Here is a 230,686-nt window from a genome sequence, read left to right on the forward strand (position 1 = left end):
AACAAACTGTTTAGGCGCTTTGGACGTTGGCTTATTGTGTGGAATATGGAACAAGGCCATGGCTTTGCCTTGTACTATCTCTTGCGTTGTTGGCAGCTTAGTCTCTGCCACTTCTAGGCCTAAATGCGCTAAGGCATCTGCCGCCGCTTGTACACCTTGCGATAACGCCGCTTGAGTGGTAAAAGCGCCATTAATTGCACCCGCTGTTAACTGTTTCTGTACCGTTGCGCCAGGCAAAAAGCCAATTACTTCTTCATCCCACACTGGGCGCGCACCCGTATGGCAGGACAGGTGAATGACCGGACTCCAGCCACCAGAACTGGCAACGGTATCGGCTTTGAGTTTGGCAACGGCACCGTTAACCTCATCACCCGACTCACTCAGCGGCGCAACGGACACGCCTGTCACGCGCTTGGAACCTTGTACTTCAATCACGCCTGAGCCAACCATGATGCTGATGCCGCGTTCACGGGCGGCATCGATCAAGCTGCCTTGTGGATTTTTACGGGCATCCACAATAGCAACCACATGACGACCAGCATCGTGCCAATCTATGGCAGTTTGGTATGCGCCATCGTTTGCTGTCATGAGTACCAATTCCTTGCCCGGCACCACACCAAATCGATTGATGTAGGTCGATACCGCACTGGCTTGCATACAACCTGGTACATCGTTATTGCCAAATACCAAAGGACGCTCGTGAGCGCCAGTGGCTAACACCACCCATTTAGCGCGCACTCTGTGCAAACGCTGCGCCACTGCACCATTTGGCGCGCGATCAGCAAATTGATCGGTACAATGTTGTTGAATGGTTAGGAAGTTGTGATCGTGATATCCGTTTACTTGCGAGTTGGGCAACATGAGCACATCGTCAAACTGACTCAACTCCGCAACCACTTCAGCGACCCATTCCATTGCTGGTTTGCCATCAATGGTTTCTTTGCTGCTCAACAAGCTACCGCCAAATTCACTTTGCTCATCAGCAATAATGACGCGAGCGCCGCCACGAGCCGCACTTAATGCCGTCATCAAACCCGCAGGGCCAGCGCCCACCACCAACACATCTGTGTGCTGGTTCATTTTGTCGTAAATATCGACGTCTTTTTCTTTCGAGGCACGCCCTAAGCCCGCCGCTTTACGAATATAGGATTCGTAGGTTGGCCACATGGATTGCGGGAACATGAAGGTTTTGTAGTAAAACCCTGGCGGCATCATTTTTCCACCAATTTTGCCCACTAACCCCATGAAGTCAGTCTCAACACTAGGCCAACCATTGGTTGAAGCTGCCACCAAACCTTGGTAAAGGGATTGTTGGGTGGCGCGCACGTTAGGAATTTGCGTGGCTTCGGTCGCCCCTAGCTGTACCACAGCGTTAGGCTCTTCGGCACCAGCGGCAACAAAACCACGCGGACGACTGTATTTAAAACTGCGACCAATGACGTCAACGCCATTGGCTATCAAGGCAGACGCCAAGCTATCGCCAGCGTAACCTTGGTAAGATTCACCATTAAACGTGAAGGTTAATGGTTTGCTGCGATCAATGCGGCCGCCATCTTGAAGACGATTTTTCTGAGACATCACCAGGCTCCTTTACTCAGCCACAACCGATGGCGTTTCGCCAAGCTTGTACACTTCTAAAATTTCATAGGTTTGCGTGTTGCGCGTGATATTGAAAAATTTGCGGCAACCTGCAGCATGCACCCAAAGCTCATGATGAATGCCACGCGGGTTTTTACGAAAATACAAAAACTCCCCCCACTCTTCATCGCTGCAAGCATCTGGGTCTAATGGACGAGCAATGTGTGCTTCGCCTTTGGCGTGAAACTCTTCTTCTTCACGATATTCACCACAATGTGGGCAAAAAATATGGAACATACTCTATTCTCCAAACTCTGTTTTAGCCCAATTAATGCGCCACACCGGCGGCACCGTGTTCATCCACCAGCGCGCCATTATGAAAACGAAACATAGAAAATGGCTTGGCTAACTCATGCATTTCCCCTTTTGCAAGGGAAGCTGCAAACACATGACCTGAACCTGGTGTCGCTTTAAAGCCACCGGTTCCCCAACCACAGTTAAAGAACAGGTTTTTCACCGGGGTCTCACTGATAATCGGACAAGCATCAGGACAAGTATCCACAATACCACCCCATTGACGGTTCATGCGCACGCGACTGAACACAGGGAACATTTCCACTATGGCTTGAATGGTGTGCTCAATGGTTGGGAAGGAACCGCGCTGACCATAACCGTTGTAACCATCGATACCCGCACCAATGACCAAGTCTCCTTTGTCTGATTGGCTGGCGTAACCATGCACATGGTTGGACATGACCACGGTATCCAAAATCGGCTTAATCGGCTCAGACACTAACGCCTGCAATGGATGCGATTCTAAAGGCAGTTTAAAGCCCGCCATGTTGGCCAACACACTGGAATTACCGGCGACCACACAGCCCACGCGATCGGCCCGAATGTCACCATAGCGCGCTGTTTTCACACCAACAACTGTGCCGTCTTCAACGATTAAATCTTCCACTTCGGTTTGTTGGATCAAGTCCACTCCATGGGCGTCAGCACCACGGGCATAACCCCATGCCACCGCATCGTGACGGGCCACACCCGCACGCGGCTGCCATGACGCGCCCATGACGGGATAACGCGCATGTTCAGAGCAATCTAACACCGGAACGATTTCTTGCACTTGTTTGGCGTCCAATACTTCACCATCAATACCATTGAGACGATTGGCATTAACACGTCGTTCAATGTCGCGCATGTCCTGTAAAGTATGACCTAAGTTCAAGCAGCCACGTTGTGAAAACATAACGTTGTAGTTGAGTTCTTGCGACAAGCCTTCCCACAATTGCATGGCGTGTTCGTAAAGGTGCGCCGCTTCGTCCCAAAGATAATTGGAGCGCACTATGGTGGTGTTTCGTGCTGTGTTACCCCCCCCTAAAAAGCCTTTTTCAATCACCGCGACATTGGTCACACCAAACTCTTTAGCAAGATAATAGGCTGTTGCCAAACCGTGACCGCCACCACCCACTATGATGACATCGTATTTCTTTTTCGGGGTTGGATTACGCCACACCCGTTGCCAGTTTTCATGGTGTGTAAAACTGTGCTTTAACAACCCAAAGCCTGAATAATGCTGCATCAAATCAGCTCCTTACAAAGACAGTCTGAAAACTGCCATGGGTGGTACAAAATAATGGGCCTATCACTGTATCGATGAGGCCTTGGCCTACCGCAGACTAAATAGCACCGAGGATTCGACCTGATAATAAGATCAAAGATAGTGATTCTTATGCTCGGGAGCGTCCGAGGCATGACAAATTACGACACGCCCAAAAGCGAGTCGTTATTTGAACCATCTGGATAGGAATGTTTCAGCAGAAAAGTGACGATGGGTGTTAATGATCAAACAGGATTCATGGAATCCATTAACCAATCTGTAAAGCGTTTTATCCTTTGATCTTGAGCCAATGAATTTAAGGTTAATACACCGTACTCATAGCCTGTTGATTGCAATCCTAGCGGGCTAATCAAACGCTGAGCTTGCAAGTCATCAGAGACCAAAGGCGTTGAGCCAATTGCCATACCAAGATGATCTTGTGCTGCCTGCAACGCATAAAAGAAGTGATCAAAATATTGCTCATTACGCGCCTGCCAAGTGTGGCCCTTTTGACTCGACAGCCAATCGTGCCATGCTTGAGGGCGTGTTCTGCTGTGCAGCCAATCCGCCTGATTGAGGTCTTGCTGAATCTGCTCAAACCAATAGCTTTCACTGCACACAGGCCCAGCAAACTCGGCACACAACTTAGTGATCTGATAATCGCCTTTGACGCTAAAATCCAAGCGTCGAATAGCAAGATCACAGCCCGACTCTAATAAATCAATCGGCCCACCTGACATACGCAGATCAATGTGTATTTCTGGGCAAAGGGTTTTAAATTGCCCCAATCGCGGCATTAGCCAACGCATCGCCAAACTGGGCTCACAAGACACTACTAAAAAGGGAGAATCGATATCATGACGATGAATCTCTTCCACTGTTTCCGTTAGTGCATCCAAGGTTTGACGACTGGTTTTCAACAAACGCTGACCTGCTAGGGTTAAATAAACTCTGCGATTCTGGCGCTTAAATAATGCCACGCCGATGCGCTCTTCAATTTGCGCCACAGCACGGCTGATTGCACCGTGTGTCAGGTGCAATTCTTCTGCGGCTTTGGTGAAGCTCTGTAATCGTGCCGCCGCTTCAAAAGCCAGCAGAGCATTCAAAGGCGGAAGCTGTCTATATCTGTGATTTTTACTCACAATATTCACCATTATTTTTCGTTTTTATTGAACCAATCAATATTTCATAATCATATTATTCACACAAAAGAGAAAAATAGCATGCTTTCTATGAATCATTTTGAACTTTATTCCGTCATGGTGATTACCCTATTAGCCGTCATTAGCCCTGGACCCGACTTTGCCATGGTGTCAAAACTGTCTCTGTTGCAAGGAAGACGGGCAGGCGTGCTGTGCGCTCTGGGCATTGGTATGGCGATCAGCGTCCACATCACTTATACCCTGCTCGGGCTTGGCATTGTGTTAGCGAATCATGCTTGGCTATTAGAGTTACTACGTTGGCTTGGCGCCACCTATCTTATTTGGTTAGGCGCTTCTGCACTCTGGCCAGATATTAAAAGGTTGGTTTTCAGGCTTAAACCATACTCGATCAAACAAGAAAGTATTCAACCGTACGCTGCGAACACGCCTCCGACTAAAGAGCCAACAAAGCGTATCATGAGTAACAAAAGCTCGGCCTTTTGGTGCGGTTTTACTTGTAACGCATTGAACCCAAAAACCATGTTGTTCATCGTTTCTTTATACAGTCAGGTGGTCGTTTTAGATGCCCCTTTGATGCTAAACATCGCCTATGGATCTTATATCGCGCTGGTTCATTTTATCTGGTTCGCCTTGGTGGCCTTGTTACTAACCACCTCACACGTAAAGAGCAATGCTGCGCTTTTTAAGCAATGGATTGAGCGAGTTTGTGGGGTCGTTTTGGTCGCGTTTGGTGGCAGGCTGCTCAGTCAATAAACAACAATAGAAAGGCGTGGTATGAGCCACGCCTTTTCTAAATTCAGTCCTTTCTAAATTCAGACCTTTTTGTATTCAAGCCTTTCCGATCAGCCTTAGTAATAATTGAAAATAATTCTCATTAATGTTTTAATTAAAAAATTGATATGTTATAACAAAACAATAAATCGAGTTTAGGAGATTTTTTATGCGAGCTAACATACACCCAGATTATCGAACCGTGATTTTCCATGACACCAGTGCTGATACGTATTTTCTGATTGGATCGACCATCAAAACCAGCCAAACTCTGGAATGGAAAGACGGTAAAACTTATCCGTATCACTCTATTGATGTGTCTTCGGCATCACACCCTTTCTACACAGGTCAGCAACGCTCTGCGCAATTGGAAGGACGTGTTCATAACTTCAAACGCCGTTTTGGTGATCGTAAATTGAAAGGAAACAAATAGATGCAGGTTTTATCTTCTCTAAAAAGTGCCAAGAAACGCCACCCAAATTGCCAAGTGGTGAAACGTCGCGGTCGTGTGTTTGTCATCTGCAAAGACAACCCTCGTTTTAAAGCCGTACAAGGCAAAGGCGGCAAACGCAAATAAAGCAATCAAGCCAGTGAGACGTCTCACTGGCTATTTTATTGATTTGGAATTAACGCCAAGAGATCGGTAACACCGGTATCGATGCCTGCTTGGCTCAACAAAGTGGTGAGCTGGCCACGATGATGCGTTTGATGATTAAAGAAATGCAGCAGCAATAAACCAAACTCTTTACTAGCTTGCTGGCCTTTTGTGTTGTGATAAGTGAGTGATTGCTTGAGTGACGCATCCGATAAGTCTGCAATCATATTGATGATAAGCTGATCGAGTGTTTGACGTGCTTGTTGGCAATCCTCCAAAAGCCTATAGAGGCTTTCATCCAAGCGGCTTGGTTGAGGGTAAGTTTGCATGTCTTGTAACGCCAGCTGAGCGTCAGGGTGATTTGCAAATCGCTTCAGCCAAATAATGTCTCCCACCAAGTTATGATTCAAAGTGCCTAATATGGAAGAGAAAAATGCACCTCTGTCTTGGGTTAATTGCTCTTCTTCAAGCTGTGCTGCAGCACGATAAATTTGCTTATTCATCCACAGGTTGTAATCTGCCAATAAGGCCAAATGTGTTTTCACTGGGTGTTCCCTCTGCTATAGATTCTTTTCAGGCTAAAGCATGACTTGCCAGTAGCCCACGTCGTGCCAAGCATCAAATTTTCGCCCCACTTTTTCAAAATGCCCAACCTTTCGCATACCAAACTTTTCATGTAAAGCCACACTGGGAGCATTCGGCAAAGTGATACAACCAATCACAGCTTGTAAATCTTGGGCTTTGAGCCGTTCAAATAATGCCTGATAGAGCTTTGTCCCTAAGCCTTTTCCGCCCTGCTCAGCATGCAAATACACACTGACCTCAACCACAAATCGATACGCTGAACGGGCTTTCCATTGAGTCGCATAAGCATAGCCCACTATGTCGCCATCCATTTCATAAACCAACCAAGGTAAGCCAGCCGCTTGCACCGTCTCTATCCTTTGTAAAAGATCACTGGCATCAAGGGTCTCTTCTTCAAAGCTCACCACGGTATTGGCGACATAATGGTTATAGATGACCACAATAGCTTCGGCATCCATTGGTATTACATCTCTTATCATGAGCTATTCCTCTTAAAAGGCACTTCAAACGAATTACAAAACTTTCAAAAGCTTTCTTTAGTTTCATTAAAGTCTCCAGAACTTCCGCTCGGGAAGAAGCTTGGTAGACTGCGGCGCTATTCAAAAAACAAACAAAAAAATAGTGAGTCAAACATGATCATTAACGAAACCATGACGGTACGTGACCAACGTATCAGCAAAGCTATTCTAGCCATTGCCGGCATTATTATTTTTATGGCAACTTTTGCAGGAAAAATGCCAGGAGGCATGATTGGAGCTTTAGGCATTATGGTGGTTGTCGGCGCCATACTCAACTTTATCGGTGACCGAACACCTATCATCAACCAATTTTTTGGTGGTGGTGCAATTGTGGTCATTTTTGGCTCAGCCTATCTTTTTCACAGTGGTTTCTTTCCGACCAAAGCGGATGAAAATGTCACCACCTTTATGAAAATTTTTCACAGTGGTTTCTTTCCGACCAAAGCGGATGAAAATGTCACCACCTTTATGAAAAGCGGTGGTTTCCTTGCCTTCTATGTCGCCAGTTTGGTCACTGGCTCAATTCTGGGAATGGACACGCAAACCCTGAAAAAAGCCGCACTAAAATACATTCCTGTAATTCTTGGTTCCGCTTTTGTTGCCTGTGTTCTTACCGGTGTCGTCGGTATGCTGCTAAGCAAAGATTTCTATGACTCTGTGATGCTGATCGCGCTACCAATTATGGGTGGCGGTATGGGTGCAGGTGCTGTGCCTTTGGTGGAAATCATGTCTGGCAAAACTGGCATGAACGCAGAAACCTTGATGTCACAAATGGTTCCAGCCTTGGCTATTGGTAATGCCATCGCTATTGTTATGGCGGGCCTGTTGAACAAACTCGGTCAAATGGCACCCAGCCTAACTGGTAACGGTCAACTGATTCGTGGTCAAAAAGCCATGGTTGATGACAGCGAAGAAAGCAGCTCGTTAAATGTCACGATTTTGGGTGTGGGCGCTTTGTTAGCAATGAGCATGTACTTTGTTGGTACGGTTCTTTCTAGCTTTATCAGTATGCACACTTATGCCTTGATGATCTTGTCGATCGCCTTGATCAAGGTCTCTGGCATCATGCCAAAAGCGTTAGAGAACGCTGCACATTCTTGGTACAAATTTGTTGTAAGTAACTTAACACCTGCCCTTTTAGTAGGTATCGGTGTGGCTTACACAAATCTAAACCAGATTATGGATGCTTTGTCGCCTTTATACTTCTTCTTAGTCTTCACTACCGTCATGGGCGCTATTCTTGGTGCTGGTTTAGTCGGTTGGTTAATGGGCTTTTACCCTATCGAAGCGGCGATTACTGGTGGTTTGTGTATGGCCAATATGGGCGGCACGGGCGATGTTGCGGTACTAGCAGCCAGCAAACGTATGGAATTGATGCCATTTGCCCAAATTTCTTCACGAATTGGCGGTGCCTTCATGTTGATCCTTGCCACCATTGTGGTTCAATCAATCGCCTAACCTGTTCACCCTTGATCGGGAGGGGGATTCCAGCCCCTCTTCTGATCACCCTTTCAACCTCCGCTTTTCTTTGTCAGCTTTAGTCGCCTGTTTTAATGAGCTATAATTGGGCTTTTATTTTTGTCAAAACCTATCTCAAATATGACGCTCAAGTCCTATCTCGCTCTGATCACCATATCCACTATCACACTGCTCATTATCGCTGCAGCCGCCACGTTTGGTTATGTGTTACGCACAACCTATTTAGACAACATCAGTCAACGCGGATTGGAATTGGCAAGAATCATCGCCCATGACGACAAAGTCATTAAAGCCGTAAAAAACAGCAACCGAGGACAGGCACTCAATATACAAAACTATGTGGAAGACATTCGCGAACAAACCGACGCCTCTTTCATTGTTGTGGTGAATGATCAGGCTATTCGTCTTAGTCACCCCTTAGCTAAGCGCGTAGGTCAAGCTTTTATAGGTGAAGATATCTATCCCGCACTAAAGTTGGGTCAAAGCTACACCAATGTGGCAAAAGGGTCTTTAGGAGAAGCCATACGAAACTTCACACCGATATTTGATCAAGACAAGATTATTGGTGTCGTCAGCGTTGGTTATTTATCCAAGACCACCAGTGAGCTTATCTATCAACACCTAAAAGAAGCCGCTTGGTTGGTGATTCTACTGTATTTTATTGGCGTATTAATCGCCATGATATTTATCGCCAAGTTAAAACGCACTTTTTTAACCCTTGAGCCTGAGGAAATTGTTCAAAAGTTTAAAGAACAAGAACTCATTCTCGACAGCATTCGTGATGGCATCATTGCGGTCAATCACGAACAACAAATTACTGCCGTCAATAGCATGGCAATGGAATGGCTGACCATGAAAGCGCTCACGCCAAATGAAGTGATCAATAAATCATTGAAACATTATTCACAGAGCCTTTCTCACTTTGTACTGGAAGCGCAAGGTCAAATTATTCAACAGCATTTCAGTATCGGTAAACTGGATTTTCTCGCTACGCTTTATCCCTTAGCCTATTCAAAAGATACCTTTGGTTACGTCATTGTGTTTTACCCTGATCATGGTGAGAAATCCCTCGAACAAGAACTCACCAGCACAAAAAACTACGCCGACTTACTGCGCGCCAAAACCCATGAATATACCAATCGTCTGAATGTGCTGTCGGGCATGCTTCAAGCCGAACACTATCCAGAGGCGGTAGAATTTTTGCAGCAAGAAAGTGATGGTGACCAAGCCATGCTGCGCCAGATCATTCAAACCATTGAAAACAGTGCCGTCGCAGGACTCATTTTTGCAAAGCATAATAAAGCAAAAGGCCTACAGCTAGAGTTAGTGATCGACAGCGATTGTCAGCTCGGCCTTTATTCCCCGCAAATCAATGAAGCCTTGGTCACCCTGCTAGGCAATTTACTTGACAATGCCATGCTGGCGGCATGGCATAATCGGCATGTGAGAGCGGCTTTCGTTAAGCTCTTTATCAGTGACCGTAATGCACATATTATGCTACAGGTAGAAGACAGTGGTGCCGGTGTGGACGCCAAGTTAGAAAGTCGAATATTAGACTTTGGCATAAGCAGCAAGCACAATACCGAGCAAAATGGTATTGGACTTTATCTGGTGAAGAAAATCGTCGACCAATTTCACGGCAGTTTGGATTGGGAACGTAGCGAAGAAAATACCACTGTATTTAGTATATATTTGGACAAACAGGCGTTAAAAAAATGACCAGCATTGCAGTAATGATTGTGGAAGATGACCTTAGAGCCAGCTACGTGCTTGAATCCACCATTAATCAACAAGCGGGATACAATGTGGTGGCCGTTTGTGAGTCCTTGGCCGAAGCGCAGCTCAAAGCTACTGCCTTTCAGCCGGAGTTGGTCATGGTAGATATTAGTCTTCCCGATGGTAACGGCTTACAGCTCATCCAAAGGCTTAAACATGACTTACCCAATGTAAGCTTCATCATGACCACGGCTGAACGAGAAACCAAAACCATTGAAAAAGCCATTCAATTGGGCGTAATGGATTATTTGGTCAAACCCATTCGTATGTCTAGGGTTGAACAAGCTTTGGCCGATTATACTGAGTTCAAGCAACGTATCAATAAAATGGACAGAGTCGATCAACAAGATATCGACGCTTTATTTCGCAAAAAATCCAGCCAAGATAAAAGCCGTAAAACCCCGAAAGGAATAGACGAAAATACCTTAGAGGTGTTGCTTAAACATCTGAAAAAAATGGACAACGGGCCTTTCACTGCGGACGATATCGGTGAAGCGGTAAGCTTGAGCCGAATTACTGCACGCCGATATTTGGAATATTTAGAGTCTCAAGGTCAAGTCAATATGACACTAGATTATAAGACTGGTGGCCGCCCTAAACAGCGTTACAATAAGACCCTATAATGTCTGTCTTAAATAATGTCATGACCAAGTGCCCTCATCTCATTCAAACCATTTCAAACAAACTGCGTACGCTGTTTAAAGGCAAACAACGTCCCCTGAACACGCTTTTTATTGGCATAGATTATCGCTGTTTTTGCTTGGCAGAAGCCCTACTGCAAGGCAAAGTTGGCAGACCCGTCAGCATCGTCGCCTTTATTGACGATGAACCATGGAATAATCGTACCAAGGTGTTGGGTTCCACCGTTTATTCACCCAGTGAAATATCCGCATTAGTGCCCAAACACCAAGTGGATTTGATCATTCAAATCCAAGGGGAGTCCATCCAGATTGCTGATAACATCTGGCAAGGCATATTGGCAACCAAGGTTAAGGTCTTAACCCTAAGTTTGGATCAAGCGCTTAATGAACAATTAGAAAGAGTACGTGAACAGAGCTTACTTTTTGAATAGCGGCACTCATTGTCTGTGATCTTGATTTTGCCTCCTATTCTTCTTTCTAGATAACCTTCAAATATGAGACGGTTATCACCAAAAGTGCTTTTAGAAAGCAGAATCAACATTCTGCTCATGATACTTTCCCATAGTATGCATACTGCATGTCTCTATATGTCCATAAAGACAAATCACACAACCACACTCATCCCCATGATATGTCTCTTAATTGTCCGAGATATCCTTAAGAGACACTTTCTTTTCTTCCATCCAGCAAAATGGCACACCAAATCGATTTTCACTCAATACACTTGTTAGCATTTTGGAGATGAAGAGATGCGCCATTCAATAAAACTCATTGCATTGATAGGTCTATGCGGATGCATCACAGCTTGCATATACTTACCCTTTATCACGAAAGAGGATACATTACCTCCGCAATTTCATGGGATCTGGCAATCCAATGGTTACGGCTATTTGATTGATGCCAACTCAACAGAAATCAAGGCTTATAATATAACCCCCGAAATATGCATTGCTGATGAGAATCTTGCGAACGCATTTTCATCTTATGCACTGGATGAGGTACCCAACGCAAAGTTGATTACCAGCACAGATGGACAAAACCTCTACTTTTCGGAGCCATTTGAAACCTATGCAATTCAATTTCAAAGAGTCAGTCAAGTTCCCGAGCGTTGCAATATCACTGTCCCAGACGACCCAATCTCGACTTTTAATGCTTTCGCCAGCCTGATGCGTACTCACTATGCCTTTTTTGATTTATATCGTGTGGATTGGGAAGCCACAGTGAAACAAGCGCGCCAAGAGATCTCTAACGATCTTGATGATGACAGATTATTTAAGTTACTTTCCGCCATGATCTACCCCCTCAACGATGCCCATTTAAGCTTGTCGCGAACAGTAGATGGAACCGTCGTCGGATACTCCCCCAAGCGGGGCAAATTAACACCAGAAATTACGCGATTGGCTGCACAGCAAAAAATACAGCCATATCAAATGACGGAAAAACTCATTCAAAAATATTGGCAGCAAGACATTCGCCAAAACGTGCTCAAAGGCCAAGGTAAAATGGCGGGCCACAACATGGTCCAATATGGCATTACTGCGGACGATATCGGCTATATTGCATTCCTTGCCACCTACAATTATGCGGGCAAAGGGACTGAACATCCTGCGGAAGATAGAGCCGAGTTACAAAGTATTCTTGATGACGCCATTTCACTTTTCAATGAGCGACAGGTTACCGCAGTGATCCTTGACTTAAGTGTCAACTACGGTGGACATAATTTCCCAGCCAGAGATGTCGCCGCACGCTTTACTGACCAAGCTAAATTGGCTTTTTCAAAACGTGCACATGACGCACTTCATCAAGCGCCCTATCCTATATTTGTAACCCCTTACCCTGAACCTGAAAAACGCTTCTCAGGGCCGGTTTATGTACTAACCTCAGAAACCACAGTCAGTGGTGGTGAAGTAATGGTCTTAGCGTTACGAGCTTTACCAAATGTAACGCAGATTGGCGAATCAACCAGTGGCGCTTTATCGGACATTTTAACCAAACACCTGCCCAATGGGTGGCAACTTAATATATCGAATGAAATCTATATTGACAGTAACAGTGTCCTCTGGGAAGGTCGTGGTATTACACCAGATATTCCGCTGGAGGTGTTTGATGCAAAACACCCATTTGGTGGAAATCTCAACCCCGTGCAACAGGTAATTCAAAGAGTTCATCAAGATACTTCAGGGAGTCCCTAATTGCTGAGTTGAATTGAGCATTGCTCGTAATGCCCTAACGAGACCCAATCTCTCCTCAACACACCGCTAAAAGGACTGATTATCAGTCCTTTTTCTTGTGACAATGATTATCTATACTCACACAACTTGGTATAGCAGATAGCGCAGTAAAAATGTGAAAAAAGTCTACCCATCAATATTAACAAAACAAGATGCCAGTTAAGCTCAGTGACACCAAGACTCATCTTGCCTTTAAAACTGTTCTTCCCATCACGATGAGACATCTTAGATCTTTAGATTCTCTAAAATAAACATCAAATACAGACACCAGATGAGATTGAATTCATGAATCAATGGACACGCATTATTTGCTTACTCGGGGCCAGCCTCGGCACGGTTAATACAGCACAAGCCGCTTTTCAGGGCATTGGTGAATCTGAGGGATTTACCTTAGGCATCATCGTCGGAAGTGACTTTTCAGGTTATGCGAAAACCGATCATGGTGACATAGCACTCCTACCCTATGCCTCCTATTCGTTTGAAAATGCCAAAATCGCCGTGGACGGGTTGTCCTATACTTTTTTTGAAACCGATAAGACGGAAGTGAGTGCCGCTATTGAATATCGTGACTCTCATGCGGATCAAGAAGACTCCATCATCTTTAACGGCATCCACCGAAAAAGCGGTGTCGATGCTACGTTAGGAATCAATTATCGTCTCGATGACAACTTCTACCTTTCATCCGAGCTGCTTGGGGATGTTTCAGGCACTTCCCATAAAGGCTATTCGCTTTCTAGCAAAGTTGGCTATGTCACGCAGTTTGACTTACTCAATGTTGATTTAGGCACCGGAGTGACTTATCGAAACTCGGCATTAAGTCGCTATTTATATGAGGTAAAAAGTCATGAGGTAAACAATGACCGCAGCCAATATACATCAAATGATACCCTAACAACTTTTGTGGATCTGACAGCCCTGTATCAGTTCAGTGAAACCTGGTTTGGTTTAATAATGGCGCGCTACGATTTCTATTCCAGCGATATCAAACGAAGTCCGCTGATTGGGCATACTGGAGAGGGATCCATTATTATCGGTGTGGCTAAACGCTGGTAAGCCCCGGTTTCCGGTCATCAAGAAAGCTTGATGACCTCAAGGTGAAAAAGGGAAGGTTAAAGGCATCCAAATTGGCAAAGGCGTTAAATCCACATTGTGTCTTTGCAGCAAACCACTAAATTTGCTGTATGCCCAATTGGTTTGCTTGCTGCGTCTTCGCCAAACCTCAGCAAACCTATGCTGGCATGCCTTTACATTGCTGACACTTATCCTTAACAAAGAGTCGAACCAGCTCTCTTTCACTAGCCATCATCCACTAAATAGTCGTCATTTGGTCATCGACTTTATTAGCAATGTAAGCGCCAATGGGGAAGGCACTGGTTGCGGCAGGAGAAGGCGCATTGCAGACATGTAAAGTGCGCTTACTATTAGCAAACAGGAAGTCATGTACCAATGAACCATCTTTCATCACAGCTTGTGCACGAACTCCAGAGGGATAAGGTTGTAAATCTTTCAATTTAATCGCATCACAATACTTGCGTACTTGCTGTAAATAACCGTATTTAAACCAAGAATTTTTCGTCTCAATGAGACCGGTTTTCCAATAGGTTTTGAGTAACCACCAGAAACCAGGAAAAGACAACATCTCAGCCACATCTTTTACACTAAAATTAATGCGACCATACCCTTCTCGCTTCCAGCTTTGTACTGCATTCGGACCAACCATTATCGAGCCATCCATCCTACGAGTCAGGTGAATCCCAAGAAAAGGTAAATCAGGATCGGGAATAGGGTAAATGAGGTGCTTCACAATATTATTGTGATGTGCGGGTAATTGATAATACTCACCACGAAAAGGAATAATTTGAAAGTCCGTGGGTATGTTCAGCATTTTACTCAATCGATCAGCCATTAAGCCACCACAACTGACCAGAAAATCGACCGGTAAACGACCTTTTTTTAATTTGATGTCAACATAATGATTGTGTTCTTCCAAATCCACCACTTCACTTTCTAACATCAAGGCACCACCCGCATGCTTAAATAACTCAGCCAATTTTAGGCAAATTTGCTGATAATTCACTATACCTGTAGTGGGCACATGCATTGCGGCAACGCCTTTAATATTTGGCTCCCGGCGCTTTAATTCCGCTGCATCAAGTAATTCTACCTTTAAACCATTTTCACGACATTGCTTATACAAAACCAACATTCGCTCAACTTCCACCTCATTGGTGGCAACCAACAATTTTCCGCACTCTTCATAATCAATACCGTGTTCACGGCAGAAAGCTTTGGTGTCTTTTGCACCGCGAAAGCAGAAATCGGCTTTAAGCGAACCCGGTGCATAATAGACACCAGAGTGAATCACACCAGAGTTATGACTCGTTTGATGCAAACCGACTTGCGCCTCTTTCTCTATCAATAAAATTCGATATTTTGGATAACGCGTTTGTAACTGCCACGCCGTGGATAAGCCCACAATACCGCCACCTATGACTGCAATATCGTACAGAGACTTTTGAAACATTCCGTAAACCTCCCAGTCTGAATACTTTATTATTGTTCATAAAATTCAATTTGGTGATAAGTTATTTTATTTTTTTACCCTGTAGGCAAATCGAAAAAGGTCTGGGTTGTCTAAATATAAACGTATGCAATTGTGACAAACACAAGCTACGCCCTGTGCTTCTGTTGGTAATAAATCCAACATTTGCTGAGGAATAGATTCTACAAAACACCAACATTGTTGTTCTTTTTCTAGGCCACAAGCAGCATCTTGCTGACAAAATGGGCATTCCGACATAATATTCTCGCAAAAAAAATCCCCGCCAATGGCGAGGATTTTATCATCAATGATGATCAAAAAAGCACTTTCGCTTACCAGCCAGTGATCTCTTTCAATGCTGAACCTATGTCAGCAAGAGAACGAACCGTTTTAACACCAGCGTCTTGTAGCGCTGCGAATTTCTCGTCAGCTGTACCTTTACCGCCAGAGATAATCGCACCAGCGTGACCCATACGCTTACCAGCAGGTGCAGTAACACCAGCAATGTAAGACACAACAGGCTTAGTTACGTTTGCTTTGATGTAAGCAGCCGCTTCTTCTTCCGCTGTACCACCGATTTCACCGATCATAACGATGGCTTCGGTTTGTGGATCGTTCTGGAACATTTCTAGAACGTCGATGAAGTTAGTACCTGGGATTGGATCACCACCGATACCAACACAAGTAGATTGACCGTAACCAGCATCCGTTGTTTGCTTAACCGCTTCGTAAGTCAAAGTACCAGAACGAGATACGATACCGACTTTACCTGGCAAGTGGATGTGACCTGGCATGATACCGATCTTACATTCACCTGGTGTGATCACACCTGGGCAGTTAGGACCGATTAGGCGAACACCTAGCTCGTCACATTTAACTTTACAATCAAGCATATCAAGCGTTGGTACACCTTCAGTGATACAAACGATCAGCTTGATACCAGCGTTAGCGGCTTCTAGGATAGAGTCTTTAACGAAAGGAGCTGGAACGTAGATAACAGAAGCTTCCGCGCCTGTTTCTTCTACTGCTTCTTTCACTGTGTTGAACACAGGAAGACCTAGGTGAGTTTGACCGCCTTTACCAGGCGTTACACCACCAACCATTTTCGTTCCGTAAGCAATCGCTTGCTCAGAGTGGAACGTACCTTGTCCGCCAGTAAAACCCTGACAGATGACTTTCGTATCTTTGTTAATTAAGACAGACATTATTATTTGCCCTCCGCAGCTTTAACAACTTGTTCAGCTGCGTCTTTTAGACTTGTTGCAGCAATGATGTCTAGACCAGAGTTAGCTAGAACTTCACGGCCTTTCTCTGCGTTAGTACCTTCCAAACGTACAACAACAGGTACGTTTACACCAACTTGCTCAACCGCACCAATGATACCTTCTGCGATCATGTCACAACGTACGATACCACCGAAGATGTTAACCAAAACGGCTTTAACATTGCTGTCAGAAAGGATGATTTTGAATGCTTCCGCTACACGCTCTTTCGTCGCGCCGCCACCAACGTCTAGGAAGTTAGCTGGCTTACCACCGTGTAGGTTTACGATGTCCATGGTACCCATTGCTAGGCCGGCACCGTTGACCATGCAACCTACGTTACCGTCTAGTGCAACATAGTTAAGTTCCCACTGAGCCGCATGTGCTTCACGTTCATCTTCTTGAGATGGGTCGTGGAACTCTTGCATTTTCTTCTGACGGTATACCGCGTTGCTGTCGATGTTGATCTTACCGTCTAAGCAGTGCAAGTTACCTTCGTCAGTGATGACTAGAGGGTTGATTTCTAGTAGGGCAAAGTCGTAGTCGTGGAACATTTGTGACAAACCAAGGAAGATCTTAGTGAACTGCTTGATTTGAGTTGGGTTTAGACCCATTTTGAATGCCATTTCACGCGCTTGGTAAGGTTGTGCACCGACTAACGGATCAATGATGGCTTTATGGATAAGTTCTGGCGTTTCTTCCGCAACTTTCTCGATTTCCACACCACCTTCAGTAGAGGCCATGAAAACCACTTTACGAGTCGAACGGTCAACAACAGCACCTAGGTACAATTCGTTTGCGATGTCAGTGCAAGACTCAACTAGAATCTTAGCAACTGGCTGACCATTAGCGTCTGTTTGGTAAGTAACTAGGTTTTTACCTAACCAGTTAGCCGCAAAAGCTTTTACTTCGTCATAAGAATCAACAAGTTTTACACCGCCCGCTTTACCTCGGCCACCTGCGTGAACTTGAGCTTTAACAACCCACTTGTCGCCACCAATTTTTTTCGCAGCTTCGACCGCCTCTTCTGGCGCATCTACTGCGTACCCTGTCGATACTGGCAGGCCGTATTCAGCGAAAAGCTGTTTAGCCTGATATTCATGTAGGTTCATTTGATTCTTCCGCTCATCTGAATGATTGACATAAGTTCTGTCGATTAAGACAGAAAATGCCGACTTAAGAGCCGGCAAATCTAATTTTTATTAACGCTTTTTACGGTTCGCAACGTGAATTGCGTGACCATCCACAGCCAAGGCTGCTTCATGAACTGCTTCACTTACTGTTGGGTGAGCGAATACAGTCAACGCAATGTCTTCTGCTGTTGAGCCGAATTCCATTGCAATTACTGCTTGCGCAATCAAGTCAGCCGCATGACCACCAATGATATGGCAACCTAGGATACGGTCTGTTTCTTCACAAGCAATGATCTTAACAAAACCATCTGTGTCGTTTGCTGCCATAGCACGACCAGAGGCTGCAAATGGGAATTTACCCACTTTGTATTTAACGCCTTCCGCTTTAAGTTCTTGCTCGTTTTTACCAACCCAAGCAAGCTCTGGATGAGTGTAGATAACAGAAGGAATGCAATCGTAGTTCATTTGCGCTTTGTGACCGGCGATGATATCTGCCACCATCACACCTTCTTCAGACGCTTTATGAGCCAGCATTGGCCCACGAACGATGTCACCAATCGCGAACACGCCAGGTACAGAAGTACGGCATTGCTCGTCAACAAATACGAAACCACGTTCGTCCAAGTTAACGCCAGAATCTCCTGCCAAGCAGCCGTCAGTGAAAGGCTTACGACCTACCGCAACGATCAACTTATCAAAGGTTTGCTTCTGCTCTTCACCTTTTGCATCAAGGTAAGTCACTTCCACTTCTTCGCCGTTAATTTGGCTACCCGTTACTCGAGCACCAGTACGGATGTCTAGTTTCTGCTTCTTGAAGATCTTAGCCGCTTCTTTCGACAAGTCTTGGTCACATAGGCTTAAGAAAGCATCTTGTGCTTCAAGCACAGTTACTTCAGAACCCAAACGCGCCCATACAGAACCCAACTCAAGACCGATAACACCAGCACCAATAACACCTAAACGCTTAGGTACTTCACGAAACTCAAGTGCACCTTCGTTATCAACGATGATGTCACCAGTACGTGGCGCTGGCGGAATGTTCACAGGCACAGAACCCGTTGCAAGAATAACGTTCTCTGCTTCGAAGACAGTAACAGTACCGTCGTGCGCAGTGAATTCTACTTTTTTGTTCGCAAGCAGCTTACCGAAACCTTCGAAGCTGGTTACACCGTTTGCTTTGAACAAACCTGTGATACCGCTCGTTAGTTGGTCAACGATCTTGTCTTTACGATCAACCATGGCATTCACATCCATAGCAACATCGCCAACACTAATACCGTGTACGCCGTAGCTGTCTTTCGCATCATGGTATTTTTGCGAAGAATCCAATAAAGCTTTAGAAGGAATACAGCCAACGTTCAAACAAGTACCGCCAAGGCGCGGCTTGCTGTCTTTGTCTAACCATTTTTCGATACAAGCTGTCTTCAGACCAAGCTGAGCAGCACGGATTGCAGCCACATAACCACCAGGGCCGCCACCAATTACAACAACATCAAATTTATCAGACATAAGAGGTCCCATTTTTCAGTCAGACTGAGCGACTTAATATGAAAGAAGCCGCTCAGTATTCAGTTCATACCACTAGATGAGTATGAATCCTTAGATTTCAAGTACCTTAGATTTCAAGCAATAGACGCGCTGGATCTTCTAGTAACTCTTTGATAGTTACTAAGAACTGAACCGCTTCTTTGCCGTCGATCATACGGTGGTCATAAGACAGAGCCAGGTACATCATTGGCTGGATCACAACTTGACCATTTACCGCCATTGGGCGCTCTTGGATTTTGTGCATACCCAAGATAGCGGTTTGTGGTGGGTTAATGATTGGCGTAGACATCAAGGAACCGAAAGTACCACCGTTAGTGATGGTGAAGGTACCACCTTGCATGTCGTCCATACCCAATTTGCCTTCGCGACCACGAATAGCAAAATCCATGATAGAAGACTCGATATCAGCAAGACCCATGGCTTCTGTGTTACGTAATACAGGCACCATCAAACCACGATCCGTAGAAACCGCTACACCGATATCTTGGTAACCATGGTAAACCATGTCGTTACCATCGATAGAAGCATTTACCGCTGGGAAGCGTTTTAGGGCTTCTGTTGCCGCTTTCACGAAGAAAGACATGAAACCTAGTTTCGTGCCGTTATGAACCTTCATGAATTCGTCTTTGTACTTCTTACGAATTTCCATCACAGGACCCATGTTAACTTCGTTATATGTCGTTAACATTGCCGCTGTTTGTTGTGCTTCAACCAAACGTTTCGCGATAGTGGCACGCAGACGCGTCATAGGAACGCGTTTTTCAACACGACCATCTGCACCCAAAGCTGGCATAGCTGCAGGAGCTGCTTTCGCTGCTGGCGCTGCTGCTGGCTTAGCTTTCGCCGCCGCTTCAACGTCTTCTTTAGTGATACGACCACCTTTACCAGTGCCTTTCACTTGAGCTGGCGTTAAGCCCGCTTCAGCAAGCGCTTTACGTGCTGCAGGACCAGCAACGCCATCTTCATCACCAGCTTCAGCAGGAGCAGAAGCTTGTGCTGCAGGAGCAGCTGCTTCACCAGAAGCGCCGACTAGGAATGACGCTAATACTTCATCACTCAGTACAGTGTCGCCTTCGTTTTTGGCAATATCACCAATCACACCATCCGCAGGCGCAACCACTTCAAGAACCACTTTATCGGTTTCAATATCAACGATATGCTCGTCACGAGAACAAGCTTCACCTGGCTGTTTGTGCCAAGCTGCAACCGTACCATCTGCAACAGACTCTGGGAAAGTGGGTGCTTTGATTTGTACCGTTTCTTTGGCAGCAGAAGACGCTGCAGGAGCCGCTGTTTGTTCTGCTGCTGGAGCAGATGCAGCCGCACCACCCTCTTCAAATTTTGCCAAAACTTCATCGCTTAGTACGATGTCGCCTTCGTTTTTAATAATTTCAGAGATCACACCATCAGCTGGTGCAACCACTTCAAGAACCACTTTGTCGGTTTCGATATCAACGATGTGCTCATCACGAGAACAAGCTTCGCCTGGCTGTTTGTGCCAAGTAGCAACGGTTCCATCGGCTACGGATTCTGGAAAAGTAGGTGCTTTAATTTCAATACTCATTTTATACCCTTATCTCTGACAGGCTATGGTACTAACCAACTAGTGCGTCGTTGACCAGTGCTTCTTGCTCTTCAACATGGACTGACATGTAACCCGCTGCAGGAGCAGCTGACGAAATACGACCCGCAAAGCGAATCTTCAATTCTGGGTACAGTTTTTCCAATACTCGATTCATACGGTGGCGGTTGGCATGCCAAGCACCTTGGTTTTTCGGCTCTTCTTGACACCAAACCAAGCTCTCAACATTTTTGTAAGGTTCCAATACCGCTTCTAGATCAGCGTATGGGAACGGATACAATTGCTCCAAGCGAACCACAGCAACGTCTTCTTTTTGTAGCGCTTCACGACGATTAATCAAATCGTAGTAAACCTTACCGCTACACAACACAATGCGTTTCACTTTATCAGCCGCGATGGTTTCAGACGCTTCTGGCAATACTGTTTTGAAGCTGCCTTCGGCCAAATCTTCCAGTGTCGAGATTGCTTGCTTATGACGCAACAAACTCTTCGGCGACATAATAATCAACGGACGACGCATTGGGCGGATAGCCTGACGACGCAAGATATGGAAAATTTGCGCCGGTGTGGTTGGTACACATACTTGGATGTTGTACTCAGCACACAATTGCATGAAACGTTCTAGACGAGCAGAAGAGTGCTCAGGACCCTGACCTTCGTAGCCATGTGGCAACAACATGGTCAGACCACACAAACGTCCCCACTTGTGCTCACCACTGGTAATGAACTGGTCAATTACCACTTGCGCACCGTTGGCGAAATCACCAAATTGCGCTTCCCAGATCACCAAACCTTGTGGTGACGTGCTGGCATAGCCGTATTCAAACGCCAATACCGCTTCTTCTGAGAGGTAAGAATCGTACAAGTCTAAGGTTGGTTGAGCTTCTGAAAGATGTTTCAGAGGAATGTAAGTACTACCATCTTTTTGACTGTGAACAACAGCATGACGGTGAGAGAAAGTACCACGACCGGAATCCTGCCCCGTGAAACGAATCGGATAACCTTGCTCAAGCAAAGTCGCAAAAGCCAAGGTTTCAGCGTAACCCCAGTTAAGCGGCAATGCGCCGGCTGTCATCTTGTCACGATCTTGATAGATTTTTTGAACCTGACGCTGAACCACAATGCCATCTGGAATGTGAGTCAGTTTCTTAGCGACTTCTTGAAGATTCGCTAATGGGTAACCTGTGTTGCCTTCCGCTGTCCATTCAACACCCAAGTAAGGTGTCCAATCGACAAACAGTTTGGTCTGTGATTCCAATACCAAACTTTTCGCAACATGACGGCCATTGTCCAAATCTTCGCGATTTTCATTCGCCATCTGATCCGCTTCAGCCTTGGTGATCACATTGTCATTGATCAAACGGTCTGCGTACAAATTACGAGTGGTTTTCAACTTACTAATGACATTGTACATCAGTGGTTGAGTACCAGAAGGCTCATCTGTTTCGTTGTGACCACGACGACGGTAACAAACCATGTCAATGACCACATCACGACCAAACTCATAACGGTAATCCAACGCCAATTGCGTTACGAACAACACGGCTTCTGGATCATCACCATTAACATGGAAGATCGGCGCTTGAATCATTTTCGCAACGTCTGTTGCGTATTCAGTAGAACGCGAGTCTTCTTGGCGGTTAGTCGTGAAACCAACTTGGTTGTTAACAACGATATGAACCGTACCACCTGTGCGGTAGGCACGAGTTTGCGACATCTGGAAGGTTTCCATTACCACGCCTTGACCAGCAAAAGCAGCGTCACCGTGAATGGAAATTGGTACTACGGTTTTACCCGTGTTGTCTTTACGTCTGTCTTGACGCGCGCGTACCGAACCTTCAACCACTGGCGAAACGATTTCCAAGTGAGATGGGTTAAAAGACAGAGCGATGTGTACTTCGCCACCTGCCGTCATCACATTGGAAGAGAAACCTTGGTGGTATTTCACGTCACCAGAAGTGTTAACCAGCTTCTTACCTTCAAACTCGTCAAACAAGTCTTTCGGGTTTTTACCTAAGGTGTTCACCAAAACGTTTAAACGACCACGGTGCGCCATGCCAATCACAACTTCTTTCGCACCCAGTGCACCAGAACGTTGAATTAGCTCATTCACCATAGGAATCAAACTTTCGCCACCTTCCAAACCAAAACGCTTAGCGCCTGGATAACGGCTGGCAAGATATTTTTCCAAACCTTCAGCTGCTGTTAGGCGTTCTAGTAGACTTTCGCGGGTTTCTTTAGAGTATTCAGGGTGGGATCGAACGGATTCTACTCGCTGTTGCAGCCAAGCTTTTTCTTGCGTATCAACAATGTGCATAAACTCATAGCCGATACTTCCACAATAAGTTTTTTCCAGTTCTGATACGATTTCACTTAACTTCATGTTGTCTTTGTTAAAGAACAAAGAATTGACGTTAAATGATGTGTCCAAGTCGGCGCCGGTTAATTGGTGGTAACCAATATCCAAATCTGCCACTCTTTCACGCTTTTGCAATCCAAGAGGATCCAATGTGGCATGTTGATGACCACGAACGCGGTACGCATTAATCAACTGCAAAACACCGATTTGTTTCTGCTCATGATCAGAGCTGACGGCAACACCAGTACTGGCAGGCATAGCTCTGAATTTATTTTTACCTATTTGCAGAAATTGTTCTTGAATCACTGAATGAGGAAGATCAGTTGACTGGGCTTCGCTTATGCGAGGCAATTGGTCAAAACATTTCCGCCATTCTTCCGAAACTGAATTCGGATCGACGAGGTAGCTTTCAAACAACCCTTCTACATATTCCAAGTTTCCACCTGAAAAATGAGAGGTGCTCCACAGCAACTCCATTAAACTTTCGTGCATTCTCGATCACCCTTATGTTCGAGCCAGCTACCGGGGTCCCGGTTCAATCTCGCGATTGATCTTTTTATCAGGCCCGTAAGACTTATTACAGTCTCGATTTTTTTGTTTACTTCCAGCTACTTTCGCCCTATTACGTTCAATACTAAGTCACTAAAAGCATGTCACTCAATTGATGAAATACTTTGCATCCATAATCACTGAGTTAGCGACTTTTCTTAGCACATCCTTGCTCGTAAAGGTCGAATTTTAAATTCTTTTCATCTTATTCTCCAGCGGAGAATATGCAAAAATGGCGGCATTGAATCACGATTCAAGCCGCCGATATCGGCAGTTAATTGTAGATCAACTTGATACTAACTGCATCTTCCATCGATTAGGTTGCTCTTTGCAACAACATGGAACGGATATTACCGATTGCCTTAGTCGGATTTAACCCTTTAGGACATACGTTCACACAGTTCATAATACCATGGCAACGGAATACACTAAACGGATCATCCAACTCACTTAACCGCTCTTGTGTTGCGTTGTCACGACTGTCCGCCAAGAAGCGGTAGGCCTGTAGCAAACCAGAAGGACCAACAAACTTATCTGGGTTCCACCAGAAAGATGGACAGGCTGTTGAACAACATGCACATAAGATACATTCGTAAAGACCATCAAGCTTTTCACGCTCTTCAGGACTTTGCAGACGCTCGATTGCTGGAGCTGGCGTATCGTTCATCAAGTATGGACGGATCTTTTCGTATTGCTTGTAGAACTGCCCCATATCAACCACAAGGTCGCGTACCACAGGTAAACCTGGTAGTGGACGCAATACTAGTTTATTGCCTTTAGCAGCAGTAGAAACTGTTGTAATACAGGCCAAACCGTTCTTACCAGACATATTCATACCATCCGAACCACACACACCTTCACGGCATGAACGGCGGTAAGAAATTGTCGGGTCTTGCGCTTTCAACAAGTTCAGAACGTCCAGTACCATCAGGTCTTTACCTGCTGGTAACTCAACTTCGTAATCCTGCATGTAAGGAGCATCGTCCTTCTCAGGATTATAGCGATAAATACTAACTAACATTCACATAACTCCTTAGTAAGAACGTGCTTTAGGTGGGAAAGCTTCCATTGTTTTAGGCGCAAAGTTAACATCACGCTTGGTCACTTTCTTATCTGCCGGGTGATACAAAGAGTGCTTCAACCAGTTCTCATCATCACGCTCAGTGAAGTCGTTACGAGCATGCGCACCACGACTTTCTTTACGGAACTCAGCAGGAACCGCTGTTGCCTCTGCCACTTCAAGCAAGTTTTCAAGCTCAAGAGCTTCAATACGAGCAGTATTAAAAGCTTCACTCTTGTCGGCAAGGTGAAGATTTTCAATACGCTTACGAATTTCCGCTAGCTGCTCTAGGCCTTTCTGCATAGAGTCACCTTCACGGAATACACCGAAATACAATTGCATTACACGTTGCAGGTCAGCACGAACTTCAGCAACACTTTCACCGCCAGTTGAAGCATTTAGACGATTCAAACGCGCCATGGCTTTTTCAATGTCAGTGTCCGTTGCGTCCAGGGAATCAAAACCTTCATCTAGAGATTTTTTCACCTGCAAACCCACCGCACGACCAAATACAACCAAATCCAGCAAAGAGTTACCACCTAGACGGTTAGCACCATGTACGGATACACAAGCGGCTTCACCACAAGCGTATAGACCGTCGATAACAACATCTTCGCCTGCTTCATTTTGAATCAAAGCCTGACCACCAACGTTGGTTGGGATACCGCCCATCATGTAGTGACAAGTTGGGATGACTGGAATCGGCTCTTTTACTGGGTCAACGTGAGCGAAAGTACGAGACAATTCTAGGATACCAGGCAGACGCTTGTTCAAAGTTTCTTCACCTAGGTGATCCAATTTCAGCAATACGTGATCGCCATCTGGACCACAACCACGACCCTCAAGAATCTCTAAAATCATAGAACGCGCAACAACATCACGACCAGCAAGGTCTTTCGCGTTTGGTGCATAACGCTCCATGAAACGCTCGCCGTCTTTATTGATCAGGTAACCACCTTCACCACGACAACCTTCTGTTACCAGCGTACCCGCACCGTAAATACCGGTTGGGTGGAACTGCCACATTTCCATATCCTGCATAGGGAAACCAGCACGCAACGCCATACCAATACCGTCACCCGTGTTGATGTGAGCATTGGTGGTAGACTGATAAATACGACCAGCACCGCCAGTAGCGATAACAGTTGCTTTGGCTTTCAAGTAAACCGTCTCACCTGTTTCGATACAGATGGCGATCACACCAACGACAGCACCGTCGTTATTTTTCACCAGGTCGGTTGCATACCACTCATTAAAGAAAGTCGTGCCACCTTTTAGGTTAGCTTGATAAAGGGTGTGCAATAAGGCGTGTCCAGTACGGTCAGCTGCGGCACAAGTACGCGCTGCCTGACCACCTTTACCAAAGTCTTTCGACTGACCACCAAACGGACGCTGATAAATACGACCTTGCTCAGTACGAGAGAAAGGCAAACCCATGTGCTCAAGTTCAAAAACCGCTTGCGGTCCAACAGAACACATGTATTCGATAGCGTCTTGGTCACCAATGTAGTCTGACCCTTTTACCGTGTCATACATGTGCCAACGCCAATCATCGTTTGGATCGTCACTTGCGATAGCACAAGTAATACCACCCTGAGCTGAAACTGTGTGAGAACGCGTTGGGAAGACTTTTGTAATACACGCCGTATCCAAACCTGTCTCAGTCAACTGAAGAGCAGCACGCATACCAGCACCGCCGCCGCCAATTACAATGGCATCAAATGAAATTGTACGAATATTCGCCATTACTTATAGCCCCCAAAGAACCTGAATGCCCCACACGATGTAAACAAACATAGCCAAACCGCATAGAGATTGAAAAAAGAAACGAGAACCTGTTGCTTTAATATAGTCAGTTGAAACAGACCACAAACCGATCCATGAGTGGATACCGATAGACAACAAGACCAACAAACTAAAGATGCGCATCCAAGTGGTTGCGAAGAGCGCACTCCACTGCTCATAAGTTAGATCTGGGTTGGTCACCAGATAACCAATAATAAACAGCGTATAAATAGAAAGGACAAGTGCAGAGACGCGCTGCATCATCCAATCGTATAGACCGGAACGGCCAAAGCTTGTGATTTGAGTTACCATATCCACACTCCTGCTAATACGATAAAGACAGCAGCGATAAACAAATTAGCCATTGCTGCACTACGACCGCTGTCCAATTCTTCGAAATACCCCATATCCATAAACAAGTGTTTCACCCCTGCCACTAGGTGATACAACAATGCCGACACCACACCCCACACAATAAACTTGGCAAGGAAACTGGTTTGCAAGATGTTAACAACTTGATCAAAACCCTGTTGAGAATCCAAGGACAAATCAAAAGCGTAAAAAAGGAATGCCAAGCCCACAAAGAGAATGATTCCCGTTACACGATGAAGAATGGATACAATGGCGGTTACTGGCTGGGATATTGTTAAAATATCTAGATTGACTGGTCTTTTTTTGTTCACGATTTATACACCATCTTTTTGATTGAATGGTCAATCACGACCCTATGTCTATATTTACGCTTGTGCGAAACAAAGCGATCACTAACCACATAGGACTGAATTTGAAAACCCCATCGATTTACAAATGCATTACTAAAAGCGACTCTCTTTTAATAACCATAAACAAATCAATGAAATTATCTGGGGCGCAATTATAGACCAGCAAAAAATGCTAAGACAAATAGACAAGACAAGGTGTTTTCAATGATCGCCATTCATCAAATGAATGTAGCCATAAACCGAAACAATAATGGTATAAAATTACATAAATGTAGCCGCAAAAAACACCTGTTTTATCTTTTATAAACATAACGTTACAAAATACCTGTATGGCATTTAATCAAGTCCCTCCCTAGGGTTTCGTCAGTTTATTACAAAAAACGGACTGACTAAGTCAACAAAGTGTCAGTAGTCAAGATTGACTTTTATGGTCTATAAACAGTATTTTTTCTCGCACCTTCTGGGCCTGGATAATCAAATATAATTAATTCTTAGCCCCGGACCAGAATATGAAGGAGACCACAAATGGCTGATAAAAAAGCGCTACTCAAAGTGGACGGGGTCGATGAATCCATCGAACTGCCAGTCCTTTCAGGCACTCTCGGCACCGACGTTATAGACGTTCGTAGCCTTGGTGCTAACGGTGTTTTCACCTACGACCCAGGCTTTATGTCTACCGGCTCTTGCGAATCTGCGATCACCTACATTGACGGTGAAGCTGGCATTCTTCTGCATCGCGGCTACCCTATTGCGCAACTTGCAGAACATTCAGATTACTTAGAAACCTGTTACTTGCTACTTTATGGGGAATTACCAACTAAAGAGCAAAAAGTAGAATTTGAAAAAACGGTTGTTAAGCACACCATGGTCAACCAATCCATGCATAAATTCATTGAGGGCTTCCGTAATGATGCTCACCCAATGGCAATCATGTGTGGTTTGGTTGGTGCCTTGTCTGCTTTCTATCAAGATCACATGGACATCAACAATCCAGAACATCGTGAAATTGCGGCGTTCCGTTTGATATCCAAAATGCCGACATTGGCTGCAATCTGCTACAAATATTCAAAAGATCAGCCCGTTATGTACCCACGTAACGACTTATCTTACGCGGAAAACTTCTTGTACATGATGTTTGCTACACCATGTGAAGAGTACAAGGTTAATCCTGTATTCGCGAAAGCCATGGACCGCATCTTCGTTTTGCATGCGGATCATGAACAAAATGCATCGACTTCAACAGTGCGTTTAGCCGGTTCTTCTGGTGCTAACCCATTTGCTTGTATCGCAGCAGGTATTGCTACCCTATGGGGGCCTGCTCACGGTGGTGCTAACGAAGCGGTACTAACCATGTTGGAAGAAATTGGCGATGTTGAAAACATCGACGAGTTCATTGCCAAAGCCAAAGACAAGAATGATCCATTCCGTCTAATGGGCTTCGGTCACCGTGTTTACAAAAACTTTGACCCACGTGCCAAAGTGATGCGTGAAACTTGTGACCAAGTATTAGCTGAACTTGGTCAATCGGATGATCCACTATTGAAGATCGCTAAGCGCCTTGAACAAATCGCGCTGGAAGATCCTTACTTCGTTGAGCGTAAGCTTTACCCGAACGTAGACTTCTACTCTGGCATCATTATGAAGGCCATCGGCATTCCAACCAGTATGTTTACCGTGATTTTCGCCATGTCTCGCACCATTGGCTGGATCTCGCACTGGAACGAAATGATCTCTGGACCATACAAAATTGGCCGTCCTCGCCAGTTGTATGTGGGTCACACAGAACGAGACTACCCAGCAGACAAAAAATAAATTCTGCTGATCAACTCATAAAAAACGCGCCCATGGCGCGTTTTTTTGTGCTAAAAATTTACTTGCGATTTATTCTTCATCGTCTTCGACAATCTCAGTTACGGTTTTATCACCGCATTTTGCGCACTTCCCTTCAATCCAAATTCGACCTTGTGCCTCAAACTCCTCCGGCTCAATCATACCAAGATCCATTACTTGGCACTGATTACACCAAGTCTGGCTCAAAAAGTCTTGCTGCTCCTCTGCAGAACGCGCATAAAAATCACGAGCAACCACTTGCTCTGCAGGAATATCCGCCATTAATTCACTCCACTGTATAAATAGGAAACCACTCGGTTAGCATCAGGATCAAGCGCATTGAGCGGCGTTTCCACTAATAAACTGCTCAAGGAAATAGAGTTAAACAATTTTTGTTTATCACCATCTATCGCAATTCGGTATTCCACTTGCTTCTCTTTCACTTGCACCAAGGTGACTTCTCGAACCACGCCAATACTTTCTAAATACGCCTGAACCTTGGCCATAGAGGCGTAATTGCTGACCCCACCAATCTGCATAGTCAGCTCGCTAGCTGAACCAGCATTACGCACAGATGCGTATCGAGAGGCAAAAACATAAGCCAATTTGGCACTGGCTTGATCCAATAAGGCTTCCAAGCTATCCCCAGTAAGCGAAAATCGCTCCGTTTCACCAGCCTTTTGCATAACCAGCAAGCTGCCACCTATGTGTCCAGCATAGCTACTGACACGCAACGCCGCCACCGCATCCGTCTGATATCGCTTACTTGCCTCGGCAATACTGTCCTCAAAAAAGCCCCAAACATCTGCCGCGGTAATACTTTGTTGATCTGTTGCATCAATCAAAGGAGCATAAATGGGGACACCAACTCGACTACTGGCTAAAGCAAAATCATTTAATATTTGAGAAGGGGCATTAGAGCCAGATAGACGACGAATACCATTATTTTCACTGGCCAACCACACCAACACAGAGGGACGATTACTCCCCCAAACAGGCAAAGCATTTTGTGATAAAAAGCCATCAATGGACTCTTGATAAAAGGTCACTCGAATCTGTTTACCCGGCACCAAACCATCGTCACTAGGCAGCAACTCATTCAAGGAAGTAACCGAATGCTGTGCCACCCAACTGGAAGCTTGTTGTTGTGCCTGCAGCAACAAATCGCCTGAAATAGCCTCTTTATTACCCGACACTTTTATCAACACTTGCTCTGCTGCTAGAGCAAAGGCTTTATTCAACATTTGCGCTTCCGCTTGTGTCACAGGCAGATTAATTTCTGCACTGTACAAACCTTTCACATTGACCGCTTGCGCAGACGACACAAACAAAAAACCGATAAGTAGAAAAAATATACGAAAATTCATAGCCCTTCCTTCGTTTATTTTGTCTATTCTACTGTCTTAATCGCAAAGAACCATAGCCCTAATGCGTCACTATGCTAAAATGCCCTTTTTTTCCTCGTACCATGATAAGGCATAGGCAATGACCAAGTCGGATAAACCATCGATTAGTTATAAAGACGCAGGCGTCGACATCAACGCAGGCAACCAACTTGTTGAACGCATTAAAGGCGTTAGTAAAAAAACTCACCGTCCAGAAGTTATGGGCGGCCTTGGCGGTTTCGGCGCCTTGACTCGCTTGCCAACCAAATACAAAAAACCAGTATTGGTTTCGGGCACTGACGGGGTAGGTACCAAGCTGCGTTTAGCAATGGACCTAAACCAACACGACACCATTGGCATCGACTTGGTCGCCATGTGTGTAAACGATCTTGTAGTAGCAGGCGCAGAACCACTCTTGTTCCTTGATTACTATGCCACTGGCAAATTAGATATCGACGTAGCTGCCAATGTAGTAACTGGCATTGGTGAAGGCTGTTTACAAGCGGGCTGTGCTCTTGTGGGCGGTGAAACGGCTGAAATGCCTGGCATGTATCATGATGGTGACTACGATTTAGCGGGCTTTTGTGTTGGTGTTGCTGAAGAAGACAACATCATAGATGGCAGCAAGGTCAAAGCAGGCGACAAATTGATTGCGCTTGGTTCTTCTGGCCCACATTCCAATGGCTACTCTTTGATTCGTAAGATTCTGGAAGTAAGCAAAGCCGATTTGAATACCGATATTGATGGCACTGCACTAAAAGATGCTTTGATGGCCCCTACACGTATTTACGTAAAATCCATTCTTAAACTGATGGAAAGTGTTCAAGTTAATGCATTAGCACACATTACAGGTGGCGGCTTACTTGAAAACATTCCTCGTGTATTACCAGAAGACGCCGCTGCTAAAATCGATGCCACGAGTTGGACTCGTCCTGCTGTGTTTGATTGGCTTCAAGAACAGGGAAATGTTGAGCAAGAAGAAATGTACCGGGTTCTAAACTGTGGTGTCGGCATGGTACTGTCTATCGATGCAGACAAAGCAGAACAAGCTTTGGCGATTCTTAAAAAAGAAGGCGAACAAGCTTGGCTTATCGGTGAAATCTGCCCTCGTAATGGCGGCAAAGACGTGCTCATTTCTGATCTTGAGTCAAACGCATGAGTTGTCCCATTGTTGTTTTGATTTCAGGCAGCGGTAGTAATTTGCAGGCTTTGATTGATCAAAGCTTGCAAGGCAAAATAGCTGTTGAGATAAAAGCCGTCATTAGTAATAAAGCCGATGCTTTTGGTTTGGAACGCGCGAAAAAGGCAGGCATTCCTGCTCATGCTTTAAGCCATAAAACATTTGAATCGCGCGATGCATTCGACTTAGCACTACAGCAATTGATCGACCAGTATCAACCTAAATTAGTGGTATTGGCTGGCTTTATGCGCATTTTAACTGAAACCTTTACGCAACATTATGAAGGTAGAATGCTTAACATTCATCCTTCATTGCTGCCTAAATTCAAAGGCTTAAACACACATCAAAGAGCCATTGATGCAGAGGAAACAGAGCACGGTGTGTCGGTTCATTTTGTCAGCTCTGAATTGGATGCTGGTGCTGTTATTCTTCAAGCCAGCACCCAAATAGCAGCGACAGACAATGCTGATAGCTTAGCTCAGAAAGTACATGCACTTGAGCATGTTATTTACCCTCTGGCAGTGAAATGGTTTAGCGAAGAACGACTGATATTACAGCAAGGCAAAGCCCTATTGGATGGTGAAACACTAGAGGAAACCGGCGTTCGTTATCATCAAGGGTTAAGTTAGATAGGAGAAAGCATGGGAATTCATAAAATTTCAGTTTGGTTCATTGCCTTTTTTATGTCGATTCCTATGCTTGCTTTTGCTAGTGAAACCATCACCAATAACACTGTTGTAAATGACAATAACGACCCATTTTTGCAAGCTTACTCTGCGGTGTACAGTACCGTATGGAAAAAAGGCATCAGTCTAAAAGTTGAAGGCAAACAAACCCTTTCCAAGCAAAGGGGTGACATGTGGAAGTTTATCTTTACCGCTGACAGCCTAATCGCTTCGTTAATGGAATCGTCAGAATTCTACGTCCGCGATCATCAAATTATTCCCACCCTATACCATTACAAAACCAAAGTGCTAGGCAAAACGCGCAAAGCTACTTTAACCTTTGATTGGAAAAAACGGCTGGTGCGTAATGATGTTAAAGAAAAACCTTGGAACCTAACCATCAGCCCAAACACATTGGACAAACTCTCCATTCAGTTACAAATTCGTCAAGACTTAAAACAAGGTAAAAACGAATTTGATTATCTAATTGCTGACGGCGGCTATATCAAAAATTGGTTATTTCAACGCGAAAAAATGGAAACCATCAAGACTAAGCTAGGTCATCTATCCGCCATCAAAATGGTACGTACAGACAATCTCAGCAAAGGTAAGCAGACTTCTTTCTGGTTTGTCCCCGAGTTAGACTTCTTGCTCGTCAAATTGGTTCACAAGGAAGACGGCGAGTCCTATTCACTAGACATTGAGTCATTCAAACGACTTTAAATCTTCCCAGCTGTTGAGATTGGATAGCTCATTATCAAATTGCCAGCAGACTGACTGACAGCCGAAGTCTTCATAAAATGACAAGACTGAAGGACCATCCTTGTTGGTGAGAAATACGTCTAAAGCAAACAAAGTCGACGCTACGGGCATAATGGCATGTAAAGGATGATTACCGTGATCATTATGTAAATAATGAATTTGAGTGGGGTTTTGTTTTGCTGCTGCCAACAAGGCTTCAAATGCCGCAACGGAGATTAAAGGGGTATCACAAGGAGAAATGATGAGATGTGAGGTTTTCATACCAGACAAGCAAGTGTACAACCCAGCCAAAGGCCCTATGTCTAACATTTGCATGTCATCAGCACATACTTCAAAACCCAATGCCTCATACTCTGCCAAATGACGATTGGCATTTATGACAACACGATCCACTACTTTATCTAATGTATTGGCGACATGTTGCGCCATTGGTTTACCACGAAAAGACAATAACCCCTTGTCTTCACCTGATACTCTTTCACCCTTACCACCCGCTAAAACGACACCTGTTACAGAAGTTAAATCCATATTTTAATTCGCTTTTGCTAGCCATTGGAAATGACGATTAGACCAAATTTCGTCTGCCATTGCCAAACATGCTGAATGCGACTCAATGCGATATACTAACCCAACGACGGCAGCCAATGTCTGACGAACCGCTTGCTGCCCAAATGGATCTGAGCTTTTACCTTGCCAGTGGTCCAACATTCGCGACACTGCCAAATTGTCTTTGCAACGTTTATAACCCGTTTCGGCTTTGTCCCAATGCGTCCAACTGGCCTGTTGGCCTTGCCATTTACCCAAGGCGACATCGCGCTCAGGATTGACTTCCGCTTCCCCATTACCACCACGAAACACCAAAACAGAATTGTCCTGCAATACTTCACAAGCTTGCATATGTAATTCATCATAGCCCCGATGAAACACGCCGTGAACACTGTGTGGCGCAGCATAAGGATTCATCATGCGCACCACAGTATTAACAGGTGAGCGTAAACCTAAGATATGTTTTAAATCCATCATGCGTGCTAAGGCTGGATGAATGGCTGTCAAATTCATAAAAGCAAAATTATTTTTTTGCAAAGCAATATCCGCGGCAATAACCGAATCAGACACCTCAAGCTCGAAAGCCTGTAACACCTGATGCACGTAAATACGCTCTTCGCCAACAAAGGCGTGTCCATGCATCAACACTCGCACCCCGGCATTGGCAAGTGCCAAAGCCGCTAATAAAAACCAAGGCAATTCATTACGTTTACCAGCATAAGCCGGCCAGTCTAGGTCAACCTTTTCTTGCAAGCGATCTTGCCGAGCCAAAAAACGACGAGTTGCTCTGGTAAAGCCAACCGTTTCCGCCACTGTCTCTTCGCGAATTCGAATCAACATCCAAAAAGCACCGACTTGTTCTGGCGCAACCTCTTCATTGAGCAACAAGCTCATTGCCCGTTCAGCTTCTTGTTCCGTTAATGACCGAGCAGCTTTTTTTCCACGCCCTAAAATTTGTACAAAGGTTTTGAATTCATCACTCATGCACTTTGCTCCACTTGCATTGGGATAAAAGGTTTCAATTCAGGAATACAAGAACCACAGTTGGTGCCGCATTTTAAGCGACCCCCTAACTCAGCCACTGAACTACATCCTTCTGCCACCGCCTTTTGAATTTGTTTACTGCCTACTTGAAAACATGAACAAATAATCTCGCCCCTGTCTTCTGCCGTGGCCAAGCTTCCTGCCAATATGGCCATACGCTCTAAGTCAGACACTTTGACTGCGGGTGCCAGTTTTTCCACCAGCCAATCCGCGTTGAGCGGCTCTGGTGACGTCTGCAAATACAGTGCAAACATCAATTCCCCCTCAGACAATCCAGCTAAGCGTTGTTGATCAGTCAACGCATTGTCATAGTGCAACCATTCTAATTGTTGCGTGACCGTCAAGGCATTCGCTAATTGTGTTTGCCAAACTTCCCTATCAACTTTCTCATCCAACGCCACTTGATAGTGATAGCCATATTCTGAAGGCACTCGACACCAGTAAAGAAAATCCATTTTGGGAAGCGGAAAGCGACTGGCAATCACACCATAAGAGGCTACTTTCACAGCCTTCAGCGCCACTCTTGCCTGTTTAGACTCGGGCTGACCAGACAAGGGATCAACCACTTACAATAGTCTTCCGTCAGAATTTGACCGGACAAATAGAAAGCAAAGGCATCTGGACCATGTTCGGCGACCACTTGTTGAATTTTATGGGTGATGGTTTCTATAGCATCTTGCCATGGAACCTCTTTACCAAACACTTTGGGCTTGAGCAATCTGTCTTGCCCTGCCAAAGTTTACGCTAGGCTGCTTCCTTTAACACACAAACGACCAAAATTCGCAGGATGCATTTCGTCTCCCGATACAGGAAGAAACGCCTCAGACGTATTCTCCGGCAAGGTCACTTTCACACCGCAGCCAACGCCGCAATATGGACAAGTCGTTTTTTGAGTGAGCTCTGCCATAACCTTTCCCATCGCCTTCTTGAGCAAATTTTTGAACAAAAAAAGCCCAACCACTTTAATAAGCGATTGGGCTTCGTTGCCTTTTGTAATATCTGATTGCTTTGTAAATAAACTAGCGTTGGTTCAAGGTGCATCAGTTAATCATATTGTCAGCAAATAACAGGCCAAGTTTGGGAGCTGTTTTTGTGCCTTCTCATTCCGATTTCTATCGATTCCTATCCATAAAAGCACCACAAAAGTACGATACTATTTTTTTTTGCTAACCAAATTGGATCATGAAACGGCGACAAACACCTTACCTTGCTCCAATTTGGCTTGCCAAGTCGGGATAGATAAACCTTCTTCTTCAAGACACTTACCAGACTGTAACTTAGATATTGATAAACACTTAAATAAGGTTGAAATCGAGATCACAGTTCGTAAAAAAAAGCAGAAAAGCGCCACTCAAGTGCAGGAATAATGAAATGCAAAAGTTAATGCACCATTAGGTGACTTTTGGCCTTCAATGCTAAGGTCAAACGATCACGTGTATCTGTTTTCTTATAAATTGAAGTAAGATGCGCTTTAACCGTTCTTTCGGTAATGGCCATTTCTTGAGCAACCTGCTTATTAGACAATCCCGAGGCCACCAAACGCACCACATCGATTTCACGTTCAGAAAGCTCACTCACGTCCAAACTGGGCTCATTCAATTGTTCTGTCGATTGACTGATTAATTGTTGAATAAACGCCTTACCGCCCCAGATTTCTCCAGCGTCAATCACAGAAATCACTAATGAAAGTTGCTCTTGACCGATATAAGGCGCACATTGACCATTTACACCTACAGAGAACATACGCAAAGCTGCTGTTTGGCTGGCTTGATTGGGGAAAACAACCAGTTTCAGCGAAACAAATTGTGATCTCAAAAACACCACATCTTCAACCTGCTGAGAAAAAGAGCCGTCCGCTAAAAATACAAAACAATATTGAAATGTCCTGTTAGAAGCGGATAAAGCTTGTTGTGCCTCCTCCAGACTCATGACTTTTCGCAATTCAAAGCCTTTTGGCGCTACTTTTAACCAGTGTTGCCAAACCGCTTCATCTGTATTCCAACACAATATTTTCAAAACCAGACTCGTATCAATGGGTATTTATATTATTCTAACCAGCCAGCACTATTTGGTTGTTAACATTTGTTATCACTATAATATGAAAACTAAAATTTTTGTAATTAGCGTTCACGTAAAGCATTTTGTTTGGCTTTCAATATGGGTTTTAAAAGATAATCCAGCAAGGTTTTTTTGCCCGTAATAATGTCTACACTGGCTTGCATACCTGGAATAATTGGCAAAGGCGCGTCATCCGTACCCAGATAATTTTTATTGGTTCTCACCCTAACCAAATAGAAGCTATTCCCTTCTTCATCTAAGATGGTGTCGGCACTGATGTTCTCAACCGTACCCTCTAAGCCACCAAAAATAGCAAAATCATAAGCAGACAACTTCACAACAGCGGGCAAATCCGGTTTGATAAAGCCTATGTTCTCAGGTCGTATTTTGGCTTCGATCAATAAAGAGTCTTCAATAGGCACTATCTCCATCAGATTCATACCCGGCCTGATAACACCACCAACTGTATTGATCTGAATTTGCTTAACAATGCCTTTTACCGGTGAACGCACCTGAGTCCGAGACACCTTATCCTCCAACGACACGCTGGCTTCACGAATTTGATCCAGCTTACCTCGTACATTGGTCAACTCTTCTTGAGCATCGGCACGAAATTTGGCAACATTTTCATCTAGCTTACTTTGCGCTTCTTTAAGTGCTGAACGTGCACGTGGAATCGCTAACTGAGTAGCCTCAAATTCTCCTTGCAGTTGATTGACTTCACGCTCTAATTGCAAGAGTTCCACGCGCGACAACGCCCCTTGTTCAAAAGCTGGTCGCGTTAAAGCAAGCTCTTCTTTAGAGAATTCATAACTCTGTTTGAGGTTATCAATTTTGGCTTGTAGCTCAACGATTTCTTGCTTCTTCTGCTCTATTTGCTGTTCGAAGCCTGCTTGATTGGTTCGCAAAGACTCTAGACGGTTATCGTACAAATCCATCTCACGATTCACCACCAAAGGATAGTTGGTTCGTAACGCTTCATCAAATACCGGAGGCGTACCATAAGATTCACCTTGCAAACGGGAGGCTCTGGCCTGCAAATTAATGTATTCGGCTTGCTGCTCACGCAGGGAAGACAGAGCCTCGGTATTCTCTATGGTCATGAGGATCTGGCCAGTATTGACGACTTGACCTACTTTGACGTTGATTTCTTTTAAAATACCGCCTTCCAAATTTTGAATTTGTTGCACCTGACTCGAAGGAATAACGGTCCCCTCACCTACCGTCACTTCATCTAAAGCAGTGAAGTAGGCCCATACAAGGGAGGTCATAATAAATAAAAAAATCACCCAAAGAATTATGCGTCCACCCCGAGGGGTTTTCAGCATTAAAGCGGCATTTCGATCAGATAGGTAACCAAGGTCACCCTGTGTTACTGAGCGCTTACTCATAATCAACTAACCTTAAGCTTACCTTGTCGCAGTGCTTCATGTACTTGCTCTTTCGGACCATCAGCAATTAAACGGCCATTATCCATGACGATAATGCGATCCACCATGTCCAACATGGACGCTTTGTGCGTAATCAAGATCAAGGTTTTATCGCGCAAATTTGCCATCAAGCGACGCTTCATACGTGCTTCAGTCGTGTTATCCATGGACGCTGTTGGCTCATCAAGAATCAATACTGGCGGATCGAAAAGCATAGCGCGAGCAATCGCGATACTCTGTCGCTGCCCTCCCGACAATGACGCGCCTCGCTCACCCACCAGGCTATCCAAACCATTAGAACGTCGATTAGCAAATTCAGACACGCCAGACAATTCCGCCGCACGGATAATGGCATCATCTTCCATGTAAGGTGCTCCCATCACGATATTATCTTTGATGGAGCCATAGAAGAGATTGACATCTTGCGACACCGATCCTAGGTTACGACGTAAATCAGTTGGGTTAATCTGGCGAAGATCAACACCATCCACACGAATGGCACCACTACTTGGCGTATATAAACCTGTCATCAATTTACCCAAGGTTGATTTGCCCGAACCAATACGTCCGATAATGGCAACCTTTTCTCCTTGGCGGATATTAATATTGATGTCTGTAATAGCCGCCTGATCTTGCTCCGGATACGAGAAGCTTACAGCATCAAACTGGAACTCACCTCTAAAAGTTGGACGGTGCACAAATTTAGTGTCTTCCGGATTTTCCACTGGTGACGACATAATTTCATTAAGAGACATAAAGGCCGACTTGGCTTGATTGTAACGGGTTGCCAAACTGGCCACTTGCGCCATTGGTGCCAATGCACGCCCCGTTAACATGACAGATGCCACTAAAGCTCCCATACTCATTAGGCCTTCGGAAATTTGATACACGCCAACGATGACGATGACAACTGTGGTTAATTGTTGCGCCACCATAGCAAAAGAAGAGGTAGATTGTGACAACTGACGTGTTTTCACCCCCCAATCGGCTATGTTGCCTACGGCGTTTTCCCATTGCTTTTGCAATACCCCTTCAGCGTTATTTAACTTAACACTTTCGGCGTTGTACAAACTTTCAATCAATACCGCATTTTTCTGCGATGCCGTTTTCTGACTCTCCTCGATGGATCTCTTTAATGGCACTTGCACTATCACACTATAAAGCAAGATCAATACAATAGTGATAATTGGAATGTAACCCACAGGACCACCAATTAGCCAGATCACACCGACGATCAAAAACATGAATGGAATGTCCACTAAGGTGGTAATAGAAGCAGAAGTGATAAAATCTCGTATGCTTTCGAATTCTTGCAAATTCTTCGCAAAAGCACCGATTGACTTTGGCCTTGAAGCCATGGTGATGTTATTGACCCGCGAAAAAATCGCTGCAGAAATCAAAATGTCAGATTTTTTTCCTGCAATATCAATAAAATAGGCACGTAACATGCGTAGTAAGAAATCAAATAAATATACAGCCGCAGCGCCTATCGCCAATACCCATAAGGTATCAAAGGCATTGTTTGGTACCACACGGTCATAAACATTCATGACAAACAAAGGACTGGCAACCGCAAACATATTGATCAATAACGAAGCAATAAATACATCTCGATAAATACGCCAAGAACTCAGTACCGTCCCCCAAAACCAATGGCTCTTTTTCTGCTTGGCTTCGTCAGATTTTTCCGAACGTTTGTCAAACTGATAAACAGGACGAACAAAAAAACAATAACCTGTATAACTGGCTTGTAACTCAGTAATCGGAAGGTTGATCTCACCTTCCCCCGATTCTGAACGCAGAATTTTTGCTACTCCCTTGTCATCATCAATATCCAACAAGACGCAAGCTTCTTGGTTTTCCAGTAGCAAAACCGCTGGTAAAACCATGTGGGGGATTTTTGCCAATGTGCGCTTAACAAAACGTGAACTGATGCCAATGCGCTTTGACGCTCGATGGAAAAGTTCGGGCGTCATAAAATTATCTGTAATGGGTAGACCAGCAGCAATCGCATCGGCAGTATAAGGATTATTAAAATACCGACTGAGTAATACTAAACAGTCTAGTAAAGGATCTGGATATTCCAACAAACTGGTATTTGCTTGCCATGTTTTCGTCGTTGTTGACATGCTTTCTTCGGCAGTCACACTTTCCGCTTTCACGCCAGTTTGAGCAGATTCAGCCGAATCGCTGACATTCACATCTTGATGCTCATCCTTTAATGACTCAGGATTGTCCTGTGCTGAGCGATCAGAGTCTGACATACTCTTTTTTCTCCAAAGTAGACGAAAAAACAATTTAAAACCAAAGGCATGTGATTTCTGGTCTAGAATAGTAGTTCTCGGCTAAGATGGGAAGTTAACTAAGCGAGCCACTACAAATTGATACAAAGAGGGTAACAGACCATGCTTTACGCAAAACTCGATAATGCAGGTAACATTGTTGATATCGCAACCTCACAATCAGAAGAATATGGACTATTAGTAGCCCCCAATGAACCCAGTGTTGCAAAAATTTTAGAACAAAAATTCGCCGATAACGACTCTCGCGATACACAACAAATGTTAACCGACTCAGACGGCGACATGATGCGTATACTCGAAGATTTAATCGACCTGTTGACGGAAAAACGTTTAATTCAATTCACCGAATTGCCGCAAGCGGCCCAAAAGAAACTGCTGAGCCGTAAATGGGTACGTGGCGTTCACGCTCATCATGATGAAAGCTTGATAGCTGACAATGACACAATAGCCTCTTCTGACGGAGACTCTTTTATTTAACCAGCTTTGCGCTCCTAATAGGAAGATCAACCTATTAAGATCATATGTCTTGCACACGCCCAATGACAAAACCTTGACCACCAGACACGTCAAATCTTTGTAGCGCTTTGCATTGCTCATCACTTTCAATGCCTGTGGCAATCACATCAATATGTAAACTACCAAACATTTTACATAAGGTATGCATGAAAAAAGATTCCGACTCTTTCCCTGCTGCCATTCGCGTGTAAGACGAATCGACTTTCACATAATCTGGCATGAGACTTTTCAAATATTGGAATGCAGAGAATTGCTTACCAACATTATCCACTCCAAATTTCACATCAAATTGCTTTAGTATTTGCGAAAGTTTTAACGCATTCTCTTCATCTGCTAAAACATGTTGCTCTGAAATTTCAAACACTAATAATTGCTTTACTCTATTGTCTAGTGCTTGCAATGTTTTCACTAGCCATGCAATAAACTCGGGCTTATTAAAAGAAGACGCTGACAAGTTAATGGCCAATGGATGCGAGACTCGCTGTGTCTGAATATGCTCAATCACACTTTGAATGATGACTTGGTCAATCTGACTCCCCAGATCAAATTGTTCTGCTAAGCCAATAAAGAACCCCGCATGATAATCTTTACCTTCATAACTCAAATTCATGAAGATTTCTTCATGGAGAAGCGACCGCTTTTCATTTAAGACAACCACTTTTTGTTTCTTTAGGTTAAACGACTGGTTATCAATGGTGGCCTCCAAAATACGTTTCCAATCCGTTCGGCTTAACGAGGTATCCTGATTGGCATTCAGCTCCATGACTTTTACCGAATTTTCACCAGCTCGCTTCGCTTCACGTAAAGCGGTATCAGCTTGTGACATAGCACCGCTACGAGTCACTGAAGCATCAAGTGTAACCGCACCGATATTGCCGACATAAGATGAATAACTGATATCAGCCATACTCAGATCCTTTAAGGAGGCCATTATGTCATGAGCAATCTTCTCTAAGCGACTATGATCAAAATTAGGCAAAAGAACCACAAAATCTGCCCCTGACAAACGTGCTAAGGTTGCCGTTGAAGACACCTCTGCCACTTTTTGCTGGATAATTTCTGCCGTTGCCTGAATAAACACATCTGCCGACTCATAACCACGCTCGTTATTGAGTTTTCCAAGATCGGCTAAACTGATCAGCAACAAGCCATCCTCTCCACGCTGCGGTTCAGCAAAGTGCGCTTTCATCTGACTTTCAAAGAAATTTCGATTACCCAAACCACTAACCGAGTCTTTAAAGGCTTTGTTTTGTAACCACTGCGCGGTTTCCATTTCCGTTGCGAAGAGTTTTTCTAACTTGTCCGCCATACGATTCATAGACAGCACCACAGACTTTAATTCGCGAGTTTTAGGAATATTGGTCATTTTGGTAAAACGACGTTGTTGAATGGCATTGGCTTGTTTTTCTAATTCTGCTAAAGGACGGAACAAATAACGCAGAGCAAAACTCCCTAATGCCAACGTAATGGTGCCAATGACAAAAAAGGAAATCAGTAAATCGCGAGACGCCTGCCATAATTGATGATAACCATAGCCTGCACTGCCAGTCACATAGACTTGTCCTAATTCATTCCAACCATTAGAAATAACCGCCTTAGCCACTGGAACTTGGAAATCAATAAGGCTGATAAACCAACTTGGCACGCCGACAATTTTGGTTTCGTTGGAACGCACTATGTTGTCATCGGTGGCGTACACATGGATTTTCACTTCGGAGAAGTATCCGCTATCAAATACCGCATTAATACTGCTGTCGACAGCCGCATAATCGTCAAGCGCCATGTAATCCGACACAGACATACTCAATGAAGTAGCAGTATCTTGCGTCGTAGATTCCAATTGCCCAATCAAATAGCCCTTGGTGGTATCAAAGTTTATTCCCATAACAACAGCCAGCATCATTGAGAAAATGGCCACTATGGTTATCAATAATTGGCGAAACAACGTCATCCAAATTCTCCTAATTTGCCACCGTGTTCAAACGGTTATTTAAATCTGTCCACAAACTCAAGCGGGAAGAACCGCCCACCAGCACACCTCGTCCCTTCTCTTTGGATAGCCACAAGTTTTCGGCGTTAAACGAATATATTGGCGATAAATCATTGCGTTTTGAGGCGGGTTTCAATTCTTTGTCTAGGTTGTCCAAAATCACGGGGACCGAAGTAGGCTTATGATAATAGGCCAAGACCATATGATGCTGATTCAGGCGTAAGGCTTTAACATAAACCAAACGAAGCTTTCCATCTGGCACACCCAATTCACGTAGAGTAAAGTACTTGGCAATGGTGAAGTCTTCACAATCTCCGGCTCGCATCCCTAGAAATTCAATGGGGGTTGCCCAATAGTCCTGCTGCCCCCACAAATCAATATCGTTGACAAAATCCATCTGATTAAAAAAATTATTCACCTTGGCCAGCTTATCAGCCATGGACAGATCTTTGGAATCATTAACGATTTGTCGCCAAGCCAATATACGTTTCTCTGCATTGGCACCATAAACTTTAGCGGCTTGCTTAGCTATTTTCCGATATTTATCTGATACCTCAGCATGAAGATACAAAGAAGAGATCAAACAGGCGAGCAGCAGTACGCCAATCAATACTGGCTTCTGGCTGGTCATTATCCATGACAAAAAGGGCCTGCTTGTTAGGCCACTATTAGTCGTTGCTTGGCGATTTAGCATTAAAAGCCGCTAATTGCTCAGGCGTTGCTTCTGGTTGATATTTTGCCTTCCAGCTATCATAAGGCTCACCATACACGTATTCACGAGCTTGGTCGTAACTCACATTGACTCCTCGATCTTCTGCCGCGGAAACATACCATTTACTCAAACAGTTTCGACAAAAACCTGCAAGATTCATTAAGTCGATATTTTGTACACTTTTGTTGTCGTCTAGGTGTTTTAGTAAACGGCGCAAAACAGCCGCTTCGATTTCAGTTTGTTTTTCCATGATGTCACTCTCTTTCAAGGGTTATTAATTACCTTTATGCTCAGCAGGTTGTTGTCGCCACTGCCACGCTTGCGCCTGTTGCATAAAGTTTCTAAGTAGCTGCATGTCATCGCCTCGCAATTGTTCAATACAATAGGAACAAGCTTCCAATGTGGACAAGGCTTGTTCACTCGGTGCTTTACGAATCGCATAATGGCTCTGTGGTGGTTGGGCAAAACTAATACAGGTAAAATTTTGCAGCACCTTCTCTGTAAACATCCATTTCTTAGCTTTGCGCCATGTTGCATCTAACAAGATTACGCCATCTATGTTCGATTTTTCCTCAGCGCCCAAGGCTTCGACCCAATGAGCCGATTCGCTTGGGAAAAGTAACCGCCAACGACTCGCCATTAAATCTGATAAGCTCTCTATTTGAGTCACACTGATGCACTTTATCTTTGGCAATGCCAAACGCAGTAACGCCACAGTATTTTTGGCATGTTTGGCTTCTTTAGGGTCTTGTACCACGATGATCTTGAGTGACGTATCAAGCTTTGGTATCCAAGCACAAACACATTGGAGTTGTAAAAAACCACATTCACTACAAGTCTTACGCCGCTCAGACAAGCTATTCACCGTCAATCCACTACCGATAAATCAATGAAAGCATTTAAACCAATTTTTCAAGGTAAGCTTTCACCACTTGATCCCAACCAAGATCTAAGGCTTCCACCGTCAAAGCATGGCCTATAGAAACTTCTGTTATGCGACCAGGATCACACAAGGCCGCTACATTTTGTAAATCCAGATCGTGGCCTGCGTTCACTTCTAAGCCAGCATCTAGTGCCGCTTGTGCCGCTTCTTGATAAGACATTAATACTGCTTCCGCTTGCTCGGTGCCATAAGCATTAGCATAAGCCTCTGTGTACAACTCGACACGATCTGCACCCACTTCTTTCGCTAACGCCATATTTTCCGCCACAGGATCCATAAACAAGACCACACGAATGCCCTTTTGTTTCAATGTCGCAATAACAGGACGTAATGCATCTTGATCGCGAGACAAGTTCCAGCCATGATCCGAAGTCAGCTGATTTGGATCGTCTGGCACTAAGGTACACTGATGAGGCTCTACTTCTAAAACCACATTTAAAAATTGCGCATCAGGAAAGCCTTCAATGTTTAATTCAGCTTGCGGATACGCCTTAAGCAGGGTCTTTAAATCATGGGCATCTTGATAGGTGGCGTGACGCTGGTCGGGCCTTGGATGGATGGTGACACCAAAGGCGCCAAGCTTGAGAGTACGTTCTGCCATTTGCACCATATTAGGATAATCTCGACCGCGAGAATTTCTTAATAATCCAATTTTGTTCAAATTAACGCTTAAATGTGTCATGCCTTATTCTCTCGATTCGATCATTTTGCTGCATTATAAAACAAACTCTGCTTGGCCAGTACCAAATCTGCTCATGACAGGGTAAAACTCGCAGCAAAACTTAGCTTTGCCCATTTCTTCTGATGCTTTGTGGTAAACTCCCTCACCTATCTTGACTGGATCTAGGAGCCTTGAATGCTTTACGAACGCTTCGACGATATTTACCAACGAGCAGCGCAGCGCCACGGTGGTGAACAAGCTTTAGAACAGAAACTGAGTAACCCCTTATCGAGCGCGCAACTGAGTAAACTAAGTGATGACAGATGGTTAGCGGCTTTCAGCCAAAAGGTGTTTCAATCTGGCATCAGTTGGCAAGTGGTACGTAATAAATGGCCTAACTTTGAAGACGTTTTTTTCAAATTTGATATTGAAAAAATGCTACTTATTCACAATGAAATGTGGGAAGAAAAAGCCAAAGACCCTCGCATCATTCGTCATTTTGGTAAAGTCATGACCATTCGTGATAACGCTATGATGATTCATGATTGCCAGCGCCAACATGGCTCCTTTAGTCAATTTGTGGCGAATTGGCCGAGTAACGAGATTGTTGAATTGTGGAAGTATCTAAAAAAGCATGGCGCACGCCTAGGCGGAAATACAGGCCCTTATACTCTTCGTAGCATGGGCAAAGACACCTTTCTGTTAACCAAAGATGTTGAAGGCTATTTACGCCATCATCAAATCCTTACCACAGGCAAAGACACACAAGCGGCTTTGCAAGCAGCGCAACAAGCGTTTAACCATTGGCATCAAGAATCAGGGCGCAGTTACACAGAAATCAGTCAATGCATTGCCCTCAGTATTAATTAATTCAAACACATTTAGGAGATTTCATGGCCGATCTACGCATCGACATTATTTCGGATTTAGTCTGTCCATGGTGTTACCTTGGTTACTCAAGACTCAAACAAGCCATAGATCAATTAGGCGAAGATTATAAAATTGATATTCGTTGGCAACCTTTTGAGTTGCATCCAGACATTTCATTAAGTGGCGCAGATCGTGATGTGTATCTAAGTGAAAAATTTGGCAGTCAGGAAAAACTGAACGAAGTAAACCATGCTTTACAGCATGTTGGACAGGAAGCCGGAATTGAATTTAACTTCTCTGAAAAAGATCGCGTACCGAACACTAAGTTAACGCATCAATTTATGTTAGCGGCCAGTAAAGCCTCATTAGCAACCCCTTTTGCCCTAGCACTCTTTTATGCCTACTTTACTAATGGAGAGGACATAGGTTCAGCAGAGGTCTTAGAGAAGGTGGCAGTGGCAACAGGTTTAAAAACCGATGACATTGCCTACGCCAACAGCGACAAGGCTCGTCAATTAACAGAGAAAAAATTGCAGCATCTTCGTCAAATGGACATTCAATCTGTTCCTACTTACGTGATCAATGACAAATACATGCTGCATGGCGCACATGACCCTGAGTCATTTTTGAAAGTGTTACACGACATTGCTGCAAAAGAAATCAGCTAAATAGCCCAAGCTTTTGCACTCAGTTTAGGACAAAAAAATGGGAGGCAATCGGCCTCCCATTTTTTTACTTCAGAAAAACTATCAATACTCTCAGATTAATAAAAAATTTAATGTTGATAATCATTCACATTAAAAATAGAATCGAAACATATAAACACTAATGAGAGTAATTTTCATTCCATGTACGTATGTATCTGCAATAAAGTATCTGATAAAGACATCAAAGCGTCTGTTCAGCAAGGCGCGACTACCATGCGTGCTCTGTACAAAGAACACAGCATTGGTAGTCAATGTGGCAAATGCTGCCAATGCGCTAAACAGGTGCTGAATCAAGAACTCATCAAAATAGCAGAGTGCCAATCACAAGTTGCTTGATCCAATATATCTGTCTTACATCTGAGACTGTAGATAGTTTTCAATTCCTGAAGTTTTAATCAATTGTTGCTGAGTTTCCAGCCAATCAATCTGCTCTTCTTGCTCTTCCAGAATTTTTTCCAGCGTATCACGGCTCATAAAATCCAACTTTTGCTCACAAAGATCAATAGCGGATTTAACGGCTTCAATGGTCGCCAACTCAAATTCTAGATTTGCGGAAATCATTTCTTCGCTGTTTTCACCAATACGAAGACGACCTAGGTCTTGAAGGTTTGGTAAGCCCTCCAAAAACAAGATTCGTTCAATCAAACGGTCTGCATTTTTCATTTTCTGGATAGAGGTTTTATAATCCGCTTTATCCAAAGCTGAAAAACCAAAATCTTTAAACATACGAGCGTGCAGGAAGTATTGGTTAATTCCCACCAACTCATTTGCTAACACTTTATTCAGGCCAGCAACAACATCGCGATCACCTTTCATAATCGACTCCTAGCTACCCATCTGAGATTGGTGGTAATTCTGCATACCCACCTTATCCATGAGACCAAGCTGCTGTTCTAACCAGTAAACGTGATCTTCTTCTGTATCAAACAAAAGTTTTTCCAAGGTTTCACGAGTTTGATAATCCCCCTCATCTTCACAGATTTTGATGGCATCGCGAACGCAAGCAACCACTTCTAATTCCAGAGTCAGGTCATTTTGCATCATGGATTTAACATCAGAACCTATTAGCAAATCACGACGCTTTGTCATGCAAGGTACACCTTCCAAGAACAAAATACGTTTGATTAACCAATCAGAATGCTGAGTTTCTTCTTCCATTTCATGGTTCAGACGCTCATAAAGCTTATTCAAGCCCCAATCGTCATACATACGAGAGTGAATGAAGTACTGATCAATTGCTGCTAACTCGTTAGCCAACAATGCATTCAGACTATCAATTACTTTCTGACTGCCTTTCATATTTCTCTCCTCGTCGTTTGCTCTAACTTCAACAGCATAATAGAGCTAAGTTAACACCTATTATTAAGGGTTATGACCTAGGTGTTATTCAGTCATAACCCCTTTTGTCCACTGACTAGCGATCAAACAGATCGGTGTCAGTAGTGGAAGTGCTAGCATTAAAAGCTTTGCCTTCACCTAGTTTCACTTCTAACCCGTCGACTCGCTGGAAACCTCTTGGCAATTTCAAACCACGTCGGCCACGCTCCCCCATGTATTCTTGCAAATCTTTTTCGACAAAATTAACAAATCGCTTGCCAGAAAACGCCACTAAAAGATCATCAGGTTGAACACAAGCCATTGCCACTACCAGCTCTTCTCCCTGTGCTGCACGAGCACTCGGAATGCTGATCATCTTATTGCCTTTACCTTTGGCCATTTGCGGTAACGAAGCGACATCGAATACTAACATACGACCCTCGTTAGATATTGCAACAACGCGTCCCGTTTCCGTGTTTGTCACGGCAACGGGGGACAATACTTTGGCTCCAGCAGGCAAAGTTAAAGTAACTTTACCCGCTTTATTTTTAGCATATAAATCCTTTAATTGCGCAATAAAACCATAACCCGCATCACTGGCAACCAAATAATGCGCCTCTTCCTTATCCAGAACCGCCGCTACAATTGTGGTGCCTTTTTCTAAACTAATACGACCAGTAATAGGCTCACCCTGACCACGCGCCGATGGCAATGAGTGGGCTTTTATTGAATAAGTTCGTCCGTTAGAAGCTAACAATACCAAGGTCTGATTTGAGCGTCCTTTAGTACTGATAAGATATTCATCGCCAGATTTGTAACTCAGCCCCTGAACGTCAATATCATGGCCTTTTGCTGCACGGATCCAACCTTGTTTCGAAATCACAACCGTGATTGGATCGTTTGACATTAAGTCTTCTTCACTGAATGCCTGCGCTTCTTTACGGGCAACGATAGGAGTACGACGTTCATCACCATAAAGATCAATGGCTTCTTGAATTTCATCACTGATCAATTTTTTCAGTTTGCGGTCGGAAGACAATAACCCTTCTAGGGTTTTGCGCTCTTTCTCAAGCTCGTCTTGTTCTCCCTTAATGCGCATTTCTTCCAATTTCGCTAAATGACGTAATTTCAATTCCAAAATGGCTTCAGCTTGTACATCACTTAAACCAAAACGTGCCATCAACTCTACTTTTGGTTTATCTTCATTCCGAATGATTTCGATCACTTCATCTATGTTTAGATAAGCAATTAACAAACCTTCCAAGATATGCAGGCGATTCAGCACCTTGTCCAAGCGGAATTGCAAACGCTTACGCACGACATCAATTCGGAAGCGTAACCATTCAGATAAGAAGTTTTTTAGTGGCTTAACCTGCGGCAGACCATCTAAGCCAATGACGTTCATGTTTACACGATAGGATTTTTCCAAATCCGTGGTGGCAAACAAATGTGTCATGACGGCGTCCACATCGACTCGATTGGACTTTGGTACAATGACCAAACGAGTTGGATTTTCATGATCAGATTCATCGCGTAAATCCACCACCATAGGCAGTTTCTTGGCCTGCATTTGCGCCGCGATTTGTTCTAATACCTTGCTACCTGATACTTGATGTGGAAGTTCGGTGACAACAATTTCACCCTCTTCCATATCAAAACGAGCACGGGCTTTGATTTGCCCTTTTCCGGTTTCATACAGTTTAACTATGTCACTACGAGGCGTAATGATCTCTCCACCGGTTGGAAAATCTGGACCTTGTACGAAGTTCAAAAGGTCGTCCAACTCGGCATTCGGATTGTTTAATAAATGAATACAAGCTTGGCCCACTTCCGTTAAGTTATGCGGAGGGATGTCCGTTGCCATACCCACTGCAATACCTGTGGTACCATTTAATAACAAATTGGGTAAACGGGCGGGCAACACCGCAGGCTCTTGCATGGTGCCGTCAAAGTTAGGTACCCAATCCACCGTACCTTGCGACACTTCTTTAAGAAGTACATCGGCATATTTCGACAGGCGAGATTCTGTGTAACGCATGGCAGCGAAGGACTTTGGATCGTCTGGGGCTCCCCAGTTACCTTGACCATCAACCAACGGGTAACGATAAGAAAAAGGCTGGGCCATTAACACCATGGCTTCATAGCAAGCACTGTCACCATGCGGGTGAAATTTACCCAGCACATCACCAACGGTACGAGCCGATTTTTTGTACTTTGCAGTCGCTTTGAGTCCGAGTTCACTCATGGCATAAATGATGCGGCGTTGAACGGGTTTTAAACCATCCCCTATATGAGGTAGAGCACGGTCTAAAATGACGTACATGGAATAGTTCAGATAGGCTTTTTCTGTATAGTCTTTTAATGAAAGGGTTTCATTCGACTCGAAATTTGACAACTCACTCAAGCAAGCATTCCTTCTTCTATCATTTATTTCTTTTCGCTAAGCTAGCAAAGGCTTTAAATCTCTTGGCACCACTATAAAGAAACACCCTGAGGTACTGCAACACTCAAAACAAGAATATAATGCAAGGGGTAGTGTCTCATGCTTTAATGAGAATAACTTAATTAAGAACTTATCCTTCCTTAATAACATAAATACAAGGCACAAGATGGTGAGTCAGGCAAACCAAAATACACTCCCTGTTATTCAGTATCCTCTATATGGTGACAGCGAACGTATTATCATACACCAGCAAGATGATGTCATGATCCTTCATGAAAGACTGAGTCAAGAAGCCACACCGACTCGCTTATATCAACCTGCGCAAGCAAGCTTTTTTTTCTTGCTAACCGGTGAAGTCCACATACAAAGTCAACAGAATGCAGTGAACATCAAGGCTCAACAAGGTGTTTGGTTTCCTATAAATCAAACCAGCATCTTAACCTTATTAACACCTAACGCCAGCCTTTGCGTGATCCGTTTTAACAAAGTTAAAGCAAATTCTATAGTGCCTGACACGCTACAAAAAGTATCCAGCGGTACAGTAGACAGTCAGATTGAAAAGAAGCAAGTACAAGTCTGGCCCTTATGGGAAACGAAAGAAACACGAATTAGCATTGAAAAATACCCAGCAAGATACAGCGAAGCCCTTTATTATCAGAAAGACGCTATGCATTACATCTTGCCATTACAAGGACAAACCTATTTAGCCAATAAGCAAGCGGCTGCTTCCCTTTGCTCTGAATGGGGTCAAGTTATCCCAGCGAAACGAGCCAGCGCTATTCTCAACCCTCATGAAGAAGTTATAATCCTACTCTCATTGGTAATATCAAAAAAAGCGCCATTAAAAGGACGGGTGATCGTGCTAAATCGACCCATTAATTCTCTTAACGCAAAATTAACGCCGTCAAAATGTGATCTTCCCAGCGACCATTGATCTTAAGATAATCCCTCGCTGTACCTTCTTTTTCAAAGCCAAGACGCTTGAGTACAGCTGCACTACGTTCATTTCTCGGCATATAGCCAGCCTGAATTCGCTCGATGTGCTGCTCCTTTTTCATATATTGGATACCAGCCTTGAGCATTTCCGTCATCAAGCCTTTACCTTGCTCCTGTTGTCGCAAACTGTAACCCAAGTTACAGGCTTGAAACACACCTCGAACGATATTGGAATAGTTACTGTAGGCCAACATTTTGCTTTCATCGGCATTAAGTAAGCACAGTACACACGATTTATCTTCCAAAAAGTCCCGTCGCATTTCTCGAACTCTTAGCTGACAGGTTTCCATTGAGTAATAAGCCTCATTTCTCAATGGCTCCCATGGTGCCAAAAAATCCCTCTCGTCATTCACATAATCAAACAGCAGGTGCGCTTGAGATTGCTCTAATAAACGCAACACGCCTCGTGGCGTTTTTATATAAGGAAAACGCGAGTTTTGCTGACCGACATTTGAATTTTTAAACGACATATCCTGATTCACGGTGCAGAGTTTCATAGAATACTCTTGATACCAAAAATGCTCCCCCAAAGACAATACCCGCCGCAACATTTCATCATCCTGCCAGGCCTTTGCTTGCGAGGCTTTTTGCCAATAGGTAATCAGACTATAGATTTCACCATAGCAGGACTCTTCCCCCATATAGCCTGGTTTGTCTTTGGCCATCATCAACAGCTTTTCAATCATGATGCGCTGGGTTAAATCATCGAGCATTAATTTGATAGAAATCACAACGGCAAAATATTTTTCGTCCTGAGTGGAACTAAATACAGTCATGAAACCTCTAAGTAAGTGATTTTGATGCGTTCGTATGTGTCTTTTTAAAGGGTAAGGTCAGTCATTTATCACTTTTAAGAAATTCACCTTGCTGACCGAAGTATTTACTCTTTTTCATCTATGGCATTCGTATAGACACATCTTACAATGCCAAGAAAAGAATGACATAGCTGTGGTAAAAGTGGCTTTGTCATTCATCATACTTTATTAATATTCCCCTTTATTAATAAAGTTAAGGATAGCTTGATGCCCGCCTTGTGCGGGCTTTTTTTTACGATTTTCAGTTGTCACAAAAAAAAGCGAAGTTGAATCGCCATCAAACTTCGCTTTTTAACGTTACTATAGATCAAGCTTACCGTTAAGAAACTCTCTCACCATGAGCTTGTTTGTCTGCATGATAAGATGAACGGACCAAAGGCCCACAAGCAGCATGGGTAAAGCCAAGGTCTTTGGCGACTGCTTCATAGCGAGCAAACTCTTCTGGTGGCACAAAGCGCGCCATTGGGAAATGGTGCTTAGAAGGTTGCAAGTATTGACCAATGGTTAACATATCAACCTTGTGAGCACGAAGATCTTTCATGACTTCAACGATTTCTTCAAAGGTTTCCCCCATTCCCACCATCAAACCTGACTTGGTTGGTACATCTGGACAACGGTCTTTGAAGTTTTTCAATAAGTCTAATGACCACTGATAATCCGAACCTGGGCGCACCTGGCGATAAAGACGCGGAATCGACTCCAAGTTATGGTTAAACACATCTGGTGGGGCTTGCACCAAGGTTTCCACTGCCACGTCCATACGTCCACGGAAATCTGGAACCAAGGTTTCGATTTCAATATTTGGACTGGCCGCACGGGTTTCACGAATACAGTCAACAAAATGCTGAGCACCACCGTCACGCAAGTCATCACGGTCAACGGAAGTGATTACCACGTATTTCAATTTCATATCGCGGATCGCCGCCGCAAGCTCTTTTGGCTCATCTGGACTTAACGGATTTGGACGACCATGCGCTACATCACAGAAAGGACAGCGACGAGTACAAATCTCCCCCATAATCATGAAGGTCGCCGTACCATTACTGAAACATTCACCTAAGTTCGGACAATTTGCTTCCTCACACACAGACGCCAATTTGTGTTCACGTAAAGTGCTTTTGATACGTGCAATCTCTGGAGAAGCTGGCATACGAACTCGCAACCATTCAGGCTTACGCGGAATCTCTTCTGTCGGTACTATTTTAATCGGGATACGTGCCATCTTATCGGCGCCACGTAGTTTTTCCCCTTGAATAACGCGTTTGCGTTCTGCTGTCATTCTAGTTCCACCCTTGTTGGATAGTCGGACTGGTGTATCCGAGGTGTTCAGCTAGCTGATTGGCCAACTGAGTCTTTATATCAGATATGCTTACATCTGCTTTTAGACGCTGCATATCAATCATCTGTAACCCTTGATAACCACAAGGGTTAATTCGATTAAATGGTGTCAGATCCATATCGACATTTAACGCTAAACCATGAAATGAGCAACCACGACGCACCCTCAAACCTAAGGATGAAATCTTCTTTTCATCCACATACACACCCGGTGCATCTGGTTTGGCATAAGCGTCAATGGCATTTTGCGCCAACACTTTGACAATGGATTGCTCCAGCACAGTCACCAAATCTCGCACACCAATACCAAGACGTTTCAAGTCAATCAACACATAGGCGATTAATTGTCCTGGACCATGATAGGTAACTTGCCCACCACGATCAGCTTGATAAACTGGAATATCTCCCGGGGCTAACAGATGTTCTTCTTTTCCGGCTTGTCCTTGAGTAAATACCGCTGGATGCTCAAGTAACCATATCTCATCTGCATCTTGCTTGGTTCGCTCTTGGGTAAACTGCTTCATGCGCTGCCAAGAATCTTGGTACTCCACTAAACCAAGATCACGGCATATCAAGTCTAATGTCATTTATAAAACCATCTTAACTGCGTTCACTGCCATTAGATCAGCATGTAACGCAGACAATTGCGCCTCGCTTTGAGCAACAATACGGAAGCTGAAACTGACAAATCGCCCCTTACTAGAACGATTAGTGGTGACAGCGTTCGGATCCATTTCTGGTGCATGGTTCTTAAAGCAGGCCACGATATCAGCATGAGCTCCCTCAGCATCCACAGAAACCACTTTGACTACGTAGTTTTCACATGGAAACTCAATTTTTGGGGCATCAGGTTGCTTACCAACCTGATCACCCTCTTTCGTAATTAACGCCATTTATCTACCATTCGCCACTAAGGCTTAAAATAAGTTCGCAAAGAAAAGGCGAATATTATCAAATAAGCGCTTGAAGAAACCACCCTCTTCTACCGCTTCCAAAGCAACCACTGGATGCTCATGCAAAACGTTATCTGGTGTACTTACAATCACAGTACCCAATACATCGCCGACGGCAATTGGCGCGGTAATTTCTTTTTTCATATCCAGTGTCGCAGGCAAAGAATCCGCTTGCTGACGTGGAATGGTCATCAACACATCCTCAGCAAATCCTACTTTTACTGAATTTTCACTGCCACCCCATACACGTGCATTATTAACAACTTGACCACGGCTATATAACTTACGAGTTTCGTAGTAACGGAATCCATAATCTAATAATTTTTGTGAATCTGTCGCACGCGCTTGATCGGATTTTGTGCCCATCACCACACTGATTAAACGGGTACCATTACGCACAGCAGAAGCAGCTAAACAATAACCTGCTTCATCAGTATGACCTGTTTTCAAACCATCCACAGTTTTATCACGCCACAGTAACTTATTACGATTAGGCTGATTTATGTTATTGTATTTAAACTCTTTTTCAGCATACATCTTATAGTTTTCTGGAAACTGCAAAATAGTAGCACGAGACAACTTGGCCATATCATGAGCACTAGAATAATGCCCTTCCGCTGGAAATCCAGTCGAATTCACAAAATTCGTATTATTCATACCCAATAATTGCGCATGTTGGTTCATTAAATCTGCAAATGCCGATTCACTGCCTGCAATGTATTCCGCAGCGGCCACACTAGCATCGTTACCTGATTGAATAATAATTCCGCGCATTAGGTCTTCCAAAGATACCTTAGTACCTTCACGAATAAACATGCGTGACCCTTTCATACGCCATGCTTTCTCACTAACCTTAATCTGGTCAGACAAAGACAAGTTACCGCGCGCCAATTCATACTCTATGATATAAGCCGTCATTAGCTTAGTTAAACTGGCTGGCGGGTATTCCTTCTCTGCATTATGAGAAACCAGAACATCACCTGTGTAAGCGTCCATCAGGATATAACTTGTTGCTGACAATTGTGGTGGTGTAGGAATTAATGCTGGAGCGGCCGAAACAGATGTACATACAAGGCCAAATACAAGTGATAATGTCGCGAAAAGTTTTTTCATACCCAAAAAAGTCGTCTTCCAAAAAATGATTGTGAATAATACTAGAGCACAACTGGAATCTCTAGCCCAAGCCCATGAGCCTTACGGAAGTAAAGCTACTCTTACGGAATCTCCAAATCCGCTTTCAAGTAGCTTCCCTTGCCACTTTTGTAACTCATTAGCCTCTTTGTAGGGGCCAACCAGCACTTTATAAAGCCCATCGTCTTGCTGATTTACTTCAACGCGAATATCTGTATCAAACGCTTCAAACAAGCGATGCTTTAATTTCTCAGCCGATGCTTGAGAACTAAATGCCCCCAATTGCAAATGTGTAAATACCACTTCAGGGGCCTTTTCATCGGCCCCTTGCGATACGGCTGAAGCCTTATCTGGCAAAGCTTGCGGTGTCAAATCCAACACTTCATCTGGCTGATAAGACTGACCCTTTTCTGGTGTGATCGCCTCAACTCGTACTCTTGCCAAACCTTTTTTATGGTAATCCAGCCGAACCGCTGCCGCATAGGAAAGATCAATTAACCGATTCCCATGAAATGGCCCTCTATCGTTCACCCGAACAATCACTGAGCGATCATTATCCAAATTGGTTACTTTCAAATAAGTCGGTAACGGCAAGGATTTATGGGCAGCAGAAAATGCATACATGTCATATATTTCCCCATTTGAGGTTTTATGACCATGAAACTTCTTGCCATACCAGGAAGCCGTTCCTTCTGCACTGTATCCTTTCGCTGAATCCATTACCCAATATTTTTTACCCCATACCTCATAAGGACTTTTATTTCCGCCACGGCTTTTCGGCTCCCATTTTGGAATCAGATCAGGTAAATGATCTACTTTCACATCACCACTAGGCCCATGATCTTGCAAAATTGTGTAACGACCACCCCCAGAGGCTTTATCATAATCTATGTTGTTTTCGTCATACCCTAAGACATGGCGAGTACTCATACATCCAGTCAACATCATGCCAAATAAGCTTATGACAAGCAGTAGTTTAATGCGTTTCATAGGCCTCTATACTTTTCGCCAATTCCAACACTGACATGGCGTAACGTCGACTCGGATTATAGTCCATCACGGCAAAGAAATTTTCATAGGCCAGCCAATAAGACATTTCCTCTGGTGCGGTCCGTAAACCAATTAAACCCGTTTTCTCTGCAGAGAATTGCTGCGTCGGCAACACATTTACAGCAGACCACTGTTCAATGTGCTTGCTAGGCCTACGCCCCTTATTAATCTCTTCTTCCACTACCAAAGGATCTGACACTTTAGCAGTAACAAACCAAGGTTGATTTTGCCGCCAACCATGGTGTTTTAAATAGTTAGCAACACTACCAATAGCATCTGCTTCTGAGCGCCACAAATCGATTTGTCCATCTTGATCATAATCGATAGCTAATTTCTGATAATTACTTGGCATAAATTGCACCATGCCCATCGCACCAGTATATGACCCTTTTGTTTCGCCAATGTTCCATCCTTTAGAACGAACGAGTAACAAATAAGCTTCTAATTCACTTTGAAAATAGTCTTTACGTCTAGGGTAATCAAATGCCAAGGTCGTCAATGATGTAAATACATCTTTGGAGCCGGTAATACGGCCATAGTATGTCTCGACACCAATCAACGCGACAACAACATGGGAATCAACACCAAACTCTTGTTGAGCTTTAGTCAACCACTTGGCATTACGCTGGGCAAATTTTTGACCCGCTTTCATACGATCTTTATTCACAAAGCGAGTTTTATATTGATAATAAGGAATGAGTACTTCAGGCTGGTTGTTCGATTTCTCAATCACCTTGGGACGAACTTTGATGTGCGAGAAAGCCAATTGCAGCCTCTCTTTATCGTAATCATGTTGATTAACCATTTTATTAATGAAAATCTGTACTTCTGGATAACCGGCATAAGAGTCTTCCCAGGCCTTTGGCATCTCTTCCAGCAAAGCCTTACTCACACCTGAGTTAGCTGGCATATCCTTTTGCTCAACAGCGCTGCATGCGGTTAACCCAATCGCAATAAAAACCGTAGCTGCTAGCTTAAACATTATCTCGCTCTTTTATGTGTTTGAATCGACATTAAAATTCCAAAGGTCGCCATAATGGTAATGATTGACGTACCACCATAGCTGACTAAAGGTAAGGGTACCCCAACTACAGGTAAAATTCCTGAAACCATACCAATATTTACAAACATATAAACAAAAAATGTCAGAGTAAGGCTACCTGCTAGCAAACGCGCGTAGTTATCTTCTGCCATGGCCGAAATGTAAAGACCGCGCGCAATAACGAGAAGATATGCAAGAATCAGTAAACCACAGCCCAACATACCAAACTCTTCCGCTAACACGGCAATAATAAAATCTGTGTGACTTTCTGGTAGGAAATCCAGTTGCGCTTGAGTACCTTCTAACCAACCTTTTCCATAAAGGCCGCCAGAACCTATGGCTGTTTTTGATTGAATGATATTCCACCCTGAACCTAAAGGATCACTCTCTGGGTTAAGGAAGGTTAATACTCTTTGCTTTTGATAATCGTGCATCACTTGCCACAGACTAAAACCTGCAATGGGTGCTAGTGCCGCTGCACCAAGAATATAACGCCAACCCAGACCAGCCAGAAATAAGGCAAAAATACCGGATACAGCCACCAATAATGACGTACCAAGATCAGGCTGTCTGGCAATTAAAAACACCGGAGCCACAATTAAAATAAGCACAGTCACTATTTGTTTAAAACTCGGCGGTAAGGCTCGATCAGAAAAATACCAAGCCACCATCATGGGCATAACAATCTTCATGATTTCAGAGGGCTGGAAACGTAATCCCCCGGGGAGTGGCAACCAACGCTGAGCACCTTTTGCGCCAACGCCAAACAGCAAAACCCCAATCAATAACAAAACAATAAAAATATACAAAGCGGGCGACGCACGTCGCATGTATTTGGGCGGCAGTTGCGCTAACACTAAACACACCATCAAACCTACCGTAAAACGAAAAATTTGACGTTCAATCATAGCCACATTCTGTCCAGAAGCAGAATAAAGAACAAATAATCCACCACCGATCAATAACAACAAGGAGCCGATCAATAAAATATCAATGTGCACCAATTGCCAAAGTCTGGCATTGGCAAAGACCAGCACGCGACGATATAAGTTCTCACTCATTGCCATTCCCTTTTAAGTAGTCGTATTGGGCTGGATATTTATCATAAAGATACGCATCAAATAACTTTTTCGATAAATCAGCCGGTTTCGAACTGCTACCGCCGTTTTCAAAGATAGCAAACACCGAAATTTTAGGGTCTTCAGCAGGCGCAAAACCAATGAATAAGGCATGATCGTGTAAACGCTTATCCAACTTTTCAGAGTCATATTCTTCGTCTTCTTGTAAACTGAATACCTGCCCAGTACCGGTTTTACCAGCAATAACATATTCGGTTCCTTGTAAACGTCGCGCCGTTCCTAATGAATCTGTAATCACTTTACGCATGGCTTTGACCATTCTTTCCCAATTACGCTGATCCTTCAGAATAATATCGTGCTCACCGCCTAAATCATCTTCGAATTCAACCGGTTGATCGCCAAGAGTATTCGCCATACGCGGATAGAAATAACGCCCTCGGCTTGCCAAGGCAGAGGTCGCTGAGGCAATTTGCATGGGTGTTGCCACCATAAACCCCTGGCCGATACCCACATTTACTGAGTCTCCCGGGTACCAAGGCTCTTTGTATTTGGCTTTCTTCCATTCATTGGAAGGCAGTAAGCCTGTACTATCGCCATTCAAGTCCAAAATAGTACTGCGACCAAAACCAAATAAAGATAAGAAACTATGAATAGGTGTAATGCCCATCTTATTCGCCAGCTGATAGTAATAAGTATCTACGGACTCAATGATAGAACGTTCCAAGTCAATCCAACCATGACCGCTGCGTTTCCAGTCACGATAGCGACGCCCATCTGGGTTGATCTGATAATACCCTTTGGCAAAATAACGCTCTGTCCATGAAGCAAAACCGTAATCCAGTCCCGCTAGCGCCATAAAGGGTTTAATGGTAGAGGCTGGCGGATAACCACCACGTAAAGCTCGGTTAAACAACGGAAGTTTTTTCGACTGCCTCAATTCTGAATAGTCCGCTACAGAAATACCGCGAACAAACAAGTTCGGATCAAAACCCGGCTTCGACACTAAGGCCAACACCCCACCATTGTTTGGGTCAATCGCAACCACTGCACCTTTATAATCACCAAGCAAGTCATAAGCGTATTGCTGTAATCTGGCATCTAAATACAAATGCAGATCTTTTCCTGGAATGGGGGCCTGTTGCTCTAATTGAGACATGATTCGACCGCGCGCATTCACTTCCACCTTACGAAAACCAGCTTCACCAAACAAGGCCTTCTCGTAATAGCCCTCGATACCCGTTTTACCTATGAACAAAGCACCTTGATATGCTTGTTTATCAACCTTTTCGAGATCGCTTGCAGTGATACGGCCCACATACCCCACCGCATGAGCAAAAGCTTCACCATAAGGATAATAGCGCGTTAACTGAGCTTCGACTTGCACCCCATCTAAGCGATACAAATCAACAGAAACACGAGCCCATTCTTCATCGGTTAATTGTGATTTCAGTGTAATAGACTGATAAGGACGGCGATATTCTTTAAGACGATCATCAAAATTTTCCCACTCATTTTCAGAAATGTTGATGATTTTAGACAACTCTTCTTTTAGATCCAAAAAGTTGTCTACTCGCTCAGGAGTAACGGTCAAACTGTGTATAGGGCGATTGTCTGCTAACACTAAACCATGACGGTCATATATCAGTCCTCGAGGAGGAGGTTCGGTAACCAGCATTACGCGGTTATCATTCGCTTTGGTTTGATAGAGTTCGTATTCTATAACCTGAAGATAAAAGAGACGAGCCATCAAAGTAGAAGCCAACAAAAGCACAAAAATGGCAGCAGCAATGATTCGATTCTGAGTTAAACGCTGCTCCTGACGGTAATTACGAAATTGCTGATGTTGACGGCTCACCTACTACACCTACCTGTGATATGGATGATTATTCATAAGGGTCCAAGCACGATAAATCTGCTCGGCTAAAATGACTCTCACCATAGGGTGAGGTAAGGTTAGGCGTGATAATGACCATGCCTGATCGGCTCGGGCTGCACATCTTGGATCCAAACCATCAGGTCCCCCGACTAACAGACAAACGTTGTGGCCATCCATACGCCATTGTTCAGCCTGATCAGCTAATCGTTCAGTCGACCACTCTTTGCCAAGCACTTCCATTGCGATCACCTTGTCACCCGCGGGAATCGCATCAAGCATGGCGTCTCCTTCCTTACGAATGGCTTTAGCAATGTCCAAGTTTTTGCCACGTGGAGACATTGGAATCTCCACGGTTTCTAAAGCAAAGTCTTTCGGAAGCCGTTTCGCATAGTCCTCGTATCCCTGAACTACCCATTTCGGCATTTTATTTCCAACCGCAATCAATCGCACACGCATCTAACGAAGCCTTACATCTCTTCTGGCTTAATATCCCACAACTTCTCAAGATCATAAAAAGCACGAGCTTCTTCTGTCATGACATGCACAACCACATCGTGCAAGTCTACCAAAACCCAGTCATTTCCCATGTCTCGTCCCTCAGAACCTAAAGGCTGTAAACCTTGCTGCTTTAGGTACTCAAATACGTTCTGTCCCAAAGCATGCACATGCCTTTTTGATGTGCCAGTACAAATCACCATGTAATCCATCATGTCGGTATGGTCGGACACATTCAACACAGTGATCTTGTCACCTTTGACATCTTCTAATGCTTCGACAGCAAAAGCTAAGATTTGATCCGCTGTGAGATTAATTTGACTCATAAATTTACATTATCCTATCGATATAATTGATTTTTTTCTATGTAGTTTTGTACAGGCTCTGGTAATAAATAAGCGATTGACTTACCTTGGCGTGCCAAAGTTCGAATCATACTCGACGAAATCCCCAATGGCGTTAGAGTTTCAAACCACACCAGACCTGAAGGCGTGCATTGTAACTCATGCGGAGAGGAGGCACGATAGTTTTCACAAAAGCGACTTAACTCAGAAATGAGATCAGGCTCCCAACCTGGACGAGAAACAACAAATAGATGGGCGTATTTAATGAGGTCTTGCCAGTTATGCCAAGTCGGTAGAGACAAGAAACTGTCCATTCCCAACACCATGACCAAAGGTTCTTCTTCACCAACTTCAGTGCGAATATCTCGTAAGGTGTCCGCAGTATAACTGGGACCTTCACGAATGATCTCCCTGGCGTCTACCGACAAACCTGAATGACTACTAATGGCCAAGTTCACCATGTCTAAACGCTGTTGTGGAGTGACACTAGGCTGTCTTTTATGGACTGGCTGAAAGCAAGGAATTAACTTGAGATTGGCATAATAATAGCCATCAAGAATATCCACTGCGGTGCGGAGATGGCCATTATGGATAGGATCGAAGGTCCCTCCCATAATGGCCACGCCTTTACGAGCTGACGGATTAGGCAAATCAATTGTCACGGGTATGACCATCACCCAGTACTATGTACTTCTGACTGGTCAAACCCAATAAGCCAACTGGCCCACGGGCATGAATTTTATCGGTAGAAATACCAATTTCCGCGCCAAAACCGTATTCAAAACCATCGGCAAAAGCGGTAGAGGCATTCACCATCACAGAAGACGAATCCACTTCTGTCATGAAAGCGCGACTTTTGGTGTAATTTTGCGTCACAATCGCATCGGTGTGATGAGAGCCATATTGATTAATATGAGCAATCGCCTCATCCATATCTTCCACAACCTTAATAGATAACTTAGGTGCAGTGTACTCTGTGTACCAATCCTCTTCGGTTGCCGCCCCTACATTATTGAACAATGCTTGCATAGCTTCACAGCCCAGCAACTCTACTCCCTTCTCTTCAAAGGTGGCCAAAATACGAGGAAAGAAATCGGCAACAATATCCTTATGCAACAGCAAAGACTCCATTGCGTTACACACCCCATATCGACGGGTTTTAGCATTGATGACTATCCTAAATGCCTTATCAAAATCCGCTTCATCATCCACATACACATGACAATTACCATCAAGATGCTTGATTACTGGTACACGAGCATCGGCGCTAATGCGTTCAATCAAGCTCTTACCACCACGTGGTACAATGACATCGACAAACTCAGGCATACCAATCAGTTTCCCAACTGCATCTCGATCTGTAGTATTGATGACCTGTACCGCGTCAGCAGGCAAACCCACTTTTTCAAGACCCTCAGAAATGGCTTGCGCAATGCATTGATTAGAATAAAAAGCTTCTGAACCGCCACGTAAAATCGTGGCGTTTCCGGATTTCAAACACAAACTCGCCGCATCAATGGTCACATTGGGACGCGACTCATAAATAATACCGATCACACCCAGTGGAACACGCATCTGGCCGCGTTGAATACCCGATGGCAAATACGCCATATTGGAAATTTCTCCTACTGGGTCTGGCAAAGAAGCGACTTGCTTAAGACCAGCTATCATGCCATCAATGCGTGCATCGGTTAATTGCAAACGATCCAACATGGCCGTATCAAGACCTTTCTCTTGACCATTTTTCATGTCCTTAGCATTTTCTTCAATCAATCTGGGGCGAGCCGCTTCCAAAGCATCAGCCATAGCAAACAAAGCCATGTTCTTATGTTCTGTTGACGCTTTTGCAAGCAATCGAGACGCGGCCCGCGCCTGCTCCCCTATTTGATTCATGTAAACTTCTAAAGACATTGTTTATCTCTAATTAAAAGGTAAAACACACATTTGATCCTAAAAGCGATCAAATATTTTTTGTTAAAACAGTATACTATCACAATAATTTTATTCGTTTTGCGCCGTTTTACTTGAAAAGGAAGCCATCTTGCCTTCGACTGACCCCTTCGTACTTTCTAGCCCGATTACCTTTTCCTATATTGGCATTATACATTCTTGCTTTAAAGAAAAGTTCGGCATTCCCAGACAACCGGGGTTGGTCAGTATGGCGACGGCTCAGCTTGAATTGCTTCCACCTTATAATAGGCTCGACGTGTTAGCAGGGCTATCTGATTACTCCCATATTTGGATCCAGTTTGTATTTCATGCCTGTATGCAAGAAGGCTGGAAAGCTAAAGTACGCCCACCCAGACTAGGCGGAAAAGAAAAAACGGGGGTATTCGCCACGCGCTCAACACACAGACCCAATCCAATAGGTTTATCTGTGGTTAAACTGGGTAAAATTCATCAACAAGACAAGCGCATTCTGATTGACCTACATGGAGCCGACCTGCTGGACGGAACGCCGATATTAGACATCAAACCCTATTTACCTTATGCCGACTGTGTCCATGATGCGACCAGCACATTCGCACCCAGTGAGCCTCGCAGCCAACTAAAGACTGTGCGTTTTAGCGAAAAAGCCAACAACCAATGCCAAGCTTTCTCAGCAAGCATGGAAAAAGATCTTTATACTCTAATTGAACAAATTTTAGCGCAAGACCCACGCCCCTCTTATCTGGCAGGACAAACGGGGCGAGAGCACGGTATTCGTTTATGGGATCTCAACATTAAGTGGCAAGCACAGTCTGACCACTTTGAGGTCATCAGCATTGATAACGATAGGTGACAAGATGATTAAAAAAAACTTTCTCAACACTTATAAGCAAATCAATCAGCTTAATCCGCAAGCCAATACACCCAACACAACACCTGAAGACACTGACAACAACAAAGCAAGCATTTATCGATCAAAAGAAGATGAACGCCTGATCAAAGAATTTCATTTTGCAAAATTTCAGAAAAACTTAGATAACACAAAGAAAAACAATAAGTTAAAAGAGCTTCTAGAAAAAGAAGAATGGGATGAAGAAGACGTAAAGGCCCTATTAGAATCACTTAACTAATAATAGACTGGCTATACCCATGGTTATCCACATGTTCTGTGTATAGTTTTATTGTCAAGAAAATAGCGCAAAAAAAACACCTCCATTTTATAATTATTTGATGTAAAGCACCTTTCAATCGTCATAAAAAAAGCGAGCACTAGGCTCGCTTTTTTAATAAGACAATAGAGCAAAAACTACTCTTGGCCTTCTAGTTGAGCTTTGATCAAATCACCGATAGTGGTAGGACCGTTAGCTTCAACTTGCTGCTTCTCTGAATGAGACTTCAACGCAGCTTTCTCTTCGCTAGCATCTTTCTGCTTGATAGAAATAGCGATTGTACGAGCTTTACGATCAACGTTAATGATCGCCGCTTCTACAGAGTCACCTTCTTTAAGAGCAGTGGTTGCATCTTCAACACGCTCACGGCTAATTTCAGATACTTTAAGTGTTGCTTCAACACCTTCAGCAAGAGTAACAACCGCCGCTTTCGCATCAACTTCAGAAACAGTACCAGTTACGACAGCACCTTTGTCATTTTCAGCAACGTAAGCTAGGAAAGGATCTTCTTCTAGTTGTTTAACACCTAGAGAGATACGCTCACGCTCAGCGTCGATAGACAATACAACTGTTTCAAGCATATCGCCTTTCTTGTATTGACGAACGGCTTCTTCACCTGCTTCATCCCAAGATAGGTCAGATAGGTGAACCAAACCGTCGATGCCACCGTCAAGACCGATGAAAACACCAAAGTCAGTGATAGATTTGATAGCACCAGAAATTTTGTCGCCTTTGTTGAAAGAAGTGGCAAATTCTTCCCATGGGTTCATTGTGCACTGCTTGATACCCAAAGAGATACGACGACGCTCTTCGTCGATATCAAGAACCATAACTTCAACTTCATCGCCGATTTGAACGACTTTAGATGGGTGAATGTTTTTGTTTGTCCAATCCATTTCAGAAACGTGAACAAGACCTTCAACACCCTCTTCTAGCTCAGCAAAGCAACCGTAGTCAGTTAAGTTAGTTACTTTAGCAGTAACTTTAGTGTTCTCTGGGTAACGAGCTTTGATAGCAACCCATGGATCTTCACCCAACTGCTTAAGACCTAGTGATACACGGTTACGCTCACGGTCGAACTTAAGAACTTTAACATCGATCTCATCGCCAACGGCAATGATTTCACTTGGGTGCTTAATGCGTTTCCAAGCCATGTCAGTGATGTGAAGAAGACCATCGACACCACCAAGATCAACGAATGCACCGTAGTCAGTAAGGTTCTTAACGATACCTTTAACTTCTTGACCTTCTTCAAGAGAAGCAAGCAATGTTTCACGCTCAGCGCTGTTAGTCGCTTCCATAACGGCACGACGAGAAACAACAACATTATTACGTTTTTGATCAAGCTTAATAAGTTTGAACTCTAGATCCACACCTTCCAAGTGAGATGTGTCGCGGATTGGACGAACATCTACCAAAGAACCAGGCAAGAAAGCACGGATATTAGCGATATCAACAGTGAAGCCACCTTTAACTTTACCGTTAATCACACCGTGAACGATGGCATTTTCTTCGTAAGCTTTTTCAAGCACAGACCAAGTCTCTGCACGCTTAGCTTTCTCACGAGACAATTTAGTCTCACCGAAACCATCTTCAACAGCGTCAAGTGCAACTTTTACTTCGTCACCGATGTTTAAGTTGAACTCACCACTTTCCGTTAGGAACTGAGAACGAGGAATTACGCCTTCAGATTTAAGACCTGCATGAACAGTTACCCATTCATTGTCGATATCAACAATAATACCAGTAACAATTGAGCCAGGCGCCATTTCAACGCTTTGTAGGCTTTCTTCAAACAGTTCTGCGAAGCTTTGAGTCATTGTATTTCCTATATAATTGGCTTAGTGAACTAAGCCTTAACCACACTGCCAGCAAGATGTGGGTCAATTTTTATGAAATTTGCGATGTAGATATACTGGCCTCCACACCGACTTGTTTAATATTTGATCTATTTTAGCACACTTAATAGGTAAAAAAGAACACACGCAAAAAAGAACAAGCTATACAAAACCCGCCTTGGCTGTTTCAGCAAGGAGAATCTCGACAACTTGTTCTATGCTTAAGTCAGTGCTATCAATTACCAAGGCACCTGCAGCTGGTACCAGAGGTGCGATCGGACGATTGGCGTCACGTTCATCACGCTCTTTAATGGCGCTTACTAGTTCATCTAGATTAACAGTTTCACCCTTTTGCTGCAATTGTAAAAGACGTCTTTGTGCACGCTCTTCCGCCGAAGCCGTTAGAAATATCTTAATTTGTGCTATTGGGAAAACCACTGTTCCCATATCGCGACCATCCGCCACTAGGCCCGGAGCTTGAGCAAATGCACGCTGACGTAGCAAAAGTCCCTCACGTACTTCTGGTATAGCTGCTAACTTTGACGCAGCATTGCCCACTTCTTCTGTACGTATTGCTTGAGTAACCACTTCACCTTCAAGGATAATTTCAACCTTTCCTTCTGATGACTGCTGAAACTGAATATCCAAATGTTCAGCCAATACCTTCAAAGTTTCAACATCATTTTCAGACATACCATGGTGTGACACTGCTAAAGCCAAAAGTCGATACAAAGCACCACTGTCTAATAAATGCCATCCCAGTTTTTCCGCAACCAATTGACTCACAGTGCCTTTACCTGCACCGCTTGGACCATCAATGGTAATGACTGGGCTTTGGTTAATCATAACTATTCCTCTTAATCACTATGGCATGACCGAACAATGTAAACCCAATTGTCTAGCCAACGCCTCTAACTCATTAAATTCTTGTAATAAGGTTTGGCAATCCTTTACCTGTGTTAATTGCTGACTACGCACACCTAAAGCCAACATGGCTAGCGCCAAATATTGATCGCCCGCACTGTCCAATTCCCCTCCCTGTGGAACCTTGCCCGATATCGCTAAATCTGTATCCCCCAACTCGGTCTTTATTTGCATTTGCTGCAAGGCATCCATCAAAGCCAACACTCTGTCTTCATGGTAGTAAGGCAAATACTTAACACCCTTAAATTGAGATTGCCCCTTGGCGTATACAGCCGCCACACACAACAGTGGCAACAAACTTCGCATACGGTACGTTTGCTCGGCAGATAAATGACAAGCCGACAACTCAGCAAAACGCACCAGGATACAACCTTCAAACACACCTGAAGCATTTTTTTTGGGCAACACCAAATCTGCCCCCATGCTATTTAGCAGCTGAAAATACTGAAAACTTTGCTCATCTAAGCTGATGTTATTAATTGTCAGCTCGGAGCCAGGCAATAAACTTGCCAACAAAGTCACCCAAGCAGCAGCATACACATCAGCCGAAATATCCAGTGCAATTGAACGCAACAACAAATCTTCTATCTTGACTGCATTCGCAGCGCGCGACATTCTAACACCGAAACGCTGTAACATAACCTCTATCTGACTAATCTCTTCACCAACACCGGCAATGACGGTATTTTCCCCCATCATTAACGACGCCATAAAAGCCGCCATAGTCTGCTTTTGAGATTTTTTTGTTAAGGCAATGGTCAACTCCGAACACTTTGCCGGCTTCACTTTGGCAGGCAAACAATCTTCTCGCTCAAACGCCAATTCACAGCCCATTTGTCTCAACAAGCCAAACAAATCTGTCCAAGCCCGATTCAACAACATTTCATCGGCGGTGACGGCAACAGCGAACTCCTGACCCGCCAATACGGGTAGTAAGGTGTGCAAACTTAACTCAGAATGATGGAAATTAATCGGAGCAATCGGGGCTTTTAATCCTCGCATCCCGACGCCATGTACACGCAACCTATTGGATGACAATGTTTCAATCACCACCCCCATATCACGCAAAGCCTGAATAGTTACCTGCACTTCGCCATCTAAACTGACATTACGCAAATCGCTAACACTGTCACAAAGCGACGCTATGGTAATCGCAATATGTGACAAAGATTTGTCACCTGGCAAAGAAATATCGCCTTGTATCACAGAGGCTGGCAACACCTGCATGGCTACCGAGCTGACATCTTGCTTTACACTACCAGTGCGCTGCTCTAGCAGACGTAAGAAATGATCACGAGCGGATTTAGCGCGCGTAAATACCCCAAACATACTCGCCCCATCTCCCTGCTCAATCGCTTGACGCATATCCGCCAAGCGTTCAGTAAATTGATCAAGGGTCGCCAAAGTAGCGTCTTTATTTGCCAAGAAGACATCTCGCCACATCACAGGATCACTGGAGGCAATGCGAGTAAAATCCCGAAAACCACCAGCTGCAAACTTAAAAACGTCCTGACTGCGATCACTATTTGCCAAGGCATCTACCAAGGTGTAAGCCAGCAAATGCGGCAAATGACTGGATGACGCCAAGACATGATCGTGATGCTCTACGTCCATACTCACCACATCTGCTCCGATCGCACGCCACAAGCGATGTAGCCGATCAACGAGTAACGGATCACTACCCGACACAGGTGTAACAATCGCCATGTGCTTTTCAAACAAATTCGGATTGGCGGCCAGCACACCACTTTTTTCGGCACCAGCAATGGGATGCCCAGGAATGAAGTTAGACGGCATAACACCGAACACTCGTTCAGCGGCAGACACCACACTACCTTTAGTAGATCCTACATCGGTAATTAGGGTTTGCTCATTGAGAAAGGGTTTAATTTCACTCAGCACGGACTCCATGGCACGTACTGGTGTAGCGAGAACAATCACATCCATTTTCAATACATAATCGATAGTCAATTGCGCAGGATAATCAATCACGCCAGTAGATACACCTAATGCCAACTCTCCCTCACGACGATCCACTGCATATAAGGTAGCCAAGCCACGCTCTTTCAATGCTTTCGCGAAAGAACCGCCAATCATACCCAAACCGACAATCATGACATTGCCAAAATGATTCTGCTCTTGTTTAGTCGTATTTTCTATCAATCTCGCATCACCTGTTTACAGCACTGCCACTGGGTAAGAACCCAAAACCTTCACTTCAGAGGCACGCTCACGTAATTCTTCAATGACCGCCTGACACTCAGGGTCTTGATAATGCCCAACGAAATCTATGTAGAAAATGTATCCCCAGCGACTCATCAAAGATGGCCGCGTTTCCAAACGTGTCATATCCACCTTATGACGCTCAAAGGCCTCCAATAAGCGGTACAAAGCACCGGGCTCATTCTTTGCACTGATCAGCAAAGACGTTTTGTCCTTGCCACTAGCTGGTACATCCTGAGTTCCCACAATTAAGAAACGCGTAGTGTTGTCAGGGCGATCTTCAATATTGGCCGACACCTTGACTAAGTCATAAAGCTCACACGCCACTTCCCCCGCGATCGCCGCAATGGCTCGACCACTTCGGCCAGCCTCGGCCGCCAAACGCGCCGCTTCTGCATTAGAACTCACCGCTACACGTTCAACGTGTGGCCAGTAACGATCCAACCATGCACGACACTGAGCTAGGGACTGTTGGTGGGAATAAATATGCGTCACATCATCCGCGTTCACATTAGGGCTCAACAACAGATGATGATGAATACGCTCTTCTACTTCGCCACAAATTTTTAAGCGCGAATCACGGAAACTGTCTAGGGTATGATTCACCACACCTTCGGTCGAATTTTCAACCGGCACCACACCATAGTTGGCAGCGCCAGATTCCACTTCACGAAACACCTCATCAATGGCCGCCATAGGCGCACTAATAATAGACTTACCAAAATGTTTAAGCGCTGCTTGTTGGGTAAAAGTCCCTTCCGGCCCTAAGAAAGCAATGCGCATTGGCTTTTCTAGCGCCAAGCAAGAAGACATGATCTGACGAAATATCTTCGCCATTTCTTCATTACCTAACGGCCCCTCATTACGCTCCATCACACGACGCAACACCTGAGCTTCCCGTTCAGGACGATAAAAAACAACCGCCTCATCACCTTGCTCAGCCAATTTCACTTCAGCGACTTTCTCCGCACATCTAGCGCGCTCATTAATCAAGGACTGAATTTGCGAATCGATACTGTCAATGCGGTCACGCAACAAAGGCAAGGTATCGGGCACGGCCGGTTTTGTATTAGACATAAAATTACCCGTAACGTTTCTCAAAAGCTTTCATGAAATCAATCAAGGCTTGAACACCTTCCATTGGCATGGCGTTGTAAATACTGGCACGCATACCACCTACCGAACGGTGACCCGCTAGAGTACGCAAACCTGCTGCTTCAGACTCCTCGAGGAAAGTGGCTTCTAATGACTCATTCGCCAACGTAAATGGCACATTCATACGCGAACGATTGGCCGGGGCAATTGGGTTTGCGTAAAAGTTGCTTTGATCAATAAAATCGTACAAGGCTTTGGCTTTGACTTGGTTTACTGCTTCCATTGCCGCAACACCACCTTGCCCCTCTAACCATTCAAACACCAAATCCGCCAAATATATGGCGAAGGTTGGCGGGGTATTGACCATAGAGTCGTGCTTCGCCAAATTGGCAAAATTCCAAATCGTCGGTAAAGCATCGTCACTTCGTGCCAACAAATCTTTGCGAATAATACAAATTACTATGCCAGCAGGACCGATGTTCTTCTGCGCACCAGCGTAAATCATACCGTACTGACTAACATCAATTTGGCGCGACAAGATGGTTGAAGATAAATCAGCAATGATAGGCAAATCGGTTTTAGGAAGATCGGTAAACTCAAGGCCACCAATGGTTTCATTTTGACAGATATGCAAGTAAGCCGCATCTTCGTCCAATGTCATGTCCGACCAGTTCGGCACATAGGTATAATTATCGGCTTTAGATGAAGCAACCACATTCACTCGGGTGTATTTTTCCGCTTCTTTAATGGCTTTGGTTGACCAAGCACCTGTATCCAAATAACAAGCAGACTCATAACCTTTCGCTAGGTTTGCTGGAATCTGCGCAAACAAAGTCGATGCACCGCCTTGAACAAACAATATTTCGTAATCATCATTGATGTCTAACAAGCGCATTAAACGCGCTTTTGCGGATGCCAAAATGGACATAAACTCCGCACTGCGATGGCTCATTTCCATCACTGACACACCGGCACCATGCCAATCCAATAATTCCTCTTGCGCCTTCTTTAAAACCGCTTCGGGAAGCGCTGCTGGACCAGAACAAAAATTGTACTTCCGACTCATCCCGTTTTTTCCTCTAAACATCAGGAGCCAATCTAAACAAAAGCGACGCATCAAGTGCGCCGCTTTCATTACATGTTTACCTTATTCATCTGCCGCGTCGTCGGGCTGACTTCCTTCTACAGGAGCTTGGTTTTCAGCCTCCGGCGCATCATCCGCTAACGCTTCAGCCTCTTCCCCTTCCTCTTCATCGTCTTCAACCACACGCACCACACCAACTAGGTGTTCATCGTTAGTCAAACGAATCAAGGTGACACCTTGCGTGTTACGGCCTTGACAAGATACCTCTTCAACACGCGTACGCACCAAGGTTCCTTGGTCAGTAATCAGCATGATCTCGTCAGCATCATTCACCTGAGTCGCGCCTACTACCGGACCATTCCGCTCAGATACCTGTATACCTATCACCCCTTGACCACCACGACCATATACAGGGAAGTCTTCTATTAAAGTACGTTTCCCGTAGCCATTTTCACAAGCCATCAATACCGCAGAACCTTCTTGTGGAACGATCAAAGAAACGACTTTCGATCCTTCCGCTAGACGAATACCACGCACACCGGCAGCGGTACGACCCATTGGGCGAACATCACCTTCATTAAAACGAATCGTCTTACCTGAACTAGACACTAACATAATGTCATTGTCCCCCGAGGTCTGAGCAACGCCTACCAAGGCATCAGATTCATCCAAATTCAAAGCAATCAAACCGGTAGAGCGAGGACGAGCAAAGTGTTCCATCGCTGTTTTCTTCACAGTACCCTTTGCAGTCGCCATAAAGATATAATTGCTTGCCTCTTGATTTTGGCTTTCATCTTCTTCATCGGCATCCGTTTTCTCAGGCGCAGTCAAAGGCAACAGAGCTGAAACTTGTTCCCCCTCTGCCAGAGGCAATAAGTTCACAATTGGACGACCTTTCGAAGAACGGCTCGCGACGGGAATTTCAAACACACGTAACCAGTACACTTTACCGAAGTTAGTAAACAGCATCACAGTATCATGACTGCTGGTCACCAGCAGGTGGCTAATGTGGTCTTCTTCTTTCATAGCGGAAGCCGATTTACCACGACCACCACGGCGTTGCGCCTTGTATTCTTCAAGCGGCTGTGATTTGGCGTAACCTGTATCAGAAATGGTCACCACCATTGGCGCTTCATCAATTAAATCAGCAATGGTCAAATCTTGGCGGGAAGTTAAGATTTCAGTACGACGCGCATCGCCGAACATGTCACGCACTTCTTCTAACTCTTCGCGGATCACTTCCATCAAACGCATTGGATTAGAAAGAATCTCCAACAATTCACCGATCAAATCAATCAATGCACGGTATTCGTCCATTAATTTTTCATGCTCTAAACCTGTCAAACGATGTAGACGCAAATCCAAAATCGCTTGCGCTTGATCGGGCGACAAATGATAAGCACCATCAACAAAACCGTACGCGACATCAAGATCATCAGGACGACACGCATCAGAGCCAGCGCGCTCCAACATTGCCATCACATCACCTGGCTGCCAGGACTCAGACACTAACTTTTCTTTCGCTTCAGCAGAGGTTGGTGAGGTACGAATCAGCTCGATCACACGATCGATATTCGCCAGCGCCACCGCCAAACCTTCAAGAATATGGCCACGCTCTCGCGCTTTACGCAATTCAAAGATGGTTCTTCGAGTCACCACTTCACGACGATGCTTAACAAAACACTCAAGAATTTGCTTCAAGTTAAGCAGCTGTGGACGACCATCTACCAGGGCCACCATATTCATACCAAATACAGACTGCAATTGAGTTTGCGAGAAAATATTGTTAACCACTACATCTGGGTTCTCACCACGACGCAATTCCACCACGATACGCATGCCATCTTTATCAGACTCGTCGCGTAATTCGCTGATGCCTTCGATCTTCTTCTCTTTTACCAACTCAGCGATTTTTTCAATCACTTTTGCTTTGTTTAGTTGATAAGGAATTTCGGTAAAGACAATGGCTTGGCGATTGCCTTTGTCCATGTCTTCAATATGATGACGAGCACGCATGTAGATGCGCCCACGCCCTGTTTTGTAAGCTTCAATAATGCCAGCACGACCATTGATAAAAGCCCCCGTTGGAAAATCTGGGCCAGGTATACGCTCAATCAGCTCATCAATGGAAATGTCATTATTATCAATAACGGCCAAGCAACCATCGATTACTTCGCCCAAATTATGAGGAGGGATATTTGTTGCCATGCCCACCGCGATACCAGCGGAGCCATTCACCAGCAAGCCTGGGACACGTGCTGGCAACACTTCAGGCATAAACTCTGTACCATCATAGTTTGGTACAAAATCGACCGTTTCTTTCTCCAAATCCATTAGAAGATGATGGGAAATTTTCTCCATACGAATTTCGGTATAACGCATGGCTGCAGCACTATCACCATCAACAGAACCAAAGTTACCTTGTCCATCGACCAAGGTATAACGCATGGAAAACGGTTGCGCCATACGAACGATCGTATCGTAAACCGCTGAGTCACCATGAGGGTGATATTTACCGATTACGTCACCAACAATACGCGCTGATTTTTTGTACGGTTTATTCCAATCATTTTTCAGTTCGTTCATCGCAAAAAGAACACGACGGTGAACAGGTTTCAGCCCGTCTCGAACATCCGGTAACGCACGACCGACGATAACACTCATCGCATAGTCGAGATAGGAACCTTTCAGTTCATTTTCGATACTGACGGGAATAATTTCTTTGGCTAATTCACCCATAGATACAATCGATCCTTATGCCTCGTAAGCCCAAAGGCTTCCTAATATCTTTTTTTATAAGCGCCGTATTGTAACACAAGGAAAAAAATAACACCCCTTTCCAAATGATGTTTTGTTGCCAATTCGTGCAATTATGATCCCATCTCCACCTTACTTCGTAAAATTCGTTACCAAACATCAAATCAGTCACTCAAGGAAGGGGCAAATAAGTCTTGTTACGTTAGTCTTATCAAAGAAACGCCCGATCAAGGCAAAAGTGACAAGGAATGTTGGTACCTTTCAATCACCCTTAACACAGATAGGAGATTTATCTAACAGACCCGAAGGCGACATAAAGCATTAGGGTAGCACAGGAGCAAGTTGCCGCACTCCGAGGACTTGTTCGTACTCTCATAATTCGCACCTTCCTAAACATTAAATACAACATAAGAATTGTTATTGGTCTCGTGAAAGTCTTAACGCTATACTTAATTCATCAATATCGGCCAGCACTTTCATCGCCGCATTAAAATCAGCGCCACAACAGCGGACGACACACAAATTCAACTACAAATAAGGCATATCTATGACAACCAACTCTCAACAACCCAATGTAGATCTTGATGAAGTTGCTAAATTTGAAGCCCTAGCCAGTCGCTGGTGGGATACGGAAAATGAATTCAAACCGCTTCACGACATCAACCCGCTACGCACCAACTACATCAAAGAGCACGCTGGTTTAAATGGCAAAAAAGTCATCGACATTGGTTGTGGCGGTGGCATTTTATCCGAAGCCATGGCCAAAGAAGGCGCACAGGTAAAAGGCATCGATATGGGCGAAGCCCCATTGGCGGTGGCAAAATTGCATTTAGAAGAATCTAAACTAGACATTGACTATGAACGCATCACGGCAGAAGAGATTGCCGCTCGCGAAGCCGGTCAATACGATGTAGTGACTTGCCTAGAGATGCTTGAACATGTTCCCGATCCTGCGTCCGTAATCCGCGCCTGCATGACATTGGTTAAACCCGGCGGACACGTGTTCTTCTCAACCATCAACCGCAACCCCAAAGCCTACCTATTTGCCATTATTGGTGCTGAATACGTACTTAATATGTTGCCCAAAGGCACGCACGATTACGCAAAATTCATTCAACCAGCCGAGCTGAATACCTTTGCCCGTGATGCAAATCTTGAGGTTCAACATATGACAGGCTTAACCTACAACCCATTCACCAAGGTGTATAAGCTCAACGACAGAGATGTGTCGGTCAACTACATGATGCACACTCAAAAGCCAACCACCTAATATCAGGCATAAGGAGGAGATATGTTTGATTATCAAGCCCCAAGCCAATTACTCGTAGGCAAAACCATACTGGTCACAGGCGCAGGAGACGGCATAGGCAAAGCCGCCGCCCTAGCCTATGCCGAACAAGGTGCGACCGTCATATTACTTGGTCGCACTACCAAAAAACTCGAAGCCGTTTACGACATTATTGAGGCAAAAGGCTATCCTCAAGCAGCCATAGTGCCACTCAATTTGGATGGCGCTTCAGAGCATGAATATTTGGAGTTGGCCAACACTCTCAAAGCCGAATTTGGCCAACTCGACGGTATACTCCACAACGCCAGCCTTCTAGGCGATCGCTGCGACATTCAACACTATGACATTCAGCTTTTTGAACAAGTCATGCGCATTAATGTCACCAGCCAACTATTGTTAACACAGGCTTTAATGTCACTATTGGAAAAATCACCACAAGCTTCCATCATCTTTACATCCTCAGGTGTTGGACGATACGCGAAAGCCAAATGGGGCGCTTATTCCATCTCCAAATTTGCTACCGAAGCCATGATGCAATTGTTTGCTATTGAGCTCGCCGAAAGCCACCCTAATATTCGGGCTAACGCCATAAACCCTGGCGCAACACGAACCGCTATGCGCGCTGCGGCTTACCCTGATGAAGCACCAGAGAGCCTACCAAGAGCTGACGAGATTATGCCGCTCTATCTTTACTTGATGGGTAAAGACAGCTTGACAATCAACGGACAATCCCTAAACGCACAATAAAAATTACGTAATTTATGCAATGGGCAAACCCTCTCCCATTGCATATTCTTGGCGGCATCAGTTACTCTCACATCATGATTAAAGCCGTATTAACACTTCATCTATTGTTTTACTTTATGTTCTGCAACACACTTTTTGCAGAACAAAACACGGCTATAGACAAAGCATTATCCCAACAAAATAAGGTGAGTGCTTCAGAACCGATCCATAACTCAAATAAAGCATCAGATACTGTCCTAGCAAACACAAATAACTTGCTGGCTCATATGATCGAAATTCCACATAAGAGTCGTACTGACCAAAATCAATACCACTTTGTGATATTAGAAAACCAACTTAAGGTGCTCCTGGTTAGCGATCCTCAAGCGGAAAAATTCTCAGCATCCTTATCAGTCAATGTGGGTAATTTTTCTGACCCTGAAAAACAGCCCGGCTTAGCTCATCTCCTTGAACACATGTTATTTCTCGGCACTCAAAAATACCCACAATCTGGTGACTATCAATACTTTATTCACAACAATGCCGGCACCCATAATGCCTACACCAGCACCAACACCACCAACTATTTTTTTGATGTCAAACCTTCTGCCTATGAAGGCGCATTAGATAGGTTTTCACAATTCTTTATTCACCCTTTGTTCAGTGAAGCCCTCACACAACGAGAAAAAAATGCCGTAGACGCTGAATACAAGGCCAAAATCAAAACCGACAGCCGCCGTAACAATCAGGCTCTAAAAACTTTAATCAATCCTCAACACCCCTACAGTCGCTTTTCAGTTGGTAATTTAAAAACTCTTAAAGACCAACCAGGCAAGCCTTTAAGACAACAGCTTCTTAAGCTATATCAGCAAGAATATTATGCTGACAATATGGCCTTGGTTCTGGTCGCCAATCTTAATCCAGAAACACTTGCCAAATTAGCACAACACTACTTTGCAGACATTCCTACTAATGCGTCAGCTAAGTTGGATAGAAAACAGTACCCTGACTTGATTCAACCTAATCAATCTCAACTGCAATTCGTCCGCTCACTCTCAGATCACAATAGCATTAGTTTTAACTACCAAATCCCTGCACAAAATTCATACTATAAAAGCCAGCCTACACGCTATTTGTCTTACATTTTGGGCAACGAAAATCAACACTCTCTATACGCCAATCTAAAGGCGCACGATCTCATTACGCGCATCTCCGCCACCACCAGTAAGGATTATGGGCACAATGCCTTCTTTACCGTCAAAATTCATTTAACCAACAAAGGCATGCTGCAAATTGATGAAGTCGCCAAGCAATTTTTTGCGACCATTAGCTTACTCAAATCCTCCCCTGTCAATCCTATGTACTTGAAGGAAGGACTAAAGCTCAGTCGGCTCATGTTCAACAATCAAGGCTATATCCACCCTATCAAACTGGCGCGCGCTTTATCATCTCGCTTATTAAGGATACCCGCTATGGACTTACTGGGTAGCTTTAGAGTGGAGCACACTGCTTCTGCTGAGGAAGTACATGCTTTATTGGCCCAACTGACACCACAACACCTATTGATTCAAATTGCCAGTCAACAAAACTTCCCTCAACACTGGGCAGGCGAAACCAGTAAATGGCAACAAGAAACGTATTACGATACTCAATACAGCAATCACTCTTTTAGCCAAAGCCTACTGGAAGAGATGAATTCTGCCGTTAAGAGCACCTTAGTAAGCCTGCCACAAAAAAATGTGTTCATTCCTGACAGCTTATCCTTGATCAAACAAAAGAATGACTTACCAGAAGTCATCTACGAACAAACCGGCTTTCAATTTTGGAATAAATCTGATCCCAGCTTCAATAAACCGACTGCCATGCATTTTCTGGCCTTTCGCTTTGATCATGCCGCAGACACTGCCAAACACATGCTCGCCAATCGTTTATGGACCAGACTATTCAACAACAGTATCAGTGAAGCCACCTATTCTCCCTATGTTGCTGGCTTAGGTTACAGTTTTTATCCACACGCCAATGGCGTCACTTTACGCACTAATGGCTATTCAGACAAACAAGGAAATTATTTGGTTTGGCTAGTAGATCAATTGTTTCTCTATCGACCTAATGCTGAACGCTTTAAGGCCGCCAAACTGCAATTAGCAAAAGACTTATTAAACCAAGCCAATCGACAAGCATTTCGCAATGCCAATACCGCTTTTAATACGCTAATCACCAAAAACAGCTTTACAACCGCAGCATTAACCACTGCACTAAAAACACTCACCTTTGAAGACTACGTGGGCTTTATTAAGCACGCTCGAGAAAGCTTTAATTTGCTTGGTTACAGTACAGGCAACATTACCTCCGACGATGCCAAACAACTGGCAGACAAACTCTATCAACGCTTTACCGGTCGACTAATTGAGCGTGCGCCCATAAAAATAGAAACCAAAACCATCACCCCATTAGAAAAGCTGCACTATCGCTTCCAATCCAACAGTGATGACAAAGTCATTTTGTATACCCTGATCGATACCAGTTATCAACAAGAAGAAGACCGCAAAAGCATCCAACAAAAATGCCACTTCACACTACTCAATAAATTGCTTAAAAGCGCTTTTTATCAAGAATTACGTACGGACAAACAACTTGGTTACATTGTAGGCACGCAAGACTTAAGCATACGAAATACCCCCATTCTAGGGCTGCTAGTACAATCACCCAACAAGAGTAATCAGACTATTATCAATGCTATTGAGAACTTCTTGAATGAGCAAAAAATAAAGCTTAAAAACCTCTCCGATGAAGACTTTAATCGTGTTAAAGCCAGCCTGCTATTAGAGGTCACACGTAAAGCAAAAAATTTAGCTGAGAATGCCTTAAAAGAATGGCATCAGATCGCCAAATCCACACCAAATTTCAAAACACAAGAAGAGTGGATAGACTCCATCAAGAGTATAACGAAAGACGATTTTATGGCATTTTTAACGGAAAAGATCGAATCCAATCAAACGACAAGAATTCTTGTACACAACAAGCCAATAGATGACACTTGGCTCACACAACATGGTTGGCAGGAAACCTCAGCCGCCAATCAAAGCCTCTAATTTTCTCTCTTTGGCCTTCAAGGTTTCGCCACCACCAGAAGGAAGCGGAATCGCACCTTGACCAATTGGCGCAAAATCCCCTACATCGGGCTTTATCTCTTCAGTTATGTTGTCACCACCTTCATTTAATAAGCCTATTTCAGGCATCATACGCAAACGCCTTTCTTCAATCTCTTCAGGCACATTTCCGGTAAACAACACAGTAAAAGGCGCTTCTTTGGTACGCTTATTCACTTCATCGTAGATGGCTTGTTCTCGCCCAGAGATGGCATTTTCTTCAAGATAGGTAAGACCAGAAGTACCAGGAGAAATAACCAGATTAGGCTGATATGCTTCCCTCGCTTGATCAACAGGAATGACAGACACTTCTTCTTTGGAACTCAACACCACTTGATGCTCAGCACGGATCACCTGATTACCATAAATAATTTCCACAGGCTGACGTTCGATCGTTTGCGCCAAACTCACCGAAGAAACAAAACACAACAAACAATAAACAGGTTTCATAGCTCTACCAAAACATTCCCTTATTCACACTATAAGAGATATACAGACAATAAAAAAGGAGTTCAGATTGCTCTGAACTCCTTTTTATCGGAATTTATTCGTCTAGCTTGAATGTCTTTACAGTGTAATCACATCAAACTGCACGTCTGGATTGACGTCAGCTTCGTAATCCACACCATCCACACCAAAGCCGAACAACTTCAAGAACTCATCTTTGTAAAGCTGATAATCCGTCTTTGCAAACAAGTTTTCATCATTGACTTGCGGCCACAGATCGCGACAAGCTTGTTGTACGTCTTCACGCAACTCCCAATCATCCAAGCGCAAACGGTTCATATCATCTGCTAATTCTGCGGGATTATGATTGTTGAACAAGCGCTCAGCAAACATGCGATAAATTTGATCCATACAACCTTCGTGCAGGCCTTTTTCACGCATTACCTTGAATACCATTGCCAAATATAAAGGCATCACTGGAATGGCCGAAGACGCTTGGGTAACGACTGACTTCAACACTGCCACATTAGCACCACCATTAAGGGCAGACAATTGCGTGTTGATGGTTGCGGCAGCACGATCCAAATCTTCTTTCGCCTTACCCAAAGCACCGTGCCAGTAAATAGGCCAAGTGATGTCAGAGCCAATATAAGAATAAGCCACCGTGCGCGCACCTTCAGCAAGCACTCCAGCCTCAAGTAACGCTGACATCCATAATTCCCAATCTTGACCACCCATTACGGTGGTCGTAGCAGCCACTTCTTCCTCTGTCGCTGGCTCAATCTCTGCATCAATAATAACGTCTTTGTTAGTATCGATGGCTGTTGAGCGATATGGCTGACCAATTGGCTTCAATACAGAGCGTATGACTTCACCCGTATCTGGCAATTTACGAACCGGTGACGCCAAGGAGTAAACCACCATATCCACTTGACCAAGATCCGCTTTGATCAATTCAATAACCTTATCACGCGCTTCGTTTGAAAACGCATCACCATTAATACTTTTTGCGTACAAGCCTTCTTCTTTTGCCGCTTTATCAAACGCAGCCGCATTGTACCAGCCAGCTGTGCCTGGCTTTTTCTCCGTCCCTGGTTTTTCAAAAAACACACCAATTGTTGCGGCACCAGAACCGAATGCAGCGGCAATGCGGGAAGAAAGACCATAACCACTAGAAGAACCAATCACGAGTACTTTTTTTGGGCCGTTTTCGATGGCGCCATTTTTCTTAGTAAGCGCAATTTGCTCTCTTACATTTTGCTCACAGCCCATAGGGTGAGTCGTTGTACAAATAAATCCACGAATTTTGGGTTTAATGATCATAGTATTTTCTCAACATCATGTTTTGCTTACGTCTTGCCTGACAATCCCTTCAAATGAGACAGACAACACAAATGTGACCGCCATGATACAATAGCCAAATCCATATGTCCTGATTCTCTTTGAATCCAAAATCAAATTCTTTACCCCGTACCCTATTAATGAGATCGCTGTGCAACTATTAGTCATTGGCTACGTTTGGCCCGAACCCAATTCTTCTGCCGCTGGCAGTCGCATGATGCAATTACTACAAAGTTTTTATCAGCAAAACTGGCACATCACTTTCGCCAGCCCAGCACAACTCAGCGACCACATGGCCGATCTAAGCGAACTTAATATCAATGTGGCGCAAATCGAACTGAATAATGACAGTTTTGATGATTTCATTAGTAAGCTACAGCCAGACATTGTCGTCTTTGATCGCTTTATGATGGAAGAACAGTTTGCTTGGCGCGTCGAAAAATGTTGCCCTGATGCATTACGTGTACTCAATACTGAAGACTTACATTCCCTGCGTCATGGCCGTCATCAGGCACTAAAAGCTGAGCGCTCTTTTGAATTAAAAGACATGTATACAGATTTAGGGGTTCGTGAAATTGCTGCCATACACCGCTGCGATCTTACTTTAATGATTTCAGAGTACGAGACTCAACTGTTAAAAAAAGCGTTCCAAGTACCAGACACTCACCTTATGTATTTACCATTCATGCTTGAAGCGCCTGCACCGAGCACATCACTCAGGCCTTTCGCAGAAAGACAGCACTTTGTCACCATAGGCAACTTTCGCCATGCGCCCAATTGGGATGCGGTATTACAGCTTAAAACTCAAATCTGGCCAAAAATTCGCCAAGCCTTACCTTCGGCCGAATTGCATATTTATGGCGCTTATCCACCGCCCAAAGCCACTCAATTGCATAACCCAAAGCAAGGCTTTCACATCAAAGGCTGGGCCGAAGATGCCAAACAAGTCATGTCTGAGGCGCGCATTTGTTTAGCGCCGATTCGCTTTGGGGCTGGCATCAAAGGCAAGTTAGTGGAAGCCATGCAAGTGGGCACACCCAGCATCACCACCAGCATAGGCGCCGAAGCCATGGCAGGGCCATTACCTTGGAACGGTGTGATTACAGACGATATGGATGAGTTTGTTGCCGCTGCAGTGTCGCTACACCAAGACCAAGCAAGCTGGCAATTGATGCAGAATAACGGCTTATCCATTCTCAGCGCACGTTATCAAAAAAACGAATGGCAAGACCAACTGATTCAGCGACTACTGAGACAAATTCAACTCAAAGAGGTGCTGAGAGACAATCACTTTTGGGGAAAAATGCTGCGACATCACAGCCTAAAAAGCACGCAATACATGTCTCAGTGGATTACACTTAAAAATCAACAAGAGACCTCTTCTGAGAAATGATACCAAGCCGTTGATAATGGCTTGTCAATTTGAACCTAAACCTTTAAACAAAACGAACCTAGTAAGGGATACTAAGACTGACTCACAAATTGGCTGGCCGCTTCACGCTCTCTCACCTTTTGCATAATGGCACGCTGACCTTCTATCGCCAAACGGCCCCATTGACTGATTTCATTGCCAGTACGATAGCAGCCAACACAAACGTCATTATCGTCAAGATAACAAACATTCACGCAAGGCGAAGGAAGCCTTTCTTGCTGAGTTGAATTTGTTGTTTGTGACTCTGTTGATGAGTTCATTAGTTTGCCTTGATATAGATAAAGTTTTACCTTCAATTTTTTAATAACAGGCGCCCGTTTATGACAGAGCGCCTTGACCCCATGGATTTTTCATGGAAGTTTAATCTTAGTACTCAGCATTATGGTAAACGCGCTGCACATCGTCTAAGTCATTTAGTAAATCAAGAAAACGTTCAAATTGCTCCACGTCTTCGCCTTGGATTTCCGTCATGTTTTGCGCTATGAATTGAATCTCATCCATATCAAATTCCATGTCACCAAAGGCCTCCGTTAGTGCTGTTTTGGCTTTTGCATATTCGGTGTTAGGTGCGAAAACGGTCACTTTACCCTCTTCCAGTTCGATGTCAGTCACGTCCACATCAGCCATCATCAAGGCTTCCAATACCGCTTCTTCATCATCACCGTTGAAGACAAAAATAGCACTGTGGTCAAACATATGACTAACACTACCTTGGCCGCCAATTTTGCACTTAACCTTATTAAAGCAAGTGCGCACATCACCAAAAGTACGGTTTGGGTTATCAGACAAACAATCCACAATCACCATGGTATTACCTGGTCCAAAGCCTTCGTAACGAGCTGTATCAAAATCTTCGCCGCCACCACCTTTCGCTTTATCAATGGCTTTATCGATAACGTGGGTTGGCACCTGGTCTTTCTTCGCACGGTCAATCAATGAACGCAAAGCTAGGTTGCCATTTGGATCAATACCACCAGACTTTGCGCAAACATAAATTTCACGACCGTATTTACTGTAAACCTTGGCTTTTTGATCAGACGTTTTTGCCATGGACTCTTTGCGATTCTGAAAGGCTCTGCCCATTACGTATTCCTATTCATTACAGATTGAAAAAAGTGATTCTAACGCTTCACCATGAAAGTGTGAACTCTTGCCCTACAAAAGCCACCACTCAACCACAAATTAGCTTGGCTGATTATTCAGCATAGAAGCAAATCTTTGATCCTTCTCTTGCCAGAGTTGATTGACCCACTGTTGAAATTTCTGTCGATATTCAGCATCGTTTTGATAGTCACCCAATAAATTCATATCAATGGGCATGGTTCGAATGTGCACCTTGATTTCAGCAACTTTACCCGACAAATATTCAAAGAAGCTTGGAATACCTTTTGGATAAACAATGGTGATATCAATCAGCTGATGTAATTTACCGTCCATTGCATTGAGAGCGAACGACAAACCGCCTGCTTTTGGTGTCAACAAATGTTTAAAAGGACTGGCTTGTTGATCATACTTAGCTTGCGTAAAGCGAGTTCCCTCTAAGAAATTCATGATAGACACGGGGAAATGTTGAAATTTCTCACAAGCCTTTCTGGTCACCTCGATGTCTTTTCCTTTTAAATCAGGTCGCTTTTTAAGTAACGCAGGGCTATATCGCTTCATGAACGGAAACTCTAACGCCCACCAAGTCAAACCAATAAAGGGCACCCAAATCAGCTCTTTCTTCAAAAAGAATTTAATGAAAGGAATGCGACGATTAAAAATCCTCTGCAGCACTAAAATATCGACCCAAGATTGATGGTTCGCCACCAGCATGTACCAATCTTTGGCCAACAAGTCTTGTTGTCCAGTAAGGGAAATCTTGCTTCGACCAAAGTAGCGCTGATTGAGATTATTCATGGCTATCCAAAAGGTCGCAATGTGATCTAACCAAAGATTCAGATGCGCTCTTACAATAGCAAATGGCAAACAGCATTTTAGTAAGGCCAAAAGCATAACCGGCAAGAAACAAAGTAAGGTATTTAATACGATCAAAGAAAAGGAAAAGACTACTCGAACAGCAGATAAATTGGGCATTATGGAGACTCTTTAGAATAATTTTTTTGCGCATAATACTAAAGCTGATAGAAGAATGGAAATCCTCATTATTTACACCTCTAGCAAGTAGCCAAGTTTCCATTAGAAACTGTATAGTAAACATACGATTAGCATATTTTTACTCGAATTAGCTTGATATAAGACACTCATCTCATATCGCAACGACTCATTTCTAGCCGAACCAGCTGGATAAAATACAGGAATTTAAGCTCGACCATGACCGCTCTTAAAGGCTTAAAGATTCGACACAAACTCTTTGCCGTTTTTGTTCTCAGTAACATCTTATTAATTGTTTCCATGTGGCAAGTCTTTCAATGGAGCTTTGACCGTGGGTTCGTTTCCTACGCAACCGAACGCGATCGTGATTTCCTTGAACAAATGGCCAACCGCACCGCTAATTTGTATATCTACTATGATGACTGGTACTTCTTAGTTCAAGAAAGCCGTATGGAAAAAGAGTGGTACAAGGCCAAATTGGAAAACCTACGCGATTTGGTACCACCACCAAGCACACCTAATTTAGATCTCATTTATCCATCACAGTACTATCGTCAGCGGTTTCTTCTATACGATCAACAACAGCACTCCATTATCGGTTCCGTTCCTTTCGCCAGTGCCGAAACACACGCTGTTAAAGTCAATGATGAGATTGTTGGTTACGTTGGTCTGCGTTCCATTCGTGAACTGGTACAAGACCAAACTCTGCGTTTCGTTAAACAACAAGGTGAGGCCTTCCTGCTGATCTCCGCCTTCATGCTCGCCATAGCCGCTATACTGACATGGCCTCTGGCACAATGGTTAAGCCGTCCTTTATGCTCAATGCGCATGGCCACCAAGAAGCTGGCAACGGGCCAATTTGATACTCGCATTGAAGTAAAAGGGACCGACGAATTGGCCGATTTGAGTTGTGACTTTAATCACCTTGCTAGCACCTTAGAAAATACGCGTGAGGCGCGTAAACGATGGGTAGCAGATACCGCTCATGAGTTACGCACGCCGGTAGCGATTTTACGTGGTGAAATTGAAGCCATGCAAGATGGTATAATCAAGATCACACCAGAAAGTTTGGCGTCATTACAGCACGAAACCATACACATTGCGCGCTTAATTGATGACCTAAACCAGCTTTCCATGCATGATATGGGCAGTTTGAACTATGATATGGAAGAAATAGAATTACAAGATATTATCGAGCAGTCGGTTCAAACAATGACACTTCCCTATAGTGAGGCGGGACTTGAAATTGCATTTGAAGATCAGGAAAACGCCCCCATTATGATGACAGGAGATGCCAATAGATTGCATCAACTGTTCTCAAATTTAATAAATAATTCACTAAAGTACACAAACGCGCCTGGCAAACTAACTGTCAGTTTATCGAAACAGGGTAAGAATGCCGTTATTCTATTTGAAGACAGCGCACCTGGCGTAAGTGATGAAGACAGAGACCGAATTTTTGAGCAATTCTATCGCATCGAAAATTCTCGTAACAGAGCTACTGGCGGCCGCGGATTGGGTCTGGCCATTTGCACCAACATAGTGGACGGTCATCAAGGTAACATCAGTGCCTACCACTCTCCTATTGGCGGGCTAGGCATAAAAATAGAACTCCCTTTAAACTGATACGGAAAGAGTAACGATATGAGCAAGATACTAATAATCGAAGATGAACCAAAGTTGGCTGAATTGATGGGCGCTTATCTGGAGCAAGCGGGTTACGAACATCATCACCTTGATCGTGGTGACATTGCTGTGAACTACGTTAAAAACAACCAAGTTGATACTATCTTGCTCGATCTTATGTTGCCAGGTCTAGATGGTGTGGAAATTTGTAAACAGGTTCGCCAATTTAGCAGCGTGCCTATCATCATGGTAACGGCCAAAGCAGAAGAAATCGACCGTCTTATCGGCCTTGAGATGGGCGCGGATGATTACGTATGCAAACCTTTCAGCCCACGTGAAATCGTCGCTCGTGTAAAAGCTAACTTACGTCGCGTTGAACTTGATCAAGAAGAATCACCACGAACTGATGGCTTTGATCTCGATGTGGATCGCCTTCGTGCTACTTACAAAGGTGAGTTAATTGATCTGACTACCGTTGAGTTCCAATTATTACAACTTTTGATCAAAGAACCAGGGCGAGTGTTTGGCCGTGACTTAATCATGAAAAGCATTTACGCCGACAGCCGAGTGGTAAGTGATCGTACCATCGACAGTCACATCAAAAAATTGCGGAAGAAGATTTCTGCTGTTGCCCCAGAACTAAATGTCATTCATTCTGTATATGGCGCAGGATACCGTTTCGAAAACAACGACTAAACCTCATCAAGTGTAAACAGTAAAAGGGAAACAAGTTGGGCAACTTTTTAGACGTATTGGCATTTTCATTTTCTATTACAATGCCAATATTTTTAATATTGGCATTGGGGGTTATTCTCTATCGATTACGCATCCTCAATGACAATTTTATCGATACGGCGTCTAAATTGGTGTTCAATGTTACCCTGCCCGCCTTACTCTTTATCAGTATTTCTAAAACCAGCTTAACCAGTGAAACCGACTTTTCACTGGTGATTTATGCCATGCTGGCAGTCATCGTTACCTATATCGCTTTAGAGCTCATTATGCCAATCTGGATCCAAGACAAATCGGAACGTGCTGTATTGGTTCAGGGGGCATTTCGCTCTAACATGGGTATCATAGGTCTGGCTTATTGTGTCAATGCATACGGCGATAACGTATTCGCCGTCGCCTCTGTGTATTTGGGAGGCGTCACTGTCTTATTCAACATATTGTCAGTAATAGGCCTGACTCGCGGACTTGGCGGCAGCACCAATTTTAAAGGCATCTTCAAAGGCATTATGAAAAATCCTTTGATCATTGCCATTGTGACCGCCTTTGTGTTTTCCATTTTCGGGCTTCACTTACCTACCACCTTGCATAAGGCCGGTGATTATTTTGCGCAAATGACCTTACCACTTGCACTCTTGTGTGCAGGCGCTTCGTTAAGTTTTAGCTCAATGCGTAAGAATTTATTGGGTGCGATATTGTCATCCTGCGGTAAACTGATCTTTATTCCTGTGGTGCTGACTTTTGGCGGCTATGTATTAGGCTATCGAGGAATGGAATTAGGAGTCCTCTTCTTAATGTCTTCCGCCCCAAGCGCATCCGCCAGCTATATTATGGTACGAGCCATGAATGGTAATGCCACCTTGGCAGCGAATATTATCGTCATCACCACCCTCGCCTCCTTGATTACCACCAGTATTGGGGTTACTTTGTTACGCAGTTTGGCACTTATCTAAAGCTCGTTATCAAACTCTGGTAAGCGCTGTGTTAACAAACCTTACTGTGAGAAAGACTTATTGATCGCCTCTTTTCAAAAGCATAAATTTTGGTTTGTCAGTCTAGCTTTGATCAGCTCAATCAGTTTATTCATCATTGTCAATAAACTTGCCTATCAATTTTTAGTGATCGAAAAGCATACTCAAGGCCAAGATAGGCTATTAGATTATGTTATTGAGCTTCGCAACGAACTAAAAGACTACCAAATACTGCCCTATGCTTTGGCCGACAATCCAACACTCTTGGCTTTCATGTCCGATCCCAATAACACTTTCATTCGGCGTCAAATGCAGCGCCAATTGGAAGATTTAAAACAAGTCTCAAAAACGCAGGATTGGTTTATCTTATCTATCCAAGGTGAAGCCATCTTGTCTAGCGATCAATCCCCCAACTTCACCTTATCCGATTATTTTCATCTTCAAAATCTAAGCCAAACCCTGCAAGAACATCAAGGGGAATACTTGCTAATTTCAGGCTATAACCCTGCTGCTTACCAATCTGCTCACTTAGCACTGGCCCCAATTTATGACAGCGCAGGCAATCTATCGGGGGCAATAGCCATTAAAATTGATGTTAGTGACTTGATTGAACGTTGGAACCTACTGGACGATTTGGTCTTTATGACAGACCAAAATAATCTGGTGTTTGTCGCCAACAAACTCAATCGAATCATTACCAGTGACTGGTTAAGCAAACAAAGGACTGTAGAGTTTTTTGACCAAACCCAAGCTAAAACCTACCGATTCAACCGACAAGATTACCTATTACAAGAAGTACTATTAGACGATCTTCAGTGGCAAATCCATTACTTGTCAAGCCTGGATAGCATTAAAAAACGGGCACGGGATTTGGCTTGGATCAGTTTAGGCGCTTTTGCCTTGCTGTTTTTATTTTGGTTATATCGCCGCGAGCGATCCTTAAAAATCGCCTCTGAACTTGAAAATCAAACTCTGATTGCCAATAGCGCTTTGCAACAGAGGCTGTTGATTGAAAATACCCATGTTGGCCTGTTGTTGTTAACCTCTGGCGGAAAGGTGACCTTTGTAAACCCAATGGGAAAACGTTATTTTGGTGAAGACGCTCAACTGATTTCTTATAACCTCTTAGACTTCCTTCCCGACACCAATGAAAACCAACGTGCTCGCCAGTTCCTTTCTTCTTTACCTCACCATGATTACCAAGCAAAAGCAGACTTTCTGGAACAAGAAGTGATGTTAGTGAAACACAATGGAGACACCTTTCCAGCCCTGCTCTCAGTATTACCTTTACAATGGCATCATGAGATTGGTTATCTCGTAACATTATTAAACATCAGCAAGCGTAAGTTGGCTGAATTGAAATTACTGGAAGCCAATGCTCAGTTGGAAGACCGCGTGCTGGAACGCACTAAAGCCTTAGAACAAGCACAACAAGAACTGTTACGTACTGAAAAGTTAGCCGCCATCGGGCAGATGTCTACCGCCATCGCCCATGAACTTAATCAACCTTTGACAGGCATTCGCACCCTTACCTATACCGCAGAACTCTTATTAAAACGTCAAGATTCGGCACAAGCGTTAAAAGTGGTAACCGATTTGGAATCCTTGGTGGCCAGAATGCAAACCCTTACCAGCGAATTAAAGGTTTTCGCTTATCGACGCCCAGAACAACTCGTTGCCACATCAATTAAAGACTGTTTTAACAAGGCTATTGATCGACTTGGAGAGGAAGCAAAACACCTAGATTACCGAATACAAATAACAGAATGTGATGCAGTTTTGGCCGAGCCCAGCCGTTTAGAACAGATTTTCAGTAATCTCATCAGCAACAGCATTCAAGCTTGCGCAGAAACTGACATCAAACCCATCATCTCGCTGCGCAGTGACCCCCTTGGGGAACAAATTCTGATAGAATTCAAAGACAATGGCCCAGGCATAGAAAAAGAGCAATTGACACATATCTTCGAACCTTTTTTTACCACCAAACCCATTGGCAAAGGTCTGGGATTGGGCATGGCCATCAGCGCTAATTTGGCAAAAGACATGAATGGCAAGCTACAAGCCAATTATAATAATCAAGCTGAACTGGTGTTCACTTTAGTGTTACAAAAGGCATGACATGCAAACGGATACCCAAACAATAGAAATTTGGTTACTGGATGATGATCACATTGTCCGCTCAACCACAGCTCAATGGTTGAGACTATCGGACTATGAGGTAAGAGAGTTCCAAGACGCACGTACCTTACTCAGCCAATTTCATGCCGACTTGCCTTGCATTATTGTCAGTGATATTCGCATGACGCCTATGGACGGATTAACACTCATGGCAGAGTGTTTATTACAAGACTCTAACTTGCCCTTCATACTGATCACAGGCCACGGCGATGTAGACACTGCAGTAAGCGCTCTTCGCGAAGGCGCGTTCGACTTCTTAGAAAAACCCTTTGATCCACACCGCCTCATTCAAACGGCAGAGAAAGCCATTCAAACTCGTAAAACTCAACTACAACTTGCCAATCAAAGCCAATATTTGGGTGATCTGCATGGTCTAGAGGAAACCATCATTGGCCAAGATGAGCAAATGGTTCGAGTACGCCAGCAGATTCAAACCTTCTCCAACATAGATGCTCATGTCATCGTCTATGGCAAAACGGGCTGTGGAAAAGAGCTGGTTGCCAAAGCCTTACACGACGCCAGCCCTCGTAAAGACAAACCATTTGTCGCCATTAATTGTGCCGCCATTCCAAGCGATTTATTTGAAAGTGAATTATTTGGTCATGAAGCCGGCGCTTTTACCAGTGCCCACAAACAACGTATAGGTAAACTTGAGCTAGCCAGCGAAGGGACTTTGTTTTTGGATGAAATTGAAAGCATGCCCGTGCCCATGCAAATTAAGCTGTTACGTGTTTTGCAAGAAAACCAATTGGAACGCATTGGCAGTAATCAAACCATTCACATCAACCTCAGGGTGGTTGCTGCTGCAAAAAAAGACTTACAAAATATGGTCGATTTTCGCCAAGATTTATTCTTCCGCCTTAATGTATCGCAAATTCATCTGCCTGAATTACGCCATCGCGGTGCTGATATTCCCCTCTTGTTTGAGCACTTTTGTCGACACGCGATTGAAGAAAGAGGCGGAGAGTTTACACCCCTTAGTCCAATTGATTTAGAAACACTGACATTATATGGCTGGCCTGGAAACGTTCGTGAACTGCGTAATGTGGCGTTACGTTATGCTCTAGAAGCCAACACCAGTGTGGCTAAAATTCTCGCAGGCTATCAAGCGCAAGAACAAGTTAACACACAAAGCCCTCTGCCTCTGAGTGTAAAGGTTCAAGAATACGAACGCAGCTTAATAGACGCCTGCTTACGACAACAAAAAGGCAACATTCAGCACGTTCTAGAACAGTTGCAACTGCCCAGACGAACACTCAATCAAAAAATGCAAAAATATGGCCTTAATCGCGGCGATTATTTGGATTAACGTCAAACCATAATCAGGGCGTTTGGTCTCAATTAAAAAGGCTCATTCTCTCACAGGAACCTTGACCTCATTTGTCCCACCTCTCGCCTTATGATGGAAAAATATCAACTCTGACGAATTAATTTATATTTTTTAATGAGAATCACTTGCATTAATAGCAAAAACATTCTTTAATGATAACCATTATCAGATCAAAGAAAAAACAGAGGCTAGGTTGATGCAAATGCAAATCCACATGCTAGACATTTATGACAACCAAGGACAGGTTCGTGAATCTGTCGAGGCTGCCTTATCTGGTCATAAGCAAGCCCATGCTTTGCTACCTAATTTGCATTTGCTCAATCAGCATATCCATGCCAAACAAAACATGTCGATTCATGAAGTGGCGCAAGCAGGATTGTATTTTTCTTTTTTGGGCCACAAGGCTATCCGTTCAGTACAAGACATAGAGTCAGTACAAATACATTACCAAGCCAGTCCATTAAGTGGCGAATTCAGCATGCAAAAAGATCAACAACAAAGTATGTTGCAGATGCGCATTGCACCAAGCTTATTGGCAGCCGTTTTAGGTGAGACAGAAGAACAAGTCATTCATCATTTTTCGTTAATGCAAAAAACATTAGCAGACAATGGTGCGCCAATTGCGTTGCCTATGACGAATAAAATAGAACAAATACTCAAACCAGTATTGGCTCATAAAGGCAATTCAATCAGTCTAGCTGGACAGATTTATGGGGTAATTTTTACTCTCATTGAACAACTGCAAATGCTCAATCATTTATCCCGCTGTGAAGACTGTCAGAGCAAGTTGTTTCACGCACAAAACCTAATTGAAGCACAAGAACATGACAAACTTTCTATTACTAGCCTTGCACAACAGGTTGGCTTAAACAACGAAGCCCTCACTATCGGTTTTTATTTAATTGTAGGGCAATCAATTGAAAGCTATTGCATGCAAAGCAAGATAAAATATGCCGCGGCGAGATTAAGGGAAGACCCTTCAGCAAAATCTCATATCGTCGCAGAGAGTGGCTTTTCAGAAGCTCAATTTGAAGCGGCTTTTATTAAACATTTTGGCGTGAGCAGTCAGCATTACGGCCAAATTCATTAAGTTACAGGAAAAAAGTTAACCATGGCGCAAGCATCAATAGCCCTGATTTACGGTACAGACACAAACAACACAGAAGAAGTTGGTCACAAAATAGCAAAGCAATGGGAAGAATTGGGTGAACAAGTCGATATCTTCAACATCAAAGATATTGAATTAGGTCAATTGGAAGAATATAACACCCTGATAATGGGGATCCCAACTTGGGACTTTGGTGGCATTCAGTCTGATTGGGAAGACATTGGCGACAACCTATCAGAATTGTCTTTAGAAAACACCACCATTGCTTTGTATGGTTTAGGAGACCAGTTTGGCTACGGTGATTATTTTGTGGATGCAATGGGCTGGTTGTATGAAAAATTACTGCCAACCCAAGCCACTTTCATTGGCCAGTGGCCAACAGAAGGTTATGAGTTTGAAGCATCCCGTGCTTGTATCGAAAATAAAGAAAATTTCATTGGTCTTGCCATAGACGAAGACCAACAATTTGAACTCACTGACGAACGCATTGAGCAGTGGGTTATCCAGCTTTACGCTGAAAGAGCTGTGGAGGCCGCATAATAACCACTGACTGGCCATTGTTCTAAGTAAACGACTCAAATTTGGATTCCCACACATTCGCTGCCCCGAATGCCCAAATTTTACTTAGCAACAATGAGGTTATTATACGACTTGCTCTTGATTGCGTAAAGAACGTGGCTACCTCTCCTTTCTCTCCTGCTTGGAGGTAGCCACGTATCCCTTTGTCAATCTTCACCTTAACTAAATAATTTTATCCTACAACTGACCTTAAGCATTCGAAACCTTGATCTACTGATATTACCTTACCACCCGCATTTGGTTATCATGAGGCGAATGTGAGGAATATTATGAACCTACAACTGTCTGATATTATTATTGCCCTGATACTTTTTAGCTTAGCCTATGCATGGTGGCGCAACATCGCCATTCGCGAACAGGCAACCAAAGCGGCAAAACAGCATTGTCAGTCACTTCATCTTCAGTTATTAGATGAAAGCGTGGCAGGTATTAGTTGGCATCCTTGCTTATACCAAGGCACACCTGCAATCAAACGTGCCTATAAATTCGAGTTCAGTTCATCTGGCATGGCGAGATACACTGGCACCATTACCTTCATAGGGAAACATCAAGCTAACATCTGGCTTAGTCCCCATGATATTTAAGTAAATTAAGTTTTATCAAAAGTATGGATTTCGTAGCAAATCGTTAATTCTCAAAGAAAAGCCAATGAAACTTACCTATACTATTTGCAATGCAATTTTCCCGCTTAAAAAGCACTTAATATGATTGCATTCATAGTAAATCGCGCAATAATATAACTGGTTACTTTTGTTCACATTTGTATGAAATGATCTAACAGAATCATATGGCATCAAACTCTGACAAAAGTGATGAATTAATCTAACGGATTATTTCAAATGATAAATAATAATAAATGCAGGATTTCATATGTTGGCAAATCTAAGTTTTCGCACCAAGTTACTTTCTCTCTTGATAGCAGCAGTTCTTGGCTTTGTGGTAGTAACAGCCGTCGCAATGCAGGGATTAAGCGTACAAGAAAACTCCTCATCTCAATTTGACAGACTGACTACAGTCGATAAAGATCTTTCCTCATTAACCATTATATTGATGGAAGAATACGAATCACTTTCCAGTATTGACGATACCAGTTTCGAGACCTTCGTTACTAAGCTAGATAACAACTACAATAATTTCACTGAGATCCTCAATAAGGATCAAGATTTATTGCAAGATGCTGAAGCCAAAGAACATTTGAACACCATTACTAATTCCTTGGAGAATTACAACTCGTCACTCAAGCAGTTGGTGATTCAAAAGCAAAAAGTAGGTTTTAACGGTTCTTCGGGCTTTAAAGGTAAAATTTCTTCTTTGGGCGAGCAAGTCACTGAAGAAATTGCTTTCTTAAGTCTAGTAAAACAAGAGTTTTTACCCGTACGAGAAGCAGAAAAAAATTATATTTTTGAACCTATTGAAGCGAATAAACAATCCTTTATGGAACGCTTCGAAAAATTTAACAAGCGAGTGGTTAATTTTGGTTTAGAAGAGCGTTTTGGTGAATCAATCAACCAATATCTGACCGCGGTACAGAACTTTGATAACGAAAACAAAGTACTGAGTCAGCTACAAAATCAATTTGAAACAGCGAAAACAGAATTCAGCGATACCCGTTTAACGGCAGCCAATTACATGCAACAAGCGGTTACTGAAGCTCGTCAACAAGCGTCTGCAAGCTCACAACAGGCCAGCATCAGTCTGATTATTGTTAGTATTGTTGTCACCCTTATTGCCGCTTTGATGATAGCCAGTATCGGCCGCAGCGTGAACAAAACCCTAAAACAAATCATCAGTGATCTTAGCAAGGTAAAAAACGGTGATTTGACTGCGCGTTTGTTGGTAAACAGCAAACGCAATGATGAATTCGACTCCTTATGTGGCTCGGTCAATGAAATGACAACGGGCTTAGGCTCTGTTATTGGCGACGTGGTCAGCACCACTCGTGGCGTCAGTAACATGGTCACTGAACTTAATACTTCCGTATCAAACATTGCTCAAAGCAACCGTTCGGTAAGTGAACAAACGAACTCACTAGCGACAGCGACGGAAGAAATCTCAACGACTATCTCCAGTATCTCTCATACGACAGAAGACTTAAGTTCTCAGTCACAAAATACCTATGAGTCTGCCAAAGTTGGTGCGGAGACCATCAAGGGTGCTTTGTCTAACCTATCTACGACGATCGAAGTGGTTAACAAAACCAGCACTCAATTGAATGAGTTGGGAAAACTTTCAAAAGACATTGATAATGTCATCGCCATGATCAATGATTTGGCGAATCAGACGAACTTACTAGCATTGAACGCTGCGATAGAGGCGGCCCGTGCTGGTGAAGCGGGTCGTGGTTTCTCGGTAGTTGCTGACGAAGTACGCTCCTTGGCAGAAAAAACCGTGGACGCCACCGCGAAAATCACAGACATTGTCAGCACCATTCAATCTTCAACACAGAATGCCATCGAGACGATGCAAAACGGTCAAGAGAACCTGCATGCTATTGAAGAGTTCAGTGAAAAAGCCGAGTTAGCCATTCGCGAAATTGAGCAAAATGCTCAAACCAGCTCGTCTTCATCTGTGGATATGGCGCGTTCTATTCAAGAAGTTGCGAAAACGGCCATCCACATGAGTGAAGAGATGGACAAGATTGCACAACAGCTGCAGCGAGATAATAACAACATCAATAATATTGAGGGGAATACCCGAGATATTCATAATCAAGTATCGAGCTTGGACGACAAGACCAGCACCTTTACCACACATTAAAAATCAAGCTCTACTTTTTATTAGCACCAAAAAAGCCGGCATTTGCCGGCTTTTCTAGTCAGTAGAGCCAAAATATTAAAGCGCTGCGTACTCTTTTTCCCAACGCTTCGCTTCTTTCTTGGAAGGACTACCCAAAGCGTTTACTGCTGTGCGCATGCGAGCCCGGGAAATATCTGACCCTAAAATCGCCATAGCATCAAACACGGAAACAGACGCTGTGCTTCCAGAAATAGCCACAAACAAAGGGGCAAAGAAATCTTTTGGTTTGATTTCCATAGCTTGCGCCAAAGACTTCATCTCGGTAAAGATGTTGTCTTTTTCCCATTTACTTAACGCCTCTAGACGCCATAAGGCAAACTGCATAGCTTTGCGTAGGGTTTCTTCTTCCATCTTGATGCTGGCAAAATCTTCTTTGGTTAGCGGCAGTAGACCTTTTAAGAAGAATCCCGCGACATCCGCTACATCAGAGAAAGTTTCTACACGAGGCATGACCAAAGGCAGAATCTTCATTAGGTATTCCGGGTTCAACGCCCATTCAACGTATTTCTGAGCAAAGCTTTCTGGCGTGAGATTTTCACGAATCCACATACCGTTCAACCAGCTTAACTTCTCAACGTCAAATACCGGACCACCAAGTGAGACACGCTGAATGTCAAAATGCTCAATCATTTCATCTAAAGAGAATTTTTCACGCTCGTCTGGCATAGACCAGCCCATACGGCCAAGGTAGTTGATAACCGCTTCCGCCATATAGCCCATACGCTGATAATACAGAATACTGGTCGGGTTTTTGCGTTTAGACAACTTCGACTTGTCTGGGTTACGCAACAAAGGCATATGACATAAGGTTGGCATGTCCCAACCAAAGTATTGGTACAACAAAATGTGTTTAGGTGCAGAGTTAATCCACTCCTCACCACGAATAACATGGGTGATCTTCATCAAATGATCATCTACCACATTGGCAAGGTGGTAAGTTGGCATGCCATCGGCTTTCAACAAGACTTGCATATCCACTTGCGCCCAATCGATTTCAATGGTGCCACGCAACATATCTTGCACCACACACACACCTTCTTCTGGCACCTTCATGCGAATAACATAAGGAACGCCAGCATCCAATTTGGCTTGCACTTCTGCTGCGCTTAGTTTCAATGCACGACCATCGTATTTTTGCGCTAAGCCTTGCTCTTTTTGCTCAGCACGCATTTGGTCCAATTCTTCAGGTGTTTCAAAAGCATAAAAAGCATGGCCTTTTTCAACCAACTCTCGTGCGTATTGGCCGTAGATATCACCGCGTTCGCTCTGACGATAAGGACCGTATTCACCACCCACATCAGGACCTTCTGCCCAATCTAACCCCAACCAACGCAACGCATCCAGAATCATCTGTTCTGATTCTGGCGTACTACGAGTTTGATCCGTGTCTTCAATACGCAAAATAAACTTGCCGCCCATTTTACGTGCAAAAGCCATATTAAAAAGTGCAATGTAGGCCGTTCCAACGTGAGGATCACCAGTTGGAGACGGAGCAATACGAGTTCTTACCTCAGACATAAATTTCTCAATTATCCGCTTGCTGAAAAATGTGCCTATTATAAGCATCTCCCTTTCGTTGAGTAAGGGGCTGCGGGCATCTTTTCCAAGCTTGTCTTATTTTTCTTGAGGTTAAGCGTGCTTTGAGTGTACAAGTGGCCAGTAAACAGGGTTTAAGTTCCGACAAAAAATTGCAGCTGATTTTCACCCTGAGCAAAATCACCGAACACCATAGCCAATTACAACAAGTGCTCCCCTCTGATAGCAATCAAGGGTTACAAGAGTTTGTTGCAAACATTAAAAACAGTGTCGAACATGACACCTTAAGTCAGCGGGACCCTGACAATTTATTTCAAGAAGCCAGTCAGATTATTAACCAGTTATTTGCCTTTATTAATAATCGCTTAAATCAGTTAAAAGAAACTCTTCATTGATACTGAAACTTAAGTTTCGAGAGTCGAAAACCGAGCGACACGTCGGTTTTCAACGTCACTAGGGAGCGGGACAGAATACATTGTTCATAATTGCCTGCTAACTGCTTTTGAATTCGTTCAGGAAACTGAGATTGTTGCGCGTAAATGGCTTCTATGGTGTTGGCTTGCGCCAAAATAGTCAGCGCCGTTTTCGGACCAATCCCTTTCACACCAGGAATGCGGTTAGTGGTATCGCCTACTAAGGCCCAATAATCCACTAACTGTTCCGCTTCAACACCGTATTTCCCTGGCACCCAAGATTTGTCATAACCCAGCCTAGCAAAATAATCATATTGCAATATGTAGTCGTCTGACAGTAATTGAGTAAAACCTTTGTCAGTTGACACTATGTAGGCTTTCATCTGATTTCGAGCGGCTTTAACCGCAAGCGTTGCAATCAGATCATCGGCTTCCCAACCATCCATGCGCAAACAGGGAAAATGGTTATAACGAAACACCCGAGCAAAATCTTCCAAGGCGTCTAACAAGGTATCGTCCATCGGCACTCGGCCCAGTTTGTATTCTGGATAGACCTGATGGCGCCAAGTTTTTCCACTCGAATCAAACACCACCACAGCGTAATCAGGTAGGAACTGTTTAGCCAATTTGATGAGGGCATCGATGGAGATACTCTGGGTTCTTTCGATTCGTCTTTGCGCATCGTGTTCAGACTCTAAGGCCGCATACAAACGACGAATCAGGTTTAAACCGTCAATAATAAGTAATGTTTTCGCCACACAAATACCCTATATTTTCAAAATTCCTCGGTATGCTTATAGGGTAACATGACAAAATAAACATCACGATCTAACCACAAGAATTAAAAAGGACAGTCTTATGCAAACGACCCAAAAAATGCTGACAGGACTTATTCTGAGCGCCATCTATCAACCACTGCTGGCAGACCCTATTGCAGCTGTTATTGGTTTAAACAGCAGCCAAATTGTGGAAGATAATAAGCAACTTAGTCTCACACCCGTTACAGGTAGCCTATTTCCACTTAGCGCCGACTTTCGCCCCTTAAGCTATCAAGATCAATCGACCCAAAGCCCGTGGTTTAAACAAATTCAACACAAGGTTCGAGTAGAGCACAAACAAAGAGAACTCAGCTTTACTGGCAAACTGATAGAAGTCGACCCAGCGCAACAGCAGTTTACCTTGCAACTGGTCAATCGCGCCCTTCACTTACCTATGCAAGATTTCTATCTGCTGCCACTAGAACAACAGCCTCTTTCTCAGAACAATATTGAGGTACCAGTGAGTTACCAAACAGAGCAATTGTCTTGGTTACCTCAACTCAGTCTGATTTTTAATGGCGATAAGGTCACCATTGCCCAACAAGCCTTATTGCAAAATCATTCCAACCAACCACTGATGATACACAATGGCTTATTGCATTATTCCCATCAACAATCCGTGCCTCAACTTAAAATGGAACGCACCATGACCCTAATGGATTCTACGGCACCTAAAGTCACTTACCAGGACAATGAGGCGAGCTTTAAGCTTACCGACAAGATTGAAATCGCACCTTATGGTAAATTGCTTTATCCCCTGCCAAGCAGCGAATTACCAATCAAGCGTCACCAACACATCGCCCAACAGTTCACTCACGCAGGCCAAAATGGCAGCCTTCCTCTGAACTTCAATCATCAGCTTAGCTTTACCCTCAATCAAGACAGCATGCCGGGCACCTACAAAACATTTTGGCAACGGGATGGATTGCTAATACCGGCTGACTCTGCCTCATTTAACACCCTGCGTAAGGGACAAGACGTGCAAGTCATTACCAATAAAAGTCAGGCCATCAGTGGTGAACTCAGGTTAGTCAGCGCATCCTCGAAGCAATTGCCCAGCCGTCAAGTGTGGCGTTTAACCGTAAAAAATCATGATCAAAAGAGCGCAGAGTTTGCGTTAACGCAGTCCACCAATGGTGTACTAGAAGTGGTTCAAGCCAATGGCCTCAAACAAGTATCTGCCAATAGCGTGTTGATCTCAGGAAAGCTCAAACCAAGCCAAGAAAAAATTATCAATTACACGCTTCAGGTGAATAAATAATCAATGTGATTAAGCTTTACAGGACAAGGAAGTCGACTAAACTCAAATGCTTGCTATAAGTTTCCACATTAGAAGCCTATTCAAAGCATTTCGTTATGATATGGTCAGTAGTCATAATAGATATAGCGAAAATGGCACTGCAACCAGACCCAAAGTTACGCTAGTATTATAACTAAATTTCATACTATGAGCCTACAGAAATCTATGAAAAAGCATATTATCTCATCTTTGATCACGGCGGCCATACTTTCTAGTACTGCCGTGCAAGCCGAAAGTATTTACGAAGTTTATAAACTGGCAAAACAAAATGATCCAGGTCTTAGAGCGGCAGCGGCCACTTATCAGGCTCAAAAAGAAGGTGTTACCGTTACTAAAGGCAACCTTTACCCGCAAATCAGTTTCAGCGGTAGCCTTGGTTACACAAAAGTAGACAGCCCTTCTGTGGAATACAACAACGACTCTAATACTTTAGCATTGGAATTGAACTACCCTATTTACTCACCAGCGCTTGGCTACGCAGTAGACGCCGTTGAATTGAGTTCACAAAGTGCAGGGGTTAGCTATGAAAACTCAGAAGAAGATTTGGCGCTGACCACCTTGAACGAATACTTCAACTTATTAATCGCTCAGTCTACTTTACAAACTACCGAAGCCTTGGTGAAAAGTACTGCCAGTCAGCTTGACCGTGCCAAAAAACAATACGAAGTGGGTTTGGCCTCCATTACAGATCTACAAGATGCTCAGGCCGAATACGATTCAGTACGTGTCACCGAACTAAGCGCTCGTTCTAGTGTCGCCTATGCGCAAAAAGCCTTGTATCAGAGAACAGGACGGGTCATAGAAAGCATCCCAACCTTATCCGCTGATTACCCTATTAAGCTGGATCCCAATATGACAGTGGAAAGCTTAATCAATAAAGCACGAAAAGATAACAAAGAGCTGCAGATTCTCAGTCTCTCGGTTGACAGTGCAGAAAACAACATCAACATCCAAAAAGCCAATGGCCGCTCGCCAACGGTTGCCATCACAGGTTCTTTATCTCGTACAGACAATGACTACAGCATCACCTCTGACTCTTTAGCAAGTGGCGCCACAAACACTTCCGCTGTCTCACTCGGCGTCAGCATTCCATTGTACAGTGGTGGTGCAATCAATGCCTCAGTTCGTCAAGCCACAGCAGAAGCGGAATCGGCCGTTGAGCAAAAAGCCAGTACACTGCAGTCTATTGAGTTAAACATCCGCAGCTTGTACCTTGATTTGCAAACCGCTGTTGCACAGATCGCTGCGCAGCAGCAATTAATACGCTCACGTCAAAGTGCCTTAGAGGCGACTCAAGCTGGCTATGATGTAGGCACACGTAATTTGGTTGAGCTCTTAGCAGCGCAGTCTAACCTATATGATGCGCAAAACACCTACGAACAATATCGTTACAACTTTGTACTAAAACAACTTAGCTTGCTAGAAGCCACAGGTGATCTTACAGAAAGCAAGATTAAAGAATTGGATAAGTGGTTAGTGGCGAAGAGCTAACCCCTTTTCATAATAGGTTCAAAAAAGCGCAACATGATGTCATGTTGCGCTTTTTTATTTGTGTCTCGACTCAATTTAAACCACTAACGACTGATCAACTTTTCACGCTGAGTAAAGCGCGTTAACACTTTATACAAACCATGAGCATCACGACTGCCTGCCAACTCACGAATCGAATGCATGCCAAAGGTAGGCAAACCGATATCAATGGTTGGCACACCAATTTCACCCGACGTAATCGGGCCAATGGTGCTGCCACAACCCATGTCACTGCGCACCACGAAAGTTTGAACATCATAATCTTCTTGCGCCGCAACATCACGATAGACACTGGCCGTTTCACTGTTCGTTGCGTAGCGCTGATTGGCATTCACTTTAATCACAGCACCTTTATTGATGGCTGGCGCATGATGATTGTCATGACGGTTGGCATAGTTAGGATGCAAGGCATGGGCGTTATCCGCGGACACCAACATAGAACGCTGCACCGCCTGCACAAACTGCTCTGGATTCGGCGTTAAGCGACGTAATACATCGTCTAAGAAAGGCCCATTAGCACCACAAGCCGATAAACTACCTATCTCTTCGTGGTCAGTACAAATCAATAAGCTTGGACATTCGTGATTGGAACTCAATAAGGCTTGCAGACCCACGTAACAACTCAATAGATTATCCAATCTGGCGGAACAAATGTATTCCTTGTGCAAACCCACCAAGGCGGCCGGTTGCGTGTCATAAAGGCTTAACTCAAAATCTAAAATCTGCTCTATCGCTAGCTCTTCATACTGCTTGTGCAATTGCCCTAATAGCATTTGCTTAAGATCAAACTCATTATCCGCACCACAAAGAATGGGCAAAATCTCTTCTTGAGGATTAACAGAAAAACCTTCATTCACTTTACGATTTAGGTGAATCGCCAGATTAGGCACCACAGCAATCGGCTCTTTAAAGTCGATTAAACGGCTTTCAATATCGCCAGATCGGGTTTTAAAGGTGACACGACCAGCAATCGATAAATCACGGTCCAACCAAGTATGCAGTAATACACCACCGTATACTTCAACGCCAAGCTGATGGTAGCCAAAACGATCCACATGAGCATTGGGTTTTAGCTTCAAACAAGGACTGTCCGTATGCGCGCCGATCATGCGCCAACCTGTCTGGCTAACATCCAAAGTCGGTGTGGTAAAAGCAATTAAGGAAGATTCATTACGGGTAACAAAATAGTTACCCCCCTCTTCAATCACCCAATTATCTTCTTCAAAGAGCTCTTCATAGCCTGCTGCGAGTAACGCCGAGCGCATGCTATCAGTAGCATGAAAGGGGGTTGGTGACGCTTGTAAGAAGGACAACAAGGTGTCATTAAATTTTGAATATTCCATATTTTTCCATAAGCAAAATGTGACAAAAGTGACTTTTTCACACTTAAGCTGGCCTTACAGCTCAGTGTCTAATATGATTTTAACAATGATGTACTAAATAAACAGAGAGACACGACACCGGATGAACTTAAAACGCCTCATGCTTTGCCTGGTAACAGGCTATATATTTGCCGTCTCCCCGGTATCCGCTTATCAAGAGTTACAACCACCTCATGAATACGATGACGTTTCACGAGAATTGGTTGAAATGCTCGAAGGCATTCATTACAACCGCCCTCATATTGACGACGCCATCTCAACGATGGCCTTCGATTACTACATCGATGCCCTAGACCCAACCAAGAGTTTCTTTCTACAAAGTGACATAGACGAATTAGAACAATACCGTTATCAATTCGATGACGCCCTTCGTGATGGCGACACTCAGGTGGCCTACACCATTTATAATCTCTACCTGAAACGCCTTGAAAAACGTTTACAAGACTTGCAAGCTAATTTGCCTGACATGGTGAAAAACTTCAATTATGAAATTGATGAAAGTTTAAATAATGACCCAGATAATCAACATTGGGCAAAGAGCATGGCGGAATTGGACGACTATTGGCGTAAGCGCTTAAAAAACCGCGCTTTGATTCTGAAAATGAATGGCGAAGATTCCGATAAAATTGTTTCTGTTTTAGAACGTCGCTACAAAAATCAATTAAAACAGGTGGATCAAACGGATGCCGTAGACGTCTTCCAGACCTTTGCCAATGCGGTTACGGCCGCTCTCGATCCACATACCACTTACTTTGCTCCGCGCGCTTCAGAAACCTTTAACATCAACATGAGTTTGTCTCTAGAAGGCATAGGTGCGGTGTTGCAAATGGACGATGATTACACCAAAGTCGTGCGTTTGGTACCAGGTGGCCCTGCGGCAACACAAAGTGAGCTGGCTCCCAATGATCGAATCATCGCCGTTGGTCAAGAAGATGGCCCTATGGTGGACGTAGTGGGCATGCGTTTAGACGACGTAGTAAACATGATTCGTGGCGAACGTGACACCACAGTGCGCTTGGAGATAACCCCCAGTAAAGGCAATACCCAAGCCAGCAAAGTCATCGACATTGTCCGTAAAAAAGTCAAACTGGAAGATCAATCAGCGAAAAAAGAAATTGTAGAAGTAGAACGTGGTGGCGAAACCTACAAAGTTGGTGTCATTACTCTGCCTACTTTCTACTCTGACTTTGCTGCCATTCAAGCGGGAGAAAAAGACTATAAGAGCTCTACCCGCGATACCAAAAAGCTGATTGAAGAACTGCGTAAAGAAGACATTTCTGCGCTGATCTTGGATTTACGTAATAACGGTGGAGGCTCATTACAAGAAGCCAACGCCTTAGCAGGCCTCTTTATCCCTTCTGGCCCAACCGTGCAAATACGTGACCAAAGCGGTCGTGTCACCCCACTTGGCGATTCGGACCCTAGCATTACCTACAGTGGTCCCATGGCAGTATTGGTGAATCGCATGAGTGCTTCAGCATCAGAAATCGTCGCTGGCGCTTTGCAGGATTACGGACGGGCTTTAATCCTTGGCGATCAGACCTTTGGCAAAGGCACAGTGCAAGTATTGCAAGAAATGGAAGAAGGCCAGCTAAAAGTCACACAAGCCAAGTTCTACCGAGTATCAGGTGAAAGTACACAACACAAAGGCGTCATGCCTGACATCATGTTCCCTTCTTTGATCGATAAAGAATCGGTTGGTGAAAGCGCACTGGACAATCCGTTAGCTTGGGATAAAATCCACGAAACACGCTACCCTGTGTACTGGAATATGCCAGCTTATTTGCCTATTTTGACACCACGTCATGAGGACAGAATGGCAAAAGATCCCAATTTCATTGCCATTAACACGCAAATTACGGATTTTAAAGAGCAAGTGGAAAAATACAAAATCATCTCTTTACAAGAAAGTAAGCGCGAACAACTCAGAGCAGAAAACGACCAACGAGATTTGGATCGAGAAAACACACGCCGCAAGGCGTTGGGTTTAGAGACCTTGGCTTCAGTAGACGACATTGAACCCATTGCAGAAGACACTTACGCCAAGGAAGCGTCTGAAATTCTGCTCGACTTTATTGCCACCAATCAAATGGCGCAAAAACAAGCCGAAAAACAAACCGCTCAAAAATAATCTATTCTAACCGATTGGGCACACGTTATCGGCTTGTGCCCTGCTTTGATGTAAGACTGACATTCCCATGGCAAAAGCGTCCACAGACCGTAATACCATAGACTTGTTTGGTAAACCTACCGGCCGTCCCAGAACCAACGTTCTATCTCGTAAAGATCAACTCAAACACAACAAACGGGCTCAGCGCCAAAAAGAAAAAGCACTTGGCATGAAACGTCTAGAAGTCGTGGTTGAACAAGACACCTTAGAATTACTGGATCAATTATGTGAAATGACAGGACTCAAACGCGCTGAATGGTTAACACAACAGATTCAATCCAGTGCCAAAAAGCTGAAAAAGCGTCCGCTAAACCCCACTAAATAGGCTCTTCAAGAAAAGCCGCCATTACCAATAGACTTTTGCTATACTGTCCGGCCATTTAATTCGATCGCACACGGCTTTATGGCAAAACTCTATTTTTATTACTCAGCAATGAATGCGGGCAAATCCACTATCCTTCTTCAATCGGCGCACAACTATCAAGAGCGTGGCATGCAGGTTCTGCTGCTTACCGCTTCCATTGATGACCGCTTTGAAACAGGCAAAATTGCCTCTCGCATCGGTATTTCAGCACCAGCCAGTCTGTTTGATAAAACGACCCCCATCGCCGAGCTGATTCAGTCTGAGAACAATAAAGATGCTCTCAGCTGTATTCTCATCGACGAAGCGCAATTCTTAACCAAAAAACAAGTTTATGAATTATCCGAAATTGTCGATAAAATAGGCATTCCGGTTTTAGCCTTTGGCATTCGCACCGACTTCCAAGGGGAACTGTTTGAAGGCAGCCAAGCCCTACTCGCTTGGTCTGACAAACTGATCGAATTAAAAACCGTATGTCACTGTGGTAGTAAAGCCACTATGGTAATTCGCGTTAATGAGCAAGGAATTCCTGTAAAGGAAGGCGCTCAGGTAGAAATTGGCGGCAACGATCGCTATTTATCTGTGTGCAGAAAACACTTTAAAGAAGCTGTGAGAGATTGATTATGTGGTTTAAAAATGCCCAAATATTCCAACTAAGTGACACGGAGTCATTGGATACCAATGAGCTGATTAAAAAAATACCTGAGTTTCCATTACAAGAATGCGGCTCTCAGGAAGAATTTTCCTTCGGCTGGCTGCCACTGATTCGTAACAGTGAACAATGGAGCTTGGCAAGCGACCGCTGTCTCTTGTTTCGTGCTGGGAAAGAAGAAAAAGTCTTACCTACTGCCGTGGTGCGCGAAGAACTGGAAGCCAAAGTGGCGGAAATCGAACTGATCGAAGGTCGCAAAGTCGGTCGTAAAGAACAAGGCGACATGAAGGACGAATTGGTTTTCTCTTTGCGCCCAAAAGCCTTTTCGAAACGTTCTGATATTTGGGCCTATATTGATTTAAAAGCCAACATTCTGGTGCTGAATAGTACCAATGCAGGCATGACAGAATTGCTGTTTAAACATTTGCAAACCACCCTTGGCAGCTTCCCAATGACCCCTTTGCAGGCACAAGTGTCACCCGCTAGTCTAATGACAGACTGGTTGACCAAAAATGACGTACCAGCCAGCCTAGAAACCGGTGAAGAATGTGAAATCCAAGACAGTTCAGAAGACAAAGCCAGCATTCGCTTTAAGGCTTTAGAACCACTTTCTGAAGACGTGACTCGTCACCTTGAGCAAGGTATGTCGGTGAAGAATTTGGCCCTACGCTGGACAGACAAAATGAGCTTTGTACTGCACGATGATCTTACCTTACGTAAGGTCAAATTTGACGATGCATTAAAAGAAGCCGCTTTCAACGATTCGCAAGGTGGTGGCCTATCGGATATGGACGCCAACTTCTCTTTAATGTCCTTGACCATGAGAGAGTTTTTTGAGTCCTTTTGCCACTGGTTTGAGATCAAATAGCCAGTCTCAAACTCAAGTGTCGTCTTATTCCCCAAGCCTTTTCCACAGATTGCGTGGATAAGCTTGGGGAGAAAGCTCGGCAAACCAGATAAGCTGGTATTGCGCTGTAAATAGCACACTAAACACCACATCATTAGTTAACCAAAATCGGTGCAAAAATCGTACAGCGAGTGGATAAATGTCAAAACTCAAGCAAGAACAACAGATCGCCAAAAAAGTGACGCTCGTTGGCGCGATTTGGGATGCCCTTCTAGGAATTGCCAAAATCCTCGCAGGCCATTTTTCACACTCTAACGCCCTATTGGCCGACGGTATTCACTCCCTCTCTGATCTTGTTACGGATATCTTTGTCTACTTCACCTCAGCCAATGCTCGTCGTGGTCCAGATGAAAACCATCCCTATGGCCATTTGCGTTTTGAAACCCTGACCACAGTTGTACTGGGGTTCGTGTTAATGCTAGTGGCGATTGGTATCGCTGTGGATGCCTTCACCACTGAACAACAAGCGGCACAATTCACCTGGTACGGTTTGGCTGCCATCCTCGTTACCATAGTGGTAAAAGAAGGCATCTTTCACTATACCAAACAGGCAGGTGAGAAGATTCAGAGTAAGATGCTGATTGCCAATGCCTGGCACAGTCGCAGCGATGCCTTATCATCGGTGGCGGTATTGGCTGGTTTAGCGGGTATTTATCTGGGCATTCCTTGGGCCGACCTCGCCGCCGCAGTGGTTGTAGCCTTGTTAATCGCCAAAATGGCCATTGGCATGATTTGGGAAAACCTCGCTGAATTAGTGGATACCGCACCTGACCCTAAACTAATGGCACAAATCAAAGACACGGCAAATAGCCTCAAGCATGTGATGGCCCCCCACGATATGCGCGCCCGTTCTATGGCAGGCAAAATTTACCTCGACATGCACATTCATGTACCCAGCCACGCCACCGTGAGCGAAGGTCATTACCTTGGGGATTTAGTGGCCTACACCATCAAACAAGCCCACTCGCAAGTGGCCGATGTGATGGTACACATTGATACCGACGACAGCATTCAAACCGACAGTTTCCGTGAGGAAAAAGGCAAACCACCACAACTCAAGCTGCCTGCTCGCCAGCAAATTTTGGCCGACTTAGGTTACCTATTAAGAGAACATAAAGCTTACATAGATTTAGAGAACACACGCTTGCATTACCTTAATAAGCAATTGGAAATGGAAATCATCGCCCAAGCCGACCAACTGCCTGTGGAACAACAAGCGGCCGCCAGCCAGCAAATACTCTTTATACTGAATCAAGTGGGTTATTTACATCAAGCCAGTGTGCACTGGGTACACAAGGCCTAATCACTCGCTTATCACCAGCAAGCTTTAGAAGATCAATCTCTTTGATCTTCTAAAGCTTGGTTCAAATGTTCTTCCGGCAAACTTTTACTGGCCTTAGCGCCCATTTGTTTTAGCTTCTCGGCACGTGCCAACAAATTACCTCGCCCTGTGGTCAGCTTCTTCAACGCCGCATCGTGGCTGCGATTGACTGCCTCTAGCTTACCGCCAATGTCGTCCATGTCTTGCACAAAGCCCGAGAACTTGTCATACATGGCACCCGCTTGACGGGCGATCTCAATGGCATTTTGGCTTTGCTTTTCATTACGCCAAATATTTTGCACCGTACGCAAGGTCGCTAACAAATTCGATGGTCCAACAATAATGATATTGTGTTCAAAGGCTTCGCTGAATAACCCATTGTCCGCTTGCAAGGCTAAGCCAAACGCCGCTTCAATCGGGATAAAGAGCAACACGAAATCCAATGACGACACGCCTGGCAAATCATGATAAGACTTAGCACTCAGCGCTTTCATGTGACGGCGTACCGCGTCCAAATGCTGCTTTAAAGCGCGATTTTTGTCTTCGTCGCTTTGCGCTTCCATGTAAGCCAGATAACTCACCAAGACCATTTTGGAATCCACCACGATTTGCTTATTGTCCGGTAGATGAATCACCACATCTGGCTGCAAGCGACGACCATCTTCGCTCTGATAAGAGGTCTGCACTTGATATTCTCGGCCTTTTTCCAGACCTGATCGCTCCAGAATACGCTCCAAAATCACCTCACCCCAACCGCCTTGCAGCTTATTTTGCCCTTTCAAAGCATGGGTAAGATTGACCGCATCGTCGCTGATTTTTTGGTTCAGCTGCTGTAGGTTTTTAATTTCTTTGGCGAGAGAGAAACGCTCACGAGCCTCGGCTTCATAACTTTTTTCCACTCGTTCCTGAAATTTCTGAATCTGTGTCCCCAGTGGCGTCAACAAGGACCCCAACTGACGTTCGTTCTCTTTCGCCAAATGACGGCCTTGCTGAGCCATAATGTCTTGAGCAAGCTGTTTGAATTCCACTTCATTTTGCTTTTTCTGTTCCCGGTAAAAGGCTTCTTTCTCCTGCCATACTTGCTGAGCGGCGGCAAACTGCTGCTCCAAAGTAATGGCCTCTTTCTCTAAATAATGCTGCTGGTCTTTCGATTGAGACAAGAGTCGTTGTAATTCTTCATTTTGTTGCAGAATTTTTGCCTGCTCCTGCTGCCACTTGCGACGCATAGCCTGTACAATAAGCATGGCAACAAGAGACACCAATAAGGTCGCGGCAAAAAAACCAGATAGCGCCCAAATGGATTGCCCAAGCCAATCAATCATAAAATATACAACCTACTATTTTTTAAAAGAAAAGATTAAAGGATAAGAGACCTTTTTAGCACCAAAGTGATGTCAGCACCTAAGTGACGCATAATGGCCGAACAAGTCTTAGTAAGTTTACATGGATTACTATCTTAGCCCAACACACAGACAACGCTTTGAATTGGAAATTAAAAACAGCCAATTTATTACCACTGTCTGTCGCACCCAAGGCCGTGACGCAGCGAAACAATGCATCGATGACATTCGAGCTGAATTTCCCGATGCCAATCACCACTGTTGGGCCTTTGTCGCAGGCGCGCCGAACAATGTTCACTTATGGGATCAGAGTGACGATGGCGAACCCAAAGGCACGGCAGGCAAACCTATGTTAAACGTCTTACAGCATTCAGACTTTGGTGAAATCACTGTGGTAGTCACTCGCTATTTTGGCGGTATCAAATTGGGCGCAGGCGGTTTGGTTCGCGCTTACAGCCAAGCGGTACAAGAAGCCTTAACGCAAACCCAATATGAAAATATTTACCCACGTCGCCCTGTGCAGCTAAAAATCGCCTACCCTTTATTGGGCAAGGTAGAATATTGGCTAGAACAGAGTGATATTGAAGTCACCAACAAATCATACAGCGACAGCATCATTCTTGATCTTGCTGTCATTGAACGCACTTGGCCAGAGCAACAATCCGCCCTAACGGATCTCTGCCAAGGCAGCTTAACCTTAATAGAACCGGACAACGCATAACCATGTACCAAACTGGACAAAGATGGAGTAGCCGCAACGAGCCTGATCTCGGCGTTGGCATGATAATTGAGAAACAAGCTAAATCCTTTACCTTACACTTTGCTGACGCCGAAACGGACCGTCAATACTCAAACGATCAAACCAGCCTAGTAAGGCGTACCTTAACGGTTGGCGACCAACTGCACTTTCAAGAAGACACCTTCACTGTACTGGAAGTGGAAGAAATCGATGGCCTGGTCGAATACCGCGTTAGCGATGACGACGATTGGTTAGAAGAATCCATCATTCAGTTCCCACGCAATGACAAAAACGAGCTGGATTCCTTATTGGCCTTGTCTCCTGCACGTCGTATGTGGTTTGACTTACGCCGTCATACCCTAGAACACCAAGCCGCCAATGCGGCGTCACCTGTGCGTGGTTTAATGGGCCTCAAAGCCGAACTACTACCGCACCAAATTTACCTCGCTCACGACATTGCCAACCGCCCCAAAGCGCGCGCCTTGTTGTGTGACGAAGTGGGCATGGGGAAAACCCTCGAAGCCGGTTTGATTCTGCACCAACGCCTTTTAAACGGCTTGTGCAAACGGGTTTTGATCCTGACGCCAACCAACCTACAGCACCAATGGTTAGTGGAAATGCTGCGTCGTTTCCATCAGCCATTTTCCCTTATCAATGAGTCTGTATACGAAGACTTCATGGAAGGCGACGACAACCCATTTGAGCAACAGCCTTTCGCCATTGCACCGATTGATTGGGCCAGTCAACACCGCCACGCTGCACAACATATGTTGTCGGCTGAGTGGGACATGATCATAGTGGACGAAGCGCACCACCTAGCTTGGCACCCAGAAACACCTAGCATGGGCTATCAACTTGTTGCCCGTTTGGCAGCGCAAACCGAATCCCTATTGTTGCTCAGTGCCACACCAGAACAAACGGGTGAGCGCGAACACTTCTCACGTTTGCAACTCATAGACCCAGACCATTACCACGACTTTGATCGTTATTTGGCGCAGCAACAGGAATTCAAACAAGCGGCAGAATTGGCCGAAAGCTTGTTGCCTTACAGCCAAGAAAATCATGGCCTTGTCGCCAAAGATTGGAGCCAAGCATTTCATGCCTACCTAGACGAAGTGCAAAGCAAAGACTGGTTTATCCAACTGCAACAAAGTCAAGGCGACGCTCACGTTGCCGCGGCAAAAGATGCTATTAATTGGCTGATTGACCGCCACGGTACGGGCCGTGAAATGTTCCGTAACACCCGTGCGGCGGTGGGTGGATTCCCAGATCGTTACCTGCATTCTTATTCGCTGGAAAACAATGAATTCTTCGCTTCGGCTTCCCATCACTTGCAACCAGAACACGAAGTAGCAGATGGTCATTGGGAAAAAGACCCACGTTGGATTTGGCTAAAAGAATTCCTTGAATGTCAGGCGGACAAAGTCCTCGTCATTTGTCATACTGCCGACATGGCACAATGGCTCAACGACCAACTGACCTTTGCCGGTTTCCAAAGTGCCGACTTCCATGAACAAATGCCGCTGATCCACCGTGACCGAGCGGCCGCTTACTTTGCCGATGAAGACGGTGCGCAAATCCTCGTTTGTTCCGAAATTGGCAGCGAAGGTCGTAACTTCCAGTTCAGCCATCACTTGGTCATGTACGACTTGCCTGAGCACCCAGACCTGCTGGAACAGCGTATTGGTCGTCTGGACCGTTTAGGCCAACTTAACGACGTGCAAATCCACGTGCCATACCTAAAAGACAGCGTACAAGAACGCTTGTTTAACTGGTATCACCACGCCCTAAATGCCTTCTGTCGTACCACAGGCTCTGGCGATAAAGTCGAAGACGCCTTCCGTGAAAGCCTACACGCTTATCTGCACGGTCAGGACGATGACAGCGACTTGCTACAAGAAGCCCATGTTTACCATGAAGCCCTGTTGAAACAGATGGACGAAGGCCGTAATCGCTTGTTGGAAATGAGCTCTTGCCGCCCAGAACAAGCACGCCAGTTGATTGACCAGATCAATCATCAAGCCACCAAAGGCTTGCACCATTACATTGAACAAGTCACCCATGCGTTTAACATCTACGCCGATTGTCAAAATGACGATGCCGATGCGGCCGCTTGGTTTATTCGCCCTTCCACCGATATGATGCTCGAAGCCCTGCCCGGCATTGAGGAAGAAGGCAAAATGCTGATGCTGGATCGCCGTCAAGCCAGCCAGCGTGAAGACGTGGCCTTTGCCACTTGGGAACACCCGCTCATCACCATGCTGATGGACGAAGTACAAGGCTTTGACTCAGGCAAACTGACGTCCGCCATTTTGCCCATCGCCGCCTTGCCAGAAGGCACGGTATTGGTGGAAAGCATGTTCGTGATTGAAGCCACCGCGCACCCGCGCCTCAAATTGGCACAATCACTACCCATGACGCCTATGTGGCAACTGTCCGACTCCAACGGCAAATTCCTACATCAGCAATTTACCGCGGACAAATGGGCAGAAAAACTCAAAGGCGTACCGAACCGTGTCGCCGAGCAATGGGTTGCCGCCTTGCGCAAAGACCTAATTGAAGTGCTGCAAGCACACCAATTAAACGCCCAAGATCAAGCGCGCCCGATTGTTCACGCAGCCAAGACCGCTTACCAGCATCGCTGTGAAAACGAGATCGACCGTCTACGGGAACTCAAAGCCTATAACAACTTGATTCGTGACGAAGACATCCAAGCCTTGGAAAACAACATGCAAGAAGGCTTAGTGCGTATTGATGAGCACCAGATTCGCCTCGACGCGATTCGCATCATCTTGACCACTAAACCGGAATGACTCAGTGATCGAAGACAATCCCTTGTTGGAGATACTGTATGAAGATGACTGGTTCGCCGTCATCAACAAACCAGCAAACTGCTTGTCTGTGCCCGGTCGCGGCCCAGACAAGCAGGACTCCATCCTCTTTCGAGCTGAGCAAACCTTCGGTGAAGCCTTTGCCATTCATCGACTGGACGAAGCCACCTCTGGCTTAATCTTGGTCGCCAAAACCCACGACTGCCAAAAGCGCATGTACGCCCACTTTCGTGAGCGAGAAGTGAAAAAAGAATACCGCGCCCTACTGCGTGGTCGCCTACAGGGGCAACGCGGTGAAGTGCGCAAACCACTGCGCTGTGATTGGCCCAACCGACCTCGACAAATCGTCTGCACCGACGAATGGAGCAAAGACTCCATCACCTTCTGGCAAGTGCTCGACTATCAAGACAACACCACCCGAGTTCGCCTAACCCCTCACACTGGCCGCTCCCACCAATTGCGCGTCCACATGCAAAGCCTAGGACACAGCATCATAGGCGACGAATTCTACGACCCTGAGTATTCCAGCGCGGATGAAAGATTATTGCTGCACGCCTATCGATTGGAATTTTGTCATCCCTTCACGGGGGCGTGGGTGGCGTTTGTGGCGCCAATGCCGTTTTAGGGGGATTCCCCAGCCCTTTTTGAAGGGAATTTCCCTTATACCCTTTTTGGGTTTTGCTTTGCCCGAGGTTTCGTGGTTTTCCTTTGAATGGCTTTGAGCGGGGGGCTTTTTTCCGCTCTGCTGAGCGAGTAACTTTTGTCTAGCGCCACAAAAGTAACCAAAAAGTCGCTTTAACCCTTTCGCACATTCAGGAACGTGTCGAGAGTTTTCACCAGTGGCTCGCTACCTCTTTTTACGTTTAAAAGCGTTTTATATTTAAGCAAAATTCATGTTCCTTTCCTTTGCCTTTTAAAATAAAACTTTAGTTTACAGTAAAAGTTGTATTTTGGTTTTCTATAGAACAAGTCTAATATTTAATCTGCCTGAGCGTTCTTGATTTTTCTCTCATTGGCTTTGGTTGGGGGCTATATTACCTCTGCCCGAGGGAATTTTGGTTTCCTCTTAATGGCTTTGGTCGGGGTGCTTTTTTCCGCCTTTTAACTCTGGGAAAGGCTAAGCGGGTAACTTCTTTTTTGAATTTAAGAGTAGCGCCACAAAACTCTCTTTCTAAAGGTAAGCAAAAGGTCGCTTTCATCCTATTCCCAATATTGCTCTTTGTCGCGCATTCAGGAACGCGTCGAGCATTTTTTGCTGACAGGCTCATTATCTCTTTTTACGTTTAAAAGGGTTTCACATCTGACAAAATCTTATGTTCCCTCCCCTTTTCTTTAAGAGGAAAACTAGGATAAGGGGGATTCCAGCATTCTCATGAGGCATATCAGACAGCCATGAAAAGTCAGGCAATATTCTCTTTCATGGTTTGGGCAGCCTATGTCAGACAAAGAGGCGTTCAGTCAGTCGCTGACGAGGTACGGAAGGAATATGCCGCCTATCAGCATCTTAAAACGGCCAAAGGTCTATACACGAATAAAGATTTCGACGATGGACGTACGGTGATAAAGCAGGCTGAAATGACACTTAGCCCAAATACGTGGACACTTAGGATTAAAAGGCTTCGCCAAGAGCTGTTAAAACTGGAAAAGTCTCCAAATTGAGGTCCAAATAACACCTCTAATTAGACAATGACTTGACAACAAGCCCTTAACTTTACTGCGTCTATGTGTTGTGGCTTGATCGTGCGCTTACACTCGACATATCTACAGGTGACTTCTGGGCAATTTTCAGTTAGTGATGGGGGTATTTAAAAATTAATTGACTCTTCACCTTAGCTCTATTTTCAATCTTGATACCTGAACACATATCTCCTTAAGTCTCGCTAAATTTAAGTAATATTCAAACATATTTTGACTTCATTGTTTTTGACGAAACCTTGGTAGTTAAGCCCGATTAGCAAGGAGACTAATGTTATAAATTAGGTTGTACTATTAACCTAAAGGAGCATTTATTTTATGGCCTCTTTGACAATCGAGTTGAAAAATTTCAACGGTAATAAAGAATCCTTCATCAATAACAATGCTCAGAGTTTACAAAAATGTTCTCTGGCGCGAGACAACCAGACGTTTCGACTCATAGATTTCACTGAAGGCAATACCTGTTTCTACCTTCCCTACATTGACCGGGCTGTATCAGTCATAAAGGTTCCAGCGATGCCAACTACTGCTATCTCAATTATTACTGATAGCATGGATGGCTGTAATTTGCTTTTAAAGCAGTGCGAAAACTCTTATTACCTATTGCACGATAATTACACCATGAACATAGCTGAAGATGATGAACCTCTGGCTGACCTGTACGACGATGATGACACCTATTTCTTGAAAGGCTGTTCATTTAGCAACATTGAACAACGCATGCTCGAAAACAATGTTTGTATGGGATTTTTTGTACCTGAAAACAAATCTTTTAAAGGGCTTAAGTTATTGATGCAACGAGGTATGTATCGCGACCACACTATCCCGATTTTAAGTTATGAAAAAGGCATGTGGAGCCTTGGTGAATATTGAACAATGAAATGAGCAAGCTTTCGCTTTTCTCAACAAAATTGAAAAAGAGGATAAATTTATGCCAATTGAAAACTGGGGAATCCCTGAATACGACCTCATAAAAACAGCATTAGATCTTGATGTAAAGAAAATGGACTCTTGCATGAACACCATCACTTATCAAAGGGGACTCAACGAGAAACTAGGAGATCTAGGAAAACTGAACAAGCTTACAGTCTTGGACAACGATAGAATTAGCCGTATTAGTCTCGACTACGCGATAAGCAATAAACTTCAGGAAATGAAAATATGGACCGCTTTCCCCAAAGTTTGGCAACTTGATCTCGATAGTTTTAAAAATAATGGCTATGACTCTGATATAAGTCTTATGCAAAATATTCCTAAACAAGAAATCAAAGAAATCAAAGACACTTATGGTGAAGGTAATAGAAGAAATAGCGACCCAAAAAGAGAGTTCTGTCTGATGGTGGGCAGATTTGAAGTTGGTGAACAACAATGCGCGATCATCACGGGTGCATATAATGTTTGTAAAAAATCTAATAACTGGGTGCAAATGTGTGACATAAACGGAAACAAGGATCAAACTCATGCTGAACGTATTGCGCTAGCATTTTGCATGGAATACGCCTGTGAATTACGAAAGGATCTGGACTGGCAACTTCCAAAAATTCAGATTGATATTGATTATATCATTAGCAAAAGCGCTAACTGCATTAGCTGTGGAGTTACGCTACCAGAAATCGCGAAAAAAGCAGAGGTATTTAATATGTTTGTGCGTTTTCAAGACTAATAGGAAATGTGAATGAGTCTTCGATATGATTTTGGTCACCTACTCCCTAATTATTACCTTTTAATCCATATTACGAAGATATTGCTCGTTTTGTACAACTCAATATCAAGAAAATACGCGTTTTGTACTGGCAAGAAATGAAATGGCGTTCTAGTATCAATAGGTAAGGATTTACAAGTGTGCTCTTTTTTTAGGGATGACACGCTGTGCTTACCTAAAAGAAAGATGAAATAACGCACTCACTCATTTGTAACGCTCGCTTTTTCGTAGGGGATTGAATCATTATTCAATTTTTATGGCTTACAGGGCTTCAAAAAATAACCCCAATACCTAAATGAACGTGCACACTATTAAACTGTTATACGTCAATTGAACACCAAGTGACTTTTAGAGCAAGGATGTTATGTCAATAAAAAGCATAAAAAAACTAAAACAGTTTGGTATCTATCAGGACCACACAAACGCCAATGCTAAAGATTTTGGGAAGTACAACCTGTTTTATGGTTGGAATGGAAGTGGTAAGTCTACGCTTTCGGGGTTGTTTAGGTGTATCGAAAATAAAGTTACTTCAAGTAAATTTCCTTCTTCAGAATTCACTGTAAACGTAGATAATGGCACAGCAATCACACAAGCGAACGTGGCGGATTCTGACCTTAACGTTTACACCTTTAACCATAACTTTATTGACGAAAATATTTCATGGAATAGCGTTGTAAAAAGCATATTGCTTGTTGATAAAGAAAAGATTGAAGAACGTAAAAAACTAGAAAAATTGAAACAAGAGCAGGACGTCGATAGCAAAGCGCACGGCATAGAAGCAGAAGCAATAAGAAAACTTGATGGCGCTGTTTCAAAGTTTGGAACTGATAGCGCGCGACACATGAAGACAAGTCTTCAGTCCATTGATACTACAGACAATTACTACCTTAACTACGATAGGCGTAAGTTTGGAAAGTTCATAGAAGACCACCTTGAAGAATGTAAGTCGGACGATTCACTTCTTGATGATCAAAAAATTGTTGAATTAACCAATGCTGCGAAGCCTGCTCAAAAGTCCCCGATCATCTTTAATAAACGCGCTATTAATCAAGATACTTTTACCAAAGCTAAAGAACGACTTGATAACCTTTTGAAAACTAGCGTGGTCAGCCAAACTATTCAGCGGCTTGTTGATTATACTGATATAAAGTCTTGGGTTGAAACTGGTCTTGACCTCCATAAGCGCCACGATACAAACGAATGTGAATTTTGTGGTAACACTATTACCGAAGAACGCATTAAAAAACTTGAAGCCCACTTTAATGACGATTACAAAGCCTTTCAGACCCGGCTTGAAAGTGCAGATGGCTGGCTTTCCGGTCAATATGTTCAACCCCCAACGCTACCCGCTGCAAGTGATTTTTACGACGAATTCAAAAATGGGTACATCGAAGCATGTACGGCGCTGGAAAAGGCAATCACAGACCTGAACGAAGAAATCAAGGTCTGGCACAATGTATTAAAAGACAAGACAGCTAATCCACTTGAAATCACTCTAACGGTTGAAGTTATAAGTGAATCATTCATAAACGCGTTTAACGATGCTATGACCGCTATTGTCGCAGCTGTTGATAAGCACAATCATAAGTCAGGAAATTTCAAAAAAGAAACTGATAAAGCTAAAAAGCAACTTGAACTTCACTATGCGACTACCGAAGTGAAATCATTCGGGTATCACGATAAGAAAAAAGAAGTCGTTAATCGAACTATCGCAAATGAAGTGCTAAAAACAACAATTAACACTAGAAACACAGAAATCCGAACACTTGAAGATTTACTATCAAATGAAGGCGTGGGCGCTGACCAGTTTAATGAATCACTTCATAAGTTTCTTGGACGCAGTGAATTAACCCTCCGATTCAATCCGAATAAAAAAGGGTACGAAATATTGCGGAACGATTCCGTTCCGGTAGAAGGAAACTTGAGCGAAGGTGAAAAAACGGCTATTGCGTTTGTTTATTTCATAACCAAGTTGAAAGAAAACGATAACAAGATGGAAAATACTATCGTTGTTGTCGATGATCCTGTTTCAAGCTTTGACTCGAACCACTTGTTTCATGCGTATTCGTTTCTTCGTAGCAATTGTGGCAAGGCAAAGCAGCTATTCGTATTTACACACAACTTTACTTACTTCAAATTAATACGTGATTGGTTCGAAGGTGTAAACCGCAATAGAATGGGAAAGAATCCACCTAAAGAACCTAATGCGTTCTTCTATACAATTGAAGCGTCTACAGCTGCTCCACGCCAATCAACGTTTAAAGACGCAGACGCTAGTTTGATTAATTACAATTCAGAATACCATTATATATTTTCAAAGCTTCATAAATACAAAGACAACCCCGCACTGTCACGCGACGAAGCTTTTTTAACAGCGAATCTTGCGAGGAAATTACTTGAATCATTTTTTAGCTTCAAGTTTCCAAAGCACCGAAGTAATATTGCGCAGCTAATGAATTGTGGTTTGAACGGCTGCAAAATCACAAATGAAGCCACCAAAGAAAAGATTTATCGCTTCATAAACAAATATTCACATAGCGCTGTGATTGAAATCAATGAGGATTCATCAGAAAACCTATTAGGTGAAAGCCTAAATGTCATTGGTGATATATTTACATGGCTTCAGGAAGTTGATGAGATTCATTACAACGAAATGCTCGAGGTTGTTGCATGATTAGTATAAAAGCGTATAACAAGCCACTGCACTTGGAAAAATTACTCGCTGAGCTCGCAATTTTCCGGTGAGCAAAGCGTTAAGGCTATTCAGTGCTGTCCGTAGTGTCCGCCAATAGCAAAGATATAGACATACTGATCATCGTACTTATAAATTAATCGATCTTTCTGGCTAAGGCGCCGTGACCAAAGCCCGGATAAATTATGTTTCAGTGATTCTGGCTTACCTGCTCCCTCAGCGGGGTTATCCCTTAACATTTCCTTTAATTGTCGGCACAAAACTTTATGTAGTTTCTTATCCTTTTCTCGCAAGATTTCATACTCTTGCCAAGTGCTACCCTCAAAGACCAGTGATCTCACTCACCTCCTCCTTGTTCGGCTTGTATCCTTTATTTTCACTGTGGGTACTCAAAGAGTCAGCAATCTGCTTCATTAGGTTAGTATTTTGCAAAATGTACAATGTTTCTTGCTCTCGTTCCCAGTCCTCTGCGCTCATCACGATGAAGTCTTCACCAGAACGTCTAGTCACTTTTAATGGTTCGTGGTTTCCAACTATCTGTTCTACAAAGCTTTTCAAGTTATCTCTAAATTTATTAACACTTACACTGTTCATATCTATCACCACTTAAATGTACGGCATTTCAGTACATAATAGAATGGAAGCCTTAACAAGGCAATCACAGAGAAACAAGAAAATGCTATAGCCTAGAATTCCAAAAAATTATTAGGATCAGAGTAAGATTAAATACTATTCTACTTTTATCCCTTTTATTTGATATGCCGTGAAGGAGAAGTATATCGATGTTAAATGAAGAGATTTTAGCTTCTATAAATGAAAGTGTTCTTTGCTGGTTAGCGACCTGTGATGAGCATGGCTTTCCAAATTGCTCACCTAAAGAAGTGTTCTTGCCTTATGGTGATTCTCATATTTTGATCGCAAATATTGCTTCTCCTGAAAGTGTCAACAATATTCAGAGCAATGAAAATGTGTGTATTAGCTTCGTTCATGTGTTGAAGCAAAAAGGCTTTAAAATCAAAGGAAAAGCTGAATACATTGATTCTGAAAGCGCTGAATATAATACACTCTTCCCAAAGGTTGAGCCCATCGTTGGTGATGTTTTTCCAGTTAAAGGCATCATCAAAGTTAGAGTCATATCCTGTAGCAAAATAATTGCTCCGGGCTATTATTTGGTCAAAGGTGCTACAGAAGAAAGCCAAATTGAAAGTGCAAAGCGGGCATATGGCATATAACTAAACCTTGATATGGCTCCCCACATACAAATTGATTGGGGGCAGAGTCAATATCATTCTACCCTGTCCCTTTTCATTGAAAATACGTTGAGTTTAATTAAAAGTACGTTGAGTTGTTATTTTATTTCAATGGGTTACAACGTTTCAAAAGATAACTCAAATGCGTAAACGCGCACGCGCACTATTGAAATGTTATGGTCTTCATATTAATCAAGTATTGTTAATTGGTAGCAGATGGTCAATAAGGTATTAAGAGCATTAGTCTGGATTAAAAACACACTCGAAGAAGATAATATTCCTTATCAAATAGTGGGAGGTTTAGCTGCATCGATTCATGGAGGTAAGCGACCTGTCGCTGACATTGATCTTTATATTCCAAGAGAGTTTTCTCAGTCAGTATTAGCTAAAGTTGAAGACTATATATCAAAACCGTTGAATCGATTGTTAGAGCATGGATGGGATGTGGAATATTTCCAGTTAATATATGACGAGCAAAAAATTGAAATAGGTTTGTCTCAAGGAACAAAGATTTTGAATGGTTCAACCGGAGAGTGGTTTGAGCTCAATATTCATTATCGCCACTCGGTCATTGGTAAATATGAGGGAGTAGAAGTACCGGTTATTCCTGCTTCAGACCTTATTGCCTATAAGTATGTACTGGGGCGAGAAGTTGATATCATTGATATCAAAGAAGTTTCTGCTTCAATCCAACCGTAACAAAGCGGCGCTCGTTATTGAAAGGTTCCATTTCTAAAGGAGTATAGTAGTACCAATGCCATTAGTTATACGAGAAGCGAATAGAGATGATTCAAGGTTAATCCTCAGGTTCGTAAAAGAGTTAGCGCGTTATGAAAAAGCAGAGCATGAGGTAATTGCAACCGAAGCGTCGATTGAAAATTCAATCTTTGGTGAAGGTTCAAGCACTCAGGCTCTTATCTGTGAAAAAGATGGCATCCCCATTGGCTTTGCTGTGTATTTCTTTAACTATTCAACTTGGTTGGGGAAACATGGGCTTTATCTCGAGGATCTCTATGTAACCAGTTCAGAACGTGGCAGTGGTGCCGGAAAAGCGCTCTTAAAACATCTGGCCAAAATCGCCGTTGAAAAAGGGTGTGGAAGGTTCGAGTGGAGTGTTCTTGATTGGAACGAACCTGCTATTAACTTTTACAATTCGCTTGGCGCTAAACCAAAAAACGAATGGTTAGGTTATCAATTAACAGGCGCCAATCTACATGCCTTGGCGGAGTCCTGAAACTAACCATCAGCAGCATGGCACCTAAGGAAAGAGGTCAGATGGAAATACAACTTCAGTATACAACAAAAGTTGTATTTTGATTATTATAAAGAAAAACAAATCGTTAGGAATTAAAGAATAATTGGGATCAGCGTATAATTAAATATTATTCTACTCTGATCCTTTTTCGTTAAGATGACATAACAAAGCGCTGTTGTAGGACGGTCTTTCCGCTCGAACCTCGCTACAACCCCGCAGCAAATAAGGATGAAGTTTGCCTTAATGGGTCTATCCATAAGTTTATGAAACCAAGGTGATACTATGCCTATAGCAAATTGTTTGGTCTCTTCAAAGTGTCAGCCCGGAAACACAAATTTGATCGATTTGTGGGCCAATGCATCCGGGCAATCGCCAGAACAGATGACGATAACCATCAGTTATTACGATCAACAGATAGGTAATGAGTATGAGGTAATCGTGACTCTCTATTTACCTTCCCTGTGGTCGAAAAAAAATATTTCTCTACTACAAACGGGATTATCAAAAGCCATAGCGGAACATTTTACCTTACCCATCGAACAGGTTTTCATCATGACCAGTCTGGTTGATTCCGGTTATGTTGTTGAATCTGGCGAGGAAGTTAGGTGGTAAGAAAACTAATGAGAACTCACCTGTTCTACAATCTGCCAACCCCTTAATCTCTTAAATTCCAGCATTGGCACCCTGTCATTTTCTCACCCTAGCCAAATAAGGATTATCAACTACACTCTATGACTATGACCCCATAAAAATAATAGGGTATCGGTCAAGGTAGATGCTTACCTACAGTAAGGTACCAGCAAAAGACGTTACCAGACATCAAAGAGGTAAATAGCATTTTCTGTGCGTCTTTTTTATATAACATAGACATGGTTATGGAGGATTTATGTTTTGGCCCCATGATAAGATACCGCATCTCCCCCCTTTATTGACTCAAAAATGGGATGAAATACTCACCCCCACCCAGCTCATTCGCAGCATGTTTATTTTATTGTCCATCTTGGGCAGTGCCATTCTGATTTTTTCCACCCTCACTATTTACTGGGTTTCAAAAGCCTATATTCTTGATCGAGCGGAAGCGGAAGCCATCAGCATCAGCCAAGCTTTTACCAACAATCATTATGAATTAGTACTCGCCAATGAGAATGCCAATATTGATATTAGCAACATAGCAGAGGACAAATTAGACACGGCATTTCGTCAGACATTAGCGCCCTTTCACATGATCAAGGTAAAGGTCTTCACACCAGATCGAACCATTGCCTACAGCACGGATAAAACCCTTATCGGCAGCACGAATATTGGCAATGATTCCCTTGAAAAAGCGCTAATAGGGGAAAATGTTTCTAAGCTGTACAACAAAAACAGCGAGATGGATTTAAGCTTTGAACAGCATTTTGACATCGACGTGGTGGCAACTTACACACCGGTTTTTAATCAAGCGGGGCTGATCGCTGGGGCCTTTGAAATCTATCAAGACGTTACTCGCTTTCGCGAGGACATGAACACGGCCATCATTACCGGCACTTTGATTGTGCTTGCTAATCTATTGATTATTTTTTTCATTGCTTACCGATTGATGAAACTGCCATTGTCTGCCCTGAAAATAGCCCATAACAAGTTACAAAGGATGGCGACAAAAGACAGTTTAACGCAGATAGATAATCGCTCTCAGGCGTTATCTTTTTTTGATAAAGAAATATACCGTTTAAATCAATTTGGCGGCAAACTCAGCATTGTTTTAATGGATTTAGATAAGTTTAAATCAATCAATGACACCTATGGCCAACCCGCGGGGGATGAAGTGATCAAACAGTGCGCAAAAGCCATTCGAGCATGCCTTCGCCAAGGTGACTGTGTGGGCCGCTATGGTGGCGAAGAATTTATCATCATCTTACCGCACGCGAATGAACAACAAGCCTTCAATGTGGCTGAACGCATCCGTAACGTCATCAAAAACCTAAAGATAGTGTACGATGGAAAAACCATCCCTGTTTCCATCAGTGCTGGCATCACGGAAGTGTTCTCAACAGAAGAGAACACAGATGACGTTATTAACACAGATGCCCTCATTAAAGAGGCGGATCATGCGCTTTACGATGCCAAAGCAAAAGGACGTAATTGCAGTATCTGCGCTTCACAATTTGCCATAGCCAAATAATTTACATGGCAAAATAACACGGGCGATGGTTGGGTGCTTTTCAGCAAAACACCGCCGTTTTGCTCTGCGGTGTCCCTTGTTATTTTCAATCCTAACACTCTATCGGGTTATCTTCGCCACTATTTTTCTGACCAATGGTGCGACAATGGCAAGGGTGGGGAAAGCAATTGGCCATGTGGTGACACAACTTTTCAACCACTGGTCAGCAAACCCCGTGTGAATGCCTTATGACATGCCGCTGTCTGTTCCGCTCCAAGTCATATGGAATGCCCTAAGTTTCGGCGTTTACTGGGATTGGCGGCCGCTGGCGCCATACAAAGTAATGTGGCTTATACTCTGGCTAAAAAGCGAGATTAAAGGTTTTCATTTGAATACGCTGCAACAATGGAGTGCGAAATGACACGATGAAAATGCAAACTGACCACCCCCTTCCTTTACTCATCGCATACAGGTTTCTTTTAACAAGTGAAGGTTAGAAAGGTTTATCACCTAGCTTCAATTTAGGTTCCATTTCGTATTTCAATTCCTGCTAACAAATTAGTCTAGGTAATTGCATATCACATAATGAAATAACATGTTTCATACGACTCTTATCATCGATTTTTAGGTCGTTAAACTATTTAACCAGGTATCATGATCAATCCGTTTAACCTGTGACACTTGAAGATGGCTACCTATAAATCGTAGTACTTTTTACGCAATTCCTTCTATCACTCCCTAGAGACACCAGACACCAGCATCAATCTGTGCAAATTTTGTGCAAATTTGAAAAGTAGATCATTTTTTATACAAGGCTAACTATATTCAGTGATAGGTGACAACTTCTTTATTCATGAGAGAGTGCTTTATCGAGTCAAAGCGCGCTCTTCTTATGAAGCATAGATACGCATCTATTATCAATGTACTAAGGATGTATCTAGGACAGTTTATCAACATAAACAGGAGGTTGTATGTTTAACCAAGATTTTAAAAGGTTTTCTACTAAGCTTTCGCGTCTCATTGCATGCAGTATTTTGCTATTGACCTTACCCTCAGCGTGTTCAGCAACTAGCACACCATCAAACAAGGGAGTCGAAATTGAGTTTAAAGGGGTATTTGGCTGTGTGTCCACTGATGGACAGTATCATAGCTATGACTACCTAAATATCACGTCTGGTATTCCGTGCAATGTCGATATGTCCGCAATTTCCCAAGCGAAAACCAATTATCAGAAACAACGATATTTTGATATTTACTCGTGGCAGACCTTTATTGCTCTGTTTTGGCCCACCTTAAAAGACGGTCTTGAACTTGCCCCAAATCTTACGGATACGGGCACCCCAAGATGGGACTACTGGAAAGAAAGCTATCAGGTTTATCAATCTGATGGATCAAAACCCGTCCCATGGAACAATGACTCTGTCTTACCTTCAATATGCACCAATCAGAACGAAGTCGATACCAGCCGAAAAATGCTTTACCGCACCAACAAGGTGGTCAATATGTCTAACTCCATGACCGTCGCGGATGAAATAGATCAAGCATTTACTTACCCACTTGTCGACCAGCAAAACAATATTGTGCGCTACGAAGTACTGATGAATAAAGCCGAGTTCGATTACCTAGTAAAGCACGAACTGTACAACATTGATGGTCAAATCGATTTTTCTAAGGGTGGCCAGAGTGTTGACTTTCCAAGTGGTGACAACAGTAATCTTTATACCGGTGCGATTGAGCTTAAACTGGCATGGAAAGTACTCACTCCAACGACTCCAAAAGATAGATACTTTACCTTTGAAGCCATCGTGCTGGAAAACAATAAGCGCTGCGTAGAAGTCGATGTAGGGTTAGTGGGTATGCATATATCACACAAAACAGAGGACAATAAGCAGTGGGTTTGGTCAACTTTTGAGCACGTAGATAATGTGCAAACCAATAGTTTGCACCCCGTTGTCTATCGAAATGGAGACACAGGTGAATTATTACCCAGCTTCAACAACCCTAATTGCCCTTCATGTCCCGTGAATATATTACCGCCAAAAGATCAAGATGGCACACAACCTCCTACTCAAGTGACCCGTGTCATTGCGATCGACAAAAATACTGAGCAGCTTAATAGAATAGTCCAGAACCAACTTGCCAGTGAGAAATCTATTCTTCAGTACTACGAGCTGATAGGGACACAATTCCCAACGGATGAGTCAGCACTGCCCGCCACGCCCAATCAATTTGATAATCCAGATGATCCCGCATTAACACAAATTGATAACAAGCCGGGAGGTAAGCCCTACCCTGTTTTCTTAATCAATACAACGATGGAAACCTATATGCAAAAAGGCAATCAACCCGCCCAATTGCAAATTCAAGGTTTCCCTTTCAACGATACTCCGTCTTTTGGCACTGAAAGCTGTATGGGATGCCATTACTCAGCTGGAGTCGCCGTTGATACATTGCAAGATAACTATGGACAAAAGCAAGTGATATATGGCCCGGCGACTTCCGCAGATTTCAGTTGGCTACTGCAACTTAAAGCTCAATTCAAATCAACCTCAACAGACTAAATCGTGAAAAGGAGTTTCCAATGACACAATATCGTTTTGTACAAGTTAACGAATTCCAAGCCAATAACTCTGGTTGGAACACCTTCGGCAACGCCAGCGTGACCAAAATCAGCGACACCCAATGGAAGCTGACTTCGTCCAATGCCAACCGACCGAGTCTCATGCTTTACGTTTTAGGTCCAAACGCATTTCGTGTGCGCTTCAATCCAGACGAAAATTACGATTTTACGGTCGATAATTCATTGGCCATTATCAATCACAACTTAGGAACTCCAAACGTTCAGTCAAGCCTAACGGACTCTCAATTAGTCCTTGAAACAGCTTCACTGGTAATTGTTGCCGACCTAATGCCCTATCGACTAAGCGTCTATCGCCCGAACCGCAATGGACAAGGAGTAAACGGCTGGCAGTTAATACATCGTGACATTCCTGGAGCAGGGACAGACTATTTAGGTCGCGAGAACAAAAACATCATGTGGGCCTCAGATGGAAGCGCGGTGGCAAACCTTAAACAATTTCCAAACAGTGCACAGTATGTTGGTTTCGGCGAAAAAGCAGGCGCTCAGCTCGTAAAAAACCAGTATACAATGACGTTTTTCAACTTTAATAACTTTGAATATGGCTCTCCAGGTGTGGTTCCAGCAGGTAATGAAGGCGGACCACTCAACCCTTCTGATCCACTTTACAACTCAATGCCCTTGACCATAGAAAACAATCCATCCCCCAATGGTGATTATGCAGGTGATCCCTATTCGTATTTATTGTTTCTAGATAATGTTTCTCAGTCTTATTTCAATATGGGGTCAAGTGACTATTCCAACATGGATGGTCGATACTACTTCGGCGCTCTTTACGGAAGTTTGGACTATTACTTCATGGCAGGCGACACCACACTAGACACCCTATCCCAGTATCAAAAATTGACGGGGCCTTCTCCATTACCACCTATTTGGTCACTCGGTTTTCACCAAGGAGCTTATGGCTATTTCGATAACTACAAGCTTTTCAATATTGCGGAGAGCTACCGAAAATGGCAAATTCCCATTGATGGTCTGCATATCGATGTAGATTTTCAAAACAACTACCGAACCTTTACCAATAGCCCAATGAAGTTTCCCAATGTGTCGAACATGTTCGCACAACTGAAAGGTTTGGGGTTTAAATGTTCAACAAACATCACTGGCATGATTACGGCCAACCCCTACAGTGAAGACGGTTCTATAGATACAGAATATCAAACCGTAGTAGAAGGTCGTAGCAAAGGATATTTCCTTATGGATGACTTTGCAGATTCCACTGAATTACCTGCTGAGAACTTTTTTATCGCGAAGGAAGACTACGGACAAAATTTTGGCACGAATCCTTTCCCCTATCCCGTTCCAATGGACAATTATTACGAAAACGAAGCACCTAAGAAATCACCTACGCTTCCTTCAAGTCCTCTCACTCCCAGCCAGCTAATGAATCAAACACTGCAAGCCAACGAACCTTATTCGGTCATCAACCTTGGTACATCCGGTTACTATCCAGATCTTGGCCAAAATGTCGTCTCAGAATGGTGGGGGCAGCAATATCAATACCTCATCGAGGCTGGTTTAGAAATGGTCTGGCAAGACATGACTTGCCCTGCAATGGCGGCTAACTTCGACAATCAAGATGGAAACTATATTCAAACACTGCCGCTTGATTTAAACATGACTTATTTTGGCGATAAAAAGCCCAATGCCGAAGTCCATAACGCCTTTGCACTTATGCTAATCAAGGCGACATACAATGGCCTACTTAAGCTGCAAGGCGATAAACGTCCATTTATTATTGGTCGAGGTGGCTACGCTGGAGTGCATAGGTACGCCGCGATCTGGACTGGAGATTCGGCCACCAGCTGGGACTTCCTTCGCATAAACGTACCTGAAGTGCTGAATTTTGGATTGTCTGGTGTGCCAATATCTGGCTGCGACATCGGTGGATTTGGCTCAGGTAGTGGCTGTGTGCCTTTTGACAATGGAGAATCAGCGACGGGAACACCTTATGTGGTAGGGGGGCTGATCAAAGGCGGCGTGGCAAACTATGAACTTTTTACACGCTGGGTCACAATGGGGGCATTTCTGCCTTGGTTCCGAATTCACTATGATGGCTATAATAAGGAATTCCAAGAGCCTTTCTACTACGGCTCTCCAGTACCAGAAAATTGCCGTCTGTTTATTCAAATTCGCTATCGACTTATACAATACTTCTACGATGCTATGTATCAGAATACCCAATCAGGCATGCCGATAGCGCGGGCTTTATTTTTAAACTTTCCCAATGACATAGAAGTGTATGGCAATGCGGGATATTGGCTATGGTCACAATTTATGATAGGTGACTCCTTCCTTGTTGCTCCTATTATGGATCCAGATTCCCAGAATGGCTCAGTCAGAGATATATACCTACCGCAAGCTGCCAATGATCAAACTCAATGGTATGCTTTCACGAATGATCAAGAACCACTAGGAGTTCCTGTTGCAGGGGGGACCAAGGTCGAAAACTACCATGCTCCCATTGGCACAGTAAACTTGTACCAAGTCCCCATTTATGTCAAAGCTGGCGCCATACTTGCCATGAAAGACATTGATCAATTCATCGACCCAAATAACGCCAACCCAGTTACCCTGTCCATCTATCCAGGAGAGGACTCAAGCTATGAACTCTATCAAGATGATGGCCTCACGCGCAGCTACGAGACAGGCAACTACCGTTTAACAAAGGTATCACATCAAGGTATCACCAACGGACAACTGATCACAATTTCTCCTCAAGTGACCCAGTTTCAACCGCCAGTAAACTACTACTACGTATCACTTCTGGGTACTAACCTCCCCACTGAAGTCAGTATTAATGGCAACCTTATCAGCAATATCATCCGCTCCACACCAAACGAAGCGGCAGATGCGCTGGCAAGTACGACGTCAAATGCTTACTACTGGAATGCCAACATTAAAACGACTTTTATTAAAGTATTTTTCACTGATGAGGAGATACAACTAAAAGTGTTTTTCTAGATACCTAAAAAAACAATCATAAATGAGTCAAAGCAAACATCGCACCTTGCTCTGACTCCATTAACTGAAAACATACAAATAATCGGCTAAGTGGCTACAGGCGTATATCATATTGGCAATATTCATCCTTCTCTTCTAAGCTGAATTTATGCGCTTTTTCTAGTTCACATCATTGATTCCAATAATAATCACTGCCACTTTTCGTTATTTTTAATGCTATCCATCACTCTGTTTCTTGAGGAGGAAGGTATGAAGCAATTCATTATGTTTATATCCTTAATAGGGCTTTTAGGCTGTGCTCCATTAAAGCAAGAGGTTGTGTTATTTACTGATGAGTATGTCCCATCCGAACATGAAGTAGTGGATGCCACTAAGCCCAGCGATCAACCGAAATTTCTCAGTTGCCACTACGAACATTATGTCAACGCTTACAGTAATAACGTGCCAGATAATAAGAACCATAACAAAGCAGCCGTTGCAGCTTATAAATTTGCTTTAATGGCAAGCAATAGTTATCACGATAAAGCCCATTTCAAGATTAAAGATTGGCATTACGTTAAGCACTTCCGTGGTAAAGAAGGCAGTCATCAAGAAGTGGAGTTTCAAGCCGACCTTTGGGAATACAAACGTAATGATCAAGTTGAGAAAATTGCCATTGTATTTCGTGGTACAGATGGAAATGGTGATTGGGATGCTAATTTAAGGCTGGCCACGGAACAATCCGGCAGAATGCCAGCACAATATCAAATCGCACAAACATTATACAAGCAACTCAAATCACGTGATGAATATAAGAAAGCGACGGTTTATTTAGTTGGACATTCGTTAGGCGGAAGTCTTGCCTATCACGTGTCTTGGTATCATGAGAATGTGTTTGCATTTACCTTTAATGCTTCAGAAAGAAAATGGGTATCAGGCAAAGCGAAAAATGCTACTCGGTATGTGCTAAGAGAAAATTACGAAATACTGAAAATAATAAAGTTTATTCGCTATTTTTCGCCATTAGCACCAGGTACGGTCACCGCTGAAGAATACGATTTTTCTTTAGGCAATGGCTTTCGACAACACAATATGTACAACTTCGCGAGAGGCTTGTTGCTGCTAGCGGCGGCAAATGGTGATTCAGACGCAAAAGAAATTCTCAATAAGAACCTTAAGTGTAATTTGACTTTGTGATTTGTCTTCGAATTAATCAACTCTTTTCATACTTACCTTTACCATAGTACTTACTTTAAGTGAGCAAATAATATTATGATCATTCTCTAAACATAAAAAGCTTATTCAGTGTGGGGTAAAGTATGAAAATTGCCATTTTAGGCGCTACAGGCTTTGTTGGTCGAGCAGTATTAAAACAAGCTATTGATGAAGGCTATGAAGTAAAAATCTTAGTCAGAAACCCTGCGAAATTAACCATCACAAGCGACAAAATACAAATCATACAAGGCAGTCTAGAAGACAAAGAAAAAGTAGAAGAAACATTGGCTGGTTGTAGTGCCGTTGTGAATGCCGCTGGCGGGGTGAAAGGCTCGGATCAATATGAAGCCTTCATTAAAATTACCAAGATTTTAGTCGATGCCATGAAGCGCGTTGGCGTTAAAAAATTGGTCAGTATTAATGGCTCTGGCACCATTTTACCTAATGAATACGTGGGGTTTAAACGCCGCTTTTTAAGTACTATTGTGGGCCTTTTGTTAAAGCATATGAAGGACGCAAAGAAAGCCGAATTGCAAATTTTGTTAAACGAAAAAGACATAGATTGGGTGAGCGTTCGTGCCAATTTAATTCTAAAAAAACCCGCCACAGGCCAGGTTCTCGCGGATGACCAAAAAATGCCAGGAGGCAAAATCACCTTGCCTGATCTGGCTAAGTTTATGCTTGACCAGGTACAAAGTGACGAATGGGTTCACAAAGCGCCATTTGTTGCCATTGCTTAATACTGCAGAGTGTCAAAGCAACTAAGCCCTCGCCATCTTGGTGGGCTTAGTGTGTTTGGCAACAAACAAGTCGCTAAGTCACCGCCCTATTCATTCAAACACCACTTGGTCAAAATGCGGGTTGTCAACGAGGATGTTGAGTTCGGCGATTGACTCTAGGACAACCAAAATCGCTTTCTGTTCTTGCTCTATTTCCATGCACTCTTCTCTGGCCGCATTCTGCTTGGTGTCCAAAGCTTTGCCGGAAACCACTTCGCCAGTTGTTAAGGTCAATGCCACGGGATAGTGGAACATGCAGACGATCTCTATGCAGTCGTAGTGCCCGCAACTCAGCATAGTCACCTTGCTATTTATGACCCAGAATTACCTAGGCTGAAAGAAACAAGTTTTTACAACCCAAAGGGCCATTATGGTGACACCAGCAAAATACATCAGTGTGAGATAACTCTTCATTTGCGTTAGTAAGCTAGTGACTGTGACCACAAGCTCTGACAGATTTGGGTACTGTAATAGCATGAACAAAATGCCGATATTTTCTGCATAGTCACTTAGGCATACCAAGATTGGTAGTATAGCTATGCCCCACCAGAACCCCTTGGTTAGCTTTCCTTTTTGCATCAGCCAACGACTCAAAGCAAAGTAACACAGGGCAAATAAAATTGGATAAATAACATCCAATATTAACTGTAAACTGAGATACAGATGACGCCCTTCTGCGCCCAACCTATCTAACAAAATCAACACATCTTGACGGCCATATCCTTGTGGACGCATATCAAATAAGGGCAATAAGTCAGAATACGCCATCACTTTGGGGATGCTATAAGTCAGCATAATGGCATACAAGGTGTTGGTCAGCAGCAACAGAACCAATACACTTTTCCCTGAAAACTGCCAGTGTGTACTCTTCATACAGAAACTCCAATTTTCATATTGAATGGGGAGCGCAGTTTGCCTCAGCATTTTAAATTTACATGACTTAGTCGCAACATCAAGGCGCTATAAATAGTTTTCCTGCAAATATTGGCTTCTTGCTTGAGTCATATCAATTAAACAATCCATTTCGGCTTCATGTCGACCAGAAACACCACTATGTAAAGTATAAAGAGCAGCACAATTTTGATCTTTGAAGGTGATCCAGGCTCGTTGACTACTCAGCAAACTTTGCCTCAGTTCATTGGCATCAACATACATTCTGTCCGCCAGTTCACCAGATTTTATACTGGCCATAATACGCTTATATATTCGATTAAGCTCTTTGTCCGAGGCCTCGAAGTTGAGTTGTCGTTCACATAGGGTGTCTGGCAACTCGCATCTTTCATCAATGTTTTGCGCCGTTCCTAAAACGGCATAACAAGCCATCAAAATGGTTATCAATACTTTCATTCTTACATCCTTAGTATTCTAGTATTTAACTTAACACCATAAAGCTAACGCCATAAAGAGTGCAATGTTTCTTGCCAAGCACTTCGTTGGTGCATCTGGTGATACCATTTTGCTATGTTGGGATAATGATCAAAAGGAAATTGACTGGCTTTAAAATAGGTCGTCATGGCCATCACAACAAAATCGACGACGGTCAGACGTCCGCTCACTAGCCAAGTATCTGTTAATGCATTTTCGAGATAAGCAAGCAGCTTAACGCATTTGGGATTCGACCAATCCACAGGAGATTCTGGCTCCGGTATGATACTTGGTAATAATTCGTGCCCTACTTGCGCTCCCATCACCTCTGAAAGCATAGGCTGCCACTGGCTACTCTCCCAAAACAGCCATTGCAAAATAATGGCCTGTTCAGTGTCATCTTGCGCAGCAAGAGGGTGATTTTTTATCAAACGGACAAGATACAGCGCAATCGCATTGGATTCCGTCAGTGTCATGTTTTCGTGCTGTAGCACAGGAATTTGACCAAGCGGATTGGTGGCGAGAAAATCTGCAGTTTGACCCGCTCCAGCATAAACGTTCACTTCGCGTTCATTGGTTTGAATACCAAGTTCCTTTGCGACAGCAAGGACTTTTCGATAGTTGGCCGATAGATTGGTACCGTAAAGTGTTATTTCCATTAGGCTTTTCCTTGTTCATCCATTTAGAGACTGCCTGAGCGTACAAAGTGCCTCATTTTATTGATCCATTCCGCTCAATCACTCATTTGTTAAACACATTTAAAAGGCAAAGCTAAGGTTAATTTAGGTCGTCGAATAGAAAATAGAGTGTTTTGTATACAAGAATCCGATGTTTGTATAACACGCAAGTTTACTGAATCTCCTATGATGTCCCTAATGATAATTCTCGGAGATAAACCATGAGCACCTGGACAATAAGCAAGCTTACCTCACAGCACAATAAAGTATTTCTCATTACTGGCGCAAACAGCGGATTAGGCTTTTATACCGCGACGGAACTGGCCAAAAAAGGAGGACGTATTATCATTGCCGTGCGCAACTTTGAGAAAGGAAATGTCGCAAAAGAGCGCATTTTGAAAATAGTTCCAACGGCAGATATTGTGCTAATGCATCTCGATTTAGCAAACTTAGATTCAGTAAAAACCTTTAGCGAATCCTTTAAAGCCACCTACTCGCGTTTAGATGTACTGATCAATAACGCAGGCATCATGATGCCCAACGAACGACAGATCTCAAAACAAGGTTTTGAACTGCAATTAGCGACTAATCACTTGGGGCATTTTGTGTTAACCAGTGAGTTGATGCCATTATTGGAATCGACCCAAGACGCTCGAATCGTCACTGTCAGCAGCATGGCAGCAGAGTCGAAAGTAGCAAAAATCTATTTTGATGATATGCAATTTGAAAACAACTACAAAAAAATGCCATCCTATGCTCAAAGCAAGTTGGCCAATATTATGTTTGCTTTGGAACTGAACAAAAGACTTCATGAAACTGGCAGCAAAGTAAAATCTGTTGCGGCGCATCCTGGCTACGCGGCAACGAATCTACAGCAGAACATGGGAATGTTAGGGGTGGTTATGAACGCGATACTGGCACAAAAACCAGAAATGGGTGCCTTGTCACTGTTACGCGCAGCAACTTCACCAGACGTCGCTGGCGGTGACTACTTCGGTCCAACCAAAATGGGCGGATTTCGTGGCCATCCAGAAAAAGTCTCGCCACCAAAACAAGCAGAAGATCCCATCTTACGTCAACAGTTATGGCGCGTCACAGAACAACTTACCAATGAAACCTTTGCCGTAGGTCATGTCTAGCCATGGAAGATATAGTCAGAATTCACTCCGTCAGCGAACTACACAGTCACCTCGGCTTTGGCGCCCCTAAACACCCATTATTGACCGTGATTGACTTATCGCAACTGGAGATTAACCAAGCGCTAATAGGCCAACGCATTGCAATTAACCTGTATTGCATAACGTTAAAAACCGTCATCGGCTCGCCAATGAGATACGGTCGAGGCCACTTCGATTTTGAAAGCGGCACCTTGTTCGCTATGGAGCCCGGTCAGGTATTTGCTGCGGAAGATTCTTTTCAGAAGGGGGAAATGGCAGGCTGGGCAGTTTACTTTCACCCCGACTTTCTGATTGGTCATCCGCTATTAACCGTCATCCATAATTACGGATTTTTCTCTTACGAGGTCAACGAAGCCTTGCATTTGTCGGAAAGTGAAATGACCTCTCTAAATGAAATTACTCGCAATGTCCGTAAGGAGTTGAACCAAGATATCGACGACTTCAGTCAAGATATTCAACGAGGTAACATAGATCTGTTGCTCAGGTACGTAGACAGGTATTTCAACCGCCAATTTATTACTCGAAAACACATTAACCTGAGAGTATTAGACAAGGTAAATACGGCGTTGGAAAACTACTATACCACAGCATTCCAAGACACAATAGGTCTCCCCAGCGTCAAGTTAATTGCTGAACAAGTATGCCTTTCGCCTAAATACATGAGCGATTTATTAAAAAAAGAAACCGGCTACAGCGCGAAGGAAACCATACATAACTTTATTTTAAAGTTGGCTAAGCACCGTCTGCTCAGTTCAGATGATAGCGTTGCCGAAATATCCTATTCGTTAGGATTTGAGTATCCGCAATACTTCAGTCGAATGTTCAAAAGCAATACTGGAATGACGCCAATGGAGTTTCGACACGCTCATTGAATGCTGGGGAAGGTGCATTATCTGATAACACCTCTTCCTTTTGTTAAATATCTTTTCTCTTATTGAGACAGATGGTTACTGCATTAGGAGCACTCGGACTTAGCTCAGTTTATTCTTTGACAAAATGCTTTAACTCAGCAACCGATTTGATCACATACACTTGCTTGTCGGCAGAATAAGCCTCCAATTTGAGACCAAAATCTTGATTCCAAAATTTAGGACAGAGTCTTAAGGTTTTATAACTTTGCCAACTGCCTTTGATGATAGAACTGCCCTCAGGCCAACCTTCAGGTTTGACAAACAAACCTTTGAGCAAGCGTTTGGTCACTAGCCAATAGCAGGTTGAATACGCCAGATCCACATAGATCAAGGTATCGGCTGCCGCCAATCTTTGGTAAAACGAACCCACTGGGCCAAAACCATCAATGATCCAAGCGTCAGATGAAACTATGTCTGCGTGAACTTGATCGTATCTTTCTCTTGGCACCAAATCACCATCGGCTTGATAGACCAAACTGTCCAATGGGTACAATGGTAAACCCGTTTTCTCTGCTAAGGCTTTGCTTAAGGTGGATTTCCCGCTACCAGGTTTGCCAAATACGGCGACTTTGTTCATGGTGTCTCCTCAATTTTTTCTATGAAAATGACCTTGAGGGAGTTTTAAATGATCATAAAAAACCCACCTCAAAGGTGGGTTTTAATAATTTTGCACACATCAAATCCCACCATTCTTATGGAATGATGATAATTCGAGCGGCTGGATATAATGGGTTCATATTCATGATTTTCATTCTGCAGCATGAGAGACGGTTAAGTCAAACGCCATTTAATGACTTGTTTGCGCTTCTTGGTCTTAATATTAGACAGCTTTACATTGTTTTATAAAGCTGTGCGATTGCCAGACCTGTTGTGCCGCTTGGTGCAATAAACTGTGACGCCAAGCTACCTTGTGCTCTTGTCGATCATAGCCTCCACCGATCACACAAGCCGTCGGAATGCCCAAGTCCAAACAACTTTCAATGACGTATTTGTCCCTCGCTAACACCCCTTGATCGGTGAGTTTTACATGTCCCAAACGATCCTCTTGATGTACATCGGCTCCCGCATCATAGAACACAAAGTCCGCTTGATGCTGAGCCAAAATACCTGGCAAGGTACGTTTCAATATGTCTAAATAGGTTTGATCATCCGCTCCTTTGGGAATGGCGATATTCAAACCTGCCGTTTGTTTCTGATTAGGGTAGTTTTCTTCACAATGCCAGGATACTGGCACTATCTTTGGATGATTGGCAAAAAAGGCAATGGTACCGTCACCTTGATGCACATCACAATCTAGAATCAGTATCTTCTGTGCTCTGTGCGTATCGAGCAGATTCAAGGCCGCCACAGCCAGATCGTTAAAGATACAAAAACCGGCTCCGTGAGCAGGATGAGCATGGTGTGTGCCACCAGCAAGATGGCAAGCCAAACCATATTGCAATGCCAATTGGCTGGTCAAAATCGTACCCGATACCGCCCGTAAGGTTCGCTCCACTAACCATTCAGACCAAGGCAAACCTATGTCTTTTTCCTCTTGCGCAGTCAATTCACCACGAATAAAGCGCTGCACATAAGCTTTGTCATGAGCCGCCATCAAGACGGACAAAGACAGTGGTTCTGGCGTATGCTGATTGTCGTCGGTAAGTATGCCCTGCTGCCGTAACGTTTCTGCCAGCAAACGAAATTTGTGCATGGGAAATCTGTGTCCGGCAGGAAAAGGGATACTGTAATGAGAGTGAAACACCAAAGGCAATAAAGCAGATTTCATAAAACTCTAGGCAGTGAAAACAGTCATTCGTTAACAAATAGTGAATGGGCAAACCACCCAAGATCTTATCAGGGATTCACTGAATACGCAGGTTTTCTTTGCGTGGTTTATTCTTTTCCTAACCCACTATTTGCGTTTGGCGACCAAGACTTTACGAATGGCAGAGTTAAAGGACTCAATCAAATGTGGTGGGAAACCTTTGCCACTTTCGAAATTCACCAATTGCACCGCTCGCATGGCACTTTTGTTGTATTCACTGCCCGATTTCCCCCATACAATGTCAATAAACATGACCGCCATGGATAAGATAAAAGCGCCTTGTGGAATCAAAGGACCAACCAAACCTTCTGGAAAGCCTGTCCCATCAAAGCGTTCTTTGTGAGACTGCACCATGGTAACGGCGTCTTCCCAACCTTCATGTTTGGACAGCAATTTCGCACCGACGCATGGGTGATTGCGTTCCGCTTGTTGCTTGGCTGCTTCATCATCTTTGCAGTTAAGAATCACCGCCATGCCCATATTATGCATATAAGCCGCCGCACTCAGTTGGCAGAAGTCTACCGGAGTTTTGGTTTCCACATTAATCAGCTGACAAAGTTTGAGTATACGTTCACTGCGCTCAGCAGAATAACCAAGCAAGCGGTTCAACTTGTGACTGAACCCAGCAAACAAGTCAATGTCCACTTGTTGCTGCTCTGTAAATTCCACTTTAATGATAAGAGCGGCAGCGTCCCTGTCGGCCTCATCCTCTTCTTCTACCCCTTGATCTGAACACTGCTTTAAAAGTTGCACGGCGAGATGAGGACGCTCTGAGTCCTCTTCATGAGCATAGATGGTATCTAAACCTTGTTGTAATGTGTCGCGTAATTCACTTTCTGCCACATGAGATTGATAAATTTCTTTAAGAAGGGAATAGACTTTTTCGATGACGACATTAATCAAATCCCCTAAATGAGAATCATATTTGATGTAACCGCCGCGCATACCATCGACAATTTCTTCTAACTTATGAAGCACCTCCACCAATGGATCAAGAAAGCACACAGAGCAGTTGCCTTTCATACTATGCAAAGAACGAAACAACTGATCCAATTTATCAAAGGAAAAACCTTCGCTTTCGATACTATTAACAATCTCTTCAATCTCTTGCTGTGCTTCTACATAGCATTCCAACAAATCATCTTTGAGTTCTTTTTCCAGCGCTGAAAACTCTTTACAAGCAAAATGGCTCATTCTTATCTTCCGAAATAATTCACCGCAAAACATTGAGGCCTATCATGACGTTAGCTATTTTAATAACATTGGGCTTTCTTAATAGGGTCAGACTTTTAGTGTAGTTAGAATCTGGCCAAGGGGAAACAAACAGAATGTTTCATTGTGCAAACAGAGCGAGATTATTATGCCAAATTATTGGTTAATGAAGTCTGAACCAAATGCCTTCTCTATTGACGACCTTGCAGAAATGCAGATTTCACCTTGGGATGGTGTGCGTAATTATCAGGCCAGAAATTTTATGAAAGAAATGCAAGTGGGCGACTTGGTTTTCTTCTATCATTCCAGTTGCAAACCTGCTGGGATAGTCGGTATAGCCAAAGTGGTTAAAGAAGCTTATCCTGACCACACCAGTTGGGACCCCAAAAGCCCTTACTATGATGCAAAGTCCACCCCACAAAACCCTAGATGGTATATGGTAGACCTTGCCTTTGTTGAGAAATGGCCGCGCTTGGTGACGCTAGCCGAGTTAAAAGCCGATGCCCTTTTAACCGCATTACCTTTGGTAAAAAAAGGCAGTCGTTTGTCGATTATGCCCATCAACAAGGCTCACTGGGAGCACATAACGAAAACCTATTAACATTTAAGACATGTCGCCATTAGTCTTGTCACAAAGGAAATATCATCTTGTTCATTAGGTTTGTTGTCACCTGCATTATTGTTAAGAAGATTTTTAGAGCCGCTTTTAGATTAACCCTATGCATTTGATGGTAAATACCGCTTTACTCGACCGCAACAAAATTCCGCCGCTGGCCCAAGCCTGTTTGCTGTGTTTATTGTCCTGCCTTGTCTTGGGCTTAGCCAGCACTAAACTAAACGCGCAAGCCATATACCCAACGTCTCTCCAACTGCTACTGCAAGACAATGATAGGGATGGTGTCATAAATTCTCGCGATCTTTGCCCCGACACGCCAGTAGGAAGCGCTATAGGCAACACAGGCTGCCCAACAATCCACACCGAGCATTATCGGATCCACTTGCAAATTCACTTCGCCAGCTCCGAAGCCCAACTACCGCCAGAACAGCTTCATCAAATCACTGAAATTGGGGAGTTTTTGCAACAACATCCACACAGTCGGATGTATCTAGAAGGTCATACGGATAATCAAGGAGCAAATTGGTTTAACCTGCGCTTGTCCTACCAAAGAGCCGATGCCATTGCCCAGTATTTACATCATCAATACGGCATAGAAGAGCAGCGCATGCTGCGTTTGGCCTATGGAGCAAATCGACCTTTGGTGGACAACACCAACGAACAAAATCGGTTCCAAAATCGACGTGTCAGCGGCACTATTTTGCTGCCTGCCCCACAGTCCACCAACCAATGGCAGATTCCCTTTGCTGTGAATCAATATCGGTTAACAAGGCAACAAAAAGACACTCTAGTCGAAATAGCACAACAAATGGACGCGAATCCATCCTTATTTGTATTCATCACGGGGCACACCGACAGCAGTGGTGAACCCAGTTTGAATCAGTTACTTTCAGAAAAGCGCGCCCAACAGGTTGCGCGTTATTTGCAGTCGATTCGCTCACTGAATGAAGCGCAAATAAAAGTCAAAGGTTACGGAGCAGAGCGCCCTATTGGCTTAGACGATTCGGTCACCAGTCGCGCGAAAAATCGCCGAGTCGAAGTGCAGCTTTTTGAAGAGCCTGCGTTATCCAAGCAATTTATTGCGGCCAAATGGACCATTTGGAGCGTTGATAATCTCGATCTAAGCAATGCTTCCAACATTCCCCCTCTTCCTTTATTTCGTCCTGTTCAACCGAAAAACTGACTAATAATAACGACGTTCACGAGTTTTTAAGCTCGCTTTGTAATCAAAGAAATACTGCAACATGACCCCTAAATAATCGTACTCTTCACTTGTCCTTAAAATCACTCCGACACTGGCAAGATCACGATATTTAAGAGGTTGATAGTATGACTCTAAGCGCCAACCTGTGGGCAAGCCATTAAATTTTTCGCGGTAGAGAGACACTCTGAAATTATCATCAAAGTAATAGCCCACACCAAAACGCGAGCTGGTAGTGTTGCTCAAAGAAGCGTCATTAGATTGAATATTAGCAAGGAGCGAAGCATCGCCCATAAAAAGATCTGCACTAAATTGACCTATCACTTCACGGTCAACTTGCAATTCTTTGTCCATGGGTTCCAGTTCACTGTATCCTAATCCCAATCCTAAGCGGCCCTCTTCATTGCCAAGATACCAATTGGAAAAAAACTCAGATTGCGCAAAGCTGCCGCTGTTAGAACCCACAATCAAATAATTGCTGTTCAATAAAACCTGAGCGGTTAAATAGTCGTTGATTGGCATATTGATTTTCATGTCTAGATTCAGTAATGACTTGCTATCCAATAGCCCATAACCTAAGCCCACGACAAAATTGGCTTTTTCCTTTTCCTGTTCTGCATACAGGTCAGCTGACACACAAAACAGCAAAATACATCCTAGCAACCCCTTCAACTCATCGCCTCCCGCTACTGACGCCAAATCAATAGGTATTGTGAGGTTAATCCCGATAAAGCGCCACCAAAACGTGCAAAAGAAGGTGATATTTGCATTAAATATGACGGGAATGTCTCTTCAAGTCTGGGATTCGGAAGCAAAGCCAAATATAATAGCCGCAAAGTCGAAATGACGAACTCTTTTTAGGTTTATAGGTTACATGGCAAAAAAACTCTTTATCCAAACTCATGGCTGTCAGATGAACGAATACGACTCTTCGCGTATGGCAGACTTGTTAGGCGAAAGCCATGAAATGGAGCTTACCGAAAACGCTGAAGAAGCGGATGTGCTGTTATTAAATACCTGCTCTATCCGCGAAAAAGCCCAAGATAAAGTCTTTCATCAACTGGGACGTTGGAAAAAACTCAAGCAAAAGAATCCGGATCTGGTAATTGGTGTGGGCGGTTGTGTGGCCAGTCAGGAAGGTGACAATATTCGTAAACGCGCAAAACACGTGGACATGATTTTCGGCCCGCAAACCTTGCACAAATTACCTGAAATGGTGAATGCCGCGGCCACGCACATTCCGATTACCGATGTGACGTTTCCCGAAATTGAAAAGTTTGACCACTTGCCCGCGCCGCGTGTTGACGGGGCAGAAGCCTTTGTTTCCATTATGGAAGGTTGCAGTAAATACTGTACTTTCTGTGTGGTGCCTTACACTCGTGGTGAAGAAGTCAGCCGTCCGTTTGACGGCATCTTACTAGAAGCCGCTCAACTGGCAGAACAAGGGGTGCGAGAAATCCATCTATTAGGTCAAAACGTCAACGCTTATCGTGGGGAAACCGCAGAAGGTGATGAAGCGGATCTGGCCGATGTGATTCAAGCTGTGGCGCGCATTGACGGTATTGAACGTATTCGTTTTACCACGTCTCACCCAGTGGAATTTACCGACAGTCTAATTGAAGCATTCCGTACTGAACCTAAGCTAGTAAGCCATTTACATTTGCCAGTACAAAGTGGTGCCGACAAAGTACTGAGCGCCATGAAACGTGGCCACGATCGTCAATACTATATTGATAAGATTAACCGTATTAAAGCCGCGCGCCCTGGCATCAGTTTGTCTTCTGATTTCATCATTGGCTTCCCGGGTGAAACGGACGAGGATTTCGTCGATACCATGAATTTAATCCAAGAAATTGGCTTTGATCACTCCTTCAGTTTTGTTTACAGTCAGCGTCCAGGTACGCCAGCGTCTGACTTAGCTGACGATACTCCAGAAGACGTGAAGAAAGAGCGTTTAGCTATTTTACAGCGTCGTATCAGCCAACAGGCGTTTGATATCAGTTTGGCCATGGTGGGAGAAGTTCAACGTATCTTGGTCAGCGGCTACTCACCACGTGATCCAGGTCAGCTTCAAGGTCGTACGGAAAATAATCGTATTGTCAATTTCCGCGCATCTGATCCACAATTAATTGGTAAGTTTGCTGATGTCATTATTACAGATGCGTATCCAAACTCTTTATTGGGCGAGTTAATCAGTTCAGAACTCGACAATGATTTTGTTATTCAATAAATACAGGTAGCCCTTGGAAACCACACAGACAACTCAACAAATCCGACTTGAACCAGCCAATGCAGCCGCCTTGGCGGGTTTGTGCGGACAACTTGATGAAAACATCAAACAAATCGAAAAGCGCCTTGAGGTTAACATTCGCAACCGCGCTGAGCTTTTCGATATTTCAGGTGACAATGCCGAACATGTCATGGCCACCAAAACCTTATTGCAAAATCTTTATCGTGAAGCTTTGGCTAATCCTCAGATTTCTCCCGAGACGGTACACTTGTACCTACAAGAATCGGCCATTGAATCACTGACCAGCAATAGGAAAGGTGACCAGAACCAAGTCGTCATCAAGACCCGCAAAGCCTTTATTAAACCCAAGGGCAAAAACCAACAAAGATACGTGACTCAAATTCGCAAACACGATATCAATTTTGGCATAGGTCCCGCCGGCACAGGCAAAACCTACTTAGCTGTGGCTTGCGCCGTCGAAGCCCTAGAAGCCGATCTGGTCGAGCGTATTATGTTAGTGCGTCCCGCAGTGGAAGCGGGTGAAAAACTGGGCTTTTTACCGGGGGATTTATCACAAAAAATCGACCCTTATTTACGCCCTTTGTACGATGCCTTATACGAAATGCTGGGCTTTGAACTGGTCGACAAACTGATCGAAAAAAATGTCATTGAAATTGCGCCGTTGGCCTTCATGCGTGGTCGTACCCTAAATAACGCCTTCATCATTCTGGATGAAAGTCAGAACACCACCCGCGAACAGATGAAGATGTTCTTAACGCGTATTGGCTTCGGCTCTACCGCCGTGATTACCGGAGACCGAACCCAGGTGGATTTACCTCGCGGCACCGCTTCTGGTTTGGCACACGCTATGCACGTGCTGAAAGACGTAAACGGCATCAGTATGACCACCTTCAACGCTGCCGATGTGGTACGTCATCCTTTGGTACAACGCATTGTGGAAGCTTACGATAAATACGACGACGAAGCCGAAGCCGAAAAGAAAGCACGCAATGAAGCCCGTGCTGCGGAAAAAATCCAAGCAGCGAATGTGGCGGCCGTCCCAGCGACTGAAGTGCAGAAAAACTGATGCCTGACTTAGAACTCGACTTACAAATTGCCTGTGAATCCACCGATCAGCTTCCCAGTGAAGCTGATTTTCGCTTATGGGTAGAGAAAGCCCTACCCAACTCTGGTGATCTCTATGAAGTCACCATTCGGATTGTGGACGAAGCAGAAAGCCAATCGCTCAATCACGAATATCGCGGCAAAGACAAACCCACCAATGTGTTATCTTTTCCGTTTGAGGCCCCAGCTGGTATCGAGTTACCTTTATTAGGTGATTTGGTCATCTGTCAGCAAGTGGTAGCAAAAGAGGCCATTGAACAAGAAAAAGCTCTGTTTGACCACTGGGCGCACATGACGATTCACGGCATCTTGCATTTACGCGGTTATGACCATATAAAGGAAGATGACGCAGAAGAAATGGAAAATTTAGAAACCGAATTATTGGCTTCTTTGTCAATTACCGACCCTTATTTGATAAAAGAGTGAGTTAACCCCCTAATGAGCGAAGACCGATCGAGCTTATCCAACGATCAACACAAATCTTGGTTTGAACGTTTCCTTCAAGCCTTCAATGATGAGCCGCGAAGCCGTGCTGACATCATTACCTTACTGGAAACTGCGGTACAGTCCGATGTTATCGATCGTGATGCCTTCACCATAGTGGAAGGTGCTTTGGAGGTATCCGAAGTACAGGCCAGAGACATCATGATTCCACCATCGCAAATGGTGATTATTAAATCTGAAGACGATCCAAAAACCTCCATTCGCAAAGTTATCGATTCTTCTCACTCACGCTTCCCTGTGGTCGGTGAAGATTCTGACGAAATTCTCGGTGTTCTACTCGCTAAAGATTTATTGCCTCTGTTATTCAAAGAGAGCGATATTACTAACGAGGATATTTTAGCTCGCCTTCGCCCCGCCAATTTTATACCAGAAAGTAAACGCCTCAATGTGTTACTGAATGACTTCCGTACCAAACGCTACCACATGGCCTTGGTTCTGGATGAATACGGCAGCGTCTCAGGTCTGGTGACCATTGAAGACGTGTTGGAGCAAATTGTGGGTGAGATCGAAGACGAAACCGACAAACATGAACACGAAGGCATTCAAGTCACCAGTGAGTCTGGTGTTTACCTAGTACCAGCCCTTTGCACCATTGAAGACTTCAATGAGTTTTTCAAAGCGGAACTTGACGAAGAAGACTTTGATACTGTGGGCGGGATTTTAGTTCAGCAGTTTGGTCACGTACCATTGCGAGATGAAACCATACTCTTTAATGATTTCCACTTTAAAGTGGTGAAATCCGATGGCCGACGCGTTAAAACCATCCAAGTCTCTAAATCAGTGAGCGAAGAGGTTGTTGAATAAATGTCTATGATTCGCCCCGGTTCCAGCAAGCCAGTAACGGGGCGAATCGCTCACTTTTTTGCCAATTTACCACAAGCTTATGCCCTCCCTCTTGGCCTAATTTTAGGTGCGGTTGGGGTTACCAGCTTCGCCCCATTGCATTTTTGGCCTGGCTATTTTGTTAGTCTGATTGCCTTTAGTCTGTTCGTTAGCTCAGCGAAAACCGCTAAAGCCGCGACATGGCGAGGTAGTGCTGTGGCCTTTGGCCTGTTTGGTAGCAGTGTCTCATGGGTATTTGTCAGCATTGCCGAGTACGGCCAAGTTAGCGACCTAATTGCCGCTCTCATTACTTTTGCCTTTATTGCCGCATTAAGTGCATTTTGGAGTCTTGCCGCTTGGCTAAGCTGGCGCCTCATGTCACGCTATGCATTTTTGCCGAACAACTTGTGGGTGGCCATTTGTTTATTATTGGCAGAATTATTACGCAGCGTACTTTTCACAGGTTTCCCTTGGCTGTTACCTGGCTATGCCACAGAGCACACTTGGCTGTTTGAATTGCTGCCGCTTGGTGGTATTTGGCTCACCAGCTTACTTGTGGTTCTCACTGCAACCAGCCTTGCTGGTCTATTGCTCAAACAAAACAATCAAACCATGCCAATACTTATCTGTCTGATTGGCTGGGGCGGCGGAGCTTATTTAAGTTATGTACCGGTACAATGGGTACAACAAACTGGACAGATTAAAACCACCTTAGTACAAGGCAACATTGAACAAGATCAAAAATGGCTAGCACAAACAGCAGCCAGTTCGCTTGCTTATTACCAACAAGCCACCAGACAACATCTTGACAGTGACCTGGTGGTGTGGCCAGAAACCGCCGTAACTTACGCCTATTCTCAGGTCAAACCTTATTTAGCAAGTTTCAGTGATCAACTTGCCGCTTCAAAGACGACACTGATTACCGGCATACCGGATGTGTTAGATGGCGGACAGCAGTATTACAACGCCATTTGGGCGACAGGCAATGGTTTTGGACTTTATTATAAAAAGCATTTGGTTCCTTTTGGGGAATATATTCCTCTCGCTCGCTACTTCGGAAGCATTTTAAAGATTTTTAATATGCCCATATCTAACTTTCAGTCCGGTGACGACAACCAACCCGTATTGCAAGTGGGCGATTGGGGCGTTGCGCCTTTCATTTGCTATGAGATCGTCTACCCTGAACAAGTAAGGGACATGGTACGTGACAGTGATTTGCTGGTTACCATCAGTAATGATGCTTGGTTTGGTACCTCCTTTGGCCCTTGGCAACATCTACAAATTGCACAATTTCGCGCCAAGGAGGCGGGCCGTTATGTCATACGAGCCACTAATACTGGCGTAACAGCCTTTATTAATGAACAAGGTAAAATCGTGGCGCAAGCGCCTCAGTTTACACGTACGACACTTACTGCTGAAGCCAAAACCTTTATCGGCAATACCCCTTATGTCACCTGGGGGTATTGGCCGAGTATAGTGTTGTTACTGCTGTGTATTCTGTTTAGTTCAGTCAATCATGGCTTTTCCCGCCAATCGCTCCGTTTTGCTTAGTTAGGTTTTGCTTAGCTAGCTGTGTGAAGACATCAAGCCGTAGTGGCAAATCTCACAGGTTGGTAGAGCTTGTGTCTTAAGCAGTTGATTAGTATGACCACAGGCCATACAAGTGTATTCACCTGCTGGCACTTGCGTACCGGCCACATGGCACTCCTCTAATGGCACTGGATTGTTGTTCACATGATTGATCAACCACAGCAAAGCGGCATCTTCTTTTTCATCCAGTTCATCCACCCATTCCTGACCACCGTCTAACACCAGATGCCAGTTAGCATCAATCCAAGCTTCGGTATAACCCATTTTATCGTGCCAGTAAGCCTGCATCAGTGCGACGTCTTCCAGCAACCAATCCTTTGCCCCTTGTAAGGTTTTGCGGGCTTCTTCAACTAAGTTCAAATCTGAATCGTGGTTTTGCAGATCTTTTTTCATAGAATTCATCACTCCTTCTCTATGCACCTTCTAATTAGAGTCCCATCTCTATAAAATAGCGAATATTTTCAGACTCTGTTGGCCTTAGCTCCCCTATTTTGAGTTAGGTCGGTATAATGCTGAGTTTTCGAATGACTGTTCATATTAAACTGTCCATATTAAAGAGAAAACAGGTCTCATGACCTGATGTCGATCACGGGAATTAAATACATCATGCAAGAGCAATATAACCCGCAGCACATTGAACAAGCTGCACAATCTTTTTGGGACGAAAACAAAGTCTTCAAAGCCGTCGCCGATTCCAATAAAGAGAAATTCTACTGCCTCTCCATGTTCCCATACCCAAGCGGTCGACTGCACATGGGCCACGTACGCAACTACACCATTGGCGATGTCATCTCTCGCTACCAACGCATGCAAGGCAAAAACGTATTGCAACCTATGGGTTGGGACGCTTTCGGCATGCCAGCGGAAAACGCGGCAATCAAAAACAAAACCGCGCCAGCCAAATGGACCACGGAAAACATCGAATACATGAAAGGCCAGCTAAAGCAGCTTGGCTTTGGTTACGACTGGGATCGTGAAATCGCCACCTGTAAACCAGAGTACTACAAGTGGGAACAATGGTTCTTCACTCAGTTGGTTGAAAAAGGCTTGGCATACAAGAAAACTTCTGCAGTGAACTGGGATCCTGTCGACCAAACGGTTCTAGCGAATGAGCAAGTCATTGATGGTTGTGGTTGGCGTTCTGGTGCCCCTGTTGTGCGCAAAGAAATCCCACAATGGTTCATTAAGATTACCGATTACGCTGAAGAATTATTAGACGACCTAGACAAATTAGACGGTTGGCCAGAAAAAGTAAAAGCCATGCAGCGTAACTGGATTGGCCGCTCAGAAGGGTTGGAATTCAGTTTTGCCATCGCTGGTAAAGACGAGCGTGTTTCCGTTTACACCACACGTCCTGACACCATCATGGGCGTGACTTACATGGCGGTTGCCACGCAGCACCCATTGTCTTTGGAAGCCGCACAAAACAACGCAGAATTGGCCGCTTTCATCGACGAAAGCAAACAAATGTCGACCACCGAAGCGGATATGGCAACGGTTGAGAAGAAAGGCATGGACACTGGCTTTAAAGCCATTCATCCAATCACTGGGGACGAAATCCCTGTGTACGCTGCTAACTTCGTGTTGATGGATTACGGCTCAGGTGCCGTTATGTCTGTACCGGCACACGATCAACGTGACTTTGAATTTGCTGAAAAATACGGTCTGCCGATCAAGCAAGTCATCCAAGCCAATGGCGATGAATTGATTGACCTAAGCAAACAGGCGTACACGGAAAAAGGCATTCTATGCAATTCAGGTGAGTTCGATGGCATGGACTTCCAAGCGGCCTTCAACGCAGTATGCGAATGGATGACCGCCAAAGGCATTGGTGAGAAGAAAATTAATTACCGACTACGTGACTGGGGTGTCAGCCGTCAGCGTTACTGGGGTGCGCCAATTCCAACCCTTAACCTTGCGGATGGTAAGGTAGTACCAACACCACAAGACCAACTTCCTGTGATATTGCCTACGGATGTGGTGATGGACGGTGTGAATTCACCGATCAAAAACAACCCAGACTTCTCAGCGACTACTTACCAAGGTGTGGCCGCCGAACGCGAGACCGACACCTTTGATACCTTCATGGAGTCTTCTTGGTACTTTGCCCGTTACTGCTGCCCAGACGCGGATGATGCCATGTTGACGGAAGAAGCCAATTACTGGCTACCGGTTGACCAGTACATTGGTGGTGTTGAGCACGCTATCTTGCACTTATTATACTCTCGCTTCTTCCATAAGTTGTTGCGTGATGCTGGCTTGGTGACGTCCGATGAGCCGTTCAAACGCCTATTGACACAAGGCATGGTGAATAAAGATGGCACCAAGATGTCGAAGTCAAAAGGCAACACGGTCGATCCTCAAGAAATGATCGAGAAATACGGTGCCGATACGGTGCGTTTGTTCATCATGTTCACGGCGCCACCAGAGCAGTCGCTTGAGTGGAACGATGCGGGTGTAGACGGCGCCTCACGTTTCTTACGTCGTTTGTGGGCCTTGTCTTACCGTCATGTAAATGCGGGTACAGCAGGCAAGTTGGACGTTGCAGCGTTGAATGGTGCGCAAAAAGCCTTGCGTCGTAAAACTCACGAAACCATTCAGAAAGTGACAGACGATATCGAACGACGCCAAACATTTAACACCGCCATTGCTGCCGTAATGGAATTGTGTAATGAAGTCAGCAAGTTTGAAGACACCTCTGAACTTGGTCTAGCGGTTGAACGTGAAGCCTTAGAAAGTGCTACTTTGTTGTTATCGCCAATCGTACCGCATATTGCTCACCAACTTTGGTCTGAGCTAGGTCATTCTGACAATGTAGTAGACGCGCCTTGGCCGGTACTAGACGAAGCCGCCTTGGTTAAAGATGAGCTGAGCATTGTGGTTCAGGTGTTGGGCAAAAAGCGTGCGGAATTAACCGTATCGGCCAGTGCCGATAACAAAACCATTGAAGCAGAAGCCTTGGCTCACCCGAATGTGACTAAATTCCTTGAAGGAAAAACCGTTCGTAAAGTCATTGTGGTACCAGGTCGCCTAGTTAACATTGTCGCTAACTAAGCCGCTGCTGTATAAATGATAAATAGGGATAACAATAGTCATCCCTATTTACCTCGTACCTTATTCACTTTTAAGAGATCACGGATATGACGATTCATTTGCCCAAAGCGACACGCCTGTTGTTATTTGCAGTTCTGAGCATCAGCTTGGTGGCCTGTGGTTTTCATTTAAAAGGCACAGTGCAAATTCCACAACGCCTCAAGATAATGACCCTGTCTTCGCAAAGCGGCTCGGCTGAATTTGATCGCGCCTTACGACTGACCTTAAGTAAAGCGGGTGTGCTCATAGTGGATAGAGCCAATGCTTCTGCCGATACCTTAGAACTGAAGGTAAACCGACTCTCTTCATCGGATACGGTATTAGCCCGTAATAACTCAAATGATGTCTCTCAAGTTGAACGTCGTCTTACTGGCGTGTATTTTGTACGTCAAGCTGATGGCAAATCCTTATATGGACCACGTAACATTAGCACCAATAAGACGTTAGTGAATCAAGATGCCGAAGAAAGCGCTAAGCTTTCTTACAACCAAACTCAAATGCAATCCATGTATGAAGACTTAGCTAAGCAATTACTATACGATCTAGGCTACGTGCCTCTCTAGTAATCGAGTTATGAAAGTCCGTGCCGATCAATTAACCAGTCAGCTCAGCAACAGCCTAGCCCCCATTTATATTGTGTCTGGCGACGAAGTCTTGCTGTGCCAAGAAGCCGCCGACAGTATTCGTCAAGCTGCGCAACAATATCAGATTGAAGAACGCTTACGCTTTATCGCCGATGCTCAATTTGATTGGCAAGACGTAATCAACGAAAACCAAAGCTTATCTTTGTTTTCTTCACGCCGTTTGTTCGACATTCAGATCGATAAGATGGCAGAAAAACACAGCAAAGCCTTAGCACAATTAGGTCAATCATTAAGCGAAGACAACATCATCTTATTGACCTTACCGAAACTGGACGCCAGAACGCAAAAAGCGAAGTGGTTTAGTCAGTTGGAATCCCAAGGGGTGTTTGTGCAAATCTGGCCAATTGATGCCAACCGCTTACCAGCTTGGGTCCAACAAAGAGCGCAATCACTGGATCTGTCTCTTACCCGAGACGCAGCTGCCATCATTTGTGAACGCGGTGAAGGCAACTTGCTGGCCCTCTCCCAAGAGCTTGAAAAGTTGGTCTTAATGCACGGCGCGGGCAGCAAGATTGACGCAGAAAAAGCACTGGAATCTGTGGTCGACAGCAGTCGTTATTCGATTTACGATTTAAGCGATCGTTTGTTAATGGGCAAAACCAAAGAAGCCTTACATTGTCTGCATCAGCTGCTGGGTGAAGGCGTCGAAACCAATATCATTTTGTGGCTGGTTAACCGCGAAACACAAACTCTAGTGAACCTCTTGGCGGCCACGCAAAATGCCAGTTTACGTCAAGCTTGCCAAGCACAAAAAATCTGGGACAAACGCATTCCTTTTTACGAAAACGCCCTGTCTCGACACAATCAGGTTACCTTGCCTTATATGCAAAACTATTTGGCCTTGATGGACAAAAGTGTCAAAGGCATTGAAGGGCCCGATCTGGAAATTGGTCTTAGAAACCTCGTTATGATGTTTTGTGGTTACAAGCCCACCATGACAGAACTGGATTTACCAGCCTCTTTCTAATCTAACGAATTTTTTCATAGCAACAGCTCCGCTCATGACTTCCTTTATTCTATTAGCCTGCTATTATGCCCAACTCAATTATTTAATCCTTACAGGCTACCATGATCGACACGGAATCCACTCAACCCATTCATATTGAACAACTGGATGTTTGGACAACACCCTTATTTGTGTCGCAGCTTGCGGATCATGAGTTTTTAAAAGACGCCTTATTGGAACGTGTCTATGCGCAGCAGAGCCAACAACAAGAAGCCATAGAAAGTGGTGTGGCACCCACTGCCAAACACGCACTGCATGAAAGCACATTGGATTTTCTTGACCAAGACGACGCCACTATCATGGAAACCAAACGTCAGCTTGAAGAGCTGATTCTTGAGGTAGCCAGCAATCTCAATCAAGCGCACTGGCCTGATGATGCTCATCCGGAAGCACACATTATTGAGTCTTGGTATCATGTTACACAACAAGGGGGCTACCATGATGCCCACTCTCATCCAAACTGTTCTTGGTGTGGCATCTACTACCTAGAACCTGGCGATGCGAGTCAAGCCGATGCCGGGGGGGTGAATCGTTTCTATGACCCTCGTGTTAACGCAGAACATTATGCGGATCCAGGGACCGCCTATTTGGGGGGACAAGGTGTGTGGGATTTCACTCCGGTAGAAGGCCAAATCATTCTGTTTCCTTCCTATCTTAAGCACGCTGCTTTGCCCTATTTTGGTCAAAAAGATCGTGTAGTCATTGCCTTTAACAGTATTATTGAGCTGTATTAAAAATACAGCTAATTTACTGATTATCAATAAAATACCTTTTAGTTTTGCTACGACGATTCACAAGTGACGGCATTTTGTAGTAATTTAACAAAGTGCCATTCACCATTGTGGGGAGAGTTATGCATTATCCGTTTGATCAACTCAGCGGCAGCGAGCGCTATCATCTGATCACACAAACCGTTATTCCTAGGCCCATCGCTTGGATCATGAGTAAAAATGACAATGCGACCTTTAACCTCGCGCCCTTCTCTTATTTCACCTCACTGTCTTCCGATCCTGCTTTATTGATCGTATCGATTGGTAATAAAAACCCTGAGAATATGAAAGACACCAAGCGTAATTTACTGCGTGAGAAGGAATGCGTTTTGCATATTGCTGATGGTGATTTGGTCAATGCGGTGAACGACAGTGCCGCTACTTTGGCCTATGGCGAATCAGAAGTGAATCAAAGTGATTTACAGCTGACCGAGTTCGTTGACCAATTACCGCGCATTAAGCAAGCTAAAGTGGCCTTTCATTGTCGTTTGTTTGACGTGCATCACTTTGCAGATACCTCTTTTGAAGCTGTGTACTTAGAAATACTCAACCTATATCTTGATGATAATTTAATTCATACACAAGGCGAGCGTACTTACGTAGACAGTAAAAAATTGAACCCTTTAGCACGCTTGGGCGGTAATGATTACGCTCTGCTCGGCGACACCATGACAATTAAACGTCCTGATTAGGGCAATACTGATTTGAGGTAATAATAATGGACGTGACGAAACATCTAACCGCTTTTCCATTTATGGCCAATCTGGATGGCGAACTTCACGATGAACTGGCCAAACTGGCCAATATCAAAGTGATGAAGGCAGGAGAAGTGCTTGCCAAACAGTTCGACATTGGACAGAACATTTATTTTCTTTTATCGGGTGAAGTCGCTATTTCGGTACCACTACAAGATACGGGAAAATCTTACAATGTCGGCGCCATTAGCAACAAGTTGTCGCCAGTTGGCTGGTCTGCATTCCGCCATCCATCTCGCTACGCCACCACTTTTACCGCCACCAAATCCACTAAATTGCTGGTTTGGCCTTTAGTGAGATTACAACAACTCTTGGACAGCAACTTGCTGTTTGCCAATCAGTTTTTGCAGTTTGTGTATCAGGAATCCTTACCTGTATTAACCAATATCCAAAACCAAACTCGTCCTTTCTTCTCTAACGAAACCTTAGCTTTTGAAGAAACTCGACCATTGATTCACCCTGAAACCCAAACACATGCTTTAAAAGAGGCGATCGATCTACTCAGCTACGCGCCCTTTTGTGAAACCTTCACTCAGACAGAAATTCATGCTTTAGCGAAAAAATCCTCTATTATTTTGGCGCATCAGGGGGACATTTTATGTCAGCAAGACCAACCATCTGATGGTTTGTATTTCTTAATCAAGGGCAAAGTGGTGGTCAGTTATCAAACCGACGCTGGCGACATCATTACCACACGATCCATTTCTCGTGCAGGCACTGTTCTCTCGTGGTCAACACCCAATACCAGCTTAAAGAACCGTACGTCTATCATTTCTTCTCGTGACAGTAGCATCCTTTACATCAAACAAGACGACCTGCTCGCCCTGTTTGCCGATAGCCATAAGTTTTCGGTGAAATACATGTACCGTTTAATTTGGTTAATTGGTACACATTTATTGGCCGCTCGCATGCGTTACTTATCGCAAATTGCCAATGACGAAGTGTTAGCCGTTAGCAATGTCATAGAACAAAATGCCGCTTTGCTGCCTGTCAGTTCACCTTTATATAAGGTTAGTGAACTGCTAAAAAGCGCTATCACCACGGACGAAGCCTTTGGTATTTTGTATAAGTGTCTGCACTTTGGCAGTGTATTAGAACGCACTATATCCGGCATGTGTTTGGACATATTGAAAGATTTACAGCGTGAAAATGCGTTTTATCGTTTGTTGCAAACCACGTACGATGTCATTAACGGCTTACCTAAAGACACACCGGCACTGGACGCGCGTCGCTTCGGTACTGAGTATTTCAAGCAAGCTTTCCAGCATGTGCCTTATGTGATCAAAGGGTTGGAAAACTTACCGAAACGAGCCGGTTCCATTTTCATTTATAACCATTTACTGGGCTCCCCAACCAACCGCTTACCAAATGGTTTCCGCTTCTCAATAGACGCACAATTCATTGGCTCTATGGTGATAGACAACGAGTACGGTATTTCTGGCCAGCGTGTGGTTCGGCGCAGTAAAGGCAGTGAGTTTTGGCGTGATGATTTTTATGAAAAATTCGGCAATATCTTCATCAGCAGTTGGAGTGGCTTAACCCGCGACACGCCTGAATATGAGACCTTTATTGCCGCCTCCCAAGAAACCCTGAAGCTGAATTTTCCTTTGATGATTTCACCAGAAGGTCAAAGCTTCCATACGACGCAATCGCCGGGGGCTTTCTTACCTCACGCTTTTGAAATCGCAGGCTCCATGGAGGAAGACGAACCTTGGATTGTTCCCATCGCCGTAGCGAACTTTGATAAGCGCGCAGACCACAATATTTATACCGTGGTCGTGAAGCCGGCATTCAAACTGTCCAGCCGAGTGGATTACAAAGACAAAGCAGCGCTGGATGCATTCTTGGTTGAGTATCAACAAGAGTACAAAGGTTATGTTGCTGAAGCCATTGAGCTATCGAAAGAAATTCGCCAATACCCTATTTTCAGTGGTAAGAGTGGTTATCGCTCCAATGTACTGAACTTGAATCAGATCGATTTGGAATTTGAGTCAGATGTACGTCAGCTGGAATTCCATTTATCTCACCAAGAATATAAAGAGCAACCAGTCGCCTTTTATGGCTCTTCTACTATGCGCCTGTGGGACAAATTTGGAGAGCATTTCCGCGATAAGGATGGCATCAACTTAGGTTTTGGTGGCGCAACACTGGAAGCCTGTGTGTATTACTTTGAGCGTATAGTGTTGCCTCACAAACCTCGCTCATTGGTCATTTACGCTGGCGACAACGACATAGGCAACCATTGTGATAGCAATCGTGTGGTGGAACTCTATATTGAATTGCTGCAAAAAGTGGATCGTTACATGGCTGGCACACCCGTTACCCTGATTAGCATAAAATGCAGTCCGACTCGTCAGCATTTACGTGATGTGGTGGAACAAACCAACTTACAGATTGAACGTTTGGCGCAAACCCGACCCAACACGCAATATGTCGATTTATTCTCAACTTTGCAGGACAAAAATGGCGCTATAAAAGACAGCTTATTTGAAGGTGATCGTCTGCATTTAACACCAAAAGCCTATGCTTTATGGACGAAAAAACTGCTTGAAACGGCGGATTTTATTTTCTGACGATACTGTTCTCAGTGTTAACGGAATACATTGCTGGCTTGGCAAGCTTTTTATTCCGTTAACCGAGATGTTTTGATGACGTGGGTTAAAAAATACCGGTCACGACTTTTGCCCCCAATAGAATCAACAAGCTTCCCATTCCCCTGTCTACCCACACATTATGACGCTTTAACCAAGCCAACACAGGGCCACCCGCCAACAATAAGGAAACAATGACGTACCAAACACTGTCAATAAAGACCACGGTGGACCATAACTGCAACTTGATGGAACTGGTCATATCATGAGGAATCACTTGGCTAAACAAGGCCAAAAAAAATAACGCGGCTTTGGGGTTCATCAAAGCAATCAATAAGCCATCTCGAGCCGCCTCAAAATAAGATGTGGAAGTCGCCTCTACTGTGTCATTTTGCGATCCCCCCGCATAACGCCAAGCCTTGATGCCTAACCAAGCAAGATACAATCCGCCCAACAAGGTTAGAATGGAAAAAGCTTGCTGGTATTGCTGCATTAATACCGCCAAACCTTGTAAAGTAAGAAACGCCCAGAAACCAATTCCCAAACCATGAGTGATGGCAGCCAAAGCACCATGCCAAGCGGATTGTGAAACGGAAATGCGTAATATGACCGCCAAACTTGGGCCCGGTGACAAAGCCCCCATGACACAAATCACCACCAAAGATAACCAGCTCGTTAAATCCATCTATGCAACCCTAAGCCCTTGTTCGCCGTCGTTGTTATTGTCTGTTGTCGCGCCACATTCTAACCAAATCCCTCCCAAAAAACGACGCACAATAAATTTTTCCCCATGTATTGACCTTTATTCGAAAACACGTCAGGATGAAAATACGTATCACTGATTATGTTTTTTAAATTATGAACCTAACTGTCTTGAATAAACGCAACGGCGATAAACGTAAGGCTAAAAAGCTTTGCGGTGCTGACGTGCGTATTTAAGATTTATTATTACCCGGCAGCATTCTCGCTGACGGTCCTTTCCCCGCTTTTCGAGCAAGAACTTTCAGCAGAATCTAGCCGGCACAAACGAGGCTAAAGTATGTTTCAAGGTGCAGTTACCGCTTTAATTACCCCATTTCGTGATGGCCAACTGGACGAAAACGCGTTACGCAAGATAGTGCGTTGGCAAATAGATCATGGCATAGATGGTTTGGTGCCAGTGGGCACCACGGGTGAATCCCCAACATTAAGCGAAGCGGAGCACAAGCGCGTGATTGAAATCACCGTAGCGGAAACCAACAAAGCGGTTCCGGTTTTAGCTGGCGCTGGATCCAATAACCCAGTGGAAGCGGTGACCTATTCTGAATACGCTAAGCAAGCGGGTGCCGATGCCACCCTGCAGGTAGCAGGTTATTATAATCGTCCCAATCAAGCAGGGCTTTATCAGCATTTTAAATACGTTCACGATAACAGCAGCTTGCCTATCATCTTATACAATATTCCACCGCGCTCTATCGTCGGAATTGATGTCGACACTATGGCAAAATTGGCGGAATTACCACGTATTATAGGCGTAAAAGATGCGACAGGGGATTTAACTCGACCCATTCGTGAGCGCGCGGTCATTCACAAAGACTTCTGTTACCTAAGCGGTGATGATGTCACCAGTGTGGCCTACAACATAGGTGGTGGTCATGGTTGTATCTCAGTCACTGCTAACGTGGCCCCTAAACACGTGGTTGAACTACACCAGCTATGTCGCCAAGGCAATTATGTGGCGGCTGCGGCGTTACAAGACAAGCTGTTCTCATTACATGCCGCGCTTTTCCTAGAGCCCAATCCAGCTGGGGCGAAATACGCTATGTCTTTGTTAGGTTTGTGTACTGAGGAATGTCGTTTGCCGATTGTTGCACTGCAAGACAGCAGCAAAGCAAAAATCCAACAAGCCATGACGGATTTAGGCTTGATATAACACTGTTAATAACCTTACCAAACGAACAACGCCTGCATGCGGCAGGCGTTGTTCAGGTCTTTCAAGTACAGATAGAAAGTTATTCTTGAACGTCCATGTATTTGTTTGCCCAAATACGATTTTCTTCTAAGGTCGAGTAACGAGTCGACAGTTCAGACGCGTTCAATTTACCTTCGGCGATACCACGCTGTTCACGCAAACAATCGTAAGTCGCTTTAATCGCAGCAAAGTAAGCCGCATGACCGTTTACCACAATGCGCACACCGTTTGCCGCCAAGCGATCAGAATCCGCCAACTCAGGATTACCGTAGGCAACCAACATCACAGGAATGGTAATGTGTTGAGTAATGTCTTCTAGATGATCGAAATCACGAATGCCTACCATGCAAATGCCATCCACCCCAACCGCTTGATACGCTTTGACACGCTCAATGGTTTGTTCTGTGGTCAATTGACCGGCATTAGTACGAGCAATAATGCTCATGGCTGGATCAATTCGCGCCTCCAAAGCCGCTTTTAATTTGCCTACCGCTTCTTCAAGCGGAATCAAATCCGTTGATTTATGGCCGTATTTAGCGGGTAACAAGGTATCCTCAATGGTCAAAGCCGCCACCCCAGCGCGCTCCAACTCAACAATGGTGCGGATAACATTCAAGGCATTACCGTAACCATGATCGGCATCAGCAATGATTGGCAAACGTGCCACACGACCAATTCGCGTTGCTTGTTCCGTAAATTCACTTAAGGTAATCAAGGCAAAATCAGGCGCCGCTAACACTTGAAGAGAAGCGACCGAACCGCCCAATATACCTACTTCAAAACCTAAGTCTTCTGCGATACGGGCTGACATGGGATCAAAAGTTGATGCCGTGTAATAACATTTACCACTTTGAAGAAGCTTACGAAAATCGTTTCGCAAATCGTGCTGCGAAGGTGTTGCCATGCGTGATCCTCCTGATAAAACTTGATTCACCTGATGAAATGGTGCGCATTATATCCTGCTTATGCGTTTGCTTCACCCGAAACCAACCATATGGTTAGGTTTTGAAAGTAAATTACTACCTAATTGCACATATAATTAGATTATGGTCAGTTTTTCACCCACTCTGGAGTGACAGCTTAAGCCGCTAGAGCTAATATAATCCCCCAGCATACCTCATGCAACCAACGCTATTTTTCTAATTTTGATAATAATAAGGTTCTGAATAATGAACGCTTGGTATCTTATCTGCTTTTTATCGGCATTAGCGATCTTAATCGCTTTCACCAATCAGTATGTGTTAAAAATGCAAACCACCATCGCCATCACTACTGGCTCTGTTGTTATATCACTACTATTGATCCTCGCCGTGAAGATGTTGGGAGATCAGACTGCCCTCTTCATTACTCAGGTGGTTTCTGGTATCGATTTTAATCAGTTGTTACTTAAGGGAATGCTCGGCTTTTTACTCTTTGCTGGCGCCTTGGAAATTGATTTAACGGCACTGCGTAAACAACGCTGGGAAATCACCATCTTGGTTTTATTCTCCACGATAGTATCCACTTTAATTGTCGGTTATCTCAGCTTTTATGTCTTTGGCTGGCTGGGATTCCCTGTACCTTTAATCTACTGCCTTTTATTCGGCGCCCTTATCAGCCCAACCGATCCGATTGCCGTATTGGCGATCATTAAACAAATGAGTGCACCACAAGGGATTTCCATTCAAGTCGAAGGGGAATCTTTATTTAATGATGGTGTTGGCTTAGTGATTTTTACCACCATTTTTGCTGTGGCTTTTTACGGCACAGAGCCCCACTTCATTGATGTTGCCGAGTTATTCCTAGTCGATGCCATTGGTGGCATTGTGTTTGGTTTAGTCATCGCCCTGGTAGGTCACTTTGTCATCATTAACTGTAAAGACATTAATATTCGCTTGTTGGTCACTTTAACCATCCCTTCAGCGGGTTTTGCCTTAGCCAATATTTGGGAAATTTCTGGCGCACTCGCCATGGTGACCAGTGGTATTCTGCTAGGCAACATTACACGGCAAAAAGCCATTAAACGTCGCGGTCCTGATGGTACTCGTTACGTAAAAGATTTTTGGCACGCCACTGACAGTTTCTTAAATGCATTGCTTTTCTTGATTATTGGTATGTTGATTGTCACCATGCCTTTTTCATGGGAAGTCATTGGCCTAGGAGTGGTGATGGTGCCAGTGGTGTTATTGGCACGCTTTATCAGCGTCGGCAGCCCGTATCTGGTGTTCAAACGTTTCCGTCAATATGACGAGCACTCCGTGAAAATTTTAACTTGGGGCGGCCTGCGAGGTGGTCTTGCCCTAGCCATGGCAGCGGCCATTCCATCAGAACAAATCATGATAGATGACTATGATTTACACGATTTAATTGTAATAGTGACCTATGTTGTGGTGATTTTCTCCATCATAGTACAAGGCTTGACCATTTCGCCTTTGATTCGAAAAAGTATCGCAGCAGCCCAGCAAAAAAATGCGGCATGACCTAATAAAAAAGGCTCTTTAGGCCTTTTTTATGGTGAAAAAACTCATCAAATAGTAGATCTTAGAATTTTCGATGAAGAGTAAAGTATGACATTCAATCCCTATGCACAGCATAGATGATATCGTTTTTGTAGTAGCCCAAAAGCTCACGAATACTCATTAAGGTGATCTGGGAATTATAATAGTCTGGCTGTGTGGCATTGTTATTCCTTAGGTCTTTGCGCACGCCTCGTTTGCCATCATATGCATGGGTACTGCTGCGTACTTCTACCTGATTCTCCACCACGGCAACGACCTTTAGGGTACCGTATTTGTATATTGGATCTTCATTCTCAAAAATTTTCGATAAGTCCACCGCATAGACATCATTAACCTTTGGGGTTTCCAAGTAGGCTAAGGTTTGTGTTTCCATTTCTTGTTGAAAATAATCGTATCCAAGGAAAAGACAAGGAACGATCACTGCCCATACTTCAATGGGCAAGTATAAAAAAGTGTGTGCCGGCGCCGTGACTTTTTTGCCCGTTTTGCGGTCCATTTGCCAAAGTTTATCGCGTAAGTTCATCCATAAGCCTAAACCAGCAACCACAATAGCCACAGCAACGAGAGAAAAGACCTGCACCCAACGATTGGCGTTGTAGAAGCCCTCCCCCATTGCCCAATCCACCAATAGTTGGACGTCGACAAAAGCCGCCAAGAAAATGACTGGGGCGAGCCAACCAAATCCTTTCCAAATGGTTAACATGGCAGGTTCCTTTAATGACAGGTTGAACTAGGGAAGTTACGAACAAGTTCACTGACTACGGCAACGTGCTCCTGCGTTGCTCTAATCCCCTACATCCATATAGGGTCAGCGAGTGGACCTTTTCACACCTGCCTATTATTAAATTTTAATTTCAAAGCAATTACAAGTAAGTGACATAAGGCAAAATGCCATCTTGATTAGTTATCAAAACTCTCTAAAATCGCCTCATATTCAAACATAGACTGGAAAATTTATGACTGACATCACTATTTTAGATGGCGGCATGGGCCGTGAACTTGAGCGTCTTGGTGCGCCTTTCAAACAACCTGAATGGTCTGCTCTGGCGCTTATGGAAGCCCCTGAAGTGGTCAAAGCAGTGCATCAATCCTTTATCAATAGCGGCTCTCAAGTCATTACCACCAACAGTTATTCCTTAGTGCCCTTCCATATCGGCGAAACCGTTTTTAAGCAACGAGTACGTGAACTCACTCGCTTGTCTGGTGAATTGGCTCGCCAAGCTGCTGATGAAGCCGAATACAAAGTAGCGGTTGCCGCTTCGGTTGCCCCCTTATTCGGTTCTTACCGAGCCGATTTGTACCAAGCTGAGCGTGTTACGGAAATTGCCACACCGATTATTGAAGAGCTGACCCCATTCGGTGATCTCTGGTTATTGGAAACCCAATCTTTAATCGACGAAGCCAGTCGTGTGATTGAGCTGATCAGAAAAATCGACCAACAACGTAAGCCAATTTGGGTATCCTTTACATTGGAAGATGCAGAACCCACCAGTGAACCCTTGTTACGCTCTGGAGAAACCGTGGTTGAGGCGGTAAAAGCCATGCAGGCTTTAAAGGTAAACGCCATCTTGTTTAACTGTAGCCAACCTGAAATTATTGGTGAAGCCATTGCATTAACAAAGCAAACGCTTGATCAATTAGGCACAGACGCAATCCAGATTGGCGCTTATGCGAATGCTTTCCCGCCAACACCAAAAGACGCTACTGCCAACGATGGCCTGGACGAATTAAGAGACGATCTGACGCCACCTGCTTACCTAGAATGGGTGAAACAATGGCAGAGCCAAGGAGCAAGTTTGATTGGTGGATGTTGTGGTATTGGTCCAGAGCACATCCAAGCCATTAAAGATGACCTAACATAAGCAACGTTAATTTGCTTCATGACAAGATAGGCTACTAGAAAAAATAACCTTCTAGTAGCCTTCTAACCCTCTAGTAACCCTCTAACCCTCTTCCTTGTTCAAGTCGATAGCAATTTGCTCAGCCATGGGATCAATCACTTTTTGTAGCCAATTTTTGGCCAAGGTTTGTGTCAAAGGCCCATAACCATCTGCACGCAAAGCATCCGATACATCAAATACTTGTGTCCGAATGATCTTGCCTTGTGCCGATATAAACTGCCAACGCCCCGTAATCTGCACCTTACCTTGTAAATCTGCATAAAAGCGATCTACCTCAATGTTCAATTGCGCTATGGCATAACTGGGTAAACGCTGACGAGCGAACCATGACACCTGCGGTAAAGCTTCCTCAAAACGTTGCTGAGTCAAGCGAGTCAGCTGCGGGGCCAAAGGCTCGGCCCACAAATGACTTTGTGATCTGTGCACGCTACCAGTATTAGTAACCAACACAATCTCATTTCCGCTTAAATAGTTCGCCACCACGACAGGCATCATCTGCACTTGTACCCTTGGGGTCTGTTTTGCTTCGATTGACTGATCCATTTGATCAATCAAGAGATATTCATAACTGGGCGGTGTTTGACTGGCGCAAGCTGTTAATAGGCTCGTCATCACACCATATAACCATACTCTTACTCGCATACAAGCTCTTACCTTATGTTATTGCGCGGCTTTAGGCTGCACGTCAATTCTGGGTTTACTGTCAAAGATCAAGCGATTTGGGTTTTCTCTTAACTGGCGTAAAAGTGGCTGTAATTCATTCAAGGCCCTGTCTAGAGAGACCAAATTTTGTCGCAATGGTTGACCTATTAATCCGTCTGCTTGATAGCTTTCTAACGTCAAACTGAGTTCACGAATGGCTGCCGAAACATCACCAGGAATTTGCTGGGTTTCCGATTTATCTAATAAGTGCCTCACACTGTCACTCATCCCTTGTAGGGCCTGCAATGTGGAGTCTACTTCAGCCATGGTATTAGCTAAATTTTCAAAGGTCTCTCGTAATGGTATTTGCGCGACATTATCCAATAGGGCTGCCACCTTTGCTTCCATATTGGCAAAAGAGCCTGGTGTGGTAGGAAAAATTTTGTGGCCCTCAAACTCTCGCCACGTGACAGTAGAAGCTTGGTCGGTGAAATCCAGGCTAATCACTTTGGCGGCATTTAGGTAGTTTCCTATCACCAAAGACGCACGCAACCCCTTGTCAATACTTTCTTCAATGAGCTGATTCCATTGCTGTAATGACTTCTCTTGTGAAGCCCCTGGGGCATTCAAGCGCTGAGGTTCAATGCGTGCCCGTACTGGAATAACAGGAATGTCCATGGCGGTTAAGGTATCCATAGAAATGCCTTGATATGGCACATCCAATACGGTTCCTATGCGCACACCACGAAACTCCACCGCTGCCCCTGGGTACAAACCGCTCACATTAGCATCAAACAAAAATACATAATCGATAAACTGGTCATAGGCATTATTGATAGCACTTTCTTGCGATGCAAAAAGAGTAAATTCAGTCATATCCGAAACCGCCTGTCCGGGACGTTCACCATTAGGCAAAGCAAAAGAAATGCCTCCCGACAAGAAGGTTTCTATAGAATCTAAACTGACCTCAAAGCCACTGGCGGAACTTTTAAAGGAAACGCCGGGAGTGACCCAGAATTGCACCGCAGAATTCACCAAAGCATCGTAAGGCGAACGTATTAGCACTTGATATAGAATGGCGTTTTGCTCAGCATTAAAATCCACTTGTTCCACATATCCCACCTCGTAACCGCGAAAATGCACAGGCACACCCACATCCAACTTTGCGCCTTGATGACTGATTAAATTCAATCTAATGCCTTCACTTTCTGTGGACAAGGGCGGTTGCTCTAGAATCGTAAATTGAGTTTGTAAATCACCACTCTCGCCCGGCGCCATATCAATGTAGGCACCAGACAGTAAAGTCCCCAGTCCACTTACCCCTTCTTTGCCGATACGAGGCTTAACAACCCAAAATTGAGCATCTTGTCTAAGCATTTGATCTGTGCCTTGATTCATCCGCACTTGAATAATAGCGTACTCATAATCTTCACTAAGACGAATATCAATTACTCGACCAACGTCCACATTACGAGATTTGAGCTTGGTTTTACCCACTTCTAATCCTTCTGCATTGACCGCAATTAGGGTAATAACAGGCCCTTGACTTGACCAGTTCTGATACAACATCCACGCCGCCACCAATAAGGCAACCAAGGGTACCAACCAAATAGAATTAAAGCGCACCTTACGCATGTTCTCGACCGGACTTTGTTCATCACTCACACTAGGCTTCCTCTTGCAAGCTATTATCCTGCCTATCTCTGTCCCACAGTAAACGCGGGTCAAAGGACATGGCAGCCAACATGGTTAATACAATCACCGCGGTAAATGACAAGACAGCAGGGCCTGGATAAATGGCCATCAAATTGCCCATTTGCACCATACTAGTCAACACCGCAACCACAAACACATCTATCATGGACCAACGTCCCACCAATTCCGTTAATCTGTACAATTTCATTTTTTGCTCGGTTTGATGTCGACTGGGAAAATAGCATTGCCAAATCAACCAACTCAATGCTGCAATTTTCGCTAAGGGAATGACCACACTGGCAAACAAAATAATCAAAGCCACAGGATAGGAGCCCAATGACCAAAGCAGAAACACACCTCCCATAATACTGGATGGCTCTGTACTGCCCAAGAATGTGGTTTGCATAATAGGAAATACGTTAGCAGGTATATACATCACAAGAGCGGCAATGAGTAACGCCAATGTGGTCGATAAACTTCTCGGACGACGACTGTGAACAGAGTGACCACAACGCCCACAATGATGAACTTCTTTGCTTAGGACAGCACCACAAAAATGACAACCAATCAGTCCTTCCAAGCGCGCAATACCAGCTTGCACAGAATGATGGTATGCCGGCCCCGCTACTTTGAACCAAAGCCAGCGCTTATCGACTAATGTAATGGTTTTGAGCAGCAGAAGCACATAGCCACAAAATGCCCAAAAAGAGAGTTCTAAGCGGATATCTGCAAGACTGTTGACCTTCACCAAAGCCACCAAAATACCAACCAGATAAACGTCTACCATTAACCAAGGTTGAACCACTTGCAACCAACGCACACAATATTGTTGAGCACTTTTTAGCACTGTCGGATGCTGAAAACTCCATACGAGAAATAATACCGAACACAAATACACCAGGGGAAACACAAATAAGGCCAAACTGATGGTGGCACCAAGTATTAAATAGCCTTGGCTCAACAATACCGTCAAGGTGTCCATCAAGGTCACGCTTCTTTCAACACCATTGGTCGCAAAGCTGAGAAAAGGAAAACTGATGGCTAACGTCAACATCAACAAACAAGAAAAGCCGTATGAAAGAATGCGTCTTGATGCATGAGCATGCACACTAACCAAAATATGCCCACAATGAGAACAACGTAAGCGTTCGCCTGGCTGCAACTCAGGCACAGGATTCACCTGATCGCATTGCTCACAAACGGTTAGAGGCTCAATAAACACCTGATGACGCATAACGGAAATGTATCCCCATCAAAAAAACGAAAAAGGGGTATCAAACACGACCCCCTTCCCTTAATGCAAGCTATCAAAGATATAATTTGTTGCTAACTCATTCTTATTATGAACAAGATCACTCTAGTCCAGTGCCTCCAATTGCGCAAAACTAGCTGGTAAGATTTTTTTAACAACTGGTGCGGTCAAAAAGATGTAAACCTTACCTAAGCGATTCTTAACATGCGCAACAGTCGTCACATAAAGCTTGAGCGAGTCCCCTTCCGGTTGCAAAAACAAGGACAATTTAATGTCTAAGTGCTTATCTTTATTCTCCAGAATCACTTCCTTTTCATCATTATGAAACACGTAAAAAATACCGACTCTGTCTCCAATTAAATAATCACATGCTTGCTTTGCTACTATGACATCACTAAATAAACCAACACTTTTTAGTCCGATTAAGGTCGCCAGACGGTTGCGAATCATCATAAATCGATCGATCCAACTGGGCGTCTTGTTAACCATTTCCAACCACACTTGCATCGCGGTCTGACCTTTGTTGGCGGTATAATGGATAAAATTATCGGCAAAATATGCGCCTTCTAAGTGCTGCTTTATTCTCGCTGAACTTGGTATATCATCCATCCTATTTCATCCCTAAAATTATTGATCAAATCGGCAGATAAAACATTTCATTACTTTTCATCTTAGCCAATCATCGCCCCAAGCGCTTTAGCAATCTATAATAAACATCCAATTTTTGGCAACTATAATGTGGGTAAGTAACCTTGTATGCGACTCGGTAATCGTGACACGATCAAATGGCGAGAGGCTTGCCAGTAAACCGATAACAAAAGCAGAGTCGCTCCCATGACAACACCAGTAAAGGCGATATTTGTCTCAATACTTCCAAAGCTGCCAAACAAAACCTGCAAAGCGTAGATGACGTATAACAAAGACGACACCATAAAAGCACGCCTGTCTACTGTGATGGAAATGAGTGTCATCAGCAAATACAAGATAACAATCACCATCATATTGCCAATACTGTCTTGCCCACTCAAAATACCCAACCCATTAAACACAGGATGAATAATAAGCGGGGCTGATAACAGGTGCAGCCAGAAAGCCACATCAGACTTACGACTAATACGTTGCCTATCTTGAGCATCCCAATACATGGCAAACACAAAACACAATACACCGCAGACAAAACAAACCATCATTAAGACTCGAAAGTTGTCGGGCAATATTGTCAGCAGTACGAACGCTGCCAATAACAAGCCAGCAGCCGTTGCCACGGCAATGGTCATAGGCACTTTGAAGCGGCGCCAATGAACATAAGCGGCCAGCAAAGCACAGGCCGTCCCCACAATTTCGGCGGTGTTATCCACGAACAAATGCTGACAAAAGACAAAAACGCCCCCCACAAAAGCCAGCAGCAAAAAGATGGCTGGCAGGGCCATATTACGTTGGCGGACAAAGATTTCACTCAACCACCAAGATAAGCCGACAAACAACACACAACTGATGATGGGCGACATACTATTCAGCACCCATGCGGAAGAAAACAACAATAGCGCACAAGCAATCACCACAAAGATGTCATTGAAACCATTGATCAAACGGAAGTTTTCTTCATCGACCAAAGATTCGTGTCGCGAAGAAGACATGAGCTGACGAAAGTCGTCAACAGATTGTTGAGAGAAAACCCCTTTTTGTATCGCGACGTTAAGATCTTCATCCGTATACATAACACGCCCTACCATTTTTAATTCAAATGAGCCCTAACGATAAAGCGCAATCGATAAAAATACTAGGGAAGGTTTGAACAAGTCCACTGACTACGGCAACGTGCTCCTGCGTTGCTCTAATCCCCTACATCCATGTAGGGGTCAGCGTGTGGATAACTCTCTCTTATTCGAGGCAAGATTCGCCCCATCTTATTGCTTTATGCAGAACCTTTTGAGTTGGATCTTGAAGGCCCTTTTGCTGGCGACTTACCGGGCGATCTGCCTTTAGCATTTCCTCCCCTGGTCGGTTTAGCATTGTCGCCAAACGGACGCTTACCTTTGTTTTTACCCGTAAGGTTGGGCTTTTTACCTTCTCCTCTCGGGTGTTTGGTATTAGGTTTAGATTTGAAAGCGTTTTTTTTCGGTGCCTGAGATGACGAGGGAGTTTTCTTTGCCGCCGGACGTGAAGGCTTACGATTGGATTTGGTATTGGGTTTCGCCTCAGAAGAAGAGTCTTCCACGGATTTGAGCAACACAGACAATTCTTTTTGCGTTAGATCACGCCACTCTCCTACCGGTAAACCTTTTAGATTCACATTCATGATGCGAGTCCTTTCCAGTTTCACCACCTCATAACCAAAATATTCGCACATACGACGAATTTGTCGGTTCAAGCCTTGTACCAAAGTGATGTTGAACACATTGCTAGAGACTTTCTCAACGGGACACTTTTTCGTCATGGTGCCTAAGATCGGCACACCACCAGCAAGACCTTGAATAAACTTCTCAGTGATGGGTTTATTCACCGTGACCAAGTATTCTTTTTCATGGTTATTGCCAGCCCGTAAGACCTTATTGACCAAATCCCCCTTATTGGTCAAAAAAATCAAACCTTGCGACTCTTTGTCCAAACGCCCAATGGGAAAAATTCGCACGCCATGACCGACAAAATCGACTATGTTGTTGCGTTCACTGCTTTCAGTGGTACTGACAATACCCACAGGTTTATTCAAAGCAATGAACACAAAATCCTCAGCATCCTGAGGTTCGATCAATTGCCCATTGACTCGAACGGTATCGCCGGAATTAACCTGATCGCCAACCCTAGCGCGCTTGCCATTAATAAATACATTGCCTTGTTCAATAAAACGATCGGCTTCTCGACGCGAGCATAAGCCACTGTCACTGATGTATTTATTGAGTCGGGTGGAGGTATTAAACATATAAGACTGCTTGAACTGATTCATTAAGGACGAAAAGCGCCCATTGTATAACAAAAAAACTTTATGATAAGAAACTGGTTACCACACTGGACACACCGGCAATGGCCATTTGCACACCAATTACCGCCAATATTAAGCCCATCAAACGCGTTACAATACTTAAGCCACTGTCACCGATAAAACCAATAATACGAGAAGAAAAAATAAAGCACACAAAGGTAATACAACACAGACACGCAAAGGCCATAATGGTTACCACAATATCTTGCCAACCTGCCGCTGCTGAATAGTTCATCGCCGTTGCAATCGTACCAGGACCTGCCAGTAAGGGAACGGCCAGAGGAGAAACAGCAATGTCCGCATCATCGTTATCTTGTTGTTGGCCAGTGTGCAGTTTCGAACTCTGGCCATGCAACATGTGATAACCCACCAAAAACACCAAAATTCCACCCGTAATACGCAATGCAGGCAAGGTAATACCGAAAAGATGGAAAATGGACTTGCCCAACAAAGCAAATAAAACAATCACCACAAAGGTAATAAACAAAGATTTAAAGGCAATGTTAACTTGCTGGCTTTTCGTCATATTGCCCGTTAAACCTGCAAAAACGGTCGTATTCGCAATGGGATTCATGATGGCAAAAAACGCCATAAACACAGTGATCGCATGCTCCATTAAGGGCTCCAAAAAAATACAGCAAGATCAGTAAGAATGGAAAGAATATTGAATTGTACCATATCTTCTCTGCCCATTTGGTAATGTCCAAACTGCCCCCACCTAAAGGTAAAAGGCAGCACTAAGGCTGCCTCCATCTAATCTGCTATTGTTACACTTTTGAATCCGCTCTTTAGCCTGTTTTAATGCGCCGCTTATTCGATAACGGGCGCATCAAAGTCTTCGCCTTCGTCTGTGTAAATACACACATTCCAGTCGGCTGCTAGGCCGTCTTCTGCCTGACAGTAAGTGGCAAAAAAGTCACTGATTTCCTGACGCTGGCAATGGGCTTCAAAACTCGCCATGTCTTGCCAGACTTCATTAAAAACAATCGGAAAACTCTTACCTTCGGCAAACGGGCTAGTCATGTGTCGAGTAACACGATAAGCAATACAACCATCCTCACGCAAAGTATTGGGTTCAAGAGACTGCAAAACCTTGAACAAGGCTTTCTCCTGACCAGGTTTAGGTAAAAATTGTGCGATACAATACACTTTCTTAGACATACACTTTCCTTAACGATTCAACGCGGATTTCAGTAACCCAAGGCCAGCCAGAGCAAACATGCCCGCTGCGGCTCGCTCTACCCACTGACGACATTTCTGGTAAATTTCCATGATACCTTTAACAGAAAACACCAGAGAATACATAATATTGACCAAATAACCCACCAACATACAGGTCAACAAAGCCAATATTAACGACAACAGATCATTATGACCTTGCATGCCCATAGACAAAGCCGCCATCCAAGCAACCACCGTCTTTGGATTTGAAGAATTTAAAATAAAGCCGCGCATAAACCACTTGCGGTAGCTAGTGGCTTGTACAGCAGTCATGCTTTGGTCATCTGGTATGCTCAATGACGCTTTAAAGGACACATAGGCCAAGCGTAATAAGTACAATCCCCCCAATACCTTAAGCACCATGAGTACGTAAACGGAGCTTTGCAAAACCGCTCCCATACCACTTACCGCAACCAAGCCCCACAAAAACATGCCAGAAGACAAACCAAAGCCATATACCAAGGCCACTTTACGTCCTTTGCTCATGGCGATAGTGGCATTAGAAAGGGTTGCCGGGCCTGGCGAAACCGCCACCACAAAAAAAGCAAAGCCTATTGTTAATAAAGATAATGCATCTATCATAGGGTTCTCCTTAACGATCAATAAAACGTATTAGTAAATCATATTAATAAATCGTTTTCTTCATATGTTCTGGGTAATGCTTGTCGTATTCTTCCGCACTGAATTCCGAGTTGTGCATATCCGCAAACACTTTCGCCATCTCACCAGCAGTAGGCAATTCAGCGCGATCAATAGGATGCTCTGCTTGCCATAACCCTGAACGAGCAATCGCCTTTTGACATTGATAAAAGGCTTTTTCCACTTGAATGGAAATCACCGAACTCGCTGCTTTACCCTGCATGGTGAAAGACTCACACAGGGCCTGATCCACTAGAATTTTAGCAATACCACTGACACGAATGGTTTCCCCCACATTCGGTACCAGAAAAATCACGCCGACTTTCGGGTGATGAATGATATTACGCAGGGAATCCAGGCGATTATTACCACGTCGATCCGGTATCTGAATACAGTGTTCATTTACCACACGCACAAAACCCGCCGGATCTCCCCGCGGAGAACAATCAAGACCGTTTTCACCATGAGTCGCTAAGATCAAAAAAGGCGATTTTTCAATGAATGCACGATAATGGGGATTGATATGATCAATCTCTTTCCACTGAGCCCTTTCAATAGGCTTACCATAATGCGCTTGCAAAGCATCAATCGACTCAATTTTCTGCATAAACGCCCTCAACTCTGTTTAATTAGGAACGAATTAATAAGGGAAGTATTATCAAAAAAAGCATTAACACACCCAGTGAAAACGCTTAGCTGCGTCCAAGGTGAATTGCCCCGTCACCAAACCACATTGGCACACCAGAGAAACTTTTTGTGTCACTATCATCCCTCCACATACCATTGGCTAAGACAGCATCCAACGCACGGCACTTTGCGCATGTATGTGAGTCGTATCATAAAGTGGCACTTTGGTGTCCGTCTGCTTCACCAAAAGCGCAATTTCCGTACAGCCCAAGATCACCGCTTGCGCCCCTTGTTGATGTAAATCTTCAATAATATCAATATACTGCTGACGAGACTCTGGGTTAATTTCGCCACGGCACAATTCATCATAGATGACTTTGTGAACAATGGCTTGCTGGGATTCATCTGGTACCATAACTTGCATAGCAAATCGATCAATCAAACGCGCTTTGTAAAAGTCTTGTTCCATGGTAAAACGCGTTCCTAATAAACCCACTTTGGTGACGCCATCCGCTTGTAAAACGTGACCAGTCGCATCGGCAATGTGTAATACCGGGATATTAATAGCAGACTGAATTTGATCCGCCACCTTGTGCATAGTATTGGTACAAATTAACAAAGCCTCGGCTCCAGACGCCTCTACTGAACGTCCTGCTTGGCTTAATATATCCGCTGTTGCCTGCCAATCACCCGCATGCTGTAACTGCTCAATCTCTGCAAAATCGACACTGACCATATTGATTTTCGCAGAGTGCAAACCACCTAAAGCATCCTTAACGCCCTGATTAAGAGCGGTATAGTAACTGACAGTAGACTCCCAGCTCATACCACCTAGCAAACCAATTGTTTTCAAACCCACACTCCTATGATCCGTTATACCCAGTTAAAAATTCTTTTACGCCCGTAAAAAACCACTAACGAAGCTCCGACTTTTCCTAACCCATTATATATTTTTTCTCAAGCTATAGCTTTTTATCCCAAAAGGCATATAGGCCGTCAAATTTACTCAAGCCCCTTTATTGATATACCTTATATTCATAATAAAACCAGAGTGACATAATTAAAAATGAAGAAAATGGGGTTGCTTTTTTAAGCGCGCCAGATCTTGAATGAAAAACACCCAGCTTCTCTCAATAGCCTATTTCGTTTTATTGCTTGTTCCTTCTCACATAAAGTGAGGTAAATATTTGTGACCACCCAGATTGCATGTGTTATTCAATACCCATCTTTAAAGCCTTGACGAAACAAAAGCTAACCGACGAAACGTTTCTTCCATCATAAGGGTTTAAATGGCACAAAAGTATACACAACCACCACATAAGATTGCTGAATTGTGTGTCACTATTCAATCTCAATGAAGGTGCTAGTGCTTCGATAACTGGCTGATTGCTTTGAAAGGAGCAAAATATGATTTCAATAACCTACATCAGTAAAGCTGAAAAGTGTTTTTCAGATTCAGAACTTACATTGATGTTAGAAAGTTTTATTGAGAAAAACCGAAAAAATAATATTTCGGGGGTTCTTTTATATAATGGCGCAGGTACTTTCATTCAAATTATTGAAGGCGAAGAAGACGTGCTTCTGCCAACTTATGAAAAAATAAAAAAGGACAAAAGGCATTCTAATATCGTCTGTTTAAGAAAGGTTAACATCAATCAACGAAGCTTTGAACAATGGCGAATGGGGTTTCGAAACCTTAAGAAAAACAGTATCAAAGCAGATATTACTACTTCTTTTCTAGAAGATGAGAATCTTGAAAATTTCATTTCAAATAACACGGACTTTGCTATTAAAGCATTGACAAACTTTAGAAATAAAACAAAAGAACTTATTTTTTAATAACTGTATCCATGCTGTAGGAGAACATCATGCTATCTAACTTAAAAATTTCTCATAAGTTTATTCTTATGAGTGTCATACAAGTTTTATTGATTGTTACGCTTGGTTGGTTCTCAATTTCTCAAATGAACAAAATTGGTAATGAAATTAAAGAAATTGCTCACGACCACTTACCTCTAAACAATACCTTAATCTTAATCACTGAGCATCAATTGCAACAAGCCATTGCCTTTGAAAAAGTCGTTTCTCATGCACTATTAGATAAAGTAAAAGGAAAAGTCCTTTCTACCGAGTCTGAAAATTTAATAAAAAACCTAAACAAAAAAATCAAACTTTTGCATGATGAAATTGTGGAGGCTGAAGCCACCATCATTCGCTTAAAAGAGGAAGTACATTCATCTGAAGCAAAAAAAGAATACGAACATGTACTCACTGAATACAAACTTGTCGAAGAAGAATTTTTTATAGTGGAAAGTATGATACTGCTGTTCCTCGATCAAACACTTAACGAGGGAATAGAAAAAACCCTAGACACGATTGTCGACATTGAAAAAGCCAATGAAAAATTAGACGATCATCTGGTTGCTGTATTGAATGAAGTACAACAATTCTCTCTCAACTCGGCAGAAGTCGCCTACCAAGATGAGCAAAACGCCATTAAGATAATTATACTTGTGCTCTGTATTGCACTAGTTTTAGCCATTATTGTGCCCACCTTTATTGGCCGCTCCGTGATTAAACCTCTCAAAAACCTCATTGCAAGCCTTGAAGAACTGGCGTCAGGTGAAGGAGACTTAACCAAAAGACTGTCAATTACCAGTAAAGATGAATTAGGGCGAGTTTCCAGAAGGTTTGACACTTTTATCTGCAAACTGCACAAAATAATCATTAATGTGGCTAAATCTACTGCTTCTTTAAACCAGAGTTCAGAATCCGCCATTGAAGTAGTGCAAGATACCTTGGCCAATGTTGAGCGTCAAAAACTGGAAACCGAATTGGTCGCCAGTTCCGTTGAACAAATGAGCATCGCCACTGCTGAAGTAGCGCAAAGCACCATCAATGCTTCGGAAATAGCCAATAAGGTGCGAGACTTAGTGTCAAAAGGAAAAACCGCCGCGTTAGAAAATCAGCGTATTACCTCTAAGCTGTCTGAAGACGTGCAACTCACTTCTGACAGCATTCGTGACTTGGTAAAAGAAACCGACAACATAGGTTCTGTCTTGGATACCATTCAGGGCATTGCGGAGCAAACCAACCTACTGGCACTAAACGCTGCCATTGAAGCAGCAAGAGCGGGCGAATCTGGTCGTGGCTTTGCCGTCGTCGCTGACGAAGTGCGATCCCTTGCGCAACGAACCCAAACCTCGACTGTGGATATTCAAAACTTGGTCGAAAGTTTGCAGAGTGGCGCCGAAGTTGCCATGGACAAAATGAACAAGGGGGTTCAAGCCACCCAAGAATGTTTGCAAATTGGTCAGGAAACCGCTGAACACTTCGACAATGCGGTAATGTCCGTCAATGAAATTGCCGATTTAAACACGCAAATTGCTGCTGCAACCGAAGAGCAATCTACCGTGGCAGATAAAATTCAAAGCAATGTTGACAACATTAAAAACATCTCACTGGAGACCACTCAGAATGCTAACAAGGTATCTGAAGCCAACGATAACATTGCCAAAAACGTCATTCATTTAAACTCGGATTTAAATCAGTTTAAAATCTAACGAGACTTATCTTCCTTAGTAAAAAAGGCCTTAAAAGGCCTTTTTTATGTCCTAAACGCATAAAGAAAAAATTCGCTTTTTATTCTTTTCAAAGTATCTTTATTATTTCTTAAATGCCTTAACTCCTTATTAAATATAGCAATTCTTTAATCTTCTCACTAATCGCTAAATCAAATCCATATTGAGGATATTGGCCAGTTATTTTTACACAGACTTTAAGTCATTAATATCAATATGGTTTTAAAAAAGATCGAATCTTAGAAAACTGAATTGTCGATCATTCGCTCACTATTCACCATACAAGCCTTCTTATAAGCCAATCTAAAATTTAAAAAGTACAATAATATCAATACATTAGAAAAGTCACTTACATTGGATATATAGCTACTAGAACAAAGATTAATTAAGAAAAAATTAAGCGATAAATATGCAATCAAAATATTGTTTTAACTTTTTTTCTTGCTAATCATAAAAAGTGGAAATTGAAACAATTTTCAAAATCTTTAATAAAAAAAATAAAATAGGTTTTATCATTATGAAAAAAAGCACTTTGTATACAGCCGTCTTCAGTAGTTTACTTTCTGCTGGCGTGGTGGCTTCTCCTTCATTTGATGCTAACTTTGAGATCAATACTGATATGATCGACAAAGACATAGGTGATACCACCTATTTAGAATCCGGTCGAGTCGAATTCAGTACGCTAGGAAAGCATACCTCAGGTGATAACTTCGTTGAAGGAAAAGGCACCATTGAAATAAAAGTAAATGGAACCTCTTCTATTGCTGATGCCTATCTAAAAGTAGGTAACTCGAACTGGGACATCCAACTAGGTCGTTTTGAAGCCATCAATCTTTTCCCCAAAGGTAAAGACGTTATCGTCGAAAATGCCGGCGGTGTCACTGTCTATGAAGCGAATAAAGCCCGTGGTCGCACCAGCGATGATGGTGGTCAAATCGCTTTGCACTTTAACCCAAACAATGTGGTCCACTTTGAATTAGGCACCATTTATGGCGCAGGTGACTCAGATGATGACACGGGCGACAACACCACAAGCATTGCTGGCATACGACCAGTGATCACATTCAAAGCAGGCTCAGCGACCATTACAGCTGGCTATGAAAGTTTGGACTACGATCTTACCAGTGGCAGTGCAGTCAGCCAGTCGGGATTCTCTCTAGGAGCCAATTTTGATGTCTCTGGGGCGAATATCAATGTCGCTGTGACTCAAATGGAAGACGACGAAACCGATGAAGAAGTCAGCTCAGTAACTGCCAATATGACCTACAACAATTTTGGCTTAGGTGTGATCTCTTCTTCGGTTGATGATGCCAGTACAGATCCGTCCGTCACCACATTATATACTGCTTATACCCTGCCGGTATTTGACATAGACAATGCTTCTATGACCTTGGCTGCTTCCTATTCAACCGCAGATGATGTTGCGGCTGATGTAAACGATACGGTTATGGCAACCCGTGTTCGTTTTAATTATACCTTCTAGCAATAGAAACTTAAGAACAACGCCCTTTTTATCCCCTTTTAAAGTGCGTTGTTCTTTTCCTCGCGCTAGGCTCTCATGAGTTGGCTAATGAAAGCCTCTGTTTACTCACCAATGTGCCAACCATTGGTAATGGGGTAACGACGATCACGACCAAAACCTCGCGCAGTAACGCGCACCCCAGTCGGCGCTTGACGGCGTTTGTATTCATTCACATCCACCAGACGCAACACTCGATATACCGTATCTCGGTCAAATTCCTGCGTGGCTAAAATGGCTTCCGCACTCATATCTTGCTCAATGTACCTATGTAGAATTTGATCAAGAATGTCGTAGCTGGGTAGCGAGTCTTCGTCTTTCTGATCCGGGGCGAGTTCAGCAGAGGGTGGACGCGTGATCACGCGCTCAGGAATCACATATCCCAAACTATTACGGTAACGACACAGCTTAAACACCAAGGTTTTAAACACGTCTTTTAACACCGAATACCCCCCCACCATATCGCCATATAAGGTGGCATAACCCACTGCCATTTCACTCTTATTGCCCGTGGTTAATACCATGTAGCCTTTCTTATTAGAAATCGCCATTAAGGTGACACCGCGCGTTCGCGCTTGCAGGTTTTCTTCTGTGGTGTCTTTGCCATAACCTTCAAATTCTGGCGCCAACACCTGATTAAAGGCGGATACCATGGATTCGATCGGCAAGACACTGTATTTCACACCCAATAAGTTAGCTTCTTCTTCCGCGTCTTCAAGACTGATAGACGAGGTGTAGGTGTATGGCATCATCACGGCTTGTACACGATCCGCCCCAATGGCATCGACGGCAACGGCCAGGGACAAAGCAGAATCAATACCACCACTTAATCCCAACACAATGCCTTTAAAACGGTTCTTCTCTATATAATCACGCAGCCCAAGCACCATCGCCTGATAAACGCTGGCTTCCACATCCAATACAGGGGCAATAGCACCAGCAACGGGAGACACCTTATGAGTCTGGCTGTCATCCACAATGAACTCTGCGCAATATAAGCCGGCTTCAAACCATGGGGCTTGCAGCACCTTTTCGCCTTTGGCATTGACCACAAAGGAGCCGCCTTCGTAAACCAATTCATCCTGAGCCCCCATGTAATTCACATACATAATGGGTAAACGAGTTTCCGTGGCACGCTTATGCAACAAGGTTTCACGTTCACCCATTTTTTCGATGTGGTAAGGCGAGGCATTCAAGTTCAAAATCAACTCCGCACCGGCGGCTTTGGCTTGGGCAATGGGCTCTGGGTGCCAGATGTCTTCACAAATGCTTAACCCCACCTGAACCCCTTTGATGGTCACAATCCCTGCGTTTTGACCGTCACTGAAGTAACGTTTGTCATCGAATACTAAGAAGTTTGGCAGTTTCTGCTTGGCGTACTCTACTAACAATTTACCCTGATGAATGACACCAGCGCAGTTGAATAACTCACCATCGATACGTCGTGGGTAACCCACTACCAAGTAAATGTCCTTCACTTGCTGAAAAATCTTATCGAGTGCCGCTTCAATGCGAGTGTCCAAGCTAGGACGCAGCAATAAATCTTCCGGCGGATAGCCAGTCAAGGTCAATTCGGGGAAAACCACCACATCCGCTTTTTCCTCATCACGAGCTTGAATTGCCGTGGCAATAACAGATTGGGTGTTTTTGGTGATATCGCCGACCAACATATCCAGTTGGGCCATTGCAATTCTTAATGTCATACCGTTGCTATCTCATCAACTCTGTTAGAATATGCCGTATATTGTCTGGAATTAGCTAACTTAGGTAAAGTGTATGATCGTCCGTTTAATCGTTTTTATCGCGATTTTCTTCATTGGTTGGTGGTTATATCGCCAATTTGTTGTTTTCAAAGGTCAGCAGACGTCCTCAAAAGACAAAAACAGCAAGCAACAAGACAAGTCTCAAGCAGATCAAGAAAGCATGGTGCGTTGCTTACAATGCAAAACCTATGTACCGCGTTCTCATGCCATTCATGATGAACAAGCACGTCCATTTTGTAGCGCTGAACATTTAAAAGAATTCAATCAGACGAACTGACCCAAGCCTGACTGTGTAAACGCCTTTCGTGCCACCACCAACAATGATACTGCTGTTGGTTACGGGTAGCACAAAGCCGATGATAAACACCTTTATCATCGCTTTGGTAAAAATGCCATTGGTAGGTTATGACTTGACCATCTTGCTCATACTGAGTAGGTGGTGCTTGCCATTGTGCTTCATGCAAGGCACAAAAACCCTGACACAAAGACGGTTCCGCTTGGCTAAATTGGACATGGTTCACTTTCGCCTGCATAAAACTCCGCCAAATGGATTCGGGCTTTGCTTGTTCCTGCAATTCGCCGCGCCATTGGTAGTCTGCCAATAATTGCGTTTGAGCCGCTGCAGACAAGCCTGCGACAATCAGCAAGAGGGCTAAAATAGGCAACCCCAGCCATCCGGCTTGCAACTTGCTGACCATATCAAAATCCCTGCAAATCTATGATCTGATTGGTCACTTGCTGACATGGCGGACGATAATGCCAAGTGTGTCCACGCATGGAGATATAGTCTTGTAATGCGCTGTCTTCTGCTTGCCATTGACAGTCTTCAACACGATATTGATATTCCACCCATAATGCCCGCACCGATGCCATAGAATACTCGCCATACTCTGTATTCAGACTGTCCACTAGGCTATCTTGTTGGGTGTCGAGCAATGGAAAAATAGACAAGTGTTCAATGCCACTCCACAGCTCTAACGCATTGCCAGTTTCGGCTGGCGTGCGCCACAAAGCGCTATTACCCGCTTTGCCTTCGGCTAAATACCAATAAAACATATCTTGACTGGCAATCACGCCTGACTCGCCAAGCAATTGATTATCAGCAAACCTCAAGCTTGCTTGACCACTGGACACAGAAACCACCTGTCCCTTGGTAATGCCTCTACAACTGGCAAACTCAATCTCATCGCCTGCTTGCCAATGACAATTCGCCGCTATTTTCATGGGATTACTGACCATTTTTGTCGACACTCGACATAAGCCAACATCCGTCGCCAACAGCCAATCTTGGTCAATTGCCAAGTCTTTATTTGCCAACCTTTGCGGTGCTTTATTGCCATTCGCAATAGTAATAGAAACCGCCGTATCAGGGAGACAATGGGCAGGTTTTAAACGTGACCATTGAGCACGCAAATGTGCATCGATAGCCGACTTTAGTAGCAAGCTTTGTTGATAGGCTTGACGCTGTATATGGTCTAACCTAATATCTCGCACACTGTTCAATATGAATGGCAAAATGAGGCTTAGGACAACACAAGCCACCAGCAATTCAAGCATAAGCCCTCCTGCTTGGCGTCGTTTTGCTAATGCCATCACTCTGTTTCCTTTACGGGCGCCACCCCCTTTTGCAAACTGGCTTTAAACCAAGTACGCAAGTTCTCTTCACGGCAATCCGAGCATTTAGGGTAATCCTGCTCTTGTGCAGACAATATACCTTCCATTAATGAAACATAATCTTCCCCCGTGAGTTGCTGCATAATCTGCGCTTTTTGCACATTATCCCATTGTGCTCGCTGCGCCTTTGACAAGTGCAAGTTTGACCAGCTGTTCTCGGTTTGTTGCATCATTAGCCAACTCACCAAAGCAATCACCACTAAGCAAAGAGTCAGTTCCAATAGAATCCAACCCGCTTGCTTGTTCAAGCATTCCCCTTTGCAAGGTCTCATAAGCAGTCTCCCTCTGAACGACGAGATTTCAAATGACTCAGATAAAACCGGCCACTTTGATTCAACACCAAGTCCATTTGCCATTTACCCAAACAAAACACAAAGGTGCCATTTTGATAGCCTGATAGACCATTGACTTGATATTCAATTTGCTTTTTCTGTGCGGGAAAGCCACGCCACTGCAAACTCAAAGATTCAACAAAAGTCCCATTGAACACCTCATAATCGGTATTATTTTGTGTTTGATAAAGACGAAAGCCACGTGACCATTCGCCAGAACAAGCCACACCACCGCACACATAACTGCTTTGGCCGCTGACCACCGCCAGCTCACGAGCTCGCGTCAAAGCCGACGCCAAACGAGCGACTTGTTCTTTTAAGCTCTGTTGGTCTTGTTGTTGCTGATTAAGGGAGAGAAGATTGGACAAGCCAAAGTGCGCGAGTAGGCTCAAAATAGCCATCACACACAATAGCTCAAATAAGGAAAAACCCATTTGTTGATGCATAGAACACCTCCTTGTTCTATAGAATCACTCATGTTTTTACCAAGCTTTTATCTGACCTGCTTTTTACCGCAATGCTCTTTACATCGATGCTATTAGACAGGTCACAAGTTGTCTGCACGACACACTGACTTAGTTAAGAGAGCATCCTGCCCTCACCAACCTATCCTAGCGCAAGCTTATGGCGAGGCAAACCACTTATTGAGATGATTGGCAATTTGTCTTGGTTTTTGAAACGGTAATGAGTGATCACAAGCACTCATTACTTTATGCTGCCAAGCAGAATTACCTTGACTGAGTAATTCATAATGTTCGCGTAACCCCTGATGACTCAATTCACCAGAAAACAAAAATACCTCTGGCGCGGCATCGATCAAGCCTTGTCGAATATGATGTTGCTCGGCCGCGTGTTCAACAAAGTCAGTTACCGCATCCAGTGCGTAGGCAAAACCAAAAGGACGATGAGCCAAACGCGATTGGGTGGTCGCTTCTGCCACGGGATGCTTACGACGATTCGGTGATACCCCATCCATAAAAAGCGCGACCCCCAATTCCACATCGCCGGTTTCGCGAATCAAATGCGAGGCATGACGATATTTCTGACGCACTTCTTTTAATTGCGACAAGTCTTCTCTGTCCAATGACGCCGGTTCTAACAAGGCCATTTTCAATGCAACATGACCTGCTTGCTGTCGCTGCTGATTAAGCTGTAAGGCCACCAAACCTCCTAAAGAATAGGCCACCAGATCAAATTTCTGCCAGTCTAAATGGGCGAGCAAGGCAGTCACATCCTCACTCAGTTGACTAATGGCTACTGGCGCTTCTTCGCCATGATGGTGAAATGACTCTCCCATGCCGACGAGATCTGGCACCAGCATCCAGCGCCATTGGGTAAGATAAGGCAACATAGGAGAAAAGGTGATTTCCCCAGCAACGCCAGCGCCGTGCAACAATAAACAACAACGATCCCCTTTGGCGTCAGGGTTTTCATAAAGACGGTACGCTAAACGAGCATGAGGCAAAGTAAGAAAAAAAACGTCAGACACTTGTAATTAACCTGTGAGGACCCTTATTAAAAGAATACAATATTCGCCATTCAGTAGGCGGTAACATATTACTAGGTAATGATACACAATGTCAGAAATCAAACAGGTAAATCTTTCTTATCAATCCAATTTACTGGCTTTTTACTCAGCCATACGAGATTTACCTTACAAAGCCTTGCTCGATAGCAACCACGAACACTTCCGTGATACACAATTCGATATTATGGTGGCAAATCCATTGGCTCGAGTGCGCGCCCATCAACACCAGACAAACGCCAGTGCGATCGAATGGTTCAGCACGCCTTTGTATGAGTTGGCAGAACAAACCAACCCCATGACATTGCTAGACGAGTTAATGACGCGTATCTGTCAAGAAAAATGGGCTCAAAACGCCCCCAAAGACTTACCCTTTACCGGTGGATTATTGGGTTATTATGGTTACGAAAGTGGCCATTTTGTCGAAAAGTTGCCCGATACCGTCAACCATGACATTGCCCTAGACACCTTGCATATTGGCCTATATGGCTGGGCTGTGATAACCGACCATCAAACCAAAAGCACACAATTGGTTTACACACCTTGGTGTCAGGAAGATGAAATCCGCTCGCTAATCGATCGTTTTACCAGCGCCAATGACCATGAATTGGGGCATCATGATTTGTCGCAGCCACAGGATTTCACCCTCACATCGAGCTTTCAATCCAACATGAGTCGGCAAGAATACGCGGATAAATTTGCTCAAGTTCAAGCCTATATTCAGGCGGGCGATTGTTATCAGGTCAATCTCGCTCAGCGCTTTAGCGCCACTTATGAGGGGGATACCTTTACTGCTTATCAAGCCTTGCGCGATGTTTGTCCAACGCCGTTCTCGGCGTATTTGGAATTGCATGAACACGCCTCTATTTTGAGTCATTCGCCTGAACGCTTTTTGTTGTGCGACCAAGGTCGAGTGGAGTCTAAACCCATTAAGGGCACCATGGCTCGAGGAAAAACCGCAGAGGAAGATAAAGCTAATGCCGAGCGTTTATTGGCGTCTGAAAAGGACAGAGCGGAAAATTTGATGATAGTGGATTTATTGCGCAATGATATGGGCCGTACCTGTTTAACCGGCAGCATCAAGGTGCCCAAACTGTTTGCCTTGGAAACTTATACCAATGTGCATCATCTGGTATCCACAGTGGAAGGTCGCATCGACCAAGCGGAACAAAGCATTCGGGTGTTTCAACAAAGTTTCCCCGGCGGTTCCATTACCGGTGCCCCAAAAATTCGCGCCATGGAAATCATCGACGAGTTAGAACCCCATCAGCGTTCTGCCTACTGTGGTTCCATTGCTTACTTTAGCTGCAATGGACAAATGGACTCTAGCATCACCATTCGCACCTTGGTTGCAGATAATGGAAATTTACATTGCTGGGCCGGCGGTGGCTTAGTCGCCGATTCAAAATGTGAGGAAGAATATCAGGAAACCTTTACCAAAGTAGGTAAATTAACTCATACTCTAGAACAAGATTTTATGAAGTAGGTCTTTTCATGTCAGACATAGAGCAGTTTTTAAATGCTCCACCCATTGACCTAGGTTTAGATGATATTCGTGCAGCATTAGACAAAGAACCTTATCGCCAAAGTATTCATAACCCAGATGAGGAAATGTTCCCAGCCGGCTACCAACTGGAATATCGCTCGGCTGCCGTGTTGATCCCCATCTGGCAGGAACCTTCAGATGGCGAGCTTTATGTCTTACTCACCCAACGGGCATTACACATGCGTAATCACCCTGGTCAAATCGCCTTCCCCGGCGGCAAACACGACTCAAATGATGTCAGTATTCAATACACAGCGTTAAGAGAAACCTTAGAAGAAGTGGGCCTAGCGCCGGATTGCTTCGATTTATTAGGGGAGCTGGGTGAATACTGTACCCTGTCTGGCTTCTGCATCAAACCCATCGTGGCCGAAATGACCCGAAAAAGTGAACTCAGCTTGTGTGAAGAGGAAGTGAAAAGCGTACACTGGGTACCCTTGCGCCATTTACTTACGCCGCAAAACTATGCTTTCAAACAACGCAAACTTGACTCTGTGTCCCGTGGCTATTTTGAAATCTATTATGACGACATTCGGATCTGGGGAGTCACCGCTGGCATCTTATATGGGCTTTATCAAACCCTTGCTAGACACACTTTGGCTTAACAAGCCTCTGCAGGATGCGAAACAGCTTGCCACGAGGCCATAAACTCTCGATAACAACCTTCCAATTCATCAATGTGTTTTAACAGCACCTTGCCCGCTGGTGTCAATTCAATACTGCGCCCATGACGAATCAATAGGGATTCTCCCAACTCCTTTTCCAGTTTTTGTATGTGCTGACTGATCGCTGGTTGGGTCAGACCCAATTGCTTAGCTGTGCGAGTAAAACTCCCAGTTTCCACTAAGGCTTTGTATGTCATTAAGTGTTGAGTATTTAGCATAACGATTCCTTATAATAAGGAACATTATGCCTAAGGCATTTTCACGGAACATTGACCTAAATCGTGTTTTGATGAAAGATTGGGGTTTATTTACCTAGATCGATGACCCCTATGACAGTTGCAAACGACGCTTTTCAACCTTGGTACGAAAGACAATCTGGCCAACACACTGCTCGCGACAACGATTATCGAACCCCTTACCAAAGAGACAGAGCACGCATCATTCACAGTGCTGCTTTTCGTCGCTTACAATCCAAAACGCAAATATTGGCCATCCGTCAAAATGACTACAGCCGCACCCGGCTTACCCATTCTTTGGAAGTGGCGCAAATCGGCAGCGGCATAGTGCATCATCTCAAATTTAGCTCAGCAGAAACGGCAGAGTTCCAGCCTTGGTTAGCCGACGATGCGCTCATTGAAACCGTGTGTCTGAGTCACGATATTGGTCACCCGCCTTTTGGTCATGGAGGTGAAATCGCTCTCAATTATATGATGTTGGATAACGGCGGCTTTGAAGGCAATGCGCAATCATTACGCATCCTTGGCAAGCGTGGCTCCTATTCTGAACGTTTTGGCATGGATGTGACTCGCAGAGCCCTACTCGGCATTTTGAAATACCCAGTGCAACACCATCAGGTGGTTGGACAATACCCCAGTAAACCCGATAACTTTCGCCAATTTAAAGCCGCCAATTGGACGCCACCTAAATGCGTTTATGAAGACGAACAAGCCTTATTGAACTGGATCATAGAACCTTTTAGCCAAGCGGATAAAGACGCCTTACAAAAGGTTCAGCGCAGCTCGCCAGAAGCCCACGGTAAAGTCGCGCACGCCAGTTTTGATACCAGCATCATGGATTTGGCAGACGACATTGCCTATGGGGTCCATGACCTCGAAGATGCCATTGTACTTGGTATGGTCACCAAAGACATGTGGCAAGAACATTTGGAGCCAAAACTGTCTGCTTTAGCCTCGCCTTTCTTCAAAAACAATCTTACTAGCTTGCGTACCCAATTGTTTAGTCGTCAAAGTCATTTACGCAAAGAAGCCATTGGTAATTTGGTTAGCTGGTTTATTACCTCTTGTCAGGTGGTGGAGAATCCGAAATTTGAGCATCCGCTATTACGCTTTCAAGTCGGTTTACCAGAAGGACAACGACAAGCCTTAGCTTTGCTCAAGCAATTTGAAATGCAACACATTATTCAGCGTCCAGAAGTACAAATGCTGGTCTATAAAGGCCAACAAATGTTATTAGAAATGTTCCAAGCCTACAGTGCCGACCCAGCCAGACTCTTACCCCAGGAAATCGCTCGCGAATGGCAAAGTAGTTGCGATCAAGGCGATAATGGTCTGCGCATCATCTGCGACTATATGGCATCCATGACAGACGACTATGCAAGCCGAATGTACAATAAACTCTTCGTGCCCAGTTTAGGCTCGGTTTTTGAACCCATGTAGACAGTCCCTATTAAATAGCCCCCACGTAAAGTTATTAGGTAAGACGCATTAAAGAAAGTGCGTCTGATCAAATATCATGACGCCAACCAAGCTTCAGCGTCCACGTTTTGGTCTAATGAGAAGGCTTTGATTTCCAACCCAGGAATCAACAAACCTTCTATTTCACTGACCTTTTGTAGCCACTTTTCATCGGTCAATACCGCCGCTTTGCGGAACTTACCAATCAAGCTAAATAAGGTTGGTAATTTAGATAATTTAACGGCAATAGCACTGAATGAAGGCATATGAAAAGCGGCGATTTCATACAACATGGTGCCCTTTTCAATGCCCTGCGCCAGCAAAATAAACTCATTCAGCGCCACCTCCATTTGCAATGAATCCAACTGACCATCAAACGCAATGTACAAATGATTGTCTCCCTGTTTTTCAACATGGAACATGGCTTTCTCCTTAGGCAGCAATAGGCTTTAAAGGTAAAGTTAGACCTTTTCCATCAAACTGTCAGTTTTTTACAAGACTTAGATGACGCCATTCGCTAAGCTGGACATAAAGAGTAATTGGTAAAACAGTTCAAGTAACCGCCTTAAAGCAATAGTAACCTCATGGATAAAGTACAACACTTCACCTCAGCGGATCCGTCAGTGAACTTAATAAGCGGTCACTTTCAATCCTTTGAATTTGATCGACACTATCACCTCGATTATCACTTTGGGCTTATCGTGGAGGGCTGCCAAACTTTTATCTCACAAGGCGAACGTCAGCATGTTGGGCCAGGTGAATTGGTTATCATGCCGCCTGATGTGTTGCACGATGGTCGTGCAATGGAGGCTAATGGATACACAACACATGTTTTTTCTGTCGAGCCCGACTGGTTTACAGCTTTAGAGGAAAACGCCTCTAGCGAAAACACTTTTATCTTTCCTCACAAGGTCATTCAAGATCCTGTGGTGTTCCACTCTCTTTCTCAGGCTTATTTTGCTTTGAGTAAAGGCGATTTAAGTCAATTAGCGCGCGACTGCTTACCTTACGAAAGCTTCTCACCTCTAATCAACAGGTACGGGCAGAGTCAAGCTTTCAAAACAACTTATTCATTAGGCAAAAATGACCTGCAAAGCTTGCGTGAGTTTTTACTGGCCCATTTAGCTGAGCCTGTTTCTTTACAGCAGCTAGCGGACTTATGTGACCTCAGCCCAAGTCAGTTTCAACGTCAATTTAAAGCCAAAGTTGGCATGACGCCCTATGCTTGGTTTACTCGCTTACGTCTTGAACAGGCAATGAAGCTACTTAAAGCCAACCATTCGGGGACAGAAGTCGCGCTACAAGTGGTTTTTTACGATCAAGCACATTTCAGCAAGGCCTTTAAACACAGCTTTGGCGTATCCCCTTCAGAAATTCGTTAATTGTCAATATTTTACAAGCCCAACCATTCAAGAATCATGATAATTGCCATTAATCTTGTCACTAACAGAAGGCTATTAACATGAACGAAGTATCCATCTTATTTACCCTAGCATTGGTACATTTTGTGGCGTTAATCAGCCCGGGGCCGGACTTTGCTCTGGTGGTACAGAACGCTTCACGATATGGTCGCCAAACTGGCTTTTACATTGCCCTTGGCTTATCCCTTGGCATCTTAACCCATGCGGTGCTGAGCATTACTGGCATCAGCTTGTTGGTCCACCAGCAGCCTATTTTGTTTCGTCTATTACAATGCTTAGGCGCAGGCTACCTTTTGTATTTAGGCGTTGGCGCGTTAATCAGTTGCTATCAAAACTGGCAGCAGACAACGAGCTTAGCCAATACACAGGACCAAGCCTTATTGAGAAAAAAACAACAGGCCTTTTCAAAGGGCTTTTTAACCAATTTGTTCAACCCCAAAGCCTTGGTGTTTTTCATTAGTCTTATGTCCAGTCTGATCCCAGCAGGCATGTCGTGGGCTGGAAAAGGCTCGGCTTTGCTGATTATTTGGGGATTATCGCTTGCTTGGTTTAGCGCGTTAGCTTGGCTACTGACCAAAGCCAGCAGCCAAGCCTTGCTAACGCGCCTCAGTCGTTATATCGATCTGCTATGCGGTATGCTATTTTGCCTACTCGGAGCAGGCATTTTGTGGCGTGTGTTATTGGCCTAGCGGAGCGGCTAAATAGACAGCCTTAGGAAAAGCGGCCCAGCAATGCAGGCTATTTCTCTGCCGCCCAACCCCTTGATTCATGCAGTACTTTTATAAACTCAGGCCAATTCAACAGGCTTTGTTGATATTCACCAGCGCGCCCTTCAAACACCACACCATAAGCCTGTAAGCGGTACGCCATTAAGGCATAAAAAGCATCTACCGCGCCTGCGCTATCAAACATAAAAGGCAATCTCGCCTGAGAAAAAATTGCCTGTAAACGGGCAATATCATTACTAATGGCCGGAATGCTTTGATCCACATTTACCACCTCATCAAACAAAAAAGGACAAAGGGTTCGAATCGCGACAAAACCAGAATGCAGCTCAGCACACAAGCTCCTCGCCATGGCTCGGTCAAATGAATTTACTGGGTACAAAACACCATCAGAAAGCTCATTAAAATACTCTACGATGGCTAACGAGTCATGAATGGTCACCTGATCGGTTACTAACACGGGTACCAAGTTAGAAGGTGAATAGTACGCAAGCTTAGTCTCGTAACCTAGCTCACCTAACGGCACAACCACCAAATCCAATTCTATTTCAGCGATACGACTGCATAACCAGGCTCGCATCGACCAAGTTGACAATGACCCAACCACTAATTGCATTGACATTACTCCCCATTCCCTTTTTTCATCTTCCGCCATTTTGTGCGATCAATTGAATACAAACAATGCCTTTGCAAAGTATGACCATCAGGCAATTTAGGGTGATCAAAATCTTGCTGACAATTGATCATAGACAATTTTTGCATCACTCGTTGTGATGGCATGTTTTGCAACGAGGTAAAGGCATACATTTGGGTTACCGCTAATTGCTCAAACGCATAATCTAATGCGGCAAAAGCCGCTTCCGTGGCGTAACCTTGCCCCCAATAAACAGATGACAAGCGCCAACCGATTTCCACCAATGGTGCATTGGGAATACCACTGTCTTCATCTTGATAATGCAATCCCACAAATCCCATAAATTGGCTCGTGGCTTTTAATTCGACCGCCCAAAAACCCCAGCCTCGCTCAGTAATCAAGCCTTTTAGACGATCCGCAAGAGCATGGCTCTCGGCACTCGTTAAGCGCGCGGGGAAAAATTCCATCACTTGTGGGTCAGCGTTCATTTCAGCAAAGACAGAGTAATCACTCGCTTGCCATTGCCGTAAAATAAGACGTTTGGTTTCCATTTTGCTCTATTCCATTACCAACGAATAATCAGAGGCAAGTGAGGACGAAAATCTTGCCATTCACCGCGCTCTTCATTTCCTAATGTTAATTCAACAAGGTGTTCTTGTGCCTTGATAAATGACAATCTATCAACCGATGTAAGACCCTCTAAGGTGTCTGAAAACGACTCTTTAGCCACCGCTACAGTCACCTTTGAAATGGTGCGAATTGGTGCTTCGTCTTCAACACGCTTAAGCGGCGACATAAAAGGCACGTAGACACACAGAGGTTCTGCCAAAATAAGCGAATTTGCGCCAACATGAAAAGCATTTGGGGCAGGAAAATAGTCCGGTTGATAAGACCAACCTTGAAAAGGCATGGAAATTCCCATCTCGCAGGTTCGCGTCAACACCACGCCAAAAGGCGATGCGTCAGTCCGCTCTACTCGGTCAACCAAATGCATCTTTTTAGCAGGACCATTACTGGCTTCCATTGCATCACGCAGATACAAAATTTCCAACATACCATTGGTAAATTGAAAACGACGATTCGACGTTCCTTGCCCTTTGTGGTCGCGACGAAAGCTTTCTTGCAAGCCAAACTCCACCAGCTTATCACCAGCTTGCTCAGGTTGTTCTGTAAGAATAAAAAAGTGGTCTAATTCCAATGACATACTAAATGGCCCTAACAACCTTCATACTCTTTATGAAAAATGCATCCTACTCAACGCCTCGTATTAAGGAGGTCAATTTATCTTCTAAATTTTGTTTCACTCCAGCCCACTCATTAGCAATAATACTGAAGACAACTGAGTCTCTTACCCTACCATTTGGCATCACCATGTGATTACGCAAAATACCTTCTTGTTTGGCACCTAAGCGCAATATCGCGTTACGCGATTGGGTGTTTAAATAATCTGTCAGAAACTCAACACGATTCAACGACAAAACATCAAAGGCATGCGCCAACATCAGCAATTTTACCTCGGTATTAATATGAGTTTTTTGAAAACGCTGGCCAAGAAAAGTAAAACCAATTTCGACCCGCTTATTAGCGAGGTTGGCTTTCATAAAGCGAGTTGAGCCGGCAATTTGATTCGTCTTTTCATCAATGGTGGCAAAGGCTAAACCGTCACCAGATGCATGAGCCATCAAGGCATTATCGATAAAATCGTCAATGTCATTGACATGCGGCACTATGGTAACAAACAGCTTCCATAATTCACCATCGTATATCGCTTCACATAACCCCGTTTTATGCGCTTTCGACAAGGGTTCTAAACGAACATGCTCGCCTTGTAATACCACAGGTTCGAAGATCATGACTTACCTCTGTTAAATGGATGCTCATGCGCCTGATAAAGGCCGTCTTTTAAGCTTATGATATTTCAATGCCATTAGGATACCGTCTTTTAATTCAGCAATAGGAATGGCTTGCGATTTCATTAGTGTTGTGAAAAAGGCAACAGACTCAGACAACCCAAACTGGGTGCCACAAAATCACTATTCTCATCTAGGAAAATCCCTAGGCAATGAGGTTTGCCAGCAATGGTTCGTTGCCATGCCATTGGATCAGGCAAGCAACTGCTTGTTAGTCATAATGCTGTGGCAGACTTATTGAAAAAGTTGATGCCAGAAAAAACCGTTAGTTGTTTAAATTAAAAAAAGAAATCACAAGCGCATTCATTTTATTTAGTATTACGTATTCCGTTAAAAAAGGCTTTCCCTATGATACGTTTCGTTATCTTTCCGGTGATGCTGTTGCTCGCCCTACAAAACCTGTATGCCGCCAATGCCACCTTCACATTACAAGGTGCTAAAAACAATGAAGAAAAGACCATATTAGCCGTCTTAAAAGACCGCCAGTGGTTTAACAGAATGTCGACGATTATCGATGAACAATTCCATTTTAATGAGCCTATCTCCATCATTTTTGGGAGCGATGAGGGACCACTATTTGACTCTCAGGATAACAGTATCTTGATTCCCTACTCTTTTATTCTCGGAGCAGAGCGCTACTTTAAGCAGAACGCTTATCAAAAAAACTACGGTGTCACCAGCACAGATGCGGCAATTCATACCCTTATCCATACGCTTTTTCATGAACTGGCTCACGCTTATATTCTGGATCAAGACATCGCTATTCTTGGCAAAGAAGAAGATGCGGCTGATAATTTAGCCACCTTACTCATTCTTGAAAACTTTGATCAAGGTGATTCCATTGCCATCAGTGCAGCGGACATGTTTGCTTTCGAGTCAGAGGAAGGGCCAGAGTATTACGATAGTTTGGATTACATTGGCGAGCACAGTTTTGATCTACAACGCTACTTTTCCACTCTTTGTTTAGTTTATGGCGCTAACCCAGAGCAACATCCCAACCTTCTCAATGAAGTCGATTCTGAATTCATTACAGAAAGGCAAGAGTACTGCCAATACTATTTTGCAACCGTCCAGTACAACTGGCACAGGTATTTAAAATAACGCCGCGCCACACATGCAGAGAATTAAGCAAGGTAAAGTAGATAGGGTTGAAAAATAAAAACCGTTAGCCAGTCACTTCACCTTGCTACGATTCCAAGATTATCTCAAGCTCACAATTGGCCAGCCTTTTTGTGTGGCAATTTGTTTCAAGGTCGGATCGGGGTCAACCGCCACAGGATGAGTCACCTGCTCTAACAAGGGCAAATCGTTGTGGGAGTCACTGTAAAAATAAGCGTCTTTCATGTCATAGCCGTGTTGTTCAGCCCATGCCAAAGCCCGTGTCACTTTACCTTGTTTAAAGGTCGGAACCCCCACCACCTCACCGGTAATCTGTCCTTGTTGGATATCTATATCCACACCTAATGCGTGAGATACCCCTAAATAATTCGCAATGGGGGCAACCAAATGTGTCCCCGTTGCCGAGATAATGATTACTTGGTCTTGCTCATTCAAGTGTTGCTCAATTAAGGCGTTGGCTTTAGGCAAGGCCATTTTCACAATCACTTCGTCAATAAAACTTTGAATCAATTCCTGCACTTGTGCCGCAGTTAATGACATTAAGGGCGACAGGGTATAACGCATATAATCGGCTAAATCCAAGGTACCCGCATCGTACTCATCCATGTAACTGTGATTCTTGTCCAAAAAGTCTTCAGGTGTCGGTATGCTTGGATCCTTATCTATGTATTCTGAAAAAGCTTGTGCTGTATCCCCAGCGACTAAGGTGTTATCGAGATCGAAAAATGCGAGTGCCATTCTGGCTCCTTATTGATACATAAAGGTTTTCTTTAGCCTAGTGCCACGGCCACTAAGCCAATAAAGGTGATAAATACACCGATAATTTTGGGGCCTCGAAGGGATTCTCCAAAGCCAATAACGGCGAATAAAACGCCCAATGGAATACTAAATTGCCGGAATGCCACCACATAGCTGACATTATCAACATAAGCCATGCTTAAAATCACCAGTGAGTAGGTACCCAACATCAGACCACCAGTGAATAAAGCGGCCTGCCATTGATTATTGAGCAAATTTTTGCATTCCTGTCGTTGTGATTTGGTTCTCAGCACAAACCAAATCATCCAAATCACAGCAAAAGCACTTTGCAATGTCACATACACCAAAGCCACTTCACTGGCGGTTGCCAGTGCTTGTCCCGAGTCATCTTGAAGCCGACGCATCAAGAAAGTGGCTTGATTGTCCACTAAGGAGTATCCCGCTGTGGCAAACGCCGCCACCAAGGCAAACAAGGTGGTTCGATTGGCATAGTTACGCCAGGTAAACGCCTGAAAGTTTGGTAAAGGAATTAATAGGCAACCTATCACTATCATGCCCATACCAAGTACGGCTTGCACAGAAATGGCTTGCTGCTGCCCTAACAAAAAGCTCGAAATACCCACCATAATGAGAGGAGACGATCGAGCGATGGGGTAAGCAATTGACATGTCTCCCGCTTTATAGGCTTCCGCCAAGCCCCACAGATAAATCGACTGAAAAAAACCTGTCATGAACAAGAGTAGAATTATCTCGTTATTAAACGCACCAATAAACGACCACTTCAGCACGACCAAAGGCGAAAAGAGTACCGCCCCCGCCACCATGGTAAGAAAAAAGAAAGCCAAAGTGGGGCTGGTTTTTTTACCAAAAAAATTCCAGCCCGCATGCATGATGGTGGAGATGAGCACCAAGATAATGGCCGTAATTGTCATAGCACAGCCATCTTATCTTTGACGCCATGTTTGCGTGTGTTTCAGCAGCACGCTGCCCAAGAACCAATGTAGGATGCGCGCCAACATGCAAGTCAGCATGATCATCACCGCCATGGCCGCGGCAGGGGCAATGTCCCCTGCGTCATCCATGTTTAACACCGCCACTGATGCCAAACTGGTATTGTAGGAATACAAGAAGACCACTGCGGATACTGTGGTCATGGCATTGACGAAAAGATAACTGGCTATGTCCAGTACAGCGGGCATACAAACAGGCAAAGTAACTCGCCAAAAGGTTTTGATTTGTGGCACTTTTAACGACGCTGATACCGACTCAAATTCACTGTCTATCTGTTTTAACGCCGTCGTTGCGGTCAGGTGACAAACCGTATAAAAGTGGCTAATAGTACAGACCACCAAAATGGTCATGGTGCCATAAATGCTATTCAAAGGATTATTCGGCGCATTAAAAAAGAAAATATAGGCCAGACCCAACACCAAACCAGGTACCGCCAAAGGCAAGATAGCGAACAAATGAAAAAACCATTTGAGGACATGAAAGCCAGGTAATTTCGCCACCAGATAAGACTGGAAGAAAATAAACCCTGTACCAATCAGTGCGGTAAAGGCGGCCATCTGAATCGAGTTCCAGTAGGACTCCCAGCCGCCGCCGTCCATGAGATCAAAGTTATAATTGTTGAAAGACAAGGCCAAATTATAGGGCCAAAAGGTCACCAAAGAGGCGTAAATCGCCATGCCAATAATGCTGAGTATCACGCCGGATACCAACAACATTAGGATAAGAAAACCTCTGTCTATCCAGATACGTTGTGGTGCCGTCCAAGGTACCGCTTTCGAGGTCAATAACGCCGACTGTTTGCGTTGCAACCAGCGATCGGTAATAAAGGTTAATAATGCAGGCAACAAGAGAATCACACTGACCGTCGCCCCCATTTCAAAATTCTGTTGCCCTATGACCTGTTTATAAATGTCCGTCGCCAATACGTTAAACTGGCCACCAATTACTTTGGGCACACCAAAATCAGTAATGACTAGGGTAAAGACAACAAAGGCCACACTGATAATGCCGTATTTCGCCGCAGGCAAGGTTACGGTAAAGAAGGTTCGCATGGGCGACGCGCCCAGCACTTCTGCAGATTCGTACAAACGCGCATCGGTATTAGCAAGTGCCGTTAGCATGATCATCAGAGCATGAGGAAAAGTCCAAAAACAAGACCCAATCACAATACCAATGGGGCCATAAATGCTTTCGCCCATTAATAATTCTTTCAATATTCCCTGATTACCAAACAGATACACCAAGCTAATCGCGGGCAGTAAAGAAGGCGCTAAAATTGGTAACACCAAAACAGTCTTAAAAACGCCTTTCAACGGAATGCAGGTTCGACTGATGCCATAGGCAGCTAAGAAAGATAAGCTGGTGACGATAATAGTAGACAAAAAAGCGATCAATAAGGAGTTACTGATCGAACTGTACAAACTTGGCGTCTCAATGAATTTAGCAAAGTTATCTAGGCCAATAAAATCACCCGCTTTACTCTCTACACTCTTCGACAACAAGGTGTACAAAGGCATCACAACACAAACAAAAAGCGCCAAGACACCAATGACTAAAACACCGCCTAAACTCCATTCATCGAGGCTTCGGCGCGACAACCAGCTTGGCTTAGGCGCCGCTTGCAAAGTCAAACTTTGGCTGGATTGACTCATGCCTCACCTCCAAAGATATGCAAACGTTCCTGTGGCAACTGGCAATGCACCTGTTGCCCTTGTGTTAGCTGTAAACGAGACATTTCATTCATCGAAATGTCCGCCACAATGGTGTGTTGGTGATCTTCCGGTTGCAATAAAGAACGTACTCTAGAGCCAAGAAATTCCAGATGAAGCACTTTCGCATTGACTAAGTTTTGCTCCTCGTCCCCTGTGCTGAAACGAATGTCTTCAGGTCGAATCGCCAACTGAACTTGTTTCCCTTCTGCCATGCCCGTGGTGTTATCACAGTGTAAACTCAAATCATGAGATTGCATCAATCCATTCCCACTTACTGTCGCATTGAGGAAGTTCATCTCTCCAACAAACTCCGCCACGAAAGGTGTTTTCGGCTGAGCATAGACTTCTTGCGGTGTGCCAATTTGTTCAATCACACCCTGATTCATCACGACAATCTTATCTGCCATGGTCAAGGCTTCTTCTTGATCATGGGTCACCATAATAGTAGTGACGCCCAGTTTCTCTTGTAGCTGCTTTATTTCTTGTCGCAAATGCGCCCTGACTCTTGCGTCCAATGCGGAAAGTGGCTCATCCAGTAGCAGCAAACCAGGCGAGGTAGCCAAAGCTCTCGCCAACGCCACACGTTGTTGCTGCCCGCCAGACAATTGTGCTGGGTATTTCTCTTCGCTGCCGGATAAGCCAACGGTGGCGAGCAATTCAGTGACTTTGGTTCGACGTTCACTGGCACTGACCTTGTTGGACACCAAACCATAGGCAATATTATTGGCTACCGTTAAATTGGGGAACAAAGCATAGGATTGGAAAACAATACCAAAGTCACGGTGTTTAATGGGGGTATAGGTATTGTTTTCTCCAGCCTGAAATAGATCACCAGATACCGGTGTGTCCAAGCCAGCGATGATTCTTAGTAGACTGGTTTTACCACACCCTGATGGCCCCAAAAAACACACAAATTCCCCTTCATTAATATGAAGAGAAATGTCTTTTAGCGCCTGATGTGAGCCAAATGTCTGATGGATATTTTGAATTTCTAGATAGGCTTGGGTCGACATGAGATCCTCTGCTTTGCCTAGTGTGTTTGGTAATGGCCCGCTCATAACACCCTGAGCCATGACAAAACACACTGAATAATGGTTGAGTTGAACACACAGGAAATAGGGCGAATGCCCTATTTCCGCTTAGCTTTATTTATTTGGCTTCACTCTTGTTATCGAAGCGCTCTTGCCATTGCGCAAGGATCTTAGTGCGGTTGTCTGCAGACCATTCAAAATCATTATTGATAATGAGTTCTTCAGCGTTGGCAGGGAAAAATTCAACCGGTTTTGCCACACCTGGCATAGCCACTACAGCATAACCTTCGTTGTACATTTCATTAGCTTGTTTCGACACCGTCCAGTCAACCAAGGTCTTAGCCGCAGCCAGCTTGTCCGTTCCTTTAACAATCGCCGTTGCTTCCATGTCCCAACCTAAACCTTCTGTTGGAAACACTATGTCCAGTGGCGCGCCCTGTTTCTTAGATTTAGCTGCACGGAAGGCAAACGAAATACCAATTGGAATTTCGCCCGCTGCCGCTAACTTACAAGGCTTAGAACCTGAATGTGTGTAACGGTTAATGTTTTTATGCAGGTCATCCATGTAAGCCCAACCTTCTTTTTCACCAAAGATCTGCAACCAACTACTCACGTCTAAGAAGCCCGTACCGGAAGAGTTCGGGTTAGGCATAATAATGTGATCTTTGTAAACAGGCTTAGTTAGGTCCTTCCATGAAGTTGGCTTAGGTAGATTATATTTTTTGGCTTCTACCGTGTTGAAACAAACGGCCGCCATCCAAGCATCCATACCTGTCCACACTGGCTTGGCATCCCTATCTTTAAATTTGTCAGACAGCTTGTCATAGCCTTCTGGCTTATAAGACTCCAGCATGTCCTCATTTTTCAGCAACATTAAACTGGTTGCCGCCAAGCCCCACACCACATCAGCTTGAGGATTTTCTTTTTCGGCCAGCAATTTTGCTGTAACGATACCGGTTGAATCGCGTACCCAGTTAATTTTGATTTCTGGGTGCTCTTGATTAAAACGCTTTGCGTATTTTTTAAGGTCTTCTGCTTCAATCGCAGTATAAACAGTCAATTCTGTCTTTGCCGCATGAGCTGCTATCGAAATCGTGGTGATACCTGCTAAAACAGCCAGACGTTTAAATAGGGTCTTCTGAGTCATCTCTTTATCTCCATGCATCGGTGGTTGCAGTCTGGTATATACCAGATTGCTTTATGCAAAATAACAGCCAAATATTTCAAAACGATGACGAAACCGTGATGACGATAACCTAGAGAATGGAGTTGATAAGCCTAGATTCAGTGCTAGTCGCGCACTGAGATATGGATATGAACGGCATCATGACGCCAGTATTCATAGTCTATTTCTAACACTTCTTTGGCGCTGGTATAATTGATGCGTTCAATCTGTAAACCCGGTTGACCCGCTGCAATGCCTAGATCGTTGGCAGCATTCGCAGGTAAAGAGGTGGAATTAAAAGACAGATCCATGTCGCGATATTCTTGTTGATACTTCCTTTTTAATATTTGACTTAACGACTCGGTGAGATCTTCATTTTCAATCCCCGGCAACAATTTATGATTGATGTACATTTTTTCAATTAACACCGGACGCTGGTCAATATAACGACGGCGATGTAAAAAAAGCACCGGATCACCTTGTTGAATGTTCATTAATTGCGCAATTTTTTCACTGGCTGGTTCAATTTGTTGCATAAGCTTTTCGGTACTTGGCTGGCAGCCTTGCTCAGTAACATACATGTTAAAGCTTAAATGGCGGGCTGGGTTATAAATCACAGCGGGAGGGGAAACAAACCAGCCACGACGATTTTGCCGATAAATCACTCCTTCCGCTTCTAGATTTTTCAATGCCTGACGAATAGTGACCCGAGTAAGATTAAATTGTTCGCCGATTTCCCTTTCCGAAGGAAGCTTACTGCTAGGTATTAATTGTTTACTATCAATCAGATCATGAAAGTATTGCTGTAAATGATGATATTGCGGCGTCGACATACTCAGCGTTTCCTAGACGTTAGACTCTTAGCACTTGATGATACAACGAAATGAAAGATGGCTCACGGCCACTTATCTTAATTTAATTGAGTTCGGATAGTTGAGCGGTCTGGCAAGCATCCATAACGGTTTGAATTAGCTCAACTTGCTCTTTCGAGTCAGACACATCACTGGAAGCACGTATTTCATCTCATGTCTAATTAAGCCCAAAACATGCACTGCAAAACCTCATTTAAACGATAACGCACATAGATGCGCACCAATTAAACTCAAACTCGCATTCAAACGCACCAAATCAGCACAATCAATCTTACTCAATAAGCGAGATCAATGCTTTCTTTCAGGGTTAAATTTGAATTCACAAATATAAGACACGCACCATGACTCAACATTTTCTTAAAATTTTTCATTCACCATTCACAAGATACAAATTGGCACAAGAGATGCTATTGCTTGTGTCTCGAAACTTAACCTTGTAGAAATGAAATGACCCTAAGTAGATCCCCTCTAAAAGTAATTATTACCCTTTTTATCAGCCTCTTATTTGGTACTGCGATGGCAAAAGAACAAATCCAACCTTTTAAAGTTGCCTCTGTAGAATTCAATCCTATTTTTAATGAACTTGACCAAAATCTAGTGTCATTGAGCAAAGACATAGAAACCGCTCTAAAAAACGGTGCTAAGTTAGTGGTCGCCCCTGAAATGGCGACAACAGGCTACCTATACAATAGCCGTGAAGAGATCAAAAACTTTACCGACACTATTCCTGGTAAAACAACTGACATGCTCGGTGCTCTGGCCAAAAAGTACCATGCCTACATAGTCACCGGCATGGCCGAAGAGGACAGCGAGACTGGCATTTACTACAACTCTGCGGTACTGGTCGGACCAGAAGGTGTTATCGGCTCTTACCGTAAAACTCACCAATGGGAAGCAGAAGAACATTGGGCTGCCTGGGGTGATTTAGGCTTCCCTGTGTTTGAAACAGAGCTTGGAAAGATTGCCATTAATATTTGTATGGATTCTGGCTATTTCGAGAGTTCGAGAATTCCGACTCTTAACGGTGCGGACATTATTGCTTTTCCGACTAACTCATCGATTCAAGCAATTTATTACAACCAAGCACGTGCCATGCAAAACGGGGTCTACATTATTGAGGCCAACCGTAACAATACCGAAAAAAGCTTTCACATGGTTGGAATGAGCGCTGTTATTGATCCTAATGGCAACATCATCAAGGAAGCTCCATTCGTATCTAAAGACGACGAAGAGTCTAAAGAAACCACTATTGTTTACGCTCAAGTAGATCCTAAAAACTACTCAACCAGAGAGGACAAACTCAAAGGTCGTCGCCCTGAGTTATATCAACCTTTGATGCTACACATTGCGCCATGGAACTACAAAATCGACAACACTGAGCGTGAAATTCGCAGTGTTTCCCTTCAGTACCAACCTATCCTAGGTGACAAAAAAGCAAACCTTTCAAGCATCAAATCATTGGTTGCAGACCTAAATGACACGGATCTTGCGGTGCTGCCTGAATACAGCTTGACTGGTGAACACATGCAAATGACGTCAAGCATTGCAAAGAAATGGGCTGAGCCAATTAATGGCGACACTTTCAAAGAAATGAGCGCTTTGGCTAAGGCAAAAGGCGTTAACCTTATCTACACGCTAATTGAGCAGGACAAAGATGATCTCTATGTTAGTGCAGTGGTATTGGATAAATCAGGCCAGCTAATTGATACTTATCGCAAAACCCACCTAAACGCGAACGAAGCAACTTGGGCCACTGCTGGCAATACGATTAAAACCATCGATGTACCTGAAGTCGGTAGAGTTGGCGTAATGCTTGGAGAAGAAGTGCTTTACCCTGAAATTGCGGGGATTTTAAGTGGTAAACGTGCTGACATCATCGCCATTCCTTCCTCTTGGGCAGGCGAGTACGGCGGTTACGTACAGGTCAATCAACAAGCTGTCGCCAACCCTTACCCTAAAAATTCAATGGTGTTGTGGGATGCCGTAGCCTTTTCGGCACAAGCCTATACTGTCGTCGCGAATTTCGTTGGTTCTGAGCAAAATTATAAGGGAGCAAGCGCTTTGTATGGCTTGGATCCGCTTTATGGCTTAGATCAAGCGCAAGTGGCTTCAAACGACAAAGAAGAAGCGCTTTATGTGAACTTTAAGACCAAAAATCACGATTGGTGGCTAAACCAATTTAACATGGTGTCATCACGCAGAACGACATTCTACACACCTCTCGTTCTACAATAAGCACACCGAAAACTGGCGTCATACGCTTTGCTAGCAAAATGGTGACGTCAGTTTCTCGGAGTAGTATCACAAGGAAGGATTACTGCTAAGCACGGATGCTTTGTTTTCTTGAGTTGCAAGCTTAATATTGCAATCGTCTAGCCCAATTGCCCTCATAAAAGCGCTCGCAATTTTCTTCCGTATCGTAAGCAATATGCTTTTGAATCGTCTTGATTCGAATCCCCAAGGTGTTTAATTCATCTTTGAATTAAACTTTGCTTCTTATCCATCTTTGAAAAACGATAAATCGTCGCCATTCTCTGTAAAAAGACAAAGAAAATACTGGACCTAGACTTAAGATCGCTCACTCAACGCCAGTTTCACACCAAGACCAGCAAAGCTAGCCGCAAATAACTTTTGCAATCCGATACTCAGCTTTACAGAGCCAATGATGTAGTTTCGGAACACACCAGACAGCAAGCCATAAACAACAAACACTGCGAATGTCATCAACATAAAGACAAGCCCGAGTAATAACATGCACTGCTAGGCGCTTTGGGTGCCAGCAGGAATAAACTGCGGCAGAAAAGCCAAAAAGAAAATGGACAATTTGGGGTTTAAGATATTCAGCAGAAAGCCTTTCGTGACAAAGCGCTTGTAACCTCGCAGCGAGGTCTCTGCCTTCACTTCTAAAGACGAAGAAGCACGCCACATTTGCCATGCCAAATACAACAAATACGCTGCACCAAGGTATTTCACCACCTGAAACCCTAAGGCACTGGTATGAAAAATGGCCGCCAGCCCCAAACTACTGGCAAGCAAGGCTGGGATAATGCCCAAGGTACAGCCCAGTGCGGCAAACAAGCTAGCACGCTTACCAACAAACAACCCAGTAGCAACCGTGTATATCACCCCAGTGCCGGGAATCAGCACCACAATGAGCGAAGTAAGTAAAAATTCAATCGTCAACATAGCTTCCCTCCTTTTCCATTTGCGTCAGGTGAAGTGATGACGCAAACAAGATAGTCAAAAATTGATATGGCGTTACCGCAAACACAGAATTGAAACGCCGCAACCAGCCTATGGCTGCTTATCAAACACCTTAACGCCGTCGGGTATTTGATACCAGTCTTGCTTTTCACTCACCCACACATGGGCAGTTGGTTGTATAAGACGAGTGTCGGATAAATTACTTGGCTTGAGCTTTAATTTATCTGGGTCATTGGGATCAAAGTGATAAATACGGTTGCCACAAGTCGGACAAAATTTGGCTGCGCTGGTGTTACCACTGTCTGCCACTCGGCTCCAGCTTTTCATTTCACCTTGGAAACTGATACTGTCTGAAGACACCATGGCGGTTATGCTAAAAGCACTGGTCGACAGCTTTTGACATTCTTTACAATGGCAAGCCACCACCATAAGCGGTGGTGCTAATAGCTGATACTGAACGTTTCCACACTGGCATGAACCGGATATCGGATAGGTAATGCTATTCAATTTACTCTCCTTATTTACTTCACCACGAAATGATCAATTGTGATGCTATTAGGACACTTAAAGCTCAACCATCTTGCAATCGTCTGGCCCAATTGCCCTCATGAAAGCGCTCGCAATTTTCTTCCGTATCGTAAGCAATATGCTTTTGAATCGTCTTGATTCGAATCCCCAAGGCGTTTAATTCATCATGGATCTTCTGTTCCAATTGTTGCCTTGCAGCAGACTCTTTAAAAGCCTCAAGGCTGGCATTGGTATCAAAAATACAGGTCACTCGTAAACTGTCAGGGAAACGATGGTAATGAGCACTGTGGGTGAGCCACTCAAAACCACGAATGCTTTTTAAAGCGGACTCACACACATCCGTCAACGCCAAGCGAATTTGATTATCGAGTTTTTTATCGGATTTACGCATGATAATTAGATGTCAAAAATACCTCTTTCTAAGCGCTACCATTCTGCTGTGAACAAGCGCATTGTTATGATTTTTCGGGAATGCTAAAGGTTTGCCTTTTAAACAAATTTATCATGACTATGTTACCCAGTGATTAAGTGAACACCATCATTTCTGCGATGTAGATTACAGCAATGGCACTTGCCATTGCTGTAGTAACAAACTTCATTTCTCCAAAAAAGTAATATCTATCGCCTTTTAGAGCATCGTATTCAGATTACCCCAACTGGCGTAATACTTACTCTTTCCCTTCATCTTTAGCTCTGGGTGGATACAACTCAGGGTATTGCAACGTAGACATGCTTGCTGTATCGAATAATGAGTGAGGTATCTCCCCATACTCACCTTTGCCCACGAAAGCAAAGTAATCTCGAATAGCAGGCACAGCAACCTCACCGAAGCGACGCATGTCTGTTGGGCTAATGCGGTCTGGAAAACCCGCCTTATCGTAAGTTAACTCCATAGTCATCGCCATGACGGTATTTTTAAAATTCGCCCACCACCAACTCTCAGGATAAGGTTTATCGACAAATTCATCTCCCCCCTTATCAGGTACAGGTTCAAACTTATCCGGCCCATAACGCAATGTTAACAATGATATGAAAGTTAACTGTTTATGCCACAGATCCGCTTCAATGTCAGAAAAACCCAAATTCTTCGGGCCAAAATGCGGATAGAAAAAAGCACCAGTATCTGGCTCACTGTTTGAGGCGTGTATATTAAGCGCGAAGGAAATTGGAGGCCCGGCATCCTCCATTAAGCTCTTAGCATAGCCATGCAGAATTCTCACCTCAATGGGGATGTTCTCTTCTAATTCCAGAGGATTCCCCGGCTTTCGTTCCCAAAGGACTTCTAAGTTTTCTGAGTTAGGTGTGGTTCGATAATTGCCTACAACGACCCCATCCACATTATGCATAGGGAAAATATGGAACTCATGGGTATTTAAGATTTCCAACATGCTGGTGGATCCATTGAGCAAGGTATTAACCAGTCCCTCAACGACGAAGGATCCCGGAACTTCTGCCGGATGCGTTCGAGCGTGAATCAAAACGCGTTTCTTATTCGCCACTGGCGCAGCAAAATTGGTCACTTTTATCAGATAGATAGGGCGATTATTCTGCGAAATGCCCGGAACAAGAACCTGCACATGAGGACGCTCTTTTATACTAGCAAGATAGATTTCTAAATCAGTCAGGGTATAAGGATAAAAACGCGCCAACCAAACTGTTGCATTGGTAAAAACAGTATTAATAACAATTTCTTTATTGGCATTAAGGGTCACATCGTTTTCATCAATGCGTAACCAATTTTTCTGATCATGACTATAAACGGGGACATAATGACACGGCCAACCACGGTTTTTGATGGTAATGGTAACCGGTTCTCCAATAGGCATATTGTCTGCTCGTATATACCACCAAGAGCGAAACTTGTCTGGTAAAGAAGGGTCATTATTGTCATCCGCCAAATAAAAGTCCCATGCCCTTTCGCCAACTTGGATGATCTTCCCCATACTTCCCGATTCGAAATTCGTGGAAAAATACGTTTCTTGCAAATGCTCAATAGCGAGATTAGTGTCCCTATTTAATATATTCATCTTTTTCCTTATATTATCCATAGCAAATAATGCTAATTAAGATAGGTACTAAGTAACTATCCCTCTAAATTCCAAGTCATCCTTATCGAATCGATGCTACATAAATATGCAGAACTCAGAATAAATATTAAAATTTTTATTTTTATGAATTAGTTAGCTCCATATTCAAAAAAGTAGATTTAATAGATTTGAAAACAAGCTCGAGAAATTCCATCCTTAACGCTGAAGACCTATTCAACACCTATTAACGTCAAAAATTGACTCTACTCTTCCAGTACGTTCACTTATTACTTTTTGAAAAACGAAGGCCAGATAAAATTTAAAAGAAATAGCTTACTACTCTGTTTTGTTATCTTTTTCCGCCTGATTATATTTTGCTGTGAAGACAGCGACACAGCCTATTACCTTTATCTCAACATCATTAAAGTATTCACGCAATGATGATGACAACTCGTTCAAACTGTCGCTGCGGTTATCAAAAATCCCTTTTTTATTATAAATTGACATCAATTTTCTACCCAAAAAGCCAACCTTTACGTCATCACCCAATATAGTACTCCCAAAAACAATCGCATTATCATTAAGATAGGGAGTCAAGTGTTTAAATACCAAGGATTTTTCTTTGAATGAGCCAGGAAGACAGTGCAATAAATAGTTCATACTCACTGAATCAAATTTATCGCATTGCAGATTTAACGTCTCTAATACATTCGCACGATACACTTCCGTTTTAAATCGATTCACTCTTGATGACGCCATCTCTAGACTATTTACATTTAAATCAACCAATGCTAAACGGCGATCAGTATCCACTAAGCATTTATCTAGGTAATAACCTGTTCCTACCCCCATATCTAAATGGTTGGAGCTGGCATTTTTTATGAACACGGCCCTCAATAGTTTCGTTGGGCATTTCCATAAAAATAAATTTGAAAAACCTAGAACAAACAAATCATAAATTAACAGTACTTTTTTACTATATACAGCTTGACCAGCCTCTGCAGACTTTAAATTATTCATTTAACCTCTCTTAAAATTTAATGAAATTTATCTGGATACCTATTAAGAAACCGTAAAATACTAACGTCTTAAGATACCTTTCTTATTAACATTGCAAGAACAGACCCGAGTTAAGGAAGATACATCGCTTGAGTCAATATATCGTTACCATAAATTTGGATCATTTAATGCCTCAACACACTGAGTGGGGCCAGACAAAGGCCGGATTTCACTGCTATCCAATGATTGAGCTAGCCAGCCAATCGGCTGACTTAAAGGACAAGGGGCTTTCACCTTATTTTCACTGATTTGTTCGAAACCCGTTTTGGCATAATAACTAGGGTCGCCATAGGTAAAAACCAAGTTGACACCCAAAGACCTGAGATGATCTAAACCATATAGAATGAGGCTCTGACCAATCCCCTTTCTTTGAACCTCAGTAGCAACAGCAAGAGGTGACAAAATAAAGGCAACTTGCTCACTAGGAATCCAGAAACGACTGAAAAAGATACAGCCAACAAGGGTTTCGGCTTCTTCTGCGATGCAACCAATCAAATCTTCCGACTTGGTCGTTGCCATGAGAAGGGTAACAAAATCCGCAATGATCTGACCTTGCGTTTCCCCTTCAGAGTCAGAAAAGACACGCTTAAAAAGATCAATCACTTGTTGGGATTGCGATTCAGAAAACAATGAAAATACCATAATGATTCCTTATGCAGAGTAAAGGATTATTGAGGTCAATAACGTCAACAGGCTGAGGTTGAGATAGATCCTTTTGCGGTATGGCCTTTGTTTAATGAGGAGTTATAAAACTTCCCCATGTTGTAATTCTTTAGGTCTAAAGGCGTATTTATTGTTAGATTTAAGTATTAAAAAGCCAATGAAAATTCAATGAATTACGAATTTTCTCAGGAAGACTCACTGGTTAAATAATCACATGGGGCAAATAGCGGCTCATGTCTTGCGTAATGGGGTTACTGTCCTCACGAATCGAAATACCAGCGGCTTGGTTATCCACTAGCCAGCTACCGATTAAGGTGTAAACATTTCCAAATTTTGGCAGTATATGGGTTGCTTGGTAGATGAAGCCTTCTTCGCCATAGGGGCCTGATGAGGCCTCTACTTCTGTATTTTCACCGAGAAAAGAAATATTGGCTCCTTCACGGGAGAAGATGGGCTTTCTCACTAAAGCCTTTAGGTCTGTAGCCAGATGTAGCTCATCTTCAAAAAATGAAGGCAGCAGATTTGGATGATTGGGAAACATTTTCCACAACATGGGCAAGAGTGCCTTATTGGATAAAATACTTTTCCAAGGAGGCTCTATCCAGCGTATGTTGTTTTTGCCAAGGTTGCTTGAGAACTCTTCTTGAAACATGAATTCCCATGGATACAGCTTGAACATTGAATGAATAACCTGATCCTTCATGTCAGTAAAGTAGCCATCTGCGTCGCGTCCAATGTCGTCTATAAAGACAAAGCCAGTCTCGATTCCCGCTTCTTCAGCACAATCTTCTAAGTACTGAACAGTTCCCCTGTCTTCAGGAGTGTCTTTGCAGCAAGCAAAATGCAAAATACGATCTGGTGTTAGATATTTGATCTCTTTAAAGCGATTGACGAGCTTCTCTTGCAAGCAATTAAACTGATCACAGTGGGGTAATAATACTCCTGCATCCACGTTGTCTTGTAGCCATAACCATTGCCAAAAGCCAGTTTCATAGAGGCTGGTTGGTGTGTCGGCATTATTTTCATAAAGTTTGGCATCGCCTTTGCCAGAATAGGCAAAATCCAAACGAGAATACAAACTAGGATCGCCATTTAGCCAAGATTGACGGATAAAATCCCATTGCGCTTCTGGCAAACAAAAACGGCGCATCAACTCATCATCCTTAATGACCTTGTCTACCACTGCCAAACACATTTGATGTATTTCTTCAGTGGGAGCCTCGATGTCTCGTTCTATTTGTTCTAGAGAAAACTGGTAATAGGCACTTTCATCCCAATATTTTTCGCCATACATGGTATGAAACTCAAAGCCGAATTCCTCAGCCTTCTTTTGCCAAAGAGGTCTTTCAGCAATGGGAATGCGTAACATCTATCCCCCCCATCCTTTTGATTTACCGCCGCCCCAACTAGATTTTGCAGAGGCAACTGCTCCAAATCCCCCTCGGGAAACGGTACGAGTCACTTTGGGCTTTGGCTTTAATTCGGAGGTGGGCACACGATAAGTACTTTTCCCTGAACGACCAATAATAGTGCCGTCTGCTGTCATCAGACTATTGCGAGAAGATGACCTTGAATTACGGTATTGGTAAACAGGGTTGTAGCTATATTCTCTATTATTCAGGAGGTTGCCTATCATAAAACCGGTCAACATAGGCATAAAAAAATTAGAGGATTGAGGGGCTACGCATTGGTTATAGCCAAAGTCTTCTTCACACTGCCACATGGAGGTGTATCTAGGGCCAGTACGAACCGCTTCAGCAACGGCTTTTTGGTAGGCGACTTCACATTGCTGTGCAGACAGTGAGGTGTTAGCGATACAGTCATCAACCGAAGACACGACTGTGACTTCTTCCTCAGTCTCTCCACAAGCGGCCAGTGTCATAGAAGCAATAGCTAATGCCAGTGGACGAAACAGCGGATGCTCGGACTTGCCTTTGCGCATTTTATCAAGGTTAATATAGCGGCTTCTTTTCACGATAGGCTCCTCAATAAGACATACAGGCTGAATTCAGTACGCCGACGGCAAGACTGATAGCAGCAAGGATGATTCCGGCACTGACTTCATTGGCAACAATACGAGCAACAATTTTGGGCATGAAAATGAAGCGTACCATTGCAAAAGCAAGTGATTGTGCAATGAGAGCAACGAGGCCCCAAGTAGCAAAATCTATGAAGGAAACTGAGTTTGTAGCGGCACCGCCCAAGGCGATAGAAAAACCAATAATCGCACCACCCAGACCAATGGATGCGGCGGTATTTTGATCGTTTTTAATGAGTTTCCATTCGTCATGAGGAGTCAGGAAGGAGTACACAAAGATAAAGATAATAACGAACAGTAAAGAGAGTCCAAAGTAGCTGCCAAAATTAGCAATGCTGATCAGAAGGGCTTGAAAGTCCATAAAAATTCCTTGTATTGTTTAAATTGTTAGCCGTGAATGGTTAACTGTGAGGGGCTTAGTGTAATACCAGTACTTATTACAAAACAACGATTTAAACCACCCTCTTGCTCACTTTCTTCTGCCGAAAGGAAAAGCGATTCTGTATTACCACCTGGTATTTCTCGTTCAAATAACATCATGAACTGATCGGTTTCAGATGCTTGCTTGCTGTCTTTATCATAGGTACGTTCTTGCACGTAGACGGGATTATGATAGTCACCAACCGAAGTCCAAACCCGGTGATAAGTATGCCCTTCAAGCTGGTAAGTGGGTGTGCCAATTTGTCTGTATAGCAGCTTATCCCATATGGCTTGCGAAGCCACATCTTGAGTGTCATAAAAATGAAAGAGTTTCACGTCCACAACATCTTCAGTGTTTTTTCCGCCGTTGCTGATGACCTGTAGAAAAGCATCGTCATCGGTGTAATAGCGAAACATCCAAGTGCCATCCATTTCCGCTATTCCAGCAGCTTGTATGATATAGCTAGTAGCTGCGTTATCAATGACCAAATGCTCTTGTGTCATACGCATTAATAGAGGGTCTATTTCAAAGCTACAACCGAGACGTAAGCCCATAATGGAAGGCGCATTACTGGATGATGATTCGGGTGTTTTCTTGTTAAAAAAAGAAGTAAACATAGTCTCATTTATGTCCTTAAGAGAAAAAAGTTTAACCACTTGTGTTCGATACTATAACAATAAAAATGGCCGCTGCATTATTGCAGTAGCCATTTTTTACCATAAAAACACCATTTAACCTTTTTTGGCGGCCAATAGTTGAGCAAGCTTATCGTTACCGCTTTTTTTCGCTCCAGATTTAATGCCTGCCGCTTTTAGTTTGGCATCGAGTGAGTTACCAGTTTCTTCGGCGGCTAATTCTTCAGCCGCTTCAAGTTCTGCACTGCGCTGACGTTGTTTTTCTTTAATACGATCAAGGCTGCTTAACGCGGTTTTAACCTTGCTATTAGCACCCACATGCCTAGTTGAAACCGCTACTTGTGCCTGTTGCACTGATTCTGTAGCTTTAATTTGCTCTATTTGCTGTTCCATCATACGAACATTGGTTTTGGCCTTCGCAATGTTGCTTTTTAATGACTTCTCAGAGGAAAGAAAGCTATCAAGAATGCCTTGCTCGATCTCCAAAGTGGCCTCTAACTCACTGACCCTATCAGCACACTCGATGGCCAAAGCCTCATCTGTTTCACTGGCCGCGATGGCATGATTAGTATAGGTTTCTATATCCTCTTTTAGTGAACTTACCTTGCCTTCTGCCAGCTTACGTTTGGCCATGATACGGGTTAAGCTTTCATCGCATTCTTGCAATTCTTTTTTGGCTTCTCGCATTTCTTGATCCAATATACGGATCGCTTGAGTATCTGCTATTGCCTCGATGCCTTCATTGGTTGCTCCGCGCAACGCTGTCCATAGTTTTTTTAGACTCATACCACTATCTCCAGATTTAAGTGATCAGTATACAAATCAAGAAACTCAGTCACATTATTGAAAAGTGTCTCAATTTCTTCTATGACAACGCTTTCTTTGCTGTCTGTAGATAACGCGCCAAAGGCAACGTAATAGTCGTCATCCGCTATTTTATTAATGCATATAGAGGTTAAAGGTACTAACTGATGGCTGCGCAAGATCAAATCATTAAGGATACTTGTATCTTTAACGCTAGTTGTTGAAAACAGTGCTGCTTCAACCAATATTTGCTGATTACCCACATAGACAAAGACATCAACGCCTTCATCATTAGAGATATTTAGGCATTCACCTTCTGACTCTGCAACCCAATTTGGCTGAGATTCAATAAGCGCTAATAATGTTTCTTTGTTCCAAGACATAAGGCTTTCCTTTTTAAATCAACATATGAGCGTGTAACATAGGTCACAAATATAGCATTAAGATAATCTATGTCAACTATGTTTTATATTTGTTGTCATATAGCATATGCATATGTAGTATAAGATATACTTTATGTAATATGAGTAATGCTTTTAACATTCAGTAGTAGCGTCAACAATCCTTATCGTATGGCCAGGCAAATGAGTCAAGACCAAAACATAAAAAATCGTCAAGTATTATCGCCTTATAAGCTCGCTATCACTCGGTATATCCGATCATCCCTAGCGTTAAAGGGAATGAAATATGAGGATTTATCCGTGGAGTTGAGTAAAAAAGGTATCACTATGACCGCTGAAAATTTACGCAGTAAAACCCATAAAGGGATGTTTTCTGCGGATCTTTTCATCGTCATTATTGACGTACTGGGAATTGATGATACGGCATTAGCGGAAATATTAAAGCAGGTAAAAGATGCTTAAGCGAATTATTCCTAAAGAGATACTTTGGTTTGTAATTGCTATCTGGGTTACATACCTTGTTAACAAGGTTTTGCTAGGGGGAAATTTAAATCAATTCGGTATTCGTCCGCGAACACTAGAGGCTCTACTGGGCATTTTATGGTCGCCATTTCTTCATGCAGAGCTTTATCACATTATCTCTAATACTATTCCATTGCTTATTCTTGGCAGTTTGCTAGGCGCTTCCGTTGGAGCATTAAAATTACGTTATATTATGATATTAGGAGCCATCGGCTCCGGTATAGGTGTTTGGTGTTTTGGTAGCGGAAGCATAGTTATCGGTGCTTCAGGGATGGTTTTTGCGCTACTTGGTTTTTTATTTGCTGACGCAATATTTAATCCTAGTCTACGTAGTTGGCTGATCGCTATTGCGGCATTTTTTGCTTATGGTGGAACCTTATTTTCTTTAGTAAGTTTTTTACCTTACATATCATGGGCAGCACATTTTTGGGGCTTTTTCTCTGGTGTTTTACTATCTTTTTTATTCACGCGCAGAAAGCCAGTTTAATAGCGGTTATATATTTTGTTAGCTTCTTGCGTCTTAAGATATATAAAAAAATATATAAAACCTCCCTTATGGTTATAAAAGCAAAAATAATATTTTTTATTTTCTTGAGTTGCATTTTAATTCTTAGAAAGATAAATTAAATTAACGAGTTAGATGAGTTTTAAACATTTTCTAATATGTTATAAGAGTATTTTTTTAATACTAAAACTCGGCTTTTTCTCGTGACTAATTTTTGTATTTTATATATTCAAGGAGAGACCATGGGATTGTTCAGTAAGCTTAAATCAATCAAAAATGCCGTCACTGGTGGTGCTGCAAAAGTATATATTGAGAGTGAGGCCTTATCATTTACCGAACCTTTTAGAGTGATGATCACAGTAAAAACAGACGATGCCCCAGTGAAAATAAACAGAGCTTATTTGAAAGTTGTAGCTTGCGAGGAAGTTGAAGTACCTGATGTTGATGTTGAATACGATAATGACAACGATCAAGCTTATCGTAAGTTAGAAACAGTTTGGGCTTCAAACGATACAATAGATTTAGACCTTACAGTAGCTGATGGTCAAGAGCTAGAAGCCAATGAAACCTATAAATGGGAAGTTGAGGTAGAACTGCCACAAGGGGCTCCAGCCATCTACAAAGGGCATTATTGTCAGCATGTATATAGAGCTTTTGCGGGGTTAGATTGTTTTGGGAACGACCCAGATTCTGGTTGGGTTGAATTAGTGGAATAGCTTAAGGAAGGTAGGTGTTGTTGGGTAATGCTTAATTCATTAGGATTTTTGCTGGTTTCTGTTTATGACTAAGCTTTTATTAGCCTTGTTGTAAAGTAAGCTTCTTTAATACCCTATTATTTTTCGGGCGGTATTTAAAACAACCTCTCACCTAACCTGATAAAAAAACCGAGCGCTTAGCTCGGTTTTCTTTGGCTTAATTTTCTTAAGCTTTTTTATTAGGTAATGACGTTACTTCTCAGCCAAACACTCTATTGTGCTTTACGTGGCAGCGCATCCGATTGATACATGGATATTTGATGATTGTCAGGGTCGGCAATTTCTGCCGACCAGCCACCCGGTGCGTGGCTTACTGGCGTCACAATCGTCACCCCCTTTTCAGACAGGGCATTGACTGTGTCGTCAATCCCACCATCTGGAAGGTCAAACACAATAATAGGCGAGTTTCCTGGTCGCGACTCTTGTTTAAAAAACAGCAGCTCTATTTCATTTGCGGTTTTGGCTAACAGCCAATCGTCACTCCCGTCCCCTTCGCTCATTCGCTGCACATCGAGCCCAAGAACGTCTCGGTAAAACACCTCCGTTCTATCCACATCGCTGATGTAATAACAAATGGCGCCAATTTTACTCTTAGTAAACATGTTTTCGTCCTTCTTTAATGATTAGTACAGCCTTATGTTGCCGTGGCAGACGAGTTTGTGAGCTCACCATAAAAAGATGTCCATCAGGATCGTGACTGGCCAATATGGCGTCATGATGACGAGACATGTGCAACAAGGCTTGCCGGATTTGCCCAAAGGCCAACTGCCCTTTTAAATTCGACAGGCCGAAGGCATGCCGCCCATCAAATTGTTGCCAACGTCGCTTAATTTGCACAATACGCTGTCGCAATGTCGCATCGGATACACGCAACAACCAAGTAACCTCAGCCCTGGTATGTCCAGCTAATGCCAGCAAGGCCGTTGTTCTAAGACTGGGTGGCAATCTATCAACAAATTCGTCCAGTGGCACCTGACGATCAATTTGGGATTCAAAGAAAAGAGTAGAAGAAGCTTCGCGCTTTTGTCGTCGCATTGCAGATCGCGCATCAAACGCAGCACGTTTTTTTAAAGCACCAAATAACCAACGGCGATTTTCACTGGAAGATAAATCCGTGCGCCCCGCCTCAACCGCCGCGAGAAGAATAGCCTGCAGAAGATCCTCTGCTTCATCAACCCGTCGAGCCACTTTGCGAGCATAATGAAGCAGCTGAGTATAATAGGCTTGGCTATTGTGCATGCTGTATCACACTCCTCAAATGATCATAACCTATGCCTGTTGCTTCCCATTGCCAACTAAGTAGACTAAGAAGATCAAAGCAACGACACTGTCGAAGGCAATCGTCAACATAGCGTTTTCAAGGTATTGATCACCAAGCGACACCACCAAGCCAATGAAGATTAGCTTGCTCACGGTGGCAACTATGAGAACCAATTCACGATGTACTGGCCGAAAAGCAGCGAAGACCAGCATGGCCCCAACCAAGGTGATAAGCGCGCCCCAACTGCGCACCACCAGCTCAGCCAAAGGATGATCCACTGTCTGACCGAAGGTTTGCATTAGCGCCATTTGCGGGGAAACCAACGCAACTACCATAGTGCAGGTCATTGCCCCCGCAACCAGCATGATCCATTTGATGTTGTTTTCAATGGATGACATTAGAGAAACTCCTTTCGGGTGATGACATAACAATGGTCTTTATTCCTTATCTGTGCGTTGGTTCGGACTGTTTTTCAATTTTACTCTGACGCTAATTATTAAGTTTAGGGCTAAGGGACAATGATGTTCATGCCTAAAAGCCACAAAAAATACCTTATAATATAGGCACTCATTAACGCTAGGACAAACAATGAAGCCCGCTGCCACACCTAAAAATGCCATCGACAAAAACATGCTAGGTGTGTTTCGCTATAGTCGTCGTGCTATTGAATTAGTGTGGCAAACCTCTCCAGCGCTAACCATTGGTTTGGCAATAGCCACCTTGATTGCGGGTGCTGTCCCTGCCGCTATGGCCTATGTGGGGCAATTAATTGTCGATGCGGTGGTCGCCGCCATGGCAATGTACCAGCAAGATCAAATTCTGCATTATCAAACCGCACTTAACTATGTTGTCGTTGAGGGCATTTTGGTTTTAATCATTGCCGCTGCGCAACGCTCGATCACGGCTCAACAAGCTATATTGCAAGGTTTACTAGGGCACAAGGTCAACATGTTAATTCTGGAAAAAGCCCAGACATTAACACTTTCACACTTTGAGGATTCCGAATTTTACGACAAGCTGGTTCGCGCCCGTCGCGAAGCCTCTAGTCGTCCACTCGCGCTGGTCAAAAAAACTTTCGCTCTGATCCAAAACGCCATCTCTCTTACAAGCTTTGCCATTTTATTATGGCAATTCTCTCCTTGGGCCTTGGGGTTATTAGTGCTCGGCGCATTACCCGCTTTTGTGGCTGAAGCCAAATTCTCAGGAGATGCCTTCATTATGTTCCGCTGGCGCTCACCAGAGGTTCGTCAGCAAAATTATCTGGAAACCCTGTTATCTAGGGAAGACAACATTAAAGAAGTACGTCTCTACCAATTAGGCGAGCGTTTCTTACAGCGTTACACAAAAATTTTTCTTAAGCTATTCAAAGAAAGTAAGCGTTTAATTTTACGACGTGAAAGCTGGGGATTCGCCCTCGGCATCATCAGCACTTTGGTGTTCTACGGTGCTTACGGCTGGATTGTCAGTGACACCATTATCGGTGCCATTACATTGGGGCAGATGACCATGTACCTGTTGCTGTTCAAACAAGGGCAAGGCTCGGTATCCGCTTCGTTAACCTCGATTAGCGGCATGTACGAAGACAATCTTTACCTGTCTAACTTGTATGAATATTTGGAACAAGAAACCCCATCATCGCAACAAGGCTTATTGATCGGCCCAAAGCCCAACGATGGCATTCGCTTCGAGAATGTCAGCTTTCAATACCCAGGTAGTACAAAACCCGCCCTATCCGCAATCAACCTGCATATTAGACCCGGACATAGCCTCGCCATTGTCGGTGAAAATGGTTCAGGGAAAACCACCTTAATTAAGCTACTTACTCGTCTTTATAACCCGACTGAAGGGCGAATTTTGCTCGATGGCTTAGATTTGCTTGAATGGGACGAAACGACCCTGCTAAAACGGGTTGGTGTGATATTCCAAGACTTCGTACGCTATCAATTCATTGTCGGTGAAAACATAGGGGCTGGCGACAATGACCGTTTCAACGATCAAACAGGCTGGCAGAAAGCCGCTGAACTTGGCAAAGCCACCGACTTTATCGACCAATTAGAAAGCGGCTATCACACGCAACTAGGCCGCTGGTTTAAAGACGGACAAGAACTGTCAGGTGGCCAATGGCAAAAAGTCGCCCTAGCTCGCGCCTTCATGCGCAAAGAAGCCGACATACTGGTTCTCGATGAACCCACAGCAGCCATGGATGCCCAAGCAGAGGCCAATATATTCCAGCACTTCCAACAACACACTAAAGACAAGATGGCGATTTTAATATCCCATCGTTTCTCTACGGTTCGCCTCGCCCACGAGATCATCGTCATGGGTCAAGGTCAAATCAAAGAACGCGGAACCCATGAAGCCCTACTTGACCAACAGGGTCAATATGCTCACTTATTTTCCTTACAAGCACAGGGCTATCGCTAAAGGAAATATCACTAATCAGAAAAGATTCAATAATCGAGTTAAAAGTTATTACAACAGGTTAGATTCTTTAGTCATCACGAAATAACTCTTTAAACATCGGCTCTGGGTTCTCCAGAAATGCTCTAGTCACCTCGTAATGCTCCGTATCCTTGTAATTTATGGGGTATATTCCTGAGCTGTCTATTTGATAAATAATCGCACCGGGGTACGCCATTAATATGGGGGAATGAGTCGCCATTATAAACTGAGATTCAGCTTTAATGAGCTGGTGCATCCTACTTAAAACCGCCAGTTGTCTGGTCGGCGACAAGGCAGCCTCAGGTTCGTCCAGCAAATAGAGTCCTTGTCCGCCAAACCTCTCTACCATGAGAGCCAAAAAGGATTCACCATGGGACTGCTCATGCAAAGAAATGCCCCCATACGAGTTTTTGATAGGCGGCCCAAAACTTGGGGCTTCGTCTAATTCATCGATGTTAGTGGCAACATTGTAAAAACTCTCGGCACGTAGAAAGAACCCATCCCGATATTGTTTAAAGGATTTTGATAAACGAATGTAGCTGTGAAGACTTGAGTGTGTATGACGCGTGCCGAAACTAAAATTCTTTGAACCACCCTCAGCATTGAAACCAAGCCCAACCGCAATAGCCTCAAGTAATGTCGACTTGCCGGAGCCATTTTCTCCGACAAAGATAGTGACTTCCTTACCAAACTCAATGGAATCAAGCTCCTTAACGGCAGGAATGCAAAATGGATAGGCATCAAACGATTCAATGAAATCCCTTTTGAGAGATATTTCTTTCAAATACGGCAATGCGTCCATTGTGATAGTCCCTTTGGAAAAAAGCGGTATTTACAACGCAAAACGCCGCCCCCCTTTAATTGATGGTTAGCGGCGCTCTGCTAATCAGAAGACCCCAAGCGCTTTAAATTTGATTCACTAAGCGACGTTCGAGGTTTCTATATATGGAGTAACGACGGACATACTATGTGCTACTGCGGATTCTTTCTCTCCAACAGGCGCGACATAATGAATGGCTGCCTCCGCTGCAGCATTCCCTGCGAGCTTGGCAATGATCCAAGTCGCCAGATATTGCGATGCCATACAGCCACCCGCCGTTGCAATATTACCTTCAGCAAAAAACGGCTGGTTTAACACATTAACGCCTGACTCAATTACCCAAGGTTTAGTAGTCAAATCCGTACAAGCAGGTAAACCATTTAGCATTCCCAAAGCGGAAAGCAATAAGGTTCCCGAACATTGCGCGCAAATTAATTGTTTCGATGGATTCAGATTAAGTCGACTTAAAATGCTGCTATCTTTGGCAATATCTCGAGTGTAGATACCGCTACCAACAAGCACTACATCGGCATGCGTGGCAAACTCTAAAGGTTGTTGAGCGGTAATCTTTACGCCATTCATCGAGGTTACCTCTTTAGAAGGGCTGGTGATTTGGACCTCCCAGCCTGAACCTTTCATGCGATTAAGAATTCCAGAGGCGATAAATGAATCCAGTTCATTGAACCCCTCGAAAGTAAGTATGGCGATTTTCATGTATCACTTCCTCTAAATTAACTAAATAAAAGCAAATGCTCGCGTTTTTGGCGGGTAAACCATTCCCGCTTCAAGCTTGAAGGTATGGTTAGCGGTTCCCTTCTAATTAAACTCCGAGCATCGGCATGTGCTTGATGAGCTTATATTGCAAAGCCAGTTGAAGACAATGCCTTACCGCCTGCACAGGCAAATTTTCAGAAACAGCCAATACAATAGCTCTATTTCCCTCAAACACCAAAATATCCGAATACAATTCACGAAAGGTCGCCACGAGTGTCGTCTGACAATGAAAAAATAGACAGTAGTGATCCGGGCTTTTATCTTTCCAATCCATGCGAATAGGACTGCCCGTTTTAACAGAATACGTCGGCTCGCCCCATTTTAAAGACTCTTCAACCTCACCCAAGGCCAGGTCATTAGCCGTATCCAAAACCAGGGCTCTGAGCTGACGCATTAACGACTGAACATGGTCAGGGTAACTCGCGAACTTTTCTTCAACTTGCCGATTCATGAACCCGTCCTTTTTTTGGGATAGGAGTTAGGGGAAGTTGAGTCAGAGTAACACTGTGTTTCATTTTACTCTGCCCCCAATTATTAAAACCTGTATAGCTCGTTAGAAGACCTACACAGGGATCTGGACGAATGGATGATTTACTATAATAATGACAAAACTCGTCAGGGCAAAAAATGTTGTGGCAGAACGCCATTGGAAACATTGCTTGATGGGAAATCGATTTGGGCGAAATGAATTTAATTTAAATCTAGACTGACAGTCACCGGTTGAAAAATGGGTAACTGTCAGATCAAGTCTGGACTACTACACTTAATCGTAGTTTCTCTAGAACGTAAACCGTTCCATTACTTTTTTCATTAATACGGTTTGCGCTGTGAGTTCTTCTGAAACAGCCACACTTTGAGTTGATGCGGCCGCATTTTTTAGCACAACCTGATCAATATCAGTAATACTCCGATGCGCATTATTTACCCTTTCAGCTTGTTCTTCGCTTGCATGCGCAATTTTAGCTACGAGCGTTGATGTATTTTCGATGCTATCAAATACCTTTTCTAAAGATGTAGCAGTGTTTTCAGCAATCTGAACACCATTGATCGTGTTATATTGAGAAGTTTGAATCAATTTGTTTGTCTCCTCCGCAGCTTGTGTACTTCGTGAGGCTAGACTGCGAACCTCATCCGCTACAACGGCAAAACCACGCCCTTGCTCGCCCGCTCGCGCTGCCTCAATCGCAGCATTCAAGGCTAACAGATTTGTTTGTTCGGCTATTTCATCTATTGTTTTTATAAACTCAGATATACTTTCGCTTGAGTTCTTAATCTCATTCATTGCATTAATCATTTCCTGCATATGAGATTGCCCTTCCGAAACCGCACTTTGAGCATTTCCAGTTAATTTGTTGGCTTCGACCGCATTTTTTGCATTCTCTTGTGTTTGTAAAGATAAGTCGTTTAGTTGAGCTGATATTAGCTCCAAACTATCTTTCTGCTGGTTCGTACCGACGGCAAGTGATTGATTCGCTTCTGTCATTTGCGTACTTCCGGAAGAAATAAGATCGCTGGAGCTTTGTACCTCTTGCAAAATATGCTTGAGCTGTACTTGCATTTCCCCTAGAGACGTACCCAAGGTGTCTTTCTCTGATGCCAATTCCAATGTCGATGACAAGTCACCCGATGCGATTTTTTGTGCAAAATCCGCCTTTTCCTTAAGAGTAGAAACCATCTTCCGCACCGAAGCATACAAACTATCTGGTGCTTCATTATTATTAGGTAGCGATACATTGAGTTCACCCACTGAAACTTTGCGAACAACCTCAGACACATACCTAGGCTCCCCTCCCAACTTACGAAGTGTAATTCGGGTAATGATCATGGCAACAAATACACCAACGACAATCGCTATGACTACAAGGACACCGATCAATATTTTTCCGGAAGTATTGCTACTTTGTAATTGAGGCCCTAATGTGTCCTGCTGTTTTTTAACAGAGAGCTTGATTCCTTCTATTTGAGCCGCAACATCAGGGCCAATACGATCAAGTTTGTCTCTAATAACAGCGTTACGTTTTGTAATAACCGTAACTAGCTTAGAAAAGGTTTCCTGATATAGAGAAACGTCGCTATTTACTTGCTTCAATAAAGTCCGCCTCTCAGGGTTTTGCAGAACCTTATCTAATTCTATTAGCTGCGCGGACATATTTTTAAACTCAGAATTAACACGCTCTACAGCGTCGATTTGGTTATGTTCTAAGAACTTTGCAGCATATAATCTCGCCAGCAATAAGTTTCTCGTTGCGAGAGAAGCTGCATAAGCAGCCTCCATATCTTCATCTTCTTTAGCTGTAATAAGAATTCTCGTTAATGCTTTTTCAATCAACGGACCTTTAACATTTAAAATTTGGTCTACATATTCACTTCGCTGATTTTTGTATTCTGAGACAGTTTTTACTCCTTCGCTATATTCCAAGATCAGCCCGTCTATAGCTGTAATAAGAGCATAACGCTCAGGACTTTTAACGTACTTCTTCGCTTGCTCGATAAACCCTTCAGTTTTATCGAAATACAGTTGAAAAGCCTTCTTATCAGCGTCCTTTGAGCTGATAATAAAATTTTTAACATTCATTCTCATCAACAAAATATTTGCTTGTATACGACCAGTAATGTTGGTAGTCCTCGCTAAAGCACGATATTCAGTGAACCCAGATGCAGCTCTCTCTATTACTTTGAATGACGTTACACCGACCACCAACATGAGTACCAATACAAAACCAAAGCCTAAATAGAGTGATTTCTTAAAACTCATAACTGTCCCTTATCGAAATGCCTAAATAAAAACCATTATATTTTTTAAAAAAATAACAGCATACTTCAACATAAATATAGTTGATTTCAAGATTTTTTCTTCAAATAGCCGTATAAAAAAGATACCTAGATGTTCTGTTGGAACGTTTGCCCAATCTATTGTTTGAAAAGGTATATTAGAACCTGTCACTTTAATCTCCATAGTGAAACATAATATTTAAATAGTGCGCATGCGCGTTTAGAAAACTCAAAGATATTATCAAAATAACTAGGGTCAGTAGGGTAAGAGTGAAATTATAATAACTAGGGAAAATCAAGATTAGGGAAAGTGAGGATGAGTCCACTGGCTACGACAACGGCTCCTGCCTTGTTCTAATCCCCTACATCCATGTAGGGATCAGCGTGAGCTTTTCTTAATTAAACAGTTCCTTTCTTATTCAAGGCAAGTTTCGCCGTCCAATATGAACATATTGGCAAAGAACTTAACAAAGAATAGGAAGTGTTTAGACCGCGCCTTAAGGTCTTGCGCAGAAACGGCTCCCGCTTACTAAGTGTGATTGAACAAGGTGATGACTCACTGCGCAGACTGATTTTTCCCTAATTACCCGTTTCTTAGACAAGACTGAAGCTCAGAAGACTTGTCCGTGTTTTCCCTCAATACCCATCCGAACCATCGCCTTCAATTTTTTTCACTTGCTTCTATTAAAAAATCCTTTTTGTTAGTTTTCTAAATTTTTTAAGAAATGTTTAATATTTAAAATACAAAAACTAAAAATTAGGCTTATCAAACTTAATTAATCATCTCCCTGTGGGTTCGCAAGATATGGCATTATCTAAAAGATCAACTCTACACTTTTGCTCACTCCATGGAGCTGCGATAACAACATCTAGATAAGATCCAAATAGAGAAAACCTACTAACATAAATTGAAGGATAAGTTTCTTCTAAATTGCTATTAATGTTCTTTATTTCGCAATACTTATGAACATTGTTATCTTTTATATATCCACCATAAATACAATGATCAGATTTTTTTACATATGCCACATATGAATCATTATTAGCATAAAACTTGTAGTTACTTATATCATCTGCATAAACTACAACAGGAATTAATAAAACTAACCATAAAACTACTTTCATTCCAGTTCCTTTTGTCTTTTTCTAAATCGATTATCATCAACACCAAATTTATTTTGCCATAACAAGTTATCTCTCATAACTCTATAAAAATTCGATCTAACACCACTCAAACCTTCCTGCAAATCCTTATAAATCGCTGGTACAATCTTCTTCCTTGTATTCCCTCGCTTATCATCTGAACCGGTATAATGCCCTACATAACGAAGATCGGTGATCACTTCCCTAACCTTCACACTCAATGCATCCCAATCAAGCTCTGCCCCATTGATGTAGTCATTTCTGACATCCAGTTTGGTGGTTAATCGTTTCGCTTCTTGTTCATAATATGCATACAATTCAAGGAACAGGTAATGCTGCATTTTTCGCGTAATTTCTTGCTCTTCTTTTGGTACTTCAGTGTCTAGGGTTAGCCAGTAATCATAAGCCGCCTGTTTTGTTTTACCCGCTCCCTTTTTAAGCCAATCCAATAATTTGGGACTGATTGGCTTACAATTCATGGCGGCGGCATTGAAGTACTGCTCAACCTCAGCGGCAAGCCTATTCCCTATGTCGAAACCACGACCAATCGTAATACCGGAATCCTCAATCACCTTGCCAGCATTATTCGGCACATGAGGCTTGCGGGTAAACATGAAGCTGGATTCCACATCCGTTCCTTCTGAATCAAAAGTAAGTTGCCCATTAGGCACAGTGAGCCACTTTTCATCCATTTCATCATCAAAGGTATGAATCGGCCACCAATTCCACACCTCCTTTGGCAAGCCTAAGCCACTGGCGTCTTGCATCCACACCAGGTTATCCACTCGCTCTTTTTCGTGTTCGATCAGTTCAGCAAAATGTGGGCTGGTGAATTTGCCGAGCAAAGTCTCCCAAATGGATTCTTTTTCCGGCGCTGTGTCGTACCACTCGCTGGCGTGTTTATGGTACATGTATTGAGCACTGTCCCACTTGGAGAGATTCTTAGCAATCTCAGTGCCCGGCACATCGCTTTCATCTAAGGTCACGGCTTGATGGAAGGCTTTAAAGAAGTCATTGGGTTCTTCAAGGTTCAGGTAGCCATCCGAACCATCGCCCTCCACTTTTTTCAATTTATCAAGGTTAGCACTACCAAAAAATCGCTTTAAAAACGCCTCTGGCGGTTCTTCTTTGGAAAACAGCTCAAAGTGAATCTGGTAACGAGGATCGACAACCGGCGTGTCGGCTTCAATTTGTGTCGGTATATGAAATTGCCCAAGGTAGCCAATGGCATCGCCGCCTTTGATGTCAATTTGGTCTGCGCCACTTAACTCTACCAGAGCCCCTTCTGTGACAGTGTTTGCATCGATGGTTTTGACCAAGTCATCGTCCACACACAGCCACGTCTCTGTGATGCTACTGCCACCATAGTTCAATGCGGGATCTAGGGTACAACGAGCAAAGTGTCTCGTTTTGTCACCAAACACTTTGCTTTTCAGCCGTCTGGGATCGTAGCGAAAGGTCTGTTCTTTGCTAACCGCAAAACCAGCTTCCCCCAGGCTATCGGTACGGCAACGCAAGCCATTCGTCGAGGTCACTTCGGCGGTTTTTTCAGTATAAAGCCAGTTTGGCAGCTGAAAATTTTCCACAAGATCGGATAAGTTTTCTTCCGTAGAAGGGGCCAAATGCATGTACAGGGAGTAGAAATCAAAGTGTTTCTCTTGCTCCCCTTCCTTATAGGAAAACACATGCTGTACCAAACAAAAGTCCCCTGAATAGGGCAATTCGAGACCACGAAATGTCGAGGTTGAATAAGTATTATTGATGCGGTAAGCCACGATTTTACCATCGGCGATGGCGATAACAGGATGGTCTTTCTGACAATGTGCGGCATTGTTCAATGAAAAATGCATACCACCGTGCCATGAGGAATTCCCCGGATTGTAACCATATTGTCCGGCCACCTCTTGCTGAAGTTGAGTCTGAAACGCATTGCCATCTTCATAAACGAGGCCATTCGGTTTAGGTACGGGATAAATAAACTTCATTCACAACATCCTTATCACTAACCTGAAAAACTGAAGTCACTGGTGGTAATCATATCGGCAAGTGCTTCCGCTTCATAGCTTTCCGCGCCAATATTCACTTCTGGGCCCACCAGAATACAAACAGAGACAGTGGGCAAATAGAACCTTTACTTTCTTAGCATCATTTCTTCCTTAAAATTGAAGCAAAGAATTAACTTATCACGATAACAAGTACTTGGGTATCAGATGAAGGGGATTTGTCTTTCCTTTTAATTGGTTTTTATTTGTTATGTGTGCGTTGGTTCGAGATGTTTTTTTATTTTAGTCAGATCCTCATTGCTACCAAAGTGATGATAAACACCACTGGCCTTGGTGCTAAATTTTCGCTACAGAGGTTTAACTTGATCTCTTTTCAGATTGATATTTTTTTATGCTCTAACACTGCCAATAGCGGCCGAGCAAAGCAAGGTCCAGCGTACGAAATGCGTTATGCTGCTTGGCCTTGTTAAATTTTTGAGCCGACAACTTTTTCATGATATTAATCTATAGCCTTATTGACCTCTCGAAATAACTAGAAATAACTAGGGTCAGAGTTAAATTAAATTTAATTTAACTCTGACCCTAGTTATTTGAACTCCTTTGACACTTAACGCCCGCATTAAGGTGTGAGTAGCGCTTGGCTATACTTGAGCGAAGCGAAAGCGCCAAGCGTTGCGAATCACTCTTAAATGCTTTGTTATGAGTAATTACGCATCACTCGAACGACCAAATACCACCATAAAAATGACAAATATAATCGTTAGAAAAAAGAAGCTAACCACTAATAAACTACCTTGCAAGCATAAAGAGAGCTGCACTTGCTTGATTAAGTGATACATCATAAAAGCAAACCAAATAAGACACGTGAAGTCACTTAAAGCTATCGTAACTTTACTTACAGAAAACTGTCTTGAAGTAAGCCAAGTACCTTTTTTCTGTTGGGACGAGCGATATTTAAACAATTCACCTGTTATTTCGTCTTCTATGTTAGCGACAATTGATTCCCAGTTTTCTTGCCAATATTTGCTACCTCGATTAACGAGACTCCAAGCGATAGAGCAGACAAAACCGAAACAAGCGAGTGCAAAAGCAAGTACTGGACTATCTTTTGCAACGGTGGCATAGCCGACAAACGCCGAAGCAATAAACCCCCAAAAAAATACTGAACGTTTCCAGAATAGTTCAATCTCAAAATTACGTGTAGCCAAAGCAACATCATATTTTTTGAGTTTCATTTTATCTTCAGACACTAGAGCCTCCATTACTCATAACGCCAAGCTAAGCGGCGCGCGTTAGCGCGTCCTTGCTTGAGCGCCTTGTTATGCTTTTTCTATATTTCATCAAACAACTGCAATAATCTAAAAACGGTATTATGATTTCTGATAGTGACCTCTTGATAGACTGGCAAACTGGCTAGCTTCATATACGATGTTTTAGTTAGATTTTTGTTTGATACAGACCAAAAGATTATATTTTTTCCAAGCTCAATACTCTCAATTTCAGGCTTTTGCTGCGGCAGTTCTTTGAATATTTTTTTTGGCGTATTATCGCCAAGCAAAAATAGTGCATTATGCTTTTGCTGATCATTTTTACCCCAGTTCTCTGATGCTGACTTCACCGCAGATTTATATTGATTGTGAGATAAAACAACAGCACGAGCATCATAGGAAAATCGCTTTGATAACTCTTCTTCTATGCTCTTTGCTAGTTTTTTTGGACTTTTTTCGCTGCTTTTAAAAAGGATATTGCCACTTTGGATGTATGTTCGAACACTTTCAAAGCCTAGATCTTCAAATAGCTGGCGTAAGTCTTCCTTCGAGATAACATTTTTACCTCCAACATTGATACCTCGTAAAAGAGCTAAAAATTTCAAACTAAACTCTCCTTAAAGCATAACGCCTTGCTCACCGGAGAATTAAGAGCGTAGCGAGCAATTTTTCCGAGTGCAGCAACTTATTATGCCTTTGTTGCCAATTGTTCATAGCCAAGAAGTACTGAAGGGCTAAATGAATCAAACTCCCATCTTGGCAATCTTTGGCGATCAGTTTTGTAGGCCTCCATCAGTTCACTTAAGTCTGAAGGTTTGTCTATGCCGAGAATGCATTTAACTTTTTCAAAATATGACCTAGATGAAGACCTCGCAAATACTTCAAATGCACTGTGAAAACGACCGACATAAAGCAATGTATCTGGAAACCAACGTGCATAAAAGTCAGCTTGCTGCACCTCTGCTCTCATAAACAATATAAAGTCAGCTTGCATTAGGTAACGGAACTCTATGCCAGAATACTTACTCCTTTGCTCAAGTAAATCTGCATGCAAGGATAAACGTCTTAACTTCAACCTATCATTTCTATGCTTTAAGGATCGCAAATATTCTCGGAAAGACTCATATCCGACCATTGTCTCTTTTCCATAATCGGATCTACCTGCAACATAGTACTGTTGCGTCAACAGCAGATTAACCTCTGTAAATCTTTCATGTTTCGTGAAAATAGCAATCGCATATAGAAAAAGTTCGTGAATAATGAATTTAAAATTATCAAAGTCCCACTCACTCCAACTATTAACGTTTTCTGGCCTGTGCATATAAGGGATTAAGGATTCAAAAAAACGATGGATCTTTAATACATTTTCTTCTGTTGGTGCATATTGTGCGATTGCAATAAATAGCGAAATTGCTTCGTTTCTATATGGAATGAACTTCTCTATATTATCAATAACTTGATCGTCAAACTCCCCCTCTTTTTCAGCAATCCTGAACTTCTCAAGATTGCTTACAAAAGTGGATAAATACTCATCCATTGCACCAGACGCAAATGGCTTATTTTCCTTGATAGCTGAGATAGCCCTTTTTTGAGTAGCAGTTGTTCCTAGAGATATCCCATCGGATTCATCCAAAAATGACGGCCGTTTACCTATCTCTGGTCTCGTATAGAGAGGCTTGTCATATATCCAACGTAATAACTTTTCAAAGTTATCTGAATAGTTATCGGGTTCGCTTAAATCTATATATATTCGTGATTTATAATATGTGGGTAAGTAAGCATTACCTTGTGAGTCTCTTTCAGGAATTATGGCTACGAATTTTCCTTGCTCCTGATTTTCATATACCTCACGCGAAATGATTTGTGTCTCAGTGCCGACGCCACCAGATCGGCCATCCGCTTTTGAAGCGTATACTTCGTCACATATGATTGCTACTTTAGATATTTGTGGGTCTGTAACCATTTTTTCCATGAACGTGACAGAATCATGGCCTTCCTTTAAATCCCACTTATCAAGAATTACATGCACACCAGATTCAGTTAGCTCATTAGCTAAATCGATTACCCACTGCTCGTGTGTTGGGTTAGACCAACTATAAGAAATAAATAACTTAGGGTTTTCCATTTATACGTAAATCCTTAATGAGGCATAACGCCCAAAGAAGCGGCGCATTTATGCGTCCGCCTTACTTTGTTTGTTATGTTAAGGTGGTAGCAGGGGTTGCATGTTATCCATTGATATTGGTTCGAGTTTTTCAACCAGACCATCCAATCGAGCAACCATCAATCCCAATGTAGTACAAAAGTCTGCTCTCGAATCATCTACACCATCAAAAAACTGTTCCCTGAGCCAAGAAACACCACTAGCATTTTTGATTGGCGCATATAAGGACTTTATCCTATCTTTATGAGAACCGTTGTTTAAACTTGCTCCATATACTTCATGAGCAAAACTGTTCCTTATTCTTCTAACTAAATGTATGGCCTTACAAAATTCTGAGTCAATAAGGCCGAGCCTATGACATAGATCGATTTTTGCGCTAAACGTGCCTAGTGGACCATTATTGGCAAAAAGCTGATCTGTACTATTAGGACAGGGTAGTAAAAAGCGTTCTAAAACCAAGCCTAACATTTGGTCTAGTTTTGATGCTCCTAAAACCACCGCAGCCCTATCACTTTCTTCCTTAAATTCATTTACAAACTCACAGAAATCTTCGTACTGTCGATTCGAAACTGATTTCTCGTCTTCATTGGAAGTTTTTTCTAATTCGGTTTTTGCTTTACTCAACTTTCATTCCTTGAACATAACATCTATGGACACCCCGATTTTTGCAAGCAAAATCAAGCTTTAACAAGAGTAGTTTTGCAGCCATCTATTCGGATTTTTAGTAAAGCCTTTTTAGCTTTTATCCCTGATGCTTTACTAACTCAAAATGGCGCCGACTTGGTTCTAATCATTTTGGCGTTTTCAACGAAACGATGTTAGTCCCAGAATTTCCAAGTCACGGTCTTAACTATCTTGTTGTCACTCTTTAAAGCAGCAAAAATTGAGGTTCGTTTTATAAAAATAGGATGTGAGTATCAATTAGGCTGGAAAACTCCTTCTCAATTCATTTGTACATCCCTTACTTGCATTTCATGTTAGAACAGCGTTTTGGATTTTGCCAACAAGAAAATTTTATTTTTTAACCAAGGTATAAATTGGTGAAAACGAGAAGTTTAATGTCTGATGGCGCTTCGCTTATCATACCTACATTTTGTAGTTTACTCTTCGTTGATGTGAGGTTGCCGGGCTAACCCCATCCTCACCTTCCCCTTGAAGACATAAGGGGAAGGAACATGAGATTTTGTCAGATATGAAACGCTTTAAACGTAAAAAGAGATAATTCGCTTCATGAGTCAATCCTCGACACGTTCCTGAATGTGCGAAAGGACTCAAAAGATTTTTTGGTTACTTTTGCATCGTTTGGCAAAAGTTACCCGCCTAGCAGGGCGGAATGAAGCTCCCCAACCAAAAACAATGAGAGGAATCCAAAATAACCTCAGGAACACGAGCAAAGAGCGGAAGCTAGAGGGAATCCCTCTTAAACTGATTCTCTTTGGTTTCAAAGTGAAACCCACCGCTTTTGAGGCGTTCAATGAGCTTTTGTTCCTCAATTTCAAAGCTGGCGCACAATGACGAGAGACTGGAATAATCATTGCGCAGTTTGAGGTTGATGATGCTAAACAGCATGTTGATGTCCATGGTGGCGATGTTTTGCTTGGTCAGGTTCATTGGCTCTCGTTCTCCTCTTGGTGCAGATGCTTGTCTGACAAAGGATGGAATTCGCGACCAAGCAGGTAAACGTCTTCGATGCCGTGGGCGCTGCGGGCGATGTTGGGCAGTTTGCCCCATTGCTCAAAGCCATTGGCGGCGAAAAAGTTCAGGCTATTGCTATTAGAAGCGTAAATGTAGGCCACTAGATGGACAAATCCGATCTGCGATCTTTCGTCTAGTAGGGCTTCCAATAAGGCTTTGCCAACGCCAATGCCTTGCCAATCAGGCAGCACGTATAAGCTTACTTCTGCCGCTTGATCAAATGCTGGTAGGCCATAAAAAGGTTCTAATGAACACCAGGCGAGTATTTGTTGGTCTTGTTCGGCAATGAGTATGGGGTGGGAATCTGTCATACTTTCCAGCCAATCCATCACGTCCAGTAAGCAGATATTGGCATGGCGCTTGGTAGAAAAGGAGTGTTGATCGCAAGCGCGCAAGATCTCAAGCATGGCAGAAGCGTCTTCAAACTTAGCAAGTCGTACCTGACAGTTTAAAGCCACTTCTGTTCTTCCTTATGCTATTGGCGGTTAGCCTTGTTCCAGCAAGCGGCGCAAGTCGATGATGGCGGTGTTGGCGCGCGAAATGTATGACGCCATGACCAAGGAGTGGTTTGCCAACACACCAAAGCCGCTGCCATTAAGGATGAAAGGCGACCAAATGCTGGTTTGTGTGGCTTCCAGTTCACGTATGATCTGGCGTAGGCTCACCAAGGCATTTTTGTCTTGCAGGGTAAACACAAAATCCACTTCGATAGCGCGAAGAATGTGGATCAAGGCCCAGCTCGCGCCGCGCGCTTCGTAGAATACATCGTCGACTTTTGACCACGGGGTTTTGACGTATTGGTATGCCCCCGAATCGTTGCTTTGGCGCGCGCTGCTGTCACCCGCAAGATCCGTGTTTTCACGTACGTTGGCGACGCTGGCCGACAAGCGCTGTGACAAGCTACCCAAACGCGTACTGACATCGGATAACCAATCAGATAAATTATCCGCACGAGCGTAAAAGTTGGCTTTGTTATTGCCCTGCCCTGCTAGACGATCAAGGTATTCTTGCAGCTCTTGGTTACCACGGCGATATTCACTTTCACTGGAAGGCAAAGCCCAACTGTGATTATCAAAGTTAAATTGTGGTTCGGCGATTTTTAGATTCACGTCTTCGGTGGATTGCGACTGGGAACGGCTAAATTCTTTGCGGAAAGCGCGGGCCAAATCCCTTGCTTGCACTAAGACGCCAAATTCCCATGCAGGCATGTTGTCCATGAAAACACCCGGTGGCATCACATCGTTACTAATAAAACCGCCCGGTTTTTCCAATAAGGTGTCGACTAAGGTGTGTAACGTGCTGCCCGTGGTGTAACCCACTACGAGTTTTTTGCTGTTGTTTAGGTAGCCACGTTCTGCGGCCATGTCTTTGGCGCTGGCCACCACGTCAAATTGTTCTGGCTCGTTACTCCAATACATGCCCAAAAAACTCAGCAATATTGCCAATACCAAAAGGACGATAGCAACCACTTTACCAATACCGGTGCCGATAGCGGAGAAGTTCAAACGCTCTTGCAAAGCCTGCCATTTCGCTTTTAACCAAGACATCTTTTTTTACCACCTTAATCCTGTTTTAACTCTACGTTGTATCGCGCTCTATGATAGATCATGGCACGCACACGAAAGTCAGTTCGACTGTTAATAATCTGGTAGATCAATCTGGCCTGTTTGTCGTTGGGCCAATTAATATCTAGCCTACTTTGAGTTGCCGTTACTACCTCTATAATAGGCTGTATTTTGACAAGTATTTCGTCTTCACTCAATGTAAATAAATCTTTTGGTAAGGCGAACACTCCTGGAGTTAGGCTTGTATTAGCGGCGCCCTCAAGAGACAAATGATCGCTGCTATGAGCTTGATTTGTCTGCCCAACTGTACTTTGAGGTCGCTGTGTTGGCTCTTTTTGTTGTTTGCGTTTGAGACGTAAATCCGCGATGCGAGAAGCGAATTCATCAATTAAGGGGTCTTGCGGGTTCACTGAAGAAGCACTTTCCAAGTACTTCTGCGCACTGACATACTGACCTTGTAAGGCTTTTTGCCATGCCCAATCTGTGTAAGTTTCGACAATTTTCGCTATGCCTTGAATGGCATCAAAGTTACCGGGGTCTCGTCCCAATGCCGCTTGGAAATACAGATTGGCATTGTCATCAGCCGGAGTAAGTAGACGGTCGACCAAATAGGCCTTGCGACCTTTTTCAATAAGTGACTGAGTAATCTGCTGAGCTGGTGTAAGCTGTTGTTGTGC

Annotated in this window: 227 protein-coding genes and 1 pseudogene (2 of these 228 cut by a window edge); 91 read left to right on the top strand and 137 right to left on the bottom strand. The window is 43.7% G+C overall.

The annotated features are described in order from the left end of the window. The 4 genes from ACXAH2_RS03000 to ACXAH2_RS03015 all read right to left on the bottom strand — a co-directional run. Positions 1-1,578: the 5' portion of a sarcosine oxidase subunit alpha gene (locus ACXAH2_RS03000; protein WP_475076577.1), read on the bottom strand. It extends 1,440 nt beyond the left edge of the window; the window shows 1,578 of its 3,018 coding nt (coding positions 1-1,578); its start codon is at positions 1,576-1,578; its stop codon lies off the left edge, out of view. Between the two features lie 12 nt (positions 1,579-1,590). After that, the gene (locus ACXAH2_RS03005) at positions 1,591-1,875 is read right to left on the bottom strand and encodes a sarcosine oxidase subunit delta (RefSeq protein WP_113874870.1); all 285 of its coding nucleotides are present in this window, start codon (positions 1,873-1,875) and stop codon (positions 1,591-1,593) included. Positions 1,876-1,906: 31 nt separating this feature from the next. Further along, a complete protein-coding gene (locus ACXAH2_RS03010) occupies positions 1,907-3,160 on the bottom strand; it encodes a sarcosine oxidase subunit beta family protein (protein WP_475076578.1) in 1,254 nt (417 codons plus the stop codon). 263 nt (positions 3,161-3,423) lie between these two features. Further along, positions 3,424-4,320 (bottom strand): LysR substrate-binding domain-containing protein, encoded by an 897-nt coding sequence (locus ACXAH2_RS03015; RefSeq protein ID WP_475076580.1) that lies wholly within the window; start codon positions 4,318-4,320, stop codon positions 3,424-3,426. 81 nt (positions 4,321-4,401) lie between these two features. Here ACXAH2_RS03015 and ACXAH2_RS03020 point away from each other — a divergent pair, with 81 nt between their 5' ends. The 3 genes from ACXAH2_RS03020 (at position 4,402) to ykgO (ending at position 5,689) form a co-directional block, all read left to right on the top strand. After that, the gene (locus ACXAH2_RS03020) at positions 4,402-5,094 is read left to right on the top strand and encodes a LysE family translocator (protein WP_475076582.1); all 693 of its coding nucleotides are present in this window, start codon (positions 4,402-4,404) and stop codon (positions 5,092-5,094) included. A 187-nt stretch (positions 5,095-5,281) separates the two neighbouring features. Beyond that, positions 5,282-5,545, top strand: coding sequence for a type B 50S ribosomal protein L31 (locus ACXAH2_RS03025; RefSeq protein ID WP_475076584.1), 264 nt, complete (start codon positions 5,282-5,284; stop codon positions 5,543-5,545). After that, on the top strand, positions 5,546-5,689 hold the full coding sequence (gene ykgO, locus ACXAH2_RS03030; protein ID WP_013795806.1) for a type B 50S ribosomal protein L36: 144 nt from the start codon (positions 5,546-5,548) through the stop codon (positions 5,687-5,689). Positions 5,690-5,724: 35 nt separating this feature from the next. On the opposite strand, the gene ACXAH2_RS03035 is transcribed toward ykgO, so the two are convergent. Both ACXAH2_RS03035 and ACXAH2_RS03040 read right to left on the bottom strand, forming a co-directional pair. Beyond that, positions 5,725-6,252: a DinB family protein gene (locus tag ACXAH2_RS03035; protein WP_475076586.1), complete on the bottom strand. Its 528-nt coding sequence runs from the start codon at positions 6,250-6,252 to the stop codon at positions 5,725-5,727. A gap of 33 nt (positions 6,253-6,285) precedes the next feature. Next, positions 6,286-6,771, bottom strand: a complete 486-nt coding sequence (locus ACXAH2_RS03040) for an arsinothricin resistance N-acetyltransferase ArsN1 family B (RefSeq protein ID WP_475076587.1) — start codon at positions 6,769-6,771, stop codon at positions 6,286-6,288. Between the two features lie 153 nt (positions 6,772-6,924). Between ACXAH2_RS03040 and ACXAH2_RS03045 the strand changes: the two genes are divergently transcribed. The 6 genes from ACXAH2_RS03045 (at position 6,925) to ACXAH2_RS03070 (ending at position 13,990) form a co-directional block, all read left to right on the top strand. After that, complete coding sequence (locus tag ACXAH2_RS03045) at positions 6,925-8,268, top strand: 2-hydroxycarboxylate transporter family protein (protein WP_475076589.1); 1,344 nt, start codon at positions 6,925-6,927, stop codon at positions 8,266-8,268. A 120-nt stretch (positions 8,269-8,388) separates the two neighbouring features. Then, positions 8,389-10,008 (top strand): ATP-binding protein, encoded by a 1,620-nt coding sequence (locus ACXAH2_RS03050; protein ID WP_475076591.1) that lies wholly within the window; start codon positions 8,389-8,391, stop codon positions 10,006-10,008. Beyond that, complete coding sequence (locus ACXAH2_RS03055) at positions 10,005-10,688, top strand: response regulator (RefSeq protein ID WP_475076593.1); 684 nt, start codon at positions 10,005-10,007, stop codon at positions 10,686-10,688. Before ACXAH2_RS03050 ends, ACXAH2_RS03055 begins: the two co-directional genes overlap by 4 nt. Then, positions 10,688-11,137: a nucleoside-diphosphate sugar epimerase/dehydratase gene (locus ACXAH2_RS03060; RefSeq protein ID WP_475076594.1), complete on the top strand. Its 450-nt coding sequence runs from the start codon at positions 10,688-10,690 to the stop codon at positions 11,135-11,137. The genes ACXAH2_RS03055 and ACXAH2_RS03060 overlap by 1 nt, the downstream gene beginning before the upstream one ends. Positions 11,138-11,455: 318 nt before the next feature. Then, positions 11,456-12,898, top strand: a complete 1,443-nt coding sequence (locus ACXAH2_RS03065; protein WP_475076596.1) for a S41 family peptidase — start codon at positions 11,456-11,458, stop codon at positions 12,896-12,898. 324 nt (positions 12,899-13,222) lie between these two features. Further along, the gene (locus ACXAH2_RS03070) at positions 13,223-13,990 is read left to right on the top strand and encodes a MipA/OmpV family protein (RefSeq protein ID WP_475076598.1); all 768 of its coding nucleotides are present in this window, start codon (positions 13,223-13,225) and stop codon (positions 13,988-13,990) included. A 256-nt stretch (positions 13,991-14,246) separates the two neighbouring features. Here the strand turns inward: ACXAH2_RS03070 and lhgO are convergent, their stop codons facing one another. The 11 genes from lhgO to sdhC all read right to left on the bottom strand — a co-directional run bounded on the left by lhgO (position 14,247) and on the right by sdhC (position 27,440). After that, positions 14,247-15,461, bottom strand: coding sequence for an L-2-hydroxyglutarate oxidase (gene lhgO, locus ACXAH2_RS03075; protein WP_475076600.1), 1,215 nt, complete (start codon positions 15,459-15,461; stop codon positions 14,247-14,249). A gap of 66 nt (positions 15,462-15,527) precedes the next feature. Next, positions 15,528-15,797 (bottom strand): cysteine-rich CWC family protein, encoded by a 270-nt coding sequence (locus ACXAH2_RS03080; RefSeq protein ID WP_475076602.1) that lies wholly within the window; start codon positions 15,795-15,797, stop codon positions 15,528-15,530. 14 nt (positions 15,798-15,811) lie between these two features. After that, positions 15,812-16,684, bottom strand: a complete 873-nt coding sequence (gene sucD / locus ACXAH2_RS03085; protein ID WP_353668934.1) for a succinate--CoA ligase subunit alpha — start codon at positions 16,682-16,684, stop codon at positions 15,812-15,814. A gap of 2 nt (positions 16,685-16,686) precedes the next feature. Continuing rightward, complete coding sequence (gene sucC / locus ACXAH2_RS03090; RefSeq protein ID WP_475076605.1) at positions 16,687-17,853, bottom strand: ADP-forming succinate--CoA ligase subunit beta; 1,167 nt, start codon at positions 17,851-17,853, stop codon at positions 16,687-16,689. Between the two features lie 90 nt (positions 17,854-17,943). Beyond that, positions 17,944-19,383, bottom strand: coding sequence for a dihydrolipoyl dehydrogenase (gene lpdA, locus ACXAH2_RS03095; RefSeq protein ID WP_475076607.1), 1,440 nt, complete (start codon positions 19,381-19,383; stop codon positions 17,944-17,946). 106 nt (positions 19,384-19,489) lie between these two features. Then, the gene (gene odhB, locus ACXAH2_RS03100) at positions 19,490-20,986 is read right to left on the bottom strand and encodes a 2-oxoglutarate dehydrogenase complex dihydrolipoyllysine-residue succinyltransferase (RefSeq protein WP_475076610.1); all 1,497 of its coding nucleotides are present in this window, start codon (positions 20,984-20,986) and stop codon (positions 19,490-19,492) included. A gap of 31 nt (positions 20,987-21,017) precedes the next feature. After that, positions 21,018-23,855 (bottom strand): 2-oxoglutarate dehydrogenase E1 component, encoded by a 2,838-nt coding sequence (locus tag ACXAH2_RS03105; protein ID WP_475076612.1) that lies wholly within the window; start codon positions 23,853-23,855, stop codon positions 21,018-21,020. 373 nt (positions 23,856-24,228) lie between these two features. Continuing rightward, positions 24,229-24,933, bottom strand: coding sequence for a succinate dehydrogenase iron-sulfur subunit (locus ACXAH2_RS03110; protein ID WP_475076613.1), 705 nt, complete (start codon positions 24,931-24,933; stop codon positions 24,229-24,231). A gap of 12 nt (positions 24,934-24,945) precedes the next feature. Next, positions 24,946-26,718 (bottom strand): succinate dehydrogenase flavoprotein subunit, encoded by a 1,773-nt coding sequence (gene sdhA / locus ACXAH2_RS03115; RefSeq protein ID WP_475076615.1) that lies wholly within the window; start codon positions 26,716-26,718, stop codon positions 24,946-24,948. A 3-nt stretch (positions 26,719-26,721) separates the two neighbouring features. Further along, positions 26,722-27,069 carry a succinate dehydrogenase, hydrophobic membrane anchor protein gene (sdhD, locus tag ACXAH2_RS03120; RefSeq protein WP_475076617.1) on the bottom strand — a complete coding sequence of 116 codons (348 nt, stop codon included), beginning with the start codon at positions 27,067-27,069 and terminating at the stop codon, positions 26,722-26,724. Next, a complete protein-coding gene (gene sdhC, locus ACXAH2_RS03125; protein WP_475076619.1) occupies positions 27,063-27,440 on the bottom strand; it encodes a succinate dehydrogenase, cytochrome b556 subunit in 378 nt (125 codons plus the stop codon). Before sdhC ends, sdhD begins: the two co-directional genes overlap by 7 nt. 564 nt (positions 27,441-28,004) lie before the next feature. Between sdhC and gltA the strand changes: the two genes are divergently transcribed. Beyond that, positions 28,005-29,291 carry a citrate synthase gene (gene gltA / locus ACXAH2_RS03130; protein ID WP_475076621.1) on the top strand — a complete coding sequence of 429 codons (1,287 nt, stop codon included), beginning with the start codon at positions 28,005-28,007 and terminating at the stop codon, positions 29,289-29,291. A 69-nt stretch (positions 29,292-29,360) separates the two neighbouring features. Here gltA and ACXAH2_RS03135 read toward each other — a convergent pair whose 3' ends face one another. Together ACXAH2_RS03135 and ACXAH2_RS03140 are read right to left on the bottom strand one after the other, a co-directional pair. Then, complete coding sequence (locus ACXAH2_RS03135; RefSeq protein ID WP_475076622.1) at positions 29,361-29,591, bottom strand: hypothetical protein; 231 nt, start codon at positions 29,589-29,591, stop codon at positions 29,361-29,363. Next, a complete protein-coding gene (locus tag ACXAH2_RS03140; RefSeq protein ID WP_475076624.1) occupies positions 29,591-30,676 on the bottom strand; it encodes a DUF2066 domain-containing protein in 1,086 nt (361 codons plus the stop codon). The genes ACXAH2_RS03135 and ACXAH2_RS03140 overlap by 1 nt, the downstream gene beginning before the upstream one ends. 118 nt (positions 30,677-30,794) lie before the next feature. Between ACXAH2_RS03140 and purM the strand changes: the two genes are divergently transcribed. The 3 genes from purM to ACXAH2_RS03155 are packed head-to-tail and all read left to right on the top strand — an operon-like array spanning position 30,795 to position 33,262. Then, complete coding sequence (gene purM, locus ACXAH2_RS03145) at positions 30,795-31,853, top strand: phosphoribosylformylglycinamidine cyclo-ligase (protein WP_475076626.1); 1,059 nt, start codon at positions 30,795-30,797, stop codon at positions 31,851-31,853. After that, complete coding sequence (gene purN, locus ACXAH2_RS03150; protein WP_475076628.1) at positions 31,850-32,503, top strand: phosphoribosylglycinamide formyltransferase; 654 nt, start codon at positions 31,850-31,852, stop codon at positions 32,501-32,503. The genes purM and purN overlap by 4 nt, the downstream gene beginning before the upstream one ends. Before the next feature lie 12 nt (positions 32,504-32,515). Then, complete coding sequence (locus ACXAH2_RS03155) at positions 32,516-33,262, top strand: DUF3108 domain-containing protein (RefSeq protein ID WP_475076630.1); 747 nt, start codon at positions 32,516-32,518, stop codon at positions 33,260-33,262. Here ACXAH2_RS03155 and mobA read toward each other — a convergent pair. The 8 genes from mobA to ACXAH2_RS03195 all read right to left on the bottom strand — a co-directional run bounded on the left by mobA (position 33,245) and on the right by ACXAH2_RS03195 (position 40,508). Then, positions 33,245-33,829 carry a molybdenum cofactor guanylyltransferase gene (gene mobA, locus ACXAH2_RS03160; RefSeq protein WP_475076632.1) on the bottom strand — a complete coding sequence of 195 codons (585 nt, stop codon included), beginning with the start codon at positions 33,827-33,829 and terminating at the stop codon, positions 33,245-33,247. The two genes, ACXAH2_RS03155 and mobA, sit on opposite strands and share 18 nt — an antisense overlap. Before the next feature lie 3 nt (positions 33,830-33,832). Further along, the gene (locus tag ACXAH2_RS03165; protein WP_475076634.1) at positions 33,833-34,831 is read right to left on the bottom strand and encodes a glycosyl transferase family protein; all 999 of its coding nucleotides are present in this window, start codon (positions 34,829-34,831) and stop codon (positions 33,833-33,835) included. Continuing rightward, the gene (locus ACXAH2_RS03170; RefSeq protein ID WP_475076636.1) at positions 34,828-35,397 is read right to left on the bottom strand and encodes a (2Fe-2S)-binding protein; all 570 of its coding nucleotides are present in this window, start codon (positions 35,395-35,397) and stop codon (positions 34,828-34,830) included. The genes ACXAH2_RS03165 and ACXAH2_RS03170 overlap by 4 nt, the downstream gene beginning before the upstream one ends. Positions 35,398-35,402: 5 nt before the next feature. Then, positions 35,403-35,609, bottom strand: coding sequence for a hypothetical protein (locus tag ACXAH2_RS03175; RefSeq protein WP_475076638.1), 207 nt, complete (start codon positions 35,607-35,609; stop codon positions 35,403-35,405). A gap of 21 nt (positions 35,610-35,630) precedes the next feature. After that, on the bottom strand, positions 35,631-35,798 hold the full coding sequence (locus ACXAH2_RS03180) for a hypothetical protein (RefSeq protein WP_475076639.1): 168 nt from the start codon (positions 35,796-35,798) through the stop codon (positions 35,631-35,633). Positions 35,799-36,271: 473 nt separating this feature from the next. Further along, positions 36,272-36,907: a response regulator transcription factor gene (locus ACXAH2_RS03185; RefSeq protein WP_475076641.1), complete on the bottom strand. Its 636-nt coding sequence runs from the start codon at positions 36,905-36,907 to the stop codon at positions 36,272-36,274. A 104-nt stretch (positions 36,908-37,011) separates the two neighbouring features. Further along, complete coding sequence (locus tag ACXAH2_RS03190; RefSeq protein ID WP_475076643.1) at positions 37,012-38,340, bottom strand: HlyD family type I secretion periplasmic adaptor subunit; 1,329 nt, start codon at positions 38,338-38,340, stop codon at positions 37,012-37,014. 2 nt (positions 38,341-38,342) lie between these two features. Beyond that, a complete protein-coding gene (locus ACXAH2_RS03195) occupies positions 38,343-40,508 on the bottom strand; it encodes a type I secretion system permease/ATPase (RefSeq protein ID WP_475076960.1) in 2,166 nt (721 codons plus the stop codon). Between the two features lie 276 nt (positions 40,509-40,784). Here ACXAH2_RS03195 and ACXAH2_RS03200 point away from each other — a divergent pair, with 276 nt between their 5' ends. Continuing rightward, positions 40,785-41,159 carry a hypothetical protein gene (locus ACXAH2_RS03200; RefSeq protein ID WP_475076645.1) on the top strand — a complete coding sequence of 125 codons (375 nt, stop codon included), beginning with the start codon at positions 40,785-40,787 and terminating at the stop codon, positions 41,157-41,159. A 40-nt stretch (positions 41,160-41,199) separates the two neighbouring features. Here the strand turns inward: ACXAH2_RS03200 and ACXAH2_RS03205 are convergent, their stop codons facing one another. From ACXAH2_RS03205 to ACXAH2_RS03225, 5 genes are read right to left on the bottom strand one after another with little or no spacing between them, the layout of a single operon-like run. Continuing rightward, the gene (locus ACXAH2_RS03205; RefSeq protein WP_475076647.1) at positions 41,200-43,149 is read right to left on the bottom strand and encodes a bifunctional diguanylate cyclase/phosphodiesterase; all 1,950 of its coding nucleotides are present in this window, start codon (positions 43,147-43,149) and stop codon (positions 41,200-41,202) included. 10 nt (positions 43,150-43,159) lie between these two features. Next, positions 43,160-43,819, bottom strand: a complete 660-nt coding sequence (locus ACXAH2_RS03210) for a transglutaminase-like cysteine peptidase (RefSeq protein ID WP_475076649.1) — start codon at positions 43,817-43,819, stop codon at positions 43,160-43,162. A gap of 37 nt (positions 43,820-43,856) precedes the next feature. Continuing rightward, positions 43,857-44,150, bottom strand: a complete 294-nt coding sequence (locus ACXAH2_RS03215; protein ID WP_475076651.1) for a DUF1244 domain-containing protein — start codon at positions 44,148-44,150, stop codon at positions 43,857-43,859. 24 nt (positions 44,151-44,174) lie between these two features. After that, complete coding sequence (locus ACXAH2_RS03220; RefSeq protein ID WP_475076653.1) at positions 44,175-44,765, bottom strand: tRNA-uridine aminocarboxypropyltransferase; 591 nt, start codon at positions 44,763-44,765, stop codon at positions 44,175-44,177. Positions 44,766-44,799: 34 nt separating this feature from the next. Further along, complete coding sequence (locus tag ACXAH2_RS03225; protein WP_475076655.1) at positions 44,800-45,525, bottom strand: pyridoxine 5'-phosphate synthase; 726 nt, start codon at positions 45,523-45,525, stop codon at positions 44,800-44,802. 174 nt (positions 45,526-45,699) lie between these two features. Between ACXAH2_RS03225 and ACXAH2_RS03230 the strand changes: the two genes are divergently transcribed. The 3 genes from ACXAH2_RS03230 (at position 45,700) to ACXAH2_RS03240 (ending at position 47,417) form a co-directional block, all read left to right on the top strand. Further along, positions 45,700-46,374 (top strand): DNA-3-methyladenine glycosylase I, encoded by a 675-nt coding sequence (locus tag ACXAH2_RS03230; protein ID WP_475076657.1) that lies wholly within the window; start codon positions 45,700-45,702, stop codon positions 46,372-46,374. Continuing rightward, positions 46,374-47,042: a DsbA family oxidoreductase gene (locus ACXAH2_RS03235; RefSeq protein WP_475076961.1), complete on the top strand. Its 669-nt coding sequence runs from the start codon at positions 46,374-46,376 to the stop codon at positions 47,040-47,042. Before ACXAH2_RS03230 ends, ACXAH2_RS03235 begins: the two co-directional genes overlap by 1 nt. 180 nt (positions 47,043-47,222) lie before the next feature. After that, positions 47,223-47,417: a (2Fe-2S)-binding protein gene (locus ACXAH2_RS03240; protein WP_475076659.1), complete on the top strand. Its 195-nt coding sequence runs from the start codon at positions 47,223-47,225 to the stop codon at positions 47,415-47,417. 15 nt (positions 47,418-47,432) lie between these two features. Here ACXAH2_RS03240 and bfr (ACXAH2_RS03245) read toward each other — a convergent pair whose 3' ends face one another. The 3 genes from bfr (ACXAH2_RS03245) to parC all read right to left on the bottom strand — a co-directional run bounded on the left by bfr (ACXAH2_RS03245) (position 47,433) and on the right by parC (position 50,802). Further along, positions 47,433-47,897, bottom strand: coding sequence for a bacterioferritin (gene bfr, locus ACXAH2_RS03245; RefSeq protein WP_475076661.1), 465 nt, complete (start codon positions 47,895-47,897; stop codon positions 47,433-47,435). Between the two features lie 9 nt (positions 47,898-47,906). After that, positions 47,907-48,380, bottom strand: a complete 474-nt coding sequence (gene bfr / locus ACXAH2_RS03250) for a bacterioferritin (protein WP_353668972.1) — start codon at positions 48,378-48,380, stop codon at positions 47,907-47,909. A gap of 115 nt (positions 48,381-48,495) precedes the next feature. Beyond that, complete coding sequence (gene parC / locus ACXAH2_RS03255; protein ID WP_475076664.1) at positions 48,496-50,802, bottom strand: DNA topoisomerase IV subunit A; 2,307 nt, start codon at positions 50,800-50,802, stop codon at positions 48,496-48,498. A 208-nt stretch (positions 50,803-51,010) separates the two neighbouring features. On the opposite strand from parC, the gene ACXAH2_RS03260 reads away from it, so the two are divergent. Continuing rightward, positions 51,011-51,775: a hypothetical protein gene (locus ACXAH2_RS03260; protein WP_475076666.1), complete on the top strand. Its 765-nt coding sequence runs from the start codon at positions 51,011-51,013 to the stop codon at positions 51,773-51,775. Here ACXAH2_RS03260 and ACXAH2_RS03265 read toward each other — a convergent pair. The 13 genes from ACXAH2_RS03265 to ACXAH2_RS03325 form a co-directional block, all read right to left on the bottom strand. Then, a complete protein-coding gene (locus ACXAH2_RS03265) occupies positions 51,726-52,613 on the bottom strand; it encodes a GNAT family N-acetyltransferase (RefSeq protein WP_475076667.1) in 888 nt (295 codons plus the stop codon). The two genes, ACXAH2_RS03260 and ACXAH2_RS03265, sit on opposite strands and share 50 nt — an antisense overlap. Before the next feature lie 358 nt (positions 52,614-52,971). Beyond that, a complete protein-coding gene (gene lipA, locus ACXAH2_RS03270) occupies positions 52,972-53,931 on the bottom strand; it encodes a lipoyl synthase (protein WP_475076669.1) in 960 nt (319 codons plus the stop codon). Position 53,932: 1 nt separating this feature from the next. Then, complete coding sequence (gene lipB, locus ACXAH2_RS03275; protein WP_475076670.1) at positions 53,933-54,577, bottom strand: lipoyl(octanoyl) transferase LipB; 645 nt, start codon at positions 54,575-54,577, stop codon at positions 53,933-53,935. Further along, the gene (locus ACXAH2_RS03280) at positions 54,578-54,883 is read right to left on the bottom strand and encodes a YbeD family protein (protein ID WP_475076672.1); all 306 of its coding nucleotides are present in this window, start codon (positions 54,881-54,883) and stop codon (positions 54,578-54,580) included. 24 nt (positions 54,884-54,907) lie between these two features. After that, positions 54,908-56,056 carry a D-alanyl-D-alanine carboxypeptidase family protein gene (locus ACXAH2_RS03285; RefSeq protein WP_475076674.1) on the bottom strand — a complete coding sequence of 383 codons (1,149 nt, stop codon included), beginning with the start codon at positions 56,054-56,056 and terminating at the stop codon, positions 54,908-54,910. A gap of 81 nt (positions 56,057-56,137) precedes the next feature. After that, entirely contained in the window at positions 56,138-57,064 is a 927-nt protein-coding gene (locus ACXAH2_RS03290) for a septal ring lytic transglycosylase RlpA family protein (protein ID WP_475076675.1), read from the bottom strand. Next, positions 57,051-58,106: a lytic murein transglycosylase B gene (mltB, locus tag ACXAH2_RS03295; protein WP_475076676.1), complete on the bottom strand. Its 1,056-nt coding sequence runs from the start codon at positions 58,104-58,106 to the stop codon at positions 57,051-57,053. The genes ACXAH2_RS03290 and mltB overlap by 14 nt, the downstream gene beginning before the upstream one ends. Beyond that, complete coding sequence (gene rodA, locus ACXAH2_RS03300; protein WP_475076678.1) at positions 58,106-59,227, bottom strand: rod shape-determining protein RodA; 1,122 nt, start codon at positions 59,225-59,227, stop codon at positions 58,106-58,108. Before rodA ends, mltB begins: the two co-directional genes overlap by 1 nt. Next, the gene (gene mrdA / locus ACXAH2_RS03305) at positions 59,220-61,100 is read right to left on the bottom strand and encodes a penicillin-binding protein 2 (protein WP_475076679.1); all 1,881 of its coding nucleotides are present in this window, start codon (positions 61,098-61,100) and stop codon (positions 59,220-59,222) included. The genes rodA and mrdA overlap by 8 nt, the downstream gene beginning before the upstream one ends. Positions 61,101-61,109: 9 nt before the next feature. Further along, positions 61,110-61,577, bottom strand: a complete 468-nt coding sequence (gene rlmH / locus ACXAH2_RS03310; protein ID WP_475076680.1) for a 23S rRNA (pseudouridine(1915)-N(3))-methyltransferase RlmH — start codon at positions 61,575-61,577, stop codon at positions 61,110-61,112. Positions 61,578-61,588: 11 nt separating this feature from the next. Continuing rightward, positions 61,589-61,942, bottom strand: a complete 354-nt coding sequence (gene rsfS / locus ACXAH2_RS03315; protein WP_475076682.1) for a ribosome silencing factor — start codon at positions 61,940-61,942, stop codon at positions 61,589-61,591. Between the two features lie 14 nt (positions 61,943-61,956). Then, entirely contained in the window at positions 61,957-62,622 is a 666-nt protein-coding gene (nadD, locus tag ACXAH2_RS03320) for a nicotinate-nucleotide adenylyltransferase (protein ID WP_475076684.1), read from the bottom strand. Beyond that, positions 62,612-63,871, bottom strand: a complete 1,260-nt coding sequence (locus ACXAH2_RS03325) for a glutamate-5-semialdehyde dehydrogenase (protein ID WP_475076685.1) — start codon at positions 63,869-63,871, stop codon at positions 62,612-62,614. Before ACXAH2_RS03325 ends, nadD begins: the two co-directional genes overlap by 11 nt. 130 nt (positions 63,872-64,001) lie before the next feature. Here ACXAH2_RS03325 and tsaA point away from each other — a divergent pair, with 130 nt between their 5' ends. Next, a complete protein-coding gene (gene tsaA / locus ACXAH2_RS03330; RefSeq protein WP_475076687.1) occupies positions 64,002-64,742 on the top strand; it encodes a tRNA (N6-threonylcarbamoyladenosine(37)-N6)-methyltransferase TrmO in 741 nt (246 codons plus the stop codon). Positions 64,743-64,746: 4 nt separating this feature from the next. Further along, positions 64,747-65,019 carry a hypothetical protein gene (locus ACXAH2_RS03335; protein ID WP_475076688.1) on the top strand — a complete coding sequence of 91 codons (273 nt, stop codon included), beginning with the start codon at positions 64,747-64,749 and terminating at the stop codon, positions 65,017-65,019. Positions 65,020-65,195: 176 nt separating this feature from the next. Here ACXAH2_RS03335 and rpsA read toward each other — a convergent pair whose 3' ends face one another. The 6 genes from rpsA to gyrA form a co-directional block, all read right to left on the bottom strand. Further along, on the bottom strand, positions 65,196-66,878 hold the full coding sequence (gene rpsA / locus ACXAH2_RS03340; protein ID WP_475076689.1) for a 30S ribosomal protein S1: 1,683 nt from the start codon (positions 66,876-66,878) through the stop codon (positions 65,196-65,198). 180 nt (positions 66,879-67,058) lie between these two features. Beyond that, positions 67,059-67,742, bottom strand: a complete 684-nt coding sequence (cmk, locus tag ACXAH2_RS03345) for a (d)CMP kinase (protein ID WP_475076691.1) — start codon at positions 67,740-67,742, stop codon at positions 67,059-67,061. An 18-nt stretch (positions 67,743-67,760) separates the two neighbouring features. Next, entirely contained in the window at positions 67,761-69,983 is a 2,223-nt protein-coding gene (locus ACXAH2_RS03350; protein ID WP_475076692.1) for a prephenate dehydrogenase/arogenate dehydrogenase family protein, read from the bottom strand. A gap of 15 nt (positions 69,984-69,998) precedes the next feature. After that, positions 69,999-71,120: a prephenate dehydratase gene (pheA, locus tag ACXAH2_RS03355; RefSeq protein ID WP_475076693.1), complete on the bottom strand. Its 1,122-nt coding sequence runs from the start codon at positions 71,118-71,120 to the stop codon at positions 69,999-70,001. 4 nt (positions 71,121-71,124) lie between these two features. Next, complete coding sequence (gene serC / locus ACXAH2_RS03360) at positions 71,125-72,204, bottom strand: 3-phosphoserine/phosphohydroxythreonine transaminase (protein WP_475076694.1); 1,080 nt, start codon at positions 72,202-72,204, stop codon at positions 71,125-71,127. Positions 72,205-72,285: 81 nt separating this feature from the next. Further along, positions 72,286-74,961, bottom strand: coding sequence for a DNA gyrase subunit A (gene gyrA / locus ACXAH2_RS03365; RefSeq protein WP_475076696.1), 2,676 nt, complete (start codon positions 74,959-74,961; stop codon positions 72,286-72,288). A gap of 565 nt (positions 74,962-75,526) precedes the next feature. Between gyrA and ubiG the strand changes: the two genes are divergently transcribed. The 3 genes from ubiG to ACXAH2_RS03380 are packed head-to-tail and all read left to right on the top strand — an operon-like array spanning position 75,527 to position 80,085. Further along, positions 75,527-76,249 carry a bifunctional 2-polyprenyl-6-hydroxyphenol methylase/3-demethylubiquinol 3-O-methyltransferase UbiG gene (ubiG, locus tag ACXAH2_RS03370; protein WP_475076697.1) on the top strand — a complete coding sequence of 241 codons (723 nt, stop codon included), beginning with the start codon at positions 75,527-75,529 and terminating at the stop codon, positions 76,247-76,249. Between the two features lie 21 nt (positions 76,250-76,270). Continuing rightward, on the top strand, positions 76,271-77,014 hold the full coding sequence (locus tag ACXAH2_RS03375; RefSeq protein WP_475076699.1) for a YciK family oxidoreductase: 744 nt from the start codon (positions 76,271-76,273) through the stop codon (positions 77,012-77,014). Positions 77,015-77,028: 14 nt separating this feature from the next. Further along, positions 77,029-80,085, top strand: coding sequence for an insulinase family protein (locus tag ACXAH2_RS03380; protein WP_475076700.1), 3,057 nt, complete (start codon positions 77,029-77,031; stop codon positions 80,083-80,085). Here the strand turns inward: ACXAH2_RS03380 and ACXAH2_RS03385 are convergent. Both ACXAH2_RS03385 and fabV read right to left on the bottom strand, forming a co-directional pair. Next, a complete protein-coding gene (locus tag ACXAH2_RS03385; protein WP_475076702.1) occupies positions 80,062-80,592 on the bottom strand; it encodes a hypothetical protein in 531 nt (176 codons plus the stop codon). The genes ACXAH2_RS03380 and ACXAH2_RS03385 overlap by 24 nt on opposite strands. A gap of 117 nt (positions 80,593-80,709) precedes the next feature. After that, positions 80,710-81,912, bottom strand: coding sequence for an enoyl-ACP reductase FabV (fabV, locus tag ACXAH2_RS03390; protein WP_475076704.1), 1,203 nt, complete (start codon positions 81,910-81,912; stop codon positions 80,710-80,712). A gap of 169 nt (positions 81,913-82,081) precedes the next feature. Here fabV and ACXAH2_RS03395 point away from each other — a divergent pair, with 169 nt between their 5' ends. Further along, positions 82,082-83,323: a glycosyltransferase family 4 protein gene (locus ACXAH2_RS03395; RefSeq protein ID WP_475076705.1), complete on the top strand. Its 1,242-nt coding sequence runs from the start codon at positions 82,082-82,084 to the stop codon at positions 83,321-83,323. A 71-nt stretch (positions 83,324-83,394) separates the two neighbouring features. On the opposite strand, the gene ACXAH2_RS03400 is transcribed toward ACXAH2_RS03395, so the two are convergent. From ACXAH2_RS03400 to ACXAH2_RS03410, 3 genes are all read right to left on the bottom strand, one after another. Then, positions 83,395-83,622 carry a DUF1289 domain-containing protein gene (locus ACXAH2_RS03400; protein ID WP_475076707.1) on the bottom strand — a complete coding sequence of 76 codons (228 nt, stop codon included), beginning with the start codon at positions 83,620-83,622 and terminating at the stop codon, positions 83,395-83,397. Between the two features lie 106 nt (positions 83,623-83,728). Further along, positions 83,729-84,445, bottom strand: coding sequence for a YebC/PmpR family DNA-binding transcriptional regulator (locus ACXAH2_RS03405; RefSeq protein WP_475076708.1), 717 nt, complete (start codon positions 84,443-84,445; stop codon positions 83,729-83,731). A gap of 99 nt (positions 84,446-84,544) precedes the next feature. Next, positions 84,545-85,438: an acyltransferase gene (locus ACXAH2_RS03410; RefSeq protein ID WP_475076710.1), complete on the bottom strand. Its 894-nt coding sequence runs from the start codon at positions 85,436-85,438 to the stop codon at positions 84,545-84,547. 237 nt (positions 85,439-85,675) lie between these two features. Here ACXAH2_RS03410 and ACXAH2_RS03415 point away from each other — a divergent pair, with 237 nt between their 5' ends. The 9 genes from ACXAH2_RS03415 (at position 85,676) to ACXAH2_RS03455 (ending at position 96,734) form a co-directional block, all read left to right on the top strand. After that, entirely contained in the window at positions 85,676-87,082 is a 1,407-nt protein-coding gene (locus ACXAH2_RS03415) for an ATP-binding protein (protein WP_475076712.1), read from the top strand. 18 nt (positions 87,083-87,100) lie between these two features. Beyond that, positions 87,101-87,778 (top strand): response regulator, encoded by a 678-nt coding sequence (locus tag ACXAH2_RS03420; RefSeq protein ID WP_475076713.1) that lies wholly within the window; start codon positions 87,101-87,103, stop codon positions 87,776-87,778. Between the two features lie 35 nt (positions 87,779-87,813). Then, on the top strand, positions 87,814-88,764 hold the full coding sequence (locus ACXAH2_RS03425; protein ID WP_475076715.1) for an AEC family transporter: 951 nt from the start codon (positions 87,814-87,816) through the stop codon (positions 88,762-88,764). Between the two features lie 60 nt (positions 88,765-88,824). Continuing rightward, the gene (locus ACXAH2_RS03430) at positions 88,825-90,900 is read left to right on the top strand and encodes an ATP-binding protein (protein WP_475076717.1); all 2,076 of its coding nucleotides are present in this window, start codon (positions 88,825-88,827) and stop codon (positions 90,898-90,900) included. A gap of 1 nt (position 90,901) precedes the next feature. Next, positions 90,902-92,269, top strand: a complete 1,368-nt coding sequence (locus tag ACXAH2_RS03435) for a sigma-54-dependent transcriptional regulator (RefSeq protein ID WP_475076718.1) — start codon at positions 90,902-90,904, stop codon at positions 92,267-92,269. A gap of 217 nt (positions 92,270-92,486) precedes the next feature. Further along, on the top strand, positions 92,487-93,380 hold the full coding sequence (locus ACXAH2_RS03440) for a helix-turn-helix transcriptional regulator (protein WP_475076719.1): 894 nt from the start codon (positions 92,487-92,489) through the stop codon (positions 93,378-93,380). A 21-nt stretch (positions 93,381-93,401) separates the two neighbouring features. Further along, positions 93,402-93,938 carry a flavodoxin gene (locus tag ACXAH2_RS03445; protein WP_475076721.1) on the top strand — a complete coding sequence of 179 codons (537 nt, stop codon included), beginning with the start codon at positions 93,402-93,404 and terminating at the stop codon, positions 93,936-93,938. 308 nt (positions 93,939-94,246) lie between these two features. Continuing rightward, positions 94,247-94,561 carry a DUF3301 domain-containing protein gene (locus ACXAH2_RS03450; RefSeq protein WP_475076722.1) on the top strand — a complete coding sequence of 105 codons (315 nt, stop codon included), beginning with the start codon at positions 94,247-94,249 and terminating at the stop codon, positions 94,559-94,561. A gap of 286 nt (positions 94,562-94,847) precedes the next feature. Further along, complete coding sequence (locus tag ACXAH2_RS03455; protein WP_475076724.1) at positions 94,848-96,734, top strand: methyl-accepting chemotaxis protein; 1,887 nt, start codon at positions 94,848-94,850, stop codon at positions 96,732-96,734. Positions 96,735-96,809: 75 nt separating this feature from the next. Here the strand turns inward: ACXAH2_RS03455 and gltX are convergent, their stop codons facing one another. Further along, a complete protein-coding gene (gene gltX / locus ACXAH2_RS03460) occupies positions 96,810-98,291 on the bottom strand; it encodes a glutamate--tRNA ligase (RefSeq protein ID WP_475076725.1) in 1,482 nt (493 codons plus the stop codon). A 122-nt stretch (positions 98,292-98,413) separates the two neighbouring features. Here gltX and ACXAH2_RS03465 point away from each other — a divergent pair, with 122 nt between their 5' ends. Beyond that, positions 98,414-98,704 (top strand): hypothetical protein, encoded by a 291-nt coding sequence (locus ACXAH2_RS03465; RefSeq protein WP_475076726.1) that lies wholly within the window; start codon positions 98,414-98,416, stop codon positions 98,702-98,704. On the opposite strand, the gene xni is transcribed toward ACXAH2_RS03465, so the two are convergent. Continuing rightward, positions 98,698-99,480 (bottom strand): flap endonuclease Xni, encoded by a 783-nt coding sequence (gene xni, locus ACXAH2_RS03470; protein ID WP_475076728.1) that lies wholly within the window; start codon positions 99,478-99,480, stop codon positions 98,698-98,700. The two genes, ACXAH2_RS03465 and xni, sit on opposite strands and share 7 nt — an antisense overlap. A gap of 100 nt (positions 99,481-99,580) precedes the next feature. On the opposite strand from xni, the gene ACXAH2_RS03475 reads away from it, so the two are divergent. Both ACXAH2_RS03475 and ACXAH2_RS03480 read left to right on the top strand, forming a co-directional pair. After that, complete coding sequence (locus tag ACXAH2_RS03475) at positions 99,581-100,801, top strand: hypothetical protein (RefSeq protein ID WP_475076729.1); 1,221 nt, start codon at positions 99,581-99,583, stop codon at positions 100,799-100,801. 204 nt (positions 100,802-101,005) lie between these two features. Continuing rightward, positions 101,006-102,331: a TolC family outer membrane protein gene (locus tag ACXAH2_RS03480; protein ID WP_475076730.1), complete on the top strand. Its 1,326-nt coding sequence runs from the start codon at positions 101,006-101,008 to the stop codon at positions 102,329-102,331. A gap of 83 nt (positions 102,332-102,414) precedes the next feature. On the opposite strand, the gene ACXAH2_RS03485 is transcribed toward ACXAH2_RS03480, so the two are convergent. Further along, positions 102,415-103,713 (bottom strand): M18 family aminopeptidase, encoded by a 1,299-nt coding sequence (locus ACXAH2_RS03485; RefSeq protein ID WP_475076732.1) that lies wholly within the window; start codon positions 103,711-103,713, stop codon positions 102,415-102,417. 121 nt (positions 103,714-103,834) lie between these two features. On the opposite strand from ACXAH2_RS03485, the gene ACXAH2_RS03490 reads away from it, so the two are divergent. The 5 genes from ACXAH2_RS03490 to ACXAH2_RS03510 all read left to right on the top strand — a co-directional run bounded on the left by ACXAH2_RS03490 (position 103,835) and on the right by ACXAH2_RS03510 (position 109,145). Next, entirely contained in the window at positions 103,835-105,883 is a 2,049-nt protein-coding gene (locus ACXAH2_RS03490) for a carboxy terminal-processing peptidase (RefSeq protein WP_475076733.1), read from the top strand. A gap of 67 nt (positions 105,884-105,950) precedes the next feature. Next, entirely contained in the window at positions 105,951-106,247 is a 297-nt protein-coding gene (ybfE, locus tag ACXAH2_RS03495) for a LexA regulated protein (protein WP_475076735.1), read from the top strand. A gap of 78 nt (positions 106,248-106,325) precedes the next feature. Continuing rightward, the gene (locus ACXAH2_RS03500) at positions 106,326-106,904 is read left to right on the top strand and encodes a thymidine kinase (RefSeq protein ID WP_475076736.1); all 579 of its coding nucleotides are present in this window, start codon (positions 106,326-106,328) and stop codon (positions 106,902-106,904) included. Between the two features lie 2 nt (positions 106,905-106,906). Further along, complete coding sequence (locus ACXAH2_RS03505; protein WP_475076738.1) at positions 106,907-107,803, top strand: recombination-associated protein RdgC; 897 nt, start codon at positions 106,907-106,909, stop codon at positions 107,801-107,803. A 178-nt stretch (positions 107,804-107,981) separates the two neighbouring features. After that, positions 107,982-109,145: a cation diffusion facilitator family transporter gene (locus ACXAH2_RS03510; RefSeq protein ID WP_475076739.1), complete on the top strand. Its 1,164-nt coding sequence runs from the start codon at positions 107,982-107,984 to the stop codon at positions 109,143-109,145. 32 nt (positions 109,146-109,177) lie between these two features. Here ACXAH2_RS03510 and ACXAH2_RS03515 read toward each other — a convergent pair whose 3' ends face one another. Further along, positions 109,178-110,485, bottom strand: coding sequence for a DNA recombination protein RmuC (locus ACXAH2_RS03515; RefSeq protein ID WP_475076741.1), 1,308 nt, complete (start codon positions 110,483-110,485; stop codon positions 109,178-109,180). 121 nt (positions 110,486-110,606) lie between these two features. Between ACXAH2_RS03515 and ACXAH2_RS03520 the strand changes: the two genes are divergently transcribed. The 6 genes from ACXAH2_RS03520 (at position 110,607) to ACXAH2_RS03545 (ending at position 120,144) form a co-directional block, all read left to right on the top strand. Next, a complete protein-coding gene (locus ACXAH2_RS03520; RefSeq protein WP_475076742.1) occupies positions 110,607-111,224 on the top strand; it encodes a YigZ family protein in 618 nt (205 codons plus the stop codon). A 2-nt stretch (positions 111,225-111,226) separates the two neighbouring features. Continuing rightward, positions 111,227-114,055, top strand: coding sequence for an RNA polymerase-associated protein RapA (rapA, locus tag ACXAH2_RS03525; protein WP_475076744.1), 2,829 nt, complete (start codon positions 111,227-111,229; stop codon positions 114,053-114,055). A 4-nt stretch (positions 114,056-114,059) separates the two neighbouring features. After that, positions 114,060-114,698, top strand: a complete 639-nt coding sequence (locus tag ACXAH2_RS03530) for an RluA family pseudouridine synthase (RefSeq protein ID WP_475076745.1) — start codon at positions 114,060-114,062, stop codon at positions 114,696-114,698. A 1,388-nt stretch (positions 114,699-116,086) separates the two neighbouring features. Then, positions 116,087-116,641 carry a hypothetical protein gene (locus ACXAH2_RS03535; protein WP_475076746.1) on the top strand — a complete coding sequence of 185 codons (555 nt, stop codon included), beginning with the start codon at positions 116,087-116,089 and terminating at the stop codon, positions 116,639-116,641. A gap of 58 nt (positions 116,642-116,699) precedes the next feature. Continuing rightward, positions 116,700-117,431 carry a hypothetical protein gene (locus ACXAH2_RS03540; protein WP_475076748.1) on the top strand — a complete coding sequence of 244 codons (732 nt, stop codon included), beginning with the start codon at positions 116,700-116,702 and terminating at the stop codon, positions 117,429-117,431. Between the two features lie 403 nt (positions 117,432-117,834). Next, complete coding sequence (locus ACXAH2_RS03545; protein ID WP_475076749.1) at positions 117,835-120,144, top strand: AAA family ATPase; 2,310 nt, start codon at positions 117,835-117,837, stop codon at positions 120,142-120,144. Between the two features lie 89 nt (positions 120,145-120,233). On the opposite strand, the gene ACXAH2_RS03550 is transcribed toward ACXAH2_RS03545, so the two are convergent. Together ACXAH2_RS03550 and ACXAH2_RS03555 are read right to left on the bottom strand one after the other, a co-directional pair. Then, a complete protein-coding gene (locus ACXAH2_RS03550; protein ID WP_475076750.1) occupies positions 120,234-120,503 on the bottom strand; it encodes a Txe/YoeB family addiction module toxin in 270 nt (89 codons plus the stop codon). Next, positions 120,484-120,756, bottom strand: a complete 273-nt coding sequence (locus tag ACXAH2_RS03555) for a type II toxin-antitoxin system Phd/YefM family antitoxin (protein ID WP_475076752.1) — start codon at positions 120,754-120,756, stop codon at positions 120,484-120,486. The genes ACXAH2_RS03550 and ACXAH2_RS03555 overlap by 20 nt, the downstream gene beginning before the upstream one ends. A gap of 188 nt (positions 120,757-120,944) precedes the next feature. On the opposite strand from ACXAH2_RS03555, the gene ACXAH2_RS03560 reads away from it, so the two are divergent. The 5 genes from ACXAH2_RS03560 (at position 120,945) to ACXAH2_RS03580 (ending at position 124,828) form a co-directional block, all read left to right on the top strand. Next, positions 120,945-121,394, top strand: coding sequence for a pyridoxamine 5'-phosphate oxidase family protein (locus ACXAH2_RS03560; protein WP_475076753.1), 450 nt, complete (start codon positions 120,945-120,947; stop codon positions 121,392-121,394). Between the two features lie 234 nt (positions 121,395-121,628). Further along, complete coding sequence (locus ACXAH2_RS03565) at positions 121,629-122,111, top strand: nucleotidyltransferase domain-containing protein (RefSeq protein ID WP_475076755.1); 483 nt, start codon at positions 121,629-121,631, stop codon at positions 122,109-122,111. A 55-nt stretch (positions 122,112-122,166) separates the two neighbouring features. Continuing rightward, on the top strand, positions 122,167-122,646 hold the full coding sequence (locus ACXAH2_RS03570; RefSeq protein WP_475076756.1) for an N-acetyltransferase family protein: 480 nt from the start codon (positions 122,167-122,169) through the stop codon (positions 122,644-122,646). A gap of 303 nt (positions 122,647-122,949) precedes the next feature. Next, entirely contained in the window at positions 122,950-123,279 is a 330-nt protein-coding gene (locus tag ACXAH2_RS03575; protein WP_475076757.1) for a hypothetical protein, read from the top strand. A 274-nt stretch (positions 123,280-123,553) separates the two neighbouring features. Next, on the top strand, positions 123,554-124,828 hold the full coding sequence (locus tag ACXAH2_RS03580; RefSeq protein WP_475076759.1) for a GGDEF domain-containing protein: 1,275 nt from the start codon (positions 123,554-123,556) through the stop codon (positions 124,826-124,828). 99 nt (positions 124,829-124,927) lie between these two features. Here ACXAH2_RS03580 and ACXAH2_RS03585 read toward each other — a convergent pair whose 3' ends face one another. Next, positions 124,928-125,050: a DUF2798 domain-containing protein gene (locus ACXAH2_RS03585; protein ID WP_475076962.1), complete on the bottom strand. Its 123-nt coding sequence runs from the start codon at positions 125,048-125,050 to the stop codon at positions 124,928-124,930. A gap of 728 nt (positions 125,051-125,778) precedes the next feature. Here ACXAH2_RS03585 and ACXAH2_RS03590 point away from each other — a divergent pair. The 4 genes from ACXAH2_RS03590 to ACXAH2_RS03605 all read left to right on the top strand — a co-directional run bounded on the left by ACXAH2_RS03590 (position 125,779) and on the right by ACXAH2_RS03605 (position 132,343). Further along, the gene (locus ACXAH2_RS03590; RefSeq protein WP_475076760.1) at positions 125,779-127,368 is read left to right on the top strand and encodes a hypothetical protein; all 1,590 of its coding nucleotides are present in this window, start codon (positions 125,779-125,781) and stop codon (positions 127,366-127,368) included. A gap of 20 nt (positions 127,369-127,388) precedes the next feature. Next, a complete protein-coding gene (locus tag ACXAH2_RS03595; protein WP_475076761.1) occupies positions 127,389-130,409 on the top strand; it encodes a glycoside hydrolase family 31 protein in 3,021 nt (1,006 codons plus the stop codon). 249 nt (positions 130,410-130,658) lie between these two features. Beyond that, the gene (locus ACXAH2_RS03600; RefSeq protein WP_475076762.1) at positions 130,659-131,585 is read left to right on the top strand and encodes a Tle-like phospholipase domain-containing protein; all 927 of its coding nucleotides are present in this window, start codon (positions 130,659-130,661) and stop codon (positions 131,583-131,585) included. Between the two features lie 122 nt (positions 131,586-131,707). Then, positions 131,708-132,343 carry an NAD(P)-dependent oxidoreductase gene (locus ACXAH2_RS03605; RefSeq protein WP_475076764.1) on the top strand — a complete coding sequence of 212 codons (636 nt, stop codon included), beginning with the start codon at positions 131,708-131,710 and terminating at the stop codon, positions 132,341-132,343. Positions 132,344-132,433: 90 nt separating this feature from the next. Here ACXAH2_RS03605 and ACXAH2_RS03610 read toward each other — a convergent pair whose 3' ends face one another. The 4 genes from ACXAH2_RS03610 to ACXAH2_RS03625 all read right to left on the bottom strand — a co-directional run bounded on the left by ACXAH2_RS03610 (position 132,434) and on the right by ACXAH2_RS03625 (position 134,406). Next, positions 132,434-132,679 (bottom strand): Rho-binding antiterminator, encoded by a 246-nt coding sequence (locus ACXAH2_RS03610; RefSeq protein ID WP_475076765.1) that lies wholly within the window; start codon positions 132,677-132,679, stop codon positions 132,434-132,436. Positions 132,680-132,706: 27 nt separating this feature from the next. After that, the gene (locus tag ACXAH2_RS03615) at positions 132,707-133,255 is read right to left on the bottom strand and encodes a hypothetical protein (RefSeq protein WP_475076767.1); all 549 of its coding nucleotides are present in this window, start codon (positions 133,253-133,255) and stop codon (positions 132,707-132,709) included. An 87-nt stretch (positions 133,256-133,342) separates the two neighbouring features. Beyond that, complete coding sequence (locus tag ACXAH2_RS03620; RefSeq protein ID WP_475076769.1) at positions 133,343-133,729, bottom strand: lysozyme inhibitor LprI family protein; 387 nt, start codon at positions 133,727-133,729, stop codon at positions 133,343-133,345. Positions 133,730-133,773: 44 nt separating this feature from the next. Next, the gene (locus ACXAH2_RS03625) at positions 133,774-134,406 is read right to left on the bottom strand and encodes a glutathione S-transferase family protein (RefSeq protein ID WP_475076770.1); all 633 of its coding nucleotides are present in this window, start codon (positions 134,404-134,406) and stop codon (positions 133,774-133,776) included. Between the two features lie 239 nt (positions 134,407-134,645). Between ACXAH2_RS03625 and ACXAH2_RS03630 the strand changes: the two genes are divergently transcribed. Both ACXAH2_RS03630 and ACXAH2_RS03635 read left to right on the top strand, forming a co-directional pair. Next, positions 134,646-135,563 carry an oxidoreductase gene (locus ACXAH2_RS03630; RefSeq protein ID WP_475076772.1) on the top strand — a complete coding sequence of 306 codons (918 nt, stop codon included), beginning with the start codon at positions 134,646-134,648 and terminating at the stop codon, positions 135,561-135,563. A gap of 2 nt (positions 135,564-135,565) precedes the next feature. Then, positions 135,566-136,474, top strand: a complete 909-nt coding sequence (locus tag ACXAH2_RS03635; RefSeq protein ID WP_475076773.1) for a helix-turn-helix domain-containing protein — start codon at positions 135,566-135,568, stop codon at positions 136,472-136,474. 109 nt (positions 136,475-136,583) lie between these two features. Here the strand turns inward: ACXAH2_RS03635 and ACXAH2_RS03640 are convergent, their stop codons facing one another. The 3 genes from ACXAH2_RS03640 to ACXAH2_RS03650 all read right to left on the bottom strand — a co-directional run bounded on the left by ACXAH2_RS03640 (position 136,584) and on the right by ACXAH2_RS03650 (position 139,514). After that, positions 136,584-137,090 (bottom strand): P-loop NTPase family protein, encoded by a 507-nt coding sequence (locus tag ACXAH2_RS03640; protein ID WP_475076774.1) that lies wholly within the window; start codon positions 137,088-137,090, stop codon positions 136,584-136,586. Between the two features lie 243 nt (positions 137,091-137,333). Then, positions 137,334-138,281 carry a histone deacetylase family protein gene (locus ACXAH2_RS03645; RefSeq protein ID WP_475076776.1) on the bottom strand — a complete coding sequence of 316 codons (948 nt, stop codon included), beginning with the start codon at positions 138,279-138,281 and terminating at the stop codon, positions 137,334-137,336. Positions 138,282-138,407: 126 nt separating this feature from the next. Continuing rightward, positions 138,408-139,514, bottom strand: coding sequence for an HD domain-containing phosphohydrolase (locus tag ACXAH2_RS03650; RefSeq protein ID WP_475076777.1), 1,107 nt, complete (start codon positions 139,512-139,514; stop codon positions 138,408-138,410). A gap of 166 nt (positions 139,515-139,680) precedes the next feature. Between ACXAH2_RS03650 and ACXAH2_RS03655 the strand changes: the two genes are divergently transcribed. Then, positions 139,681-140,133: an EVE domain-containing protein gene (locus tag ACXAH2_RS03655; RefSeq protein ID WP_475076778.1), complete on the top strand. Its 453-nt coding sequence runs from the start codon at positions 139,681-139,683 to the stop codon at positions 140,131-140,133. 118 nt (positions 140,134-140,251) lie between these two features. Next, on the top strand, positions 140,252-141,331 hold the full coding sequence (locus tag ACXAH2_RS03660) for an OmpA family protein (RefSeq protein ID WP_475076780.1): 1,080 nt from the start codon (positions 140,252-140,254) through the stop codon (positions 141,329-141,331). On the opposite strand, the gene ACXAH2_RS03665 is transcribed toward ACXAH2_RS03660, so the two are convergent. After that, a complete protein-coding gene (locus tag ACXAH2_RS03665) occupies positions 141,332-142,021 on the bottom strand; it encodes a hypothetical protein (protein ID WP_475076781.1) in 690 nt (229 codons plus the stop codon). Between the two features lie 202 nt (positions 142,022-142,223). Between ACXAH2_RS03665 and miaB the strand changes: the two genes are divergently transcribed. From miaB to lnt, 5 genes are read left to right on the top strand one after another with little or no spacing between them, the layout of a single operon-like run. Next, positions 142,224-143,579: a tRNA (N6-isopentenyl adenosine(37)-C2)-methylthiotransferase MiaB gene (gene miaB, locus ACXAH2_RS03670; RefSeq protein ID WP_475076782.1), complete on the top strand. Its 1,356-nt coding sequence runs from the start codon at positions 142,224-142,226 to the stop codon at positions 143,577-143,579. A 13-nt stretch (positions 143,580-143,592) separates the two neighbouring features. After that, on the top strand, positions 143,593-144,666 hold the full coding sequence (locus tag ACXAH2_RS03675) for a PhoH family protein (protein ID WP_475076783.1): 1,074 nt from the start codon (positions 143,593-143,595) through the stop codon (positions 144,664-144,666). Then, on the top strand, positions 144,666-145,130 hold the full coding sequence (gene ybeY / locus ACXAH2_RS03680) for an rRNA maturation RNase YbeY (RefSeq protein WP_475076785.1): 465 nt from the start codon (positions 144,666-144,668) through the stop codon (positions 145,128-145,130). The genes ACXAH2_RS03675 and ybeY overlap by 1 nt, the downstream gene beginning before the upstream one ends. A gap of 12 nt (positions 145,131-145,142) precedes the next feature. Continuing rightward, a complete protein-coding gene (locus tag ACXAH2_RS03685) occupies positions 145,143-146,012 on the top strand; it encodes an HlyC/CorC family transporter (RefSeq protein WP_475076786.1) in 870 nt (289 codons plus the stop codon). Next, positions 146,013-147,581, top strand: a complete 1,569-nt coding sequence (lnt, locus tag ACXAH2_RS03690) for an apolipoprotein N-acyltransferase (protein WP_475076788.1) — start codon at positions 146,013-146,015, stop codon at positions 147,579-147,581. 15 nt (positions 147,582-147,596) lie between these two features. On the opposite strand, the gene ACXAH2_RS03695 is transcribed toward lnt, so the two are convergent. Further along, positions 147,597-148,013: a zinc ribbon-containing protein gene (locus tag ACXAH2_RS03695; protein ID WP_475076790.1), complete on the bottom strand. Its 417-nt coding sequence runs from the start codon at positions 148,011-148,013 to the stop codon at positions 147,597-147,599. A 213-nt stretch (positions 148,014-148,226) separates the two neighbouring features. On the opposite strand from ACXAH2_RS03695, the gene leuS reads away from it, so the two are divergent. The 6 genes from leuS to ACXAH2_RS03725 all read left to right on the top strand — a co-directional run bounded on the left by leuS (position 148,227) and on the right by ACXAH2_RS03725 (position 156,461). After that, a complete protein-coding gene (gene leuS / locus ACXAH2_RS03700; protein ID WP_475076963.1) occupies positions 148,227-150,674 on the top strand; it encodes a leucine--tRNA ligase in 2,448 nt (815 codons plus the stop codon). Positions 150,675-150,760: 86 nt separating this feature from the next. Further along, positions 150,761-151,276 carry an LPS-assembly lipoprotein LptE gene (locus ACXAH2_RS03705; RefSeq protein WP_475076791.1) on the top strand — a complete coding sequence of 172 codons (516 nt, stop codon included), beginning with the start codon at positions 150,761-150,763 and terminating at the stop codon, positions 151,274-151,276. A gap of 10 nt (positions 151,277-151,286) precedes the next feature. Continuing rightward, on the top strand, positions 151,287-152,324 hold the full coding sequence (gene holA / locus ACXAH2_RS03710; protein WP_475076792.1) for a DNA polymerase III subunit delta: 1,038 nt from the start codon (positions 151,287-151,289) through the stop codon (positions 152,322-152,324). Positions 152,325-152,425: 101 nt separating this feature from the next. Further along, positions 152,426-153,097 (top strand): TIGR02466 family protein, encoded by a 672-nt coding sequence (locus ACXAH2_RS03715; RefSeq protein WP_475076794.1) that lies wholly within the window; start codon positions 152,426-152,428, stop codon positions 153,095-153,097. 119 nt (positions 153,098-153,216) lie between these two features. Next, positions 153,217-153,825: a flavin reductase family protein gene (locus ACXAH2_RS03720; protein ID WP_475076795.1), complete on the top strand. Its 609-nt coding sequence runs from the start codon at positions 153,217-153,219 to the stop codon at positions 153,823-153,825. A gap of 26 nt (positions 153,826-153,851) precedes the next feature. Next, a complete protein-coding gene (locus ACXAH2_RS03725; protein WP_475076796.1) occupies positions 153,852-156,461 on the top strand; it encodes a cyclic nucleotide-binding domain-containing protein in 2,610 nt (869 codons plus the stop codon). Between the two features lie 85 nt (positions 156,462-156,546). On the opposite strand, the gene ACXAH2_RS03730 is transcribed toward ACXAH2_RS03725, so the two are convergent. Next, on the bottom strand, positions 156,547-157,164 hold the full coding sequence (locus ACXAH2_RS03730) for a LysE family translocator (protein ID WP_475076798.1): 618 nt from the start codon (positions 157,162-157,164) through the stop codon (positions 156,547-156,549). Between the two features lie 354 nt (positions 157,165-157,518). On the opposite strand from ACXAH2_RS03730, the gene dapA reads away from it, so the two are divergent. Then, a complete protein-coding gene (gene dapA / locus ACXAH2_RS03735; RefSeq protein WP_475076800.1) occupies positions 157,519-158,391 on the top strand; it encodes a 4-hydroxy-tetrahydrodipicolinate synthase in 873 nt (290 codons plus the stop codon). Positions 158,392-158,470: 79 nt separating this feature from the next. Here dapA and ACXAH2_RS03740 read toward each other — a convergent pair whose 3' ends face one another. After that, positions 158,471-159,334 carry an isocitrate lyase/PEP mutase family protein gene (locus tag ACXAH2_RS03740; RefSeq protein ID WP_475076801.1) on the bottom strand — a complete coding sequence of 288 codons (864 nt, stop codon included), beginning with the start codon at positions 159,332-159,334 and terminating at the stop codon, positions 158,471-158,473. Positions 159,335-159,599: 265 nt separating this feature from the next. On the opposite strand from ACXAH2_RS03740, the gene ACXAH2_RS03745 reads away from it, so the two are divergent. Then, positions 159,600-160,889, top strand: coding sequence for a cation:proton antiporter (locus tag ACXAH2_RS03745; protein ID WP_475076803.1), 1,290 nt, complete (start codon positions 159,600-159,602; stop codon positions 160,887-160,889). Positions 160,890-160,983: 94 nt separating this feature from the next. Here the strand turns inward: ACXAH2_RS03745 and ACXAH2_RS03750 are convergent, their stop codons facing one another. Then, positions 160,984-161,631: a hypothetical protein gene (locus tag ACXAH2_RS03750; RefSeq protein WP_475076804.1), complete on the bottom strand. Its 648-nt coding sequence runs from the start codon at positions 161,629-161,631 to the stop codon at positions 160,984-160,986. A 253-nt stretch (positions 161,632-161,884) separates the two neighbouring features. Between ACXAH2_RS03750 and ACXAH2_RS03755 the strand changes: the two genes are divergently transcribed. Beyond that, positions 161,885-162,790, top strand: coding sequence for a homocysteine S-methyltransferase family protein (locus tag ACXAH2_RS03755; RefSeq protein ID WP_475076806.1), 906 nt, complete (start codon positions 161,885-161,887; stop codon positions 162,788-162,790). A gap of 81 nt (positions 162,791-162,871) precedes the next feature. On the opposite strand, the gene ACXAH2_RS03760 is transcribed toward ACXAH2_RS03755, so the two are convergent. The 11 genes from ACXAH2_RS03760 to ACXAH2_RS03810 all read right to left on the bottom strand — a co-directional run bounded on the left by ACXAH2_RS03760 (position 162,872) and on the right by ACXAH2_RS03810 (position 172,738). Next, complete coding sequence (locus ACXAH2_RS03760) at positions 162,872-163,471, bottom strand: PqiC family protein (RefSeq protein WP_475076807.1); 600 nt, start codon at positions 163,469-163,471, stop codon at positions 162,872-162,874. Positions 163,472-163,489: 18 nt separating this feature from the next. Then, entirely contained in the window at positions 163,490-165,136 is a 1,647-nt protein-coding gene (pqiB, locus tag ACXAH2_RS03765) for an intermembrane transport protein PqiB (RefSeq protein ID WP_475076809.1), read from the bottom strand. 1 nt (position 165,137) lies between these two features. Then, positions 165,138-166,400 (bottom strand): PqiA/YebS family transporter subunit, encoded by a 1,263-nt coding sequence (locus tag ACXAH2_RS03770; protein ID WP_475076810.1) that lies wholly within the window; start codon positions 166,398-166,400, stop codon positions 165,138-165,140. Between the two features lie 123 nt (positions 166,401-166,523). Continuing rightward, positions 166,524-167,027, bottom strand: a complete 504-nt coding sequence (locus ACXAH2_RS03775; RefSeq protein WP_475076811.1) for a DUF2867 domain-containing protein — start codon at positions 167,025-167,027, stop codon at positions 166,524-166,526. A 122-nt stretch (positions 167,028-167,149) separates the two neighbouring features. Next, on the bottom strand, positions 167,150-168,136 hold the full coding sequence (locus ACXAH2_RS03780) for a hypothetical protein (RefSeq protein WP_475076813.1): 987 nt from the start codon (positions 168,134-168,136) through the stop codon (positions 167,150-167,152). 197 nt (positions 168,137-168,333) lie between these two features. Beyond that, positions 168,334-169,338: a 23S rRNA pseudouridine(2604) synthase RluF gene (gene rluF / locus ACXAH2_RS03785; protein WP_475076814.1), complete on the bottom strand. Its 1,005-nt coding sequence runs from the start codon at positions 169,336-169,338 to the stop codon at positions 168,334-168,336. A 61-nt stretch (positions 169,339-169,399) separates the two neighbouring features. Beyond that, positions 169,400-170,014: a MarC family protein gene (locus ACXAH2_RS03790; RefSeq protein WP_475076815.1), complete on the bottom strand. Its 615-nt coding sequence runs from the start codon at positions 170,012-170,014 to the stop codon at positions 169,400-169,402. 194 nt (positions 170,015-170,208) lie between these two features. Further along, positions 170,209-170,559 carry a putative quinol monooxygenase gene (locus ACXAH2_RS03795; protein WP_475076817.1) on the bottom strand — a complete coding sequence of 117 codons (351 nt, stop codon included), beginning with the start codon at positions 170,557-170,559 and terminating at the stop codon, positions 170,209-170,211. Between the two features lie 9 nt (positions 170,560-170,568). Next, positions 170,569-171,201: a LysE family translocator gene (locus ACXAH2_RS03800; protein WP_475076818.1), complete on the bottom strand. Its 633-nt coding sequence runs from the start codon at positions 171,199-171,201 to the stop codon at positions 170,569-170,571. A 43-nt stretch (positions 171,202-171,244) separates the two neighbouring features. Continuing rightward, positions 171,245-171,865 (bottom strand): pyridoxamine 5'-phosphate oxidase family protein, encoded by a 621-nt coding sequence (locus tag ACXAH2_RS03805; protein WP_475076820.1) that lies wholly within the window; start codon positions 171,863-171,865, stop codon positions 171,245-171,247. A 180-nt stretch (positions 171,866-172,045) separates the two neighbouring features. Continuing rightward, the gene (locus tag ACXAH2_RS03810) at positions 172,046-172,738 is read right to left on the bottom strand and encodes an aspartate/glutamate racemase family protein (protein WP_475076821.1); all 693 of its coding nucleotides are present in this window, start codon (positions 172,736-172,738) and stop codon (positions 172,046-172,048) included. A 554-nt stretch (positions 172,739-173,292) separates the two neighbouring features. Here ACXAH2_RS03810 and ACXAH2_RS03815 point away from each other — a divergent pair. The 3 genes from ACXAH2_RS03815 to ACXAH2_RS03825 all read left to right on the top strand — a co-directional run bounded on the left by ACXAH2_RS03815 (position 173,293) and on the right by ACXAH2_RS03825 (position 176,949). After that, complete coding sequence (locus ACXAH2_RS03815; protein ID WP_475076822.1) at positions 173,293-173,724, top strand: BLUF domain-containing protein; 432 nt, start codon at positions 173,293-173,295, stop codon at positions 173,722-173,724. Between the two features lie 29 nt (positions 173,725-173,753). Further along, entirely contained in the window at positions 173,754-175,448 is a 1,695-nt protein-coding gene (locus ACXAH2_RS03820; RefSeq protein ID WP_475076824.1) for a methyl-accepting chemotaxis protein, read from the top strand. A gap of 535 nt (positions 175,449-175,983) precedes the next feature. Further along, positions 175,984-176,949 carry a carbohydrate porin gene (locus ACXAH2_RS03825; RefSeq protein ID WP_475076826.1) on the top strand — a complete coding sequence of 322 codons (966 nt, stop codon included), beginning with the start codon at positions 175,984-175,986 and terminating at the stop codon, positions 176,947-176,949. 101 nt (positions 176,950-177,050) lie between these two features. Here ACXAH2_RS03825 and ACXAH2_RS03830 read toward each other — a convergent pair whose 3' ends face one another. Next, a complete protein-coding gene (locus ACXAH2_RS03830; protein ID WP_475076828.1) occupies positions 177,051-178,688 on the bottom strand; it encodes an NAD+ synthase in 1,638 nt (545 codons plus the stop codon). A 73-nt stretch (positions 178,689-178,761) separates the two neighbouring features. Here ACXAH2_RS03830 and ACXAH2_RS03835 point away from each other — a divergent pair, with 73 nt between their 5' ends. Next, on the top strand, positions 178,762-179,025 hold the full coding sequence (locus tag ACXAH2_RS03835) for a PP0621 family protein (protein ID WP_475076829.1): 264 nt from the start codon (positions 178,762-178,764) through the stop codon (positions 179,023-179,025). On the opposite strand, the gene ACXAH2_RS03840 is transcribed toward ACXAH2_RS03835, so the two are convergent. From ACXAH2_RS03840 to ACXAH2_RS03860, 5 genes are all read right to left on the bottom strand, one after another. Beyond that, on the bottom strand, positions 179,009-179,446 hold the full coding sequence (locus ACXAH2_RS03840) for a hypothetical protein (protein ID WP_475076831.1): 438 nt from the start codon (positions 179,444-179,446) through the stop codon (positions 179,009-179,011). The two genes, ACXAH2_RS03835 and ACXAH2_RS03840, sit on opposite strands and share 17 nt — an antisense overlap. A gap of 1 nt (position 179,447) precedes the next feature. Continuing rightward, complete coding sequence (locus ACXAH2_RS03845) at positions 179,448-180,341, bottom strand: hypothetical protein (protein WP_475076832.1); 894 nt, start codon at positions 180,339-180,341, stop codon at positions 179,448-179,450. After that, positions 180,341-180,694: a hypothetical protein gene (locus ACXAH2_RS03850; protein WP_475076833.1), complete on the bottom strand. Its 354-nt coding sequence runs from the start codon at positions 180,692-180,694 to the stop codon at positions 180,341-180,343. The genes ACXAH2_RS03845 and ACXAH2_RS03850 overlap by 1 nt, the downstream gene beginning before the upstream one ends. Next, positions 180,691-181,200 (bottom strand): GspH/FimT family pseudopilin, encoded by a 510-nt coding sequence (locus ACXAH2_RS03855; RefSeq protein WP_475076835.1) that lies wholly within the window; start codon positions 181,198-181,200, stop codon positions 180,691-180,693. The genes ACXAH2_RS03850 and ACXAH2_RS03855 overlap by 4 nt, the downstream gene beginning before the upstream one ends. Before the next feature lie 176 nt (positions 181,201-181,376). After that, complete coding sequence (locus ACXAH2_RS03860; protein ID WP_475076836.1) at positions 181,377-182,243, bottom strand: alpha/beta hydrolase; 867 nt, start codon at positions 182,241-182,243, stop codon at positions 181,377-181,379. A gap of 88 nt (positions 182,244-182,331) precedes the next feature. Here ACXAH2_RS03860 and pabB point away from each other — a divergent pair, with 88 nt between their 5' ends. Both pabB and ACXAH2_RS03870 read left to right on the top strand, forming a co-directional pair. Continuing rightward, entirely contained in the window at positions 182,332-183,765 is a 1,434-nt protein-coding gene (gene pabB, locus ACXAH2_RS03865; RefSeq protein ID WP_475076837.1) for an aminodeoxychorismate synthase component I, read from the top strand. Between the two features lie 8 nt (positions 183,766-183,773). Then, entirely contained in the window at positions 183,774-184,427 is a 654-nt protein-coding gene (locus tag ACXAH2_RS03870) for an NUDIX hydrolase (RefSeq protein ID WP_475076839.1), read from the top strand. On the opposite strand, the gene ACXAH2_RS03875 is transcribed toward ACXAH2_RS03870, so the two are convergent. After that, the gene (locus ACXAH2_RS03875; protein ID WP_475076841.1) at positions 184,424-184,705 is read right to left on the bottom strand and encodes a LysR family transcriptional regulator; all 282 of its coding nucleotides are present in this window, start codon (positions 184,703-184,705) and stop codon (positions 184,424-184,426) included. The genes ACXAH2_RS03870 and ACXAH2_RS03875 overlap by 4 nt on opposite strands. Before the next feature lie 111 nt (positions 184,706-184,816). On the opposite strand from ACXAH2_RS03875, the gene ACXAH2_RS03880 reads away from it, so the two are divergent. Then, positions 184,817-186,163, top strand: a complete 1,347-nt coding sequence (locus tag ACXAH2_RS03880) for an anti-phage deoxyguanosine triphosphatase (RefSeq protein ID WP_475076842.1) — start codon at positions 184,817-184,819, stop codon at positions 186,161-186,163. A 74-nt stretch (positions 186,164-186,237) separates the two neighbouring features. Here ACXAH2_RS03880 and ACXAH2_RS03885 read toward each other — a convergent pair whose 3' ends face one another. Next, complete coding sequence (locus ACXAH2_RS03885; RefSeq protein WP_475076843.1) at positions 186,238-186,603, bottom strand: SpoIIAA family protein; 366 nt, start codon at positions 186,601-186,603, stop codon at positions 186,238-186,240. 162 nt (positions 186,604-186,765) lie between these two features. Here ACXAH2_RS03885 and ACXAH2_RS03890 point away from each other — a divergent pair, with 162 nt between their 5' ends. Continuing rightward, positions 186,766-187,563, top strand: coding sequence for an AraC family transcriptional regulator (locus ACXAH2_RS03890; protein WP_475076845.1), 798 nt, complete (start codon positions 186,766-186,768; stop codon positions 187,561-187,563). An 80-nt stretch (positions 187,564-187,643) separates the two neighbouring features. Further along, complete coding sequence (locus tag ACXAH2_RS03895; RefSeq protein ID WP_475076846.1) at positions 187,644-188,291, top strand: LysE family translocator; 648 nt, start codon at positions 187,644-187,646, stop codon at positions 188,289-188,291. A gap of 49 nt (positions 188,292-188,340) precedes the next feature. On the opposite strand, the gene ACXAH2_RS03900 is transcribed toward ACXAH2_RS03895, so the two are convergent. Genes ACXAH2_RS03900 through ACXAH2_RS03915 form a run of 4 tightly spaced genes read right to left on the bottom strand, consistent with a single transcriptional unit; the run spans position 188,341 to position 190,814 of the window. Continuing rightward, positions 188,341-188,943, bottom strand: coding sequence for a glutathione S-transferase N-terminal domain-containing protein (locus ACXAH2_RS03900; protein ID WP_475076847.1), 603 nt, complete (start codon positions 188,941-188,943; stop codon positions 188,341-188,343). A gap of 5 nt (positions 188,944-188,948) precedes the next feature. After that, complete coding sequence (locus tag ACXAH2_RS03905) at positions 188,949-189,512, bottom strand: GNAT family N-acetyltransferase (protein ID WP_475076849.1); 564 nt, start codon at positions 189,510-189,512, stop codon at positions 188,949-188,951. A gap of 14 nt (positions 189,513-189,526) precedes the next feature. Continuing rightward, positions 189,527-190,165: a hypothetical protein gene (locus ACXAH2_RS03910; RefSeq protein ID WP_475076850.1), complete on the bottom strand. Its 639-nt coding sequence runs from the start codon at positions 190,163-190,165 to the stop codon at positions 189,527-189,529. A 46-nt stretch (positions 190,166-190,211) separates the two neighbouring features. Continuing rightward, a complete protein-coding gene (locus tag ACXAH2_RS03915) occupies positions 190,212-190,814 on the bottom strand; it encodes a GNAT family N-acetyltransferase (RefSeq protein ID WP_475076851.1) in 603 nt (200 codons plus the stop codon). A gap of 106 nt (positions 190,815-190,920) precedes the next feature. On the opposite strand from ACXAH2_RS03915, the gene ACXAH2_RS03920 reads away from it, so the two are divergent. Together ACXAH2_RS03920 and ACXAH2_RS03925 are read left to right on the top strand one after the other, a co-directional pair. Continuing rightward, positions 190,921-191,112 carry a hypothetical protein gene (locus ACXAH2_RS03920; protein ID WP_475076853.1) on the top strand — a complete coding sequence of 64 codons (192 nt, stop codon included), beginning with the start codon at positions 190,921-190,923 and terminating at the stop codon, positions 191,110-191,112. Between the two features lie 107 nt (positions 191,113-191,219). Beyond that, positions 191,220-191,972 (top strand): DUF4344 domain-containing metallopeptidase, encoded by a 753-nt coding sequence (locus ACXAH2_RS03925; protein WP_475076854.1) that lies wholly within the window; start codon positions 191,220-191,222, stop codon positions 191,970-191,972. 99 nt (positions 191,973-192,071) lie between these two features. On the opposite strand, the gene ACXAH2_RS03930 is transcribed toward ACXAH2_RS03925, so the two are convergent. From ACXAH2_RS03930 to phnR, 6 genes are all read right to left on the bottom strand, one after another. Beyond that, the gene (locus ACXAH2_RS03930; RefSeq protein ID WP_475076856.1) at positions 192,072-192,728 is read right to left on the bottom strand and encodes an HAD family hydrolase; all 657 of its coding nucleotides are present in this window, start codon (positions 192,726-192,728) and stop codon (positions 192,072-192,074) included. Positions 192,729-192,760: 32 nt separating this feature from the next. Further along, complete coding sequence (locus ACXAH2_RS03935; protein ID WP_475076857.1) at positions 192,761-193,681, bottom strand: EamA family transporter; 921 nt, start codon at positions 193,679-193,681, stop codon at positions 192,761-192,763. Between the two features lie 12 nt (positions 193,682-193,693). Beyond that, positions 193,694-195,412, bottom strand: coding sequence for a putative 2-aminoethylphosphonate ABC transporter permease subunit (locus ACXAH2_RS03940; protein ID WP_475076859.1), 1,719 nt, complete (start codon positions 195,410-195,412; stop codon positions 193,694-193,696). Continuing rightward, positions 195,409-196,530, bottom strand: coding sequence for a putative 2-aminoethylphosphonate ABC transporter ATP-binding protein (locus ACXAH2_RS03945; protein ID WP_475076860.1), 1,122 nt, complete (start codon positions 196,528-196,530; stop codon positions 195,409-195,411). The genes ACXAH2_RS03940 and ACXAH2_RS03945 overlap by 4 nt, the downstream gene beginning before the upstream one ends. Positions 196,531-196,621: 91 nt before the next feature. After that, on the bottom strand, positions 196,622-197,650 hold the full coding sequence (locus ACXAH2_RS03950) for a putative 2-aminoethylphosphonate ABC transporter substrate-binding protein (RefSeq protein WP_475076861.1): 1,029 nt from the start codon (positions 197,648-197,650) through the stop codon (positions 196,622-196,624). A 143-nt stretch (positions 197,651-197,793) separates the two neighbouring features. Continuing rightward, positions 197,794-198,501 carry a phosphonate utilization transcriptional regulator PhnR gene (gene phnR, locus ACXAH2_RS03955; protein WP_475076863.1) on the bottom strand — a complete coding sequence of 236 codons (708 nt, stop codon included), beginning with the start codon at positions 198,499-198,501 and terminating at the stop codon, positions 197,794-197,796. Positions 198,502-199,056: 555 nt separating this feature from the next. Here phnR and ACXAH2_RS03960 point away from each other — a divergent pair. Further along, positions 199,057-200,775 carry a nitrilase-related carbon-nitrogen hydrolase gene (locus ACXAH2_RS03960; protein ID WP_475076864.1) on the top strand — a complete coding sequence of 573 codons (1,719 nt, stop codon included), beginning with the start codon at positions 199,057-199,059 and terminating at the stop codon, positions 200,773-200,775. 333 nt (positions 200,776-201,108) lie between these two features. Here ACXAH2_RS03960 and ACXAH2_RS03965 read toward each other — a convergent pair whose 3' ends face one another. From ACXAH2_RS03965 to ACXAH2_RS04025, 13 genes are all read right to left on the bottom strand, one after another. Continuing rightward, positions 201,109-201,270: a hypothetical protein gene (locus tag ACXAH2_RS03965; RefSeq protein WP_475076865.1), complete on the bottom strand. Its 162-nt coding sequence runs from the start codon at positions 201,268-201,270 to the stop codon at positions 201,109-201,111. A 30-nt stretch (positions 201,271-201,300) separates the two neighbouring features. Continuing rightward, positions 201,301-201,726 carry a LysE family translocator gene (locus tag ACXAH2_RS03970; protein WP_475076867.1) on the bottom strand — a complete coding sequence of 142 codons (426 nt, stop codon included), beginning with the start codon at positions 201,724-201,726 and terminating at the stop codon, positions 201,301-201,303. A 108-nt stretch (positions 201,727-201,834) separates the two neighbouring features. After that, positions 201,835-202,242, bottom strand: coding sequence for a GFA family protein (locus ACXAH2_RS03975; RefSeq protein WP_475076964.1), 408 nt, complete (start codon positions 202,240-202,242; stop codon positions 201,835-201,837). A gap of 73 nt (positions 202,243-202,315) precedes the next feature. Beyond that, the gene (locus ACXAH2_RS03980) at positions 202,316-202,663 is read right to left on the bottom strand and encodes a Fis family transcriptional regulator (RefSeq protein WP_475076868.1); all 348 of its coding nucleotides are present in this window, start codon (positions 202,661-202,663) and stop codon (positions 202,316-202,318) included. Between the two features lie 277 nt (positions 202,664-202,940). Beyond that, a complete protein-coding gene (locus ACXAH2_RS03985; protein ID WP_475076870.1) occupies positions 202,941-204,299 on the bottom strand; it encodes a M14-type cytosolic carboxypeptidase in 1,359 nt (452 codons plus the stop codon). A gap of 336 nt (positions 204,300-204,635) precedes the next feature. Further along, positions 204,636-205,319 (bottom strand): class I SAM-dependent methyltransferase, encoded by a 684-nt coding sequence (locus tag ACXAH2_RS03990; protein WP_475076872.1) that lies wholly within the window; start codon positions 205,317-205,319, stop codon positions 204,636-204,638. A 144-nt stretch (positions 205,320-205,463) separates the two neighbouring features. Continuing rightward, positions 205,464-206,000 carry a GNAT family N-acetyltransferase gene (locus tag ACXAH2_RS03995; protein WP_475076873.1) on the bottom strand — a complete coding sequence of 179 codons (537 nt, stop codon included), beginning with the start codon at positions 205,998-206,000 and terminating at the stop codon, positions 205,464-205,466. Between the two features lie 223 nt (positions 206,001-206,223). Then, complete coding sequence (locus ACXAH2_RS04000) at positions 206,224-207,390, bottom strand: glutathionylspermidine synthase family protein (protein WP_475076875.1); 1,167 nt, start codon at positions 207,388-207,390, stop codon at positions 206,224-206,226. Further along, a complete protein-coding gene (locus ACXAH2_RS04005) occupies positions 207,391-207,996 on the bottom strand; it encodes a DUF1190 domain-containing protein (protein WP_475076876.1) in 606 nt (201 codons plus the stop codon). It abuts the gene before it with no gap. 10 nt (positions 207,997-208,006) lie between these two features. Then, on the bottom strand, positions 208,007-208,420 hold the full coding sequence (locus ACXAH2_RS04010) for a DUF350 domain-containing protein (protein WP_353669124.1): 414 nt from the start codon (positions 208,418-208,420) through the stop codon (positions 208,007-208,009). A gap of 26 nt (positions 208,421-208,446) precedes the next feature. After that, positions 208,447-209,097 (bottom strand): YjfK family protein, encoded by a 651-nt coding sequence (locus tag ACXAH2_RS04015; RefSeq protein ID WP_475076878.1) that lies wholly within the window; start codon positions 209,095-209,097, stop codon positions 208,447-208,449. A gap of 114 nt (positions 209,098-209,211) precedes the next feature. Then, positions 209,212-209,901 (bottom strand): PspA/IM30 family protein, encoded by a 690-nt coding sequence (locus ACXAH2_RS04020; RefSeq protein ID WP_475076879.1) that lies wholly within the window; start codon positions 209,899-209,901, stop codon positions 209,212-209,214. Then, positions 209,898-210,302: a DUF2170 family protein gene (locus ACXAH2_RS04025; RefSeq protein ID WP_475076880.1), complete on the bottom strand. Its 405-nt coding sequence runs from the start codon at positions 210,300-210,302 to the stop codon at positions 209,898-209,900. The genes ACXAH2_RS04020 and ACXAH2_RS04025 overlap by 4 nt, the downstream gene beginning before the upstream one ends. A gap of 201 nt (positions 210,303-210,503) precedes the next feature. Between ACXAH2_RS04025 and ACXAH2_RS04030 the strand changes: the two genes are divergently transcribed. From ACXAH2_RS04030 to ACXAH2_RS04040, 3 genes are all read left to right on the top strand, one after another. Beyond that, positions 210,504-210,782: a DUF6471 domain-containing protein gene (locus ACXAH2_RS04030; RefSeq protein ID WP_475076881.1), complete on the top strand. Its 279-nt coding sequence runs from the start codon at positions 210,504-210,506 to the stop codon at positions 210,780-210,782. Then, the gene (locus ACXAH2_RS04035) at positions 210,775-211,329 is read left to right on the top strand and encodes a rhomboid family intramembrane serine protease (protein WP_475076882.1); all 555 of its coding nucleotides are present in this window, start codon (positions 210,775-210,777) and stop codon (positions 211,327-211,329) included. The genes ACXAH2_RS04030 and ACXAH2_RS04035 overlap by 8 nt, the downstream gene beginning before the upstream one ends. 260 nt (positions 211,330-211,589) lie before the next feature. Further along, a complete protein-coding gene (locus ACXAH2_RS04040; protein WP_475076883.1) occupies positions 211,590-212,063 on the top strand; it encodes a hypothetical protein in 474 nt (157 codons plus the stop codon). A gap of 251 nt (positions 212,064-212,314) precedes the next feature. Here the strand turns inward: ACXAH2_RS04040 and ACXAH2_RS04045 are convergent, their stop codons facing one another. From ACXAH2_RS04045 to ACXAH2_RS04055, 3 genes are read right to left on the bottom strand one after another with little or no spacing between them, the layout of a single operon-like run. Further along, positions 212,315-212,704, bottom strand: a complete 390-nt coding sequence (locus tag ACXAH2_RS04045; protein ID WP_475076884.1) for a VOC family protein — start codon at positions 212,702-212,704, stop codon at positions 212,315-212,317. After that, a complete protein-coding gene (locus ACXAH2_RS04050) occupies positions 212,694-213,341 on the bottom strand; it encodes an RNA polymerase sigma factor (protein ID WP_475076885.1) in 648 nt (215 codons plus the stop codon). Before ACXAH2_RS04050 ends, ACXAH2_RS04045 begins: the two co-directional genes overlap by 11 nt. Positions 213,342-213,371: 30 nt before the next feature. Next, the gene (locus ACXAH2_RS04055) at positions 213,372-213,761 is read right to left on the bottom strand and encodes a hypothetical protein (protein WP_475076886.1); all 390 of its coding nucleotides are present in this window, start codon (positions 213,759-213,761) and stop codon (positions 213,372-213,374) included. A 190-nt stretch (positions 213,762-213,951) separates the two neighbouring features. Here ACXAH2_RS04055 and ACXAH2_RS04060 point away from each other — a divergent pair, with 190 nt between their 5' ends. Next, the gene (locus ACXAH2_RS04060) at positions 213,952-215,787 is read left to right on the top strand and encodes an ABC transporter ATP-binding protein (protein WP_475076887.1); all 1,836 of its coding nucleotides are present in this window, start codon (positions 213,952-213,954) and stop codon (positions 215,785-215,787) included. Positions 215,788-215,854: 67 nt separating this feature from the next. Here ACXAH2_RS04060 and ACXAH2_RS04065 read toward each other — a convergent pair whose 3' ends face one another. The 3 genes from ACXAH2_RS04065 to ACXAH2_RS04075 all read right to left on the bottom strand — a co-directional run bounded on the left by ACXAH2_RS04065 (position 215,855) and on the right by ACXAH2_RS04075 (position 217,850). Beyond that, on the bottom strand, positions 215,855-216,607 hold the full coding sequence (locus ACXAH2_RS04065; protein ID WP_475076888.1) for an AAA family ATPase: 753 nt from the start codon (positions 216,605-216,607) through the stop codon (positions 215,855-215,857). 117 nt (positions 216,608-216,724) lie between these two features. Then, the gene (locus ACXAH2_RS04070; RefSeq protein ID WP_475076889.1) at positions 216,725-217,339 is read right to left on the bottom strand and encodes a DJ-1/PfpI family protein; all 615 of its coding nucleotides are present in this window, start codon (positions 217,337-217,339) and stop codon (positions 216,725-216,727) included. 106 nt (positions 217,340-217,445) lie between these two features. Continuing rightward, complete coding sequence (locus tag ACXAH2_RS04075) at positions 217,446-217,850, bottom strand: DUF1801 domain-containing protein (RefSeq protein ID WP_475076890.1); 405 nt, start codon at positions 217,848-217,850, stop codon at positions 217,446-217,448. 90 nt (positions 217,851-217,940) lie between these two features. On the opposite strand from ACXAH2_RS04075, the pseudogene ACXAH2_RS04080 reads away from it, so the two are divergent. Further along, a pseudogene (locus tag ACXAH2_RS04080) lies at positions 217,941-218,087 on the top strand (IS481 family transposase); the annotation flags it as partial. A 90-nt stretch (positions 218,088-218,177) separates the two neighbouring features. On the opposite strand, the gene ACXAH2_RS04085 reads toward ACXAH2_RS04080, so the two are convergent. The 11 genes from ACXAH2_RS04085 to ACXAH2_RS04135 form a co-directional block, all read right to left on the bottom strand. Further along, positions 218,178-220,154, bottom strand: a complete 1,977-nt coding sequence (locus ACXAH2_RS04085; RefSeq protein WP_475076891.1) for a methyl-accepting chemotaxis protein — start codon at positions 220,152-220,154, stop codon at positions 218,178-218,180. 797 nt (positions 220,155-220,951) lie between these two features. Continuing rightward, entirely contained in the window at positions 220,952-221,296 is a 345-nt protein-coding gene (locus ACXAH2_RS04090; RefSeq protein WP_475076892.1) for a hypothetical protein, read from the bottom strand. Beyond that, the gene (locus ACXAH2_RS04095) at positions 221,293-223,299 is read right to left on the bottom strand and encodes a pesticin C-terminus-like muramidase (RefSeq protein WP_475076893.1); all 2,007 of its coding nucleotides are present in this window, start codon (positions 223,297-223,299) and stop codon (positions 221,293-221,295) included. The genes ACXAH2_RS04090 and ACXAH2_RS04095 overlap by 4 nt, the downstream gene beginning before the upstream one ends. 725 nt (positions 223,300-224,024) lie before the next feature. Further along, positions 224,025-224,567: a RipA family octameric membrane protein gene (locus ACXAH2_RS04100; RefSeq protein ID WP_475076894.1), complete on the bottom strand. Its 543-nt coding sequence runs from the start codon at positions 224,565-224,567 to the stop codon at positions 224,025-224,027. 80 nt (positions 224,568-224,647) lie between these two features. Then, entirely contained in the window at positions 224,648-225,190 is a 543-nt protein-coding gene (locus tag ACXAH2_RS04105) for a DUF1697 domain-containing protein (RefSeq protein WP_475076895.1), read from the bottom strand. A gap of 83 nt (positions 225,191-225,273) precedes the next feature. Further along, complete coding sequence (locus tag ACXAH2_RS04110) at positions 225,274-226,710, bottom strand: SEFIR domain-containing protein (RefSeq protein ID WP_475076896.1); 1,437 nt, start codon at positions 226,708-226,710, stop codon at positions 225,274-225,276. Positions 226,711-226,788: 78 nt separating this feature from the next. After that, complete coding sequence (locus ACXAH2_RS04115) at positions 226,789-227,373, bottom strand: hypothetical protein (RefSeq protein WP_475076897.1); 585 nt, start codon at positions 227,371-227,373, stop codon at positions 226,789-226,791. Between the two features lie 780 nt (positions 227,374-228,153). Beyond that, on the bottom strand, positions 228,154-228,360 hold the full coding sequence (locus ACXAH2_RS04120) for a DUF4250 domain-containing protein (protein WP_475076898.1): 207 nt from the start codon (positions 228,358-228,360) through the stop codon (positions 228,154-228,156). Further along, the gene (locus ACXAH2_RS04125) at positions 228,357-228,902 is read right to left on the bottom strand and encodes an N-acetyltransferase family protein (RefSeq protein ID WP_475076899.1); all 546 of its coding nucleotides are present in this window, start codon (positions 228,900-228,902) and stop codon (positions 228,357-228,359) included. The genes ACXAH2_RS04120 and ACXAH2_RS04125 overlap by 4 nt, the downstream gene beginning before the upstream one ends. Before the next feature lie 27 nt (positions 228,903-228,929). Continuing rightward, the gene (locus ACXAH2_RS04130; RefSeq protein ID WP_475076900.1) at positions 228,930-229,991 is read right to left on the bottom strand and encodes a DUF2333 family protein; all 1,062 of its coding nucleotides are present in this window, start codon (positions 229,989-229,991) and stop codon (positions 228,930-228,932) included. A gap of 14 nt (positions 229,992-230,005) precedes the next feature. Beyond that, on the bottom strand, positions 230,006-230,686 hold the 3' portion of the coding sequence (locus tag ACXAH2_RS04135) for a hypothetical protein (protein ID WP_475076901.1). The gene runs 243 nt beyond the window's last position; only the last 681 of its 924 coding nucleotides appear in the window; its start codon lies beyond the right edge, outside the window; it ends in the stop codon at positions 230,006-230,008.

It is taken from the genome of Marinomonas sp. ABL3_031 (assembly GCF_056161265.1).

Coding starts and splice junctions, on each gene's coding strand:
- ACXAH2_RS03005 (WP_113874870.1), bottom strand. CDS start 1,875: ATGTTCCATATTTTTTGCCCACATTGTGGTGAATATCGTGAAGAAGAA.
- ACXAH2_RS03010 (WP_475076578.1), bottom strand. CDS start 3,160: ATGCAGCATTATTCAGGCTTTGGGTTGTTAAAGCACAGTTTTACACAC.
- ACXAH2_RS03020 (WP_475076582.1), top strand. CDS start 4,402: ATGCTTTCTATGAATCATTTTGAACTTTATTCCGTCATGGTGATTACC.
- ACXAH2_RS03025 (WP_475076584.1), top strand. CDS start 5,282: ATGCGAGCTAACATACACCCAGATTATCGAACCGTGATTTTCCATGAC.
- ykgO (WP_013795806.1), top strand. CDS start 5,546: ATGCAGGTTTTATCTTCTCTAAAAAGTGCCAAGAAACGCCACCCAAAT.
- ACXAH2_RS03040 (WP_475076587.1), bottom strand. CDS start 6,771: ATGATAAGAGATGTAATACCAATGGATGCCGAAGCTATTGTGGTCATC.
- ACXAH2_RS03045 (WP_475076589.1), top strand. CDS start 6,925: ATGATCATTAACGAAACCATGACGGTACGTGACCAACGTATCAGCAAA.
- ACXAH2_RS03055 (WP_475076593.1), top strand. CDS start 10,005: ATGACCAGCATTGCAGTAATGATTGTGGAAGATGACCTTAGAGCCAGC.
- ACXAH2_RS03060 (WP_475076594.1), top strand. CDS start 10,688: ATGTCTGTCTTAAATAATGTCATGACCAAGTGCCCTCATCTCATTCAA.
- ACXAH2_RS03065 (WP_475076596.1), top strand. CDS start 11,456: ATGCGCCATTCAATAAAACTCATTGCATTGATAGGTCTATGCGGATGC.
- ACXAH2_RS03070 (WP_475076598.1), top strand. CDS start 13,223: ATGAATCAATGGACACGCATTATTTGCTTACTCGGGGCCAGCCTCGGC.
- lhgO (WP_475076600.1), bottom strand. CDS start 15,461: ATGTTTCAAAAGTCTCTGTACGATATTGCAGTCATAGGTGGCGGTATT.
- sucD (WP_353668934.1), bottom strand. CDS start 16,684: ATGTCTGTCTTAATTAACAAAGATACGAAAGTCATCTGTCAGGGTTTT.
- sucC (WP_475076605.1), bottom strand. CDS start 17,853: ATGAACCTACATGAATATCAGGCTAAACAGCTTTTCGCTGAATACGGC.
- lpdA (WP_475076607.1), bottom strand. CDS start 19,383: ATGTCTGATAAATTTGATGTTGTTGTAATTGGTGGCGGCCCTGGTGGT.
- odhB (WP_475076610.1), bottom strand. CDS start 20,986: ATGAGTATTGAAATTAAAGCACCTACTTTTCCAGAATCCGTAGCCGAT.
- ACXAH2_RS03105 (WP_475076612.1), bottom strand. CDS start 23,855: ATGCACGAAAGTTTAATGGAGTTGCTGTGGAGCACCTCTCATTTTTCA.
- ACXAH2_RS03110 (WP_475076613.1), bottom strand. CDS start 24,933: ATGTTAGTTAGTATTTATCGCTATAATCCTGAGAAGGACGATGCTCCT.
- sdhA (WP_475076615.1), bottom strand. CDS start 26,718: ATGGCGAATATTCGTACAATTTCATTTGATGCCATTGTAATTGGCGGC.
- sdhD (WP_475076617.1), bottom strand. CDS start 27,069: ATGGTAACTCAAATCACAAGCTTTGGCCGTTCCGGTCTATACGATTGG.
- gltA (WP_475076621.1), top strand. CDS start 28,005: ATGGCTGATAAAAAAGCGCTACTCAAAGTGGACGGGGTCGATGAATCC.
- ACXAH2_RS03135 (WP_475076622.1), bottom strand. CDS start 29,591: ATGGCGGATATTCCTGCAGAGCAAGTGGTTGCTCGTGATTTTTATGCG.
- ACXAH2_RS03140 (WP_475076624.1), bottom strand. CDS start 30,676: ATGAATTTTCGTATATTTTTTCTACTTATCGGTTTTTTGTTTGTGTCG.
- purM (WP_475076626.1), top strand. CDS start 30,795: ATGACCAAGTCGGATAAACCATCGATTAGTTATAAAGACGCAGGCGTC.
- purN (WP_475076628.1), top strand. CDS start 31,850: ATGAGTTGTCCCATTGTTGTTTTGATTTCAGGCAGCGGTAGTAATTTG.
- ACXAH2_RS03155 (WP_475076630.1), top strand. CDS start 32,516: ATGGGAATTCATAAAATTTCAGTTTGGTTCATTGCCTTTTTTATGTCG.
- mobA (WP_475076632.1), bottom strand. CDS start 33,829: ATGGATTTAACTTCTGTAACAGGTGTCGTTTTAGCGGGTGGTAAGGGT.
- ACXAH2_RS03165 (WP_475076634.1), bottom strand. CDS start 34,831: ATGAGTGATGAATTCAAAACCTTTGTACAAATTTTAGGGCGTGGAAAA.
- ACXAH2_RS03180 (WP_475076639.1), bottom strand. CDS start 35,798: ATGGCAGAGCTCACTCAAAAAACGACTTGTCCATATTGCGGCGTTGGC.
- ACXAH2_RS03190 (WP_475076643.1), bottom strand. CDS start 38,340: ATGAGTAAGCGCTCAGTAACACAGGGTGACCTTGGTTACCTATCTGAT.
- ACXAH2_RS03195 (WP_475076960.1), bottom strand. CDS start 40,508: ATGTCAACAACGACGAAAACATGGCAAGCAAATACCAGTTTGTTGGAA.
- ACXAH2_RS03200 (WP_475076645.1), top strand. CDS start 40,785: ATGCTTTACGCAAAACTCGATAATGCAGGTAACATTGTTGATATCGCA.
- ACXAH2_RS03205 (WP_475076647.1), bottom strand. CDS start 43,149: ATGACGTTGTTTCGCCAATTATTGATAACCATAGTGGCCATTTTCTCA.
- ACXAH2_RS03210 (WP_475076649.1), bottom strand. CDS start 43,819: ATGACCAGCCAGAAGCCAGTATTGATTGGCGTACTGCTGCTCGCCTGT.
- ACXAH2_RS03215 (WP_475076651.1), bottom strand. CDS start 44,150: ATGGAAAAACAAACTGAAATCGAAGCGGCTGTTTTGCGCCGTTTACTA.
- ACXAH2_RS03225 (WP_475076655.1), bottom strand. CDS start 45,525: ATGACACATTTAAGCGTTAATTTGAACAAAATTGGATTATTAAGAAAT.
- ACXAH2_RS03230 (WP_475076657.1), top strand. CDS start 45,700: ATGCTTTACGAACGCTTCGACGATATTTACCAACGAGCAGCGCAGCGC.
- ACXAH2_RS03240 (WP_475076659.1), top strand. CDS start 47,223: ATGTACGTATGTATCTGCAATAAAGTATCTGATAAAGACATCAAAGCG.
- bfr (WP_475076661.1), bottom strand. CDS start 47,897: ATGAAAGGTGATCGCGATGTTGTTGCTGGCCTGAATAAAGTGTTAGCA.
- bfr (WP_353668972.1), bottom strand. CDS start 48,380: ATGAAAGGCAGTCAGAAAGTAATTGATAGTCTGAATGCATTGTTGGCT.
- ACXAH2_RS03265 (WP_475076667.1), bottom strand. CDS start 52,613: ATGACTGTATTTAGTTCCACTCAGGACGAAAAATATTTTGCCGTTGTG.
- lipA (WP_475076669.1), bottom strand. CDS start 53,931: ATGACAGCAGAACGCAAACGCGTTATTCAAGGGGAAAAACTACGTGGC.
- lipB (WP_475076670.1), bottom strand. CDS start 54,577: ATGACATTAGACTTGATATGCCGTGATCTTGGTTTAGTGGAGTACCAA.
- ACXAH2_RS03280 (WP_475076672.1), bottom strand. CDS start 54,883: ATGGCGTTAATTACGAAAGAGGGTGATCAGGTTGGTAAGCAACCTGAT.
- ACXAH2_RS03285 (WP_475076674.1), bottom strand. CDS start 56,056: ATGAAAAAACTTTTCGCGACATTATCACTTGTATTTGGCCTTGTATGT.
- ACXAH2_RS03290 (WP_475076675.1), bottom strand. CDS start 57,064: ATGAAACGCATTAAACTACTGCTTGTCATAAGCTTATTTGGCATGATG.
- mltB (WP_475076676.1), bottom strand. CDS start 58,106: ATGTTTAAGCTAGCAGCTACGGTTTTTATTGCGATTGGGTTAACCGCA.
- rodA (WP_475076678.1), bottom strand. CDS start 59,227: ATGAGTGAGAACTTATATCGTCGCGTGCTGGTCTTTGCCAATGCCAGA.
- rlmH (WP_475076680.1), bottom strand. CDS start 61,577: ATGCGTGTGCGATTGATTGCGGTTGGAAATAAAATGCCGAAATGGGTA.
- rsfS (WP_475076682.1), bottom strand. CDS start 61,942: ATGAGTCAAATTAATCTCACAGCGGATCAAATCTTAGCTTTTGCTGTC.
- ACXAH2_RS03325 (WP_475076685.1), bottom strand. CDS start 63,871: ATGTCTTTAGAAGTTTACATGAATCAAATAGGGGAGCAGGCGCGGGCC.
- ACXAH2_RS03335 (WP_475076688.1), top strand. CDS start 64,747: ATGATTAAAAAAAACTTTCTCAACACTTATAAGCAAATCAATCAGCTT.
- rpsA (WP_475076689.1), bottom strand. CDS start 66,878: ATGACTCAAAGCTTCGCAGAACTGTTTGAAGAAAGCCTACAAAGCGTT.
- cmk (WP_475076691.1), bottom strand. CDS start 67,742: ATGATTAACCAAAGCCCAGTCATTACCATTGATGGTCCAAGCGGTGCA.
- pheA (WP_475076693.1), bottom strand. CDS start 71,120: ATGTCTAATACAAAACCGGCCGTGCCCGATACCTTGCCTTTGTTGCGT.
- serC (WP_475076694.1), bottom strand. CDS start 72,204: ATGAGTCGGAAGTACAATTTTTGTTCTGGTCCAGCAGCGCTTCCCGAA.
- gyrA (WP_475076696.1), bottom strand. CDS start 74,961: ATGGGTGAATTAGCCAAAGAAATTATTCCCGTCAGTATCGAAAATGAA.
- ubiG (WP_475076697.1), top strand. CDS start 75,527: ATGACAACCAACTCTCAACAACCCAATGTAGATCTTGATGAAGTTGCT.
- ACXAH2_RS03375 (WP_475076699.1), top strand. CDS start 76,271: ATGTTTGATTATCAAGCCCCAAGCCAATTACTCGTAGGCAAAACCATA.
- ACXAH2_RS03380 (WP_475076700.1), top strand. CDS start 77,029: ATGCAATGGGCAAACCCTCTCCCATTGCATATTCTTGGCGGCATCAGT.
- ACXAH2_RS03385 (WP_475076702.1), bottom strand. CDS start 80,592: ATGAAACCTGTTTATTGTTTGTTGTGTTTTGTTTCTTCGGTGAGTTTG.
- fabV (WP_475076704.1), bottom strand. CDS start 81,912: ATGATCATTAAACCCAAAATTCGTGGATTTATTTGTACAACGACTCAC.
- ACXAH2_RS03400 (WP_475076707.1), bottom strand. CDS start 83,622: ATGAACTCATCAACAGAGTCACAAACAACAAATTCAACTCAGCAAGAA.
- ACXAH2_RS03405 (WP_475076708.1), bottom strand. CDS start 84,445: ATGGGCAGAGCCTTTCAGAATCGCAAAGAGTCCATGGCAAAAACGTCT.
- ACXAH2_RS03410 (WP_475076710.1), bottom strand. CDS start 85,438: ATGCCCAATTTATCTGCTGTTCGAGTAGTCTTTTCCTTTTCTTTGATC.
- ACXAH2_RS03415 (WP_475076712.1), top strand. CDS start 85,676: ATGACCGCTCTTAAAGGCTTAAAGATTCGACACAAACTCTTTGCCGTT.
- ACXAH2_RS03420 (WP_475076713.1), top strand. CDS start 87,101: ATGAGCAAGATACTAATAATCGAAGATGAACCAAAGTTGGCTGAATTG.
- ACXAH2_RS03435 (WP_475076718.1), top strand. CDS start 90,902: ATGCAAACGGATACCCAAACAATAGAAATTTGGTTACTGGATGATGAT.
- ACXAH2_RS03440 (WP_475076719.1), top strand. CDS start 92,487: ATGCAAATGCAAATCCACATGCTAGACATTTATGACAACCAAGGACAG.
- ACXAH2_RS03445 (WP_475076721.1), top strand. CDS start 93,402: ATGGCGCAAGCATCAATAGCCCTGATTTACGGTACAGACACAAACAAC.
- ACXAH2_RS03450 (WP_475076722.1), top strand. CDS start 94,247: ATGAACCTACAACTGTCTGATATTATTATTGCCCTGATACTTTTTAGC.
- ACXAH2_RS03455 (WP_475076724.1), top strand. CDS start 94,848: ATGTTGGCAAATCTAAGTTTTCGCACCAAGTTACTTTCTCTCTTGATA.
- gltX (WP_475076725.1), bottom strand. CDS start 98,291: ATGTCTGAGGTAAGAACTCGTATTGCTCCGTCTCCAACTGGTGATCCT.
- ACXAH2_RS03475 (WP_475076729.1), top strand. CDS start 99,581: ATGCAAACGACCCAAAAAATGCTGACAGGACTTATTCTGAGCGCCATC.
- ACXAH2_RS03480 (WP_475076730.1), top strand. CDS start 101,006: ATGAAAAAGCATATTATCTCATCTTTGATCACGGCGGCCATACTTTCT.
- ACXAH2_RS03485 (WP_475076732.1), bottom strand. CDS start 103,713: ATGGAATATTCAAAATTTAATGACACCTTGTTGTCCTTCTTACAAGCG.
- ACXAH2_RS03490 (WP_475076733.1), top strand. CDS start 103,835: ATGAACTTAAAACGCCTCATGCTTTGCCTGGTAACAGGCTATATATTT.
- ybfE (WP_475076735.1), top strand. CDS start 105,951: ATGGCAAAAGCGTCCACAGACCGTAATACCATAGACTTGTTTGGTAAA.
- ACXAH2_RS03500 (WP_475076736.1), top strand. CDS start 106,326: ATGGCAAAACTCTATTTTTATTACTCAGCAATGAATGCGGGCAAATCC.
- ACXAH2_RS03505 (WP_475076738.1), top strand. CDS start 106,907: ATGTGGTTTAAAAATGCCCAAATATTCCAACTAAGTGACACGGAGTCA.
- ACXAH2_RS03510 (WP_475076739.1), top strand. CDS start 107,982: ATGTCAAAACTCAAGCAAGAACAACAGATCGCCAAAAAAGTGACGCTC.
- ACXAH2_RS03515 (WP_475076741.1), bottom strand. CDS start 110,485: ATGATTGATTGGCTTGGGCAATCCATTTGGGCGCTATCTGGTTTTTTT.
- ACXAH2_RS03520 (WP_475076742.1), top strand. CDS start 110,607: ATGGATTACTATCTTAGCCCAACACACAGACAACGCTTTGAATTGGAA.
- rapA (WP_475076744.1), top strand. CDS start 111,227: ATGTACCAAACTGGACAAAGATGGAGTAGCCGCAACGAGCCTGATCTC.
- ACXAH2_RS03535 (WP_475076746.1), top strand. CDS start 116,087: ATGGCCTCTTTGACAATCGAGTTGAAAAATTTCAACGGTAATAAAGAA.
- ACXAH2_RS03540 (WP_475076748.1), top strand. CDS start 116,700: ATGCCAATTGAAAACTGGGGAATCCCTGAATACGACCTCATAAAAACA.
- ACXAH2_RS03545 (WP_475076749.1), top strand. CDS start 117,835: ATGTCAATAAAAAGCATAAAAAAACTAAAACAGTTTGGTATCTATCAG.
- ACXAH2_RS03555 (WP_475076752.1), bottom strand. CDS start 120,756: ATGAACAGTGTAAGTGTTAATAAATTTAGAGATAACTTGAAAAGCTTT.
- ACXAH2_RS03560 (WP_475076753.1), top strand. CDS start 120,945: ATGTTAAATGAAGAGATTTTAGCTTCTATAAATGAAAGTGTTCTTTGC.
- ACXAH2_RS03565 (WP_475076755.1), top strand. CDS start 121,629: ATGGTCAATAAGGTATTAAGAGCATTAGTCTGGATTAAAAACACACTC.
- ACXAH2_RS03570 (WP_475076756.1), top strand. CDS start 122,167: ATGCCATTAGTTATACGAGAAGCGAATAGAGATGATTCAAGGTTAATC.
- ACXAH2_RS03575 (WP_475076757.1), top strand. CDS start 122,950: ATGCCTATAGCAAATTGTTTGGTCTCTTCAAAGTGTCAGCCCGGAAAC.
- ACXAH2_RS03580 (WP_475076759.1), top strand. CDS start 123,554: ATGTTTTGGCCCCATGATAAGATACCGCATCTCCCCCCTTTATTGACT.
- ACXAH2_RS03590 (WP_475076760.1), top strand. CDS start 125,779: ATGTTTAACCAAGATTTTAAAAGGTTTTCTACTAAGCTTTCGCGTCTC.
- ACXAH2_RS03595 (WP_475076761.1), top strand. CDS start 127,389: ATGACACAATATCGTTTTGTACAAGTTAACGAATTCCAAGCCAATAAC.
- ACXAH2_RS03600 (WP_475076762.1), top strand. CDS start 130,659: ATGAAGCAATTCATTATGTTTATATCCTTAATAGGGCTTTTAGGCTGT.
- ACXAH2_RS03605 (WP_475076764.1), top strand. CDS start 131,708: ATGAAAATTGCCATTTTAGGCGCTACAGGCTTTGTTGGTCGAGCAGTA.
- ACXAH2_RS03610 (WP_475076765.1), bottom strand. CDS start 132,679: ATGCTGAGTTGCGGGCACTACGACTGCATAGAGATCGTCTGCATGTTC.
- ACXAH2_RS03615 (WP_475076767.1), bottom strand. CDS start 133,255: ATGAAGAGTACACACTGGCAGTTTTCAGGGAAAAGTGTATTGGTTCTG.
- ACXAH2_RS03620 (WP_475076769.1), bottom strand. CDS start 133,729: ATGAAAGTATTGATAACCATTTTGATGGCTTGTTATGCCGTTTTAGGA.
- ACXAH2_RS03625 (WP_475076770.1), bottom strand. CDS start 134,406: ATGGAAATAACACTTTACGGTACCAATCTATCGGCCAACTATCGAAAA.
- ACXAH2_RS03630 (WP_475076772.1), top strand. CDS start 134,646: ATGAGCACCTGGACAATAAGCAAGCTTACCTCACAGCACAATAAAGTA.
- ACXAH2_RS03635 (WP_475076773.1), top strand. CDS start 135,566: ATGGAAGATATAGTCAGAATTCACTCCGTCAGCGAACTACACAGTCAC.
- ACXAH2_RS03640 (WP_475076774.1), bottom strand. CDS start 137,090: ATGAACAAAGTCGCCGTATTTGGCAAACCTGGTAGCGGGAAATCCACC.
- ACXAH2_RS03645 (WP_475076776.1), bottom strand. CDS start 138,281: ATGAAATCTGCTTTATTGCCTTTGGTGTTTCACTCTCATTACAGTATC.
- ACXAH2_RS03650 (WP_475076777.1), bottom strand. CDS start 139,514: ATGAGCCATTTTGCTTGTAAAGAGTTTTCAGCGCTGGAAAAAGAACTC.
- ACXAH2_RS03655 (WP_475076778.1), top strand. CDS start 139,681: ATGCCAAATTATTGGTTAATGAAGTCTGAACCAAATGCCTTCTCTATT.
- ACXAH2_RS03660 (WP_475076780.1), top strand. CDS start 140,252: ATGCATTTGATGGTAAATACCGCTTTACTCGACCGCAACAAAATTCCG.
- miaB (WP_475076782.1), top strand. CDS start 142,224: ATGGCAAAAAAACTCTTTATCCAAACTCATGGCTGTCAGATGAACGAA.
- ybeY (WP_475076785.1), top strand. CDS start 144,666: ATGCCTGACTTAGAACTCGACTTACAAATTGCCTGTGAATCCACCGAT.
- ACXAH2_RS03685 (WP_475076786.1), top strand. CDS start 145,143: ATGAGCGAAGACCGATCGAGCTTATCCAACGATCAACACAAATCTTGG.
- lnt (WP_475076788.1), top strand. CDS start 146,013: ATGTCTATGATTCGCCCCGGTTCCAGCAAGCCAGTAACGGGGCGAATC.
- ACXAH2_RS03695 (WP_475076790.1), bottom strand. CDS start 148,013: ATGAAAAAAGATCTGCAAAACCACGATTCAGATTTGAACTTAGTTGAA.
- leuS (WP_475076963.1), top strand. CDS start 148,227: ATGCAAGAGCAATATAACCCGCAGCACATTGAACAAGCTGCACAATCT.
- ACXAH2_RS03705 (WP_475076791.1), top strand. CDS start 150,761: ATGACGATTCATTTGCCCAAAGCGACACGCCTGTTGTTATTTGCAGTT.
- holA (WP_475076792.1), top strand. CDS start 151,287: ATGAAAGTCCGTGCCGATCAATTAACCAGTCAGCTCAGCAACAGCCTA.
- ACXAH2_RS03715 (WP_475076794.1), top strand. CDS start 152,426: ATGATCGACACGGAATCCACTCAACCCATTCATATTGAACAACTGGAT.
- ACXAH2_RS03720 (WP_475076795.1), top strand. CDS start 153,217: ATGCATTATCCGTTTGATCAACTCAGCGGCAGCGAGCGCTATCATCTG.
- ACXAH2_RS03725 (WP_475076796.1), top strand. CDS start 153,852: ATGGACGTGACGAAACATCTAACCGCTTTTCCATTTATGGCCAATCTG.
- ACXAH2_RS03730 (WP_475076798.1), bottom strand. CDS start 157,164: ATGGATTTAACGAGCTGGTTATCTTTGGTGGTGATTTGTGTCATGGGG.
- dapA (WP_475076800.1), top strand. CDS start 157,519: ATGTTTCAAGGTGCAGTTACCGCTTTAATTACCCCATTTCGTGATGGC.
- ACXAH2_RS03740 (WP_475076801.1), bottom strand. CDS start 159,334: ATGGCAACACCTTCGCAGCACGATTTGCGAAACGATTTTCGTAAGCTT.
- ACXAH2_RS03745 (WP_475076803.1), top strand. CDS start 159,600: ATGAACGCTTGGTATCTTATCTGCTTTTTATCGGCATTAGCGATCTTA.
- ACXAH2_RS03750 (WP_475076804.1), bottom strand. CDS start 161,631: ATGTTAACCATTTGGAAAGGATTTGGTTGGCTCGCCCCAGTCATTTTC.
- ACXAH2_RS03755 (WP_475076806.1), top strand. CDS start 161,885: ATGACTGACATCACTATTTTAGATGGCGGCATGGGCCGTGAACTTGAG.
- ACXAH2_RS03760 (WP_475076807.1), bottom strand. CDS start 163,471: ATGCGAGTAAGAGTATGGTTATATGGTGTGATGACGAGCCTATTAACA.
- ACXAH2_RS03770 (WP_475076810.1), bottom strand. CDS start 166,400: ATGCGTCATCAGGTGTTTATTGAGCCTCTAACCGTTTGTGAGCAATGC.
- ACXAH2_RS03775 (WP_475076811.1), bottom strand. CDS start 167,027: ATGGATGATATACCAAGTTCAGCGAGAATAAAGCAGCACTTAGAAGGC.
- ACXAH2_RS03780 (WP_475076813.1), bottom strand. CDS start 168,136: ATGTATACGGATGAAGATCTTAACGTCGCGATACAAAAAGGGGTTTTC.
- rluF (WP_475076814.1), bottom strand. CDS start 169,338: ATGTTTAATACCTCCACCCGACTCAATAAATACATCAGTGACAGTGGC.
- ACXAH2_RS03790 (WP_475076815.1), bottom strand. CDS start 170,014: ATGGAGCATGCGATCACTGTGTTTATGGCGTTTTTTGCCATCATGAAT.
- ACXAH2_RS03795 (WP_475076817.1), bottom strand. CDS start 170,559: ATGTCTAAGAAAGTGTATTGTATCGCACAATTTTTACCTAAACCTGGT.
- ACXAH2_RS03800 (WP_475076818.1), bottom strand. CDS start 171,201: ATGATAGATGCATTATCTTTATTAACAATAGGCTTTGCTTTTTTTGTG.
- ACXAH2_RS03805 (WP_475076820.1), bottom strand. CDS start 171,865: ATGCAGAAAATTGAGTCGATTGATGCTTTGCAAGCGCATTATGGTAAG.
- ACXAH2_RS03815 (WP_475076822.1), top strand. CDS start 173,293: ATGATTTCAATAACCTACATCAGTAAAGCTGAAAAGTGTTTTTCAGAT.
- ACXAH2_RS03820 (WP_475076824.1), top strand. CDS start 173,754: ATGCTATCTAACTTAAAAATTTCTCATAAGTTTATTCTTATGAGTGTC.
- ACXAH2_RS03825 (WP_475076826.1), top strand. CDS start 175,984: ATGAAAAAAAGCACTTTGTATACAGCCGTCTTCAGTAGTTTACTTTCT.
- ACXAH2_RS03830 (WP_475076828.1), bottom strand. CDS start 178,688: ATGACATTAAGAATTGCAATGGCCCAACTGGATATGTTGGTCGGCGAT.
- ACXAH2_RS03835 (WP_475076829.1), top strand. CDS start 178,762: ATGATCGTCCGTTTAATCGTTTTTATCGCGATTTTCTTCATTGGTTGG.
- ACXAH2_RS03840 (WP_475076831.1), bottom strand. CDS start 179,446: ATGGTCAGCAAGTTGCAAGCCGGATGGCTGGGGTTGCCTATTTTAGCC.
- ACXAH2_RS03845 (WP_475076832.1), bottom strand. CDS start 180,341: ATGGCATTAGCAAAACGACGCCAAGCAGGAGGGCTTATGCTTGAATTG.
- ACXAH2_RS03850 (WP_475076833.1), bottom strand. CDS start 180,694: ATGAGACCTTGCAAAGGGGAATGCTTGAACAAGCAAGCGGGTTGGATT.
- ACXAH2_RS03855 (WP_475076835.1), bottom strand. CDS start 181,200: ATGCATCAACAAATGGGTTTTTCCTTATTTGAGCTATTGTGTGTGATG.
- pabB (WP_475076837.1), top strand. CDS start 182,332: ATGTCAGAAATCAAACAGGTAAATCTTTCTTATCAATCCAATTTACTG.
- ACXAH2_RS03870 (WP_475076839.1), top strand. CDS start 183,774: ATGTCAGACATAGAGCAGTTTTTAAATGCTCCACCCATTGACCTAGGT.
- ACXAH2_RS03875 (WP_475076841.1), bottom strand. CDS start 184,705: ATGCTAAATACTCAACACTTAATGACATACAAAGCCTTAGTGGAAACT.
- ACXAH2_RS03880 (WP_475076842.1), top strand. CDS start 184,817: ATGACAGTTGCAAACGACGCTTTTCAACCTTGGTACGAAAGACAATCT.
- ACXAH2_RS03885 (WP_475076843.1), bottom strand. CDS start 186,603: ATGTTCCATGTTGAAAAACAGGGAGACAATCATTTGTACATTGCGTTT.
- ACXAH2_RS03890 (WP_475076845.1), top strand. CDS start 186,766: ATGGATAAAGTACAACACTTCACCTCAGCGGATCCGTCAGTGAACTTA.
- ACXAH2_RS03895 (WP_475076846.1), top strand. CDS start 187,644: ATGAACGAAGTATCCATCTTATTTACCCTAGCATTGGTACATTTTGTG.
- ACXAH2_RS03900 (WP_475076847.1), bottom strand. CDS start 188,943: ATGCAATTAGTGGTTGGGTCATTGTCAACTTGGTCGATGCGAGCCTGG.
- ACXAH2_RS03905 (WP_475076849.1), bottom strand. CDS start 189,512: ATGGAAACCAAACGTCTTATTTTACGGCAATGGCAAGCGAGTGATTAC.
- ACXAH2_RS03910 (WP_475076850.1), bottom strand. CDS start 190,165: ATGTCATTGGAATTAGACCACTTTTTTATTCTTACAGAACAACCTGAG.
- ACXAH2_RS03915 (WP_475076851.1), bottom strand. CDS start 190,814: ATGATCTTCGAACCTGTGGTATTACAAGGCGAGCATGTTCGTTTAGAA.
- ACXAH2_RS03920 (WP_475076853.1), top strand. CDS start 190,921: ATGGCTTGCGATTTCATTAGTGTTGTGAAAAAGGCAACAGACTCAGAC.
- ACXAH2_RS03925 (WP_475076854.1), top strand. CDS start 191,220: ATGATACGTTTCGTTATCTTTCCGGTGATGCTGTTGCTCGCCCTACAA.
- ACXAH2_RS03930 (WP_475076856.1), bottom strand. CDS start 192,728: ATGGCACTCGCATTTTTCGATCTCGATAACACCTTAGTCGCTGGGGAT.
- ACXAH2_RS03935 (WP_475076857.1), bottom strand. CDS start 193,681: ATGACAATTACGGCCATTATCTTGGTGCTCATCTCCACCATCATGCAT.
- ACXAH2_RS03940 (WP_475076859.1), bottom strand. CDS start 195,412: ATGAGTCAATCCAGCCAAAGTTTGACTTTGCAAGCGGCGCCTAAGCCA.
- ACXAH2_RS03945 (WP_475076860.1), bottom strand. CDS start 196,530: ATGAGCGGGCCATTACCAAACACACTAGGCAAAGCAGAGGATCTCATG.
- ACXAH2_RS03950 (WP_475076861.1), bottom strand. CDS start 197,650: ATGACTCAGAAGACCCTATTTAAACGTCTGGCTGTTTTAGCAGGTATC.
- phnR (WP_475076863.1), bottom strand. CDS start 198,501: ATGTCGACGCCGCAATATCATCATTTACAGCAATACTTTCATGATCTG.
- ACXAH2_RS03960 (WP_475076864.1), top strand. CDS start 199,057: ATGGCAAAAGAACAAATCCAACCTTTTAAAGTTGCCTCTGTAGAATTC.
- ACXAH2_RS03965 (WP_475076865.1), bottom strand. CDS start 201,270: ATGTTGATGACATTCGCAGTGTTTGTTGTTTATGGCTTGCTGTCTGGT.
- ACXAH2_RS03970 (WP_475076867.1), bottom strand. CDS start 201,726: ATGTTGACGATTGAATTTTTACTTACTTCGCTCATTGTGGTGCTGATT.
- ACXAH2_RS03980 (WP_475076868.1), bottom strand. CDS start 202,663: ATGCGTAAATCCGATAAAAAACTCGATAATCAAATTCGCTTGGCGTTG.
- ACXAH2_RS03985 (WP_475076870.1), bottom strand. CDS start 204,299: ATGAATATATTAAATAGGGACACTAATCTCGCTATTGAGCATTTGCAA.
- ACXAH2_RS03990 (WP_475076872.1), bottom strand. CDS start 205,319: ATGAATAATTTAAAGTCTGCAGAGGCTGGTCAAGCTGTATATAGTAAA.
- ACXAH2_RS03995 (WP_475076873.1), bottom strand. CDS start 206,000: ATGGTATTTTCATTGTTTTCTGAATCGCAATCCCAACAAGTGATTGAT.
- ACXAH2_RS04000 (WP_475076875.1), bottom strand. CDS start 207,390: ATGTTACGCATTCCCATTGCTGAAAGACCTCTTTGGCAAAAGAAGGCT.
- ACXAH2_RS04010 (WP_353669124.1), bottom strand. CDS start 208,420: ATGGACTTTCAAGCCCTTCTGATCAGCATTGCTAATTTTGGCAGCTAC.
- ACXAH2_RS04015 (WP_475076878.1), bottom strand. CDS start 209,097: ATGTTTACTTCTTTTTTTAACAAGAAAACACCCGAATCATCATCCAGT.
- ACXAH2_RS04020 (WP_475076879.1), bottom strand. CDS start 209,901: ATGAGTCTAAAAAAACTATGGACAGCGTTGCGCGGAGCAACCAATGAA.
- ACXAH2_RS04025 (WP_475076880.1), bottom strand. CDS start 210,302: ATGTCTTGGAACAAAGAAACATTATTAGCGCTTATTGAATCTCAGCCA.
- ACXAH2_RS04030 (WP_475076881.1), top strand. CDS start 210,504: ATGAGTCAAGACCAAAACATAAAAAATCGTCAAGTATTATCGCCTTAT.
- ACXAH2_RS04035 (WP_475076882.1), top strand. CDS start 210,775: ATGCTTAAGCGAATTATTCCTAAAGAGATACTTTGGTTTGTAATTGCT.
- ACXAH2_RS04040 (WP_475076883.1), top strand. CDS start 211,590: ATGGGATTGTTCAGTAAGCTTAAATCAATCAAAAATGCCGTCACTGGT.
- ACXAH2_RS04045 (WP_475076884.1), bottom strand. CDS start 212,704: ATGTTTACTAAGAGTAAAATTGGCGCCATTTGTTATTACATCAGCGAT.
- ACXAH2_RS04050 (WP_475076885.1), bottom strand. CDS start 213,341: ATGCACAATAGCCAAGCCTATTATACTCAGCTGCTTCATTATGCTCGC.
- ACXAH2_RS04055 (WP_475076886.1), bottom strand. CDS start 213,761: ATGTCATCCATTGAAAACAACATCAAATGGATCATGCTGGTTGCGGGG.
- ACXAH2_RS04060 (WP_475076887.1), top strand. CDS start 213,952: ATGAAGCCCGCTGCCACACCTAAAAATGCCATCGACAAAAACATGCTA.
- ACXAH2_RS04065 (WP_475076888.1), bottom strand. CDS start 216,607: ATGGACGCATTGCCGTATTTGAAAGAAATATCTCTCAAAAGGGATTTC.
- ACXAH2_RS04070 (WP_475076889.1), bottom strand. CDS start 217,339: ATGAAAATCGCCATACTTACTTTCGAGGGGTTCAATGAACTGGATTCA.
- ACXAH2_RS04075 (WP_475076890.1), bottom strand. CDS start 217,850: ATGAATCGGCAAGTTGAAGAAAAGTTCGCGAGTTACCCTGACCATGTT.
- ACXAH2_RS04085 (WP_475076891.1), bottom strand. CDS start 220,154: ATGAGTTTTAAGAAATCACTCTATTTAGGCTTTGGTTTTGTATTGGTA.
- ACXAH2_RS04090 (WP_475076892.1), bottom strand. CDS start 221,296: ATGAAAGTAGTTTTATGGTTAGTTTTATTAATTCCTGTTGTAGTTTAT.
- ACXAH2_RS04095 (WP_475076893.1), bottom strand. CDS start 223,299: ATGAAGTTTATTTATCCCGTACCTAAACCGAATGGCCTCGTTTATGAA.
- ACXAH2_RS04110 (WP_475076896.1), bottom strand. CDS start 226,710: ATGGAAAACCCTAAGTTATTTATTTCTTATAGTTGGTCTAACCCAACA.
- ACXAH2_RS04120 (WP_475076898.1), bottom strand. CDS start 228,360: ATGAACCTGACCAAGCAAAACATCGCCACCATGGACATCAACATGCTG.
- ACXAH2_RS04130 (WP_475076900.1), bottom strand. CDS start 229,991: ATGTCTTGGTTAAAAGCGAAATGGCAGGCTTTGCAAGAGCGTTTGAAC.